This window comes from Methylobacterium sp. R2-1 (genome assembly GCF_014191355.1).
Taxonomy (GTDB): Bacteria; Pseudomonadota; Alphaproteobacteria; order Rhizobiales; family Beijerinckiaceae; genus Methylobacterium.
Window position 1 is genome coordinate 1 of sequence record NZ_JACHWM010000012.1, and the last position, 223,096, is coordinate 223,096.

Here is a 223,096-nt window from a genome sequence, read left to right on the forward strand (position 1 = left end):
TCCACCCACAAGCCCGAAGACCCCCGAGAACCCCGCTCCACCCACTGGTGAGCCGCGGCGCCCCGTCGGTGAAATTGGGTATAGGCAGCCGCGCCGGAGCCGTCAATCGAAAAATCGGAGATAGCCCGAAGAGGGGCGCCACAGGGAAACCTCGTGGAGTGGCATGGCCCTCCACGAGCGACGTGAACTCCTCAGCCACAGGCCGGCTTGTCGGCCGACGGCACATGACCGGTGACGTCGGCGTCGGCGCCTGTCGAAAGCTAGCTCGTGAGCCGGCGCAGTTCGCCGCGGGCGACCCCGACAAGCGTCCGGACGGCAAGGGCCGCGATCACCACAGTGGCGAAGGCGAGCAGCCCCAGGGCCAGAGCGTCGATCGCGACCATGTCTGCGTGCCCGGCGTAACGCAAAGCCGCAACGGAGATGGCGGCAAGGGGAAAGCTCACGGCCCACCACGAGACGCGAAACGGACAGCATCGCGGCAGATCGTGGAGGCGGCCGACGAGCACGACGAGAACGAACAGGCCGATGAGGAACAGTGCTTCCGCGAAGGCATCGATCCGGCCGAGTGTCGCGGTGTAGCTGGAGAATCCGACGGCGAAGGGAGCGACCAGGATCATCAGCGTCGGCCGCTGACCGGCGGGCAGCGGCTCCTCGAAGACGAGGCGGGCGAAGACCAGGGTGAAGAGCGGCACGGCAAAGAAGAGGCCGACACTCAGCGCGAACATCGTCAGCGTCTGCGTGTGAGGCAGGCCGAGCGTCGGGGCGGCGAGCGGGATGTCGAGGAGGCCGACCACCGGCACCATCCAAGCGGGCGTCGCGTGGGCGAGTTGCTGGCGGCTTCCCATCCATCGGCTGACGATGAGGACGGCGAACACCACCATGCCCGCCGCACCGGTCACCCAAGCCGCAGCGCCGAGCATCGGGCTGACACCGCTGAGCACGAAGGGCAGCAGCAGAAGGCTGATGAGGATGGTGCCGAACAGGTTGCCGGCGATCGGATGGCGGAACTCGGCCAGCACCGTCGACCAAGCCGTGACCGCCTTCGCACCATAGGCCAGCGTGAGGACGAGGAACGTGAGAAGCGCGCCCCAGCCGATCGCATCGGCGACGAGGGCAGGCAGGCCGTAGCGCGCACTTGCGAGACGCCACGCGACGCTCAGGCCCGTGAGCCCCATCACGGCGCCGAACAGGGCGACCGGGAGGTACTCGAAGCGCGGCGCGAGGCCAGCGCGAGCCGGCCTCGCCTCCTGCGATACCGCGACCGTCGTCATGATCCCGTCCCTCCCCCGTCCTGCGGCCTCAGACCCCGGACAGATGCGTCTTGGCGAGCGGCAGGCTGCGCACACGCTGACCGGTCAGGGCGGCGACCGCGTTGACGACCGCGGGCGGCACGCCGGGCAGGCCCGGCTCGCCGATGCCGCCCATCGGCGCTCCGCTCTCGACGATGGTGACGTGCACCCGCGGCATCCGCTCACGATCGAGGATCGGATAGGTATCGAAGTTCTTCGCCTGGCGCTGGCCGTTCTCGTAGACCACCTGCTCCAGCAGCGTGGAGGAGAGACCGAGCGCCGCCGCGCTCTCGACCTGGCGCTTGACTATGGCCGGGTTGACCACGCTGCCCGGATCGATGGCGATCCAGAGGTCGTGCACCCGCGCCTCGCCGTCCTTCAGCGACACCTCGGCGATGGTCGCGGTTTCCGAGCCGAAGGGCGAGGCCATCGAGACGCCGCAGGCTCGGCGGGTGCCATCCTCCGCCGCGAACGGACCGCGCCGCCAGCCGCCGGCGAGATCCGCGACCGCCCGGAGCAGCGTCCGGTGGCGCGGGCTGTCCTTCAGCAGCGCCACGCGCAGGTCGAACGGATCATGGCCCCCGGCCGCGGCGATCTCATCGAGAAAGCTCTCGTAGAAGTAGTCGTTCATCGAGTGGCCGACCGAGCGCCAGAAGGCGATCGTGACGGGATGGGCCACCTTCACGTAGTCGAGGCGCCGGTTCGGAATGGCGTAGGGCTTCTTGTCGAGGCCCTCGACCACAGAGGAATCGACCGGCGACTTGAACAGGGCGCCGAACCAGCGGCCGATCGGGCCCTCGCCGACCGCCGTGGTCTGAAGCGCCACCGGCATGCCGTCGGCCCCGAGTGCGGCCTTGAAGCGGGCGAAGCTCAAGGGGCGCACGGCGTCCATGCCGAACTCCTCCTCCCGCGACCACAGCACCCGCACGGGCCGGCCCGTCGCCCGCGCGAGCAGGATCGCCTGCGGGAACGGGTTAGCCGGGCCGTAGTAGAAGTGGCGCCCGAAGAAGCCGCCCAGCATCGGCGAGTGGATGCGCACCTGCTCCGGAGCCAGACCCGCGGTCTTCGCGGCGATGTCCTGGAACAGCTCCGGCATCTGGTTCGGCAGCCAGAGATCGAGGCTGCCATCCGGCGTGAATCGGGCGACCGCCGAGGGCGGTTCGAGCTGCGCATGGGCGAGATAGGGCGCGTCGTACTCCGCCTCGATCACCCGTGCCGCGCCCGCGAAGGCGGCGGCCGGATCCCCCTCCCGCTCGGCCGGAATGCCGGGCTCGTTCGCGCCTTTCAGCGCCGCCAGCATCGCCGACGAGGAGAAGGTTTTCGAGACCGTCGCGATCCCGTCCGGGACCGGCTCCGTCCAGGCGACCTGCAGCGCTTCCGCGCCCTTACGCGCGCGCCACCAGGAATCGGCGACCACCGCCACCGCACCGGGCAGGCGGTGAACCGAGTGGACGCCCGCCATCACCCGCACCTCCGCCTCGTTGGCGATGGCCTGCGGCTCGGCGCCGAGATGGGGCGCATGCTGCACCGCCGCGTGCAGCATGTCCTCAAGGCGGATGTCGATGGTGTAGGTCGTGCGTCCGGTCGCCTTGTCGCGCCTATCGAGCCGGGCCACCGGCCGGCCGATCCAGCGGAAGTCTTTGGGATCTTTCAGCGAAACATCGTCCCGCGGCTGGAGTGCGAGCGCGGCCTCAGCGAGTTCGCCGTAGCCGAGCGTCCGACCGGAGGCGGCGTGGATCACGCGCCCGTCCTCGGTCGTCAGGCTGTCCTGCTTCACGGCGAGCCGGGCGGCCGCCGCGCGCAGCAGCATCTCGCGGGCGGTGGCGCCGAGCCGGCGCATCGCCTCGAAGCTCGATCGGGTCGAGAAGCTGCCACCGGTCATGCGCAGACCGTTGACGACGGCGTAGTCCGGGCCGGGCGGCGCGCATTCGACCGCGAACCGGGCCGGATCGAGGTCGAGTTCCTCGCCGATGGTCTGGGCGAGCCCGGTATTGATGCCCTGGCCGCCTTCCACGAAGGGGCTGAGCAGGCGCACGGAGCTGTCCGGGCGGATCTCGAGGAAGGCGGCGACCCGCGTGCCCGGCTTCGGCGCGACCGCCGCCGGGCCCTCCGCTCGGGTCTGGGCCGCGGCCTCGATCGGCAGGCCGACGCCGAGCAGGAGCGCGCCCGTGGCGACACCCAGGAAGCCGCGGCGCGAGAGGTTTTGCACCGGCTCGGGGTCGTGCCGGGCACCGATGCCGACGCGACGGAGGGGCGTGAGATCGTTCATCCTCGCCTCCCTCAGGCCGCGGCCTGCCGCACGGCGACGGCGATGGCGTTGTAGGTGCCGCAGCGGCACAGGTTGGTCATCGCCGCGGCGATCTCGTCCTCCGAGGGTTTAGGGGTCTCCTTGAGCAGGCCGGTCGCGGCCATGACCTGGCCGGACTGGCAGTAGCCGCATTGCGGCACCTCGATCCCGACCCAGGCCGCGACGACGCGGGCGCCGACCGGGTCCGCCTCGATCGCCTCGATGGTGGTGACACCTTGCGCGCCGATGCTCTCCACCGGCACCTGACAGGAGCGGGTCGCCTGCCCGTCGAGCAGAACCGTGCAGGCCCCGCACTGGCCGATGCCGCAGCCGTACTTGGTGCCGGTGAGTCCGAGCGCGTCGCGCAGGACGAAGAGAAGCGGCGTATCCGGCTCGGCATCGACCTGATGTTGATGACCGTTGATCGTGAGACTCACCATCGACCGATGCCTCCGAGGCTTCGCCTGAGCGTATCCATGGTCATCGATGACCCGGAACGGGGCAACGCCATAAACACAGCATTTTCGGACAGACCGACGAAGTGGCGGTACTCCGCCTTGTCCACGGGGCGGCACGCGCTCGGCGCGACGAACGGCGGCCGAGATGGCGCACCGCCCTCTGTCAGGCCCAGCCCTCCAGCACGATCTTGCCCTTGGCGCGCCCGCTCTCGATCAGTGCGTGGGCACGACGGAGGTTGGCGGCCGAGATCACCCCGAAATGGTCGGCTACCGTCGTCTTCAGCGTGCCCGCATCGACGAGGCGCGACACCTCGTCGAGCAGGTGACCCTGGGCGTCCATGTCGGCGGTGGCGAACATCGAGCGGGTGAACATGAACTCCCAATGCGTCGAGACGCTCTTCTGCTTGAACGGGAGCACGTCGAGGGCGGCGGGATCATCGATCAGCGCGAACCGGCCCTGGGGCGCGATGAGGGCGCCGATCTCCGGCAGGTGCCGGTCGGTGTGCGTGGTCGAGAACACGAAGGCCGGGGCGCCGAGGCCGAGCGCCGCGACTTCCGCCGCGAGCGGCCGGGTGTGATCGACGACGTGATGCGCGCCGAGCGTCCGGCTCCACGCCGCCGTCTCGGGCCGCGAGGCGGTGGCGATTACCGTCAGGTCGGTGAGCTGACGGGCAAGCTGGACGGCGATCGAACCGACACCGCCGGCTCCGCCGACGATCAAGAGAGCGTGCGCCGCCCCCGGCACCGGCTGGCGGACATCGAGCCGGTCGAACAGGGCCTCCCAGGCGGTGATCGCGGTGAGCGGCATCGCCGCGGCCTCGGCGAAGGAGAGAGAGGCGGGCTTGTGGCCGACGATCCGCTCATCGACGCAATGCAGCTCGGCATCGGTGCCGGGCCGGCCGAGGGCGCCGGCATAGAAGACTGCATCCCCGACCTTGAACCGGGTCGCCTCCCCTCCGACCGCCTCGACGATGCCGGCGGCATCGTAGCCCAGAACCTGCGGCTGACCCTCGGGCGGGTTCGCGCGCCTGCGGACCTTGGTATCGACCGGGTTGACCGAGACCGCCCGCACCCGGACCAGAAGGTCGCGCGGCCCCGGCACGGGCTCCGGCAGCGTGAGATCGAGCAGCGCCTGCTCGTCCTCGATGGGCAGGGGTTTGTGGAAGCCGACGGCACGCATGGGGCAAATCCTTCTTGTCGAGACCCGCGTCAGATGCGGGCTTTCACGCGGTTTGAGCTGGTGACGCGGGCGGGCACTGCACTCACGGCGATGCCGAGAACGATGGCCAGCGTGCCGAGGATGAGGTCGGGTCCGGGCGTCTCGTGCAGCGTCACCGTCGCGATCACGAGGCCGGTGACGGGCACCGCGAGCATCAGCGTCGACATCTGGCTCGCCGGCACCCGCTGGCTCGCGGCGTTGACGGCGCAGAAGCCGAAGGCGGTGGCGAGCGGCCCGACGAAGATCAGGCAGGCCCAGAACGTCCCCGTCCCGTCCCCAGTGAGCGGCCCCTCGACCACGCGGGCGAGCGGCAGCAGCACGGCGGCGGCCAGGAGCATCTGCCAGGGCGCGAGCTGCGCAGCGGAGCCCCTCGAGCGCCCATAGCGCAGATGCAGGATGCAGGCGGCCCAGGCGGCGGAGGCTGCGAGCAGCATCGCGTGGGCGCCGAGCACGGCGCCGTCCCGCCAATCGACGGCGTGCGGGTTGAACAGGATCAGCACGCCGAGGGCCGCCAGCCCGATCCCGGTGCCTTGCCAGCGTCCGATCCGCTCGCCGAAGACCAGAGCCGCCACCGGCACGACCCAGATCGGCGTGGTGTAGCTCAGGATCGCCGAGCGTCCGGCCGCCAGATGCGTCATCGCCACGGCGCCGAGCGCCGTGAACAGCATCATCTGCAGAAGGCCGATGGAGGCGATGAAGGGCATGTCGGCACGCTGCGGCCATCGCACTTCACCGCGGGCAGCCTGCCACGCGAACAGGCAGGCCGCGCCCGTGGCGAAGCGCAGGGCCGAGAACCAGAGCGGCGAGATGTGGCCGAGCCCGAGCTTCATCACCGGCCAGTTCGCGCCCCAGAGCAGGATCGCACCGCCAAGCAGAAGCGCCGGTGCCGAGTCTACGGCGCCGCCGCGCCGAAGCACGGGCGAAGTCGGCAGGACATGGCAGGCCGGAGGCGTCGGGACGGCAGGTGAGGCAGACATGGCTGGCCTCTTCGAGGCGGGAGCGAGGAGGAGCTCGGAGCTCGTCCGGCCGGTCGTCGTGACCGGCAAGACGAAGAATGGACCGCAGCGATAAAGTTGGGAAACGCATAGTTCTGATCGATGCGATCAGATTTTCTGCTTGCTGGCGAATATGGGGGCCACGAAGATGCGGCGCCGGCATGAGGCGCGGCGCGGCGCGTCCGCCGCTCTCAGCAACGAAGCGAATGGGCCATGCGTCACCCGGACCTCGAACTCGACCTGCTCCGCGCCTTCGTGGCGGTGGCGGAGACCGGCAGCTTCACGGCCGCGGCGGATGTCGTGCACCGCTCGCAATCCGCGGTGAGTCAGAAGGTGCTGCGTCTGGAGGAGATCCTGGGACGGCGCGTCTTCGACCGGACCAGCCGCACCCTCGGCCTGACTCCGGACGGCGAGCGCCTGCTCGTCGCCGCCCGGCAGATGCTGGAGTTCAACGACAAGCTGATGCGCGAGTGGCGCGAGCCGCCGGCCAGCGGGACGCTGCGGCTCGGCGTGTCCGAGGACTTCATCCCCGGACAGCTCCCGAAACTGCTCGCGCGCTTCGGCCGGCTCTATCCCGGGGTGCATATCGATCTGATGACCGGGCTGAGTTGCACCCTTCTCGAAGCCTACGACGCCAATCGCCTCGACGCGGTGATCGCCAAGCGCAGCGGCACCCATCCGCGCGGCCGGGTGATCTGGCGCGAGCCGCTCGTCTGGCTGGCCTCCGCCGATTACGAACTGGATTTCACGAAGCCTGCCCGGCTGGTGATGCTCGCCCCGCCCTGCAGCTACCGCGAGATGATGATCGCGGCGCTCGACTCGGTGCGCCGGGAGTGGAACGCCGCCTGCACCGCCAGCAGCCTCACCGGGGTGCAGGCGGCGGTGGCCGGCGGCCTCGGCGTGACACTGCTCGGCCGCTCCTTCCTGCAGGAGGGCATGCAGATCCTGCGGGCTCCCGAAATCTGGCCGGCCCTGCCGATGACCGAAGTCATGGTCCTCGGCGAGGAGCGGGCCGCCGACCTCGTTCAGCCGCTCATCACCTTCCTCGGCGAAAGCCTCGCCGGACGCGACGGATTGGACTTCGCGGCGTAACAGTTTGGGGTTCCCAAAGGGCGAGCCGTTTGGCGGGGCGCCGGGGCAGAGCCCCGGCCCTCTTCCAGGGCTCTGCCCTGGATCCGCGAAAGGACTCGTCCTTTCGAAACCTGATTTTTAGGCGGCGCGGTAGCGCGCGGCCGGCACGGCGCTCGACAGGTGCGGCAACATCGTCCGGCGCGCTGCTTCCCAGGCGTCCCACTCGGCCGCATCCTGAAGCGAGGGAATGGTGGCGAACTCGCCCCGATCGAGACCGACGAGCGCCGCATCGACCAGATCCTCGGCCGACATCACCCAATCCTGCGGCAGGTTGCTCACGGGCAGGCCGGCCACGTCCCAAAACTCGGTTCCGGTCGCGCCGGGCAGCACCACCTGCACCGTGACGCCGGTGCCGTCGAGTTCCTTGCGCAGGGAATGGCTGAAGCCGAGGACGAAGGATTTCGAGCCGCCATAGACCCCGTTCAGCACCTCGGGTCCGATGGCGACGATCGAGGCGATGTTGATGATCGTGCCTCTCCCGCGGGCCGTGAAGGCGGGCACCGCGGCGTAGGTCAGGCGCATCGGCGCGGTGACGTTGATGGCGATCATCCGCTCCATCTCGTCCACGGACGCCGCGGCGAGGGGCGCGGCACTGCCGAAGCCGGCATTGTTGACGAGATGCGTGATGCGCGGGTCGCTCTTGAGGATCTCTTCGACCGCGGCGAGGCCCGCGCGGTCGGTCAGGTCGGCCTCGACCCTCCGCACTGCGACGCCGTGGCGGCGGGACAGGTCGTCGGCCACGGCATCGAGCCGCGCCTTGTTGCGCGCGACGAGGATCAGGTCGTGGGAGCGCGCGGCGAAGCGGTCGGCGTAGACGGCGCCGATGCCGGAGGAGGCACCGGTGATCAGCACGGTCCCAGAGGTCGAGGTCATGGTCGTTGTCCTGTCCTGAGGCCAGCCCCGGCGGCCGGAGCTGCGTGGCCGTTGTTGATGTCAGGACCCTATCCCTGGACGTGGATGTCCGAAATGACGTATAAACGTCAAATCAGGACATTGGAGCGTTCGATGCGGCAGGTCGGATTCATCCTGGAGGACGGATTCCAGGTGATGGGGTTGGCCGCCCTGTCGGCCTTCGAGTTCGCCAACGTGCATCTCGGCCGCGAGGCCTACCGGCTGATCGTGATGTCGGAGCGGGGCGGCACCGTCCGCTCCTCGCTCGGCATCGGGATCGAGACCGTGGCACTGGTGCCCCCCCCCGACACGCTGATGGTGGTCGGCGAGTTGCTGCCCCGCCCGCTCTCGCCGCGCCTGCGGGATTACATCGCCGCGGCCGGCCGAGCCTCGCGGCGCGTGGCCGGCCTCTGCACCGGCGCCTTCGCGCTGGCCGAGGCCGGGCTGCTCGACGGGCGGTTGGCGACGACGCACTGGGCCCATGCCCGCGACCTGGAGGAGCGCTTCCCCCTGATCCGCGTCGATGACGACCGCATCTTCGTCGCAGACGGCAATGTCTGGACGTCGGCCGGGATGAGTGCGGCGATCGACCTGACGCTGGCGTTGATCGAGGACGACCACGGCGCCGAGTTGTCGCGCGCCATCGCCCGCAAGCTCGTGGTCTATCACCGGCGCCCCGGCGGCCAGTCACAGTTCTCGGCGCTGCTCGAACTGGAGCCGCGCTCGGACCGGGTCCGCCGCGCCCTCGTCTATGCGAAGGAGCACCTGCGCAACCCGCTGACCGTGGAGGAACTGGCCGAGGCCGCGAGCGTCAGTCCGCGCCAGTTCAGCCGCCTCTTCCGCGAGGAGACCGGGCAATCCCCGGCCAAGGCGGTCGAGCGGCTGCGGCTGGAGGCGGCGAAGGCCATGCTCGAAGAGGGGCGCCACTCCCTGGACGTGGTGGCGCGCGACACGGGCTTCGCTGACCGCGACCGGATGCGCCGTGCCTTCCTGCGCGCCTTCGGCCATCCGCCGCAGAGCCTGCGCCGCAGCTTGCGACTGATCGAGGGGCCGGAAACTTCCGTGGCGTGATCCAGGGCGCGGTCTCGGTTGTCGGGTTCGCGATTCTTTTCCGGCCGGTCCGCGCGAAAATCGTTCTGTCGCTCCCATGCCCCTGGCGAGGGCGGAGGGAAGCCGCCCGTTCAGGGAGATGCGACATGAACAAGGTGATGATCCTCGCGCTCGTCGGCACCGGTCTCCTCGGCGCCGCGCCCTCCGCCTTCGCGCAGGAGAGCGCCCCCCAGCCCGCCAATCAGGAATTCCTCGGCGTCGATCTCGACAATGGTGGCATCTATTACAACGGACGCAATTCCGGCCGGTACTGCCTCTATCGCACGGTCGAGGTGTTCAACCGCTACACCGGCTATGTCGAGGCCCGCCGGGTGCGCCGCTGCGGCCGCGGCCTCTACCTGCCGTAGGGAGGCGCCGCGATGCTGGCCGCCCTCTCGCCGCTCCACCTCGCTGCCCTCGGCCTCATCCTGACGCTGTTTGCCGGGGGCTGAGCCTCGCCACCCTCTCTTGCCGGAGGCGCGTGACGGTCCTCGTCGGCCACGCAGCAGGGCAAACGAGGCGACATTGTTTCCCAGCCACCGAGCGACTACCCCTGGGCGGCGTCCGACCGCGGACGCGCCCCGCTCCAAGGATGACAGCCTCGGTCCGCGAACCGAGAGGAGGACGATCCGCATGCCGAGACAGGCCCCGGTCTTCGCCGCGCGCAGAGCCTTTCACAGACGCTTCCGTCGAGCTGCGCTCCTCTTGGCAACCTGCCTCACCCTCGCCGCACCGGCCCAGGCTGTGCCCGAGGCGGCCCCCTTCGCCGACAACGCCGACTCGGTCGCGGTGGTGATCGGCAACCGAAGCTACAAGCAGACGGTGCCGGTCGATTACGCCCATAACGACGCGGAGGCGATCCGCGCCTACCTGACAGAGCGTTTGGGCTACCGTGACAGCAACGTCTTCATCCTGAAGGACGCGACCCTCAACGAGTTCAACCAAGTCTTCGGCACCGAGCGCAATCCGCAGTCAGGCCGGCTTTGGCGTAGCGCGCGCGAGGGCCGCTCGAACGTGTTCGTGTACTATTCCGGCCATGGCGTGCCGGATCTGACCACGCGGCAACCCTTTCTGCTGCCCGAGGACGGCAACCCGAACCAGGGTGAGAGCGGCTATTCCCTCGAGACCCTCTACCGCAACCTCGACCTCGTGAAGCGCAAGATCGGGCCCGAGCGCCAGCTTGTGGTGATGGTCGATGCCTGCTTCACCGGCGAGACAGGGCGCAAGGGCGAGAGCCTGCTCGCGGTCTCGGCACCCGGCTTCGCCCCGGCGCGGCCCAAGGCGGAGGGCGGGATCGTGCGCCTCGTCGCCACCTCGGGCGCGATGCCCGCGAACTGGGACGAACCGAACAAGCTCGGGCTTCTGACGAGCCGCTTCCTGATGGGCGTTTCGGGCCTTGCCGACTCGAAGGATCAACAGGGCGACGGCGACGGGCTGATCCAGTGGCCGGAGCTGAAGGACTACCTGCGCCGCGAGGTCGAGGAAGCGGCGCGGCGCGCCTCGGGCCGCGAGCAGGTGCCGGAGATCGACGACGCGCCGATCGTGGTCAAGGCCTCTCTGCCCGTGGCGGCGGTGGCCGGCGGCGCCGCCGCGATCCGCGACGAGGCGGCATGGCGCCGGGCGGAAAGCCTCGGCACGCGCGAGGCTTTCGAGGCTTATGTCGGCACCTGCGGCGAGGCGTGCGCCTACCGCTCCCAGGCGATGGACCGCCTGCTCGCCGGCCGCAAGCGCGACGCGGCGGCAATCGACCAGGAGAACTGGGCGAAGTTCGGCGGAGAGCGGCAATACCAGGCCTATCTCGATTCCTGCGGCGAGACTTGCGCCTATCGCAGTCTCGCGGAGGGCTACCTCGGCGGCGCGAATCCGAGCACTGATCCGCGGGTGAAGCGCTGCGACGAACTCGCCGCCGGCACCGACGATCCCGACCGGCCGAACGGCGTGCCGGGGGTGAAACTCGGGCGGATCGAGGCGTCCGCAGCCATCGAGGCCTGCCGCGGCGCCTTCGCCGCCTATCCGCAACTGCGCCGCCTCGCCTACCAGCTCGGCCGCGCCTACGACCGGGCCGACCGCTATAAGGAGGCGTTTTCGGCTTACGACCGGGCCGCCAAGGCCGGCAGCGTCTCGGCGATGAACAACCTCGCCACGCTCTACGAGAACGGCCAGGGCGTGAGGCGCGCGCAAGCGGAAGCCTTCCGGCTCTACCGGCAGGCGGGCGAGGGCGGCAACGTTGTGGCGCTCGCCAACGCCGCGCGGATGCTGGAATATGGCAACGGCATCCCGAAGGACGAGGCCGGGGCGGTGGCGCTCTACAAGCGCGCGGTCGCGGGCGGCGACGTCGCCTCGATCTCGAAGCTGGTGCCGCACTACGCCACCGGCGCCTACGGCTTTCCGAAGGATCTGCGCCAGGGCTTCGACCTGTTCCGGCAGGCGGCCGACAAGGGCGATCCCGTTGCCATGGCGACGATGGCGACGCTGATCGACAACGGCTTCGGCCGCTACTTTCCGGGCGTGAGCTCCGCCGACATGGTGCTGCGGGCTCTGAAGCGGGGCGAACTCGGTGCGGCCTCGGTCTCGGCCACCGACACGGCGGCGCAGAAGCTGAAGCCGGAGACGATCCGCACCGTTCAGCGCGCGGTCAAGGAGGCGGATTACTACTCGGGTGCCCTCGACGGCCGCTTCAATCCGGTCTTCGTCCGCGCTCTCGATCAGTACGCCCGGGCGAACGAGGCGGAATGAGGCTTCTCCTCGCAGCCCTCCTGCTTCTCCCCGCGGCCGCCCGCGCCGATCCCGGCACCGCCGCGCTCAGCCCCTTCCTCGATGCGGTGGCGGCCTGCGCCGGGCGGGCCGACCTGACGCTGGCCGTGGTCGGCGTCGAGCCGGGCCAGACCGCGCTCTCACGCGAGCAGGCCGAAGAGGTGCGCCTCGCCGTCGAGAGCCGACTCCAGGCAACAAACCGCGTGCGGCTCGCCGCCGCCGCCGACGTCGTCCGGATCAAGGCCCTGCGCGAGGGCACCACCGGATTGTCGGGGGCGGAGGCCGAGGCTCAGATCCGCGCGGCCTTCTCGGGGGACGCCAGCGTGTTCCTGGTAGAACCGCGCCGGGCCGGCGAGACCGCGGCCCTGCGGCTCCAGGCGATCACCCGGAACGCCACGTGCAAGGCCACGAGCGAGCCCGTGATCCTGCCGATCCGCGTCGGGGCCGGCGTCGCCGACATCGACGCGGTGATGGAGGGCGCAGTGAAGGCCTTCGCGGGGGCCGCGCCGAATGCGGGCGCGGTCGAAGTCTGTCCCTTCGTGGCGGAGGGCGGCCACTCGACCTGCGCCGGCGCGCTCACCGACCGGCTCGTCATCGCGCTCGACGCCGAGGCGCGCTCGGCCAACCGCATCCTGAAGGGCGCACGCCTCGACGTGCGCCGCCGACCGCCCGGCACGGCCTGCGCCGGCGCGGTCACGGCGCGCGGACGCTTCCTCTCCGATCAGAACCGGCAATCCTGGATGGAGCTGGAGTTCCAGCGCGACGGCGCGGTGCTGGCCCCAACGGGGCGGCGGCGGATCGGGATCGAGGGTCTCGGCTGCGATCCGACGCCGCGGCCCTTCCTCGACCATCTGGCGGCCACTGCCCGCACCGATGCCGGGCGCCTCACGGTCGCAGCCAGCGCCACGCCCTTCGCCGCTGGACAGCGGGTGGAGATGCGCATCGAGGCGCGCGCCCGGCAAAACCTCTATTGCTGGGTCGTTGCACCCGACGAGACTGCCTTCGTCGCCCTGCCGGTGCGCGGCAACGCCGCCTCGGCAGCGCCGCTCAAGCCCGGTGAGGCAAAACGCTACCCGCGCGGCTACGGCCTCGACGAGATCGTGGCCGGCGAGCCGTTCGAGAACCTGTTCGCCTGCTTCGGCGTCGAGGGCGGTCTGCCGCCGGAACTCGCCGAGCGCTGGCTCGCGGCAGCGCCGGGCACGGACGGCGAGGCCAAGTTGCTGCAGCCCTCCGATGTGCTCGACCTCCTCGAGAAAATCCGGGCGACGCCCGGCGTGACCGAGGCAACGGCGCGGATCGTGGTGCGGTGAGGCGCTCTCGGGCCCAATGATGGGCCGGACGTTCATCGAGCGGCGGCATCGATGTCCCGGTCGCCGTGCAGTGACGGCAGGCCCGCGACGTCATCCCCGATCGGCCTCTGTCCGGTCCATGGAGCGGGTGTGCCGCGCGCCCGCTCGGCACCGGAGGGTGACGGATGGCCGGGCTCGGGATAACCATACGGCGAATCGAAGAGTCGCAAGGGGTTGCGCGGAGCCCCGGCACCGGGAGGCGTATGACCGGCGGATATGACGAGCGTTGCGCGGCTGATCTGGCCGCCGTCTGCGACGGCCGCGACCTCTCCCGCGAGGACCGCGCCTGGCTTACCCGGGTCGTTACCGGGGCCGTGCGCCCGAACCGCGACAAGCCGCTCTGGGACCTCGCCCACGCTCTCGCCACCCTGGCCCGGGCAACTGACGCCCGGAACGGGCGCGACCTCGTCACGCTAGCGCTTGATCCAGGCCTCGCGACCGCCAGAGCCGTGGAGGCGCGCTTCTCGGGAGGCGCCGCCGCCGATGCCCGCGGCCCGGTGCTCGGCGAGGCATGGCGCACGAGCTGGGCCGGCCTCGCACGACTGCTCGCGCTGGCCGAGTTCGTGCTGACGGCGGAGGATCTGGCGCAGTTCGCCGCCGTCACGGGCTGGCTCGACGACCTTGCCGCCGCGCCCGATGCCGAGGGCGCCGCCTTCCTGGCAAAGCGTCTCGCCCGCCATCTCTCCGCCTACCGCAACGTCCACTTGCCGCTGGCGCCGCTGGAGCGCCGCTTCCGCGCGATTCTCGGCTTCCTGGCCGGCCGCAAGGCCTTCACCGACGACGACATCCTGGCCTTCTGGCGCACCGAAATGGAGGTGGGCGAGCGGCCGGGCTTCCGGACGGTCGCCGAGCATTTCGTGACCTTCGAGGCGGGCGCGCACCTGGTGGGCGGCCTGGAGGGGCTGTCCGCCCCCGTCTCCCTCGACGCGCATGCGGGTTGGGAAGAGCGGCTCGACGCGGCGCTCGGCGATCTCGCCACCTCGGAGCCCGCGGAAACTCTGGCAGCCCTGCTGGCCGACTGGCCGGACGGCCCGAAGATTCTCACCGGGGCCGAGCGCGAGGATCTGACCGATTTCCTGCGCCTGGAGCCGTTCCACCGCACCCGCCCGCTGACGACTTTGCGGGCCGCGAGCTTCGGGCGGGTCCAGTCGGGCCTCGCCAATCGCCTGCGCCGAGGCGGCGGCGGCGGCGAGGTCGCCGAACGGGCGACCTGCGCCGAGGCCGAGAGCTACGCCGCGCTCCAGGAGCGGGCCGGTGCCCTTGCGGCTCATCTCGCGCGGATGCTGCGCATCGCGGCGGCCCTGCGCATCGCCGAGCGTGACGGGCTCACGCCGGAGGCACGCGCCGCGCTGGAGGCGGCAGAGGCGGACCTGCGCCGGGTGCGCCGGTCCGGCTTCGAGGACCGCCCCACCGTTGCAGCCGGCTTCGCGGCCGTCGAGGCGGCGCTTCTGCGCCTTGCGGAGGAGGCGGACCGGCTGAAACGCGCACTCGCGACGCTCGCCCGGCAGCGCCCGCTCGACGCGACCTTCTCGGCGGATCGGTCCGTGTTCGCGGCGGCTTTCACGGCGGCCTATGCCGGGGAGGCCGCGGCGTGAGCGACGATGCCCGACTGCTTGCCGAACTCCACGCTGCCCGTGCCCTGATGCGGACGCAACATGCCGCTCTCCGGCCGGGCCAACCCGCCCGGCCAAGCCACGCCGCCCTTTGGGCGCACGCCAACCGGGAGCCGGGCGGCCCGGTCGATCTCGCCGTGGTCCGGGCGATCCACTCCGATCCCGAAGCCGCCCGGCGCTACCGCACGCTGCTCGGCGCGCAGGCTTTGGCCCACGCTCCCCTCGCCGCCGCGGCCTCCGACGGGGCGCTGATGCGGCGCCGGGTCGGCCCCTTCGAATTGGAGATCCTGGAGGGCGCGCCCCCGCTCCTGATCCTGCGGGGGCCGGTGGAACGGATGCCGCGGCTGATCGAGGCGTGGCTCGGCGACGAGACGGTGCGGCTCGATCTCGGCACGCCGGTCGACGGCGCGATCCTGCTCGCTCTCGATCCGGCTGTGGCCGAGGCCGACCGGATCGGCCACATGCTGCGTGATCCGGCCTGCGCAGTGTTCCTGTTGTGAGAGGGCGGGTCGCGCCCCGGCGGATCGCGTTGGATAAGAGATTGGGCAAGGGATCGAGCATGAGCTTGGCATGACCGGGCCCGCTATCCTCGTCGTGATCCCGACGACAAGGGGCCCGCTCCGCCTGCGATCGCTGAGCCCACGCCCCGGCCTACCGGCGCCAGCCGCCTTCGCCGACGGCGACTACCGCCCGTTGCCCTGGTCGGCCGACTATGCCCGGCTCTGCGCACCGGGCGGGCCCGTCGCCGGGCTCGGCGGCGACGCGGGGGGGCCGCACGAACTGCGCCTCTCGGGCTCCTTCGATGCCGGCCGCTCCTGGGAGGTACCGGTCTGTCTTGCCCACGGCCTTGCCGCGCGCAGCCACCGCTTCACCGCGGAGCCGGCGCAGGCCGATCTGATCCTCTGGGCGACCGGCGCGGTCGATCGCGATCTTGCGGTGCTGCCTGGCGACTACGCCCTCCTCGACAAGATCGAGCGCTCCCGCGCCCTGCTCGCCGAGGCGCCGAATGTGCCGCTCGCGGTTCTGCTGCCGGCCGGGCCGGAGCGGGGTGCAGCCGAGGCGGCCTTCCGCGCCTTCGGACGGAAAGAGGCGCCCCACATCCTACCGGGCGGGACCGTAGAAGCGGCCCTGGAGGCGCTGACCCGGCCGAGAGACAGGGACCCGCCCGAGCCGCGGCGACGTCTAGGGCGCCTCGCCCTGCCGGCGGGCGCCGCCGCGGCGGCGGGCCTCGTCGCGGTCGTCACGTTCATCGCCCTCGGTGCCCGACACGCTCCGGTCACCAACTCGGCAACCGATCCGGCCACCGGTACCGCTTCGGCCGAACTCGCGCGCAGCGCCGAGACCATACCACCCTCCCCGTCCGCGCTCGAAAAACCCGCCGCGGGGGACAGACCGGCCACAATCCGCGTCGAGGAATTGCGGGCGCCGCCCGGCTCGTCCTGCCGCCGTGTTGCCTTCGGCGCCGACCTGCCGGAGCGGCGCCTCGTCACGCCGGAGAGCGGCGGCCGCCTCACCCCGACCCGGCTCGTGCCCGAACTCTGCGGGCTCGCCATCGCGGCGGCGCCGGGCCTGCAGCTCGAGATCGGGCCGGAGTTGCGCGCCGCCACCCTGCCCCCGGTCAGGCTCGCTGACGGGGCACAGGGTTTCTTCCTGCGCGAGGGCAGCCGGCAGAACCTCGTCTACGCGGTCCAAGCACGGCCGGAGGCGGGAGCGGCTCCGCCGAGCGAACGGCTCGTCCACGCCCTGACGCGCTGATGGGCATGCAGTCCGCATCTTATGATTTTTGACCCAGCCGTCCGGGCCAGGCATACGACCCTGACGGAGAGGAGGGAGACGATGACCCCGATTCGCCGGAGACGCCGGCCCACCTCGGCCGCCGCCTGCCTGCTGCTTGCCCTGTGCGCGGCTGATCCCGCGTTTGCACAGAGCGTCGGCTTCGACCCCGCCGATTACGGCCGGGCGCAGCTCCCCTTACGCCAGACGACCGGCGACGCGGCGGCCTATGTCGATCAGAACAAGGGCGCCTTCGAGCCGATCAGTGAACTCGACCCGAAGGACGGGCTCGCCGCGCTGGCCCGCCCGATCGGCCGCGTCGACATCGTTTTGCGGAACGCCCAGACCGGCCAGCAGGTCGGCGCCTCCTGCACCGGAGCGCTGCTGCCCGGCGACTACGTGCTGACCAACCACCATTGCCTGCCGCAATCGGGCGACCTCACCCCGGTCAAGGCGTCGATCCTGATGGATTACCTGACGCTGGACGGCAAAGGCTCGCGCCGCTTCGAGATCGACCCGAAGCCGGTCGAGCACGACGCCCGCCTCGACTACGCGCTGGCCCGCGTCGCCGGGAATCCGAGTGCCACCTACGGTGCCGTCCGGCTCTCGGGCGAGACTGTGTCCGGCAACCGCTCGATGCTCGTCATCCATCATCCCCTCGGGCGCCCGAAGGTGATGAGCCGCTTCCGCTGCTTCGCAATGAAGGATCAGGCGGAGGGGCCGGACCTGCGCCACCGCTGCGACACGCTCGGCGGCTCGTCCGGCTCGCTGATGTTCGACGCTTCCGTCGCCGGCATCGCCCTTCACAAGGAGGGCGGCCTCGACCCGAAGGACCCGTCGAGCTTCAACAAAGCCACGCGTCTCTCGGCCATCCTCGGACGCAGCCGCATCCTGTCCGGGATCGCCGCTGCCCAGGCCCGCCCGGTCGCCGCCGCAGCGCCGGCCGGAGATGTGCCGGACAAGGCCGGCGCGGCACCCTCCAGACCGGCGGCCGGCCCGCCCGCGGACAGGCCGCTCGACCCCGCGAGCATGAACGCGATCCTGCGCGGACGCTGAACGACTTTTTTCGTGAGCAAGCGGCGAAAGCCGTTCTGCGCGGTCCAGGGATGAGTGGGACGGGGCCGCGGCAAGGCCCGCGAGCAAGGCCATGAGACGGAGACGAAAGCCATGGGGGCATTCGGGGGAGTACGCGAGCGGACGGCGCGCAGCCGGGAAGGCACCGCCAGCGGGACCGCGGCGGCCCGGCATCCGCGCTTTGGCCTGATGCTGGTGGCAGGCATCGTCCTCGCCCTCGCGCCCGCCCGCGCCAACCCGCTCACCGAGGTGCCGGGCGCGCGGACGCCCGCCGCCGAAGCAGACGCACCCCCGGCCCGCGACGAGGCCACCGAGCGGGCGGAGGCCGGGGCCGTGAACCCCTCGGCCAACGCGATCATCCGTTCGCTCGCCCCCTTCGCCGACGGCAATCCGGGCCGCCCCGCCGCGCCGGTCGCGGTCTCCCCCGGCGACGGCGGCCCGAGCCTGCGGGTCGATCCCGCCCGTTCGGTCGATCTGACCGTGTTCTTCGCTTACGACAGCGCCCGGCTGACGCCGGAGGCGCGCATCCAGCTCGAACCGCTGGGGAAGGCTCTGCAGGCCCGCGAGTTGGCCAGCCACGGCTTCCTCATCGCGGGGCACACCGATGCCGCGGGCGGGCTCGGCTACAACCGGCGCCTGTCGCTCGCCCGCGCCCGCGCGGTGAAGGCCCATCTCGTCGAGACCTACGACATCGATCCGCGCCGCCTGCGCATCCACGGCTGGGGACCGGTCCGCCCCAAGGACCCGTCCCAGCCCTTCGCGCGAATCAACCGTCGGGTCGAGGTGAGCCTGATCGCACCCGCCCCGAGCGGAGCCCTCCGCTTCGTGCTGCCGGCCTCCGAACGGACTTGCACGGCCGACGCCCTCGGCGATCCCCGCCGCCACGCCCCGCTCGATCTCGACGATTTCGGCGCGACGCCGACACCGCTGCCCTGCGCCGAATGACGCCAGCGACATCACCGCCGGCACACGACCCAGCCCACAGGATGATTCCAATGCTGCGCACCCGCACCCGAACGCTCGCCGCACTCGCCCTGATCGGCGGCGCGCTCCTCGGCCTCGCCACACAAGCGCAGGCCCAGGGCCGGCCCAACATCGTCGTGATGGGCGAGGATGCCGACGAGGATTCCGTACCCCGCGGCAACCGCATCTTTCAGCGCGTCATCGCTGAACTCTCCGAGACGATGAACCTGCGCGGCTACAACGTCTACGACGAGACCGCGGTGGCGATGGGGATCACCCAGGCCAACCGGGTTCGCCGCCGCGACGCGGAGCTGATCGAGGTCGCCCGCGCAGTCCAGAACCCGCCGCTCGACGTGGTGGCGGTGTTTCAGGTCTACGCCTCGGCGTCGAAATCGGCCTATTCCGACATCGTGCGGCCGGAAGTGCGCATCCCGGGCCGGCTCCTCAACGTGCGCACCGGGCAATCGCTCGGCGCCTTCGAGGTGGCGGGATTGCAGCTCCCGCCCCTGCCCCAGGGCTGCGACCGGGAATGCCTGCTCGAACGGGTCGGCGCCGAGGCGAAGAGCATCGCCACCGACGTGGCGAGCGCGCTCACGGCCAAGCTCGACGGCGTGGTCGCTCCCCGCCGCGCCGCCGATGCCGGCGCAGCCCCGAACGCGCTTCCGAACGCCCTTCCCGGCGCCGAGCCTCCGCTCGCAGCGGTGGCCGGCGGTGAATCCTGCGGCGGCCTGCCCACGGCCTATGTCGTGCGGCTCAATGGCTTCTCGCCACAGGAGGTGCAGGCGGCGGAGGAGTACATGGCAGCCTTCCGCTGCTACGAGCACCACCGCCCTGTGCGCTCGGGCGGTGCCACCGCCGAGTACTGGTACGAGACGCGCTCCGATTCAGCGCGGCTCGGCCGTAACCTGCGCCTGATGCTCGAGCACATGAGCGCCCCGGGGCAGGTCCAGTTCTCCGGCAATACCTTCGTCGTCAGCCGCGTCGCCACCCGCTGATGCCATCCCGGACTTCCAAGGGAGCCCGCGACGCCCTTCCGCACGCAGCCTTCGGAGTGACACCATGAGCGATCGCAACTCGCTGGGCCGCCTGCTCGCCCGCATCGTTCCGGGCCGGTGGGCCCTGTGCGGCCTGCTCGCCGGGCTGATCGCCGCACTGACAGCCTCGTCGGCGCCGGTCTTCGCGGCCGAGCCCGTCTTCCCGCCCGCCGGCTCGCTCGGCCTCGCGCCGCCGCCCGGCATGAAGCCGGCCGCGAGTTTCGCGGGTTTCGAGCACCGCTCCGGCGCCTCGATCGTCCTTGTCGAGATGCCGCCGGAGGCCTGGGACCAGATCAATGGGAAATTCACTCCCGAGGCCCTGGCGCCGACCGGCTTCCGGGTGAAGGGCGGGGTTGAGCCGCTGAGCACGGCGGGTGGCGAGGGGTTCGTCCTTCGCGGGACGCAGGGCGCCAACGGTCTTACCTATACCAAGTGGGTCGCCGTGGTGCGCGGCGCCTCCGGCACCGGCCTCGTGACCGTCCAAGTGCCGGAGACGGCGGCCAAGCAGGTGCCGGCTCCCACGGTCGAGGCGGCCCTTCGGACGATCGCGTTCCGGCCCAAGGCGAGCCTCGCCGATCAGGTCGCTGCCCTGCCCTACACCGTGGGCGATTCCGCCGGCTTCCGCCCGATGGGGGTGTTCGCCGGCAACGGCCTGCTCCTGACCGAGGGGCCGAAGGATGTCGATCCCGAGCGCGAGCAACCGGTGGTCATCGTCACACCGTCGCTCGGACAGTCACCAGTGCCGTCGGGGGCGGAAATCGCCTTCGCCCGCCGAATCTTCACGGCACAGAAGGACTTGAAGGACGTCGCGGTCACCGACGAGGAGCGCAGCACCCGAGGCGACGCCGTGGTGGTCCGCCTGCGCGGCACCGGCATCGACACCAAAACCGGACGCACGCTCGGCTTGACCCAGACGATGGTGTTCGACGGCGGACGTTACGTGCGGGTGATCGGCTTCGCCGATGCCGGACGTGCCGACGCGCTGGCCCGGGCCGAGCGCGTCGCCGCCTCGGTCACCATGCGCTGAGCCGGCGTGACCCGGTCGTCCAGCCTCGCCGTCAGCGGCGTCTGGCGCTAGCCCGCCACGTCCCCCCGCGTCGAGGCAGGCATCCTGCGCGAGGACATCCCAAAGGTGCCAGCCAGCCGCCGCGAGAACGGCCAATGCCAGCGCCGCCACGATCCAACTCCCCGTTCACATCATCCAGACCGAAAGCGCCCCCGTGACCCACCGCCATCCTCTTCCTCGGCCGAGTCTCGGGTCACGCGCCCTGATCCTGCTGACTTTGCTCGCTGCCGCCACCGGGGCCGCACGGGCGCAGGATCGGCACCCCCCCTCGAAGAACGAGTGCCGACGCACGCCCTCGCTCTCCGACGGGCCGGCTCTCGGCTTCGGGCGGGTCGTCGCGGCGGGCCGCACCGCCTTCGTCAAGGACGGGCTCGCGCAGAATGGCTGTCCCGATGTAAGCGCCGAATGCCGTGATCGGGCCTATCTGGTGACCGGCGATCCCGTGATCTTGGGAGAACGCCGCGGCGGCTATCTCTGCGCCAGCTATCGCGGCGCGAAGGGCGATCTGGCCCGGACCGGCTGGCTTCCGGCCGAGTCAGTGGCAGCCGAACCGCCGGCCCCGATCACGCTCGACGACTGGCTCGGCACTTGGACCCAGGCGGAAGGCCGCATCCAGGTGAAGCGGGGAGAGAAGCCCGGCACGCTTTCGATCTCGGGCGACGCGACCTGGGGCATGGGCGATCCGGAGCGGGTGAAGCGCGGCGGTGTCCATCTCGGCGAGATCTCCGGCACGGCCACGCCGGCGGGCGACGGCGCCAGCTTCGCCATGGGTGAGAACGGCACCCTGCCAGTCGCAAAGGGCGGTGAATACGATTGCAAGGTCTGGCTGCGGCGGCTCGGCCCCTGGCTCGTCGTAGAGGACAACCTTGCCTGCGGCGGCATGAACGTCACCTTCCGCGGTGTCTACCGGCGCGAGTCATGATGCGAGCGCAGGGCATGACGGAGCATACACGCGAGGCGCTTCGCCGCCTTGTTTCATTGCCGGCATCGATCTCGGCGGCCTGCTCTACACGCTTCTGATGATGGGCTGGCTGGTCATCCTGCTCCTGACCTTCATGCTGCTGACGCTCGTGATCTGGCTCGGAATCGGCCTGCGGGCGCTCGCCAGCACGTGGCTGTCGTGACGCCCGATGCGCAGAACCGCCTCTTTCTCCTCGCCCACCTGCCCCCGCTCCGCCTGCGGGCCGAAGCGGATCCGGGAGTGACCATGTGCCTCGATCCCTCCGGCCTCCCCTCCCCGGCCTCCGTGTTGCCGCGGCAGCTGCCATCCCGGTCGGGCACGAGGACGGGCCTGATCGCTGCCCTTCTGCTGCTGGCGGTCCCCGCCCCCGCACAGGATCTCGGAAAGGGCTCTCGCGCAGAGGTTCCGCAGCGGCAGGCGCAGGAGCCCGATCCCGGTGAGCCGGACCGGCGCCTGCCCTTCGCTTCCACCCTCGACCTGCGCCGGGCGACGGTGGAGCGTCACCTGCGCGGCCTGCGCACGACCGACCCGATCGCGGCGGCCGAGGCCGGCCGGGAACTCGCGAAACACGATTACGACACGATCTTCCGCAGCTTTCTCGACGGCACCGGCCTCGATCCGGAGGATGCCGGCGACGTGCTGACCGCCTTCATCGTCCTGCAATGGATGGTCGCCAACGACGCGACGGCAGAGCCCAGTCCGGCCGCGCTTCAGGCGATCCGCCGCCGGTTCGTGATGCCGATGGCGGCCAGACCGCCGCTGTCGCAGCCCGCGAGCCGGGCCGCTTTCGCCGAGCAGGTCAAGCTGCGCTCCGTGCTGCACCACGCAAGCTGGAAGGCCGCGCGGCAGCTCGGCGTCATGCCCCGCTTCCTCGCCACCCTCTCGAACGAGTTCATCCCCGCCGCCAAGCTGCAGGCGCTGGCTTTGACCGAGGCCGGGCTGGTGCCGAAGGGACGGGCGAATGGGCAGGCCGGCGCCCAGCCACCATCCAGATCTTCGTCAACACCCTCGGCGGACGCGCGTCCGCCCGTCGCCGATGCCCCACCGGCGCGACCGGCCGCCCCCGACGCGGCCCCGGATGTCGTCGCCCCGCCGCGCCATTCCGCCAACTGGGACGCGGTCGAGGGCGTGTATTTCCGCTCCACCACCGGCTTCGGCGTCGGCGGCATGATGATCGTCGATTTCGAGCCGCTGATCGTCCTCAAGGACGGCACCTATTATGAGACCGACGACACGGCGCTGGAGGATGTCGATCTCGCCGCCGAGCGGACGGCCAAGCCGCGCCGCTTCGGCCGCTGGACCCGTAAGGGTGGAGGCTTCGTGCTGACGGGCGCGGACGGCAAGCCGGCCGATTACGCCCTGGGCGACGGCAGTTTCTTCCGGGCCTTCCCGGCCGCCGCCGGCGAGAATATGGCGCGCTCCTATCGGCGCCTCTCGGGCGGCGGGAACAGCGCCATGGGCGGCGACGTCACGGTCGCGATCGAGAACCGCTACGATTTCCGGAGCGATGGCCGATACGGGCGCGGCGGCTCGGTCGGCGCGGTCAATTCCGGAGCGAGCAGCGGCGTCGGCACGGCAATCGGCCGGCGCAGAGCGTCCGAGGGCGGTCAGTATCGCCTCGACCGCCACACCCTGACGCTGACCGGTGCGGATGGGCGCAGTCGGCGCCTGTTCTTCGCCTACGGCTCGCAGAAGGACCCGCCCGAGATCGACCGCGACATGATCTTCGTCGGAGACAGCGTCTTCAGCGCGGACGATTGAGCCGCGCTCGGCGGGGCCCAAGAGCCGCTTGCGCCGGAAGGCCCGATCGGAGAGGACGGCCGCTCCGACCTTCCCTGCCACGATCACCGAGGGTGCATCCCGTGAAGAGCGTGAACCTGCTGATCGCCGAGGAACTCGGTGTGCGCGAGGGGCAGGTGGCCGCGGCCGTGGACCTGCTCGACGGCGGTTACACCGTCCCGTTCATCGCCCGCTACCGCAAGGAGGCGACCGGCTCGCTCGACGACGCGCAGCTCCGCAGCCTGGAGGAGCGGCTCGGCTACCTGCGTGAGCTGCGCGACCGGCGCGCCAGCGTCACCGAGAGCATCCGCGCCCAGGGCAAGCTGACGCCGGAATTGGCCGCCGCCATCGCCGCCGCCGACACCAAGGCGCGGCTGGAGGACATCTACCTGCCCTTCCGCCCGAAGCGCCGCAACAAGGCGCAAACCGCCCGCGAGGCCGGCCTCGGACCGCTCGCCGAGACCCTTCTCGCGCGGCCGGAGACGGTTCCGGAACGGGCGGCGCAGGGTTTCGTGGACGCGGCCAAGGGGATCGAAACCGCCGAGGTGGCGCTGGAGGGGGCCAAGGCGATCCTGATCGAGCGGTTTGCCGAGGATGCCGACCTGATCGGCCGCCTGCGCGAGGACTTTTGGCGCGGCGGCGAGGCCGTGGCGAAGGTGCGCAAGGGCAAGGAGGCCGCGGGCCAGAAGTTCTCGGATTACTTCGACTGGCGCGAGCGCCTGGAGCGCATGCCCTCGCACCGGGTGCTGGCGCTGTTCCGCGGCGAGAAGGAGGAGGTGCTCGACCTCGCCTTCGCCGCCGAAGGGGAGGATTCCGCGCCCGGCGTGCCGGGGCCGTTCGAACTCGCTGTCTGCCGCCGGTTCGGCGTCGCCGCCCGGGGCCGGCCAGCGGATGCGTGGCTGCTCGATGTCGTCCGCACCGCATGGCGCACCAAGATCCGCACCGGCATCAAGGCCGATCTGCGCGCGCGGCTGTTCGAGCGGGCGGAGGAGGCGGCAGTGAAGGTGTTCGCCGGCAACCTCAAGGATCTCCTGCTCGCCGCCCCCGCGGGCGGTCGCGCGACGCTCGGGCTCGATCCCGGTTACCGCAACGGCGTGAAGGCGGCGGTGGTGGACCGCACCGGCAAGGTCGTCGCTGTCGAGACCACCTACCCGCATGAGCCGCAGCGACGCTGGAAGGAGGCGGTGGCCTCGCTTTCCCGGCTCTGCCGCCAGCACGGCGTCGAGCTGATCGCCATCGGCAACGGCACGGCCTCGCGCGAGACCGACCGGCTCGCCACCGAGATCCTGGCCGCCAACCCCGATCTGAAGATGGCCAAGGTCACGGTGTCGGAGGCCGGCGCGTCGGTCTATTCGGCCTCGGCCATCGCCACCCGCGAATTGCCGGACCTCGACGTGTCGCATCGCGGCGCCGTCTCCATCGCCCGGCGCCTGCAGGATCCGTTGGCGGAACTGGTGAAGATCGATCCGAAATCCATCGGCGTCGGCCAGTACCAGCACGATGTCACGGAGCAGAAGCTGTCGCGCTCGCTCGAAGCTGTGGTGGAAGACGCGGTGAACGCGGTCGGTGTCGATGTGAACACCGCCTCCGGCCCCTTGCTCGCTCAGGTCTCGGGCCTCGGCGCATCGGTCGCCGAAAAAATCGTCGCCCACCGTGACGCCAACGGCCCGTTCCGCACCCGCGCCGGGCTGAAGAAGGTGCCCGGCTTAGGGTCGAAGACCTTCGAGCTGGCGGCGGGCTTCCTGCGCATCCCCGATGGCGAGGACCCGCTCGACCGCTCCGGCGTGCATCCGGAAGCCTATCCCGTCGTGCGGCGCATCCTGGAGGCGACGAAGAGCGATATCCGGGTGCTGATCGGCAACGCCGCGGCGCTGCGCGCACTGTCGCCCACCGCCTTCGCCGACGAGCGCTTCGGCGTTCCGACCGTGCGCGACATCATCGCCGAACTGGAGAAGCCCGGCCGCGATCCGCGCCCGGCCTTCAAGACCGCGAGCTTCCAGGAGGGCGTCGAGACGATCGGTGACCTCAAGCCCGGCATGCAATTGGAAGGGGTCGTCACCAACGTCGCGGCGTTTGGCGCCTTCGTCGATGTCGGTGTGCATCAGGACGGGCTCGTCCACATCTCGGCGATGGCCCGCAAGCGGATCGCCTCGCCATCCGAGGTGGTGAAGACCGGCGACGTGGTGCGCGTGCTGGTCTTGTCGGTCGACGTGCCACGCAAGCGCATCGCGCTCTCGATGCGGCTCGATGATCCCATCGAAGGCATGTCGGCGTCGACGTCGCGTGGAAATTCTCCTCGCTCCGAGGTGCAGCCCCGGCGGTCGGCGCCCGCTGCCCCACCGCAGGAGGGAGCCCTCGCCGAGGCGCTCCGACGGGCCGGCGTTTCGTCGCCTAAGCGCTCCTGATCGACAAACAATGGATCTGCCCGCGCGTAGGCACAGCCATTTCGCGGCGGAAGGCCTCCGAGACCGGGGCTGGCCGTTGATCCGGCGGCCGCAGCGCGTCGGCATCCTGGGGGCGGGAATGCGCGTTTCTGGCGGCCGGCTTGGTCGGCTCTGTGAGCGCGGGAGCGGCCGGATCTCCGGTAAGACCCCAGTCCTTGATCCGACACAGCACGACATAATCCCCGATCGTGATCAGATCCGCGTCCACAAGCGCCAAGGCCTCTTCGCGCGAGGCGATAAGATTGGGATTCAAAGCCTACTCCATCACCGCTTCCAGACCTAAGGGAGATATATTTGCCAAAAAAATCAACCTAAAGTACGATTTTGTGATCGTGCCCGCGACTGGAACTCTCCGCCAAATCTAATGGCGTTCTATAAAATCTGTCATCCTAAGAGCGTAATTCTGTAATATTCACAATTCAATCGCGAATGCTTCCACACATCCTATAGAATTATCCGTCACCATCTTTGATAATCCGCAAATTTCTCCAGATAAAAAAGTGTACCTCGCTTGGCGTAGTCGCCGCTTCAGCCAACCTCTTGCGAGTCCGCTATTCCAACCCGCTCCGAAGTTCGCTTAAACCGCACTCGGCGTATCTGTCCGGCCGCAGCGACGACACTCCTCACAATGCGCCCGACCATCGATCGGGAGGGCCAGCGCCGTGCTCGCCGGGACGGAACCCGTCCATTGACGCGATGAAGCGGAGATGACGGGTCATGTCGTGAGAGCCGCCGGGTACTCCCGGCAGCCAAGCTAGCGTCCCACCGACCACGATGGGCCACCGTCCCCAGATTCGCCGTTTTTCCCGGCTTCCTGCCCGCCTCAGGGTGCAGCTGCCACCTGCTCGCTCCGCTTCGCTTGCCGAGTGAGGCGGCGGCCGCTCTGACAGCGCACCTGTTACAGCGGGCCGGCCCGCATCGTTGCCGGCGGAGCTTATCGAACCGTGATCCGCTTCGAGAACGTCACCAAGGTCTACTCCACCTACGGTCGGCGCCGTACCATCCTCGATCGGGTGAACTTCACCCTGAGACCGGGCATCAGCTACGGCATCATGGGGATCAACGGTGCCGGCAAATCGACGACCATGAAGCTTATCGCCGGCGTCGAGGAGCCGACCCGAGGCCGCATATCCCGGGGCCTTCGCGTCTCCTGGCCCCTGGGCTTCGCGGGCGGCTTCAACGCGAAGATGACGGGCCGGGACAACGTCATCTTCGTCGCCCGGATCTACGGAGAAGATCCGCGTCGCGTGCTCGAATTCGTCGAGGATTTCTCAGAACTCGGCAGCTACCTGAACATGCCGGTGAACACCTACTCCTCCGGCATGGGTTCGCGGCTCGCCTTCGGGATGAGTATGGCGATTCCGTTCGACACCTATCTCATCGACGAGACCCTATCGGTGGGCGATGCGCGCTTCCAGAAACGTTGCGCGGAAGTGTTCAACAAGCGGCGCGAGAGCGCGGACGTGATCCTGATCTCCCACAGTATGGAGATGATCCGCGAGTATTGCAGTCAGGCTCTCATCCTGATCAACGGGCAGGCGGTGGTCTACGACGACGTCGACGAGGCGATCACGGCCTATCGCCGCCTGAACAGCTGAGAACGGCCAACTCGCCGCCGGGACATCACCGGGCCAATCCCGAATGGCAGATCGGACACGCTTTCGCCGCGAGGGCGGGCCAGAGACACAAGCGTGCGATCCGCCGCGGCTCCCTGACGCCGCGCAGCAGACCGCGTGGGGCGTGCGAGCACCGACACCATGAGCACCGAGATCAGTAGCCCGAGCGGCGCACCGCTGACCACCGCCGATCGCTCGACCGCTGTCACGGAATCGCTCAAGCGGTTCGCTCGCATCGCGCGTCAGTCCGACCACAAGAAGGGCATCCGCGCCTACCAGACGCATATTCGGCGCGATCCCTGGATCCCCGCTCTCTTCCTGCTCCTGTTCCTGCTGCCGACACTCGTCACCGCCGGCTACTTCTATCTCATCGCCTCGGACCGCTACGTCACCGAAGCGCGCTTCGCCCTGCGGCCGGCGCTCGGCAGCGTCGACAAGGTGCAGAGCGACGAGACGGGCAACAACAGCTCCCTGTCCAAGCAGATGGTCGCCCAGGACACGCTGATCACGACGAGCTACATCGCCAGCCGGCAGATGGTCGAAACCATGGAGCGGCAGATGCCGCTGCGAGAAATGTTCTCGCGCGACGGCATCGACTTCCTCTCGCGCTTCAGCGCCGACGAGCCGATCGAGCTGTTCCTGCGCTACTGGCACAAGCGCGTGACGACCTCGGTCGATTCGAACGGCGGCATCGTCAGCCTCAAGGTCGCCGCCTTCGATCCGCAGGAATCCTACACGCTCGCCCGCGCCCTGATGGACGAGAGCGAGCGCATGGTGAACGAGCTCAGCCTCAGGGCGCGCAACGCCGCCCTGGCCGAGAGCACGCGCGAGCTCAAGAATGCCGAGGAGCGCCTCGTCGCCGTACAGCGCGCCATGCGCGACCTGCGCAACCGGGCCGGCATTCTGGATGCGCAATCGGCCAACAAGAACAACCTCTTGGTCATTGCGGAACTGCGCAAGAAGCGCATCGACCTGTCTGTCCAGCTCAACCAGAGTCTGCGCGACCTCTCGCCCGAGCGGCGGCAGATTCAGGACCTGAAGGCGCAGATCCAGGATCTCGACGACAACATCGAGAAGATCGAACGGCAGATGACCAGCACCGATCCGGAGCAGCGGCGGCTGCTGTCGGAGGCGATGACGGACTTCGAGGGGCTGGAGAACGAGCGCAAGAATGCGCTGCTCTATTACAACAAGGTACTGGCCGCGAGCGAGCAGGCGCGCATCGTCGCCAACCGCCAGATCGAGTTCTTCACGCCCGTGGTGAGCCCGGTGGTCCCCGTCTCGGCGATCGAGCCGCGCAAGCACCTCATCACCAGCATCGTCGCGCTGGTGGCGATGCTGGTGTTCGGCCTCAGCGTCCTGATCCGGAAGTATCTCTACAGCTGATCCTGCCGGTTCAGGCGATCTCGCTGGGCGGACGGCGGGTCGGGTGCGGGGCCGTGGGATCGGCCGGCGTTCCCGGCTCTGGTGCGAGCGCCGGCTCGGGCTCCGGCGCGGGCGTTGCGGTCGCGTGGGGCGCCCCCGCCGTACCGCCGGTCCAGCCCTGCGCTCGCCAGCCCTCGGCGCGCTCATCGAGGTCGATCGCCCCGCCGCGCTGCATCAGCGCAATGACGCGGTCGGCGATCTCGCCCTCGGCGCGCACGGTCACCAGAGTGCCGCCGCGGCGGATCCCCTCGGCATAGGTTTCGGCATCGGCCCCGCTCAGGCCCGCCCCGGTCAAGGCGCCGATCAGGCCGCCCGCGGCTGCCCCGACTCCGGCGCCCGACAGGGCCGCGATGAGCCATCCCGCGGCGATCACCGGACCGGCACCGGGAATCGCGAGGAGGCCGAGGCTCGCGAGCAGGCCCGCGCCGCCGCCGAGCACGGTACCGACCGTCGCACCGGCGCCCGCCCCTTCCGCTGCCGAGCTCTCATGCGCCGGACTCTCGTGCCGGCTGCCGGTGACACGCGTCGCCGCCCCCGGCTCACCGGCCGAGGGACCAAGTATCGAGCCTGCCGGCCGATCCGCGGCGTTCAGGGACACGATGCCGATATCGGCCTGCTTCACGCCCGCCGCCTCGATGCGGTCGACGACGCGGGCGGCGTCCTCCTGGCTGTCGAACAGTGCGGTGACGGCACGTGCTGCCATGATCGTTCCTCTCATCTTTCTTCGGCCTCGGCCTGATTCACTCGGCGCGGCTCACTCGGCGGCAACTTCGCCCCGGTAATCCATGCCGACGGCGAGCGTGCGGCCCGCATGCTCAGCCCGACCGCGCCAGATGCCCTGCCCGTCGAGATGCAGGTCGGCGACCTCGGGAAATCCCATCTCGGCAAGCCGGGCCCGCACCTGCGCGGCGGTGAAGCTGTTGGCACCAGGTTCGAGCTTCGCTCCCACCGCTCCATGTGCCCGCTCCGCCGGGGCTACGGCCGGTGCTGCGGGTTCCGGCGCCGCCCGGACCGATGCCGGCGCGAGCAGGACGAGGAAGAGATGGGGAAGGACGCGCATGACCAGGACTCGTGTGCTAGTCCGAAGCCGAGCGCCGGACCGACTGGCTGACCAAGCCCTTTCGCCGACCGAGGTTCCGCGCGAGCTTCGGCGTTAACGCCTCGCTAACCCTGCACCCGGCAAATCCTGCCGGGTGCAGTCCTGCGAGGAGGCTGCGCGATTCGTCTTCGGGGATTCGGCGCAATGAGCGAGACGGCGAGGGCCGTACCGGCGGACACAGGCGGGTTCGGCGGCCTGTCGTCCCTGCGCATGCCGAGCCGGTCGAGCCTCCAGGCACTGTCGAAGCGCTCGGATCTGTTCTTCGCCACCGCGGTGATGGGCATCCTCGTGGTGCTGATCTTCCCGCTGCCGGCCTTCCTGCTCGACCTTCTGCTCGCGGTCTCGATCATCATCTCGGTGCTGATCATGATGACGGGGCTGTTCATCGACAACCCGCTCGAATTCACGGTCTTCCCGACGCTTCTGCTGGTCGCGACACTGCTGCGGCTGGCGCTCAACCTCGCCTCGACCCGGCTGATCCTCGGCCACGGCCACGAGGGGACGGCGGCAGCCGGTCATGTCATCGAGGCCTTCGGGCACTTCGTGATGGGCGGCAACTTCGTGATCGGGATCATCGTCTTCGCGATCCTGATCATCGTGAACTTCGTCGTCATCACCAAGGGCTCGGGCCGCATTGCCGAAGTGGCGGCCCGCTTCACCCTCGACGCCATGCCCGGCAAGCAGATGGCGATCGACGCCGACCTCTCGGCCGGGCTGATCGACGAGAAGGCGGCCAAGGCGCGGCGCTCGGCGCTCGAAGAAGAATCCTCGTTCTTCGGCGCCATGGACGGCGCCTCGAAATTCGTGCGCGGCGACGCAGTCGCCGCGCTGCTCATCACCGGCATCAACGTGGTCGGCGGCATCATCATTGGCGTCGCCCAGCAGGGGCTCGGCTTCGCCGAGGCCGCCAAGACCTACACCCTGCTCACCATCGGCGACGGGCTGGCTTCTCAGGTGCCGGCCCTGATCGTCTCGACCGCGGCCGGCATCCTCGTCTCGAAGGCCGGCGTGAAGGGCTCGGCCGACAAGGCGCTCGGCAAGCAGATGGCGAACTACCCGAAGGCGCTCGGCATGTCGGCCGGCGTCATGGTGCTGATCGCGCTCCTGCCCGGCATGCCGATGCTGCCCTTCCTCGCGCTCGGCGGCGCCTCCGGCTACGCGGCGTGGCGCATCGCCAAGACGCAGCGCGAAAACCCGCCCGCGGCGGCGGAGGGCACGCCCGGCGCTGCCGCTCCTGGCACAGCACCCGCGGAAGAAACCGTCACCGACCTGCTCAAGCTCGACGACCTCAAGCTGGAGATGGGCTACGCGCTCCTCGCGCTCGTCAACGGCGAGGGCCAGGACCGGCTGACCGACCAGATCAAGGCCCTGCGCCGCCAGCTCGCGGCGGAACTGGGCATCGTGATGCCCTCGGTGCGCATCCTCGACAACGTCAGCCTGGAGGCCAACACCTACGTGGTGCGGGTCAAGGAGATTGAGGCCGGCACCGGACAGGTCTTCCCCGGCCAGTTCATGGCGATGGACCCGATGGGCGGTCAGGTGCAGCTCCCCGGCCAGCACCTGCTGGAGCCGACCTTCGGTCTGCCCGCGACCTGGGTCGATGCCGGCCTGCGGGATCAGGCGCAGCTCAAGGGCTATACCGTGGTCGATGCGGCCACGGTGATCTCGACGCACCTGACCGAGCTCATCAAGGCTCACGTCTCGGAGCTCCTGAACCACGTCGAGGTGCAGAAGCTTCTGCGCGAACTGCCCAAGGAGCACACGGAACTGCTCAAGGAGGTGGTGCCCTCGCAGATCGCCACCACCGGCATCCAGCGGGTGCTGCAATTGCTGCTCGCCGAGCGGGTCTCGGTGCGCGACCTCGGCTCCATCGTCGAGGGCATCGCCGAGGTCGCCGGCCACGTGAAGAACCCGCGCGACATCGTCGAGCATGTCCGCGCCCGTCTCGGCCGCCAGATCTGCGCGCAGTACCAGGGACCGGACGGCACGTTGCCGATCATCACCCTTTCGCCCGCCTGGGAACAGGCCTTCCTCGAATCGATCGTCGGCGAGCGGGAGGAGCGTTACCTCGCGATGCAGCCGTCGAAGCTGACCGAGTTCGTCAACACGGTGCGGGACCGCTTCGAGCAGGCGGCGCGCATGGGCGAGATGCCGGTCCTCGTCACCTCCGTCCAGGCCCGGCCGTTCGTCCGCTCGATCATCGAACGCTTCCGCCGCGAGACCCCGGTGATGAGCCAGGCGGAGATTCATTCCCGCGCACGCCTGCGGACGGTCGGCTCGGTGTGAGCGCGTGGCGAGCGTGTGAGATCGGGCCGAGCACCATCCCGAAAAGGCGGGATGCCGCAGAGTGAGGCGCGGAATGCTGCCTGACGACGGAGCGGGCAGCCCGGGGTCGAATTGGGCCCATACGGAAAAGAGCCGAGCCCGCCCTCAAGCAAGGACGGGCTCGGCTCTGGCTCTCGTGGAAGTCCTCTCGGGAAGCTGGACCTGCCACACCGCCTGGAGCGCAGCGAAGGCCCGCTTCAGGTCAACAGCCGGTCAGGCGTGCCCCTCGATAGCGCGCAGGACCGCGACCATCTGGTCGGCCTGCGAACGCGTTAGTCCGCTGCTGATGATCATGCCGTCCCGGCAGATCGAGCAGGTCCCGTCCTGAGCAACCCGTATCTTGATCGAAGCCATGATATCCATCCGGGGGTCAGAATGGCCCCCCAATCCGTCGAAGCTTAACCGTTCCTGAAAGGGCGGCAACCCTGCGCGTCCCATTCATCCACTGAGGCGGCGTGACGTAAGGATTGGCACCCCATCCGTCACTGCGACGAATGGCGCATGGAACTTACAGCCCCCTGGAACGCAAACGGCGGCCGCTCCCTAGGGGGCGGCCGCCGGCCTGCGGTCTTGAGGAGGATGGATCAGACCGCCTTCTTCTCCAGCCGCTTCTCGATCACGTGGCTGTCGAGGCCCGGCGCCACCAGTGGCGGCTCCGGTGCCGCCCCGGCATCCTTGCCCAGTGCGCTCGTGAGGCGAGAGCGCTCGAAGAGAAGCACCACGACGATGGCCACCGCGAACGGGATCAGCAGGTAGAACAGGCGGAAGATCAGCACGGCGGCGAGAACCGGTGCCTTCTCCGCATCGGTCTGGAGCTGCATGGCGGTGAAGAACACGAGCTCGAACACACCCAATCCGCCCGGCGCGTGCGAGGCCAGCGCGACGGAGAACGAGGCGAGGAAGATGCCGAGCACCGCTATGAAGCCGGGATTCAGGGCATCCGGCAGGGCGAAGTAGATGATACCGGCGGCACCGAGCAGTTCGAGCGGCGCCGCGATGAGCTGGCGCACCATGATACCGGGCCGGGGATACTCGATCTTGAAGTTGCGGATCGTCAGGGGACGGAAGCGCAGCACCGAGCCGACGACGTAGAGCGCCACGAAGGCGAGCAGGCCGAATCCGACGAGCCGGGAGGTCGCCGGGTTGGTGAGCGCCGCGGGCAGCAGGTTGTCGAGCCGCGCGAGCAGGCCCGGATCGTAGGCCAGCACGAAGCCGCCGAGGAGGATCGTACCCAGGCCGAAGGTGAAGGAGCAGAGGGCTACCAGCACGGCGACCTGCGCCGCTGAAAGACCCTTCGAGGTGTAGGCCCGGTAGCGGACCAGGGCGCCGGAGAAGACCGAGGCGCCGATATTGTGGGAGAGAGCGTAGGTCGTGAACGAGCAAACCGACACGAACAGCCACGAGATGTGGCGCACGCCCAGATGCAGCAACGCGATCCGGTCGTACCAAGCGAGCGCGGCGTAGGCGACGAGCGTGGAGACGGCGGCGAGCAGGAAGTGGTGGAGCGGGATGGCGGCGAAGGCCGCCTCGATGCTGGCCCAGGACAGGGTCTTCAACTCGCCCCAGAGCAGGTAGCAGGACACCGCCACCGCGGTGAGGCCGATCAGGCCCCAGACGATTTCACTGACTTTTTTCATGGATGCCGGCCGCCTCTCTCGGGAGCGGTCTCTCCTGCGCCACGACCGCGCGCATCGCAAGCGGAACCGGAGCGGCCGTCTCGATGCGGCCGGGTCTTGCCGACCGATCATGACGGTTTCATGCCGAAGAGAGGCGGCAGAGGCGGGTTCGATGGCGGATTCGACGAGGCTGGTGAGCGGCTCGACCTCCGAAGCCTAGTCCGACTGCCGGAAAATGCACTGCCGGTTGCATGCCCAGGAAATGCGCAACGCCTGCGCGGCTGCCGCACGCCGCCCTCGGCGCGGATTGGCTCCAAGCGAGGGCCTCGGCGTAGCCGGTCGGCTGAGGCAGAATCGTCAGCCTCATCCCAGACCGGGCCGTTGACCGCTCCAATGAGCGCGGGTCAGCGATCTACCGCGATGGCGTGACCTGCTCGATGTAGGCGGCGTTGGATCTTTTCAGATCCGGCGCAGTCACCCGTTCCCGGCCGCTGCCGGACCGGCCTCTGGTGGAACCGGGGATGGGTCCCGCAGCATCAATGAGCGCCTCATCGGTGATCAGGTTCGACCGAAGCGCGTTGGTACGGGGTCCCGGTCCCAAGCGCTGTCCCTCGTAGAGGTTGATGCAATCGCGCAAGGCGACCGGATCCCGAATGAACGTGCAGTCATTCACGTTCGGGACAGGCGCGTTCCCATTCTGCGTGACGAGGTTCTGGGCAACCACGACCCTGGAATTGGGCGTCGCGCCGAACACATCGACCCGATAACCCATGCCATCCGGGGTGATCACATCTCGGGTCGCTGCCGTCGATGCGACCTCACCCGAAGCGGACACGATCGCCTGGGACCCGCTTCCATCCAGAGCGATGATGTTCTGCGAAAACGCGGCCGTCGGCACAAAACCGGCGGCAAGTGCCGCGAGCAGGATCCTGGTTCCGGACTGCAGCATGTCGCACCTATGAAGAAGCGGAGCACGCAGGATCGCGGCTCGGTGCCGATTACATAGGTAAGAACTTGACCTCTCGTCCGGGGTTCCGTGTTGTCTGCGCGGCGTTGGGCCGGTCGCGGTCGTCCGACCGCTTTCGGTGAACGTGTTCCGCAAAAGACGGCGACACCGACCGACGTGCAGGCTCTCGGCAGATGGAGTCAGCGGGGAAGCAGCTGGGAACCGTGGCCTTGCCCGCGTCGCCGGCCTCATGGCCGCCGACGCCCCCACTGATCCCGCCCGCAATCGCGCCGATCAGGCCCGCGCGCGCAGACCGATCGCGTCCATCTCGGCCTGCTCGCGGGCGGCCTCGGCCGCGCGCTCGGCGGAGCGCTCGCGATCCTCCAAGATCTCGACCTTCTTCAGTTCCTCGAACGCCTCGCCCAGCTCAGCCTTGGCCTCGGCGAGCTGACCTTCCAGGGCGGCGGCCGACTGGCGCATGTTGTCCCGGCGGCCGGTCGCGGCGCGGGCATAGGTCGGGTAGGCGAAATGGGCCGGGTCGGAGATCCCGGCCCGGGCCTCCTCCTGCGCAACTTCGCGGTCGAGCTCGGCCGCCATGCGGTTGAAGTCGGCCATCATCATCTCGATCTGGGCGACCCGGCGGCGCTTCTCGTCCACCTGGAACCGACGCAGCCGGATCAGCGTGTCACGCGATTTCATGTCGGGCCATCCACTCCACGCTACGCTGGAAAGCGGCTTGATCGATGCCACGGCCCTCTCGGACCGTTAACCCGACGCGCTTTCGAAGCCGCCTCACCCGCCGCCGACAATGGCGGCCAACCAAGCGTAACCCTCGCCGATGGAGGTTGCTTCTTCCTTACCCTGCCCCAGAAAAGCCGTCAGATCCGGCATCAAAGCCACCGCCTCGTCCACCTCGGGCGACGAGCCGGCCCGGTAGGCTCCGAGCCGGATCAATTCCTCCATATCGGCATAGGTCGCCAGCACCTTTCGCGCCCGGCGGACCGTCGGGAGGTGGGCCGGGTCGCAGGCCCGCGGCATGGTGCGCGAGACCGAGCGCAGCACGTTGATCGCCGGGTAACGCCCCTGCTCGGCGATGCGCCGCTCCATCACGATATGTCCATCGAGGATGCCGCGCACCGCATCCGCCACCGGCTCGTTGTGGTCGTCGCCCTCCACCAGCACGGTGAACAGCCCGGAGATCGCCCCTTCCCCCGTGCCGGGCCCCGCCCGTTCGAGCAGGCGCGGCAGTTCGGAGAAGACGGTGGGCGTATAGCCCTTGGCGGTGGGCGGCTCGCCGCCGGCGAGCCCGATGTCGCGTTGGGCCATGGCGAATCGGGTGATCGAGTCGATCATGCACAGGACCTGCGCGCCCTGATCGCGAAAGTACTCGGCGATCGCCAGCGTCACGTAGGCGGCGTTGCGGCGCATCAGCACCGGCTCGTCGGAGGTCGCCACCACGACGACCGAGCGGGCGAGACCCGCCGCGCCGAGATCGTCTTGGAGAAACTCCTGCACCTCGCGGCCGCGCTCGCCCACGAGGCCGATCACTGCCACATCGGCGGCGGTGTAGCGGGCGAGCATCGAGAGCAGCACCGACTTGCCGACGCCGGAGCCGGCGAAGATGCCCATGCGCTGCCCACGGCACATGGTGAGAAAGGTGTTGATGCAGCGCACCCCGAGATCGAGCGGCGGCCCGACTCGCCTCCGTCCGTGCGCGGGGGGCGGGTCGGCCCGCAGGGGATAGATCGCAGGGCCCTGGGCCAGGGGTCCTAGCCCGTCAATGGGGCGCCCGAGGGCATCGACGGTGCGTCCGAGCCAGGCGGCGGACGGGCGAATCGCGCCCGCCGCCTCGTCGCGCACCACGGCGGGGCAGCCGCGGCGCACGCCTTCGAGGGAGCCGAACGGCATGGCGAGCGCGCGGTCGCCGGCAAACCCGATCACCTCACACGGAACGGTCGAGGGTCCGGTTGAAGTCGCGGCCCCGCCGCCTTCCTCCACCACCACGTCGATGCGGCCGCCGAGCCGCATGGCGGAGACCGGGCCCGCCACCTCGACCAGGAGACCGCGAATCGCCGTCACCCGGCCGAAGGTTTCCAGGGCCTCGACGGTCGAGAGCGCGGCGAGCGCCGCCGCCAGTCCCCCGGAGCCGCGCTCCTGCGTCATGCGCCCTCGACCCCGTTAACCGCCATCCGCCACCGAACCGGCCGATGTCTTAACATCGCGGGGTCGTCCGCCAAGGCTTCCCGTCGCCGCCCCGGCGCCGTCGCTGCCGGTCCGAAAGAATTGAATAGGCGACGAAAGCTCGCCGTCTCCTTTCGGCAACAGGACCGCCGACTCCAAGGAAATGAAGGGGTTAGCGGTCAGGGCCGATTTTCTGTCCCCCGAAAGCCCATGCGGATGGAGAACAGATCGCCAACCATGGTGAGAATCGGTGCCGGACTCGAAAGAGACAGCGCTTGCAAGCGGGATTCGGCTTTTGTTAACGGTTAAGGAATAGCGTTTCGAAAGTGGGAATGAGGGAGCGTCCGCCGGGGCCGTCGGCGGACGACCGGCGGCGGCTTGTCTCAAGCGCCCCGAAACGGCCTGTCCGGTGGGGATCACGATGCGCGTACTTCTGATCGAGGACGACAGCGCCACGGCGCAGAGCATCGAATTGATGCTCAAGTCCGAGAACTTCAACACCTACACGACCGACCTCGGCGAAGAGGGCGTCGATCTCGGCAAGCTCTACGACTACGACATTATCCTTCTGGATCTGAACCTGCCCGACATGTCGGGCTACGAGGTGCTGCGCTCGCTTCGCGTCGCCAAGGTGAAGACCCCGATCCTAATTCTGTCGGGCATGGCCGGGATCGAGGACAAGGTGAAGGGCCTCGGCTTCGGCGCCGACGATTACCTCACCAAGCCGTTCCACAAGGACGAACTGGTGGCGCGCATCCACGCCATCGTGCGCCGCTCGAAGGGTCATGCCCAGTCGGTCATCACCACCGGCGACCTGATCGTGAACCTCGACCAGAAGACCGTCGAGGTCTCCGGCTCGCGGGTGCACCTCACCGGCAAGGAGTACCAGATGCTGGAACTCCTCTCGCTGCGGAAGGGCACGACGCTCACCAAGGAGATGTTCCTCAACCATCTCTACGGTGGCATGGACGAGCCGGAATTGAAGATCATCGACGTGTTCATCTGCAAGCTGCGCAAGAAGCTGGCGAACGCGTCCGAGGGCAAGAACTACATCGAGACCGTGTGGGGCCGCGGCTACGTGCTGCGCGAGCCGGTTGAGGGCGAGGACCGCATGGCGGTCTGACAGCCGGCCTCATGCCACCCCGCCGACGAACCCCGCTCCGGCGGGGTTCTCTGTTTTCGCAGAGCGATCACTCCTGCGAGCGCGGCCAAGCGGATCGCTCAGCCTTCCTCGCGAAAATACGGCTCGACGGTGCCCTTGAGCTTTACCGTCATCGGGTTGCCGGCCCGGTCGAGCGTCTTGCCGGCTGAGAGGCGGACCCAGCCCTCGCTGACGCAGTATTCCTCGACATTGGTCTTCTCGACGCCCTTGAAGCGAATGCCGACGCCGCGGGCGAGAACCGCCTCGTCGTAGTAGGGGCTGTTCGGGTTCACCGAGAGGCGGTCGGGGAGCGTGTCGGACATGAGTCGTGACTTCCTGGCAATCGAGCGGGCCGGTTACGGCAATCGGAGCGGTCCCGCAACGGCGCGCTCGGCCCTGACCGCAGCGATCAGTTCGTCCACCCGGCCGCTCTGCAGCAGTGGAACCCACCGCATCACCGTCCCGTGCGGAAAGTCCCACCACGCCGCTTCGACCAGCGCCGCAACCGTCGCCTCGTCGAAGCGGCGGCGCACGAGCCGGGCCGGGTTGCCGGCGACCACGGCGTAGGGGGGAACATCGCGCGTGACGACGGCGTGGGCGGCCACCACCGCCCCGTGCCCCACGGTGATTCCCGACAGAATCATGCAGCCCGACCCGAGCCAGACATCGTGGCCGATGGTCACGTCGCCGCGCGAGGCGTGGTAATCCTCAGGCGCCTCTGCCCCCGGCCAGAGCCCGGTCATCGCCGCGAACGGATAGGTCGAAACCCAGTCGAGCCGATGGTCGCCGCCGAGCAGGATCTCGACGCGGTCCGCGATGGAACAATACCGGCCGATCGTCAGCCGCTGCCCGGATTCGGGGAAGCGCACCTTCGGCCTGCCGTAAGAGTATGCGCCGATTGTGAAATTCCAGCGCTTCGCCAGCTTTTCCAAGTGGAGCCGGGTCTCGTTGTGCGGGTTGCGCCCCCGCCTCAGCCGTTGCAACAGATGCCTCAACAGCGCCCCCCGGAAGAAGAGGGTGCGGGCGCGCAAAAACGAGCGGAAGAGGACGGCATCGCCATGGCCGACAATATGTCCGAGGATCTGAAGTCCGGGGCGCTCGTCTACCATCGACTGCCGAAACCCGGAAAGCTCGAGATCCAGGCCACCAAGCCCCTCGGAAACCAGCGCGACCTCGCCCTCGCCTATTCTCCCGGCGTCGCCGCCGCCTGCATGGCGATCCACGACGATCCGCAGGAGGCCGCCACCCTCACCATCCGCCAGAACCTCGTCGCGGTGCTCACGAACGGCACCGCCGTGCTCGGCCTCGGCGATATCGGCCCGCTCGCCTCGAAGCCGGTGATGGAGGGCAAGGCCGTCCTGTTCAAGAAGTTCGCCGGGATCGACGTGTTCGACGTCGAGGTCAACGAGAAGGATGTCGACAAGCTCGTCGACGTGGTCTGTTCCCTGGAGCCAACTTTCGGCGGCATCAATCTCGAGGATATCAAGGCACCCGAGTGCTTCGAGGTCGAGGAGCGCTGCCGGGAACGGATGAACATCCCGGTCTTCCACGACGACCAGCACGGCACGGCGATCATCGTCGCGGCCGCCGTCCTCAACGCCCTGGAACTGGCCGGCAAGCAACTCTCGGACGCCAAGATCGTCACCTCGGGCGCGGGCGCGGCGGCTTTGGCCTGCCTCAACCTGCTCGTCTCCCTCGGCGCCAAGGTCGAGAACATCACGGTCACCGACATCAAGGGCGTGGTCTACAAGGGCCGCGCCGAACTGATGGACCGCTGGAAGGACGTCTACGCGCAGGAGACAGAGGCCCGCACGCTGGCCGAGGTGATCCCCGGCGCCGACGTGTTCATCGGCCTCTCCGCGGGCGGGGTGCTCAAGCCCGAATATCTCGAGAAGATGGCCGAGAAGCCGCTGATCATGGCGCTGGCCAACCCCTATCCCGAGATCATGCCGGATCTCGCCCAGGAGCGGCGGCCCGACGCGATGATCTGCACCGGGCGCTCGGACTTCCCCAATCAGGTCAACAACGTTCTCTGCTTCCCCTACATCTTCCGCGGCGCCCTCGATGTCGGCGCGCACGCGATCAACGAGGAGATGAAGAAGGCCGCAGTGAAGGCGATCGCGGCGCTTGCCCGCGAGACGCCCTCCGACGTGGTGGCCCGCGCCTATGGTGGCGAGGCCCGGCCCTTCGGTCCCCACTCGCTGATCCCGAGCCCGTTCGATCCGCGCCTGATCCTGCGCATCGCGCCTGCGGTGGCCAAGGCGGCGATGGATTCGGGTGTGGCCGGCCGGCCCGTCGAGAACATCGAGGCCTACGCGGAATCGCTCGACCGGTTCGTTCACCGATCCGGCTTCATCATGAAGCCGATCTTCTCCAAGGCGAAGGATAACCCCAAGCGTGTCATCTACGCCGAGGGCGAGGATGAGCGGGTGTTGCGCGCGGCCCAGGTGGTGGTCGAGGACAAGGTGGCCCGGCCCATCCTGGTCGGGCGCCCGCGGGTGATCGAGACCCGCATCAAGCGCTTCGGCCTCGACCTGCGGCAGGGCGAGCATTTCGAGCTGATCGATCCCGAGGACGATCCGCGCTACCGCGCCTACGTCTCGACCTATCTTGAGGTCGCCGGGCGGCGCGGCATCACGCCGGATCTCGCCCGGACGCTGGTGCGCACGAACAGCACGGTGATCGCCGCACTCGCCGTGCGCCGCGGCGAGGCGGACGCCCTGATCTGCGGCCTGGAAGGACGCTTCGAGACCCGTCTGCGCGTCATCCGCGACATCATCGGCCTCTCGCCGGATCTGCTCGACTTCGCCGCGATGAGCCTGATCGTCACGAAGAAGGGCGCCTACTTCCTGGCCGACACCCATGTCCGGCAGAATCCGAGCGCGGAGGAAGTCGCCGACGTTGCGATCGCCTGCGCGGGCCATGTCGGCCGCTTCGGCCTCACGCCGAAAATCGCGCTGCTGAGCCACTCCGATTTCGGCCAATCGGACTCGGAATCAGCGAAGAAGATGCGCCGCGCCCTCGAGCTGATCCATGCCCGCGCACCGGGCCTTCAGGCCGACGGCGAGATGCAGGCGGATTCGGCTCTGTCCGAACTCGTGCGCGACCGGGTGCTGCCGGGGTCGAACTGGAAGGGCGCGGCCAACATCCTCGTCTTCCCGAACCTGGATGCGGCCAACATCGCCTTCCAGTTCGCCAAGGTGCTCGCCGACGCGCTTCCGGTCGGCCCCCTGCTGATCGGCCCGGCCAAGCCGGCACACATCCTCACGCCCTCGGTCACAGCGCGCGGCATCGTCAACGTCACCGCAGCGGCGGTGGTGGAGGCGCAGGCCGGGGCGGCGCAAGAGACGGCACCCGAGGCCGAGCCCGGCGCCGGACCGCTCTCGGAGTAGGCTGCCAGGTTTTGAAGTCCGTCCCTGCCCCGATCAAGGGTGGGTGGGCCTCAAGCTTGGCTGTCATTTTGCATTCAGATCCACGCGTTGAACACGCTTGGAGTCTGCAATGTGCCTTGGTGACGATCCGACCTGTGCCGCCTTCGCCGAGCATCGGCTGCGCTACCGGCGCGACATGGAGCCGGAGCGGCGTGCCTTCCTGAAGAGCAGCTTCGTCGCCACCGGAGGCGCTGCGGCGCTGGCGGCGGGCGGGCTCTCCCTGGTGAGCCCGGCCCTGGCGCAGAGCAGCGCGCGCCGGCTGAAGCAGACGGCCCACTACCACCTGCCGGCCAATGCCGAGACCATCCACTGGGGCTACTTCTCGAAGACTCTCAAACCCCAGGTCGAGATCGAGTCGGGCGACTTCGTCACCATCGAGACGCTGACCCACCACGCCAACGACGACGCCGAGCGGATGGTGACGGGCGATCCCGGCGCCGAGAGCGTGTTCCTCTGGACCAAGGAGAGAAAGGGCGTGCCGCGCCGCGGCGCCGGACCGGAGGATTCCAAGCTCGGCCCCGGCGGCGGGCTCGGGGTCCATATCTGCACCGGCCCGGTGGCGATCCGTGGCGCCGAGCCCGGCGACGTGCTGGAAGTGCGCATCCTCGATGTCGCCCCGCGCCCCTCCGCCAACCCGAAGTTCAAGGGCCGAACGTTCGGCAGCAACGCCGCGGCGTGGTGGGGCTATCACTACAACGACATGCTGGGGGGCAACAAACGCGAGGTCGTCACGATCTACGAGGTCGATGCCAGCGGCGAACGCGACTGGGCCAAGGCCGTCTACAGCTTCCCCTGGCCGGGCGTCACCGATCCGGACGGCCGTGAGCACCCGACGATCGACTATCCGGGCCTACCGGTCGATCACACCAAGACCAAGCGCAGCTTCGACGTGCTGAAGGGCATCCGCGTGCCGATCCGCCCTCATTTCGGCACGATGGGGCTGGCGCCGTCCGAGGCGGACATGGTGAACTCGATCCCGCCGAGCTACACTGGCGGCAACATCGACAATTGGCGCATCGGCAAGGGTGCCACGATGTATTACCCCGTCGCCGTGCCCGGCGCGCTGTTCTCGGTGGGGGATCCCCACGCGAGCCAGGGTGATTCGGAACTCTGCGGCACGGCGATCGAGTGCTCGCTCACCGGCACCTTCCAGTTCATCCTTCACAAGAAGGCCGAGCTCGCCGGCACCTCGCTGGAGGCCCTCGACTTCCCGATGATCGAGACGAGCGACGATTGGGTGCTCTCGGGCTTCAGCTACCCGAACTACCTGAAGGATCTCGGGCCGGACGCGCAGAACGCGATCTTCCAGAAGTCCTCCCTCGACCTCGCCATGCGCGACGCCTTCCGCAAGATGCGCCAGTTCTTGATGCAGGCGAAGGGACTGACCGAGGACGAGGCGATCTCGCTGATGTCGGTGGCCGTCGATTTCGGCATCACCCAGGTGGTGGACGGCAACTGGGGCGTCCACGCGATCGTCAAGAAGGCGATTTTTTTGGAGAGGTCGGCCTGAGGCCAAAGAGACCGCGCGGCACTGGCTCAGCGCCGCGCGGCCGTCATATCTCCCGGATCTTCTCCTCGATCCGCTTGGCCTCCGCCTCGTCCACCTGCACGGGCCGCCCGCTATCGTCGGGGATACCCTCGCCGGTCTGGGCGATGGTGGTGTCGCGGGGCCGGGAATTGGGGCCGGTGGAGTCGGGGCGTTCCTCGCGCCTCTGGCGGTCGTCGTCACTCATGATGGCAATCCTGCTCGAGTCCGTCGTCGGAGGAACGCCCGCGGCCGCCTCGGTTTCCCCGAATGACTGAGCAGGGATTCAGACCGCCGGCCACCCCTCCCCTTTCGCCAGCAGCCGTGCGGAAAAATGGCCGCCGGGGAACACGGCCGCCACGCCGGGCCACTTGAGGCGCAGGTCCCAGGCCCGCAGCTCGGCGTAGCGCAGGTGCAGCACCCGGCCGTTGTCCAAGCGGGAGACGAAGCAGCGCTCGAACGCGAGAAGTTGCGTCGGCATAGGCGGGTGCGGGCCGGAGCTCGTGTCGATTTCCAGAGCGAGCGCCGCCTGCGCACCCGCCTCGAAGGCGCGGAACGCGTCGAGCAGGGCGTCGTACTCGACGCCGTCGACGCAGAGCTGGAGGCAGAAGCGCGGCGCGAAATCCGCCGCGCGGTCGAGCGGGCTGTCACGCAGCAGCGTCAGGGCAAAGCGCCCGCCCTCGGCGTCGGGCAGGGTGAGGGTATGATCCTCCGCCACGCCGTCGAGCGCCCGCAGGCGGTCGGGCTCGATCGGCGAGGGTGCCGCCTCGCGCCCTTCCGCCCGGCCGTCGGTGCGGAAATGCAGGAGCGGGTTGATTCCGGCCGCAACCACGTCGGGGTAGCGGGCGAGATAGAGGCTGGTGCTGAAGCCGGGGCTCGGGTCGAGGCCCTGTGCCGCGCCAACCTGCTGGTAGTGGCGCAGGGGATCGAGTCGGGTCCGGCCGCTCTGTCGACGGTAGAAGGCCGTATCGAAATCCGCGCTCGGATTGCGGTCCCGGCGGGCGCCGAACCACGCGTAGTGCAGGAACGGGTCGAGGCCGCTGCGCGCCACGCCCGGATTGCGCTCGCGGTAATAGGCGGCATCGAACAGTTTCGGGACGCGGCCGATCGCGGCGCGGCGCAGGAGCCCGGTGGCGAAACCAACCAGGCGGGCGACGGGGGATGCACTCATGCGACGACCTGCACCTCGCACAGCGCCCGGATCTCAGCCGCGAAGGTCTCGGCGTCGCAATCCTCGGCGATGTTCCGGCTCCCCTCCTCCCGAATCGCATCCCACAGGGCGGCATCCTCGTGAAGCGCCACCAATGCCTCGGCGAAGGGCTTCGGATCGCGCCAGTCGCGCACGAGGAAGCCGGCGCCGTCCGCCCAGCCGACCTGATCGGCGAGGATCGGCGTGACGACGCAGGGCAGGCCGCGCGCCACCGCCTCGTGGACCTTGTGCGGGATGCCGGCGGCGAAGCGCGTCGGCGCCAGGAAGACGCGGGCCGCGTCGAGATAGGGCTCGGTCTGCGGCACCCGGCCGGTGACACGCACGCCCGGCTGCACCGCGTAGCGCTCGCGGATCTCGGGCGCGATCCCGCCGACGATCGTCAGCACCGCCTCCGGCAGCCGTGCGCGCACGAGGGGCCAGACATTCTCGAAGAACCAGTCCAGGGAATCGACGTTAGGCTGACCCTCGCGGGCGAGCGCGCCGACGAAGACGAAACCCGCGCGCCCGGCAAAATTCGGCGTCGGCGCCTCGGGCCGGGTCAGCGCGTGGCCGAGCACGGTGGCGTTGCAGGCGCTGTAGGGGGCGAGCACTCGCGCCTCGGCCGGCGAGACGCAGACCACCGCGTCGGCGAGCCCGAACAGGCGCGTCTCGCGCTCCGCCTGCCACGCCAGATCGGCGGCCACCGCGCTGCCCCCGGTCGCGGCCTCCGTCACGAAGTCGCGCAACGCGAACAGGGCCTCGGAGTCGAAGATCACCTTCGAGCGCACGAAGCCGCGCGGATCGAGCCCGGCGGCGTGGAGCGCCTGCGTGACGAACAGGATGTTGTGCGGGCGGCTGACCCAGAGCACGTCGTAATGGTCGCGCCGCTCGGCGATCAGGCGGGCGAAGCCGCCGTCGCCGCTGGCATAAGCGATCTCAATGCGCTCATCGAGATCGCGGTAGCGCCGCGCCTCCTCGGCATCCGCCTCATAGTTCGGGAAGAAGGTCACCGCGTAGCCGAGACCCGCCATGGCGTTGAGGATGGCATTGGCCCGCGGCAGTCCGGCGCCGAGATCCAGATGCGGCACCCGGTCATCGACGTAGAGCACCCGCAGGCGCCAGGGATCGTGGTCGAGGAGGCCGGTGCCGCGCGGCTGCGGACCCTGCGCGAACAGGCTCGAGCGGTGACGGTCGAGGAAGCGGGCGCGGTTTCGGTCGAGCAGCGCCTCCACGTCCTCGCGACGGGCGCTGGTGGCGTTCTCGTAATGGATCGCGGTGGCCCGCGGCTGCACGATCACCCGCCGCCCGGCCTGATGGCAGCGCAGGCAGAGATCGGTGTCCTCGTAATAGGCCGGCGCGAAGAGCGGATCGAAGCCGCCGAGGGTTTCGAACAGGGCCCGCTCGATCATCAGCACGGCGCCCGAGACGTAGCCGACATCGCGGGTCGCGGCGTGCTCGGGGGCGAAGGGGTCGGCGTTGCCGCGTCCGAACGGGTGGGTGAGTTGCGCGTCGTCGCGAAAGCCCGCGCCGGATTCCTGCAGCACGCCGCCGGGGAAGACGAGGCGGGCGCCGACGATGCCGGCGCCCTCGTGATCGCGGAAGGTCGCGACCATCGCCGCCAGCGCGCCGGGCAACAGATCGACATCGGGGTTGAGGAACAGGAGGAAGCGGCCCCGTGCCCGCGCCGCGCCGGCATTGCAGGCCGGCCCGAAGCCGGTGTTGGTCGCGTTCTCGATCAGCGTCACCCCGTCGAGATGCGGGTAGAGGGCGCGGGTCTCCGGCGCCGAGGCGTTGTCGACCAGCACGACCTCGAAGGTGACGCCCGCCAGCCCCTGACCAGCGCAGAGGCGGTAGAGGGTGAGCGCCAGGAGATGGCGGGCATCGCGGGCGACGATGACGATGGAGACATCCGGATCGGGCTGGGGCGCGAAAGCCAGGCGCACGCCGTTGCGCTGGATCGCGTCGAAGATGAGCGCGGCCTCGGCGAGCGCCGCGCGGCGGCCGGTGCCGGGATCGACGGTGTCGAGCAGGTGAACGGCGGGGGTCTCGCTCATAGGTTACGCTGCGCCCTCCGGCAGGATGATCCGGCCGATCCCGTCATCGGTGAGGAACAGGAGGCACCCGCTCGCCGGGGACATGGCCGCCGCGCGGAAGGACAGGCTCACGGGCAGCGGCGCAGGCAGGCGTCCGGTGAGGTTGGCATAGGTGTCGATCTCGCGCCGGTGGAGGGGCGTGACCCGCTCCAGGCGCAGTTCGGAAGCGCCCTCTCCCGCGATCAGGAAGGCGGCCGCCGGATGGGTGCCGTTGACGAGCACGCCGGGCAGAAGGGTTTCGATCTCGAGGCGATCCCCTGCGCTACCGACCATGCGGCCTTCCGTTTCCCAATCCGCCTGCATCCGGGCGAAAGCGCGGGCGAGCGCCACGCGGGTTGCAGGGGGCAACTTTCTGTCGCGCACCCATTCGGGCGACAGGGCGACATCGAGCGCGCCAAGATCGGGCGGATCACCGACGGCCGACGCCTCCGCACGGGCGAACCAGCGCTGACGCAGTGGCGCGTAGACCGCCGCCGTGCCCCGTCCGGGTCGCCGCTCGGTGGCGACCAGAACGCCGAGATCGGGATCGGCGGCGGTCCGGGAGTTTGCGGAGGTTTCGCAAGTCAGGGCGAGGCCGCCGCCCTGGATGACGATCGACACCGCATCCAGATTGGTTCCCCGTCTCCCCGCACGCACGGAGAGGGCTTCGGCACCCCTGTCGTCGCCGAAGTGAGGCGGCAGCCGAGGGTCAGGGGGGATAGACGGATGGGTCTCCACTTGAACCACCCCGTCGCCCGCGCTTCCCCTCGTCGCACCGACGACAAGGTCGTCGCGACCCTCTCCCCGCATGCGGGGAGAGGGGGACGTACGGTCACGTTCGTGCCTTTCCAGAAGGCCGATCAGCTCCGCCTCCGCCGCCTGTGCGGTCGTGGCGTAGCGCGTGAAGAGCGCCTCGCTCGCCCGGCTCAGCCGCGCCAGGGCCTCGGCATCGCGCGAGACCGCCAGCACCGCCTCCTTCACGGCCTCCGCGTCGCGGCAGCGGTGGGCCGGCACGACCGGCTCGAAGCCTTCGAGGCCGATTTCGGTGCCGATCACCGGACGGCCGAAGGAGAGCGCCTCTCCGACCTTCATCTTGAGCCCTGAACCCATCAGCATCGGCGCCACGACGAGGTCGGCCTGCGCGTAGAAATCCTCGAGCCGGTCGAGATAGCCGAGCAGCCGCACGCCGGGCCCTTCTACGCCGGGCAGGCTGCGGCAGATCTCGCCGGCGATGACGAGTTCCGGCCGATCCGGGGTCCAACCGTCGCGCCAAGTGCGGATGAAGCGGCCGATGGAGAACAGGTTCGGGTCGTTGCCGTGGCCGAGGAAGCCGATGCGCGCCACCCGCTCCGGCATGGCGAAGGGCTTTTGGGCCGGGAAATGCGGCGGCAACAGCAGGACGCGGCTGTCGGTCAGGCCCGCGAAATAGGCGGCTTCCGCCGCCTGGATCGCCAGCACGACGTCGGCACGGGCGAGCCCCGCCGCCTCGCCGGCCGCGTCGGTGTAGAAGAAGTTCGGCTCGGCGCGGAACGGACGGTACTGGTTCTGGCGGCCGGCGAAGCGGTCATGCGTGTCGATCAGCGTCAGGACGCCCGGCAGAACCCCCTCCAGGGCGCGCGACAGGAAGACGTAGTTCACCAGCACGGCGCCCGTCTCAGGATAGGCGGAGCAGTACCACGCCATGAAGTCGCCGACCTCGTCGGGGCACCATTCGTCGATCCCGAACGCGGTGGAGCGCGTCTTGAGCGGGATGACCGTGCGGGCCTCGATCAGGAAGACGTTCCGGAACGTCCGCTCCATCTCCAAGAGATCGGTCGGCGGGTGCTGACCGAAGCGGCGATAGATCTGATCCTCGTGGGCGTAATAGGCGAGATCGATGGCGAAGCCGCCGCGGGTCAGCGCCTCGCAGGTGGCGACCAGCCGGCGCCGGTTGCCGGCGCTCACGGGCGCTGCCGGCATCGGCGCGAGAACAAGAATCGCGGGCTTTTCCACGCTGTCGGGCGGCATCAGGAGGCCCATGTCGTCAGTGCTGTGAAGCCATGGGCGTAGAGCGCGAAAGAGCGCTCGGGCAGACCCTCGGGCGCCGCGCCCCAGACGGGTTCGAGCGTGAGGCGCTGGCGCGGGTGCTTCCCGAAGCGCAATCGTGCCCCGGCAACCTGCGCACAGCCCCAGCCCGCGCCAACTCGAAACAGCAGGCCATGCGGAACCGCGCTGCCACCGAGCGACCAGCCGCCGTCGTCATGCGCAAGATCCGGCGCATCCTCGGCGACCGGCAGCGCGATGACCGCCGCCTCGACGAGGCCGAACAGGCGTCCGAGCGGCCCGAGCCCCGCCCTGCCCGCCGAGAGCAACGCCCGCGCGAGCAAGGTCCGCTCGGCCGAGGGCAGAACATCGCTCGCAGCCGGCTCGGGCCGCACCACGAGGTCGCGGAAATGCGTGGCGAGGCTGACGCCCTCGCGCAGCGCGGCGCTTTCCGCTTCGAGCGCCAGCAGGCAGATGGGCCCGTCCGGCGCCCCCGCTTCAAGACCGGAAAAGACCCAGGTGACCAGCCGCACAGTCTCGGGCGCCGCGATATGCAGCGGGATCGGCAGTGAGGGTGGCAGCGGGAAGCGCAGCAGGCAGGCGCCTGGCGCGGCTTCAATAAGCTGGCCCGGCACCGACGCAGAGGCACCATTCGAGCTCTCGAAGAGTGCGGCCCCGTTCATGCCACCGGAAATCCCGCTGGGAGAAACCAGCGAACTCCGGCCCACTTCGTCATCACGCGTTTGCCAGCGCCGAGAGGATCCGCGCCCAGGAGCGCGTGCCCTTGTGGAAGCTCGTCAGCTCGTACTTCTCGTTGGGCGAATGGATGCGGTCGTCGTCGAGGCCGAAGCCGATCAGCAGCGTGTCGAGGCCGAGGATGCGCTTGAAGTCGCCGACGATCGGGATCGAGCCGCCGGCTCCGACCGCCACGGCCTCGCGGCCCCACTCGGCCGAAAGCGCGGCCTGGGCGGCGGCGAGTTGCGGCATGTCATAAGGCAGTGCCACCGCCCGGGAGCCCTTGTAGCAGATGACTTCGACCGAGCAGTCGGAGGGCACGCGCTCGCGCACGAAGGCTTCGAAGGTTTTGGAAAGCTGCTCCGGGTCCTGATCGTCCACGAGGCGGAACGAGACCTTGGCCGAGGCCTGGGAGGCGATGACGGTCTTCGTCCCCTCCCCGGTGTAGCCACCGATGATGCCGTTCACGTCGCAGGCCGGACGCGACTGGATCAGCTCGATCGGAAGGCGTCCGCGCTCGCCAGCGGGTTGCTTCAGGCCGATCGGCCTGAGAAACTTTTCGGGGGTCAGGCGGAGCGAGCGCCACTGCTCCAGCCGTTCGGGCGGGGGCTCGCGCACGCCGTCGTAGAAGCCCGGCAAGGTCACGCGGCCGCCGGCATCGTGCAGGTCGGCGATAATCCGCGAGAGCACGTGGATCGGGTTCGCCGCCGCCCCGCCGAAGAACCCGGAATGGAGGTCGCGGTCGGCGCAGGTCACCTTCACCTCGTAATAGGCGAGCCCGCGCAGCGAGGTCGTGATCTGCGGCGTCTCACGATCCCACATGCCGGTGTCGCAGACGAGCGCCACATCCGCCTTGAGCCGGTCACGGTTGGCCTCGACCCATTCGGGCAGCCCCTGCGAGCCGTTCTCCTCGGCACCCTCGATCAGGATGGTGACGCCGACGGGTAGGTCGCCGTTCATGGCGAGATGCGCCCGGCACGCCTCGACGAAGGTCATCACCTGACCCTTGTCGTCGGAGGCGCCGCGGGCGACGATTCTTCTGGAGTCTCCCGTTCCGTCGAGGCGCGGCTCGAAGGGCGGCGTCTGCCAGAGCTTCAGCGGATCGACCGGCTGCACGTCGTAATGGCCGTAGAACAGCACGTGCGGCGCCCCCGGCTTCGGGCGGTGCGCCAGCACGACGGGATGCAGCGAGGTCTCCTCGACGCTGGTCTCGAAACCGAGCGCGGTCAGGTTTCCTTCGAGCCACTGCGCCGCCTCGCGGCAATGTCCGGCATAGGCGGAATCCGTCGAGATCGAGGGGATGCGCAGCCACGCGAACAGCCGCTCCAGGCTGTTGTCCAGATCGCGGTCGATGTCGTTGAGGACGGGGTCGAGTGCGTCGGCCATGGCGGCTCCTCGAAGTCGGCGTGCGCGGGAAGCGTTAGCCGAGCTTCTCGCCCCGCGGAACCCCGCCCTGCCGGGTAGCGCGTCCCCGCGCATCGCCGGTCCGTGATGGCGCGGTGCCGCCCCTCCACAGGGCGAGCGGAACAGGGCCACCTTGGAATGGTTATCGACACGACCCGGTGCGGGCCCCCGAGCCCGCGCCCTTCCAAGACGCGCTCCCTGCCCGGCCCTCGCGACACCAACGGTGCCGCGTTTCGTCCGTGCCGGGCCCGCGCCTCATCACGGATGTAACCATGCTCATCGACAGCGGTTCGCCCGGCGCGGTCGGGACAATCGGCATCACGCTCACCATCAACGGCGAGCGGCGCGCGCTTCAGGTGGCGCCCTGGACCACGCTGCTCGACCTCCTGCGCGAGCGCCTCGACCTCACCGGCACCAAGAAGGGCTGCGACCACGGCCAGTGCGGCGCCTGCACCGTGCTGGTGAACGGCACGCGCATCAATTCCTGCCTCACGCTCGCGGTGATGAAGGACGGCGCCGAAATCACCACCGTCGAGGGGCTGGCCGGGCTCGTCCAGCGCGAGGGCAAGAACAGCCTTCACCCGATCCAGGAAGCCTTCGTTGAGCACGACGCATTCCAGTGCGGCTACTGCACGCCGGGCCAGCTCTGCTCCTCGGTCGGCCTGATCAACGAGGGTCACGCCAAGACCCGCGACGAGATCCGCGAGGCGATGAGCGGCAACATCTGCCGCTGCGGCGCCTACACCAACATCGTCGATGCCATCGAAGAGGTGATGCAGCAGGGAGGGGCTCAATGAACCGCTTCGATTATGTTCGTCCCAACACGGTGGCGGAGGCGATCCAGGCGCTGGGCAGCGATCCGGCGGCCCGCTTCATCGCCGGCGGCACCAACCTCATCGACCTGATGAAGTACGATGTCGAGCGGCCGGGCAAGCTCATCGACATCACCCGCCTACCGCTCGGCGAAATCGAGGAACGCGACGGGGGTCTGCGCATCGGCGCGCTCGTGACCAATGCGACGGTCGCCTACGATGCCCGCATCCGCGAGCGCTACCCGTTGCTCGCTGACGCGATCCTGGCCGGCGCCTCGGCGCAACTGCGCAACGCGGCCTCCACCGGCGGCAACCTGCTGCAGCGAACCCGCTGCTACTACTTCTACGATACAGCCACGCCCTGCAACAAGCGCGAGCCCGGCTCCGGTTGCTCGGCCATCGGCGGCGTCGATCGCATCCACGCCATCCTCGGCACCAGCGAGCACTGCATCGCCACCCACCCCTCCGACATGTGCGTGGCGCTCGCGGCGTTGGAAGCAACCGTGCAGGTGAGCGGGCCGCAGGGCGACCGCGCGATCCCGTTCAGCGACTTCCACCGCCTGCCCGGCGACAATCCGGCCAAGGACACCAACCTCGCGCCCGGCGAGATCATCGTCGCCATCGACCTTCCGGCCAACGGCTTTGCCGGCCACCACACCTACCTGAAGCTGCGCGACCGACTCTCCTACGCCTTCGCCCTGGTCTCGGTCGCCGCCGCACTCGAACTCGACGGGCCAACGATCCGCACCGCCCGCCTCGCGCTCGGCGGCGTCGCCCACAAGCCCTGGCGCAACAGAGAGGCCGAGGCGCTTCTCCAGGGCAAGCCCGCGACCCGTGAGAGCTTCAAGGCGGCCGCCGACCTCATCCTGCGCGAGGCCAAGCCGCAATCGACCAACGGCTTCAAGATCGAGCTGGCGCGCCGCGCCATCGTCCGCGGCCTGGAGCAGGCCGCCGCCGGCACGCCCCAGTCCCAGTCAGACAAGCGCATCCAGTAAGGAGCCGCCCATGACCGTCCAGTTCAGTCCGGCGGCCGGCCGCGACCGGTTCGTCGGCAGCGCCGTCAGCCGCGTCGACGGCCCGGCCAAGGTGACCGGCCTCGCCAAATATGCCGGTGAGTTCGCCGCCCCCGACCTCGCCTACGGCGTGGTCGTGTCGAGCGCTATTGCCAAGGGCAGCATCCGGAGCATCGACGCCTCCGCCGCGGAGGCGGTGCCCGGTGTCGTCAAGGTGATCACCCACGAGAACCGCCCGGCCACCTCCGACAAGCCGGAGGACTATCAGGACGCGGTGGCACCGCCCGGCGCGCCGTTCCAGGCGCTGGCAAGCAGCCGGATTGTCTTCTCCGGCCAGCCGGTGGCCCTCGTGGTTGCCGAGGATTTCGAGACGGCGCGCTACGCCGCCTCGCTGGTGCGGGTCGATTACGGGGTCGTGGCGCCGCGCACCGACCTCGAAGCGCAGGCGCCGGAGGCGTTCGACCCGCCGATGAAGCGGGCCGGCATCAAGCCGCCGCCGGAGCCGTGGGGCGACGCTTCGACGGGGTTCGACACGGCCGAGATCCGCGTCAAAGGCCAGTACCGGATGGCCGACGAGCACCACAACCCGATGGAGCCGCACGCCTCCACCGTGGTCGTGGAGAAGGACGGCACCTACACCGTCTACGACAAGATCCAAGGCGTTTCGAACACCCACGACTACATCGCCGGCGCCTTCGGCCTGAAGCCGGAACAGGTACGGGTGCTGAACCCCTATCTCGGCGGCGGCTTCGGCTCGGGCCTGCGCCCGCAATACCAGCTCTTCCTGGCGATGCTGGCGGCGAAGGATCTCGGCCGCTCGGTGCGGGTGACGCTGACCCGCGACCAGATGTGGTCCTTCACCTACCGCTCGGAGGCGCTCCAGACCGTCTCGCTGGGCGCCGACCGCTCGGGCAAACTCACCGCACTCAAGCACGACGCGGTGCAGGGCACCTCGGCCTACGAGGATTACCAGGAGGTCGTCGTCAACTGGTCGGGTGTGCTTTACGACTGTGACAACGTCGCGCTCACCTACAGCCTCGCCAAGCTCGACACCCCGACCCCCGGCGACATGCGCGCGCCCGGCGCCGTGACCGGCGTCTACGCCATCGAGACGGCGATGGACGAACTGGCCTACGCCACCGGCCAGGATCCGATTGCGCTCCGCTTGAAGAACTACACCGAGAGCGATCCGACCGAGGACAAGCCGTTCGGCTCCAAGGCGCTCAAGGACTGCTTCCGCCAGGGCGCCGAGCGCTTCGGCTGGAGCCGGCGCAACCCGCAGCCGCGCTCCATGCGCGAGGGCCGGGAACTCGTCGGCTGGGGCATGGCGACCGGCATCTGGGAATCGATGATGATGCAGTCGAGTGCGCATGCCGTGCTCACCGCGGACGGCCGGTTGGAGGTTGGCAACCAGACGGGCGATCTCGGCACCGGCACCTACACGATCCTGACGCAGATCGCCGCCGACACGCTGGGCCTGCCGCTCGATCACGTCACGACCAAGCTCGGCGACACGAAGCTCGCCAAGGCGCCCGTTGCGGGCGGCTCGTGGACGGCGGCCTCCTCCGGCACCGCCGTGATGAAGGCCTGCCGCGACATCGCCGAGCAGGCGTTCAAGCTGGCCCGCGGCCTGGAGAACTCACCGCTGGCCAACGCCGATTTCGAGCGGGTGGTGTTCTCGAACGGCCGCATCGAGGTGGCGGGCGATCCCTCAAAGAGCGTGGCGCTGGCCGACGTCCTGAAGGCGACCGGCACCGAGAAGCTGGAAGCGACCGGCGAGGCCGCTCCCGACAAGGACTTCGCCCAGCAATACGAGGCCTATACGCACTCGGCGATCTTCGCGGAGGTCAAGATCGACGAGGAACTCGGGCAGGTGCGCTGCACCCGCGTGGTCTCGGCGATCGCGGCGGGCAAGATCATCAACCTGAAGACCGCCCGCAGCCAGATCCTCGGCGGCATCGTCATGGGCATCGGCTCGGCGCTGCACGAGGAATCGATGCTCGACCACCGCATCGGCCGGTTCATGAATCACAATCTCGGCGAGTACCACGTGCCGGTTCATGCCGACATCCACGACCTCGATGTGATTTTCGTGGACGAGGAGGACAAGGCGAACCCGCTCGGCGTGAAGGGCCTGGGCGAGATCGGCATCGTCGGCGTGGCGGCGGCCATCGCAAACGCGGTGTACCACGCCACCGGCAAGCGCATCCGCCACCTGCCGATCACACCCGACAAGATTTTGGGCGACGACTGAGCCTCGCCACTGCCTCGAAACAGAGACCCCGCCGGCCCGATGCCGGCGGAGCGTTCTTTGGGAAAGCCGGCTCCGGCGGCTCGCACAAGACCTGTCGCCCTCGCGACGTCCGGATCACTTCGCTGACGCTCGCGATGACGGCCAGGCACGGCCCACTTCGTCCCGGAGGCGCCGCAGTTTCAGACGGAGTACGTCTTTCCGCTTGACGCCTCCGGCCTGTACGCGCCTTGCAAGAGCGCGCTCTCATCGTGCCTCCCCTCCCGAGACCTCGCCTTGAACACCCTTCTCGTCTTCCTCGGCGCCGGCCTGGGTGGTGTCATGCGCCACGGCGTGAATCTTTGGGCCGTGCGGCTCGGGTCGAGCTTTCCCTGGGGCACCCTCGGCATCAACATCGTCGGCTCGGTGCTGATGGGGATCGTCACCGGCTGGATGGCCGCGCGCGGCGGGCCGCTCCAGGCGCGGTTGTTCGTGGCCACCGGAATTCTCGGCGGCTTCACCACCTTCTCGACCTTTTCCCTCGAAGCCTTCACCCTGATGGAGCGCGGCGACGGGCTGGCGGCGCTCGCCTACGTGCTCGTCTCGGTGCTCGCCGGGATCGGCGGGCTGGCCCTGGCGCTGATCGTGATGCGCCACGCGCTGTAGGGAGGCTCTGGTGGGCGAACTGCTCCTGTCGTGGCGCTTCTGGGCCCTGCTCTCCGCAGGGTTTGCCGCCGCCACCGCGATCCTCGCCAAGGTCGGCATCGACGGCGTGGCGCCGGATGTGGCGACCTTCATCCGGACTCTCGTCGTGGTGGCGCTCGCCGGCGCCATCGTCTTCGCGGCGGGGCAAGCGCCGGATGTCACCCGCGTGTCCGGCCGAAGCCTCGTCTTCCTGATCCTGTCGGGACTTGCCACCGGCGCGTCCTGGCTCTGCTACTTCCGCGCACTCGCCCTCGGCGATGCCGGCCGCGTCGCGCCGCTCGATAAGCTGAGCGTCGTGCTGGTGGCCGTCTTCGGCGTCCTCTTCCTCGGCGAGCGCCTCGCGCCCCATCACTGGGTCGGCGTCGGGCTGATCGCGGCGGGTGCGGGGCTGCTGGCATGGCGGGCCTGATGCGCGCCGCGCTGACGGGCCTCGCCCTCGCCGCGTCCCAGCCGGCGGGAGCGGAGACCAATCCCTTCGTCGATGCCACCCGGCTCGTGCCGGGCCTCGTTCTCGACATGCGCTATGCCGGCTCCGACAACTTCATCGGGCGTCCCATCGCCGGCTACGAGGCCCCGCGCTGCCTGCTGACGCCGCAGGCGGCGAGAGCGCTGGCGGCGGTCCAGGCATCGCTCGCGCCGGAGCGGCTCGGCCTCAAGGTGTTCGACTGCTACCGCCCGCGCCGCGCGGTGGCCGATTTCGCCGCCTGGGCGCGCGACCCGGCCGACACGCGCATGAAGGCCGCCTACTATCCGCGGACCGACAAGGCGGATCTCTTTCGCCTCGGCTACATCGCCGAGCGTTCTTCGCACTCGCGCGGCTCGACCGTGGACCTGACGCTGGTGCGTCGCGACGACGGCACCGAACTCGACATGGGCACGCCCTTCGACCTGTTCGATGAGTCGTCGGCGACGGATTTTCCCGGTCTCACCCCGGCTCAGGCCCGCAACCGCTACCGCCTGCGCGAAACGATGATTCGCGCCGGCTTCGTCCCCTACGCGCAGGAATGGTGGCATTTCACCCTCAAGGGCGAACCCTTCCCCGATACAAGCTTCGACCAACCGGTCCGCTGATCGACATCACCAGCCCAGACCAAGTCGCGACGCGGCAGCACCTTTTTCGATCGAATTGAATTCTTCTAAATCGATATTGCATTCATTCAAAACAGAGATCGATTAAAGTATTTCCAATGTTTTGAAGATCGCTTGCGGGATATCCTCTGATGGAGCCATGATGAAGACATGGCTCACATTTTCATGTTTCCGAACGCTTCTCACGGCAGGCCGTGGCCGTCGCGGGCCGATAAGGTCTCCCCGGCGCGTGACAGCTTGGGCAGCCTCGTCGATCTGCTCGGCGCCCTCGATGCTCTGCTCGAATCGGTACGTCTCGCGTGGTGGGACGGTTCCGCTCTCACCTTGAGCCGAGGCGGCCTCGAATCTCTGGTCGGGCTGGAGCCCGGCGACGCGACGCCGCCACGCTTGGTGCCGGCCGAAGCCCGCGCGCGGGTGCGGGCGGAGGTGCGGGCATGAGTGCGGGTCTGGTCACGACCCCGCCCGACGCGGCGGAGCGGCACGCGCAAGGAACGTTGGAGCGGGCGCTCACCGTCGCCTTCTGGCAGGCGCTTCAGCGGGAGCCGATGCACGTCATGGCGGCACTGGAAGCAGCCGCCCGCACGGTCGGCACGCTCTACCGGCAGGTGGCCGCCGCCCACGGCCCCGACGGACATTGCACCTGCGGCTGGGAGCCCGACCCGGAAGCCGACCTCATCGTCCTGGAAGCGATGCTGGCCACCGCCCTCTCTCGCCCCGCCCAGCGGAACCTCGCCGACATGGTCCCGGCCGGGCGGGCCTGAACCGTCAGGCCGGGGTCAGCTGGTCCTATTTCGGGCTGGGGAAACGGCCGTCGGCAAGCCCGTCCCCGGTCGGCCTCAAGCCCGGCGCCTCGTTCCGGACATCAGATCCCGGTCGAGGCGCCGGGCTTCGTCTTTTCGGACGAGCCGGCAGCCATCGTCGGAACGATTCTCTACGACTGCGCCACCGCGTCGGAGGCCGTCGGTCCCAGCAGAGCCTCCTCCTCGTCATCGGACTCGCCGTCGATCTCGTGGTCGGCCTCCTCGTGGCCGGACACGCCCGCGGCTTCCGCGAGGTTGCGGGCGACGCGGCGCAGGAGCTTGCGCAGGCGGCGACGCTCCTTGTTGTCGAAGTCTTCGAGAAGTTCGGCCTCGACCTCGTCCCAGATCCGCTCGATCCCGGCGGCCTTGGCCATCCCGGTCTCGGTCAGGCGCACGCGCACGATGCGCCCGTCGCCGGCCTCGGCCCGGCGCTCGACGAAGCCGAGGGCGGCGAGCCGCGAGATCGTCTTGGAGGCGGTCGGCGGGCGCACCCGCAGGGTGGCGGCGAGATCGCCCATGGTCATGCTGCCGGCAGCCGCGAGCGCCTGCACCACCTGTTCCTGGCCGGCGAACAGGTCGAGTTCGGCCAGCCGATCGCCGACCCGGGCGCGATGCAGCCGCGCCGCCTGGACCAGCGCCCAGCCGACGCTCTTGGCCGCTGGGGGGCGCAGCCGCTTGACGGTCTTGCCCGCTTTGTCCTTCTGCGCGCCTCGGCCACCCGGCTGACCGCTGGCCTCGCCGTGTGCCGCCACGGCGACCGCTTCGTTTGCCGCCGACATGATCCGGTTTCCCTTCACGGACGCGCGGGCTCCTGAACGCTGCCCGGAAAGAGTGCCCTCCGGGCGGCCCGCTGGGCAAGCATCTGCCGACGGGCGATGAAACTTCGATGACAGAAACGTTTCGCTTTGCCGCGGCCGGGGGGCAAGACACAGCTCTTTCGAGAAATCACTTCACGGCGCGACCGATTTCATGGATTCCGGCGCCGCATGAGCTGTCACCATAACCGAGACGACGGGCCGATCCGATGAGGCGTCGCGAGGCGCTCGGCCTCTATCCGCTGCGCGACCTGCGCCGGCCCGCGGACGGTGGGGCCTGGACCGCGACCGGTCCCGATCCCGCCTTCGCCCTCGGCCCGGCGGCGGCGGTGGCATCCCTGTCGGGCACGCGCATCCGCATCCGCTGCCGCCCGGAGGCGATGCAGCCGGTGCTCGCCGTCGAGGCGGCAGGCGACGTCGAACCGCGCCGCTACCGACTCACCTTGCTGGCGGACGCCACCGATGACCTGATCCGCCTGCCACCGGGCACCCGCGCTCTGCGCCTGGAAGTCGCCGAGGCCGGCCCGCGCTTCCGCCTCGACGCCGTGCGGGTCGAGCCGGCGGGCCGGGTCGAGGCAGCCGTCCTGTCCGCACGAAAGATCATCGAACGGCTGCCGCCGCAGGAGCGCCGCCCGCTTCGCCTGCTGCGGCGCGCCTTCGGGCTGGTGCGCAGCGTGCCGCCCGGCGAGATCTGGCGCCGCCTCACCCGCGCCGCGCAGACCCGCCGCCCGCCCGCCACCTACGCCGCCTGGATTCAGGCGGTCGAAGCCGAGGCCCTGCCCTCGATCGAAGCCCTACGCGCGCAGCTCGCAGCCTTGCCGGAACGCCCGCTGATCTCCCTCCTCATGGCGGCGGGCAACGCCGATCCGGTCCACCTCGCGGAGGCGGTGGCGAGCCTGCGGGCGCAGATCTACCCGGATTGGGAACTGTGCCTCGCCGCCGCACCGTCGGCCGCGCTCCGGGCGCTGGCGGCCGAGGACGACCGTATCCGTCTTCTCCCATCCGCCGACGGCACCGCGGCCTCCCTCGATGCGGCGCTGGCGCAGGCGCGCGGCTCCTACCTCGCCACGATGGAGCCCGGCGCCCGGCTCGCGCCGCACGCGCTCCTCGCCCTCGTCCGGCGGCTCGCATGCGAGCCCGATCTCGACCTGCTCTACACGGACGAGGACCGGATCGGACCAGATGGCGAGCGCTGCGATCCGTACTTCAAGCCGGACTGGTCGCCCGAGACGCTCGAGAGCAGCTTCTACATCGGCGGCCTCGCCCTCACGCGCACCGCCCTGGTGCGGGCGCTCGGCGGCTTCTCGGGCGAGAGCGAGGGTGCGCACGACTACGACCTCGCGCTCCGCCTGACCGAGCGGAGCGACCGCATCGGGCACGTCCCGCAGGTGCTCTGCCATCGCCGCAGTGCCGAAACCGACCCCGAGGCGGCCGCACGCGCGCTCGCCGGACGCGCCCGGCGCACCGGCGGGCTCGATGTCGTCCGCGTGCTCGGCCCCGCGCATTTCGCCCTACGGCGGGTGCTCACGACGCGCCCGCTCGTCTCCATCGTGATCCCGACTGCCGGGCGCGACAGCGTCATCGGCGGGCGCAGCATCGACCTGCTCGCCGCCTGCCTTGCCAGCATCCGCGAGACCAGCACCTACGAAACCATCGAGATCGTGGCAGTCGATAACGGCGACCTGCGTCCGCAGACGCGCGCGGCGGTCGAGCGGTTCGGAGCGCGCACCGTCACCTGGGACAAGCCGGTCTTCAACGTGGCCGCCAAGATGAACCTCGGCGCTCACACGGCGCGCGGCGCGGTGCTGATCTTCCTCAACGACGACATCAGCGTCATCACGCCGGACTGGATCGAGGCGATGCTGGCGCTGCTGGCCATTCCCGGCGTCGGCGCGGTCGGACCCAAGCTCCTGTTCGAGGACGGCAGCCTGCAGCATGTCGGCGTGGTCTTCGGCGATGGCCTGCCGGACCATGTCCGCCGCGGTTTTCCGGGTGACGATACGGGCAATCACGGCTCCAGCCTGGCCAACCGCAACTATCTCGCCGTGACCGGCGCCTGCGTGATGGTGCGGCGCGCCGACTTCGAAGCTGTCGGGGGCTTCGACGAGAATTACGCCATCAACTACAACGACATCGACCTCTGCCTGCGGCTCGGCGAGCGGGCCTTGCGCACCGTCTACTGCGCCGAGGCCCGGCTCCATCACTACGAGAGCCGCAACCGCGTCCCGACCGTCGATCCCGCCGAACAGGCCCGTTTCCGCAAGCGCTGGGGGGCGCGGCTCGTCCGCGACCCGTATTACCCGGACCCGTTCGGCATCCGCCCGCCCGCTTTCGCGCTCGACGCCGAGCGGTTTCCGCTCGCCGCGCGACGCATGATAGAGGCGTGGCGATGATGGCGACGACGCACAGACTCGGAGATCAACCGTGAAGGCCGTGATCCTCGCGGGCGGGCTCGGCACGCGGCTCTCGGAGGAGACCGTGGTGCGCCCCAAGCCGATGCTGGAGATCGGCGGACGGCCGATCCTCTGGCACATCATGCAGATCTTCGCCGCCCACGGCGTCACCGAGTTCGTGATCTGCCTCGGCTACAAGGGCTACGTCATCAAGGAGTTTTTTCTCAATTACCGCTTGCACCTAAGCGACGTCACGCTCGACCTCGGCCGCGGCCATGTCGAGTTCCACCGCTCGGCGGCCGAGGAGTGGAAGGTCTCGCTGATCGAGACCGGCGACGCGACCATGACCGGCGGACGCCTCAAGCGGGTGCGCGACTATCTCGGCGAGGACGACTTCTTCATGACCTACGGCGACGGCGTCGCCGATATCGACCTCAAGGCGCTCGCCGCCTTCCACCGGGCGCACGGCCGGCTTGCCACCCTGACGGCGGTGGTGCCGCCGGGCCGCTTCGGCGCCCTCGATCTCCAAGGCGACGCCGTCCGCAGTTTCCGCGAAAAACCGGCGGGCGACGGGGCCACCATCAACGGCGGCTTCTTCGTGCTCTCGCCGAAGGTGCTCGACCGGATCGAGGGCGATGCCACCGTCTGGGAGAGTGAGCCGCTGGAGAGCCTCGCCCGCGAGGGGCAGCTCCATGCCTACCACCATACCGGTTTCTGGCAGGCGATGGACACGCTGCGCGACAAGAAGCACCTCGAAGAGCTCTGGGCCCGCGGCGACGCCCCCTGGAAGGTGTGGTGATGGGTGCGCTCAACCCCGATCCCGCCTTCTGGGCGGGCAGGCGCGTGCTGCTCACCGGCCATACCGGCTTCAAGGGCGCGTGGCTGAGCCTGTGGCTCGCCCGGCTCGGCGCCCATGTCACCGGCTTTGCCCTGGCACCGGAGACGCGGCCAAACCTGTTCGAGGCGACCGGCTTTCCGGCGGATCGCTCGCGGATCGGCGACATCCGCGATCTCCCCGCGCTCGCCGAGGCCGTGGCGGCCGCCGAGCCCGAGATCGTGATCCACATGGCCGCCCAAGCCCTGGTGCGGCCCTCCTACACCGATCCGGTCGGGACGTTCGCGGTCAACACCATGGGCACCGTTCACCTGCTGCAGGCGGTGCGATCGGCTCCGAGCGTGCGCGCCGTCGTCGTCGTGACAAGCGACAAGGCCTACGAGAACCGCGAATGGCCCTACGCCTATCGCGAGACCGAGGCGATGGGCGGCCACGATCCCTACAGCGCCTCGAAGGGCTGCGCCGAACTCGTCACGGGCGCCTACCGCGCCTCGTTCTTCGGCGCGGGCGGCCACCCGGCGCGGATCGCCAGCGCGCGGGCCGGCAACGTCATCGGCGGCGGCGACTGGTCGGCCGACCGGCTGATCCCCGACGTCGTGCGCGCGTTCGAGGCCGGAGAATCGGTCGAGATCCGCGCGCCCCACGCGATCCGACCCTGGCAGCACGTGCTGGAACCGCTCGCCGGCTACCTACGCCTCGCCGAATGCCTCGCGGGTACCGACGGCGCGGCCTACGCGGAGGGCTGGAATCTCGGGCCGGCGGACGAGGATTGCCGGGCGGTCTCGTACCTCGTCGAGCGGCTGGCCCAGGGCTGGGGCGTTGGCGCCGGCTGGCATCTCTCGCAAAAAACCCATCCGCACGAGGCGACCTATCTCAAGGTCGATGCCTCGAAGGCCCGCGCCCGCCTCGGCTGGGACCGGCGGCTGACCCTCGACACGGCGCTCGACTGGACCGCCGCATGGTACCGCGCGGCCGCCTCCGGCGCCGATCCCCGCGCTCTGGCCGAGGCCGAGATCGCGCGCTACGAGGCGCTGGGCCAGCCTGGAGCAAAAGCCGGAGTCGACGCGTGACCGCCCCGACCTGCCGCGCCTGCGGCGCCTCCCTCACCCGGACCTTCTGCGATCTCGGCCTGTCGCCGCTCGCCAATTCCTACGTCACGCCGGAGCGGCGCCACCGGGGCGAGACCTTCCACCCGCTCCACGCCTATGTCTGCGACGCCTGCTGGCTGGTACAACTCGAAGCCTTCGAGAGCCCCGAGGCGATCTTTTCGGATTATGCCTACTTCTCCGGCTTCTCAGCCGGCTGGCTTCGACACGCTGAAAGCTACGTCGCCGCGATGATCGCGCGCTTCGGCCTCGGGCCGGATAGCAAGGTCGTCGAGGTCGCGAGCAACGACGGCTACCTGCTGCAATACTTCGTTGCCCGCGGCGTGCCGGTGCTCGGCGTCGAGCCGGCGGCCAACGTCGCCCGCGTGGCGGTGGAGCGCGGCGTGCCGACGGAGGTCACCTTCTTCGGCCGCGACACCGCCCGGCGCCTCGCCGCCGCGGGATACAAGGCGGATCTGACAGCGGCCAACAACGTGCTCGCCCACGTGCCCGACATCCTCGACTTCACGGCGGGCTTCGCCGAGATCCTGAAGCCGGAGGGCGTGGCGACCTTCGAGTTCCCGCACCTGCTGCGGATGATCGAGAGCCGTCAGTTCGACACGATCTACCACGAACACTTCTCCTATCTCTCGCTCGGCGTGGTGATCGGCATCCTGCGCCGGCAGGGCTTGCGGGTGTTCGATGTCGAGGAATGGCCGACCCATGGCGGCTCGCTGCGCGTCTTCGCCTGCCACGAGGCTGCCGCGCACCGGCCGACTCCAGAGTTGGAGCGGGTGGTGCTCAGCGAATGGGGGGCGAACCTGTTCGACCCCTCCGGCTACGCCGGTTTCGGGCGGGCGGTGGCCGACATCAAATGCGCGGCGCTCCGCTTCCTGATCGAGGAGCGGGCGGCAGGCCGCGCCGTCTGCGCCTACGGCGCGGCGGCCAAGGGCAACACCTTCCTCAACTATTGCGGCATCGGCCCGGAGCTGATCCGCGCGGTCGCCGACCGCTCGCCGCACAAGCAGGGCACTTGGCTGCCCGGCAGCCGCATCCCCGTGGTCTCGCCCGACGAACTCCTGGCGATGCGCCCCGACACGGTGCTGATCCTGCCCTGGAACCTCAAGGACGAGATCGCCGGGGAGATGGCCGCGATCCGCGAATGGGGCGGACGCTTCGCCGTAGCGATCCCCGAACTGACGGTGTTCTGAGCCCCGATGATCTTCGAGGAACTCGAGCTGCCCGGCCTGTTCCGCGTCGCGCCCGAGCCGCACGCGGACGAGCGTGGCTTCTTCGCCCGCACCCAGTGCGAGAGCGCGTTCGCGGAGCGGGGACTGGTCGGGCGCTTCGCGCAGTCGAGCGTGTCGTTCAACCATCGCCGCGGCACCGTGCGCGGGATGCATTTTTCGAACTTGCCGCACGCCGAGACGAAGCTCGTGCGCTGCACGGGCGGCGCGATCCACGATGCGGTGATCGACCTGCGGCCCGACTCGCCGACCTATCTCCGCACCGTGTCCGTGACGCTCTCCGCCGCGAACCGTCACGCCCTCTACATTCCAGCCGGCCTCGCCCACGGCTTCCAGACGCTCTGCGACGACACCGAGATCCTTTACATGATCGACCGGCCCTTCGTGGCCACCGCCGCCGACGGCGTGCGCTGGGACGATCCCGCCTTCGCGCTCTCCTGGCCCGAGCCGGTGACCGTGATCTCGGACCGCGATCGCGCCTTTCCCGATTGGGCGGGGCGGTGAAGCGGGTCCTCGTCACCGGCGCGGCCGGCTTCGTCGGCCGCCCCGCCGTCGCCGCCCTGGTCGCCCGCGGTTTCGAGGTTCACGCGATCGGGCGAACGGCACCGGAAGGCGCACACGCCTTCCACGCCGCCGACCTGCTCGATCCAAGCCAGCGTCGGGCCGCGGTGCAGAAGGCCGGCGCGAGCCACCTCCTCCACCTCGCCTGGGTCACCACGCCCGGCCGCTACTGGCAGGCGCCGGAGAACCTCGACTGGACAGCGGCGAGCCTCGATCTCGTGCGGATGTTTCGCGAGGCGGGCGGCACACGCACGGTCGTGGCGGGAACCTGCGCGGAATACGACTGGACGGAAATCGTGAGCCTCGCCTCTTCCGGCACGCGGAAAGAGGGTCGAGACGGCCTCGTCGTCGGCGCGAAGAGCGGCAGCGAGGGTGAGGAGGCGCGTCGCTTCGGCGACGACGGGGCCGCCGAAGCCCTCTCCCCGCACGTCGGGAGGGGGGATGCGGCGGCAAACCTCCGCAACGGTCGCCTTTCGGAAGCCGCTCCCTGCAACCCCGCGACTCTCTACGGCGGTGCCAAGGACGGCCTGCGCCGCGTCCTGCACGCCTACGCCGCGTCCGCCGAGCTCTCCCTCGCCTGGGGACGGCTGTTCTACCTTTACGGACCCGACGAGACCCCGGGTCGGCTGGTCGGCGATGCGGCGCGCGCTCTGCTCGCGGGCCAGCGCCTCGCCACCAGCGAAGGCCGGCAGCGGCGCGATTTTCTTCACGTCACTGACGCGGGCGCAGCTTTCGCGGCCCTGCTCGATTCCGCCGTGGAAGGCCCCGTCAATATTGGCTCGGGCCACGCCGTACCGGTGCGCGAAATCCTGGCAGCGATGGGCGCGCTCACCGGCCGCCCGGACCTGATCGATTTCGGCGCACGCCCGCTCCCTCCCACGGAGCCGGCCTGCATCGAGGCCGACATCCGACGCTTGGCAGACGAAGTCGGTTTTTCCCCGCGCTACGGCCTCGAACAGGGTTTGGCGGAGACGGTGGCGGACTGGCGCGCCGGGCTCAGCACTGCGGCATCAGTCCCTTGAGACGGGCCAGGATATCCTCGCCGGCGCAGGGACGGGCGATGAACTGCGCGCCCTCCGGCATGCGCTCGGGATCGGGCGAGGCGCGGCCGGACACGATCAGGATCGGCAGATTCGGCCGGGCCTGAGCCACCGACGTTGCCAGCTCGAACCCATCGACGCGGCCCGAGAGCTGGACGTCGGTCACGAGGCCGCAGATGTCCGGCCGCGCCTGGAGGATGGAAAGTGCGCGCTCGGCGGAGGCGCATTGCACGGTGTCGTAGCCGCCCTCCTCCAGCACGTCGCCGAGGTCCATGATGGTCAGGGCCTCGTCCTCGACGATGAGGATGACGGGACGGTCGGCTTCCGGATTCGTCGTCTCGGTCTGGCTCGCCACCTTACGCTCTCCCCGATTTGCTCCCGCGACCCAAGTTGTTCGCAGACTTGTTGTTCGCAGACCCGTTGTTTGCAGACTTGGCCGTTTCCCAAGCAGGGAACCGCTGCGCTGCGATGATCCAACGAGTAACCCCGCTGCGGGTTGCAGGGTCCCGTCGGAGGGTGCCCTTCGGTTCTCCGCCGGGCAAGTCTGACGGGCAAGGCTGACCGGGCAAGGCTGACCGGGCAAGTCTGCAAGCGCCGCGCCGCGGGGCCTGTCGAGGCGAGCCGCCCTCAGGCGGTGGCCTCGGTCACCGCCGTCACCGCGGCGATCAGGCGATCGAGGTCGCCCGCTTCAATGGCGAGCGCGGGGGTGAGGTAGACGATGTCCCCGAAAGGGCGCACCCAGACGCCGCGCTCGACGAAGCGCCGCTTGAGGTCGGCGAGTTCGGGCGCGCGCGCGAACTGCACCGCGCCGATGGCGCCGAGCACCCGCACGTCCCGCACCCCGGAAAGCCGGCGCAGCGGCGCGAGACCTGCCTCCAGGCGCGAAGCGATGGTACGGGCCTGATCCAGGCGCGGCTCAAGCTCGAACAGGTCGAGGCTGGCATTGGCCGCTGCGCAGGCGAGCGGGTTCGCCATGAAGGTCGGGCCGTGCATCAACGCCGCCGAGGGATCGTCCGACCAGAAGGCGGAGAAGATCTCGGTGGTGGCGACGGTCGCGGCGAGCGCCATCGTGCCGCCGGTGAGCGCCTTCGACAGGCAGAGGATGTCGGGCACGACCTCGGCCTGCTCGCAGGCGAACATCGTCCCCGTGCGGCCGAACCCGGTAAAGATCTCGTCGGCGATGAGCGGCAGGCCGTGGCGGCGGGCGAGGCGCGCGACCGTGGCGAGCACCTCCGGCGGATGGGTCAGCATCCCGCCCGCACCCTGCACAAGCGGCTCGACGATCACGGCCGCGAGTTCGCGGCGATGGCGGGCGAGCGCCGCGTCCAGGGCGGCCTCGTCCTCGGCCGTTCGCGGCAGCGCGCAGAAGATCTGGGTTGGCAGGTAGGCACCGAAGCGCCGGTGCATCCCCTCCGAGGGGTCGCAGGCCGACATCGCACCCATCGTGTCGCCGTGATAGCCACCGCGGAAGGCCAGCACGCGGGTGCGGCCGGTCTCGCCGCGGTTGAGCCAGAGCTGCACTGCCATCTTCAGCGCGACCTCGACGGCGACCGAACCGGAATCGGTGAAGAAGACGTGGTTGAGATCGCCCGGCAGCAGCGCCGCGAGGCGCGCGCCCAGCCGCTCGGCCGGGGCATGAGTGAGCCCGCCGAACATCACGTGCGGCATGCGCATCAACTGATCGGCCACCGCCGCCGCGATGTAGGGGTGATTGTAGCCGTGAACGGCCGTCCACCAAGAGGCGAGGCCGTCGATCAGCTCGCGCCCGCCTTTCAGGGTGATGCGCGAACCCCGCGTCGCGATCGCCTCCAGCGGCGGCGCCGCGGTCTTCATCTGGGTATAGGGGCGCCAGAGGTGCTGATGATCGAGCGCAGTCATGCCCGGGGGATAGGAGGGTGGGAACGGCCGAGTCAAATCGCCGACGATCCCCTCCCCTGCGTGGGAGAGGATGGCTCCGAAGGGGTCGGGTGAGGGAAGCGCCGCCCCCCGAGAGGTCGGAGCCGGCTCTTCTCTCGCCCGCTCCGCAGGCACTCTCCCCACCCAAATCGGGCCTGCCCGATTTGGGCAGACGCTTGCGGATCTCGGACAAGACCGAGATCTGTCGGGAGAGGGTTATGTCACCCCTACTCCGCCGCCTGGCCGTAGGCCTCGGGTGGCGGGCAGGAGCAGACGAGGTTGCGGTCGCCGTAGGCGTTGTCGACGCGGTTCACCGGCGGCCAGTACTTGTCCATGCGGAACGACCCCGACGGGAAGCAGGCCGCCTCGCGGGAATAGGGCCGCTCCCAGGTTCCGATCAGGTCCTGCACCGTGTGGGGCGCGTTCTTGAGCGGGTTGTTCGCCTTGTCCATCCGCCCGTCCTCGATCGCCCGGATCTCCTCGCGGATCGCCAGCATGGCGTCGCAGAAGCGGTCGATCTCGGCCTTGGTCTCGGATTCGGTCGGCTCGATCATCAGCGTGCCCGCCACCGGCCAACTCATGGTCGGCGGGTGGAAGCCGCAATCGATCAGGCGCTTGGCGATGTCCTCGACAGTGACGCCCGCGCTCTTCTGGAAGGGCCGCACATCGACAATGCACTCGTGTGCGACGCGCCCGTTCCGGCCGGCATAGAGGATGGAATAGGCCCCATCGAGCCGCCGGGCGATGTAGTTGGCGTTGAGGATCGCCACCCGCGTCGCCTGGGTCAGGCCGCGCCCGCCCATCATCAGGCAGTAGCTCCACGAGATCGGCAGGATCGATGCCGAGCCGAAGGCGGCGGCCGAGACCGCGCCCTCCTCACCCGTCCGCGGATCGGAGGGAAGGAACGGGATCAGGTGCGCCTTGACGCCGATCGGCCCCATGCCCGGCCCGCCGCCGCCATGCGGGATGCAGAAGGTCTTGTGCAGGTTGAGGTGGCTGACATCGGCACCGATGTCGCCGGGCCGGGCCAGCCCGACCATGGCGTTGAGGTTGGCCCCGTCGAGATAGACCTGGCCGCCATGCCGATGGACGATGTCGCAGAGTTCGCGCACCCGCGCCTCGAACACGCCGTGCGTCGAGGGGTAGGTGATCATGCAGGCCGCGAGTTTTTCCGCGTGCAGCTCGGCCTTCTTCGCAAAATCCTCGACGTCGATGTTGCCGTGGGCATCGGCGCCGACCACGACGACGCTCATGCCGCACATCTGCGCCGAGGCCGGGTTGGTGCCGTGGGCCGAGGACGGGATCAGGCAGACCGTGCGATGCCCCTCCCCCCGCGACAGGTGATAGCGGCGGATGGCGAGCAGCCCCGCATACTCACCCTGCGCGCCCGAATTCGGCTGCATCGAGATCGCGTCGTAGCCGGTGATCGCGCAGAGTTTTTGAGACAGGTCGTCGATGAGTTCCTTGTAACCGAGGGCTTGGTCCTCCGGCACGAACGGGTGCAGCTCCGAGAATTCCGGCCAGGAGACCGGCAGCATCTCCGCGGTCGCGTTGAGCTTCATCGTGCAGGAGCCGAGCGGGATCATCGCCCGGTCGAGCGCGAGGTCGCGATCCGCGAGGCGGCGCATGTAGCGCGTCATCTCGCTCTCGGCCCGGTTCATGTGGAAGATCGGGTGGGTCAGGTACTCCGAGGTCCGCTCCAGCGCCGCCGGCAGGCGCGGCTCGGGATAGCCCTCGTCGTAGGCCAGATTGGTGCCGCCGAAGGCGCGCCACACCGCCTGGACGATGTCGGGCCGGGTGCGCTGATCGACGCTGATGCCGATGCGGTCCGCGCCGATTTTGCGCAGGTTCACCCCGTTCTCGACGGCGCTCTTCAGGATCACGCCCTGGAACGCGCCGACCCGCACGGTGATCGTGTCGAAGAAGTGCTTCGGCTCGACGGCGAAGCCGAGCGTCTCCAGCCCCTCGGCGAGGCGGACGGCGTCACGGTGGACGCGCCGGGCAATCGCCTTGAGGCCGGCCGGCCCGTGATAGACCGCGAACATCGAGGCGATGACCGCGAGCAGCACCTGGCTGGTGCAGATGTTCGAGGTCGCCTTCTCGCGGCGGATATGCTGCTCGCGGGTCTGGAGCGCGAGGCGATACGAGCGGTTGCCGCGGGCATCGACCGAGACGCCGACGATGCGGCCGGGCAGCGCCCGCTTGTGAGCGTCGCGGGTCGCCATGTAGGCGGCGTGCGGGCCGCCATAGCCCATCGGCACACCGTAGCGCTGCATCGAGCCGACGGCGATATCGGCCCCCATCTCGCCCGGGGCCTTCAGCAGCGTCAACGCCAGCGGGTCGGCGGCGACCACGGCAAGCGCACCGGCTTCATGCAGCCCGGCGATCACATCGGAGAAATCGTGAACCGCGCCGTTCACACCGGGATACTGGAACAACGCCCCGAAGACAGTGGACGGGTCCAAATCCGAAAAGGGATCGCCGACCACGATGTCCCAGCCGAGCGGCGCCGCGCGGGTCCTCAGCACGGCGATGGTCTGGGGCAGGCAGTCGCGATCGACGAAGAACGCGTTTCTGTCCGATTTCGCCACGCGCCTGGCCATGCCCATGGCCTCGGCCGCGGCAGTGCCCTCGTCGAGGAGCGAGGCATTGGCCACGTCGAGCGCGGTGAGGTCGCAGACCAGGGTCTGGAAGTTGAGCAGCGCCTCCAGACGGCCCTGGCTGATCTCGGGCTGGTAGGGCGAGTAGGCGGTGTACCAGGCCGGGTTCTCGAAGATGTTGCGCTGGATCGCCGGCGGCATCGTCGTGCCGTGGTAGCCCTGGCCGATCAGCGAGACGAGCAGCCGGTTCTTGTTGGCGGTGGCGCGCAGCTTCTCGAGCGAGCGCCGCTCGGTCAGCGAGGCGCCGAAATCGATGTATTCCGCCTGCCGGATGTCGGGCGGCAGTGTCTCGTCGATCAACGCATGCAGCGACTTCGCGCCGACCGTCTCCAGCATCTGGTCGATCTCGCTGAGCTTCGGGCCGATATGGCGGCGGGCGGCGAAATCGAAGGGATCGTGGCGATCGTATTTCATGGGATGCCTCTCGGGCGAAAGCTTCAGCTTTCCCTCTCCGCTCCGCGGGAGAGGGGGAAGGGCTGCGACGGCGGCTACTTCGCGAACTCCGCGTAGGCCGCCTCGTCCATCAGCGCGTCCATGGCGGACGGATCGTCGAGCTTGAGCCGGTAGAGCCAACCCGCGCCCTGCGGGTCGGCGCCGACCGAGGCCGGATCGCCGACCGCCGCCTCATTGACCTCGGTGACCTCGCCGGAGAGCGGCGCGTAGACATCGGAGGCCGCCTTGACGGACTCGACGACCGCGGCCGCCTCGCCCTTGGTGAGCCGGGCGCCGACCTTCGGCAGCTCGACGAAGACGAGGTCGCCGAGCTGTTCGGCGGCATGCGCCGTGATGCCGACCGTGGCGACATCGCCGTCGAGGCGCAGCCATTCGTGCTCGTCGGTGAAACGCAGCATGGTTCGAACTCCTGAGACGAGAGAAATCAGCCGCGCTTGAAGCCGGCCGGGACGAAGGGGAGCGGGGAGACGACGAGGGGAAGACGCTGGCCGCGCACGTCCGCGAAGACGCGGGTACCGGGGGCGGCGAGCGCCGTGGGCAGGAAGCCCATGGCGACGGGCGCGCCGAGGCTGGGACCGAAGCCGCCCGAGGTGACACGGCCGACCGCCCCACCCCCGTTCTCCGCGGCGAAGAGCGGGGCACCCGCCCGGACCGGCGCGCGGCCCTCGGGGCGCAGGCCGACGCGCCGCCGGACAGGACCGGCCTCCATCTCGGCGAGGATTTTTTCGGCGCCCGGAAATCCGCCCTCGCGGGCGCCGCCCCGGCGGCGGGCGGGCGAGATCGCCCAGGCCAGGCTCGCCTCAATTGGGCTGGTGGCAGCGTCGATGTCGGAGCCGTGCAGGGGGAGGCCGGCTTCGAGGCGCAGGGAATCGCGGGCGCCGAGGCCCACGGGCATAACCTCGGGCGCGGCGAGCAGCGCCTCGGCCACCGCCTCCGCGCGGGCGGCAGGCACGGCGATCTCGAACCCGTCCTCGCCGGTATAGCCGGAGCGGCTGACGAGGCAGGGCGCGCCGAGGATGTCGACCGCGCGCACGTCCATGAACCGCATCATCGCCGTCTCAGGGGCGAGCCGCGCGAGCACGTCCGCCGCCTTCGGTCCCTGGAGCGCGATCAGCGCATCCGGCACGAGCGTCACATCGAGGCTGTCGGGCAGATGCGCCCGGATCCGCGCGAGATCGGTCGCCTTGTTGGCGGCGTTGACGACGACGTGCAGCCGGTCGGGCAGGCGCGCGACCATCAGGTCATCGAGGATGCCGCCGGCCCCGTCCGTCAGGAAGCCGTAGCGCTGGCGTCCGACTCCGAGCCCGAGAATGTCGATCGGGACCAAGGCCTCGAGGGCGCGAGCCGCCTCCGCCCCATCGCCGGAGCGGGGGATCAGCGCGATCTGGCCCATATGCGACACGTCGAAGACACCGGCCGCCGCACGGGTGTGCAAGTGCTCCTTGAGCAGCCCGGCAGCGTATTGCAGCGGCATCGCATAGCCCGCGAACGGCACCATCTTGGCGCCGAGGCGCAGGTGGAGCGCGTGCAGCGGAGTCTGCGCCAGCGGATCAGAGGGGGTGGGGGCGGCAGGGCTCAAGGCCCCGGCGGCTTGCAGGCTCATCGGGCACTCCACGACAGACGGATCTTGCCCGCCGGCCGGCTGGCAAGTTGCCCCCATCTGTCGCGCTTACCTGAGAGCTTCCCTCACTCAGCGGTTGAGCGAGGTTTCTCCTTCGGTGGACGCCGGACGGCGCCTCTCTCCAGATTGTCCAACGGTACGGTGATTGTGCCTGAGAGTTTCCGGGGGTGGTTGCTCCGTCGGCGCCATGACCTCTCTTTCGAGCGGTCTGGGCTCTCCCGTATCGTCTGTATCGGACGGTTGAAGGCTCGCACTTTGCGGCACCACGCGCAAGCCAGGGCGTGTGACGATCAGCGCTGCATGTCGCGGAAGCTGCAGTACCCGCGAAAACTCTGGTAGCCCGCCGGGCAGCGGCGGACGCAGGCTCCGGCCGCGTATTTCAGCGGCGGGCGGCAGGTGTTGCGGAAGCGCTGCTCGCCGAACAGGTAGGATTGGGCCGGGCCGGCCGAAGCCGGTGCCGGAGCAGTGAAGGAACCGGCACCGGCGAGCAGCAGAAGGGCAGCGAGGAGGCGGCGCGGCATGATGGCAGTGTTCCGTAAAAGCTGGAGCAACGCGCCGTCCTGCATCGGGTTCGCAGCGGCCGCCGGCCACGGCTTGACATCTGCCGGGCACCGTCGCCTTCAGGCGCCATGTCGCCGAACCCCCTGACCAGCCTCGACGCCTTCGCCGCGGACAAGCTTGCCAGCCTTGAAGCCTCCGCTCTGCGCCGGCGGCTGGCCGTGACCGCCCGCGGTCCCGAAGCGGCGGCGGAGCGAAACGGCCGCGCCCTCGTCTCGTTCTCCTGCAACGACTATCTCGGCCTCGCCCACGATCCGCGGGTGATCGCGGCGGCCTCGGAGGCGCTGGCGCGCTACGGCGCGGGCGCGGGCGCCTCGCGGCTGGTGACCGGCAATTCGCCCCCGCTCGCGGCGCTGGAGGAGCGGCTTGCCCGGCACAAGGGCAAGGAGGCGGCCCTCGTCTTCGGCTCCGGCTATCTCGCCAATCTCGGCATCGCCCCGGCCCTCGTCGGCGCAGGCGACCTGATCCTGATCGACGAACTCGGCCATTCCTGCCTGTTCGCGGGCGCGAAGATGTCGGGCGCGCAGGTCGTGCGCTTCGCCCATAACGACCTGGCGGCGTTGCGCGGGCTTCTCGCCGAGCATCGCGGCGCGGCGCGGCGGGCGCTGATCCTGACCGAGCGGGTGTTCAGCATGGACGGCGACCGGGCGCCGCTCCCCGAGATCCTGGCGCTCGCGGACGACTACGATGCCTGGACGCTGGTGGACGACGCCCACGGCCTCGGCGTGGTCGAGCCCGGCCTGCGAGCCCCCCTCGAAATGGGGACGCTGTCGAAGACGCTGGGCTCCTACGGCGGGTATCTCTGTGCGTCGCGGCCCGTGATCGATCTGCTGACCAGCCGGGCGCGCAGTCTCGTCTATACCACCGGCCTACCGCCGGCTTCCGCCGCCGCGGCGCTCGCCGCCCTGGAGATCGTCGAGGCGGAGCCGGAGCGCGCCGCCCGGCCGCTGGCGCTCGCCCGCCGCTTCACCGCACGGCTCGGCCTGACCGAAGCGATGAGCCCGATCGTGCCCGTCCTCGTCGGCGAAGCGGAGGCAGCGCTCGCTCTCTCGGCGGCGTTGGAGGCCCGCGGTTTCCTCGTCGTCGCCATTCGCCCGCCGACGGTCGCATCCGGCACCGCGCGCCTGCGGGTCGCCTTCTCGGCGGCCCATGACGAGGGGCAGGTCGATGCCCTGGCCGAGGCCGTCGCCGAACTGGGTCCCGATTGCGTCCGCGCCGGCTGAGTGTCTCTCAGGCGATCGGATCGAGCCGCCTGATCGAGGTGACGGCGCCGAAGCTCTTGACGGCGATGCGCTCGACCGCTTCGCGCAAGGGTTCGATCGCTACCGCCATGTGGTGACCGTTGGCATGGATCAGCCGGTCGGCGTCGAGCATCAGCCCGACATGGCCCTTCCAGAACACGAGGTCGCCGCGGAGCAAGCCGTCGAGCCCCGGTGGCAGGGCGTCGCCGAGCGCTCGCTCCTGCTGGTCGGCATCGCGCGGGCAGGCGCGGCCGGCCGTCTCCAAGCAGAGCTGGACGAGGCCCGAGCAATCGAGGCCGAGGCTGGTGCGTCCGCCCCAGAGATAGGGCGTGCCGAGCAGCCGCTCGGCAGTCGCCGCGTAGTCGGCCTCGGCGGTTCCGAGCGGCACAGCATGACCCGCGAAGACGAAGCCGCCCCCCGCGAGCCGCCAGTACTCGCCCTCTTGCACCTCGGCCGCGAAGGCTGCGCCGAGGCTCAGATGGGCCACGTGCGGGCGCTTCAGGTCGGGCGCCGGATAGACGAAGGTGCGCAAGGCGGCGACCCGGTGGGTCGGCGCGGGATCGGCCGGCCCCAAAGCCGCCTCCGGCAGGTAACCGACATAGCCGTCGCGGGCGATCTGGACCCAGGCGAGGCCGTCACGACGCTCGAACACCGTCACCGCGTCGCCCATCACCGCCTCGGTCTCGAGCCCGGCCTCGAGACGCGGCGCGCGGCGTAAGGGGGCGGAGGGCACGACGACCCGCGCCGGCTCGCCCGCAACGTAGCGCTCCGCAGCGACGACGCTCTTCAGGCGGATGTCGGCGAGGTCGGGCCGGGCCGGGGTGAGGCGGGGATCAGGGGTGTCTGGCATCGCGGGGTTCGTGACTGGCGCAGGATCGGGGCAGGATTCGGGATGCAGCTTTACACTGCGTCTGATTTCCACGGATCATGATCAGCCGAAGAGACGATCACTCCATTTGCTGCGTCGCCGCGACACTATGACTATCTCGGGTCGGAGGCGCGGGACGGCCTCGTCAACGAATGTGCTGGCGAAGTTCCGGATCGGCGCGCATCCTGCATGCTCGACGAGCGGGGCGTCCGCCCGGCAGCCATGCGGCCGGCGGTCCGTCACGTCCGATTTGTGTGCAATGCACAAACCGGACGGGCCGTCCTATGATCGGTGCATGAAGACCGCGAGTCGTGCCGTGAAGAAAACGCCCAAGAGCTTCCAGGATCTGCCTCCGATCCGGGTGCGGCGCGAGCCGCCCACGGTGGCCGAGGCGGTTGCCGCCGCCCAGGATCTGGCCGACGACGTCGAGCAGCAGGTGGAGATCGCTTGCGGACTGATCGGCCTCGGCCCGGACGAGGTGCGCCCGCACGTGGTCGCCGCCGCCAAGGCCGCGGCAGCACGGCCCGCCCACCGTCCCCAGGAGCAGCGCATCCTGGCCCCGACGAGCCCCAACCGCGCACCGCCGCGCGCCGTCATCGTCGAGCGTCGCAGCCGCCCGACGGTGGTAGTCGAGCGCCGCAGCCGGCCCCTCGACCCGCGCCGCTGAGGCGTCACCAGGGCAGCGTCTCGCCCCGGTAATCGAGAAAGGCGAGATCGGTCCGTCCGGCCCTCGCCTCAATCACGTCCGCCAGCCCGACCGCGCTCGTTTCCACATCGAGGTCGGCGCCCGCGCCTCCCATGTCGGTAGCGACCCAACCCGGATGCAGCAGCAGCACGCCGAAGTCGCGGTCGGCGTGGCGCGCCGCGAAGCTTCGGACGTTGGTGTTCAGCGCCGCCTTGCTGGCCCGGTAGTTCTCCCAGCCGCCCTCGGTGTTGAGCCCGACGCTGCCAAGCACCGAGGACATGAAGGCAAGCGTGCCACCGGGCGCCAGCCTGTCGCGGAAGAGGTCCGCAAACAGGATCGGGCTCACCGCATTGGTGAGATAGACCTGCGCGTGGACCGCGCGCGACACCGCGTGGAGCGGCCGGTCCGCCTCCATCAGAACGCCGGCCACCACGAAGACGAGATCGAATTTTTCGTCCCTCAGCCGTTCGTGCAGGGCAGCGATCGAGGCGTCCTCGTCGATGTCCACCGTCTCGATCCGCACGCCCTGCGCCGCGAGCCGTTCGAGCCCGGGCGCGGCCCCGCGCCGGGTTGCGGTGACCTGCCAGCCGCGCCGCAGGAAGGTCTCGGCGAGGCCGAGCCCGAGACCGCGAGAAGCGCCGACGATGAGGGCGTGTCTTTGAGAATGGGTCATAATGGCTCGTTCGCGTTCGCATCGGCCGGTGCCGGGCGGCCCTATGCTCAGCCTCGGGGCTCGATCAATCCCCCGTCTGCACCGACCATGTCGCGTGGCGCACCTCGGGCTGCTTCTCCAGATCGGCCACCACGGCGTCGAGATCCTTGGAATGCGCCGTCCGTGCGGTGAGGGTGGCGATCACGTCCACGGTGGTCTCGCCGCGCTCCTCCACCTCCGTCGTGCCGACGGGATAGTCCGCCGCCTCCAGGCGCTCCACCAGCAGGTCGCGGGCGAGACCGGCGGATTCGGCCGGCACCGTCACCTGCACTTCGTAGATCGCCTCCGTCGCATTCTCGTCGATGGGGATGCGGTCGATGAGGTTGACGAGCGGGCGCAGCAGCGTGTTGCCGGCGAGGATGGCAAGGGTGACGAAGCAGGCCTCCAGCGGCAGGTCGGCTCCGGCGAAGGCGCCCACGGCCGCCGAGCACCAGAGGGTCGCGGCGGTGTTGAGGCCGCGCACATTCATCCCCTCCTTCATGATGACGCCCGCGCCGAGGAAGCCGATGCCGGAGACGACGTAGGCCACGACGCGGGTCGCCCCGTCACCGCCGGTCAGCCGCATGCCGAGATCGACGAAGGCGGCCGCGCCCAGCGCCACCAGCACGGCGGTGCGCAGCCCGGCGCTGCGCTGCCGGTACTGCCGCTCGACCCCGATCAGGGTGCCGAGGCCGAAGGCGACCGCGAGGCTGATCCCGGAATTCAGGGCTTCGGGCGTGGGGAAGGGAAAGGGGCCGGGCATCGAACCTTACAGGGATCTTTTCGGTGGCGCGCGGTTTTCCCGCTGTCGCACGAGCGTGACGGTTGCGTGACGAAACGTCACCGATCCGAGCGCAGTCGATCGAATGCGGTCAATTTGCCCGTGGCCAGGACCTTGGCACGGGATTGACGCGGCGACCGGGCAGCGGGCACACCGGCAGGATTGTGGGAGCCATAAGAATAACCCACGCTGAGGAGACGCGCATGCGGCAGGATCTTTCTCCTGCAACGATGGCCGAAGCTCGACCGGCGCTAGGGGCGCTGGCATGAGCGTCGAGGCACTCGCCCGGCCCGCGGCGACGGCACCCGTCCGCGACCGCATCCTCCAGCTTCGCGACGGACTGAGCCACGGGCTGATCGGCGCCGACAAGCTGGTTGAACGCCTGCTGATCGGGCTGCTGACCGGTGGCCACCTGCTGATCGAGGGCGCACCGGGGCTCGCCAAGACCCGCGCGGTCAAGCGCCTGTCGGACGGGCTCGACGGCTCCTTCGCTCGCGTGCAGTGCACGCCCGACCTGATGCCGGCCGATCTCACCGGCACCACCGTCTGGCGCCAGGATGCGGGCACCTTCGAGTTCCTGCCCGGTCCCCTGTTCCACTCGCTGATCCTCGTCGACGAGGTGAACCGTGCCCCGCCCAAGGTGCAGTCGGCGCTGCTGGAGGCGATGGCGGAGGGGCAGATCACCGTCTCAGGCCATACCCACCGCCTGCCCGACCCTTTCATGGTGGTGGCGACGCAGAACCCGATCGAGCACGCGGGCACCTTCCCACTGCCCGAAGCGCAGCTCGACCGCTTTCTGCTCCACGTCGTCGTCGAGATGCCGGACGAGGCCTCCGAGCGCCGCATCCTCGATCTCGTCGAGGGCGAGCTGAACCACCACGCCGAGGCGATGCCGGTGAAGCTCTCGGTCGCCGAGGTGATCGCCGCCCGCGAGGCCGCGCTCGCCACCTACGTCTCGCCGGCGCTCAAGGACTATCTCGTGCGTCTCGTGGCCGGCACCCGCGGCGACAGCGTGGCACCGGACCTGCGCGCGGCGATCGAGCACCCGGCCTCTCCGCGCGGGACACTCGCCCTGATGGTCGCCGGCAAAGCGAGGGCCTACCTGCACGGCCGTGACCACGTCGTGCCCGAGGACATCGCGGAGCTCGCCGCCGACGCCCTTTCGCACCGCATCGGCCTGACCTGGCGCGCGGCGGCCGAGGGGCGTACCACGCGGGGCATCATCGGCGGGCTGGTCGAGCGGACGCGGGCGCTGTAGCCGTCATGACCGCGACCGCGGCGCCTACGAGCGACCCGACCGACGCCCCCGGCATCCATCTCTCCGGCGCCGGGCTGATGAGCCTGCGCCACCTCGCGCGGCGCGGCGTCTCGCCCTCGACGCGGACGATCGCCGGGCTGCCCGGCGGCATCGTCACACGCAAACGCGGGCGCGGCTCGGAGCCGGACGATGTGCGGCCCTGGTCCGAGGGCGACGACCGCCGCTTCATCGACCGCAACGCCACCGCCCGCACCGGCGAACTGCACGTGCGCACGCACCACGACGAGCGCGACCGCGCCGTGGTGCTGCTTGCCGATTTCCGGCCCTCGATGCTGTTCGGGACGCGCCGGGCGCTGCGCTCGATCGCGGCGGCGGAGGCGCTGACGCTGCTCGGCTGGCGCATCGTCGGCGATGGCGGGCGCATCGGCCTGATCGCGGCAGGCGCGGGGGAGCCCTCGGTGGTCCGTCCGGCCGGCGGCGAGCGGGCGATGACCGCCGTCACCGGGGCGCTGGCCCATGCCCATGCCGCCGCGCTCGCAGGACCCGCGATGGACGACCCGCCGCTCACCGACACGCTGGCGCTTGCCCGCTCGCTGCTGCCCTCCGGCGGGCACCTCGTCTTCGCGAGCGCCCTCGACACGCCGGGACCGGATTTCGAGAGCCTGATCACCGCGTTGGCCGAGCGGCTCTCGATCCGCCTGCTGCTGGTCAGCGATGCCTTCGAGCGCGCCCGGCCGCCCGGCCTCTACCCCTACGCCCTGCCGGGCGGAGATCGCGGCACCGTCCATGCCCGCCGCGGGGCACCGGCCGTCGACGAGATCGACCCTCGCCTCGCCCGCCTCCATGCCTGCGGCGTCGAGGGCCTGCGCATCGATGTCGAGGCCGGGCCGGAGAGCTACGCCCCTCTGATGGAGCGGCTCGATGCGGTGTTGTGAGAGGCCCGCCTCCCATCCCTCGCGGGGCGGCGGGCAGGTGCGACATCCATGACTGCTCCCGCCCCCGACCTGTCGGCTCTGCGCGGCCTGCATCTCCCCACCGGAGGCAACAGTGCGGTGCAGCCCGAGATGGTGGCCGCCATCGTCCTCGGCTTCGCTCTCGCGCTGCTCGTCGGCCTGATCCGCCTGCTCCGCGCGCGGCGCGGCGCCTCTCTGCGCCGGGCCGCTCTGCGGGAGCTGGCGCTCGCCTCGCAGCTGGAGCCTGAAGCGCGGCGCGTCGCGCAGGCCCGACTCCTGCGCCGGGTGGTCCGCACGCTGAAGGGCGAAGAGGCGGCGCGCACCCGCGGCCCCGCCTGGGCCGCAACGCTCGATACCACCTTCGCCACCGACTTCTTCCGCAACGGCCCGGGTCGCGTCTTCGCCGACGATCTCTATCGGCGGCCAAAGAGCGTCGATCCCACGGCCGTCGATCCCGCCGCCATCGATGCCGGTCTCGGCCGCATGCTCTCACAGATCCGGGCCTGACACGAATGCCCGCCTGGTTCACGGCCCTGCTCTCCGCCTTCGACTTCGCGACGCCGCTCGCCCTGCTGCTTCTTCCCCTGCCGCTCGCCGCCCGGCTGATCCCGCCGGAGCGCGAGGGTGGCAGCGGCGCCCTGCGCGTTCCCCCCTCCCTGATCGGGGGAGCCGAGCGGGCGGAGAGCATCGCCGCCCGCGGACGGCGGCGCCTCTGGCTCATCGGAACGCTCTGGACGGCCCTTGTCGTCGCGCTCGCCGGTCCCCGCCTCGTGCTGCCCGCGACCGCGCTGCCGGCTTCTGCCCGAGAGATCGTGCTCGCCCTCGATCTCTCGGGCAGCATGGAGCGCAAGGACTTTTCTCTCGACGGTAAGACGGTAAGCCGGCTCGCTGCGGTGAAGCGCGTCGGCGCCGAGTTCATCCGCCGTCGGGCGGGCGACCGCATTGGCCTCGTCGAGTTCGCCGATCAGGCCTACGTCGCCGCAGCCCCCACCTTCGACACCGCGACCGTCGCCCGCACCCTGGAAGAAGCCACAATCGGCCTCCTGGGGCGCTCCACCGGCATTGGCGACGGGCTCGGCCTCGCCCTCAAGCGTCTCGCTCCGGCTCAGGTCGCGGCGGCCGAGGGCGGGGGGCCGCCCCCGTCCCGCGACAAGGTCGTGATTCTGCTCTCGGACGGTGCGAACAATGCCGGACAGACCGCGCCCAAGGACGTGGCTGCACTGGCGAAAGAGCTCGGCGTGCGCGTCTACACCATCGCGCTCGGGCCGATCGACATGGCCGACAACCCCAACAACGAGCAGGACGTGGTCGATGTCGAGACCCTGCGGGCCATGGCTGAGGCCAGCGGCGGCCGGGCGTTTCGCGTGAAGACGACCGACGACCTGGAGAGCGTGGCCAACGCCATCGACGAGCTGGAGGGCGGGCGCGCCAAGGCGCCGCCATTGCCGCTGCGGCGCGACCTCTGGCCGTGGCCGGCGGCGCTCGCCTTTCTCTGCGCCTGCGGGCTCCTGGCGACGCGGCGCCGGACATGATCGAATCGCTCGCCCTCCTGCGCCCGCTCTGGTTTCTGGCGCTGCCCGTGGTGGCCCTGCTCGCGCTCCGCGCGGCGTGGCGCTCAGCGCCGCTCGGCGACTGGGGCAAGGCGGTCGATCCTCACCTGATGGCGCTCTTCGCCCACCGCGGCGCCGTGCTCGGCGGGCGGCGGCAGGCCAATCTCGCCGCTGCGCTCACCGCAGGCATCCTGGCGTTGGCGCTCACGGGGCCGGCGGTGGAGCGCCCGGAGGCCGCGACCTTCCGCAACCTCGACGCCACGGTGATCGTGCTCGACCTCTCCCGCTCGGTCACCGAGGGCGGCCGCTTCAAGGAGGCGCGGCAGGCCGCGCAATCCGTGGCGGAGGCCGCGGGCACCCGCTCGCTGGCGCTGATCGTGTTTGCCGGCGACGCCTATACCGCCCTCTCACCGACCAACGACCGCGAGACCCTTGCCACCACCCTGTTCGCGCTCGACGCCGACACCGTGCCCGACCGCGGCAGCCACCCGGAGCGCGGATTGGCGCTGGCTCGCCGGACGCTCGCCGAGGCCAACGTCGTCGCCGCCGACGTGGTGCTGATCTCGGACGGCGACGGCCTCGGACAGGCTGCCGAGCGCGAGGCCGCCGCGATCCGGGACAAGGGCTGGCAGCTCCACGCCCTGTTCGTGCCGGCCGCCAAGACGCTGCCGGCCGGGGCACCGCGGCCCGACCGGATCGCCCTCGACCGGCTCGCGACGGCGGGCGGCGGTCGGGCTGCCGACATCGGCAGCCCCCAGGCGGTGCTCGACCGCGTCGGCGCCTCGACCGCCCAGCACCTCGCGGCTGGCGGCTATGGCGTGCTCGCCTTCGCCGATCTCGGCCGCTGGCTGCTGCTGCTGGCGCTGGTGCCCGCCCTCCTCCTGTTCCGACGGAGCGCGTGATGCTGGCGCCCACCCCTCCCCGCCTCGTCAACCGAGCGCCCCCCCAGGGGGTGCCGCTGCGCCGGGCTCTGCCCATCGCCTTCCCGCGTAACTGGCGGCGGCTCGCGCGCATCGCCGGCCTCGCGCTCGCGGGAATCGGTATCCTCGGCCTGCTCCTCGTGTCGGAACCGCGCACGACGCTGGGCCGCTTCCTGATGGCGGTCAGGCTCCCCGGTGCGGCTCTTCAGGTGTTCGATGTGCCCGCATGGCGCGCCGCTGCCCTCTACGAGGCCGGACGTTACGACGACGCCATCCCGCTATTCCGGGCTCAAGGACGGCGCGGCGCCTACAACCTCGGCAACGCGCTCGCCCGCTCCGGCGACCTGAAGGGTGCGCTCGACGCCTACGACGAGGCGCTGACCTACAATCCCCGCGACGCCGACGCGCAGGCCAACCGTTCGCTGATCGCGAGGGCGCTGGAGGAAGAGATCGACCGTGGCAAGGGCGGCGGCATCGCCAACGCCTCGGCCCAGTACGGCGCCCGCTACAACAACACCGCCAACCAGGACCAGAACGACGACATCCGCGCCACCTCCAGCGGCGAGGGTCTGGCCGGCAACAAGGAGGCGGGTTCCTCCGCCTCTCTCCCCGGCACCAGCCCAGTGGCACGGCGCGGCAAGGCGGAGCAGCAGGCGATCGATTCCGGCAAGGGTCAGGCCCGCGGCTCGGCGAGCGACGCGGCCGGCCGCGGGCGCCAGGGCGCCGGCTCGGCCATGGTCGCCGCCGCCCCGGAGCGCGAGGCGCGACGGGTGACGAAGAGCTTCGAAGCGCACGAGATCCATCCCGACCGGCTCTGGCTGCAGACCCTGCCGGACGAGCCCGGCCGTTACCTGAAGCTGCGCCTCAAGGCCGAGCAGGCCCGCCGCATCGAGGCCGGCACCGCCATCCCGGGAGGCAGCAACCCGTGGTGATCCACTTCGACGTTCTCCGGCCCGACGCGAAAACCCTTCCCCTCTCCCGCAGAACGGGGAGGGGAGCCTTGGCGGCCTTCCTCCTCATCCTGCTTGCCCTCGTCTCACCCGCCCGCGCCATCGAGCCCGGCGACCTGACCCTGACGGTGACGCCCGATCTCGCAGGCGGCGCGCAGCCCTATGCCCGCGAGATGGTGCTGCTGCGCCTGCGCGGCGTCTATCGCACGCAGATCCTGCTGGAGGAGGTGCGCCAGCCGGCGCTGGTCAACTTCTCCTGGACGCAGCTCGGCCGCGACCATTGGGGCCGAACGCGCCTGCCCGACGGGCAGATGGCGCTCGAATTCGAGCGCACCATCGCGGTCTTCCCGCAGCATACGGGGACCTTCACCATCGATCCGTTCATCCACCGCCTCACCATCAACGACAACGGTGAGCGCAAGCAGATCGATGTCCGCTCGGAGCCCGTTCCCTTCCCCGTGGCAGCCTGGACGGGGGCGAGCGGCGGCCCCGATACGGCTGAACCGTGGTGGTTGCCGGCGCGGGATGTGTCGATCGCCGATTCCTGGGATCCCGACCCGGAGACGCTGAACAAGGGCGACACCGCACGCCGGATCGTCACCCTGGAGGCGCAGGGCATGCTCGCCGAGGGTCTGCCGCCGCGCCCGGTCATGCGCACCCGCGGCATCATCACCTTCGCCGGCCCGGTGAAGCGCGAGACCATCATCACGCCCTCCGGTCCGGTGGCGCGGGCGACCTACCAGTGGGACATCAAGAAGGGCGTGTCCGAGGTGATCCCGCTCGACGCGATCAAGATCCCCTGGTTCGACACGCTCACGCGCACCCTGCGCGAGGCCGAGATCCCCGCCCGCCAGATCGGCGGCGGCCTCGCCGACCGGGAGGAGGATCTCAAGGCCGCCGCCCCTGCCTCTTGGCCCGCCCTCGCCGCTGCGGCGCTCGCCGCCTTCGGTCTCGGGCTCGCTCTGATCGGCTTCCGCACCGGCCCCGCACGCCTGCGCCTCGACCGGGGACAGGCCCGAGCCCTGCGCCTGGCCGCGGCCGCGGGCGACGCGGCGGCTGTCCGGGCGACGCTCGGCCGCGCCGCGCAGGCGCAGCCGGATCTCGCCGCGCTCTGGAAAGGAGAGCCGGATCTGGCGCGAGACTTCGCCGCCCTCGATCGACAGGTGTTCGGCCAAGCGTCGGTGGGCGAGAGCCCGGTCGATCTTCCCGACCTCGTCCGGCGGCTCGCGCGACCCCGGCGACCCGGCCCGTCCGCGGTGCTGGCGCCCGAACCCCGCCTCGCGCCCCTCGACGGCCCGGTCGCGCAAGCGTGACCGCGCGCCGGTGAACGGCCGCGACCAACCCTGGTTTGGTTCCAGACCGGCCTCTTGAGGGCCGGCGGATCCAATACGAGGCCGGACGTGAGCGCTGCGAGCCCGATCCCCTATCACCCGTCCGTCGAGCAGCCGCGCACCGACGAGGCCGAACTCCACGCGCAGATGCTCGCGACCTTCGCGAAGATCCAAGAGACCACGTTCAAGGATTACGGCCGGGCGGTGCGCGGCGTTCACGCCAAGGCGCACGGTCTGCTGGTTGGCCGGCTCGACGTGTTGGATAGCCTGCCCCCCGAACTGGCCCAGGGCCTGTTCGAGAAGCCCGGCTCCTACGAGGCCGTGCTGCGTTTCTCCACCAATCCCGGTGACATCCTCGACGACAGCGTCTCGACCCCGCGCGGCCTCGCGCTGAAGATCTTCGGCGTCGAGGGCGAGCGCCTCGGCGGTGCGGAGGGCACCACGCAGGATTTCGTGATGGCCAACGCACCCGCCTTCACGGCACCGGACGACGCGGCCTTCCTGACGAGCCTGAAACTCCTGGCCGCCACCACCGACACGCCGCAGGTGTTCAAGAAGGCGTTCTCGGCCATCCTGCGCGGCGTCGAAACGGTGCTCGAAGGTCTCGGCACCAAGAGCCCGACCCTGATCGCGTTGGGAGGCCATCCGGAGACGCACATCCTGGGCGAGACGTTCTACAGCCAAGTCCCTCTGCGCTGGGGTGCCTACGTCGCCAAGGTCGCGGTTGCCCCGGTCTCTCCTGCCCTGACGGCGCTGACCGGCGCGAGCCTCAACGTCAACGGGAAACCCAACGGCCTGCGCGAGGCGGTCACCGCCTTCTTCGCCGAGAACGAGGGCATGTGGGAGCTGCGGGCGCAGTTGCGCACCGACGAGGAGACGATGCCCGTCGAGGACGCCTCGAAGCCCTGGCCGGAGGACCGGAGCCCCTATGTCGCGGTGGCCCGCCTCACCGTGCCGCGTCAGGAGGCCTGGAGCGAGGAGAAGGTGCGCCGGATCGACGACGGGCTGGCCTTCAATCCCTGGCACGCGCTCGCCGCGCACCGTCCGCTCGGCGCGATCATGCGGGCCCGCCGGGCCGCCTATCCCGCCTCCGCCAAGTTCCGGGCCGAGCATAACGGCTGCCCGATCCATGAACCGGGTGCTCATTCCGCCGCGGGAGCGTAACGGAGCCGGCGAGCCCTACCTCGAAGAGGGTTCAGGAAAGCGGTCTGCACTCTCGCGGGGATGAGACCCGCGTGGGGCCGGGATGCGCCGGCCTCCCGCTTGCTCTAGGGCCTCGATCCGGACAGGGGCCGGAGACCGGGAGAGAGACGTGTCCGCGAGACAAGCCGGCGAGTCGGGAGGATCGGTCGCCCGCGATCCGCGGCGCCTCGCCGGGATCGCCCTGATGTGCGTCGCCCCGGTGTTCTTCGCGAGCCTCGACGCGACGGGGAAGGTGCTGGCAGGGTCCGGCGTCGATCCGCTCTTCACCACCTTCATGCGCTACGCCGTCAACGTCGGACTGGTGATGGCCTTCCTCAATCCGGTGACGCGGCCGGGCGTGGCGCGTTCCCGGCGCCTGCCGCTGCAGATCCTCCGCTCGCTGCTGCTGTTCGGCTCGACCGCCTGCAACTTCCTGGCGCTGCGTTCGCTCCAGCTCGCCGAGACGATCTCGATCCAGTTCGCCGCACCGCTCACCGTGGCGCTGCTCGCCGGGCCGCTGCTCGGCGAATGGTCGTCGCGGCTGCGGCTCGCGGCGGTGGCGGCCGGGTTCGTCGGTGTTCTCGTGATCGTGCGGCCGGAGGCGCTGGTGGCGAAGCCCGCGATCCTGTTCAGCCTCGGTGCGATGCTCTGTTACGCGGTCTACGTGATCGTGACGCGCAAGCTCGCGGCCTACGACTCGACCGCGACGACGGTGTTCTATACCGGCCTCGGCGGCCTTGCGGTGATGAGCCCGCTCCTGCCCTGGATCTGGACGGCACCGGCTTCCGGCACGGTCTGGGCTTTGCTGATCGCGGTCGGGCTGTTCGGGACGATCGGGCACTGGCTGCTGGTGCTGGCCCATGCGCGGGCGCCGGCGAGCCTGCTCGCGCCCTTCATCTACACGCAGATCCTGTGGTCGGTGCTGCTGGGCTACCTGCTGTTCGGCGACGTGCCGAGCCTCTGGACGATGCTCGGCGCCGGAATCATCGTCGCCTCGGGCCTGGCGCTGCTCGCCGAGGATGCCCTCATGCGCCGGCCTGCGCGGCGGAGCGAACCCGCTTCCCCGCGCAGTGGAGCTCCGACTCAGGACTAGCGGTAGCCGCGATGATGGCGGCGGTGGTGGTCATGGCGGTGCGAGCGCATCCGGGTGCGGTAGGCACGCCGGCCAGGATCGATGCCGAGCGCACCGTTGACGCCGCCCACCGCGCCGCCGACGGCGCCGCCCACGACTCCGCCGATCGGACCGGCGACGCGGTCGCCCTCGGCTGCTCCGCGGCGCATGCCGCCGGGAATACCCTGGGCCTGGGCCTCACCGGCGATGGGCAGGAGGCAGAGCATCAAACCTGCGGCGGCAATGGCGAGACGTCTCATGACGGAGATTCCTCATTTGTAATGAAGACTTAACCAGTGCTCCGCGCAAGCGGACCGCGACCGGATGCCAGCCAACGAAGCGTCGCCCTTTCCGGTTCCGGCGGGCCGGGGCGTCATCCCCAAGATCTGCCCCCAGGATCTGCCCCAGGATCGACTGCGAAAACCGCAAGCGTCATCCTCGATCCCGAAATCCGGCCTCGTTCAGGGATACAACAAGAAAGCCGGCTTCCTGGGGAAGCCGGCTTTCTCGATCCTGATTGGTTCTTGGCTATCGCAGCCGGTCAGGTCTGCTGCGTGCGCCGGGGCCGGACCTGCCAGCGCTCGAACGCCTCGGTCACCTCCTCGTCGCGGCCCGGCTCCTGCGGGTTGCGGATCGCGGCGCCGAGCGCCTTCGAGAGGCTCTCGATCACGTCGTCGATGCGCGCATCGGGTGCGAGCCGCTCTCCGGATTCGGCCGCGGGCTTCTGAACCTCGGAAGCCTCGGCCGGAGCCGGGGTCTCATCCGGCTTGGCGGCTTCGACCGGCTCGGATGGCGCAGGCTCCTCAGCGGACGCCACCGGCTCGGGCGCAGGCTCTTCCGCCCGAGGCTGCTCGGTCGGAGCTTCCTCGGCTTTGGGCGCCTCAGCGACGGGTTCCGCTGCGGCCGCCGGAAGAGGCTCTTCGGCAGCCTGAGGCTGCTCCTCCGGCTTGGCCTCGGGCGACGTGGCCGGCTCCGCCACGGCCGCGGCGAGGAGAGCCTCCGGAATCGGAGGATGCCGCGGCGGCTCGGGCGAGCGCGGCGGGACCGAGGTCTCCCGCGGCGGCGCAACCGGCTTCGACGGGGAGAAGGGCGGACGGTTTGAGCCGAAGCGCGGCTCGATCAGGTCGAGCACCGCATCCAGGGCGGCGTTGCTGAGCGGGATGTCACCTGGGCTCGGGACGCCGGTCAGCGCGATCGACTGACCGTCATAGGCCTTGTCCGTCGTCACCTCCGTACCGAACCAGACCGGCGGCGTGAAACTCTGGGCCGCGGCGGCGTCGGAGAAGACGAGGCTGACGATGTCGAGGCCGGACGGACGCACGTAGCGGTCGACCAGTGCCTCGACCGAGCCCCCGAGCGAAACCGCGGTGCGCTCGTAGACGGCCCGGCCCTGGCACACGTCGAGGAGCGCGTCGCCGTGGGCGCGCGGCACCTCGGTGCGCTCCTCGGACATCGCGCCCTCAGTACCGGTCATCAGCACGAGGAAGCAGTTGGTGCCCTGCAAGCGCACGAACGAGGTGCGCCCGGCCTGCGGCGCAAAGTAGCCCTCGGTGACGCGGGAGCCGCCCCGCTCCTTCCGCAGGAGGCGGACCAGAGAGGGCGCCACGAGAAACCGGCGAACGACACTCATTCACTTCCCTCCGCGGGTCGGCATGCACCGGTCCGGGACCAGCCCGGACACTCGGTCTTCGGGGCGCTGATCCGGAACAGGATCGGCGGCCGCCCACCGTATCGGACACGGGCGGTCCGCGAAGACCGGGGCGTTAACCTCTTCTTCACACGGACCTTCATGGCGAAGTGTTGGGCCCGAAACAACCACGCGGCAAGCCCGGAGGCGGAAAAGGCGTGGAATTCATGGGGCGAAGCCCATGGATGCCTATGAATTCAGCCCTCCGGCTCGAAGCCGAGGGCGACGCCGTTCATGCAGTAGCGCAAGCCCGTCGGAGCCGGCCCGTCCTCGAAGACATGGCCGAGATGCCCCTTGCAGCGGGCGCAATGCACCTCGGTGCGGGTCATCCAGTGGCTGCGGTCGACCTTTGTTTCCACCGCCCCCTCCATCGGCGCAAAGAAGCTCGGCCAGCCGCTGCCCGACTCGTACTTGGTACCGCTCTCGAACAGGGGAGCGCCGCATCCCGCGCAGAAGAAGGTGCCGGGGCGCTTCTCGACGTTGAGGCCGCTCGTTCCGGCGCGCTCGGTGCCGTGCTCGCGCAGCACACGGTACTGCTCCGGCGTCAGCGCGGCGCGCCACTCGTCGTCCGTGCGAAGCCCGGGATCTGTCCCGATGACATCGGATCCGGCCATAGTCGCGTTCCTCGGTTCGTTTCTCGTTTGGCAAAATAGTGCCGGGCACCGCTTGTCACGAGTGCGACCCGCGCGCGCAAGAACCGATGATACGATGTTCACGCTGCACTCGACATTCGATCCCTTCGGGATGGCGGATGTCGTCTTCGCTCAAACGCCGCGCGGGCTCGCCGATAGCGACCGGCTTGAACCAAGCCGGTCGCTATCAGGCCGCCGCGCCCACGGTGTCGGCCATGCGCGCGCCGCGCTGCCCCAGCGGCTTCTGCGGGCTCGTGGTCGAGTCGCGGGCGGTCTGGTGCTCGATCTCCGCGTTGATCTCGCCGCCGAGCAGCACGATCGTTGCCGAGATCCAGATCCAGGTCATGAAGCCGATCACGGCGCCCAGCGAACCGTAGGTCTCGTTGTAGTTGCCGAAATTGGCGACGTACCAGGAGAACAGGATCGAGGCGACGAGCCACAGCAGACCGGCCACCACGCTGCCCGCGCCGACCCAGCGCCACCGCGCCCGCTCGCGGCTCGGGCCGTAGCGGTAGAGCACGGCAAGCCCGCCGAGCAGCACGAGGAGCAGTACCGGCCAGCGCGCCATGGCGATGAGGCGGGCCCCGTCGCCGAGGCCGAGGAAGTTGAACACCACCGGCAGCACGACGATCGACATCAGCGCCAGGATGATGAAGAGCAGCGCCCCAGCGGTGAAGGTCAGCGACCGGACGTTGAGCCAGAAGAAGTTGCGCTTCTCCTCCTCCTCGTAGACCACGTTGAGCGCATCGAACATCGCCTTCATCGCGGCGTTGGCGCTCCACAGCGACAGCGTCAGGCTGGTGAAGAAGGTGAAGCCGAGGGCTCCGCTACCCTTGGCGGAGATGCGCTTGACCTGCTCGCCGATGATATCGATGGCGCTTTCCGGAAGCACGCCGTGCAGCGTGGCGAGGTGGACGTTGATCGTGTTCACGTCGGCCACCAGCCCGTAGCAGGTGACGAGCGCGGCGATCGCCGGAAACAGGGAGAGCAGGGTGTAGAAGGTCACGCCCGCCGCCACCGAGAGCACCCGGTCGTTGTTAAACTCCAAGTAGACTCGCGTAGCGATGTCCCACCAGCCTGGGGACGGGATCTCGCCGGGATGATCGGCGGCCCGCCCGCGATCGGCCTGCGTCGCTGCCACCCAGCGGGCGGAGCGGCCCTCATGGGAATGGGCGCCGCCATTGCGCTCCTTCGCCTCGGGCTGCTCCGGCGGCTCGTCGTCGAGCCCGCGCCGGGGCGCGGCGGCGAGGGCGACCAGCGCCGCGCCCATCATCAGGGTCCAGAGCACGGAGGCCGTGCCCTCCGCGGGAGAGCGGGGAGGAGTCGGGGGAGAGGGCGGCATCGTTCCGCGAGGTCGGGCGCAGGCGCCTAGTGTGAGACGCCGTTCAACCCCGGATCAGGCTTGGCCGTTCCCTCGAAACCCGAGGTATCCCCTGGAAAAATCCAGGTGGGAGAAGGCGATGACGCGCAAAGCCTTCCGCGGAAGGCTCTTGCGAGGCCGTCAGGCGCCCTCGCGCTCCGGCAGCGGCGCCTCGACGGTGAAGACGAGGCCGCGGGTGCGGTAGTCGATCTTGGCCTCGCCGCCGAACTCGGCGGCCAGTACCCGTTCGATCATGCGCGTGCCGAAGCCGATCCGAGACGGCTTCTCGACGGGCGGACCATCGAGTTCCTCCCAGCGCATCAGCAGGCGCTTCGGCGCCGTCCCCTCGACCTCCCATTTGAGGATCACCCGGCCGGAATCGTTCGAGAGGCCACCATACTTCACCGCGTTGGTGGCGAGTTCATGGAGCGCCATCACCATGGCCAGCGTCAGGCGGGAGGTGAGGTGCACCTCCGGGCCGCCGATCCGGATACGGTTGCGCGGAGTGACCCGGAACGGCTGCAGGGCACTCTCCACCGCCTCGGCCAGGGTCACGCCGGTGGTGGCCTCCGAAGTCAGGATGTCGTGGGCGGTGGCGAGCGAGTTCAGGCGCGCGTCGAGCGTCCGGCGGGCATCGTCGAGGGAGGCGGCGTTGCGCAGGGTCTGGTGGGCGATCGACTGGACCGTGGCGATGGAATTCTTCACCCGGTGCTTCATCTCGGCGGCGAGCAGGGCGCGCTGCTCGTCGGCCCGCTTGCGCTCGGTCACGTCGAGCGAGATGCCGGCCATGGAGAGCGGCGCCCCGTCGGCCCGGTAATAGGCCCGGCCGCGCAGCTGCACCCAGCGGACCTCGCCGCAGGGCGCCGAGACGCGGTGTTCCACGTCGTAATCGCTCCGGCGATCGATGGCGGCCTGCATCGCCGCCTGCATCCGCTCCCGATCCTCCGGCACCACCGCCTCGACGAAGTCGTCGTAGGTGAAGGGCTCGTCCAGCGGACGGCCGAAATTCAGTTTGCACAGGTCCGAGGCGACGAGACGGCCCTCGGTGAGGTCGAGGGTCCAGGCCCCGAGCCGGCCGGCCGCCAGCACGAATTCGAGGCGATGCTGGCTGCGGGTGAGGTCGTCGCTGCGGCGCTCGACCTCCTGTTCCAGGGCGTCGCGGTCGCGCTGGAGCCGGACCATCCGGTCGCGCTCCAGAGTCACATCGAACTGCGAGGCGAAGAAGTAGGTGAGCTGCCCCTCGTCGTCGAAGACCGGCGAGATCAGCAGGCGATTCCAGAACACCTCACCGTTCTTCTTATGGTTGAGCAGCTCGATCTCGATCGGTATCCGCCGCTCGATGGCGTCGCGGATGCGCGCCACATCGCGCGGATCCGTTTCCGGCCCCTGAAGGAAGCGGCAGTTGCGCCCGAGGATCTCGTCGCGGCCATAGCCGGTGAGCTTGATGAAGGCCTCGTTGACGAAGATGACCGGGTTGTCGGGCGCGTAGGGATCGGTGATGAGCATCGGCATCCGCGTCGCCTTGACGGCGGCGGCGAAGGGATCGGAGCTGTCGGAGACGCGGACCAGCTCGGCGTCGATCCGGTCCTGCTCGGCACTGCTGGTCACGGTCGAACGAAACTCCGCGGTTCAGACAAGGCACGCAAAGCGGGCGCGCGGCGGCGTTCGTGCCGCCGGGACAGTTCACCCCCGGAACCATACGGCCCGCTCTTATCACTCGCACTGCGAAGCATCGCATCCCAGGGATGAGAGCGCCAGCGCCCGGTGTGGTCGCCGCTCCGGTTCAGGAAAATTCCCGTCGGAGGCCGCTCCGCCTGGGGGTTGAACCGCCGGCCGCCGGGCCTCTCGGAGACGAGCCTTCAGCCGCGATAGAGATCGGCGTGGGCCTCGCGCAATAGATTTTTCTGCACCTTTCCCATGGCGTTGCGCGGCAATTCCGGGGCGAACAGAACTCGCTTGGGGCACTTGTACTTGGCCAGCCGCCCCTCAAGTGCTGCAAGGACCGCCGCCTCGTCGGGCGCGCCCTCGCCCGGCACCACCACCGCCGTCACGCCCTCGCCGAAATCGGGATGGACGAGACCGATCACCGCGGACTCGACGACGCCCGGAAGCGCGTCGATCTCGGTCTCGATCTCCTTCGGGTAGACGTTGTAGCCGCCGGTGATGATGAGGTCCTTGCCGCGGCCGACGATGTGGACGTAGCCGTCGCGATCGATCTTGCCGAGATCGCCGGTGATGAAGAACCCGTCCACCTTCAGCTCGGCGGCCGTCTTTTCCGGCATGCGCCAGTAGCCCTGGAACACGTTCGGGCCCTTCACCTCGATCATCCCGACCTCCTCGGGCCCGAGCGGCGCCCCGGTCTCGGGATCGACCACGCGCAGGGTCACCCCCGGCAACGGGAAGCCGACCGTGCCGGCCCGCCGCGCGCCCTCGTAGGGGTTCGAGGTATTCATGTTGGTCTCGGTCATGCCATAGCGCTCGAGGATGGCGTGGCCGGTGCGCTGCGCCCATTCCCGGTGCGTCTCGGCCAACAACGGCGCGGAGCCCGACACGAACAGACGCATGTGGGCCGCCACCTCCCGGGTGAGGCCGGGCTCCTTCAGGAGGCGGGTGTAGAAGGTCGGCACCCCCATCATGGCGGTGGCCCGCGGCATCAGCTCCAGGATCTTCTTCGCGTCGAGCCGAGGCAGGAACAGCATGGTGCCGCCGGTGGCCAGCACGATGTTGGTGGCCACGAACAGCCCGTGGGTGTGGAAGACGGGCAGGGCGTGGATCAGCACGTCCCGTTCGGTGAAGTGCCAGTACTGCGCGAGCGTGAGCGCGTTCGAGGCGAGGTTGTCGTGGCTCAGCATGGCGCCCTTGGAGCGCCCGGTCGTGCCCGAGGTGTAGAGGATCGCGGCGAGGTCGTCGGCCCCACGGGGCACGTCCGTGAAGTCGGCGTTCGCCGCATCGGCGGCCTCGGCCATGCTGCCACGCCCGGCGGCGTCGAGGGTGCGCAACTGCGGCACGCCGGCTTGCGCGGCCACCGCCGTGAGGTCGGCCTCACGGGCGGGGTCGCACACGAACAGGGCCGGCTCCGCGTCGCCGAGGAAGTAGGCGATCTCGGGCCCCGTATAGGCGGTGTTGAGCGGCAGGAAGATCGCGCCCGCCCGCACCGCGCCGAGATAGAGGAAGATCACCTCGGCGCTCTTCTCGACCTGGACGGCGACCCGATCTCCGGGCTTCACGCCGAGAGCCTGGAGCGCGCTGGCATAGGCGCCCGAGCGGGCCAGCAGGTCGGCATAGGTGTAGCGCGCGCCCTCCGAGGTCTCGATGAAGACCTTGGCGCCCGGATCGGCCGGACAATGGGTGCGCACGAGGCCGAACAGGTGGTTGACGGTCGGATCGGCCATCGCGGGGTTCCTCACCAAATGTCCTTCGACTGATCCTTACGAGGGATCCTTGCCCTCCGCATTGGCGCGGGCATGCGCTTCGTTCAAGCGGGACCGATCGACAAGACGCGTCGAGCGATCTCAGGCCGCTCCCACTGTCAGCCTCACTCCGTCGGGATGCGCCCGACCGAGCAGAGGGTGCGCAGTGCCCCCGCACTGTCGGTGTAGCAGCTCGCCGACCAGCCGTTCTGCTGGATGAAGGACTTGCGGCCCTCGCGCAGGGCCGTCTGGTAGGCGCGTGCCAGAATCGGCTGCACGGTTGCCGCCGGCTCGCCGACGACGAGTTCGGCGGCGATCGTCAATTCGCGAAAGTACTCCGCGGAGGGCGAGGGATCGCCCGACGAGGCCTGCACGATGGGCTGCGCCCGGCAGGTGAGATCGAGCCGGATCCCGCTCGCCGCCCGGACATCGATGCTCGGCCCGACCCGACGCCCGGCCTTCTTCGCCCCGGTCGCCTGGGCGATGCGGGCGGCGAGCACATCGCACTCGTCAGCCTGCGCGGCGACCAGTGCGGCGGGGGACAGGAGGAACAGGGCGGCGAGAAGCGGGCGAAGCATGGCGGCAGATCGATCTCGAGGTCGCACGGTCCGGGCCGCCGCGCCCCTGCGGGCGGTCGGCGGATCGGGCCATTGCCGGCCTTCTTAGGATATCGGTTCGCCGATGGCTTGCGCTTTTCTCCGCTTCTCTTCGGCCGCACCCGCGGACCGCGTCAAACCGCGGCCGTGCCGCGTGGCCGTCTGTGGACCATTTCAGGAATTGCCATTCGGCTGAGCCGGTTGGCCTGGGGACAGTGTCTGTGGACGATTGTGGAGGATCGAGCGGGCTTGACCCCCGCCGGCCGGCAACGGAAACCTGCCCACCGCCGCGCCGGAAGATGCGTGGGTCAAGATCGGAGGAGCGAGGATGCGGACAACGCAGAGCCTGGGAGAACGGAAGCCGGCATCTCGGCGAGAGCTTCCACAGGCATCCTGGGCGACCCTCTCGCCGCTCCTGATCGCGCTCGGCCTCTCTCTCGCCGGACCGGCCGCGGCGCAGCCTCAGGGCGAGTCCGCGGCGGCGCCGTCGCGTCCTGCCCGCGCCGGCGTGCAGGCAGCGCGCCCGCCGGTCCAGCCGATCCAAGTCTGGGACGCGCGCATCGAGGGCGGCGACCTGCACGTCACCGGAAGCGTGCGCAAGAGCGGCGTGACCGTTACCCTCGACGACGATATCTCCGTCCTCTCCGACCGGCGCGGGCGCTTCGAGTTCCGGCTGCCCTATCGGCCCGCGACCTGCGTCGCGGTGATCAAGGCCGGCGAGGACGAGCGCGAGGCCGTGGTCGCCAACTGCGCGCCGGAGGGACCGGCCGGTAAGCCGGGCGAGCCGGGTCCGGCCGGGCCGCAGGGCACTGCGGGACTCCAGGGACCACCCGGTCCCACGGGTGCCGAGGGGCCGAAGGGCGACCAGGGACCGAAGGGAGAGGCCGGCCCGAAGGGAGAAGCGGGCCCGGCCGGATCTCCGGGCGTCCCGGGACCGAAGGGTGAGCAGGGGCCCAGGGGTGAGCAGGGAGCCAAGGGAGAAGCGGGTGCGAAGGGTGAGCGCGGCCCCAAGGGTGATCCGGGCCCCAAAGGTGAGGCCGCCGCGACGGTGTCAGCCCCGTTCCGTGTCGTGCGGGCGCGCGCCTGCACCGACGCGGGCTGCACGCTGACCTGCGACACGGGCGAGGTGCTGGCGTCAGCCACCTGCCAGACGGGCGGTGCGGCGGCCTTAGACGGAGAGACGAGGGCGTCCTGCCCGGCCGCCAGCGGCGGTATTGTCGGGATCTGCGCCCGGCCCTGAGCCGGGCTCAGGTCTGTCCATCGAGCCAAGCGAGCATCCCCTTCGCCGCCGCCCGGCCGCTGGCGAAGGCGGCTTGCAGCAGGTAGCCGCCCGTCGGCGCCTCCCAGTCGAGCATCTCGCCGGCTAGGAAGAGGCCGGGCCGCGCCCGCAGCATGTAGCGGTCGTCGAGTTCGGCGAAGACGACGCCACCCGCTGTCGAGATCGCTCGCGCGATCGGAGCCGGCGTCAGCAGCCGCAGGGGGGCCGCCTTGATCGCCGCCGCCAGCGCGTCCGGCTCCGTCGGCAGGGTATTGGCGTGCGCCTCGCGCAGCAGGCCGATGGCAGCGGGGCTCAGCGAGGCCGCCTTGCGCAGGCGGGTGGAGAGACTCTCTCCGGGACGTCCCCGGCTCAGGCGCACGGCGAGCGCAGCCACATCGACATCCGGGCGCAGGTCGAGGGTGAGTTCGGCGGAGCCGTCGCGCTCCACCGCCTCGCGGATCGGCCGCGAGAGCGCGTAGATCACGCCACCCTCGATGCCATCCTCCGTGGCGATGGCCTCACCGCGGGCGCTCGCGGCACCGATGCGCGCGGCAAGACGCTTGAGCGGCTCGCCCGCGAAGCGCTGCGCGAAATGCGCCGTCCACGCGACGCGGAAACCGACATTGGCCGGCCTCAGGGATGCCACAGCGACACCGTTCTCCTCCAGCAGCGGAACCCAGGCTCCGTCCGAGCCGAGCCGCGGCCAACTTGCGCCGCCAAGCGCCAGCAGCGTCGCCCGCGGCCGGACGACCTTTGGCCCCTCCGGCGTCTCGAAGCTCAGCGCGTCCTCCTCCAGGCCGACGAGCCGGTGCCGGGTGCGGATCGTGACGCCCTGCGCGCCGAGGCGGGCGAGCCAGGCGCGCAGCAGCGGCGAAGCCTTGAAGCTCTCGGGGAACACCCGGCCGCTCGATCCGACGAAGGTCTTTTGCCCCAGCCCCTCGCACCACGAGCGCAGCGCGTCCGGCGGATAGTCCGCAACGGCCGCCTTCAGGCGCGGATCGACCGGGGCGTAGCGCTCCAGAAAGTCCGGCAGCGGCTCGGAATGGGTCAGGTTGAGCCCGCCGCGCCCAGCGATGAGCAGCTTGCGGCCGACCGACGGCATGCGCTCGTAGACCGTGACGGCCTTCCCCGACTCGGCGAGCAGTTCCGCCGCCGCGAGTCCCGCCGGCCCGCCGCCGACGATCGCGAGTCCGTTCTCTCGATCCGCATCCATGATCCGCGGCAGGGCCCGGAGCGACAGCCGCTGTCAAGCGGCACGAGCCCGAAAATCGGCCATTCGCTCTCCGAGTGACGACCTGGGATGAAAAACGCGCTGCCCTTGATTCGACGCGATCTGCCCTCTAACTGCCCCCCATCGGCTGCGGGCCCCTCTGGCGGAACGCGCACCGTGCCCCTCGCGATGCCCCCGGACCTCCGGTGAGGCCATTCGTCCGCCGGTTCGGCGGCCCGTTCGGGAAGGGTTCGGCAGACGCTTCCGCGATGTCGGAGCCGATGCTCTCCCAATGTGAAGCATCCGGTCCCGCGCAATGATGATGGAATTTCTCACCCACGAGTGGCTCGGCAAGCCCGTCTGGATGTGGCTCGGTTTCCACGCCCTGGTGGCCGGCCTGCTCGCCTTCGATCTCGGCCTGCTCCACCGCGACAAGAACCACGAGATCGGCGTGAAGGAGAGCCTGCTCCTCACTGCCTTCTACTTCACTCTCGGCCTCGCCTTCGGCGGCTGGATCTGGTGGATGCTCGGGTTCGACCCGGCCCAGGAATACGTGACCGGCCTCGTGATCGAGAAGTCGCTGTCGATGGACAACGTCTTCGTGATCGCCGTGATCCTCACCTCGCTCGGCGTGCCGCGGGCGGCCCAGCACCGGGTGCTGGTCTGGGGCATCCTCGCCGCGGTGCTGCTGCGCGGCCTGATGATCGGGCTGGGTTCGGCCCTGGTCCAGCAGGCGCACTGGGTGCTCTCGGTCTTCGCCGCCTTCCTGATCTATGTCGGCATCAAGATGCTCGTCTCAAAGGAGGAGGACGAGCGGGACGTTCAGAACAGCGCCTCCATGCGTCTCCTCAAGAAGTGGGTGCGCATCACCGAGAAGCCGGAGGGGCAGCACTTCATCGTTCGTAAGCCCGACCCGAAGACCGGCAAGACCGTGCGCTGGCTGACCCCGCTCGCCGTGGCGCTGGTGCTCGTCAACATCGCGGATGTGATCTTCGCCGTCGACAGCGTGCCGGCGATCTTCGCGATCACGACCGACCCGTTCATCGTCTATACCTCGAACATCTTTGCCATCCTGGGCTTGCGCGCGCTCTACTTCGCGCTTGCCGCGATGGTGGACCGCTTCGCCTACCTGAAGACGGCGCTCGCTCTCATCCTGCTGTTCATCGGCGCCAAGATCGTGGTGGCCGACACCCTCGAACTCGTCCACCTGCCGCCGTGGGTCTCGCTCGTCGTCACCCTGGTCCTTCTCACCCTCGGCGTCGTCTACAGCCTGTGGCGCACCCGTGGCGCGGCCGAGAGAGAGGCTGGCAAGCCCGGGGCACAAGTCGCGCATCGAACCTGAGACGACCCGAGCCATCGAGGCGTGCCTTCCCGATCCGGCACGCCTCGCCGGCGGCATCGCGGAGGGTTCGTTCACGATCTTGCGCGATGCTGGGGACAGGCCGGGGAACCGGCTGCGTTCCCTGCGTTTTCGGGCCCGACCATGCGGCGTTTTCTGACCGGCGGCATCAAGGCGATCCTGGCCATCGCCGTCCTCTCCACCGCCGCCCACTGGGCGATGCGTGTCCAGCGCGAGCCCGCGACTCCGGCCCTGCCGGTCGCGGCGCTGGCCGATCCCGTCACCACCGGCTCCATCACCGCGCGGAAGTCCGAGCGTCCGATGGCGGAAGCGGCGATCATACCGGCGAGCCTCGGGGGCGGCCTCGATCAGGATCATCTCGCCAAGTTGATGGCCGGCGCCGCCTCGGAGCGGCCGAAGCTGCAGAAGGCCGTCGCAAAACGCTGAGCATCGACTCGGCGCATGATCGGGCATGAAAAAGCCGCCGACCCCGAGGTCGGCGGCCTTGTCGTGCGAGCGAGCAGGATCAGGCGGCGAGCTGGCGCGGTTCGTGCCGGCCTTCCTTCACCTCCTCGACGATCTTGGCGCAGAAGGCATCGAGATCGCCGGGATTGCGGCTGGTGATGATGCCGCTGTCGGTCACGACCTCCTTGTCCTGCCAGTGTCCGCCCGCGTTGATCACGTCCGTCTTGATCGAAGCGAACGAGGTCAGAGTGCGTCCCTTGACCGCCCCGGCCTCGATCAGCAGCCAGGGGCCGTGGCAGATCGCGGCGACGACCTTGCCGGAGGTGACGAAGCTGCGCACCACTTCGAGCGCCTTCGGCTCGAGGCGCAGCTTGTCCGGGTTGATCTGCCCGCCCGGCAGAACCAGAGCGTCGTAATCGGCCGGGTTCACGCTCTCGAGGTCGAGATCGACCGGTACGTCCTTGCCCCAATCGGTCTTGTCCCAGCCGCGGATCGTCCCTTTGGACTGGCGTGATTGCGGGCTTGCCACGGTGACCTTGGCTCCGGCCTCCTTCAGCTTGGTTTGCGGCACCGTCAGCTCGCTCTCTTCGAAGCCGTCGGTGGCGATGATGAGGATCCTGGTCTCACGGATATCGGGCATTGCGTTTGATCCGTCTGTATCGGGAATTGTCGGGCCAACGGATCGCCCTGGGCGAGGTTCCGAGGGCGGTGGCAGCGCCGCACCCGAGCGGGCGGCGAGACGAACGAGGAACGGAACCGGACCGGGAGGCAGGTGTTGGACCGCCATCTCCGAAGCCAACAATGGAGGCGGTCCATGGCCAATCCTGGCATTCCGACCCCCGAGCCCACCCCCGGCGGACAGATCCCTAGTGATCTCCCGCCGCCGCCGCAGCCCGACGATCAGCCCGATATCGGCCCGACCGGCCCTCGCACGCCCTACCCGGTCGATGATCCGAGCATCGATGAGCCGCGCGGGCCCGGCTCCGAACCGGATTATCTGCCCGGCGGTCCGACGGATCCCGGCATCCGGCTCTGATCTCTTTCAGGGCCGCGCCTTTTTAAGGCGTGGCCCTCATATGTTACATTTGTGCTACGAACCCCTGAGCCTGCAGGATTTTCCCGCTCCTTGACAGTCTGCACGCTTGTGTTGAGGCAAAGCCACCTCAACAACCTTCCCCGCCGCACGGAGATGCGGTTGGGGGATACGACATCATGCTCAAACAAGCTCTGGCCACCGCGCTCGTCGCGGCGAGCGTCGCCGCGTGCGGAAGCGTCACGCGCGGCACGACTGAGTTGATCGCTTTCACGTCCGAGCCGCCCGGCGCGGCCATCGCCACCACGACGAACCGGTTCTGCCCGGCGACGCCCTGCTCGCTCGATGTACCGCGGTCCGAAGAGTTCGACGTGACCTTCACAAAACCCGGATTTCAGCCGCAGACCGTGCCGGTGCGTACCAAGGTGGTCGGCACGGGCGCCGCAGGTTTCGCCGGCAACGTCCTGGCCGGTGGCGTCATCGGGATGGGCGTCGATGCTTATACCGGCGCGGCCATGGATCACACGCCCAACCCGGTTGCCGTCATCCTGGTGCCGGATGCCCTACCGAGCGCGGAGCGCACGCGCCGCCGCCGGAGCAAGCCGCAGGTCTGATCGAAGGTTCGATCGGACCGACACGGCAGCCGCCCGCCGATCAGGCTCGTCCTCAATGTCCGCCGTGGGAGGTCCTCACATCCCGCGGAGCGGCCAGAATCTCGCTGAGGCTCGCGGCGACGTGGCGGGCCTCCTCGTCGGTCAGGCGGAGCTGGAACGGCGGCAGCGCACCGGCCTGGAGGGCCACCACAGCCTGACCCTGCTCGTCTGTCCCGACCTCGATGGCCGAGGAGGTCACGTCGAGCATGGCGACTTCCTCGTCACCGTTCTCGTCGGGCAAGTCGACCTCGCCGTCGTCGTCGATGGCGGTGAGGAGCTGGCCGACGGCGCGCACGAGGGCGCGGGCGGCGCGGGCATCCATGACCACCGCCGTGGATTGGTCGTCCTTCTGGAACGAGAGCTGGATGTTCGCGCCTTCGAGGGAAACCGAGATGCCCGCCATGAACCGCCTGACTTGAACTTGCCTTGAGGGCGGTCCCGTAACCGCCTGGATTGACGTTCATATATGCATCGGCCCTGCGCTTTGTCACAGGGTGGCGGAGGCGGTACTCCATGCCCCGATCCGAGGTCTGGTCAGCGGCCCTGTGCGAGGCTCCGCAGCGGCGGCCTCCCATTCTGCCTTGTTAAGGCCGCATCCCCAGCCTACATGTAGGCCTGACGGGCGCGGCGGAGCGAAAGGCTTCGATTCATCCGCATAATGCTCGTCATCCCGCAAAATCGGCGGACGCTGCCACGTGCTCGCTTCGAGCGAATGCTTGCGCTTGGCGTGTGAAGAACGAAGGAACTATTCGTGGATACTGGGACTGTTAAGTGGTTCAACGAGACCAAGGGCTACGGCTTCATCCAGCCGGATAACGGCGGCAAGGACGTTTTCGTCCACATCTCCGCTGTCGAGCGCGCGGGCCTGCGCAACCTCGTCGAGGGCCAGAAGGTTTCCTACGAGGTTCTGACCGACAAGCGCAGCGGCAAGGACGCGGCCGGCAACCTGCAGGCGGTCTGATCCGTCTCGGGGCCGGACTTACGCCGGCCCGACCGCGCTGACCGACAACGAAGCGGCACCCACCGATCGAAGGCTCCGGGAACCTGTTTCCCGGGCTGCCTCACGGCGGGCGCCGCCGATAAACAAAACAACCAGAAACGACGCCGGCCACGCCAATCGGTGGCGCGGGATCCGGTGAGAAAGAAGAAAACAATGACGTTCGAGTTTCGGCGCCACGACGGCGCCATTTCGCCCGTGACCAACGCGGCGACCTTCCGGGTGGGCAGCCTGGTCGATACGCAGGCGCGCACCGCGCAGGCCGACCTCAGCCACCTCATCGACCCTTCCTACGAGTATCACTCCCCGCGCGAGCTGCGCTGGCACCTCGCCGACCGCCTCGGGATCACCCCGGGCGCCGTGCGACTGAAGGAAGCGGCCTGATCGGCCGGGCCTCGCACCCTCCGGAGCGGGGCCATCCCGGCTGTTACGCACGACCAGCGGACAGCCTCCGAAAAATTCCTCAAATCAAACCCAACGCGACCAATTCGCGCCGCAGGCTCTCGGGCATCTCGGCGACCTCCCCGGCACTGGCGCGATCGAGGTCGGCCGGCGCGTCACGAGCTTCCAGGTAGCGCCAGCCCTGGAACGGGCGGCAGGGACGCGGCGAGACCGGCCTCACCACCGGATCAAGGACGAGGCGGCAGCGATCGATCCCGTCGCTTCCCGTCACAGGCTCGATAGCGCGGATTGCCTGACGACAGGTCAACGTCCCCTTCATCACCCAGTAGATCGAGCCGCCGCCGGCGATGGCCAGCGCCCGCTTCGGGAACATGCGGGTGACGTGCGCCGTCACCGGCTCCTGGCCGAGGCGCAGGGCCTCCGCCCGGTTGTGGGCAATTCGCGCCTCCAACTCCTCGATGGAGGCGGGACCGACGCACAGCTTCAGAAGATGCAGGGCCATGACGCGGGCCCGTATAAGCCATCGGCCCGGAAAGTGGCCGACCGATTTTGTATGGACCGATGCGGCATGAAGAACCGCAGCGGTGCGTTAAGCCGCGCCATCAGGCGAAGAGCGCGATCTTCTCCTCAATGCTCAGCGTATCAAGGTCGGGAAAGGCAGCGGCGAGTTCGTCCTCCGCCACCAGCTCCACGGCTGCCACCACCAGGGGCTCGGCCACAGGCATGACCGCATCGGGCTCGTCCCGAACGGTGAGTTCGGCCGCCGGCTCGGTCTCTTCGACGATCTCGGCGTCTTGGACCGTTTCGGTGTCTTCGAATTCCGGCACGACGTCGGATGCGCTCGCGGCTACGTCCGCCTCGATCTCCACCTCCGCCGAACCTGGGTCGAGGATCACCGGGTCGGCCTCCGGATCCGGTTCGGCCGCCACGGCAGCGGCGTCCACGGCATCGATGGTCAGTGTTTTCAAAGCCGCGAGGTCGGCCGTAATTTCGTCAGCGAGGAGCATGGCGGGAGAGGCCGCCTCGGCCGGAATCCGTGCAGCCGGCTCCTCTTCGCCTATCGGCTCGGCCCGTTGGGCGCTCTCCGGAAGGAAGGCGAGATCGTCGTCGAGAACCATGGTCGGCAGCGGCGGCCGGGCGGCCCTGGTCGGCGCGGGCACCGGTCCTTCCATATCGAGGAAGCGGTCGACATCGCTCTGATCGAGAGCGGCCGCCGCCGCCTGCGCATTCTGATCGAGAGACGGCACCGCGTCGTCGGGATTGCCCCAGATCCCGATCATCGAGGCGATGCGGTTCTCGAGGTAGCGCAGGGTATGCACCACGCGGCTCGTGCGCTGCGCAGTGAGGTCCTGGAACGAGCAGGCGGTGTAGATCTGCGTGGCGTGCCGATCGAGGGCGTCGCACAGCTCTGAATCGGCTCCGGTCTCGCGCAGGGTCCAGGCCGCTTCCTGGACTTCCTCGGCAGCGCTGAGGATGTCGGAGGTCGCCCGCTCCGTGGCGCGCACGATCGCGTCGAGGGCCTCCGAAGCCACGGTGAGGCGGCTCTCGCCCTGCTCGGGCGCGGAGAGGGCAGCCACTTCGGCGCGGGTGCGGGCGATGGCGTCGGCCATCTCCATCAGGTCGCCGCGGAAGCGCCCGACATCGTCTGGCCGGTCCGTCGTAACGACGTTCTCGATGCGTCGGATCGCGTCCAGCAGCACCTCGGTGTCGGCGTTGCGGTTGCGGCGGGCATATTCGGTCAGAAACCACCGGCCCCGTTCGGTTTCTCGGACGGCATCCTCGATGGCATCGTATTGCGACGCGTCCAGCGGCGTCAGGGAACGGGAACTCGACATTACACCCCGCAAAGACTCGGGCCCCACCGCGAGGAGTGCCGCGACGATTGACGGTCGGCGCGAGATTGACAGGCGCGCTTTAACGGCGGCTTACGCTTTTCCTCGCTTCGCCCCGCAGCGCGGCGTTTTCTGCCGATTAGAGGGGCGGCCTGCTTCGCCGCGATCCCGTGACACGCATAGTCCCGACCGGTGAGCCCGATCCCGCCCGGCTCGGCCTCCTCTACGCCGTGGTCTTCGTGGAGATCGGCATCGCCATGCCGTTCATGCCCGTCTGGCTCGGCGCCCTCGGGCTCGACGCTGGGGTGATCGGCCTTCTGCTCGCCCTGCCGATCGCGACGAAGGTCGTGGCGACACGGCCCTTGATGGGGCTGATCGATCACGGTGTGCGCCCGCGCACCCTGCTCGTCATCGGCAGCCTCACCCTGGCGCTGAGCTACGCCCTGATGCCGGCGGCGGCTGCCATCGCGGCGGCACTGCTCGGCCTGCTGATCGTCGTGAATGCCGTGGCGCAAGCCCCGCTCGTGCCGAGCATCGACTACCTGACGCTCGCCGCCGCCCGCCGCTCGAAGCGGATCGACTATGCCCGCATCCGGCTGTGCGGCTCGGTCGCCTTCTTCGCCGCCAATCTCGCGGGCGGCGCGCTGCTCGGGGTGCTGGGCGACCAGGTGGCGGTGCCGCTGCTGCTCACCGGGCTCGCGCTGGCCGCGACCATCGTCGCCGCCTCCGGCCCGGAGGCCGGACCGGCCGTCGAGCGCTCCCCCGAGAAGGGGGCCTCTCCGCCCCTGCCGCGGGTGCTCCGACTCTCCATCGCCGCGGCGGCGCTGATCCAGTCAAGCCACGCGGCGATCTACGCCTTTGGCAGCCTCGACTGGGCGCGCCACGGCGTCTCGGCTCCGTGGATCGGCACGCTCTGGGCGGTCGGCGTCGCGGCCGAGATCGCGCTGTTCGCCGTCGTCGGCCGCCTTCCCGCCCGCTGGCGCAGCCCGTTCCGCCTGCTCGGCCTCGGCGCGGGCGCCGCCCTGGTGCGGGCCCTCGGCCTCAGCCTCGCGGACGGCGACCTCGCCCTCCTCCTGCCGCTCCAGATGCTGCACGGCCTCAGCTTCGGCGCGACCCATCTCGGCGTGATGGCGGCCGTCTCCGGCTTCGCACCGGAGGGCGCGCGGGGCCGGGCACAGGGGACGGTGGGTGCCTCGACTGCCCTCGTCTCAGCGCTGGCGACGCTGGCCTGCGGCGCGGTCTACCGCTCGTTCGGCGGGCCTTCGACCTTCCTGATGATGGCGCCGCTGGCGCTCGCCGGCCTCGTCCTCGTGGCACTGGCGCAACGCATCCATGATCCCCGCCGATTTGGCGGCGGCTCCCCCCATAAGGTATAGGCAGCGCTTCCAACACGAACCCGAAATCGGGATTCCAAAGGGAACGTCCCTCTGGCGGGGATCGGGGCAGCGCCCCGGGAGGCGACTCCGGTCGGCCGCGACGTCGAACCCGACCGATCGGATTCGACGCATCTTGGTAAGGATTTCGTTTCAAGACTTTTGGAGCGGAAGCGGGAGCGACGCGTGCGGATCGCAGACGGCTCAGGCATCTTGGAGACCGCGGGCGCCGAGCTCGACGCCGGCAGCGGCCGCGTGATGCTGCACGGGCGCTGGACGGCTGACCAGGGTCCGGCGGTGGAGAGCGCCTCGGCGCGCATTGCGGCGCAGGGTCGATCCCAGCCGGTGCTGGTCGATCTGAGCGGGTTGGTGCGCCTCGACACCCTCGGCGCATGGGTCCTGGAGCGGACCCGTGCCGAGGTCGAGGCGGCGGGCGGGCGCCTCGCCTATGCCGGCGCGCGGCCGGAGCACCGCATCCTCCTCGGCGAGATGGGCCTGCGCGAGCCCGAGCCGGCGCCGCAGGATACCCGCAACCCGGCTCTGCGCTTCCTCGACGCCACCGGTCGGCGCGTCGCGCGCGGCGGCAACGAGATCCTGGCCGGCATCGCCTTCCTCGGCGAGGTGGTCGCCGCCGGCGGCCGCGTCGCGCGCCGGCCGCAGACCTTCCGCATGGCGGCGCTGGTCAACCAGCTCGAACAGGTCGCCCTGCGCGGCGTGCCGATCATCGTGCTGATCTCGTTCCTCGTCGGCGGCATCGTCGCGCAGCAGGGCATCTTCCAGCTCCAGCGCTTCGGTGCACAGAGCTTCGTCGTGAACCTGATCGGCCTGCTGATCCTGCGCGAACTCGGGGTGCTCCTCACCTCGATCATGGTGGCGGGCCGTTCCGGCTCGGCGTTTACCGCCGAGATCGGCTCGATGCGGATGCGCGAGGAGGTCGATGCCCTGCGGGTGATGGGGCTCGATCCGATCGAGATCCTGATCCTGCCGCGCATCCTCGCCCTGGTGATCGGCCTGCCGATCCTGGCCTTCCTCGGCTCGCTCGCCGCGCTCGCCGGCGGCGGTCTCACCGCCGCGCTCTATGGCGGCATGACCGTCGATGCCTTCCTGGCGCGGCTCCAGGCGGCGGTGTCGTTCCACCACTTCGCGGTCGGGCTCATCAAGGCGCCGTTCATGGCTCTGACGATCGGCATCATCGCGACGATCGAGGGATTTGCGGTTGAGGGCTCGGCGGAGTCACTTGGGCGCCACGTCACCGCCTCAGTCGTCAAGTCAATTTTCATGGTGATCGTGCTGGACGGCCTGTTCGCGGTCTTCTTCGCCGCGATCGATTTCTAGCATCATGCGGGCAGACGACATCCGGACCGACATCTTGGCCACCCCTCATCTTCCTGTCGCAGAGCAAGACGCTGCCCCGAGCGACGCGATTATTCGCGTGCGCGACCTCGTGGTCGGCTTCGGCCACCGCACCGTGATGAAGGGGCTCGACCTCGACATCCGTCGCGGCGAGATTTTGGGATTCGTCGGTCCGTCGGGACAGGGCAAGTCGGTGCTGACGCGGACCATCCTCGGCCTCGTGCCGAAACGCTCCGGCACCATCGAGATCTTCGGCGAGGACGTGGACGGCCTCACCGTCGCCCGGCGGCGCCAATTGGAGCAGCGCTGGGGCGTGCTGTTCCAGCAGGGCGCACTGTTTTCGGGGCTCACCGTCAAGCAGAACATCCAGATGCCGATGCGCGAGCATCTCAAGCTCTCCGAGCGGCTGCTCGACGAGTTCGCCCGCCTCAAGATCGAGATGGTCGGTCTCAAGCCGGACGCCGCCGACAAATACCCGTCCGAACTCTCCGGCGGCATGATCAAGCGCGCGGCGCTCGCCCGCTCGCTCGCGCTCGATCCGGAGATCCTGTTCCTCGACGAGCCGACCTCGGGCCTTGATCCGATCGGCGCGGGCGAGTTCGACGACCTTGTCTCGACCCTGAAGAAGACGCTGGGGCTCACCGTCTTCATGGTGACGCACGATCTCGACAGCCTCTACACCGCCTGCGACCGTATCGCGGCGCTGGGGGATGGCCGGATCATCGCGCAGGGCACCATCGAAGAGATGCTGGCGAGCGACCACCCCTGGCTGCGCTCCTACTTCCACGGCAAGCGCGCCCGCGCCATCGCGACGCCGAGCCAAGCCGCGCAGCCAGGCTACGCCCATGCGTAAAGCTGCGGCGATCGCCCACGGTGCGGTTGCGCACCGCTACGCCCCCTCGGATCGGGATTAGAGCTGAGCCGATGGAGACTCGCGCAAACTACGTGCTGATCGGCGCCTTCACCATCGGCGTCGTCCTGGCCGCCTTCGGGTTCGTGTTCTGGCTCCAAGGCGGCTCCCGCGGCCAGGCGACCCAGGCGCTCCGCATCGTCTTCTCCGGCTCGGTCGGTGGGCTCGCCAAGGGCTCGACCGTGTCGTTCAACGGCATCAAGGTCGGCGAGGCGCTCGACGTGCGTCTGCTGCCGCAGGACCCGCGCCGCGTCGTCGCCGTGGTGCAGGTCGACCTCTCGACCCCTCTGCGGGCCGACACCCGCGCACGGCTCGATTCCGCGATGCTGACCGGCGTCTCGCAGATCGCGCTCTCCGGCGGCAGCGCCGACGCGCCGGCCCTCACGCCGGGCTCGGGCGACAAGATGCCGACGATCTTCGCGGATTCGAGCGACATCCAAGACATGATGGCGGCGGCCAAGCAGATCGCGCAGCGCGCCGACGACGTGCTCCAGCGCCTCGACAAGGTGGTGGCGGGCAACGAGGGCGCGATCAACCGCACGCTCGCCAATGTCGAGTCCTTCTCGAAGACGCTGGCCGAGGCCGGCCCATCGATCGCCGGCCTCGTGAAGGCGGTGGACGGACAGCGCCTCAACCGGGTGATCGAGAACGCCGACACCTTCTCGACCGCGCTCGCCAATGCCAGTCCCGACATCGAGGCCGGACTTCACGACGCCCGCGCGCTCGCAGCCAAGCTCAGCGCCTCCGCCGACCGGATCGACGGTGTCCTGAAGGGGGCCGAGGGCTTCCTCGGCTCGGCCTCGGGCCAGCAGGGGGCAGGCACCTTCACCGAGATCCGCGAGGCGGCGATCTCCGTGCGCGAGGCGGGCAAGGCCTTCCGCGCGCTCTCGGAGAACCTCGACAAGCGCACCGCCAATATCTCGACGAGCTTCAACCGCCTGTCGGGCACCAGCCGGCGCGAGGTCGAGGCGCTGTCGACCGACGGACAGCGCACCCTCAACACCCTCAGCCGGGCGGCCCGGAGCCTGGAGCGCGACCCGTCGCAGGTCATCTTCGGCGGCAAGCCGTCGTTGCCGGAATACAACGGTGGCCGCTGAGCGGCCCCGTTTCCGGAGAATGTGTCGGCACGCACCGCGCAGCTTGAGCGTTGCCGTATGCTCCCGCGTGCTAGAGGGGAGGTCAGTCTCCCCGATAGCGAACGGACGGTGCCCGAGCGTATGACGCGTCTTCCTCTCTCGCCTGCTCTTCCCGGTCGCCTCCTGGCCGGCCGCTTCCTGCGGGCGGGCGCGCTTCTCGCGCCGCTCGCACTCCTCGGTGGCTGCGGCGGCGGCACGCCGCTCACCTTCGACCTCGCCGCTCTGCCGGGTCAGGCCCGCGCCGGGGGCGCGGCGCGCTCGATCGTCGTGTCCGAGCCCGTCGGCCTGCAGCCGATGGAGGCCGACCGCATCATCGTGCGCGAGCCCGGCGGCTCCCTCTCCTTCCTCGGCGGCGGCCAGTGGGCCGACCGCCTGCCTCGCCTGATCCAGACGCGAGTGATCCAGAGCCTGGAGAATACCGGCCGGCTGCGCTCGGTCTCGCGGCCCGGCGACAAGGTGCCGTCGGACTACCAGCTCGTCAGCGAGATCCGCGAGTTCGACATCAATTCCGGCACCGGCGAGGCGGTGGTGGACCTCTCGGCCAAGCTGATCGCCGAAGGCAGCGGCCGGGTCGTCAACGCCCGCGTCTTCACCGCCCGGGTCCCGGTGCCGAAGGTCGATCCCCAGAGCGCCGCCGCCGGCCTCGACGCGGCTCTGAGCCAAGTCCTCGGCGACCTCGTGCGTTGGGTGAATAGCGGCCGATAGAGCCCGCGGCTTTCCCGGTGAAGGGTCAGCCGCGCGGGTTCGGAGAGACTGCCCCGCTTACCCTGGCTCGCGATCAGGCGTCCAAGGCGGCCAGCGCAGGCCCGCGCAGGGAGAGCGGCACAGCGATCAGCTCGCCGTGGCGCGGCTCCGGACGGTTATAGACCGCCGGACAGCCCTGAAGGTCGCAGACCACCCCGCCTGCCTCGCGGACGATGAGGTCGGCGCCGGCCAGATCCCAGTCCCGCGCGTCCCTGGAGACGAGGCCGAGGTCGATCCGGCCCTCGGCCACCCGTGCGAGCCGCAGGGCCAGCGACGGCACCCGATCGATCACCGTGACCGAGGGGCGCGGTCCGAGCCGTGCCGCGCCGTCGAGCAGGCGATCCTGGAACGGCTTCGGGCCGGTGACGCGGGCGCCCTCCAGCCTGTCCTGCGACGTGACGCGGATGGGCGTCCCGTTGAGGGTCGCCCCCTCGCCCGCCACGGCCTCGTAGAATTGATCCGTCGCGGGCGCGAAGACGCCGCCGATCACCGGCTCGCCCCGCGACAACAGGGCCACCGCGATCGACCAGTCCGGATGCCCGGACAGGAAGGCGCGGGTGCCGTCGATCGGATCGACGATCCAGACGAGGTCGTGGCCGAGCCGTACGGGATCGTCGCTGGTCTCCTCCGAGAGCCAGGCCGCCCGCGGCTCGATCTGCGACAGGCGGACCTTGAGGAAAGCGTCCACGGCGACATCGGCCTCGGTGACCGGCGAGCCGCCGGCCTTCGACCAGACCCGCGCGCTCGTGTGCGCACCGGTTCGGAAGGAGGGCAGCGCGAGCGCGGCGGCCTCCCGCATCGCTTCGTGCAGCACGGGCCGCAGCGCCGCGAAAGAGGATGTCGTCTGGGTCATGGATCCGGTCGGAGCCGTTCGTGCGAGGCCGGCCTCATGCCGATTGAACGGCGCCGACGCCTCTTCGTTCTAGGGCATCGATCGGAAAAATGGCCATCGGTTTCGCAAAACGCAGCCATGCGCCGCAGGACGAAGGCCTCGGCAGCCGATCCCGGCGCCGCCACTGACACCTCCACTGCCATGTCCGAACGGTTACCGACATTTGCACCAATCCCGGCAAGGGTCCGTTGAGCATCCGGCAGACTTCGGCTCGATCCACGAACGCTTAACGCTCACTCTTAAGGCGCCTTGGGGGAGACGACCGGCACTGTGCTTGTCAGATCAGCGGATCCGACAGAGACCGCGGCGAGGGATAGGGCATCGAACCGATGATGACTTTCGAGAGCGCGAATCTGAACTGTCGGCCCGGTTGCGATGACGAGGCGAGCGCACACAGCATCGAGGCCCCGGTGACGCCGCTGCCGCTCCTGGGTGCGATCCAGGGCAGTGCAAAGCCTGCCGGCGTGGCTCTGGCCTTCGCCGACGCCGCGGCCGACGCCTGCGGCGAGGACCGTTTCGCCCTGCTCCTCATCGATGGCGAGGGCGAGGTGGCGATGCGGCTCGGGCCGTTTCCCGAGGAGGATGTCGTGGCCGTTTGGCGCGACATCTCGACCAAGGGCGGTCTCGCCCGGATGCTCCTGCGCGAGGACGGAGACATCGTCCCGGTCTCGAAGCAGCTCGGCCCGGTCGTGCTCGGCAAAGGCCGCCAGCGCCGCCGTCACGCCGCCCTCAGCGGACGGCGCCCGCGCTTCCTCGTGCGGCGCAAGACCGCCCGCCTCCCGGCCCGGCCCTGCATTCACCGGGGCGAGAGCGAGATCATCTCGCGCGGCTGAGACAAGTCTCAGCCGTTGTCGAGCGGCCTGTCCGGCGCGCGGTCGGCCGGAGAGCCATCGTAGCCCTCGAGCCAGCCCGTGCGCTCGGGCGAGTTTAGCGGATAGGGGCAGGCGTCGCGCGGACGTCCCCGGGCCCGGGCGCGGGCACCCTCGGCGATGGTATCGTCGGGCTGTCGGTGCGGATCTTTCTCACTCATGCGACCGGATATGGCGCAGGGGTCTGTCCCCGCTACGGCCGGATCAGCGCAAACCCTGCCACAGCGCATCGGCGGCGAGTCCCGCGAACAGGATGAGACCGGCGTCGCGGTTCGAACGGAACAGTGCCAGGGCGCGCACGCCGTCGCGCTCGGAGAGCCGCATCACTTGGCCGGCGAGGTGAGCGGCGAATAGCGCGAGCCCGAGCCAGCCCAACGGGCCGGCCCCTGGACCGATCAGCGCCGGCAAGAACAGCGAAACGGTGCCGACGTAGCAGACCCCGACCGCGAGCCGCAGCCGCGCTCCGAACAGCCGGGCCGAGGAGTGGATGCCGACGATCTCGTCATCCTCGATGTCCTGCACCGCGTAGATCGTATCGTAGCCGACGATCCAACAGATCGTGCCCGCGTAGAGCCAAAGGGCCGGCGGGTCGAGACGGCCGAACACGGCGACCCAACCCATCAGCGCGCCCCAGCCGAAGGCGAGGCCGAGCACCGCCTGGGGCATCGGCATCAGCCGCTTCATGAACGGGTAGATCGCCACCGGCGCCAGCGAGAGCATGCCGACCAAGATCGCGGCCGAATTGAATTGCAGCAGCACCGCCAGCCCGACCAGCGCCTGCGCCACGAGGAAGGCGGCGGCCTGTTTCGTTGTCACCTGTCCCGACGGCAGCGGGCGCGAGCGGGTGCGCTCGACCTGCGCGTCGAGCTTCCGGTCGGCGATGTCGTTGTAGGTCGATCCGGCACCGCGCATCGCCACTGCGCCGATCAGGAACAACACGAGGTGGCCGGAATGGGGACCGGGATTCCCGGCGGCGGTCGCGGCGAGCGCCGCCGACCACCAACACGGCAGCAGCAGCAGCCACCAGCCGATCGGCCGCTCGATCCTGGCGAGCCGCAGATAGGGCCGCGCCCCGGCCGGCGCGAGCCGATCGGCCCAATGGCCGGCGACCGCGTCGGCGACGCGGCCGGAGCCGGGCTCGGACGGAGAGGGCAACGGTGACGCGACGCTGAAGACTTACAGCGCACCCTGCGGCATGCGGAAGGCGCCCGACAGGCCGGGACCGCCGAGCAGGCCGCCACCGCCGCCGTTCTGCGCCTGGGTCTTGGCCTGGGCTTCCATCTTCGAGGCCTGGGCAGCGATGCCGCAGACCTTGGTGCGGATCGCCGCGACCTTGTTGTGGTCGGCCTTGAAGCCCTCCGAGAACGAATCGGGGATCGAGCACCACTCCTTATTGGCGGTGATCCACTTGATGCCGGTGGTCCCGTTGGCCTGGAGCTGGCCGAACAGCGAGCAGGCCTCCTGCGGCGTCATCTTCTTCTTGGAATTCGAGGCGGCGTTGGCCTTGGCCACGAGATTCTTGCGCTCGATCAGCGTCTTCTGGATCGAGCTGCAATCGGTGCCCGCCTGCTTGGGCACGGACTGGGCGGGGGCGGCCGGGGCCATGGGCGCGGGAATGCTCATCGGCGCGGCGGCCGAGGGCGCGGGCTCGGCCGGCGTCTCCATCGACGGCAATGGCATTCCTCCCATGCCCCCCATGCCCTGAGCCAGTGCCGGCCCGGCCAGCAGGACAAGGCCGACTAGAGCGGCGGCGGTCTTCGTCGGTGCAGTCATCCTGGCAGACATTCGGCCCGGTCCTTCTCCCCGCATGCCGCGACGGGTGTGCCCCCGATCCCGCAGCGCCCATCCGGCCCGAATCCCTGGCGGCTCGCGCCCTGGGCCCGGCAGAGGGGCTTGAAGTGTTTCGATGCGGAAGTCTTCTGCGCACGGGATTGTGGCGCCAATGGTGCGTTCCGCCGCCCGAAGGCCATGGGCGTGGGAAACGCTTTGAAACGTTCGGAGCGTGCCTTTTTTGCACCAGTGATCGTCGTGTACGCCGCCGATTGACAGGCTGGGGCCGTCACGCGACGAGACCGGCCTGGCTGCGAGAGACCATGGCTGCTTACGACTTCACCGCTCCACGCCTCTTCGTCGAAGCGGATCTGGCGGAGGGGCGAGTCCTGCCGCTGGAACGGGCGCAGGCGAATTACCTGCTCACCGTCCTGCGCCGCGCGGAGGGCGAGCCCGTCCTGCTGTTCAATGGGCGCGACGGGGAGTGGCGCGCCGAGATCGTGCCGCAGGGCCGCAAGAGCGCGGACCTGCGCATCGTGGCTCAGACCCGGCCGCAACCGGCCCCGTCCAACCTGCACTACCTGTTCGCCCCCCTGAAGACGGGCCGGCTCGACTACATGGCGCAGAAGGCGGTCGAGATGGGCGCGGGACGCCTCCAGCCGGTCTTCACCCGCTTCACCCAAGGGGAACGGATCAAGCTCGACCGTCTCCAGGCCAACACGATCGAGGCAGCCGAGCAGTGCGGCATTCTTTCCGTGCCCGAAATCGGCGAGCCGACTCGCCTGCCTGCCTGCCTCGACGCGCTGGAAGCCGAGCGCCTGCTCGTGTTCTGCGATGAGGACGCGCCCGTCACCGATCCGGTGGCGGCCCTGCGCGGCGCGGCCGATCCGGCCAGTCCGCCGCCGCTCGCGGTGCTGGTCGGTCCGGAGGGCGGATTCCACGAGGAGGAGCGCGCCCTGATCGCCGCCCGACCCAACACCGTCGCTCTGTCGCTCGGGCCGCGCATCCTGCGGGCGGACACCGCGGCAGTGGCGGTGCTGGCGCTGGTGCAGGCGGTGCTCGGCGACGCGCGGTGAACCGGCCCGATTCGAGGATGTCCTAAGAAATGACGTTACCCCGCATCCTCCTCCTGTCCCTCGGCGGGACGATCACCATGACCCGAAGCGGCGAGGGCGGGATCGTGCCGACGCTGACGGCCGCCGACCTCGCGGCCTCGGTGCCGGGGCTCGCCGCGGTGGCGGCGGTCGAGACGCTCTCGCCCCTGCGCCGACCGAGTGCCGGACTGACCCTCGACGACCTGATCGGCGTGGCGCGCACACTCAACGACCGACTCGCCGGCGGTCTCGACGGAGCGGTGGTGATCCAGGGCACCGACACGATCGAAGAGACGGCCTTCGTGCTCGACAGCTTGGTCGCCGGCGACAAGCCCGTCGTCGTCACCGGAGCGATGCGCGGGCCGGAAAGCGCCGGGGCCGATGGGCCCGGCAACCTGCTGGCCGCGGCGATCGTCGCGGGAAGTGCGGCGGCGCGGGGGCTCGGCGTGCTCGCCGTGCTCAACGACGAGATCCACGCCGCCCGACTGGTGCAGAAGGCCCATACCGCCCTGCCCTCGGCCTTCCGCTCACCGCTCGCCGGTCCGATCGGGCTCGTGATCGAGGGCGAGACCCGGATCTTCCTGCGCCCCGGCCGCGGCCCCGTTCTGACCGAGTCGTTGCGTGAGGAACCGGCCCCGGTGGCGCTCCTGAAGATGGGCATCGGCGACGACGGGCGCCTGCTCGCCGCCCTCCCCGGTCTCGGTTTCCGCGGTGTCGTGATCGAAGGAATGGGCGCGGGCCACGTGCCGGAGGCGCTGGCGGAGACCGTCTCCGCCCTGGTGGAGCGGATTCCAGTGGTGCTCGCCTCCCGTGCGGAGACGGGTCCTGTGTTCTCGCGCACATACGGATATCCCGGCGGCGAGATCGATCTGCTGGCCCGCGGCGCATTCTCGGCCGGCATCCTGTCGGGTGTGAAGGCGCGGCTGCTGCTCCAGATCCTCCTTCGGGCGGGCGTCGATCGGGCGGGCTACGGGTCGTTCTTCGCGGATCCGTGATCGCCGGTCCCAGGCCATGAACAGAAGCTTGTGTCATGTCTGCCATGCGGTCAGCGGGCGCGTTGTTCACCCTTGCGGCGTCCTCTAAGGACACGACATCCGGTGAGGCCGCTACCGGCCCCTCCGGTGGCGGATCCTCGGCGCGCCGCTGACCCCTTCGACCGACGTTACCTTCGAGGCAGCGCATGGCGCGCGACACGTCCGACACCACCCCGCTGACGACGCGGGACGAACTGATCGCGTGGTTTTCCGCGGGCGAGAAGCCGCGCGAGCGCTTCGCCATCGGCACCGAGCACGAGAAAATCCCGTTCTACACGGCCGACCACACCCCCGTGCCCTACGAGGGCGAGCGCGGCATCCGGGCGCTGCTGGAAAATCTCGGCCGTGAGACCGGTTGGGAGCCGATCCAGGACGCCGGCAACATCATTGGGCTCGCGGGCCAGGAGAACGGAGGCCTGGGCGGCGGCGCGATCTCGATCGAACCCGGCGGACAGTTCGAACTCTCCGGCGCGCCGCTTCCCGACATTCACGCAACGGCGGCCGAACTCGACGAGCACCTCGCCGCGACGAAGCGCGCGGCGGCGCCTCTCGGTATCGGATTCCTCGACCTCGGCATGAGTCCGAAATGGACCCGCGAGGCGACGCCGCAGATGCCGAAGAGCCGCTACCGCATCATGCGCAACTACATGCCCAAGGTGGGCAAGCTCGGTCTCGACATGATGCTGCGCACGGCGACCGTGCAGGTGAATGTCGATTTCGCCTCCGAGGCCGACATGGTGCGCAAGATGCGCGTCAGCCTCGCGCTCCAACCCATCGCCACGGCGCTCTTCGCCAATTCCCCCTTCACCGACGGACGGCCCAACGGATTCCTGTCGCGCCGCTCCGAGATCTGGCGCGACACCGACGCCGACCGTACCGGCATGCTCCCCTTCGCCTTCGACGAGGGTTTCGGCTACGAGGCTTACGTCGACTGGCTGCTCGACGTGCCGATGTACTTCGTCAAGCGCGGCGAGACCTACCACGACGTGGCCGGCGCCTCGTTCCGCGACCTGATGGCCGGGCGCCTCGCGCAATTGCCGGGCGAGCGGGCCACTGTGTCGGACTGGGCCAACCACGCCTCCACGGTCTTCCCGGAAGTGCGGCTCAAGCGCTTCCTCGAGATGCGCGGGGCCGATGTCGGTGGGCCTGCGATGATCGCCGCGCAATCGGCCTTCTGGGTCGGGCTCCTCTACGACGAGACCGCGCTCTCCGCCGCTTGGGACCTCGTGCGCGGCTGGTCCACGAGCGAGCGAGAATCGATCCGCGCCGCCGTGCCGCGGCTCGGGCTCCATACCAGCATCGGCGGGCGCTGCCTCGGCGCGGTCGCAGCGGAGGCACTGGCCATCGCCCGCACCGGCCTGCAGGCGCGGGCGCGCCGCGACGGGAGCGGGCGCGACGAGGCGGTCTATCTCCAGCCGCTGGAGTCGATCGTCGCCGCCGGCCGCAGCCACGCGGAGGAGCGGCTGGCCGATTACGAGGGCGCCTGGGAAAAGTCGGTGGATCCGGCCTTCACCACCTGCACGTTCTGAGTTCGACGGAGGCTCCCGGCCCCCTGGCCCGGGCTCCCGGCACAGGCCGCATCGCGCGCTTCTCGGGCTGACTATTCCGCTGCGGCGCTCATGGGCGGCGTCAGGCGGTAGAGGATGTAGGGACCGCCCGCGCGCCCCGTATCCAGCGGATCGAGACCCCACCCGCCCTGGCGCAGATCGTCCGCGAGAGAGGCCCAAAAGCGGTCGGGCGCGTCGTCGAGGATGATCGCATGGGTGGCCCCGCTGCGCCGGGCGATCGCATCGAGGGCGCGGAACCGCTCGGCTCCGCCGCTTGGTGCCGTCCAGCGCCGGTGGTCGGCATTGCTTTCGGGTGATTTCAGACCGACGAGGTCGGTGAGCGGCAGGTCTGTGACGGAGGCGATCACGCCGGCATCGTGGATCAGCAGGTGCGCCTGCGGCAGGTTCGCTTGCACCCATTGCGCGACGGCCCGGTACTGCGCCACGCGTTCCTGAGCGGCGGCGATATCGGTCGGGAATGCCAGGGCGACTGCGCCCTGAGCGAGGATGAGAAGACGCAACAGGCGTGAGCCCCGCGCGACGCCGAGGCGCATCGCGGCAAACAGGGCGATCGGCAGCAGCGCGAAGGTGTAGCGGTGCCCGTTATGCGCGAGCACCTCCCAGTTGGTCAGCGCGAAGCCGAGGATGAACAGGCCCACGAACCACCGCAGAGCCGATCCCGGCCCGTCACGGCCGAGGAAGAGTAAAGCCGCCGCCGCCGGCCCGATCCCGCCTACGGTCATCGCGGCGGCGGAGAGGACGCTCTCGGGCAGGCTGCCGGAGGGCCGGCCGAAGAACGCGTGCTTGGCCGCCATCGTCTGCGGCAGCAAGGCACCCGTTGCGGCAAGGCTCCAGAGCAGCCAGGGGCTGGCCGCCGCCAGTGCGACCGCCGCATCCATCGCAACGGCGCGCAGGACCTTCGCGCGATCGGGTCCGGCGGTGAGCCGCAACCAAGCCTGCCGCGCTATCAGGACCAGCGAGAGCAGGCCGAGTTCGGGCCGCAGGAACGGCAGGAGCCCGCAGACCAGCGCGAGCCGCCACGACGGACGATCGAGGGCGAACACCAGCGTCCAGGTCACGGCGGCCATGACGAGGCCGGTCTCCAGACCGTTGAGGAACTGGCCGGCGCCCGAGGCCATTCCCACGAGGGCCAGCGCGGCGCCCTCCCGCCAGGGCAGGCCGAGCCGTTGCGCCAGTGTCAGCAGCCCGGCAAGGAACAGCACCGGCCCGACACCGGCGACGAGGTAGGAGGCGGCCTCGCCCGGCAGCACGAGATGGGACGCCGTCACCAGGACGAGGTGGATCAGGCTGCTGGCTCCGACGAGCGCCGGGACGCCGTAATTCGGGTCATGCCCCTCGATCAGGACGCGCGCGTTGTGGAGCGTGATGTAGGCGTCGTCGAGGGGGAAGACCCAGCCGCCGCGCACCCACCAGAGCAGCGCCAAGCCGAGACAGGTGGCGGCACACAGCGCGACGCGTAGATCGGGCTCGACGCGTCGATCGAGTTCGGTCTGCGCGATCGACGCGGATGCGGTTGCGGGCGAGACGGTCATCGGGATCGTACCGTGATACGTCACGATCAGATCATGCCGGCCTTACCCACCGGTGAAGGATCGTGGCGACCGCTCGGCCGGCCTGCCGCAGGGCGGGTCCCGTCCAAGAGCCCACCCCGTGACGAATTTTCGCCAGGGGTAAGCTTTGCCGTTGGAACGCGTTCGACGCTTCGTTGTTCCTTTGCGTGTTCCTTAATGGCTAAGGAGTCCGCATCCATGTCCCGCATCACGACCCTGGCCCTGGCCGGCCTGACCGCGGCGAGCCTGACCGTGACGGCCGTTCCGCCCGCACAGGCCGCGCCCCTGCCCGCGATGAACGCCGCGCAGGTCGGCGGCGGCAACACCACCGTCGACACCGTCGGCTGGCGGCGCGGTTATTACGGCCCGCGCTACGGCTACGGCTACGGATATCGCCGCCGCAACATCGGCGGTGCGCTCTTCGCCGGCGCGGCGCTCGGCCTAATCGGCGGTGCGATCGCCGCCAGCGCGGCCCCGCGCTATTACGGCGGCTACTACGATTACGGCTATGCCCGCCCCGTCGGCTACTATGGCGGCTATGGCTACGGCTACCCGGCCTATGGCGGCTATTACGGCTACGGTCCCTACGGCTGGTAGCCGATGCGTCCATCCGTGAGACGATCGCCCCGCCGGCTGGGTTCAGCCGGCGGGGCTTTTTCGTGCTATGCGCCGCTTCCATGCCCGAGACTTCGCAGGACGGCGCGGTCGAACTCGACTTGAGCGGCCTCAAATGCCCCCTTCCGGCGCTGCGCACGCGCAAAGCCCTGCGCGCCCTCGCGCCCGGGGCACGCCTTGCCGTGACCGCGACCGATCCCCTGGCGGGGATCGACATCCCCAATGTCGTCCGCGAGGAAGGGGCCGCTCTGGAGGCACAGGAGCGAGACGGTCCGGTCGCGCGCTTCCTGATCCGTCGCGGTGCCGACCGGGCGCACGAGCAAGCCTGATCCCGAACAAGCCCTGCCTGGAGACGCCATGCCCCCCGAGATCCGCGGCACCCGCACCATCCACGATGGCTGGGCGAGCTTTCTCGTCGCCGAGGTGACGACCACCGAGGGGACCGAGATAACCCGCGAGATCGAGGATCACGGCGAGGCCGTCTGCGTGTTGCCCTACGACCCGGAGCGGCGGGTCGCGCTGCTGATCCGCCAGTTCCGCGCACCGCCGTTCTTCACCGCGGGCGTGACCGATCTGCTCGAAGTGCCCGCGGGCCTGCTCGACGAGGCCGACCCGGAGGAGGGCGTGCGGCGAGAGGCCTTCGAGGAGACCGGCCTGCGGCTGTCGCAGTTGGAACCCATCTCCACGGTATGGAGCCTACCGGGGATCTCCACTGAGCGGATGCACCTGTTCCTGGCCCCCTACGCGGAGAGCGACCGGGAGGGACCGGGCGGCGGCTTGGCCGAGGAGCACGAGGCGATCACCGTGGTGGAGATGCCGCTTGCCACTCTGGCGGCCATGAGCGAGGCCGGCGAGATCACCGATATGAAGACGCTGGTGCTTCTGCTCTCCTTACGCCTGCGCCGTCCCGAACTCTTCGCCTGATCACCGGCTTGCGGGCCGGCCGGCAGCGCCTATCATCCTCTCACGCGGAACGGATTCTCTCGCACCAACGGAGGCCGCCGCGCGGGAGATGCGCCCATGTCGTTCTTCATCGGAATCGCCGGTCCCTGGCTCGTGGTTTCGGCCCTCCTGCTGATGTGGCACCGGCGGGAGGAAGAGCGCCCAGCGCGGACCGTGACCGTCGAGCCGGGCGGGTATCCGCCGCGCGCGTGAGACTCGGCGGGGGCCTCGTCCGCCGGCTCCCGCTCCATCTCCGTCCTGCATGGCGCACGGGCCCCGCCGAACCAACGGCCACGCCATGGGTTGTCGAGGCTCTGCGCCCCCGTTGCAGCCCGTCGTCACCGGCTCGTCCGAACGACCGCGACGGCCCCGGCGCGTTCCGTTCGAACCCGACGCGCCGCCCTCTCCGTGGGAGCCGTCGAAGCTGGAGTGACGTATGGACATCGCCCTCGACAAGGTCTCCGAGATCATCCTGCGGCTGCGGGCGGTCGAGGTGAAGGAAGGCGCGACCGATCCGGATTCGGGCTCCAACCCGACCGACGACGGTTCGATCGACATACTGGTCGGCGGCACCGACGACGCCACCGAGCAGGAGATCCGCAGCATGATCGCCGGGCTCAACGAGGACGAGCGGGCCGATCTCGGAGCGCTGCTCTATATCGGCCGCGGCGACTACGAGGCGGCGGAATGGCACACGGCAGTCGGCTTCGCCAAGGAGCGCGAGGCGGCGGGTGACACGGTGATGCGCGAGTTGCTCGGCACGCCGGATGGGGCCTCGCTGCTCGAGGAAGGCCTCGACGCTCTCGGCATCCCCATGGAGACGCCCGAAGCATCGTAGCCGGCATCGCCGGCTCGAGACGGCCCGTACAGAGCAGTATCGGCCCGGGGCAGGTTTCCCGGCCGATACTGCGTCACAGGTGAAAGCGGTCAGGGTTCGCAGGCCAACGCCTTCGCACCGATGGCGACGAACTCCGCCGCGGTCCGCAACTCGTCGTCGATCCGCGGCGTGCGGGCCACTACGGTGGCTTCGCGCGCCAGACGGTCGTTACAGGAGCAGGTGGGCAGGCCCTGACCCACGGGGGGCGAGCAGGCGTCGTGGTGCATGCAGGCCCGGTCGAGGGCATCGACTGGGGGAAGGCCAGCGCCGCGGCTGCCCGGGCCGCAGTAATTGCCGTGGAAGACCAGCGCACCCTGCGGCAGACCATTGCCGAGATCGGGCGTGGTCGGTCCTTCGATGGCGGGCGTCTCGACGACCGGCGCGGCGACGGATTGGGCGGAGGCGGCCAGCGGCGCGAGCCCGAGCAGGACAGCCGAGAGCACGGCGACCAGGGGAAGGCGCCGGGTGGCGGGGTAGGCAAGAGTGGCCACGTTCAAAATCTCCGTTCGAAACGCTCCCCTCACAGTCTTCGCCAGCCGGGTTCATCACCCGCCCTCGGAAGGCTGAGCCGTTCAAACGATTGTTCCGTGGTTGTGGTTCACTCTTTCAAGCAAGAAACAAGCCAGGGACTTGATTTCAGAACTTATAGTTCAAGCCGCCGCGCACGATCCCGAAACCGGATTCCGAACGATCGGTCCCACGATAAGCAGGAACTCTCACGTCTTGGACGGTCGTTCCGGCCCCTCCTTGTCGAGATCGACGTAGAGCCCTTCGACCTCCACCGAAACACGCTCCGCCAGGGCGTATTCGATGCCCGCACAGGCGGCGTAGCCCAGCCGCATGGCACCGGCGCGCGTCCCCAGGAGGAGGAGACGCCCGGCGGCGCCCGCGGCATCGGCGGCGATAGGCACCATCCGCCGGTCGGCTCGATCGTCGTCAACGACCTGCGCATCACCCATCCGCCGGACGTGCGCGTGCGCATCGACGGTGCGCCGGCACGGAGCGGGCGCGGTTCCGATAGGCAAGGTCCCGGCAAAGGCGGCTTCGGCGGCGGGGGCGCCACTGACGCCCGCAAAGGGTGCGTCAGCGGCTGCGCAGGATCAGCCGGTCGCCGCGCACCTCGTAGGAGGGCAACCGGTCGAGGAAGCTTTGGCCGAGCAGGTTGGTGGTCAGCACACCGGGCCGGCTCACCATCGCGTTGACGTCGCGCTCGGTGATCGGCCCGACCGTGATCGAGTCGAGCCGAATCGGCGCGGTGAGCGCGGTGCCGTTGGCGGTGGAGACGCGCTGGGTGAAGGCGCTCTCCGGCGGCCGGATGCCGAGCCGCTCGGCGGTCGTGGCGGTGAGCACGACGCTGCTCGCCCCCGTGTCGAAGACGAAGCGTTCTTCGGCGCCGCCGTTCACCTCCGCCAGCACGGCGAAGTCGCCGTCGGAGCGGCGGGTGATCGTCACCTCGCCGCCGGGTCCGAGTACGGCGGTGCCGGGGCGCAGGGCTCCGACGACATTGGCGCCGACGCGCTGCGCGTCGTCGCGATAGGTGTAGCCGACGACGATCACAGCGCCGATGGCAAGCCAGATCAGGATCGAGCCCAGGGTCTTACCCGGCAGGGCGAGTGCCTGCCGCCAGCGGCCCGCGGTGAGAAGCAGCAGCAGCGCGGTCATCGAGACGAGGCCGGCGAGCTGATCCGAATCGAGCCCCATCACCGGGCCGCCATCATGGTTGGCGATCAGGACGGCGAGGCCGATCCCGAGGATGGCGAGGCCGAGCCACATCGTCACGCGCGCAGATCCCGCTCAGGGTAGGCCCGGCGCAACCGCTCGGGCAGCACCGCCATGACCGCCAGCCGCTGCGGCTCGGAGAGCGAGCCCCACAGCCCGATCTCATCGCGCGTGCGCCCGCAGCCCTCGCACAGGCCCGTCACGGCATCGAGCACGCACACCTTGGTGCAGGGTGAGGAGGCTTTTTTCGAAAGGGTCGCTGTCATCGCCCGTGCAGATGGGACGGAGCGGGTCCCTGAATCAAGGGTTTTGCCACGAGCCTCACCCCTCCCGCGGGTCGTCGGATGGACTGCGCTTCAACCACCGAATCGGGTGGACGAGGATGCGCTTTCCCACGTCACCCTCCCAATGGGTCCGCAATCCCTGCGCCTCAACAGCCGCCACGATCTCGGCGGCAATGCCGGCCATGGTCTCGTCCCGGTCGTCGAAGGCGCCGAAGGCGAGGTAAAGTCCCCCGTCGGCGACGACCGCCTCGACATCCTGCCCGTGGTAGAAGACGAACCCGCGCGACGGGCGCCCCCGCTCCCTGCGCTGATGATACACCTCGGCCGCGTCCGAGATCCCGTCCGAGCGGGTGTACCCGGCACCGTGCAGCGCGATGATCCCACTGGCATCAAGCGCGTCGAAGGCAATGGCAAGGCGCTCGAAATCCGTCTCCAGCGGCCACGTCGCCTCGTCGGCCCGCTTGCGTGCGAAGGCTCGGGCCACCTCCGCCTCGATCCACCGGCGATCGTCGGGCGCGATCTTGTCCGGGCTCAGGTACTCGTCCTGGATCGTCTCGAGCGTCGAAGCTTCGGTCTCGAAGCCGCCCCGCGCCAGGATCTCGATCCGCTCGGCGGTGTCGGCGCGGTCGATCGTTTCCGCGGGCGTGTCAGAAGGCGTCCGACTCTGCGCCGCCCGTCGGCCGGCGAGGAGCCCGCAGAGGACCTTCAGCATCGGGCGGTCCTAGGTCTCTGATGTTGCATCGTCTTTTTCCGAAAGCCGGCAACCACCTTTCGGGACGATGCTCTAGGCCGTCGCCGCCACCAGGGCCAGCAGCACCGCGATCTCGCCGATCTGCTGGCAAGCACCGACGACGTCGCCGGTCTGGCCGCCGATCTTCCGCTCGGCCAGCGCGCTCAGGCCGAAGGCCGCGAGCGGCGCCAGCACGAGGGCAAAGACGAGCCCCAACGGCGGCAGGCCGAGGACGGCGGCGATTCCGGCGAGGATCAGGCAGAACAGTCCCGCGATTCCCAGCGTCGCGCGGCTCGGCCGGCCGACGGCGGCACCCGCGCCACCCGGACGGGCGGGGTCGAGGATCGCGAGCGGGATCAGTGCCACCGTCCGCGATAGGGCGGCAGCGAAGAGCAGCGATACGGCGGCGAGCGAGCCGGACCGGTCGAGCAGGGTCGCGAGCATCGCCGCCCGCAGCGCCAGCCCGAGGAACAGCGCGGTGCCGCCGTAGGCGCCGATGCGGCTGTCACGCATGATCTCCAGGCTGCGCTCGCGGCTCTGCCCGCCGCCGAACCCATCGGCGACGTCGGCTAGGCCGTCCTCGTGCATAGCGCCCGTGATGAGCGCGAGGGCAACGAGCGCCAGGGCAGCGGCCACGAAGGGGCCGAGCCGGATCTCCCAGGCGAGCACCAGCACCAGGGCAGCAGGCCCTGCGATCAACAGCCCGGCCAGGGGCAGCATGCGCGGCACGGTACGGAAATCCGGCGCGGCATAAGGCGCCGGCTCGTCGGGCAGGGGCGGGATCGGCAGGCGAGTGAAGAAGCGGAGGCAGGCGGCGAGGTCGTAGACCCATTCCGCCCCGGGAAAGGGCGGTCCTAGATCGCGGCCGCTGCGCTCGATCATTCCGTCCCCCTCCGTCCGGCCGCCTGTACCGCGGACCCATCCGCTTCTATAGCGCCGGGAGCCTCCTGCCTGCTACGCGGCGCCGCCTTCTATCCGGTGGCAATCTCCGCGCCGATCGGGCGACCTCCTTTCGTGTTTCCCTGGATCCGCCGCGCACGAGCTCTTCCGATGCCCCCCAGCCCAACCTCCGACGCTTCCCCCTTCGCTGACATTCGTCGCCTCCTCACCGAGATGCCCGGCCCCGACGGGGATGCGGTCGCCGCGATCCGGGCGCGGGACGCACAGCTGACCAAGCCGCCGGGGGCGCTCGGGCGGCTCGAAGCGTTCGTGGAGTGGCTCGGCGCGTGGCAGGGCAAGGCCAAGCCGACCCTCGACCGGCCGATGGTCTGCGTATTCGCCGGCAGCCACGGCGTGGTGGAGCGCGGCGTCTCGGCCTTCCCCGCCGCGGTCAACCGGCAGATGCTCGAGAACTTCGCCGCCGGGGGCGCGGCGATCAACCAACTCTGCGCCGCCTACGGCCTCGGCTTCCGGGTGTTCGACCTCGCCGTCGACCTGCCGACCGGCGATATCTGCTCCGGGCCCGCGCTGGACGAGAAGGGCTGCGTGGCCACCATGGCGTTCGGCATGGAGGCGGTGGCGGCCGGCACCGACTGCCTCGCGGTCGGCGAGATGGGCATCGGCAACACCACGGTCGCGGCGGCGATCTACGCCGCCCTCTACGGCGGCCAGGCCGAGCACTGGGTCGGGCGCGGAACCGGGCTCGACGCGGCCGGCCTCGCCCGCAAGGCGCAAGCCGTGCGGCTGGCGCTCGACACCCACAAGGATCATCTCGGGGACCCGCTGGCGGTGCTCGCGCGGCTCGGCGGCCGGGAGATCGCGGCCATGGCCGGTGCCATCCTCGCCGCGCGGCTGCAGCGGGTGCCGGTGGTGCTCGACGGCTACGTGGCGACCGCCGCAGCGGCCGTGCTGCACGCCGCCGACGCGCACGCCCTCGACCATTGCATCGCCGGCCACCGCTCGGCGGAAGGCGCGCATGGCGAGGTGCTGGAACGGCTCGGCCTCAAGCCCGTCCTGTCGCTCGATATGCGCCTCGGCGAAGCGTCGGGCGCGGCCCTGGCACTCGGCCTCTTGAAGGGCGCGCTCGCCTGCCACCGCGACATGGCGACTTTCGAGCAGGCGGGGGTCTCGGGCAAGAGCGCGGAGTGAGACGCGCCGGCTAAGACGGCCTCACGAAATTCTCGGCCATGGACCGTTCTCCCTCCGGCGGCGACAGGGCAGCGGGAGTTCTGTGAGAGGCACTGAGACGCGCGGACGGGCTCGTCAGGCCGCCCGCGCGCGCCGGGCCAGGGTCGCTTCGGCCGCGGCCTTGTCGGCGCCGAGGTTCACGGCGGCCAGGGTGTCCATGCCGCGGCTCGCGGGGAAGGTGACGATCACCTCGGTGCCCTCGCGCGGCTTCGACTTGAGCTGGAAGCCGCCGCCGTGGAGATCGACTAGGCCCTTCACGATCGGCAGACCGAGGCCCGAGCCCTGCTCGGCGGTCTTGATCGCCAGCGAGCCGCGCCCGAACGAGGACATCACCGTGCCGAGCTCGTCCTCGGGGATGCCGGGTCCGGAATCCTTGACGCTGACATATTGCCCGCCCGACGAGGTCCAGCCCACCTTGATCGTGATCTCGCCTCCCGGCGGCGTGAATTTCACCGCGTTCGACAGGAGGTTGAGCACGATCTGGCGCAGGGCCCGCTCGTCCGCCCAGAGGCGCGGCAGGGAATCGTCGATCAGGCTCGCGAAGGTCTGACCCTTGCTGCGCGCGCGCAGGGTCATCATGTGGCGGCACTCCTCGACCGTGTGGGAGAGCTGAACCGCCTCCTCGCTCAGGTCGTAGCGTCCGGCCTCGATGCGCGAGAGGTCGAGGATCTCGTTGATGAGATTGAGCAGGTGCATCCCGCTGTCGTGGATGTCGGTGGCGTATTCCCGGTAGGCCGGGGCGGCGTGGGCTCCGAACACCTCGTTCTTCATCACCTCCGAGAAGCCGAGGATGGCGTTGAGCGGCGTGCGCAGCTCGTGGCTCATGGTCGCGAGGAAGCGGGACTTGGCGAGGTTCGCCTCCTCCGCCCGCCGCCGCGCCTCGTCGGAATTGGCCTTGGCCTGTTCGAGCTCAGCGAAGATCGCGTCCTTCTCCGCCCGCGATTGCAGGGTGCCGACGGCGGAGGCGTAGAGGCGGCGCGCCAGCCCGGCGAAGAAGATCTGGCTCGCCACCGTCATCGCGACGAGGAGCATCGTGTCCATGTCGCGGGAGAAGAGCAGCAGCGACAGCGCCGCCAGCATCAGCGGCAACAGGCCAGACAGGGCGGCGATCGGCACGGTCGCGGCGAGCATCGTCGTCACCGCCGCGACGATGACGAGGCCGAACAGCGCGAGGGTGCGGGCATCGGGAATGCCGACGAGCAGCAGCATCGCCCAGGCCAGGCTCTGGCCGAACTCGGCGGCGATGAAGAGGCGTCCCCAGCGCTTGAGGGGCAGGCTGTCCGGCGCCTGCCGCAGGAAGCGGCGGCTCAGGAGCAGCATCAGGGCGGTGGCGGCGAGCGCCCCGGCCGCCCAGAAAGCCGCGGTCACGGCCGACACCCAGATCGAGGAGGCCCCCGCTACCACCATCGCCAGCACGAGGAGCGGGATGCCCGCGCCCACCCTGTACTGGGCGTAGAGGCGCAGCAATTCGTAGTCGAAGGCGCGCTCCAGCCCGCTCGTGGAGGTCAGCCGTTCCCGGGCCGAGCGCATGTCGCGCGCGATGCCGCGGCGCTTGGCCACTTCCTGCGAGGAGGGCCCGCGCCCGCGCTGAACCATCTCCGCTGTGAGGTCGGCCATAACAGTCGAAATCGCCAATCGGGAGCGGAATGCGGGGACCGGTCGTGGTCTTGCTGCGCACGGGCCGAGGTGGAGAGCCGACAGCCTGCCCTCGAACCGTTAAGAAGCGGCTTCGACACTCCCGCGAATTGCTCCGATCCGGATCGGGAAAAGCTCATTTCGTATCCAGGTGCGCTGCCGCACATCAGGAAAGGCGGTCCGGGATCAGAATCGGAACGATTCCAAGTGACGTCTCGAAGTGATGCTCCCGAGCACCTCCCCTTGCGGAGCGCGGCTGAGAGCCTGGGCGCTTCGTGCGGCACGTCGATCACGGAGTGCGCCCATGCTGACCCTCAACCTGAACGGCGTGGTCCGGGAGGTCGATGCCGACCCCGACATGCCCCTGCTCTGGGTGATCCGCGACCGGCTCGACATGACCGGCACCAAGTACGGCTGCGGCATCGCCCAGTGCGGCGCCTGCACCGTGCACCTCGATGGCCAGCCGGTGCGCTCCTGCCAGACCCGCATCGGCGACGTGGGCGAGGCCAAGATCACGACGATCGAGGGCGTCCAGGGCAAGGTGGCCGACGCGGTGAAGGCGGCGTGGCGCGGCCTCGACGTGGTCCAGTGCGGCTACTGCCAGTCCGGCCAGATCATGTCGGCCATCGGCCTGCTCACCGACAACCCGAAGCCCAGCGACGCGGATATCGACGGCGCCATGGACGGCAATGTCTGCCGCTGCGGCACCTACCAGCGCATCCGCGCCGCCATCCACGAAGCCGCCCTCTCGCTCGCCTGAGCCGCCTCGCAGCCCATCTGAACAAGGAGCCCGGCATGCTCAAGCTCGATTCAATCGATGCGCCCGTCCCCTCGCGGCGCGCCTTCCTCACCGGCGCGGCGGCGGGTGCCGTGCTGCTCGCCTTCCGACTCGACCTGAAGGGCGCCCGCGCTGCGGCCGGCTCGGACGCGCTGTCCAAGGCCCCGGCCCAGCCCAACGCCTTCGTGCGGATCGCCGCCGACGACACCGTCACGGTGATGATCAAGCACCTCGATATGGGCCAGGGCAACACGACGGGTCTCGCCACCATCCTTGCCGACGAGCTCGACGCGGATTGGAGTCAGATGCGCGTCGCTTTCGCGCCGGCCGACGCCAAGCTCTACGCAAACCTGCTGATGGGTCCGGTCCAGGGCACCGGCGGGTCGACGGCAATCGCCAATTCCTGGTTCCAGCTCCGCAAGGCCGGTGCCGCAGCCCGCGCCATGCTGGTTGCGGCGGCCGCCGAGAGGTGGGGCGTGCCGGCGGCTGAGATCACCGTCGCCAAGGGCGTTATCGGCCACAAGTCCGGCAAGCAGGCCCGCTTCGGGGAATTCGCGGAGGCGGCCACCGCCAAGCCGGTGCCGCAGGAGCCGCGCCTTAAGACACCGGCCGAGTGGACGCTGATCGGCCGGCGCGTGCCGCGGATCGATTCGGCCGCGAAGACCGACGGCACCGCGATCTACTCCCTCGACATCCGCCGCCCCGGCCAGGTCACGGCACTCGTCGCCCACCCGCCGCGCTTCGGCGCCACGGTGAAGTCGGTGGATGCGGAGGCCGCCCAGGGTATGCCGGGCGTGGTCGGCGTCGTGACGATCCCGACCGGCGTCGCGGTGATCGCCCGTGACACTTGGAGCGCGATGAAGGCCCGCGAGGCTCTCAAGATCACCTGGGACGACTCCGCCGCCGAGACCCGGTCCTCGGACGCGATCCTGGCCGAGTACCGCCAGACGGCGAAGACCCCTGGCCTCGTCGCCTCGCAGGCGGGCGACGCCGACGCCGGAATCAAGGGTGCCGCCAAGGTGTTGGAGGCCGAGTTCTCGTTCCCCTACCTGGCCCATGCGGCGATGGAGCCGCTGAATGCCACGATCGAGCGGGCAGCGGACGGCAGCTACGATGTCTATGCCGGCTGCCAGATCCAGACCGTCGAGCAGGCTGTGCTCGCCGCGACGCTGGGGGTCACCACGGACAAGGTCCGGCTTCACACCCAATGGGCCGGCGGCTCGTTCGGCCGGCGTGCGACGCCGGGCGCCGATTACTTCGCCGAGGCCGCCGCAATCGTGAAGGCCTGGGACGGCAAGGCCCCGGTCCACCTCGTCTGGACCCGCGAGGACGACATGGCCGGCGGCTATTACCGACCGCAGGTCTACCACACGGTGAAGGCCGGCCTCGACGCCAAGGGCCAGATCACCGGTTGGCGTCACGCCATGGTCGGCAAGTCGATCATGATCGGCTCGCCCTTCGAGGCGATGCTGGTGAAGAACGGCATCGACTCCACCACCGTCGAGGGCGCGTCCGACACGCCCTACGCCCTGCCGGCCTACCGGTTCGAAGTGCACAATGCCCGCGAGGGCGTGCCGGTGCTGTGGTGGCGCTCGGTCGGCCACACCCACACCGCCCACGTGATGGAGGTGTTCATCGACGAGCTGGCGCATGCCGCGAACGCCGATCCGGTCGCCTACCGGCTCTCGCTGCTGACGCGGGCGCCTCGTCTGTCCGGCGTGCTGCGGCTCGCGGCCGAGAAGGCGGGCTGGAACCAAAAACCCTCCGAGAAGGGTCGCGGCCTCGGCGTGGCCGTCCATGAATCCTTCGGCTCCTACGTGGCGATGGTCGCCGACGTGACGGCGGGCGATTCCACTGCGAAGGTCAACCGCATCGTCGCCGCGGTTGATGTCGGCATCGCCGTGAACCCGGACGTTGTGCGCGCCCAGGTCGAGGGGGCGGTTGGCTTTGCCCTCTCGGCGGTGCTGCGTAACCGCATCACCCTCAAGGACGGCGTCGTGCAGGAGACGAACTTCGACAGCTACCAGCCGACGCGCATCTCCGAGATGCCGCGGGTCGAGGTCCACATCGTGCCCTCCGACGTCGCCCCTACCGGTATCGGCGAGCCCGGTGTGCCGGTGCTGGCGCCGGCCATCGCCAACGCGGTCTTCGCCGCGACGGGTCAGCGCCTGCGCTCGCTGCCGCTCGATCTCTCGGCCCTGCGCGGAGCGTGATCGACCGGTTCGCATCCTTGCGCGCCTCCCCTCCCCGCCGACCCTGGACCGGGATCGACGGGGAGACGGACCCGATACTGGACACATCTCGGCGAGGTGCGCCTCCACGGTGCCCGCCCGCTTTGCAAATTTGGCCGTCCGTCGCTTAGGCTGAGCCCATCGGGCCGCAACGGGGCGTAGGATGGGCGCGAGAACAGAGCCGCCTGCCCGGCCCTCGAAGCGGGAAACGACGGATCAGCAGATCCGCGAACGCGATTGGGCGGAAACACCGCTCGGACCGGCCGAGGCGTGGTCGGACGCGCTGCGCTCCGCCGTCGGGCTCGTGACCCGTCTGAGTGCGCCGGCGGCCCTCGCCTGGGGTCAGGCGCTGACGACGCTGTGCAACGATGCCTTCGCGGCGCTTCTCGGTGCCGTCCCGCCGGGGGTCGCGTTCACCACCCTCGCGAGTACCGGCTGCGACGCGGACTGCGGCGCGGACGGGCTCGCGCGCCTCCTCCGGCGCGTCCGGGCCGGGGAGGCGCTCACTGCCCCCGGGATCGCACTTGGCACGGTTCCCTTCGCACCCGTGGTCACGCTCTGTCTCAGCCCCGTACGCGGCCCCGACGGCGGGGTGGAGGGGGTGCTCGCTCTCGTCACCGGAACCGGGGAAACGGCAACGGCCGCCGTGTGCGAGGAGGCAGAGCGCCGCCGGGCCGAGGCGGCGCTTCGGGCCAGCAAGGAGAAGTACAGCACCCTATTCCAGACGATAGGACAGGGTTTTTGCGAACTCGAATTCATCCGTGACGGGCAGGGTCGTGCCATCGATTTCCGCTACATCGAGCTGAATCCCGCCTTCGAACGTCTGATCGGCCTGCCGGCGGCGCAGGCGCGCGGGTGGCCGGTGCGCGAGGTGGGGCCGGAACTCGATCCTTGGTGGGTGCAGACCTACGAGCGGATCGCCGCGGCGGGCATCCCGGCACGGCTGGAGCGCAGGGCCACGCCGATGGGGCGCTGGTTCGAGGTCTCCGTCTATCCGCAGGCGAATGATCGGCTGCTGATCCTCTACGACGACGTCACGGAGCGCAAAGCGGCCGAAACGGCCCTGCGGGAACGCGAGGAGCGGCAGGCCTTCCTCCTGGCCCTGAGCGACGCGGTACGCACGCTGACTGATCCGGAGGCAATCGAGGAGGCCTGCCGGTTGCTGGGCGAGCGGCTGGCGGTCGACCGAGCCTCCTACGTCGCCATCGACGACGCCGGAACCGCGCGGGTGGCCTGGGATCATCTGCGCGGCGACGTTCCCTCGCTGGCCGGAGAGCACCGGATCGCGGACTTCGCAGGGTCGCTCGACATCCTCCGCCGCGGCCGGTGCCACGTCGTGGCCGACACGCAGACTTCGGCCGCGGTTCCGGAGACCGCCCGTCCCGGACTAGCGGCTCTCCGGATCGCCGCCTGCCTGAGCGCACCGCTCATCGAGAACGGCAGCCTGGTGGGCGCCCTCTGCGTCACGCATGCGACGCCGCGGAACTGGACGCAGACCGACATCGGATTGCTGCGCGACGGGGCCGAGCGGATCGGGTCCGCGCTCCAGCGCGGCCGGGCGGAAGCGGACATCCGGCGCAAGAACGCGGTGCTCGAAGGAATCAACCGCATCTTCCGCGAGGCGCTGACCGCGCGCACGGAGGAGGAGCTCGGCCGCGTCTGCCTCGCGGTCGCGGAGGACGTGACGCAGAGCGCCTTCAGCTTCATGGGTGAGGTCAACTTTGAAACCGGCCGGTTCGACGAACTCTGCATCAGCGACCGCGGCTGGAAGCATTTCAGCATGGACGACCCCGCCTTTCCGAGCGGGAAGGCACCGATGGGCCTGGCGATCCACGGCCTGTACGGCCGGGTGCTGCGCGACGGGAAGGGTCTCATCGCCAACGAGCCGCAGACGCATCCCGACCGGATCGGCACGCCGAAGGGTCACCCGCCCCTCAAGGCCTTTCTCGGCGTGCCGCTGAAGCGCGAGAACCGGACCATCGGCATGATCGGCCTCGGCAACCGGGAGGGTGGCTTCCGCCGGGAGGATCTGGAGGCCGCCGAGGCGCTGGCTCCGGCCATCCTCCAGGCGCTGCTGAGCAAGCGGACGGCCGACACCCTGCGCGACAGCGAGGAGCGGTTCCGCAGCCTCACCGAACTCGTGCCGAGCTTTCTCTGGAACACGGATCCCGAAGGGAAGTCCACCGTCACGAACCAGCAATGGTGCGACTACACCGGCCAGACGCAGGAGACGGCGCAGGGGGGCGGTTGGCTGGCGACGCTCCATCCCGACGAAATGGAGGAGACTTGGCACGCCTTCACCCACGCTCTCGCCACCGGCCGCACCCTGGAGCTGCAGCAGCGCATCCGCCGCCACGACGGGTCCTACCGCTGGTTCCTGATCCGCCACGCCCCGGCCCGCGACGCGCAGGGCCGGATCGGGCGCTGGTTCGGTGCGGCCACCGACATCCACGACCAGCATCTTGCGGCCGAGAACCTTCGGGCAGAGGAGGCGCGCCAGGCCTTCCTTCTCGACCTCGCCGACCGGCTGCACGGCCTGACCGATCCGCAGGCAACCCTGCGCGCGGCGGTCGAGGCGCTGGGGCCTCATCTCGGCCTCAGCCGGGTCGGCTACGCGCGTGTCTACGGCGACGGCGAAATCCTCGAGCGGCAGGTGCGCTACACCGCGGTTGAGGAGCCGGCCCTGGGGCCGCTGCGCATCAGGGATTTCGACGAGAGCTTTCGCGATCGGCTTCACCGGGGCGAGACGATCATCGTGAACGATGCTGCCGACCTCCGGAACCCCGACTTCTACAAGAAGGTGGATATTGGCAGCCTCCTGGCGGTTCCGCTGGTGCGCGACGGCCAGTTGCGCGCCCTGTTCTTTCTCAACGACCGCAAGCCCCGGGTCTGGTCGCGCGCCGAGGTGGCGCTGGCCGAGGACGTGGCCGCCCGAACCTGGGATGCGGCCGAGCGGGCGCAGGCCGAGACGGAGTTGCGCGCCAGCGAGGCAAGGCAACGCGCCCTGGTCGAAGGCATTCCCCAGCTCGTCTGGCGGGCGGACCAGGACGGCGGCTGGAGCTGGGCGAGCCCGCAATGGCACGCCTATACCGGCCAGACCGAGGCCGAGAGCTGCGGCTCCGGCTGGCTCGATGCGCTCCACCCCGACGACCGCGCCCGGGCGCGGGAGGCCTGGAACGGGGCCGCCCTGGCGAGCGCACTCACCGTCGATTACCGCATCCGCCACGCCGCGGAGGATCGCTACCGCTGGTTCCAGACCCGGGCACTGCCCGTACGTGGGGAGAACGGTATCGTCGAATGGTTCGGCACCTCCACCGACATCGACGACCTGCGCCGGCTTCAGGAGCAGCAGGGTGTCATGGTGGCCGAACTGCAGCACCGCACCCGCAACCTCATCACGGTGGTGCGCTCGCTGGCCGAGCAGACCATGGCCGGAAGCGCCTCCATGGAGCTGTTCCGCAGCCGCTTCTACGACCGGCTCTCGGTGCTCTCGCGGGTGCAGGGCCTTCTCTCCCGCTCGGCTCTGGAACCGATCACCCTGCACACGCTCATCAGCACCGAACTCGACGCCCTGGGCGCTTGGGAGGCGGCCGAACGCATCTTTCTCGACGGCCCATCCGTGCGGTTGCGCAAGGCGACGGTGCAGACCTTTGCGCTCGCCCTGCACGAGCTCGCGACAAACGCCCGCAAGTACGGCGCCCTGGCAGCCGGTGGGGGACGCCTGAGCGTGACGTGGCGCACCTACACCGAGGGCGAACGGACGCGGCTGGCTCTGCGCTGGCAGGAGACCGGCCTCGAGCGCTCAGCCGAGGAGCAGGCTCCGCAGCGCCGCGGCTTCGGCCGCGAACTGATCGAGAAAGCGCTGCCCTACGCGCTGGACGCGCGCACCCACTACGAGCTGGATGAGACCACCCTGCACTGCTCCATCGACCTGCCGCTGACCGAGCGGTGCAAGCCGAGCCGGTAGGGATGCCGTCGCTTCGAAGAAAACGGCCCGGATCGACGATCCGGGCCGTCCGCATCGCCGGTGTGAACCGCACTTACCAGCGGTAGGTGAAGCCGCCCTTTACCGCGTGATCCTGGGCGCGGGCGCCCACTTGTCCCGTATAGGCGAGCCCCAGCGTGGTGCTGGCCGAGACCCTCAGGTCGAGCCCGGCGCTGGCGACCAAGGCGTCGCGGTCGATCGGGATGCCGGCGCTCACGAAGGAGGCACCGCCCTGGAAGGCGAGCAGCGCGGTCGGGATCACGTCGCCGAAGGCGCGGCGATAGCCGACGAGGCCGTGGGCCACGACCGGCGCTCCGAAGCCGAGATCGAGCAAGGTCTGAGCGCGCAGGCCCACGGTGGCCGTGCCGACATCGTTGTCCCGGCCGAGCCCGCGCAGGGCCGCGGCCCCGCCGGTCTCGAGGAAGCGGTCCTGTCCGATATGGACGTAGGCGCCGCCGACGAAGGGCTCGATATAGGCGAGCGGCGCGGCCCCATTCGGCGAAAGCACCGCCGCGGATGCGGTGAAGGGGGAAGCCAGCGCGAAGCGGTAGCCGAGTTCGCCGAAGCCCTGGATCGTCCGGCCGCCGTAGCGCGCCGTCTCGCTCTCGGAGAGGCCGGGCAGGGTCACGCTGCGGCGGGTGCGCAGGCTGTTGTCGGCGTAGACCGCGCCGAGGCGCAGGGCCACCGGCCCGAACTCGGTGCCGCCGTAGACGCCACCGAAGGCACTCTCGATCTCGCCCGACTGCAGGCGCCCGGTCGTGTCGAGAGTGGTGCGGCTGTAGCCGCCCGCGACACCGATCCGGAAACCGTTCTCGAGCCGCAGGTCGGCGCCGAGCGCGAAGCCGGCGGTCTGACGGGTCAGCCCGGCGGCGTTGCCGTCGCTGCGAGCGTCGCCGAAGCTGCCGAAACCCTGACCCCACAGGCCGAACACCCGCGGATCGAGGGTCGCCACCGCCATCGGCGCGGAGCGGCCGGGCAGGTCGGCGGTGTAGGTCGCCGGCACGGTGCCGGACACCTCCGGAGTGCCGCCGCGACGCAGGCGGTCGAGCAGCGTCTCGCGCACGAAGGAGGCGGTTTCAAACGCGGCCGATGTCGTGCTCGCATGGACGTCGCCGGCCAGCCCGACGAAGGCGCCTTGCGCCTGCGCGGCGGTCAGGCCGACGACACGGTCGTTGAGGGCCGACCCGGCCGCGGTATCGAGCCCGGCGGCGGCGGCGGCCTCGTTGCGGGTCCGGCCGAAAGCCGCGAACGGCGTGCCGTTGCGGGTGATCGTCAGGTCGACGGTGCGGCCGGTGTAATCGAGGCCGCTCGTCAGGAAGGCGTAGTTCGGCCCGCTCACGCCGTCGAACCGGCCGGTCACGGCGCTCGCGGTGAGGATGCTGTAGCGCCCGGACGGGTTGATCACGCCGGCAAGCGGCGTGAACGCCACGGTGCCGCCGCCGAGAACCGCCTGGCCCGTCACGGCGACGCGATCGGAGGTTCCGCCGGTCGCGGTCTCGACCCGCAGCGTCGAGCCGGAGGCGAAGCGAGCATCGCCCGCCACCGTCAGCGTCCCGAGCGCACCGCCCTGGCCGCCGCCGGGGCTGACGGTGCCGCCGTTCCGGACCACGAGCCCGCCGACGGTGCCGGCACCGCCGAGCAGGCCGCCCGCCGCCACGGTGGCGCGGCCGGCAATCGCGCCGTCGGCCACGAGCGTGCCGGTGTTGCCGACGGTCACGTCGGTCGCGATCCGGTCGCGGGGATCGAGTTGGAGCGTGCCGGTGACGTTCTGGAAGTAGGTCGAGGCCGCGTAGAGGTCGAGGCGGGTCCAGTAGCTCAGTGGCGTGCCGTAGAAGGCGGCCAGCGCCTCGCTTTCCGTGTTGACCACGATCTGATTGATCGTCGCCGTCTGCAGGCTCGCGGTGAGACCGCCGTTCGGGGCGATCTGCTGCGCCGCCGCGCTGCTGCCGCCGTAGAGCGGCGCGAGCAGGATCGAGGCGTCGGGGCCGTTGGCCGGCGCCGCCTCGCGCGGGGCCTGCGCGAAGGTCAGGGTCGGCAGGCCGTAGGTCATGCGCTGGCGGTAGATCGCCGCGTTGGCGTCAGTGGGGAGGTAGGGATTGCCGGTGGTGTTGGCGGTGCTCGTGGCACAGGTCGCAACGGTGGCGCCGCATTGGGCGGCGAGGTAGCCCTGAAGCTCGCTCTGGGCGCGGGTGAACAGGTTCGGCAGGTTGATCGCCGTGCCGGTGGTCGCGGCGTTGTTGATGTAGGCCGGGTTGGTGAGGCCCTGGGCGATGTCGTAGGCCGAGAAGGCCCGCGAGGCGATGATGTCGAGCGGGTAGTGGACGCCCAGCACGATGCGGTTGTTGGCGTAGTCGGAGGCCCGCAGCAGCATGTTCTGATATTGCTGCGGCACCAGCATCGCGAGCAGGTAGCCGTCCGTATAGGCGTACTGGGTGTGGCCGCTCGGGAAGGACGGATTGGTGGCGATGCCGTTCAGCGCGGTCGGGTCGAAGATGTTGTACTGGCTCGGCGCGACCTGAATCGGGCGCGAGGAGCCGTACACGTCCTGGCCGGCCCCGGTGTTGCGCACGCCGTAGGCGAGGTCGAGCACGCTGTCATAGCGGTTCGGGAGGGTTCCGGTGGTGCCGGCCGCGCCGGCGGGCGAGCCCGCGGGGATCGTGTAGGATGCGGTCGGCAGCGTGTAGCCCGCGGGTGCCACCGCGGTCGCCGGCACGTAATTGGCGGGCGTGGTGCTCGGATTGCTGGGCGCGCTGTTGGCGAAGTAGTTCTTCGCCACGCCGAGATTGGCGCTGAACACCGTATAGGCTTGGTTCAGCAGGTTGAAGCTGTTGGTGAGCGGGCCGCTCGTCGCGTTGCTCGCCCGGATTCCGGTCTGGTAGATCGCACCGAGTTGAGGGCCGAGACCGCCGACCGGCTGGGACGGGGCCAGGCCGCCCGCACTCTGTGGCGCCTGAGGCGGCAGACCGCCCGCGAGGTTGTCCGCCGGGCCGAGATTGACCCGGCTGCCGTTGATCAGGGTGATCGTGGTCGTGAAGGACGCGCTGCCCGGCAGCGCCTTGTCGCTGATCGCCCGCTGCTGATCGGCCAGCGACGCGGCTTGGTTCTGCGCCACCGCCTGGGACAGGTTGAGCTGGAGCGTCTGCTGGCCGACAGCCGTGTTGTTCAGGCTGAGGAAGGGCGCCAGCAGGTTGAGCACGTTGACGTTGGCGGGATTGGTATTAGCCGTCTGTGCGTGCACTGCTGTCGCGCCAAATGCGCCGATCAGCAGGGCCGCGAGCGAGACGCCGTCCGCGTAACGCATGGAAAGTCCTCCGGAAACCGAATCGGCTGAGCCGTGGGGAGGACCCTTGATCAAGCTGAGCCGTTGCGCCTGTTCATAATGGCGTCACATTGCTCTTTGTTATTCTCGTTGTGATCTTGCAACACCTGAATTATTGAGTCTGACGCAGGGATTAAGATTACATTTGCCAGCTTATCAATGCGATCTGGCCTTTGGAACCGACGACAATCCGACGAAAGGCGTCCGTCCTGCGCCTGAGTATCGTGCCCGGCCGCGCTGGATCGGGCTGCGTGTCCTCGGCGCCTCGTTCCGACGCGTGCGGGCCGGTCCGCTCTCCGGTCCGGCGGCGCTCCGCCTAATCCCCGCTCAGCGCCTGTTCGATCCCCCGCGCGACAGCGAGCGCCCGCCCGTCGTCGCCGAAGCGGGCGATCACCTGCACCCCAAGCGGCAGACCGTCGCCGGGCACCGGAACGTTGACGCAGGGCACACCCATCAGGGTCCAGAGCCGGTTGAAGCGCGCATCCCCCGTCGAGCCGAGCCCGTGCGGGGCCCGGCCGACGCTGGAGACCGTCAGGATCGCGTCGATATCCGAGAACAGATCCTTGAGGAGACGGCGCGCACGGTGCGCCTCGCGGCGGGCGGCGTCGTAATCGGCCGCGCTGAGATCCTGCGCCCGGTCGAGCTGGCCGCGCAAAACCGGCGGCAGAGCGTCGCGGTGTTCGGCGTATTCCCAGGCGAGTGCTTGGCGCGCCTCGAAATCCTGCACGGTCGGGTGCGCGGCCCAGGCTCGCGCGAAAGGCTCAGGCAGGACGAGATCGCGCACCGACGCTCCGGCCCGCACGGCGGCGCGGGCCGCGCGATCCAGCGCGGCGAGCGCGTCCGCGTCGGGACTGCCGGCGAAATCCTGGAGGCAGAGGGCGAGGCGCGGGCGTTCCGGCGCGGCCGTCTCGATCCCCGGCCGCTCCGCGATCAGGGCCAGCGCATGGGCGATGTCGGCAACCGAGGCGCCGAACAGGCCCAAAGTGTCGAGCGCCCAGGAGAAGGTTTTGACGCCCACCGTCGGCAGCAGCCGGAACGAGGGCTTGATCGCCGCGACCCCGCAGAAGGCCGCCGGACGGATCACCGAGCCGCCGGTCTGCGTGCCGAGCGCCAGCGGCAGCATCCCGGCGGCGACGGCCGCGGCCGATCCCGAGGAGGAGCCGCCCGGCGTGTGGCAGGGATCGCGCGGATTCACGGTGGCGGCGGGATCGAGTCCGGCAAACGCCGTGGTCGCGGTCTTGGCGAGCGGCACAGCGCCGAGCGCCCGCAGCCGCGACACGATCGCCGCATCCGCTCTCGGCCGCCAGCCGGAATAGATGCCCGAGCCGGACTCGGTCGCCATGTCGGCGGTGTCGATGATGTCCTTGATGCCGACGGCGATGCCGGCGAGCGGCCCACTCTCAGGTATCGCCGCTTCGGGCACGGTGCGCAGCACGGCGCCAATGGCGGGGTCGCGCGTGGCGATCCGTTCGCGCGCCGCGCGAACCGCGTCCGCGGCGGAGAGGGTGCCGTCCGCGATGCGGGCGCGGATGTCGAGAAGCGAGATCATGCGCATCCGAGTCACGGCCCGTATCGAATCTGTCAACAGCGCTCCACACGGGGGCAGATCCGATCCCGCATCGTTAGCGGCTCGTTTACGCGACGGTGCGCATCGTCCCCTCCATGTGGCGTAAAGCGTTAGCGTTCTCGGCCCTGGTGCTGTTCGGCGCGGGGCTCACGGGCTGTGCAATCAACCGGTTCGAGCGCCGGGAGGCATGGCGCGACCAGGCCGAACAGATGTGCATCGCCCGCAAGCTGGTGCAGCCGACGGCCTATGTCTCGCTTGCCAAGGAGATCGACGGCCCCGGCCCCTGCGGGATGCAGCAGCCCTTCCGGGTGACGAAGCTCGGCGGCGGCACGGTGGCGCTCAAGCAGCGCATGACACTCGCCTGCCCGGCGCTCGCCGAGGCCGAAGCGTGGCTCGCCGACACGATCCAGCCTGCCGCCAACCTCTATTTCGGCGTGCCGGTGGCCGAGATCAACGCGGGCTCCTATTCCTGCCGCGGCCGCAACAATCAGGCTGGCGCCAAGCTCTCCGAGCATTCCTTCGGCAACGCGCTCGACATCATGTCCTTCACGCTGGCCGACGGCCACGTCATCACCGTCAAGGGCGGCTGGCGCGGCACCGAGGCCGAGCAGGCCTTTTTGCGCGAAGTCTTCGTAGGAGCCTGCGCCCGGTTCTCGACGGTGCTGGCACCGGGATCCAACGTGTTCCACTACGACCACATCCACGTCGACCTGGCGATGCACGACCCGCGCGGTCTGAAGCGCATCTGCAAGCCGCTGCTCAAGTTCGAGTCGCAGCTCACCGCCGCCGACGGCTCGCCCCGTCCGCTGGCCTCCCCCCGTCCGCCCTCGCGCCAGACGATCCCGACCCAGGCGCCGATCGACGTGGAGGAGGACGACCCCTACGGCGTCGCGCCGACCTCGTCTCGCACCACCGGTACGCGGGTCGCCCGTGCCCCGGCCGCCCCGGCCCCCACGGCCTACGCCGCGGCGCCGGCTCCCAGCCGAGCGCGCGCCCCGGTCCCGGCGCATGACGCGGCCTACGAGCCCCTGTCGCTCGCCGCGCCCCACGCTTCGGATCACGCTTCGGACGAGCCGATCTACTAATCAGCGCACATCGTCCCGAAAGGTGGTTTCCGGCTTTCGGGACGATGACGAGACGATGACGAGTCATGAGGTGTGCCCGGCACACCCCAGGGCCGGCCAAAAGCGGCGCCCTTGCCCGGACCAAGCTTGACTTGGCACGAGCGCGGCGCATCGTCTTTCGCCCATCCGGTGCCCGCCGCGCCACGCTCCGCGAGAGCGGTGTTGCGCCACGGCACCCTCAACAGGCGGATCAGAGCGGCATGCGCCCGTACCTTCCCCTCGCCGTCCTGGCGCTCGGCCTTTTCACGGCTTCCTCCGTGCTGCCGGCGCTCGCCCGCTCCGGCCGCGAGGAGATCTCCCCGGCCGAGGAGCAGACCTTCCCCTACGACGCCGACATTCCCGGTTGCCAGGACACCGACGTTCTGGAGAAGGTCTCGACCCAGTTTGCCGAGAAGGAGGCGAAGTTCTGGAACTCGTCGCTGACGATCGTATCCTACGAGCGGATCGAGCGCACGGCGTGGCGGCCCTACGGCGTTGACTTCATTCCGCGCCGCTTCTGCTCGGCGCTCGCCACGACCTCGGATGGCGTGCGGCGCAAGGTCGATTACTCGGTGCGCGAGAGCCTCGGCATCATCGGCTCGACCTGGGGCGTCGATTTCTGCGTCCACGGCCTCGACCGCAACAACGCTTACGCCTACGCCACCGCCTGCCGGATGGCTCGTCCCTGATCGGGAGCGGGAAACGCGGGAGCGCGGCGGGTACAAGCTTGACTTGTAGGCTGCGCCCGGCATCGTCCTGAGGCGTCCCGACCCTGAGTCCCGTCCATGCCCCGCCTTCACCGCCTCGCCGCCCTGGCCCTCGGCCTCACCCTGGCCTCCGGTGCGCAGGCGCAGGATTTCGGCGGTTTTCGACGCGGCGGCGAGCCCGGTGCGTTCGACTTCTACGTGCTGTCACTCTCGTGGTCGCCGACCTACTGCGACGGCGACGGTGCGCGCCGCGACCGCAACGGACAATGCGCGCCGGGGCGCGGCCTCGGCTTCGTGGTGCACGGGCTGTGGCCGCAATACGAGCGCGGCTATCCCTCGAACTGCTCGGCGGTGGAGCGCCCGCTCACCCGCAATGCGGTCGAGGCCGCGGGCGAAATCATGCCGAGCGAGGGGCTCGCCCGCCACGAGTGGCGCACCCACGGCACTTGCTCGGGGCTTGATCCGCTCGCCTATTTCAAGGCGGTAAAGACGGCCCGCGAAGCGGTGACGATCCCCGAGGCCTTCGTGAAGCCGCAGGGCGACATGCGGGCCGCCCCCATCGAGATCGCCCGGCAGTTCGTGCTGGCCAATAAGGGCCTGCGTCCGGACATGATGTCGGTGACCTGCCGCCGCGGGCAGTTGCAGGAGGTGCGGATCTGCTTCTCGAAGGATCTGCGCGGCTTCACTCCCTGCCCCGAGGTCGCGCGCCAGAACTGCCGGGCGGGCGAGGTATCGGTCGAAGCGGCACAGTGAGCCTCCGTGGCGTCAGGCTCTGCGCCGGCCCGTCCAGCGTGACATCATCCGTTCAAAACGACCCCGCAGGCGGAGAAGCCGCAGCCGCGCGGCGTGGCGGCCCGTTCCCATCAGCCGGTCGAAGGCGAGCCCGAGGGTGAGGTCGGCCAGCTCGCAGGCCGAGGCGTTCAGGTACTGGTAGTGCTGCCCGCGGCCGGCGGCGAGGAGCAGGAACCACGGCCGGAGCGTGCCGCCGCCGTCGAGATCGAGGTTCAGCTCCAGGACTCGCAAGCGGCGCGAGCCGAAGACGATGTTGCTCAGGCCGGCACCGTGGGCCGCCACCACATGCGTCGCCCCGGCAAACAGCCGGATCTGACCGGCCATGTCGAGCTGTTCGAGGCGAACCTTTTCGAAGCCGTGCGCGGCGAGCAGGCGGTCGAGACTGCGGATCGCATAGGGATCGAGGAGGCGCGTGTCGCGCACGCGCTCGATGAAGATCCGCTGCGGGCCGCCACGGGCCGGCGCGGCGGAAGCAGCCTGAGCGAGGGTGTCGAAGTAAGCGAAGGTCTCGTCGTGCAGATGGAGGGCGGCGGCCTGCGAGTGGTTCGGCCAGATGAGATGGAGGTTGCGCGGGCGATAGAGGCCGTCCGCCACAGGACGGATGCGCCCTCCATCCGGGTCCAGGGCGAGAAGCTGGTCAAGCATTGCCGGCCGTCCATCTGCCGCCGGGGTCGGGCGGCGAGCGGGAAGGACGAGAGCCGCCTCCGGCAGGTGCCGGCGGGCGAAGGGGAGCTTCGGCATCGCCAGGGTCAGCAGGTGGTAGTGGTTGTCCCAGCCGCAATCGACGACGGTGACCCAATCCTCAGCGACGTCGATAGCCTCACGAAGCCGCGCCTCCGAAACGGTCGCGTCACCGCGGGCGAACATCGCGGTCTCGGCGACGGGACGCCCTTCGGCGGTGAGCGCGATCCCGTCGACGCCGGGGCCGAACCAGACATAGCCCCGGGGAATCGTGATGATGTCGAGCCGCGGCGGCAGGGTTGTGCCGCGATGCGGAACCTGCTTCAGGAGGGCGGTCGGGTCCTGGCCGTTGAAGGAGGGCTGGATGACCCGCTCCGGATCCGGCTCACGCCCACGGGCAATGGTCCTGCGGTCGGTCAGGTCCATGACGGAGATGGGGGCCGGCCGCACGGGACTCACCGGGTCCGCTCGGTCGCCCATCGCCTGAAACCTCGATACGCGGAAGCTGCCACCATGGTCCGATCACGTCGAAACACAGATCGGACACCGTCCCCGGCCGTCCGGTGAACTACCGCCACGCCTTCCACGCCGGCAACTTCGCCGACGTACTCAAGCACCTCGTGCTGACTCGCGTGCTAGCACACCTCGCTGCCAAGCCGAAGCCGTTCCGCGCCATCGACACCCATGCGGGCCTCGGCGTCTACGATCTCGAAGCGGATGAGGCCGGGCGCACGGGGGAATGGCATGACGGCTTCGGCCGGCTCGACACGCCGTTCGGGCCGGAGGTCGAAGCCCTGCTCGCGCCCTATCGGGCGGCGGTCGCGGCAGTGCGGGCACGCCACGGCGCGACCACCTATTCCGGCTCGCCCGCGATCATCCACGAGCATCTGCGAGCGGGCGATAAGGGGGTGTTCGTGGAACTGCATCCGGCCGACGCGCAGACACTGGCGCAGCGTTACGCCAGCGATTCCCGCACCAAGACCATGCATCTCGACGGCTGGACGGCGCTCAACGCCCTGATCCCGCCGCCCGAGCGCCGTGGCCTCGTGCTGATCGACCCGCCCTACGAGGAGCGCGGCGAGATCGACCGTCTGGGGGCCCACCTGCTGAAGGCGGTGAAGAAGTGGCCGACGGGGATCTATCTCGGCTGGTACCCGATCAAGGACGTCTCCGCGGTGGACCGCATGGCGGCCGCGCTCGATGCGGGGCTGGAGCGGCCAGCGCTTCGCCTCGACCTGATGATCGAGCGGCCCGACGATCCCACGCGGCTCACCGGCACAGGCCTCGTCGTCGTCAACCCGCCCTGGACGCTGGCGGCCGAAGCGGAGGTGTTCCTGCCGGCCCTGGCAGAGAGGCTGGCCCGCAGCGGCTACGGTGCGTTCCGCTGCGAACGGCTCGGGCCGGAGGGGTGAAAGAGCGACGGCCCCTTCAATGCAGGGTCCCCTCCCCCGACTCGGGCGGATCGTCCAAGTCGGCGATCGCCTCGGCGAAGGGGAATTCCAGGACCACGTCGCCATCCTCGTCGGTGACGACGAGGATAGCCGCGACGAGACGCGGGTCGCTGCCCTCGTCCTCCAGGCTCGCCCGGATCGTTGCCCGCGCCACGCGCCACGCCTGATCGGGATCGCGCAACTCCACGCCCTCCTCGTCGGTGAGCGTGTCGGCGGCGATGCGGGTGTGGAAGAAGTAGCGCGGCACGGGGAACGCTTCGCTTACTTGGACTGGGATTGACCTTGCTGCGGGTCCTGTCCGCCGGACTTGTCCTTCTTGTTGGCCTCATGGTGGCCAATGGCGCAGCCGGCGGCGGCACCGGCCTTGCCGTGGCCCGCCATGCTACCGGCCGCACCGCCGACGACGGCGCCCTTGAGGCAGCCCTTGGCCTCGACCGGACCGGCGAGGGCCGCAACGCCGACGGCGAGGACGGCAGCAGTCAGAATCGGATGCTTCATCGCGTAAGCCTCTCGTTGAAGCATCGCTCGGAATCGATGTTCCGGGTCGATGCGATCGGGTGAGACGCCAACTGACCGGGACCGCATCCGTTCCGCGACCGATCAGGCCGCCACCCGGCCCTCGAGCGGGAACACCTTGGCCGGGTTCATCAACCAGGCCGGATCGAACACGTTGCGCACCCGCATCTGCTGTTCGAGATCCTCCTGCGCGTACTGGAAGCGCATCAACTCGCGCTTCTCGATGCCGACGCCGTGCTCGCCGGTGAGGCAGCCGCCGACCTCGACGCAGAGCTTGAGGATCGCGTCCCCCGCGGCCTCCGCCTTCTGCAGTTCGCCCGGCTTGTTGATGTCGAACAGGATCAGCGGGTGCAGGTTGCCGTCGCCGGCATGGAACACGTTGGCGACGCGAAGGCCCTGCTCCGCGCAGATCGCCTCGATGCGCTCCAGCACGTGGCCGAGCTGACCAGTCGGGATCGTGCCGTCCATGCAGATGTAGTCGGAGATGCGCCCCGTAGCACCGAAGGCGGATTTGCGGCCCTTCCAGATCGCGGCGGATTCAGCTTCCGATTTCGAGACGCGGATGCTGGTCGGGTTGAACCCTGCGGCAATCGCCTCGATGCGCGCCAGCATATCCTCACATTCTTCGTCCGAGCCCTCGACCTCGATGATGAGCATCGCCGCGGCGTCGCGCGGATAGCCGGCCTTGGCGAAGTCGTCGGTGATGAGGATCGCCTCGCGGTCCATGTATTCGATGGCGACTGGAATGATGCCGGCGCCGATGATCGCCGCGGTGCAGGCGCCGGCATCCTCGACCGAAGAGAACCCGACCAGTGCCGGACGCGCGCCCTCGGCCGCGCGCAGGATGCGCACGGTCGCCTCAGTGACGATGCCGAGCTGGCCCTCCGAGCCGCAGATCAGACCGAGCAGGTCGTATCCGGCGGCATCGAGGTGCTCGCCGCCGAGCTCGACCACGGTGCCGTCGTTGGTCACGAGCGTGACGCCCATGAGGTTGTTGGTGGTCACGCCGTATTTCAGGCAATGCGCGCCGCCGGAATTCATGGCGATGTTGCCGGCGATGGTGCAGGCGAGTTGGCTCGACGGATCGGGCGCGTAGAAGAAGCCCTCATGCGCCACCGCCCCGGAGATCGCGAGATTGGTGATGCCGGCCTCGACCCGCGCGATGCGGTTGGCGAAATCGAGATCGAGGATGCGCGTCATCTTGCCCACCCCGAGGATGATCGCGTCCTCCTGGGCGATGGCCCCGCCGGCCAGCGATGTGCCGGCGCCACGCGGCACCACCCGCACGCCGTTGGCATGGCAGAAGGCCATCACCGCCGAGACTTCCCGCGTCGTGGAGGGCAGCACGACGGCCAGCGGCATCTTGCGATAGGCGGTGAGCCCGTCCGTCTCGAAGGCGCGGCGCTCGTCCTCCGTCGTCACAAGAGCCTCCGGTGCCACCAGCGCGGAAAGCCCCTCGATGATCGCCTCACGGCGGGCGACGACATCCGCATCCGGTGCGGGGAAGGCGATCGACATGGCCGGCATCTCCTCCAGAAATCGGTTCGACGTCTTCGCTCGGACGCGCTCTCACGGACCGAGACCAATCCCGTGGTGAGCGCTTCTGTCGTCCGGCCATCCACAGGCACGGCTCGCGGCCTTCAGCCCCGCTTCAGCCGCCACAGCCCAAACCCGTTCGGACGACGCCGGAAGCACATTCTAGCCGAAACACGTTCGAGACGCACAGTGGTTCCCGCCGACCCATGCAGCCACCGAAAGCAGCGTGAGCGTGTTCGTGAAGCGACCTCGGCTGGACGCCTGCCCGGCTTAGTCTATATCTGTTCTAAGGCTAAAAGCTCTGCCATAAGCAAGCCGGCTTCGGCCGTTCCAAGGAGGAAAAAAACGATGCGTCATCTCATCCTCGGCGCCGCCTTCGCGCTGCTGCTTCCTGTCGCCGCCCATGCCGAGGGCGATGCTGCCGCCGGCGAGAAGGCGTTCGCTCCCTGCAAGGCCTGCCACAACTTCGAGAAGAACGGCGTCGGCCCGACCCTGAAGGGCGTCGTCGGTGCGAAGGCCGGTGAGGGCGCGGATGGCTATGCCTTCTCCGATGCGCTGAAGAAGTCCGGCATCACCTGGGACGAGGCCAACCTCAAGGAGTGGCTCACCGACCCGAAGAAGAAGGTGCCCGGCACCAAGATGGTCTTCCCCGGCATCAAGGACCCGAAGAAGGTCGACGACATCATCGCCTACCTCAAGACCAAGTCCTAAGTCCGGATCGGCGTCTTCAAGTCGCCGTCTGAGAAACGGAAAGCCGCCCTTCGGGGCGGCTTTTTCGTTCCGGCCGATGATCGGGATAAGCCCGTCAGCCGGGCGCGTTCGCCGCGGCCAGTTCGGTGCTTCCGGCGCGGGCATGAAGCTCGTCACGCATCAGAGCGAGGCTGTCGAGCAGCGCCCGCCGCGCGTCGAGGGTCATCCCGGTCATGCCGCCCACCGTGTGGGGCAGGCAGTCCATCTTGCCCTTGAGGCCGCGCCCCTTGTCGGTGAGGAAGATGCTGACTTGGCGCTCGTCCGGCCGGTCGCGGGCGCGGCGGACATGCCCCGAAGCCTCCAGGCGCTTGAGGAGGGGCGTCAGGGTGCCGGAATCGAGGAAGAGGCGGCTGCCGATCTCCTTGACCGATAGGCCTTCCTCCTCCCACAGCACCAGAAGCACGAGATATTGTGGGTAGGTCAGTTCGTGGTGGGCCAGCAGGCTGCGGTAGGCGCGACCGAAGGCGTGCGCCGCCGCGTAGACGGCGAAGCAGAGTTGGTTGTCCAAGAATTGCGGGTCATCGCGGCCCGTTTGACTCATGACACTCATCCTCGGTGCGCGCACGGCGCACTGGCGTTTCGAACCCGCGGACGGGTCTGACACCGGCAGATATGGGGGCGGCGAGCCGCCTTCGCGAATCGTTGGACCGCCACGCGATCCACCGACACCTTCGGAAAAGACCCCTGCACGGAAGGCAGCAGCCTCTCTCGGCTCTGTAATCTTCCGCGACAGACATCCCGACCGACGGCAGCCGCGCGGCGGAATCCGTGCGACGGTCCTAAGGTCCAGACCGTAAAGAAAAATCGTCGTGGGTACAATCGAACCACGCGCATGGCTTCTGCCGTCATCCGCATGAAAGTCGCGCTGCCGAGCTGAACCGGCAGGAAACATCCGTTCGTGCCTCGAAAATGCGGAGATCGGGGTGCGTCTCGCGAGCGCCGCTTCGCAACCGGTTCAAGAACGAAGCCACGCGGTGCTCCGTGCCAGTGTCCTGTAGGGGCCGCCTACGGCTCAGAGAGCGCACGCGGGCGGTCACGCCGCGCGGAGCAGCTCAAGTGCGTGGTCCTGGGTGTCGGATCCAGGACGACGCACTCACCGCTTGTTTTGGCATCGTCTTTTTCCGAAAGCCGGTGGCCACCTTTTCGGGACGATGCTCTAGCTCTTGCCGTTCCCCGCATCGTCCCCGGTCGGCTCGGCTGGGCTGTCGATGGTGCACGAGACCGCCTGCACCGCCGCATCGGCCACGGCGCGCTCGCTCGGAAGGGCCGCGATGACCCGAACCACCGCGAATCCGCGCCGGGCGGGCGCGATGATGCGCACGTCGCGCGTCACCTCGCCGGCCACGTCGTTGGCCAACGCCTCGTCGTACTGGGCGCGGGTCATCACCACGAGGTCGAGGCCGCCGCGCACCGCCGCCTGATCGGTAACCGCGTAGAAGGCACCCCGGCGGCTGTGCATCGAGACCGAGAGCATCTGCGAGCCGGCCTGGGCTGAGACCCGCATCGGCCCGTCGTCGAGATCGTAGGAACATACGCCGACCGAGACCGCCGGGTCGGGATTGGGCAGCCACTCCCCGCCCGAAGCGGACGGACCGCCCGCCAGGCCGTGAATGCGCAAGGGGTGGTCGAGGGATTCGCTCGCCCGGGCGCGGGTGAAGGCGTCACCCTCCGAAAAGCGCGGAATCGCCAGCACAGTTGCGATGTGGACGATGCCGGCGATGACGAGACCGCAGGCGGTGGCGAGGAGGAAGGCGCTCCGGCTCATGAACCGCACCCCGTCCGTTCGATCGCCGGCAGGCTGTCGCGGTCGAGCGAGCCGACGCTCGCGGCGACCGGTGTGTCGTAGAGGCGAAGCGCCAAGCGCACCGGGCCGCTGGGCCGCGGCATCGGCAGCCAGTTGCCCGCCTGAACCTCGGGACTGAGCAGAATCGCGAAGCGGCCGTCGGTCTCGCGCAGGATCTCGGTAGAGGTGAAGCTCGTTCGCACGGGCTCCTGCCCGGCTGCAGACGCGCCGCGACCAGTCACAGTGATCGTCCAGGCGCGTGCCGGGGGCGTGACTCCCGCGAGGCGGTACGTACAGGCGGCGTCGAGGATGCGCCCGTCGTCGTCGCTGGCCGCCGTCAGCAGCATGCCCTCGCCGACCGCGAGAGGAATGTCGCCGCGGCGAGCATTGACGGCGCGGGCATAGGGGTCGGAGTCGAGCGAGCCCGCCCGCGGCCACGCCGTCCAACTCCCGATCGCGGTTCCGCCGAAGGGATAGCCGCCGCTGGTGGCATAGTCGGCACTGGCGAGGCCCAGAAGGCCGCCGAGGGTCAGCGCGTAGACGAACAGCCCGACCCGAGAACTGCGTAAGGCTGCGTTCCGCGCGAGGCGGCGCAGGCGTGAGGATTGATCCTCACGCAGATCCCGACGCGCATCCTCACGCCCAGGGGCTCCGGTCGCCGGGCCGATTCCACTCGACAGAGCCATGAAGCGGCCTCAGGGCGTCCCGAAGCCGCCGGAGGCGCGCGCGCCCTCGGCGACGTCGACCGGTGCGAGGCCGGGTGGCCGCATCCGGTCGGGGGCAACGGCGCCGGAGCGCGCCGGATCGGGCTTAGAGGCGGAGCGACTGGTCTCGACGTTGCGGAACAGGCCGTTCAGGCTCGACAGCACTTCGAAGGAGCGGCGCGAGAGCCGGCCGCTCGAACTGGCGGCCGCCGCCGCACCGTCGGCCTGGGCCTGGGCGGCCTGCGGCGCGCCCTTGCGGTCGTTCAGGCCGGGCATCGGCTTCAGCTCGATGCCCTGGTGGGCGGGTGCCATGATCTCGTGCCACGTCATCGCGGGGAGCGAACCGCCGGTCATCTTGTTGGTCGGGCTGTGGTCGTCGTTGCCGTACCAGACGGCGCCGACATAGTTGCCGGTGTAGCCCACGAACCACGCATCGCGGTAGCCATTGGTGGTGCCGGTCTTGCCCGCGACCTTCACGCCCTCGATCTGGGCCTTTCGCGCGGTGCCCTCCTCGACCACCTTGTTGAGCATGTAGTTCATATCCGCCGTCACCTGGGACGAGAGCACCTGCACCGGCTTCTCGTCGGCGTGGCGGTAGATCACCTCGCCGCTGGAATTTCGCACCTCGGTGGCGACGTAGGGCTTGGCGACCTTTCCGCCATTGGCGAAGACCGCGAAGCCCGCCGCCTGATCCATCACCGTCACCTCGGTGGCGCCGATCGGCAGGGAGGGCGTGTCGGTCAGCGGGGTCGTGACGCCCATCGCCTTGGCGAGCTGGATGATCTTGGCCCGCCCGGCCTTGGCCGCGTTCCACTCGTGGGTGATGCCCATCCCCTTGCCGATAGCGGTGGTGACCTTGATCGGGATGGTGTTGACCGACTTCGCCACCGCGAGCCACATCGGCTGGCGGCCGGAATAGGAGCGGCCGTAATTCTGCGGGCACCAGTTGCCGACGCAGACCGGCGAATCCACCACCGGCGTGTCGGGCTTGAACAGGCCGGACGCCAGGGCCGCGGCGTAGACGTAGGGCTTGAACGAGGAGCCCGGCTGGCGCAGCGCATCGGTGGCGCGGTTGAACTGGCTCTCGCCGTAATCGGCGCCGCCAACCATGGCACGCAGGGCGCCATCCGGATCGAGGATCACCACGCCCGCCTCGTCCACGTCGTACTGGTCGCCCAGCCGCCGCAGCATGTTCTCGACCGCTTGGTCGGCGGAGCGCTGGATCGAGAGGTCGAGCGGCGTCTTCACCGTGAGCACGCGGTCGTTGCGGAGCTTGCCCGCATCGGCCATCCGCTTCACCTCGTTGAAGGCCCAATCGAGGTAGTAGTCGGCGGTGATGTCCTTCGTGCGGGTCACCGGCGTCGCGGGGTTGCGCAACGCCGTCTGGATCTGGCCTTCCGTGACGAAGCCGGCCTCGACCATGTTGTGCAGCACGTCCACCGCCCGGCCGCGGGCCGCGGGCAGGTTGACGTTGGGCGAGTATTTGGTCGGCGCCTTGAACAGGCCGGCGAGCATCGCGGCTTCCGCCAGCGTGATGTCCTGCAGGCGCTTGCCGAAATAATAGTCCGCCGCCGCCACCGCGCCGAAGGTGCCGCCGCCCATATAGGCGCGGTCGAGATAGAGCTTGAGAATCTGGTTCTTGGTCAGGTGCGTTTCGAGCCAGAAGGACAGGAACGCCTCGTTGATCTTGCGCTCCAGCGAGCGCTCGTTCGACAGGAACAGGTTCTTGGCGAGCTGCTGCGTCAGGGTCGAGCCGCCCTGCATGCCACCCTTGCCGGACGAGTTCGAGACGAGAGCGCGCGCCGTGCCGATCGGATCGATGCCCCAATGCTCGTAGAAGCGCCGGTCCTCGGTCGAGAGCAGCGCCTTGATCATCAGTTCGGGGAAGTCGTCGAACTTCAGCGAGTCGTCGTGCTTGATGCCGCGGCGCCCGACCTCGGTGCCGTAGCGGTCGAGGAAGGTGACGGCGAGATCCTGAGCCTTCAGCCAGTTGTCGCTGGTGAGATTGAAGGCGGGCTGCGCCAGGAACAGCAGCAGCAGGGCGCCGGCCGTACCGATGGTGACACCCTCGCTGGTCAGGTCGAGGGCATAGCGCTTCCAGCCACGGACGGAGAAGACCTGCATCCGCGCCTGGAAGCGCTCGTAGGCCTCGGTCGTGGAATGGCCGCCCTCGTAGAGGCTCGCGTTCACCCAGGCATCGAAGGCCAGGGCCGCGCGGCTGATCCGCGTCGTCAGCGTCTTGAGGCTGGGCAGGCGCAAGGCGGATTCCGGTTTCTCTCGACGTTGGCCGGGTCGGCTTAGAGCGATGCTCCGGACAACGATACCCCGATACGTTCTGTATCAGGACACACGCCCACCCGCGAGCTTTCGCTTCCGTTAAGGAACGCGAAGAGCGGGCCGGCGCCCCTTCGGCGCTCCGTCAACCGTACATTAACGTTAAGACAATCCTGACAGCCGAATCCGGCCGTCGGATGGCGGATCCCCCGGCCATGCTTGCTCCCGGCGGCGCCATGCGGCAGGAGGAGCGCCTTGTCCCGAAACGATACGATCAAGGTAGGCGAGGCGCCAAAGATGGCCGAGCGCAGCGACGGGCCGTTCTGGCGCGTGAAGACCCTCGAGGCGATGAGCCCGGCGGAGTGGGAGAGCCTGTGCGACGGCTGCGGCCGCTGCTGCCTGCTCAAGCTCGAGGACGACGACACCGGCGAAATCCACCATACCGATGTCGGCTGCACGCTGCTCGACACCCATACCTGCCGCTGCCGTGATTATCGCAATCGCGCCAAGCGCGTGCCGGACTGCGTCCGCCTGACCCCGGAGGCGGTGCGCACGATCCCCTGGCTGCCGCCGACCTGCGCCTACCGTCTCGTGCGCGAGGGCCGCGACCTGCCGGTGTGGCATCCGCTGAAGACCGGCCGGCGGGCGAGTGTCCACGACGCGGGTATCTCAGTGCGCGGACGTGTCGCCGGCAACGAGGAGGAGTTTGCCGAGGATGAGCTGATCGAGCGCATCGTCGCGTGGCCGGACGAGGCGGCTTGAAACGCGAGGCTCAGGCCGCCCGCGGCAATGGCGGCGGGGGCCGAGATAGAGGCAGGGTCGCCACGGCGAGATTGAAATCGAGGGCCGTCTCGATCCCCTCCCGCCACAGCGAGAGCGGCGTCGCCTGGGCGAGCCGGATCGCCCCCTCGCTCTCGCCGTCGTCGAGGCGCATCTCCGCACCGAACGCCATGATCAGCCGTCGCATCGCGACGTTGTGGGACAGGCAGCTCAGGCGTAGCTCGGCGATGCCGCGGTTGCGGGCCGCCTCAGCCAGACGCTGCAGGAGCATCGAACCGAGCCCCGCCCGCCGAAAGCCCTGCTCGACCGTGAGCGCGACCTCCGCCCGCCGCAGGCCGGACGGCCCGTTGCCGAACGGGCGCAGTTCGCCGAGGGCCCGCAGGGTGCCGCCGACGAAGATTCCGACGACCACGCCCGACATGACCGTCGCCCGCTCCGCGTAGGATGCGGCCGCCCGGTCCCCGACCGCGGCCATGAAGCGGCTCGCACGCGTCTCGGGATCGAGGCGCAGGAAGAAGGCGCGCACCGCCGGTCCGTCGCTCGGCCAGAGACGGCGCAGGCTCGTCCCGCCGCGTCGCATGACAGGACGGCGCGAGAGATGATCGACGGGGAAGACCGGGACGCGGTGGGGAGAAGACATCGGGACGCGAAAAACTCGTGCGAAAGACTCGCGTGGCGAGCCGGATCGGCGGTCGGCCGCGCTGCCTCCCTCTCCTGGCGCGGTCAGGGAAGATCTGGGGCAAGAGCCTCCATACCGCAATGCAGCAAAGTGCTCGATCGCCGTCCGCGCCTGCATGGCTGGTCTGTCCGAACCCCAACGACCCGCACGAGGGTCGAGGCGGCTCGAAGCACGGTCGGGCACGTGCAGCTCCCGCCCGTGGAGCGCGGGGACGCCTCCCGGCCGGCATTTCCAGGCGATTCAGAGATTGCCCGATACCGGGCACGGCGCTCCCTGCCCAAGCAAACACCGAGATTTCGGGTATCGTGTTATCAGTTACTTAAATCCCTAGCGCTAGACTGCCTCCATGCGGCGGCTCCGGTATTACATCAGCAACGAAGAGGGATCGACAGCTGTCGAATTCGCCCTCGTCGGGACAGCTTTCATTCTGACACTTCTCTTCGTGTTGGGAGCGGCACTAGTCGCCTATATGAACCAAGCGCTCGACAACGCGACTGTGCGCGCGTCGCGCCAGATCCTGATCGGCGGCCTTCAGACGCAGTCCACGGCCGCGACACTGGCAAGTTTCAAGCAAAGCGTCTGCGGATACCTCCCCGCCGCCTTCTCCTGCAACGATGTCGTCGTCAACCTTTACGTCGTGCCGAAAGCGGGCCAGCCGAGCGGATACTACGCTTTCGTCAACAAGGACATGAACGGCTTGGCCGTGCCCAACCTCGCGACCGGGACAGGACAATTCAGTCTGGGTGGTCGAGGCGATTACCAGTATCTGCAAGTCATCTATCCGATCACCTTCCTGCCTCCGCAGATTTCATCCTGGCTGAGCGGCGGGGCAACCTTCAACGGCAAGCCTGCCTTCCTCGCGATCTCGTCCGCGGCTTTTCGCAACGAGCAGTACTGATGGCGGCCGCTCCTTCCCATATGCCCGCACCCGCGACGTCGGCCGGACCCGTTCCGGGGTGCCGCGGCGCCCGAGGCGCGATCGTGCTCAGGGCAGCCTTCACCGGTCTCGGCACGCGGGTCCGGCGCTTCCGCGCGGCCGACGACGCCATGGCCGCCATCGAGTTCGCGCTGATCCTGCCGACTCTGCTGCTGATCCTGTTCGCCGGGGCGCAGGTGGTCGCCTTCGTCAACGCGACGCGCAAGGTCGAGCTCGTCGCGCACTCGATCAGCCAGATGATCTCGCAGGCGGTTCCGCCGAAGAACACGACCGTCGCGCAGGTCAACGCCACCGACCTGCACTTCAGCTACGACGCGACGCTCGTCCTGTTTCCCTACGTGATGAAGGACGCCAAGCGCCGCGGCATGGAGTGGTGGCAAACCGTCTCGATCAACTACGCCGCTATCCAGTTCACGGCGAAGAACGACGCGTGCAAGAACAGCACCGACAACAGCGGCGACCTGAGCGCCTGCTACGAGGCAAAGGTGGTCTGGACCAGCACCGGCACCGCTCAGCCGGGCGGGGACAACTACCGGCCCTGCGGCACGGCGCAACTGCCGGCCGCCGACGACGCGTCCCCCAACCGGACGACCCTGCCGCGATCCTCGTTCGGCCCCGGATCGCTGGTGGCGATCGATGTGGTGTTCGACTTCGAGCCGACCTTCGGCTCGGGGTTCGTTCCCCCCATTCGGATCGCGCGATCGGCCTACGTGCAGCCGCGCTACGCCTCGCTAGTGGGATACGACACGACCAACAACGACGGGATCGCAACCAAATGCACCGGCTAATGACCCGCGCGGGCCGGCTTAAGGGCCGCGTGATGGACCTGGCCTCCGACCGCGGCGGCAGCATCAACGTCATGTTCGCCCTCGCGCTGCTCCCGACGATCGGCCTCGTCGGCCTCGGCGTCGATTACGGCATGGCAATCAGCAGCAAGACGCGGCTCGACAACGCGGCGGACGCCGCCGCGCTTGCGGGCGTGGTCACGGCCAAGGAGTACATCGCCGCCAACGCCAAGCAGAGCGACGTGACGACGGCCGGCCTCACCGCGGGGCGGAACCAAGGCACGAAAGCCTTCAACATCAATGCCGGCAAGGTCCCCTTCGCGACAGTCTCGCTGACCTCGCTGGACGTGACGCGGACCGGGCAGACGCTCACGGCGAAGGTGACTTACACGGCAACTGTTCAGAACACCTTCGGCAAGATCTTCGGGCTCTCGACCTCGATCGTGACCAACACGGTGACCGCCTCGGCCGATCTGGCCGGTTACCTCGACTTCTACCTCATGGTCGACGTGTCGGGCTCCATGGGCTTGCCGACGACCGATGCCGACGCGGCGCTGCTGGCCAGCAAGAGCGTCGAAGATCAGGGAAACTGCCAGTTCGCGTGCCACTTCCCCAACCGGAAAGGCTGGAACTTGGCAGCGGGAAAGATCCAGCTGCGGTCCGACGCGGTGAACAACGCCGTCTGCGCACTTCTGAACCGGGCCTCGACGCCGATCGTACCGAACCAGTATCGGATCGGCATCTATCCGTTCATCAACCGGCTCGCCACCCTCGCTCCCCTGAGCGATACCACCAGCTCTCTCGCCTCGCTGAGAACGGCGGCCCAGTGCGACAAGACCTGGCCGCTGGCCTTCACCAACCTGCTCGATACCGGATCGACGCAACTCTACACCAACAACGATCCGACCACAGGCACCGGCAGCGGCGGCACGCATTTCGAGAAGGCGCTGCCGCAGATGAAATCGACGATCCAACCCTATGGCAACGGCTCCAGCTCGTCGAACTCGAAGCCGTTCGTGTTCCTCATCACCGATGGCATGCAAAACAGCCAGTCCTACACGGCGTACCAGGATAAGAAGACGTTCTCAGGCAATCCTTCGAAGTTCGCGGGCTACCGCTACGCCGACTGGGACGGATCACAGCCCGCCCAGATCGATCCGGCCAAATGCACGGAGCTGAAGGACGCGGGCGCGACTATCTCGGTCCTCTACATCCCGTACAGACCTGTCAAAGACTACAGCAAGGACAGTTACATCATCTGGGAGAACAGTCGCGTCAACGGTTTCAGCCCGACGCTCGCCGAGCCACTACGCAAATGCGCCTCGTCGGGCCTCTTCTTCACGGCCAACACACAAGCCGACATCACCGCCTCGCTCGGAGCAATGTTCGACCAAGCGCTGAAGGTCGCCCGCATCACCGAGTGAAGCGGCGAAAGCCCGCATGTCGAAGCGGCACGGATGTTCGGGGGACAGGCCGCGCCGGCTTGATCGTGCGGCCGCGGCGCGGCAGACCGATGGCGCGCCATCCGTCTCGTCTCCTCCGCAAATGCGCTCGCCGGAGGAGCCGCCCCCTCACGCGAACGATCGGCCGAGATGCCCGAGAGTCACGCCCCTTCCCACGCCCCCTCCGACCATGCCCGCACCGGGCCTGTCTCTCCCGGCCGTGTCCGCGAGCGCTACGACGCCCTGGTGGCCTCGGGCGCGATCGAACGCGACCCGTCGCAGCTCCGCCTCGTCCAAGCCCTCGACCGACTGGTGCAGAACCTGGAGCGCCGCCGCCGGGCGAAGAAGGGCAGCGCGCTGGGTTGGCTGTTCGGGCGCAAGGACGACGACGCCGGGCCACCCACGGGGCTCTACATCTGGGGCTCGGTCGGTCGCGGCAAGACCATGCTGATGGACCTCTTCCACGAGGTTGCGCCGGGTCCGAAGCGCCGGGTTCACTTCCACGGTTTCCTCGCCGACGCGCACGAGCGCATTCACGCCCACCGGCAGGCGCTCAAGCGGGGCGAGGTGAAGGGCGACGACCCGATCCCACCGGTGGCCGACGCGCTCGCGGCGGAGGCGACACTGCTCTGCTTCGACGAGTTCACGGTGACCGACATCGCCGACGCGATGATTCTGGGCCGCCTGTTCGGAGCCTTGTTCAAGCGCGGCGTGACCGTGGTGGCGACCTCCAACGTCGAACCCGACCGGCTCTACGAGGGTGGTCTCAACCGGGCTCTGTTTCTGCCCTTCGTGGCGGAGCTGAAGGAACGGGTGGAGGTGCTGCGCCTCGACTCCCGCACCGATTTCCGGCTGGAGAAGCTCGGCGGCAGCTCGGTCTACCATGTTCCGGCCGACGCGGCGGCCGATGCCGCTCTGGATGCCGCCTTCAGGGCGCTCACGGGCCGCACGAAGGGCCGGCCGAGCACGGTCAAGGTGAAGGGGCGCGCGGTGCCGGTACCGGAGGAGGCCGGCGGCGTCGCCCGCTTTCATTTCGACGACCTGTGCCGGACGCCGCTCGGGGCCTCCGACTACATGGCGCTCGCCGATAGCTTCCACACCCTGATCGTTTCCAACATCCCGGTGATGGGCGAGGCGGAGCGCAACGAGGCCAAACGCTTCATCACCCTCATCGACACGCTCTACGACGCGCATGTGAAGTTCGTCGCCTCGGCCGAGGCCGAGCCGACCGGGCTCTACACCGCGGCGCAAGGCCGCGAAGCCTTCGAGTTCGAGCGCACCGCTTCCCGCCTCATCGAGATGCGCTCGGTGGAATACCTCGGAACGCCGCACGGTCGGGCGCCCTCACAATCGAGCACCGGCCTGGCCGAGACCTGATCTCCTACCCTGCCGGAGCGGCGCCGGGCTTCGTCCGGGGCAACGGCCGGCTGAGATAGGGTGAGCCGGGCACCAGGAAGCGCCAGGGCGCATCGACCCCGCGGCTGATGCCGATGCGGGTCGTGGCGGCAACCGTCACCGGTCCCTGCGGCGCCAGCCAAGCGAAGGGCGCCCGGTCGAGGCGCAGGCCATCGTGCGAGAGATCGATGCCGAGCGCCTGAGCGAGGCGGCCGGGCCCGGCGCAGAGAAGGCGTGGCGCGTCGAGCCCGCGGCGGGCGCGCATCGTCTCCAGCCCCGTGATCGGTTGGAGCGCGCGCAGCAGCACGGCACTGCCGGTCTCGCAGACGAGGTTGAGGCACCAGTGCAGGCCATATGAGCGATAGACGTAGGCGTGGCCCGGCGGTCCGAACATGCTGGCGTTTCGCCGCGTCGGCCCGGCGAAGCTGTGGGACGCCGGATCGGTCCGATCATAGGCCTCCGTCTCGACGATGATACCGCCGATGCCGTCCACGAGCAGGCCGTGACCGATCAGCGCGGCGGCGACGGTCGCGGCGGGACGATCGAAGAAGGCCGGGTTCATCGCACCTCGAGACCCCGCCTGGATCAGGACGCCCTCTGCAATTCGGCCCGGACGCGGGCGACGCCCGGCGGCTTGAGTTCCAGCGCCAGCCGCACGGCATCCTCCAGATAGGCTTGCGGGCTGATACCGGCGCTGGCCGCGGCCCGCGAAACCGCTTTGGCGAGGTCTGTGCTCAGCGCCACCTGCGTCGTCTCCGGCTGGGCCGGTTGCGCGGGCGCCTGGGAGGCCGCGGCATCGGCGGGCGGCAGAACCGTCGCGCCCGAGGTCTTACCGCCTAGGGCCTCCCGCCGGCCGAGAGCCGCGAGACGGTCGGCGCGCTCGTTGCCGGCCTCACCGGCATGGCCGCGCACCCAGGTCCAGCGCACGTCGCGGGCGGCGGCGAGGGCGTCAAGACGCTGCATCAGGTCGATGTTCTTCACCGGACCCGTGGCAGTGCGCCAGCCCCGTGCCTTCCACCCGCGCATCCATTCGGTGACGGATTTGACCACGTACTGGCTGTCGCAGCGCATCTCGATCGCGGCACCCTCCGGGAAATACGCCAGAGCGCTGATCGCAGCGGTCAGCTCCATGCGGTTGTTGGTGGTCGCGCGCTCGCCGCCGTGCAGCTCGACCGTGCCGGCAGGGTCCTGGATCACCACGCCCCAGCCGCCGGGACCAGGATTGGGATCGCAGCCGCCATCCGCGTAGACGATGGTTCGCATCAATCCCCTTCGCTCCGAACTGATCAGCCTGCCGAATTCGAGGGGACGCTAATACTTGGCCACGACCGGCTTGGCCACGACCGGCGCGGCCAGAACCGCCTGTGGCGGCGGTTCCACGAGGCCGCAGCGAGCGGCGGCGTCCGGCGGCAGCAGCGGGTCGAGAAGCGCCCGCCGCTCTTCGAGGAACGCGACCGCCTGCTCCGCAGGGGTCGCCTCGCGGCCGGGCATCTCGATCAGAAAGTGCTCGAGCGCGTAGCGGTAGCGAACGATGCGCAGGGATGTTTCCAGGCGCGTCCAGGCGACGAGGCAGCGGTTCTCCGCGACCCGCATCGCGGCCTGCCGCACGTCCCAGTCATCGAGGCTCTTCGAGAACGGCAGAGCGCGTAGTCGCACCGCGTCCGCCTCGAAGACCCGCCCGGCAACCACCGCGAAGGGCGGGATCAGCCGGCCATCGGCGACGGCATCGTCCGACAACTTGCGGTAGCGAGAATATGGGGAGCGGAACGACTCGGAGATCAAATCGCCGTGATAGGCGGGAATGTCGGCGCGCCGCCAGCGCGGGGGCAGGACGCGGGCACGGGTCAGGTTGGCGAGCGCGTCCTCGAAGGCGGCCCGGCTGTCGGCAGGCATCAGGAAACGCCAGGCGCGGTCGCGCAGAATCACCTCATCGTCGGTGAGCGGATAGACCGAGACTGGCGCACCGCGCTCGCGGGCCGCCAGCGTTCCCGTGGTCTCGATCAGCCGGTTCCAGGCGCTAGGCGCCGGGCGGCCGAAATCACCCTCCTGCGCGCAGGCGCTCAGCAGCGGCGCCAGCAGCAGGCCGAAGGGAAGGAGGCCGGGGGAACGCGAGCCGGTGCGCGTCACGAGCGGCGGCGGCGCGGAACCGGAAGGGCCTCGGCGTCCGGCATTCTCTCGTAGCGCACACCCGTGAACAGCAGGATCTGGCCGCGGGGCGCATCGTCCGCCTCACGACGGAAGCGGCGGTTCGTCGCCGGGATGAAGGGCACCACGGAGGCGGTCGCGCCGCGTTCCCGGTGGGCCAGCTTCCCGGACAGAACGGGTGAGGACGTCTTGAAAGGAGGCATGGGCCTGTCCCGTCGATGTGTGTGGCGGCCGGCTCCCGCCCGTCGCCTCCCGGAACGGGTCGGCGGAGTCGGGCGGGCGCTCCTCGTGAGCGGGACGGGCCCGCCCCGGCCGGGCGATCTCGGGCAAAGCTCAGCACGACGTGGTTAACGGAGTGTTTCAGCACACCCCGCATTCGGGTCTCACGGATGCCGGCGGGCGGACTTCGCCGGATTTGTGACGTTACCGGCACGGTCCTTGCGACGCCGGTTCTGCCCATGGCGGGCGTTTCCTCCCTTGACTTCGGCCCCGCGCGGATCCCGCTGCGGGGCCTTTTCTTTCCGAACCGCCCGTCCCTGCCGGAACCCAGGCCGCGCGTGTCGGTGCGCACGAAAGCGGCGGCATGCTGCGCTTGCTAACGAGGGGGGATGCCCGATATGCGGTGCCAACCCAATTTGGATCGAGCGAAGGACAAGGCAGGATGCGTCCGGACTTCTCACGATTTGACGGCCCGGTGCGCAGCGCGTCCGCGGCTCTGAGAGCGGCTCTGAGACTTGCGCCTCTCGCAGTGTTGGCCCTGATGGCGGCGAGCCCGGCTCAGGCTCAGCGCGAGGACCAGGGGTTGCAGCTCGGCTGCGCAAACGATTATTTCCGGCTCTGCGCGGGTGTCGACCCGAACAGCCAGGATGCCGATGCCTGCATGACCCGCAACCGTTCCCGCCTCTCGCCGGAGTGCAAGTCCGCGATCAGCGACTACGACCGGCGCACCGGCGGGGCCTCACAGTCCCGCGGCCAGCGCTAGGGCCCGTATCGTCGTCAGAGGATCATCGATCGGAACGAAGCGGGCTCGTCAGGAGCCCGCTTGTTCGCCCGCTGTTTCGGCGGAAAGCGCGCAGCAATCCGGGGACGAGCATGGCATTGACCGTCGCGGTCCAGATGGACCCGATCCAGTCGATCCGCATCGCGGGCGACACCACCTTCGCCCTGATGCTGGAGGCGCAGGCGCGGGGCCACAGCCTCTACACCTACACGCCTGATCGCCTCTCAATGCAGGGCCGGCTGGTGACGGCCTACGCCCAGCCAACCACGGTGCAGGATGTCGAGGGCGCACATGCGAGCCTCGGGAGCCCCGAGCGCATCGACCTCGCTGAGGTCGACGTGGTGCTGATGCGGCAGGATCCGCCCTTCGACATGGCCTACGTCACGGCCACCCACATGCTGGAAAAGGTCGCCTCGCGAACCCTGGTAGTCAACGATCCGCTCGAGGTCCGGAACGCGCCGGAAAAGCTGTTCGTCCTCGACTTCCCCGAACTGATGCCGCCGACCCTGATCTCCCGCGACCGCGCCGAGATCGAGGCGTTCCGCAAGGAGCACGGCACCGTCGCGATGAAACCGCTGCACGGGCATGGCGGCGCGGCGGTATTCCGGGTCACGGAGGAGGATCCGAACTTCGGTTCGATGTTCGACCTGTTCTCCGCCACCTTCCGCGAGCAGTGGGTGGTGCAGCGCTTCCTGGAAAAGATCACCGAGGGCGACAAGCGCATCATCCTGGTGGATGGCGAGCCGATGGGCGCCATCAACCGCGTACCGGCCAAGGGAGACATCCGCTCCAACATGGTCCGCGGCGGTGCGGCCGGTGCCTCCGAACTGAGCGAGCGGGAGCGCGAGATCTGCGCGACCATCGGACCCGAGTTGCGGCGACGCGGCCTGATCCTCGTCGGCATCGACGTGATCGACGGACATCTCACCGAGATCAACGTCACCTCCCCCACCGGCATCCGCACCATCAAGCGGCTCGGCGGCCCCGATCTCGCCGTGTCGGTCTGGGACGCGATCGAGGCGCGGCTCGCGGCCCGCGGCGAAGGCGCACCTTGATGGTCGCCCGAGGCCGCACCGTCTCCGACGCGCTGCGCCGTCTCGACGCTCCTCTATCGAAACACCGGCAGCCCGAAGCCGATCAAGGCGAGACCGAGGATCAGCAGGGCGCCGGCCAAGGATTCGGCGGCCGCTGAGCGCGCGCCGAAGCGGTGCGCCTGAGCCGCCAGCCCAACACCCGTGACAAGGCAGAATGCGCTCGCAACCATCAGCACGGCCGCTGCCGGAGAGGGCGGGCGGGCGCGCAGAAAAACATCGCATCGGGCTGCTTCTGCGAATGCAGGCGTCGGATCGACGGTTCGAACATTGATGCCGGCATTGGATCTGGTCCCGCCCCCTCCGCGCAAGCGGATAGCGGGACGACGTGAGGATTCGCGAACGCGCCGCAGGGCATACGCCACGACGTGACACGTGAGCGAAGGACTTCCCGGTGAGCTTTCGACAGCTGTTTCCTGTCTTCACCGTTCCGGGCTTGCGACCCTTAACGCGTTCTCAGAAAATTCGTTCGAGATTTACGGTTGAATCCATCAGTCATGCACAGTTCTTTGCAAAGCTTCATTTTTCATGGCCCACACGCCGCGCGGTAAGTCAGTCTCACGAACGAGACATTCAATATGCGCGACTTAGGAAAATTGCATTAACCTGAATTATCGATCTTTCCGAGGAACATATCATTATAGTTGCATGAGATGTCACCGCTAAAATCGCGGCTCATATGGCGATGTCAGCACAGATAAAATTCAGTCTGCACCCTTATTCTGTCCGTGGATTGGTGCCTTCAAGAAATAAAATCCCACATCTTGCGCACGCGTAGGACACCGGTCACGCCTCGCCGCGCGGGGTTGCATAGAGCTCCGCCCAATCGAGTTCCTCCTCCAGCACGAAGTAAGCGTCGTCGCCGATCCGGCCGTTCCGACGCAGCGTCTGGAGCCGGTCGCGGGCGGCGTGGATCGCGCGGCGGCGGGGCTCGTCGGTCGGCAGCCCTTCGGGGGCAAGTCCTTCCTCGTGCGCCTCGGCTGCGGCCAGGGCGGCGTGGAACTCCCGGCGCAGGGCATCCGCCGCCTCCGAGCGGTCGCCGCTCCAAGCCTCGACCGCAGCCCCGTAGGCGTCGGCTCGAGCCCGGCCCACCTCGCGCCCGACCGGATCGGAATCCTCCAGGCCGAGCCGCGCCAGGATCGGGCGCAGGCTCAAGCCCTGGACCACGAGCGTGCCGATCACCACGCAGAAGGCGGTGAGCACGATCAGATCCCGATAAGGGAATCCGCCGCCGCCGGAACCGCCCTCGGGCAGCGCCAGCGCCGTCGCGATGGTGACAAGGCCACGCATGCCGGACCACGAGACGGCAAAGCCCGCGCCGAGGCCGAGATCGCGGCCTTGGCGCGGTTCATCCGGATGCTCGGGACCGCTCCCGAAGCCGACGTGACGGATGGCGCTCGCCGGCAGCACCCAGGCAATGCGAACGAGGATCACGGTGACGACCACGGCACCGGCGACCGAGGCGTAGGCGACTTCCTGCTCGGGCGAAATCCGCGCCAGGATCGGCCCGATCTGCTCGCCGATCAGCACGAAGGCGAGAACGTTGAGCACGAAGATCGCCGTGTCCCAGACCGCGTTCGAAATCACCCGCAGGCGCGGCGAGGTCTGGCTTGGGGCGCGGCGGGCCACGGTGATCGCGAAGCTCACCACGGTCAGCACACCGGACAATTCCAACCCCTCGGCAGCGATCCAAAGCCCGAAGGCGGCCGAGAACTGCAGCACGATCACGCTCATCGGCTCCTCGACGCGGCGCAGGATCCGCAAGTAGACGAGCGCGGCGAGCGGTCCCGCCACGAGGCTGCCGACGACGCCGATCACGAAGGCCGGCGCCACCTCGGAGACGGAGAAGGAGCCGGTCATCGCCGCGGCCACGCCGAGCCGGTAGATCAGCAGAGAGGCGGCGTCGTTCAGGAGGCTCTCGCCCCGCAGGATCGTGGCGAGGCGGTGCGGCAGCGAGACGTGGCTGAGCACCGAGAGGGCGGCCACCGCATCGGGCGGGGCCACCACCGCGCCGAGAACGATGGCAGCGGCGAGCGGCATGTCCGGCACCAGCCACAGTGCCACCGCCGCGACCGCCGCCGTCGTCGCCGCCACCGCCCCGACGGCGAGCCCGGCTATGGGGCGGGCATTGCGCTTGAGATCGCGCAGCGAGGTGCTGTAGCCCGCATCCATCAGCACGGGCGCGAGGAACAGGGCGAGCGCCAGTTCGGGGTCGAGACTGAGACTCGGCACACCAGGGATGAAAGCGAGGCCGACGCCGCCCAGCGCCAGAAAGGCGGGATAGGGCGCGCGCAGACGCCGCGCCAAGCCAGCGAGCAGAACCGCGCCGACCAAGACGCCGACGATCCAGTAGAACACGAACATGAGGTAAAACGGGGTCCGACGCCCAACCGTGCCGATGACGGTGGCGACAAAACGCCGGGCAGTCGGGAATCTTTCCGAATTTTCCTGGCGGGCCGAGGTCAGGCCGGCTGCGCGGCGATCAGGTCACGCAGGGTGGTGATGGTGGAGGCATCGGCGACACCGTCTATGCGGGCCGGCCGGAAATGACGCTGGAAGGCGGTGACGACCGCGCGCATCGCCTCGTCGAACTGCCCGGTGACCGGCTGCTCGTAGCCGTAGAGGGCGAGCATCGCTTGCAGCGCCTCGACGGGCTGGCCGGTATCGCCCATGGCGAAGAAGCGTCCGTCCCGCATGGGCGCCGGCGGCACCCAGTGCCCGACGCCGGCCCGCGCCAGCCGCTCCCAAGGAAAGCCTTCGCCCGGATCCTCCTTGCGGGCAGGCGCCACATCGGAATGGGCGAGGACGCGGGGAGAGGGGATCGCGCGCCGGAAGACAATGTCTCGGGCGAGCCGGGTCACCGCCGCGATCTGCGCCTCCGGATAGGGCGGAAGCCCACCGGCATGACCGGGATGGGCGATCTCGATGCCGATGGAGCGGGAATTGATGTCGCGCGATCCGGCCCAAGTTGCCGCGCCCGCGTGCCAGGCCCGATCGGCCTCCGGCACCATCTGCACGATGCGCCCGTCCTCGAACACGAAGTAATGGGCCGAGACTTCGGCCGCCGGGTCGCACAGGCGCTCCAGCGCGCCCTGCGCCGTCGGCATGCCGGTATAGTGCAGGATCAGCGTGTCGAGATCGCCGCCGACGCGCGCGCCGCGATTGGGCGAGACCATGACGGCCTGCGCAAACGGGCTGTCGGCGGAGAAGCTCATGTCAGCCCCCGCTCGGCCGCGATCCGGTCCCAGGCGGCGTTGATGGCGGCGAGCCGGTGCGTCGCGATCGCCACCGCCTCCGGTGGCAGGCCGCGGGCCAGCGCCCGGTCGGGGTGATTCTCGGCCACGAGCCGCCGATATTGCGCCTTGAGAGAGGCAGAGTCGGCCGATCGATCGAGGCCGAGCACGAGGTAAGGGTCGTCGGCAAGCCGTACGTGACGGGCGGCGATGCGGCGGAAGGCGGCTTCGTCGAGGCCGAAGATGCCGGCGACGCTGCGCAGGTAGCGCTCCTCGCCCTCATGGATCGCCCCGTCGGCGGTGGCGATGTGGAACAGGCCGTCGAGCACGTCCTCGAGCAGGGCCGGCTCCTCGCCGAAAGCCGAGGCGAGTTGGCCGGCATAGGCCTCGAAGCCGTCGGTCGTCGCCTTGGCGAGGTCGAACAGGCGCTGGACGCCCGTGCGCGCCTCCGGCTCGACCTGAATGACCCGCTCGAACGCTTGGACCTCAGCGTCGGTCACCACGCCGTCGGATTTCGCCATCTTCGCCGCGAGCGCTACGAGCCCCGTCGTGAACACCACGTCCCGCGGCGTCGGCCCGAAAGGAGCACCCTCGCGATCGACGAGGAAGTGGCCGGCGACGCTCCCCACCAGCGCCCCGATCGGTCCGCCGACCAGCACGCCAATGCCGGCCCCGCCGATCTTGCCCCACAGGCCGGTGCTCATCGGGCGAGGCCCGCGGGGAGAAAGCGGAAGCTCAAGGTATCCAGGACGGACAAGGACGGTTCCGAGGTCATTCGGTGGGAGCGTTCGTCACGGCTTAACGCCGCAAACCGTACCGCAGCGCAAGGCCCGTGCTTTAACCGATCGCAAAAGGAAAGGGCCGGGGCTCCCGCCCCGGCCCTCCCGGCGCCAATCGCGTTGCGATCAGCGGCAGTAGACGTTGCCGTACTCGTCGCGGAAGGTGCCGTAGGGGCAGCGCGGCGCCGTGGCGGCACCAGCGATGGCCCCGCCCGCGCCACCGATCGCGGCACCGGCGAGCGCGCCGCCCGCACGGCCCGTGGCGAGGCCGCCGACCGCAGCGCCAAGACCCGCACCGAGGGCGGCACCGCCCAGAGCCCGATCCTGAGGCGTGTTGCAGGCACCGAGCGAGAGCGCGAGGCTACCCGCGAGGGCGGCGGCAATGAGTCTCTTCATGGTGGTCCGAACTCCCTTGTGCATCGGCGATCGGGCCTTTTGCCGGCGCGGGGCACCGTTTGGCCTTGGTTTGTCACCGGCTGCCATCGACGGCACATGAAACGGCCAAGATTGGGGCAGGTTGCATCGGCGCATGACTTTTCGCCCTGCGCCTGCCATCTGAGGGCACACCTGTTGCAAAATCGCCCGCGTCCGTCCTGTTGCCGACGGGCTCATGACCGAGGATCCCTATGCCCAAAGCCAGCCTGATTGTCCGCAAGGCCGCCGTCCGGCCCGATCTCGTCGTCGATACGGTGACCCTCGACCACGCCGCCCGGGGACGAGCGCACGCGCACCTGACAACGGCAGGCGGCCTATCGATCGATCTCGTCCTGGATCGCGCCGCGGGCCTCGAGGACGGCGACGCGTTGAAGCTCGAGGATGGGCGCCTCGTGAGCGTGCGCGCCGCCGAGGAAGCGCTGCTGGAAGTCCGTGCCGGCAACCCGGCCCGCCTGCTGCGCCTCGCCTGGCAACTCGGCGGCGAGCACGTTCCCGCCGAGGTCGGCGCGGAGGTTCTCTACGTGCCGGCCAGCGCCGCCGAACTGGTCCGCGGCGCGGGCTGCGCGGCCAGCCCGGTGAACCGCCCGTTCAAGCCGGAGAAGGCCGCCCACGACCACAGCCAGTGCGGCCATGACCACCATCACCACGGCCACGAAGCCCAAGTGCATGGTGCCGCGCATGAGCATGAGGCCCATGTGCATCATGATCACGACCATGGGCACAACCACGACCACGGTCATAGCCACGCCCATGGAAGCTGCGGTCACGACCATGATCACGAGCACGAGCATGGCCATGGGCAGGGCCATGAGCATCATCACAAGCACTGAGCGGCCAGGCTCCTGTGAGGGCCGAATTGGATGAATTGTGGGGCGGCGCAGGCGCGGTTCCCCCGCCCCCGGACGCGGAACACGCGGCCCTGCGGGATCGTTGCTCTGATGATCCCCTCGGAGGCTGGCCGTGCCGGCAATCAGTGTCTTCCAGAACGACGACGGCCTGTGGGCCGTCACGGCGCAGGGTCTCGTCGTCACCGGCCTGACCAAGGAATGTGCGGAGGCCTTCGCCGCGGCCTTCCAGCGTCTTCACGAGGGGCCGTCCCCGGGGGCGCCGTAGCCGGCCAGCCGCACTTCTCGGTCGGAGGTGAATCGCATCGGGATCATCGCGCGTAAGCGGTCCTCGGGCAACGGAAGTGCCCGCGACCGGGCGTGCGTCCCGGCGCTGTCACGACGCCTTTCCTCTTGGGGCCCTCCTCTTTCGAGCCCGGGCGAGGCATGATATCGGCACGTATCACGCACATCGTCCTGAACGATGGCGTCCGGCTTGTGGATTGTCGGCGAGTCGGAGCCGAGCTGCACGGCCTCCGGGAAGCTGGTCGCCAGCGCCTCATGCCGGAGCGTGTCCATTCCCGATCAGACCGTCTCGCGCATCGGTCCTCATGGACAGCCCGAGGTGAACCCGCTTCGAAACGGACAGGGCGCACGTGTCGACGCCGGCTGAAAAACTCAACGCTCTCAGCGGATGGCGCTTCAGCGTCGCGCCGATGATGGATTGGACCGACCGGCAGTGCCGCGCGTTCCACCGGACTCTCTCGCGCCGCGCCCGCCTCTATACCGAGATGGTGACGACCGGTGCCGTGCTGCACGGGGACCGGGAGCGGCTGCTCGGCTTCGATGCCGGAGAACATCCGGTCGCCGTTCAGCTCGGCGGCTCAGATCCGGGCGACCTGGCGGCGGCTGCGCGGATTGCCGCCGATTTCGGTTACGCCGAGATCAACCTCAATGTCGGCTGCCCATCCGACCGGGTGCAAGAGGGGCGCTTCGGCGCCTGCCTGATGCGCGAACCGGCCCTCGTCGGCGCGTGCGTGGCGGCCATGAAGGCGGCCGTGTCCGTGCCCGTCACCGTAAAGTGCCGCCTGGGCGTCGATGATCAGGATATCGAGGAAGCCCTCGACGCGGTGGCCGGCACCGTGATCGCAGCAGGCGTCGACGGGCTCATCGTGCACGCCCGCAAGGCTTGGCTGAAGGGCCTCTCACCGCGTGAGAACCGCGACGTTCCCCCCCTCGATTACGGCCGGGTCGCCCGGTTGAAGCAGGCGCATCCGGATCTGCCGATCGCGGTCAATGGCGGGATTGCCGGCATCGCCGCCGCCGAGGCCAGGCTCGCCGAGGTCGACGGAGTGATGATCGGTCGGGCGGCCTATACCGAGCCGGCGCTGCTGCTCGACGTCGATCCCGAGCTGTTCGGCGAGCCGGCGCCCGTGGCCGATGCCTTCGCCGCGGTCGAGGCGTTCGAGCCGATCATCGCGGAGGGACTCGCGCGTGGCCTGCGGCTGCATGCCTATACACGGCACATGCTCGGCTTGTTCAACGGGCGCCCCGGCGCGCGGGCTTATCGCCGGCATCTGGCCACCGCCGGCATGGGGGCGGAGGCGGGCCTCAACACCCTGCGCGAGGCGGCGGCCAAGGTCTCGCGGGAGCGCCCGCCGGCCTCGGCAGCGGCCTGAAGCGGAGCGCATCCGAAGAGAGAATCGGTGATCCGCCTCAGGCGGCGTGGCGCCTGCGACCGTTCCAGGTCTCGAGCAGGGCCGGAAGAGCGCTCGCTGGCACCGGTGGGCTGAACAGATAGCCCTGCACCTCGTCGCAGCCCTCCTCGCGCAGCCACGCGAGCTGCTCCGGCGTCTCGACACCTTCGGCAGTCGTCGTCATGCCGAGGCTCGAAGCGAGGCTGACCACCGCCCGCACGATGAAGCCCGAGCCCTGCTCCACCGTCAGGTCGCGGGTGAAGGATTGATCGACCTTCATCTTGTCGAAGGGGAAGCTGCGCAGGTAGCTGAGGCTCGAATAGCCGGTGCCGAAATCGTCCATGGCGATGCGGACCCCGAGATCCCGCAGCCCGTGCAGGATCGCGACCGTGGCGCCGCCATTCACGAGCAGGACGCTCTCGGTGATCTCCAGTTCGAGGCGGCGAGCGGGCAGGCCGCTCTCGGCCAGCGCTGCCTTCACCGTCCCGATCAGCGCGGTCGAGGTGAATTGCGCCGCCGAGACATTGACCGCGACCTTGAGCCCGTCGGGCCAGCCGGCGGCCTCGCGGCAGGCGCGCCGTAGGACCCATTCGCCCAGTGGCACGATGAGGCCGATCTCCTCGGCAAGCGGCACGAATTCGGCGGGCGAGACGCGCCCTCGCGTCGTGTGGGTCCAGCGCAGAAGCGCCTCGAAGCCGCAGATGCGCTCCTGAGCGAGGTCGTAGATCGGCTGGAAATGCAGATCGAACGCCTCCGCCTCGAAGGCGGCGCGCAGGTCGAGTTCGAGGGAGCGGCGGGCCTGAAGGCGGGCATCCATCTCCGCCTCGAAGAACCGGAATACACCGCGCCCGTCTCCCTTGGCGCGATAGAGGGCGACATCGGCGCACTGCATCAGCCGTTCGGGTTCCAAGCCGTCGCTGGGCGCGAGCGCGATGCCGATGCTGACGCCGATGGTGACGGAATGATGGGTGAGCGCGTAGGGCGCGCTGACCACGCCGAGGATACGCCGGGCCAAGGTGGCGGCATCCGCCGGCTCCTCGACCGCGGCCTGGATGATCGCGAACTCGTCGCCACCCAATCGAGCAACGGTATCAACCTCGCGCAGGCAGGCTCTGAGGCGATGGGCCACCGCCCGCAGCAACTCATCGCCGACCGCGTGGCCGAGGGTATCGTTGACCTGCTTGAAGTTGTCCAGGTCGAGGCAGAGTACGGCGAAGCCGGTGTCGCGCCGGGCCTGGGTGATCGCCCCCTCGATGCGCTCGCGCAGCAGTACGCGGTTGGGCAACTCCGTCACGGCATCGTGCCGGGCCATGTGGGCGATGCGGGCCTCGGCGTTCCAGCGCTCGGTTACCTCCTCGTAGATCGCCACGAAGCCGCCGCCGTCGATCGGCTGGATCTCGATCGCGACGATGCGTCCGTCGGCGAGGTGCTGGATTTGGGCCGGCACGGCGTCGGCCCCCATCAGCGCATCGATCTCGGCGATCTGCTCAGCCTCGCTCCAGTCCGACTGGTTTTCGGCCATGGCGTTCCTGCGCAGCACCTCCAGTGCCGGCATGCCCGGAGTCACGGCACCGGGCGGCAGGCGGTAGATCTCGTGATAGCGGCGGTTGACCACGAGCAGCCGGTGATCGCGATCGTAGAGCAGGAAGCCCAGAGACAGGGTGTCGAGCGCCGCATTCAGCCGAGCGATGCGGTCGCTCAGTTCCTCCTCACGGCGCTTCAAGGCCGTGAGGTCGGCCGGGATCGTCGGCCTGGACCGGGCCTCGGCCATCTGCATCGCCACGGTGAGGCGGCGGACGAGCTGGCGCAATGTGAGGACCACGAGGGCGAGCGCGGCGGCGCCGGCACCCGCGACGAGCACGGCCCGCGAGGCCGGTTCAGCGCAGAACGAGGCTGCGAACGCGGCGGCGGTGAGTCCGGTCACGGTCAGGCACAGCCGCAAGCCGGCGCGCAGGACGTCTCCGCGTATCGTCCCCTCGCCGCTCGGCGGAACCGCCTGCCGACCCGCGGCTCCGCAACATTCGGCCTGCGCCTGCATCGGTAGCCCGACCTTCTTCTCCGATCCCGGCGAGAATGCCCGGATCCGGTTAAGAGGGCCTCTCAGGATTCCAACCAAAGATCGTTTTCTCTGGCTCTGCCGATGATTTGGCGATCAGCCGACTGGTCCCTGAGCGATCTGGGCTGCGTCTGAAAGCCTTTCCTGAAACCTGCGTACGCTCGTTCGACACGCCGCCGCACCACATCCTCGATCGGTCGCAGGACCAGCCGAGCCCGAAGCAGCCGGGTCAGAACTTGCCGAGCAGCGGAAATTCCTGGCTCAGCGTCGACTCGGCGGGCAATGGCGCCTCGCGGCGGCGCGGCTTGCGATTGAGCACCTGTTTCAGCTTCGTCTTCAGGAGGTTGATATCGAACGGCTTGAGGATGAAGGCGTCGGCGCCCGCGACGTGGGCGTGGTTGATATCCTCGAAGTCGAACGAGGTCTCGGTGAGGATGAAGGGCGTATTCATCAGGCCGTCGTCGGCGCGGATCTCCCGCAGAAGCTGAAGCCCGTCCATCGGCTCCATGGCGAGATCGGAGATGACGAGAGCGTAACGGCGCTCCCGCATGCGCTTGAGGGCCTCGGAGCCGTCCGACACGCCTTCGACGTCCGGGAAGCCGAGACGGGACATCAACTCGATGACCAGCCGAAGGAGCTTGGGCTGGTCATCGACGATGAGGATGGGAAGCGTGTCGCTCATGGCGTCCGAGGTCATGTCTCAACAGGATCTCTGAAGGACGGGCCGAGACAGCCCGCCCGTTCAAACGAACAGATGATCGATGCCCTGCTTGGCCATCGATTCGGCTTGTAACGTGACGGCCAGCCCATGAATGGCGCTGGCCTTCGGCGTGCCCCGCTGCAGCATCGGCAGAAGGCCGGATTTGGCGAAGTGCGGCTCGTTGCCGGCCGTACGGCTCACCGTGGTGAACGAGCTGACGAACTCGCGCTTGGCGATCTCGCGCCACTCGACGATCTGCACGTCGCGGTGACGCGAATCCGCGGCGATCCGCTGGAAGGTGTCGTTGACCGACAGGCGCTCGCCCTCGACGACCTGGATCGCGAAATTCTGGTCGATGATCAGGAAGCTCGTGATCACGGCGAACTCGTTCTTCTTCTGAGCCTGACGCGTGATGTCGCCGATCTGCTTCGCGCGCAGGGCCGGCTCATTCGAGATGGTCAGGCGCGAGAAGTAGATCAGGTGGACGAGGCTCGTCCTCTTGTTCTTCATGGATCCCGTCCGACGCGAAAACTCAGCGTCCACCCTAAGGGGCGTCGCGATAACGGGCCGTAAACACGGTTGCACTCGGCAGAATCTGCCGTGGAGTGGGCCGGATCGTCCAATTCTGCCGAGGTCGCGGGAGGCCACCTCAATAATTTCAATGGCTTAGTTCTGGCACGGCGATTGCGGCCTCGCATCCACCGCCTCGTGCGGCCTTGTGGAGCGAGCGAACGCCATGGACGTCTTTTCCGCGCTTCAGACCGCGGTCTCAGGCCTGAAGGCGCAATCCTTCTCGCTGAGCAACATCTCCGGCAACATCGCGAACTCGCAGACGACCGGCTACAAGCGCATCGATACAAGCTTCGTCGACATGCTCGTCGACGGCGACGCCCGGAGCCAAACCGCAGGCTCGGTCGGGGCATTCTCGGAACTCACGAACTCGATCCAGGGCAACAAGGTCTCGACCGGCGTCTCCACCAACATGGCGCTCGACGGTCAGGGCTTCTTCGTCGTGCGGAAGAAGACCACCGATGCGGGCGGCAGCGAGAGCTTCTCCACCGCCAACCTCTATACCCGCCGCGGCGATTTCGCCCCGGACAAGGACGGCTATCTCGTCAACGGCGCGGGCTCCTACCTCGTCGGCGCGAGCCTCGATCCGGTCACCGGTCAGACCAACGGCACCGGGCCGATCAAGATCTCCAATGCGATCATCCCGGCCAAGCCGACGACGACGATCACCTATTCGGCCAACCTGCCGAAGTCGCCCGCCACCACCAACGCCGCCTCGACGAAAGGCCTGCTCTCCGCCTTCAGCGACGGCACCGACGCGCGGGTGACACCGACCAACGGCGCGACCGGCGGCACCGTGTCCCAGACCAACGCGCAGAGCTTCATCGACAACAGCATCGCCGGCCCGGCGCTGACCGCCTACACCGCCTCCGGCTCCCCCTTGAGCGTCCAGAGCCGGTGGGCGAAGGTGGCCGCCGCCGACACGGCGACCGGCACGAGCGACACCTGGAACCTGTTCATTGCCGACAAGACCAGCGTCAACGGCAATCAGACGAGCTGGACCAATATCGGCCAGGCCTTCACCTTCAGCGCCAGCGGGCAGATGACCGCTCCCACCGGCAGCACAGTTCCGATCAACAACCTGACGGTCGACGACGTCAATGTCGGCCAAGTCACCCTCGATCTCAGCGGCGGCCTGACCCAGTACGCTGCCGCCTCCGGTACGGTGACGACCAACGACCTCAAGCAGAACGGCTACGCCTCGGGCTCGCTGAACTCCGTCGAGGTGGGCGAGAACGGCATCATCAGCGGCAAGTACTCGAACGGCTCGGTTCTCGGGCTGGCCCGGCTCGAGGTGGTGCAGTTCGTCAACCCCGACGGGTTGAAGCCGGATTCGCTGGGCAACTACCAGCAGACCGTCGCCTCGGGCGAGGCGATCGCCGGGCTCAAGGACTCGACCGTGGTCGGGGCGAACCTCGAGCAGTCGAATACTGACATTGCCGCGGAATTCTCGAAGATGATCGTTACCCAACAGGCCTACTCTGCCAACACCCGGGTGATGTCGACGGCGCAGACGATGATCTCCGACCTTTTGAACGTCATCCGCTGAAGAGCCCCTGAAGGAGGAGAGACGCCTTGGCCCTCGACGCGTTCAGCACGGCCACCGCCGGCCTGCGGGTCACGCAGGCCCAGATCGGGGTCGTCTCGCAGAACATCGCCAATGTCGGCACGGCGGGCTACGTCCGGCGCACGCTGTCGCCAGTCACCTCAGGCACGGGGAATGCCGGTGTAGCGACCGGCACGGTCGCCCGAGCAATCGATGCGGCGGCGCTCAAGCAGCTCCGCTCCGAGACGTCGGGCGCGGCCTATACCTCGCTGATGTCCAAGGCGCGTACCCAGCTCGACACGCTCTACGGACGGCCGGGCGACAGCTCGGCGCTCGACGGCGTATTCAACAACTTCACGCTCTCGCTTCAAACGCTCGCAGCCAACCCGACCTCGACGGCCGCGCGGGCCACGGTGCTCAGTGCGGCCAACGACATCGCCACGCGCATCGGCAGCGCCGCCAACGGCGTTCAGGCCCTGCGCTCGGGGCTGGAGACGCAGCTCGGCATCGACACCGACAAGGCGAACGGCCTGCTCGCACAACTGGCCAAGCTCAACTCCCGCATCATCGCGACCTCGACCGGCGACCCGAGCCGCCCCGACCTGGAGGACCAGCGCGACCAGGCACTCACCAGCCTGTCGGGTCTCATGGACATCAACGCCGTCACCCAGGGTGACGGCAGCGTGAGCGTACTGACCAGCTCCGGCGTCACCCTGCTCGATCGCACCAATCCGGCTTCGCTCAGCTTCGATGCCCGCGGCACTCTTTCGGCCAATGCCCTCTACGACACCGACCCGTCGCAGAGCGGGGTGGGCACCATCGTCGCGACCACACCCGGAGGCGGCAAGATCGACCTGCTCGCCTCCGGGGCGATCCGTTCCGGCTCGATCGCCGCCGCGATCGAGCTGCGCGACACGGTGCTGCCGCAGGCTCAGCGCCAACTCGACGACCTCGCGGCGGGCCTGTCGCGGGCGATGTCCGACCGTGTCGCCACCGGTACGGTTCCCACCGACGGCACCCAAGGCGGCTTCGACATCGACCTCACCGGCCTCTCGGCCGGCAACGCCATCACCCTGACGGTCCAGGACGGAAGCGGGACGCAGCGCAACCTGATCCTGATGCCGTCGTACCAGACGCCGCCGCCCACCGTTCCCGCCGGGAGCACCGACGACGCGAACGCGACGATCATCCCGTTTACGATCCCGCCGCCCGGTGCAAGCCGCGACCCCGCCTCGGTTCGCAACGCGATCGCTGCCGCTCTGGGTGGGGGCTACACGGTGTCGAGCGCGCCGGGCGGCGCGGCGGGAGCGATGCGGATCCTGTCGACCGGCGGTGCGTCGCTGGTCGGGGCGAGCGCCAGCGTGACGCAGGTCACCTCGGCGAGCGACATCAAGGGCTCGGCCACGCAGCTTCCGCTCTTCGTCGATGGCGCGACCGCCGCGCTCTACACCGGCACCTTCGATGGCGGCTCGCAGCTCACCGGCTTCGCCCAGCGCATCGCCGTGAACCCGACCGTGGTCGGCAGTGCCGGCAGCCTCGTCGGAATCACAGGGACGGGCACCGGAAGCAGCAACGGCGACGGAACCCGGCCCCAGGCCCTCTACACCGCGCTGACGAGCACGCAGCGCCTGTTCTCCTCGTCCAGCGGCATCAGCGGCATCGACGCGCCGACCCGCTCGAGCGTCGCCGACTTCGTCCAGGGCGTCATCTCGGTGCAGGGTGCAGCAGCCGCGGCGGCTCAGGATCTCGATGAGGGGCAGAGCATCGCCCTCTCGACGGCGCAGGGTCGCTTCGCCTCCGCCTCGGGCGTCAACATCGACGAGGAAATGTCGAACCTGATCGCGCTCCAGCAGGCCTACGCCGCCAATGCCCGCGTGCTGACGGCCGCTCGCGACATGATCGACACCCTGCTCAGGATTTAGCTTCGGAGCCGCCGATGACCATTTCCGCCTTCGCCGCCGGCACCTACCGCTTCGACCGCCAGTCGGCGAGCCTCGTCGGCATGAAGAACCAGCTCGACGGGCTGGCCCGGCAGCTCTCGACGGGGCGCACCGCCGAAACCTATGGCGGCCTCGGCGTGGCGCGCACGACGAGCCTCAGCGCCCACGCGGCGATCAGCGCCCAGGACGGCTATCTCACGGCGATCACCTCGGCCGAGACCCGGGTGAAGCTCACGAGCGCCAGCCTGACGCAGCTCAAGTCGCTCTCCGACAGCACCCGATCCAACCTCAGCGGAAACGTCGCCTCGCGCAACGAGAAGCTGCCGGCCACGACCGTGCAGCTCGCCGCCAACAACCTCTCGGCGGCTGTCGATGCATTGAATCAGCAGGCCGGCGGGGTCTACGTCTTCTCTGGGCGAGCCACCGATACGGTGCCGGTCGTCTCGCAGCAGGCGATCATGAACGGCATCCCGGCGGAGGGCCTGGATGGGCTCAAAGCGCTGATCGCCGAGCAGAAGAAGGCCGATCTCGGTCCCTCGGGGAACGGACGCCTGATCCAGGGCCTCGGCACCCGGACGGTCAGTCTGTCGGAAGATACCAACCCGGAGGCGCGGGCGAATTTCGGCTTCACCCTCATGGCCGCGTCGAGTTCGAACAGCGCCTCGCTCGGCGTCGACTTCATCGCGGGGACGAAGCCCGATGTTTCCCTGAGCTTCGCGCAGCAGCCCGCCGACGGCGCGCAGGTGCGCGTCGTCCTGCAGTTCGCCGACGGCAGCCAGAAGACCCTCGACCTGACGGCTCGCACGGGGGAGGCCGGAAACGCGGCGGGCGCCTTCTCCATCGGCAACACCGCGGCGGAGACCGCCGCAAACCTGAAGCGGGCGCTCGGCGGAGCCGACATCGCGAGCGTGCAGAGCGCCAACCCTCCCGGCGTGACGGCTACCTTCGCCAACGGGCGAGCCGCCTCGACATCTTTCTCGATCGGGAACGGCGTCGCATCCGGTGACACCATCACGCTGAAGCTCGGCCTGCATGACGGCACGACCAAGACCATCACCCTGACCGCCTCCGAGACGGCCGATTCCACCTCCACGACGACCTTCGCCATCGGCGCGACGCCGGACGACACCACCGCAAACCTGTCGCGGACGCTCCAGAACGCTCTGACAGCGGCCGCCAACACCGACCTTTCTGCGAGTTCGACGGCCCGCGCCGCGCTCAACTTCTTCGAGGGCTCACCGGTGGCAGGGCTGAGCCCGCGGCGCGTCGCAGCGGACGGCAACGGCTTCGCCGAGACCGCAAGCGCCAAGACCGTGATCTGGTACAAGGGCGACACCGCCGCCGACCCACGGGCGACGGCGACCGTGCAGGCCGGTACCAGCCGGACGGTGGAGATCGGCGCTCAGGCCAACGAGGAAGCGATCCGCAGGACGCTGGCTGGCATCGCCGCGATGGCGGCCGAAAGCTTCACCAGCACGACCGGAACCGTCGATACGGCGCGTTTCGAGGCGGTGTCCAGCCGGGCGGCCAACCTGCTCACCCCGAGTGAGGATGAGCAGAGCCTGGAGCAGCTCGGCACCGATTTCGGCTTGGCGGCCAGCAGCATGGCCAATGCGAAGTCGGTAGCGAATACGACCAAGGCGACCCTGGAGGCGTCCCTCGACGGGGTCGACACGGTCTCGACGGAGGAGGTCGCGGCCAAGCTGCTGAGCCTGCAGACGCAACTGCAAGCGAGCTACAAGGTCACCTCGATCCTCTCCGAGATGAGCCTCGTCAACTATCTGCGCTAGGCTTTCGGCGTTGCGTCGACTTTTTACGAAAGCCGGCGGTCATCGTTCGGGACGCCGCGTTCACTGCCGCCTGGAATGAAAGCGGCCCGAGGTTTCCCTCGGGCCGCTTTCATTTTGCTCGTCTTACTCGGCTGCGTCCGGCGTATCGCTCTTCTCCGGAGCGGCCTCGCCCTCGGCGCCCTTGTAGCGGGTCCGGCGACGCCGGGGCTTGGGTGCAGGTGCCTCGTCGCCCGAGGGCAGCTCAGCGGCCGGTGCCGCTTCGCGAGGCTCCGGCGCGGAGCGCGGAGCCGGGGCCTCGGTCGAGGCCGGCAAAGGAGCGGGATTGCGGGTTGCCGTCATCAGGAAAGCGGGCAGTGCCGACGGATCCGCAGCCTCGGCCGCCGCGGCGCGGCTGGCCTCGCTTGCACGACCGCGTCCGCGACGCGGCGGCGGACTCTCGGAACGCACCGGCCCCTCGGACCGCGGGGCGGCCTCGGCGCGCGTGTCCTGACGCGGCTCGATCGGGCGCGGGTCTTGGCGCGGTTCCTGGCGTGGCTCCTGACGCGGCGCTTCGGAGGTCTCGGGGCGAGCGGTCTCGAAACGCGCGGCGTCGCGGCGGTTCTCCCTCGGGTTTTCACGGCCTTCCTGAGGCTGCTGCCCGAAGTCCTGTCGATAATCCTGGCGCCGGTCCTGCCGATAATCCTGGCGGTGACCGTCCTGACGAGGATAGTCCTGGCGATCCTGACGCTCGGGCCGGTCTTGACGCTCAGGCCGGTCTTGACGGTCCTGGCGGAAGTCCTGCCGCGGCTCGCCGCGGTTGTAGTCCTGCCGGTTGCCCTCGAAACGCTGACCGCGTTCACCGCGGTCATTACGATCGTTGCGGTCGCGGGCCTGGAAGCGCTGGTTCCGGTCGTTGCGGTCGTTGCGCTGGTTCCGGCCGTCGAAGTCGTGGCGCTCGAACGGCTGCGGCTGCTGGGCCGGGTCGCCGTACTCGTCGGTGCCGTAGCCGAAGCCCGGGCGACCGCCCTCGCTGGTCTGACCCTGGACGGCCTCGTCCTCACCCTCCTCGTCCTCGTCGAAGCCGTTGCGGGCATAGCCCTGGCTGACTTGCGGACGGCCCGGCTCCTGGGCGCCGGTGATGATGCGAAAATAGTGCTCGCCGTGCTGGAAGTAGTTCTCCGCCGCGATTGGATCACCGCTCGCCAAGGCATCGCGGGCGAGCTGCGCGTACTTGTCGGCGATATGCTGAGCGGTGCCGCGGATTTTGACGTCGGGACCGTTCGACTCGTAGGAGCGCGTCAGCGGATTCGGACCTTTGGGCCGATTGCGACCCCGCATCCGTCGATTCTGGTTTGGTCTCATCGGCCTCGATTGACCCTCGTTACCTGTCGCTCAGCGTGACTGACAGCGCCGGAGCCTTGCTCGCGGACGAAGCGGGTCGGGCGCAGGGCGCCCAAGCGCGCACATTCCGCGATGTTTGCCGCTCGTCCGGTGGCTGCGCTCTGTTCCGGCGCGCCGCGAGACATCCCTCGACTGTCAGGTTCGATCCCACCGAGCCTGGCCGCGACTGCCGGAGCGCGTCCGCTCGATGGTGGGAAGACCGTCCGAAGCCGGAGGACACGGTCAAAACCGATCCTGCCGATACCGACTTAAAGAGTGCCTCACAAAAATCCCGGAATTCGGGAGCTCCCTTTAGCCAGAACGGCGCAGCGGGAGTTTTGTGAGAGACGCTCAACGGGCCGTTGGCGGTCTGCATATCTAAGCTAGTGACTGACGCCCTCGACAACAAGCATTTTTTCGGGGCAACGGTGGCTTATGCCGGATTTCTGTGGGCTCAGTGGCAATTTAAGCCGAACCGTGCCCCGGAATCCGCCCTTCGATTCCTCACCTGCCCGCCAAGGATGGCCGAAGCGTGACGACCCGATCGTTGCCGGCGAGATCCCGGCCGACGCTCATGTCCTCGAATCCCATCGCCCGCCCGAGACGGGTCAGCGCCTGTCCCTGATCGTAGCCGATCTCCATGACGAGGGCGCCGCGGGTGGAGAGCAGACCGGGCCGCCGCGCGATGTCGGAGAGAATCGCGCGATAGGCGTCGAGCCCGTCGACGCCGCCATCGAGGGCGGCGGGCGGATCGTGCAGGCGCACTTCCGGCTCGAGCGTCGCGATGACGGGGGCGGCGATGTAGGGCGGGTTCGAGACGATCAGGTCGAACGGCCCCGTCATCGCATCGAGCCAGGAGCCGCACAGGAAGGCGGCCCGGTCCCCGACGCCGTTCGCCTCCGCATTCCGGCGGGCGACAGCCAGGGCACCCTGCGCGCGGTCGAGGCCGATACCCAAAGCACCGGGCCGCTCGTGCAGCAGCGCCACGAGGATGCAGCCGGAGCCGGTGCCGAGATCGATCAGCCGCAGCGGCCGATCCCGCTCGGGAAACAGGCGCAAAGCCGCCTCCACCACGCTCTCGGTGTCGGGCCGCGGCACCAGCGTCTCCGGCCCGAGGGCGAAGGGCAGCCCCCAGAACTCCCAAGCGCCGATGATCCGCGCCACCGGTTCGCCTGCCAGCCGGCGCGCCGCAGCCTGTCCGAGCGCCGCCGCACCGGCCTCGCCGATCGGCTCGCGCCCGCGCAGGGACAGGTCGAGGGGGGTGAGCGCGAGGGCGTGCAGGGCGAGGAAGCGGGCATCCGTGCGCGCATTCGGCAGCCCGGCCTCTTCGAAGACCTGTCCGAGGCGCCGCAGGGCGGTCTCGCGGGGGAGCGTCGGGGCGAGATCGATGGTCATGCGAACCGATGCGAGACGAAACCGTCGCCCGTCCATCCTCGCAGGGTCGAGCGGATCCGTGCGCCGGACCTTGCCGTCACGCCATCCCCTCGGCCGCGAGCAGCTCCGCCTGATGCTCGGTCACCAGCGCATCGATCACCTCGTCGAGGGCCGGCCCAGCCATGACGTCCTCCAGCTTGTAGAGGGTCAGGTTGATGCGGTGGTCGGTAACGCGGCCTTGCGGGAAGTTGTAGGTGCGGATGCGCTCGGAGCGGTCGCCGGAGCCGACCTGCGCCTTGCGGTCGGCCGCCCGCGCTGAATCCTTGGCCGTGCGCTCGGCGTCGAACAGCTTCGCCCGCAGGAGCGCCATCGCCCGGGCGCGGTTCTTGTGCTGCGAGCGCTCCTCCTGGACGAACACGACCACGCCCGTCGGAATGTGGGTGATACGGATCGCCGATTCCGTCTTGTTGACGTGCTGGCCGCCCGCTCCTTGAGCCCGCATGGTGTCGATCTTCAGATCGGCCTCGTTGACGACGACATCGACCTCCTCCGCCTCCGGCAGCACGGCCACAGTGGCGGCGGAGGTGTGGATGCGCCCCTGAGTCTCGGTGTCGGGCACGCGCTGGACGCGGTGGGCCCCGCTCTCGAACTTCAGCCGCGAGAACACCGAGCGGCCCTTCACCTCGGCCACGACCTCGCGAAAGCCGCCGACCGTGCCCTCGCTCTCGGAGATCACCTCGACGCGCCAGCCCTTCGACTCGGCGTATTTCGCGTACATGCGGAACAGGTCACCCGCGAACAGGGCCGCCTCGTCGCCGCCGGTGCCGGCGCGGATTTCGAGGATCGCGCTCTTCTCGTCGGCCGCGTCCTTGGGCAGCAGCATCAGTTGCAGCGCGCGGTGAGCCTGTTCGAGTGCCGCCTCGGCTTCCGGCTTCTCCTCGGCCGCGAGCGCGCGCATCTCGGGATCGCCGCCGGGCTCGTCGATCAGCGCCCGAATGCCGGCCAGGTTGGCCTCCGCGGCCCGGTAGCCGTGGATCGCGGCCACGACGCCGTCGAGCTCGGACAATTCGCGGGAAAGCTGCACGATCGTTTCGGCCTCGGCCGAGCCGTCGGCGAGCTGCGCCGTGACGATCTCGTGCCGAGCCAGAATGGCGTCGAGGCGATCGGAAGGAATGGGGGTCATCGCCTGCTAGGATACTCGTGGATGGTGCGCGTCAAATCGGAAGAGGACGGGGCGGATCGCACGACCGCTTCGGTTGGCTTGCCCGAACAGCGAGTTCAGGGCGGTTCGACCGGCACCCGTTACCCGTGCGACGACCGGGAGGGAAGATGCGCCGGAGCCGGCGGCGCATCAGGGTCGTTCATGGATCGCTCACGCCGTGGCAGACCATGGCGAGGCTGCAAGGACTCTATCCGCCGGCACGTTCACCCAGGTCTCGCCATCCGGCGCAGGGTGCGCGGCAAGCCAATCGCCGACGATCCGGTATCCGAGCGTGTAGCCGAACCAGCGCGGGTGCCGCCCGCCCGCTCCGAAGAACCAGCCGGCGTGGTCGTGATCGAGCGCTCGCAGGTCCGTTGCACTCGGAAGATGGGCCCGCAACACCGCATCGTCCAGGGCGCACTCCCAAGGCTCGGGAGGCGCGTTGAAGAGCGTCCCGGCGAACTGCCCGGCCAATCCCTCGCTGACCAGCGCCTCGCCCAGCGTGCGGCCGTATCCGGGTCCGGCGAAGCGACGGCAGTGATGCACCTCGTGGGCGATCGTTCGCCGGATGTCGCCGTTGTCGAGGCTCGCCGCAAAATTCGGATTGAGCGGGTCGAGCGTCAGCGAGCACAGGCCGGGGCGGTAGGCACGGCCGGTCGTTCCCGTCTCCGGGATGACAGCCCCCGTCAGGCGCTCCACGAGGATGTCCAGGCAGAACGGCGGCAAGAGGCCCGCCACGGCCTGCCGGGCGGCTTCGATCTCCGCAGCGATCCGATCGCGCCAGGGCGCGAGGTCCCCCTCCGCTTCCAGCCAGTGCAGACGCCAGTCCAACGGGTTCTCCGACGCTAAACCGGCACGCCGTTGGCCTTCGCATAAGCCGCGAGCGCAGGGCGGATGGAGGCGCCATCGGTCACGCGGGTCAGCTCGGACTCGATCAGTTGCGCGACCTCGCCGGCATGGGCGGAGAGGACCATCGCCTTGACCGGGCCGATCGCGGCCGGAGACATCGAGAATTCGCGAAACCCGAGGCCGATCAGCGCCAGCGCCTCGAGTGGGCGCCCGCCGATCTCGCCGCAGACGGTGGCGGGGCAGCCCTGTGCGGCGGCGCGCTCGGCGATCAGGCGGAAGGCGCGCATCGCCGCCCCGCACAGGGGATCGAAGCGGTTGGCCACGCGCCGGTTCTCGCGATCGACCGCGAACAGGAACTGCATCAGGTCGTTGGAGCCGACCGATAAAAAGTCCGCCTCGCGGGCGATCTCGTCGATCTGGAACAGGAGCGAGGGCACCTCGACCATCGCGCCAAGGTGGCAGTCGCTGGGCAGAAGGTAGCCGTGGCGGCGCAGATGCGCCTTCTCGCGCTCGACGATGTCGCGGGCCCGGGTGAACTCCTCGACGGTGGCCACCATCGGGAACATGATCTTGATCGGGCGCCCGGCCGCCGCCTTGAGCAGGGCCCGCAACTGCACCCGCAGCAGGGCCGGCCGGTCGAGGCCGATGCGGATCGCCCGCCAGCCCAGCGCCGGATTCTCCTCCTCGAGGGCCGGCATGTAGGGGAGGATCTTGTCACCGCCGATGTCGAGGGTGCGGATCGTGACCGGCAGATCGCCGGTCGCCGAATAGACCGCCTCGTAGAGCGTCTGCTGCTCGGCCGCCGAGGGCATCCGCTCGGCGATCATGAATTGCAGTTCGGTGCGGAACAGGCCGACGCCTTCCGCCCCGGTTTCGTGCAGATGGGTCAGGTCGACCAGCAGGCCGGCATTGAGGTGCAAGCCGATCTTGACGCCGTCGCGGGTGACGGCGGGCACGTCGCGCAGCGCCCGGTACTGCTCCTGCCGTCGGGCGCGCAGGCGCACCATCTCGGCGTAGGACGCCTCGACCTCGGGTGTGGGCCGGATCTGCACCTCGCCGGACAGGCCGTCGACGATGATCGCGTCACCCGAATCGCACAGGCCCGTGGCGTTCGCGATCTCGCCGACCGCCGGAATGCCCAGCGCGCGGGCGACGATGGCGATGTGGCTCGTCGGACCGCCCTCCTCCAGCACCACGCCGCGCAGGCGGGCCCGATCGTAGTCGAGGAGTGCGGCCGGTCCCATGGAGCGGGCAACCAGGATCGCGTTCTCCGGCAGGCCGTCGCCGTTTCGCCCCTCTTGGCCGACGAGGCGACGCAGCAGGCGGTTGGCGAGGTCGTCGAGATCGTGCAGGCGATCGCGCAGGTAAGGATCGCTCTGGCGCAGCATCCGCGCCCGGTTGTCCGACTGCACCCGCTCGACCGCGGCCTCGGCGGTCAGGCCGGACTGGACCGCCTCGCGCATCCGCCGCAGCCAGCCCTTGTCGTGGGCGAACATGCGGACCGTCTCGAGGATCTCGCGGGACTCGCCCGAGCCGATCCCGTCGCCGCGCTCGACCAGTTCATCGATCGCCGAGCGCACGTCCTCGATCGCCGCCTCAAGCCGCTCGACCTCGCGCTCGACGTTCTCGGCGATCAGCGTCTTCACGACGATGCGCGGCTCGTGCAGCACGACGTGGCCGAGCCCGATCCCGTCGGCAAGCGCCACGCCGCGCTGGCTGACCGGGCGCCGCGCCGCGGTGCCGGCGCCGGGGGACAGCGCCTGGAGTTCTCCCGAGGCGATCAGCTCCGCCAGCACCATGGCGGTGGTCTGGAGCGCCTCGATCTCCTCCTCGGAATAGACGCGATAGGTCTTGTTCTGGACCACCAGCACGCCGAGCGTATTCCCGGCCCGCAGCAGCGGCACGCCGAGGAAGGCGTGGTAGATCTCTTCGCCCGTTTCCGGGCGATACGAGAACGAGGGGTGCGACTGTGCGTCCGAGAGCGCCAGCGGCTCGGCGGTCTTGGCGATCAGGCCGACGAGGCCCTCGTCGGCGCGCATGCGGGTGATGTGGACCGCGTCGCGGTTCAGACCCTCGGTTGCAAACAGTTCGAGAGTGTTGTCATCGCGCACCACGTAAACCGAGCACACTTCGGCGATCACGTTCGCCGCAATGAGGACGACGATCCGGTCGAGGCGCTGCTGAGGGCTGACCGGCTCCGCCATGGCTTCGCGGAGCCGGCGCAGCAGCAGGCGCGGGCCTCCGGGCGCAGCGGGCATCGTGTCGTCAATCCGGGTCGGCCGGCGCAACCCTGGCTGGTGAGCCTGAGGGCGGCGCCGACGGGAACGGTCAGGCCTGGTCGAGGCCGTATAGCGAGTGGAGCGTGCGAACGGCAAGCTCCGTGTAGGCGGCGTCGATCAGGACCGAGAACTTGATTTCGGAGGTCGTGATCGCGCGAATGTTGATACCCTTCTGCGCCAGCGCCCGGAAGGCTTTGGCTGCAACGCCCGCATGCGAACGCATCCCGACGCCGATCGCCGAGACCTTCACGACGTCGGTGGCGCCCTCGATCTGGCCGAACTGGATCGTATCGCGCTGCGCGTCGAGGATGGCGCGGGAGCGCTCGTAATCGGCCGCCGGTACGGTGAAGGTCATGTCGGTGGTCGATTGATCGCCCGACACCGTCTGAATGATCATATCGACGTTGATGTTGGCATCCGCCAGCGGGCCGAAGATCGCCGCGGCGATCCCGGGGCTGTCCTTCACGGCGCGCAGGGTGATCTGCGCCTCGTCCTTCGAGAAGGCGATGCCGGTGATGATCTGCTGTTCCACGATTTGGTCCTCGTCGCAGATGAGGGTGCCCGGCCGCGCGGCATCGGGGGGATCGAAGGAGGAGCGCACCGTGGTCGGCACCCGGTGCACCATGGCGAGCTCGACGGAGCGCACCTGCAGCACCTTGGCGCCCAGAGACGCCATCTCCAGCATCTCCTCGAAGGTCACGCGCTCCATGCGCTGGGCCTTGGGCACCACGCGCGGATCGGTGGTGTAGACCCCGTCCACGTCGGTGTAGATGTCGCAGCGCTCTGCGCCGATGGCGGCGGCGATCGCCACGGCCGAAGTGTCCGAGCCACCCCGCCCGAGCGTCGCGATCCGGCCGGTCTCGGCGTTCACGCCCTGGAAGCCCGAGATCACGGCGACCTCGCCGCGCTTGAAGCTCTCGTCGAGGTTCTTCGGGTCGATGCCCTCGATCCGGGCCGAGCCGTGCGCGTCGGAGGTGTGGATCGGGATCTGCCAGCCCTGCCAGGAGCGGGCCTTGATGCCGTCCTTGTTGAGCGCGATGGCGAGAAGCCCGGAGGTGACCTGCTCGCCCGAGGCCACGACGGTGTCGTACTCCGCCGCGCCGTAGAGCGGGTCGGCATCCTTGACCCAGCCGACCAGTTCGTTGGTCTTGCCCGACATCGCCGAGACCACGACCGCGACCTCGTAACCGGCTGCGACCTCGCGGGCGACGTGGCGCGCCACGTTGCGGATGCGGTCGACGGTGGCGACGGAGGTGCCGCCGAATTTCATCACCAAACGGGGCATGTCGCGTCCGGTCTGCTCATCTCTCCCCACGGTGCCGGCCGCGAGGCCGGCGCGCCTCGCCAGCTCAGGAAAACAACACGGCGCGGCTGTACCGGGGATGCGCCCGGCGGGTACAAGGGCCCCCCGGCCGTGTCAATCGGACGGACCGTAGGTTCAAACGATGCGAAAGTGAGCCGGATGACGGGTGCCTCGATCGACCGGGACGAAGTGGCGCGCTTCGACGCCCTGGCCGCGCGCTGGTGGGACGAGCGGGGGCCAATGGCGGTGCTGCATAAGTTCAATCCAGTCCGAGTCGGCTACATCCGCGACGAAGCGTGCCGCATCTTCGACCGTGATCCGGCCGCGCCCTTCCCGCTCGAAGGGCTCAGCGTCATCGACATCGGCTGCGGCGGCGGCGTGCTGTCGGAGCCGCTGGCTCGGCTCGGGGCGACGGTCACGGGTCTCGACCCGGCGACCGGCAACGTCGCGGCCGCGCGCGCCCATGCTGAGGCCGAGGGGCTCACCATCGACTACCGCGACGAGACCATCGAGGCGGTGGCCGCGAGGGCCGAGCGCTTCGACATCGTGCTCGCCATGGAGGTGGTCGAGCACGTCTCCGACCGCGTGGGCTTCTTGCGCGCGGCCTGCGAGACGGTGAAGCCGGGCGGCCTGCTGTTCGCCGCCACCATCAACCGGACGATGCGCTCCTTCGCACTCGCCATCGTCGGCGCAGAGTACGTGCTACGCTGGCTGCCGCGGGGCACCCACGATTGGGAGAAGTTCGTGACGCCGCGGGAGCTTTCCGCCGACATCACGGCGGGGGGCCTCACCGTCACCGACACGACCGGCGTGGTCTACAATCCGCTGAACGATTCCTGGCGCGCAAGCCGCGACACGGGGGTCAACTACATGGTGGCGGCGCACCGCCCCGCCTGAACGAAGCGGACGGGCGTTCGTTGAGGGATCTTCCGGGCAGAACGGAGAATCTCGGACACCATGCTCGAAAAGCTGCCGCACGCCGTTGGCGAAGCCCTGTCCGGCCTCAGGGCCGGCGCGGAGAAGGCCGCGTTCCACACGATCGCGGCGGAGGCCCCCGCGACGCTCCGGGTGACGAGCGAGGCTTTCGCCGACACCACGTCGATCCCGGCCCGCTACACCGCGGACGGTGAAGGGCTCTCACCGCCGCTCGGCATTGCCGGCGTGCCGGACGAGGCCGCTTCCCTCGTGCTGCTCGTGGAGGACCCGGATGCGCCCTCCCCCCGCCCCTTCGTCCACCTGATCGCCTGGAATCTGCGACCGGAGGACCGAAGCTTTCCGGAAGGAGCGTTCGCGAGTCAGGCCGGCGAGGGCGCCCGGCACGATCTCGGCCGCAACTCGTTCCAGAAGAATGGGTGGCTGCCGCCGGACCCGCCGACCGGCCACGGACCGCACCATTACCTGTTCCAGGTTTTTGCCCTCGCCCGCCCTGCGGATCTGCCCGCCTCGCCGGGCCGCGGCGCCCTGCTCGACGCGCTTCAAGGCAACGTGATCGCCAAGGGCCTGCTGACCGGGACCTACGAGCGGGCGTGAACGTCTTGCGCTCACCGCGCGCGAGCGGGCATGAGCGTCGTCGAACGCGGCACCCAGCCTGCGCCCCGCCCGACGGGGGCGATGCGGGACGACCGGCGAGACGAGGGAGACGGCGCTGACATGAAGGCCCTGGTGTGCAGCCGGCTCGGCGGACCGGAGGATCTGAGTCTTGAGGATCTGCCCGATCCGGTGCCGGGGCCGGGCGAAGCGCTGGTGCGGGTGCGGGTCGCCGCGCTGAATTTTTTCGATACGCTGATCATCGCCGGCCGCTATCAGGTGAAGCCGGAACTGCCGTTCTCGCCGGGCGGCGAGGCTTGCGGCGTGATCGAGGCCCTGGGTCCCGGCGCGGAAAACTTTTCCGTCGGCGACCGGGTCATGGTCCATCTCAGCCACGGCACCGCCCGCGAGCGGATCGCGGTTCCGCTCAAGCGCCTCGCGCGGGTGCCGGAGGCGGTCTCCGACGAGGTCGCCGCCGGGCTCTCGATCACCTACGGCACCACGCTCCACGCGCTCCGGGATCGTGCCGATATCAGGCCGGGCGAAACCCTCGTCGTGCTCGGCGCCTCGGGGGGCGTCGGGCTCGCCGCGGTCGAGCTCGGCAAGCTGCTGGGCGCTCGCGTCATCGCCTGCGCCTCCTCGCCGGAAAAACTCGAAACGGCCCGCGCCCACGGCGCCGACGACCTCGTCGACTACAAGGCGAACAACCTGCGCGAGGAATTGCGGCGCCTCACCGGCGAGCGCGGCGTCGACGTGGTCTACGACGCGGTCGGCGGCGACTTGGCCGAGCCGGCCATGCGCTCGCTCGGCTGGAAGGGCCGCTTCCTCGTGATCGGCTTCGCCGCGGGCGAGATCCCGAAATTTCCCCTCAACGTCATCATGCTCAAGGGCATCGACGTGCAGGGCGTCCACTGGGGCGCCTTCGTCGAGCGCGAGCCGGAGGCGCACGGAGCGAACCAAGCCCGGCTGCTCGCCTGGGCGGCGGAGGGCAAGCTGACCGTGAAGGTGCACGGCGCCTATCCGCTCGCGGACTACGCGGATGCGCTCGGGGTCCTCGTCCGCCGCGAGGCGGTCGGCAAGGTTCTGCTCGACCTGAGAGACTAGAGCATCATCCTGGATATCGTATCCAGGATGATGCTCTAGACTCCTGTTTTGCATCGTCTTTTTCCGAAAGCCGGCGGCCACCTTTCGGGACGATGCTCTAGCGTCACGCCCGAATCGACTGTTGTCCAGAAGTCGGAGTCCGCCTTTCGGGACGGTACTTTAGGCCCGTACCGTCGTCCGGGATGGGGCCTATCGGTCGAGTCGCGCCAGCGCCGCGGCGATCCGCGCCGCGCCCGGGCCGCCGCCCGCGGCCACGGCGTGGCGGCGATCGAGGGCGATGGCGCCACGGTGGCTCGCATGAGTGATGGCAATGGCGAGTGCGTCGGCCGCGTCGGCGAGCTTGAACTCCGCCTTCGGCAGCAGGAACTTCACCATCGCCTGGATCTGGACCTTCTCCGCGTGGCCGTTCCCGGCCACCGTCTTCTTCACGAGGTTGGCGGCATATTCCGCCACCGGCAATCCGGCGAGCGCCGGCACCAGCAAAGCCACGGCGCGAGCATGGCCGAGCTTGAGCGTGGCCTGCGCGTCCTTGTTGACGAAGGTCTCCTCGACCGAGACCTCGTCCGGCGCGTGGGTCGTTATGACGCGGCTGAGACCCTCGTGCAGCTCGCGCAGGCGCAAAGCCAGCGGCAGGTCACCGTCAGAGGTGACGACGCCGCAGGCGAGATAGGACAGCTTGGTGCCCCGCGCGGTGATCAGCCCCCAGCCGGTGCGGCGCAGGCCGGGATCGATGCCGAGGATACGGACGTCCGTGGTCATGGCCTCGGCCTCCTTCAAAGCATCGATCCGGTACGGCACGTATCGTGAACGAAGCCTTGCCGCAAACCCGCTTCGCGCTTCGCCGCTTACTGAAGCTTGAACTCGCCCTCCAACCGAAGGGCCACCTCGTCGCCGAGCAGCGGCAGGAAGGCATTCACGCCGAACTCGGAACGCTTGATCACCGTCCAACCGTCGAAGCCCACGGAGTAGATTTTGTCGACCGGGTTGACGCCCGCTTGATTGAAGGTGGCATCGAACGAAACCGGCTTCGACACGCCGCGCAGGGTGAGCGTGCCGTTCACCCGTGCGGTGGTCGGGCCCGTCGGTTCGACCGACTCGCTTACGAAGGTGGCCTCGGGAAACTTCTCCACGTCGAGGAAGTCCGGCTGCTTGAGATGGGCGTTGAGCCGATCGTTCAGCCCGTTGGCGCTGCCGGTGCCGATCTTGACGGAAAGGGTGCTCTTGCCCGGCACGGCGGGATCGAGGACGAGGTCGCCCGAGACCTCCGTGAACTGGCCGTAATAGGTCGAGAAGCCGAGATGGCTGATCGACCACGTGATCTTGCCATGCGCGGAATCGAGGCGGTAACGCCCGGCCTTCACCTGTTTCGGATCCTTGGTCAGGGCAGGGGCAACTCCCTGGGCAGCCTCCTGAGCATGGGGCCTGCCGGGCTCTGCGAGGGCGAAACCCGCCAGCAGGAGGGCGGCGAGGGCGAGCGTGCGCTTCATGCGGTCACCTTGTCGGTTGTGCCGCCAAGACGGATATGGCCTTAGGCCGAACGCGGCAACGGACCCTTCGAGGATCGACGGTTTCATATGATCGGCAAGCTCAAGGGGATCGTCGATTCCTACGGAGAGGACTTCGTGATCCTCGACGTGAACGGCGTCGGCTACGTCGTCCACTGCTCCGCCCGCACCCTGCAGCGCCTGCCCACACCCGGCGAGGCTACGGATCTGGCCATTGAGACGCATGTGCGCGAGGACATGATTCGTCTCTACGGCTTCCGCTCCGATGCCGAGCGGGAGTGGTTCCGTCTGCTCCAGACGGTGCAGGGCGTGGGCACCCGCGTGGCGCTCGGCGTTTTGTCGGTGCTGGAGCCGCCACAGCTCGCCACCGCCATCGCCACCGGCGACAAAGGCTCGATTGCCCGCGCCCCCGGCGTCGGCCCCCGGCTGGCCGCCCGCCTCGTCGCGGAGCTGAAGGACAAGGCGCCCGCCTTCGCCCCCATCGATCCGGCGCTCATCGCCTTGACCGGCGCCATTGAGGACAGAACCGCGCCGCAGCCGGTTGCGGACGCGATCTCGGCGCTGGTCAATCTCGGTTATCCCCAGGTTCAAGCCTCGGCCGCCATCGCCGCAGCCCTGAAGGGCTTGGGCGCGGAGGCCGAAACCGTGGAGGCCAAGACCCTGATCCGGCTCGGGCTGCGGGAACTCGCCCGGTAGCGCATCGTCCCGAAAGGGGCCGCCGGCTTTCGGATCAAGACGAAGCGAAGCCGTCTCAGCCGCCCTCGTCGAAGGGCGGCGGCTGCAGGCGCTGCCAAGCGGAAGCGATCCGTTCCGGCTTCACCCCGAGTGCCTCAGCGCAGGCGAGCAGCGACGGTTCGTCGCTCATCACATGGTCGAGAACGGCGCCGAGGAAGCCGGGATCGTGCAGGCTCTCGCGCAGCGTTCCGGGCTCCAGGCCGCTCGCGGCGACGAACCGGAACAACCGGTCCTCGTCGGCGGCGAGCCATCCCAGTACATCGATCGCGAGACGTTCGCTCGCGCCATCACTATGATCAAGTTTGCGTTTCATCAACGAGTGGCAGTTTAAGAGAGTACGAGGGCCGGGCCACGGGGTGGAACGCCATCGCGACCGCGCCGGAGCAGGTCATGAAGAAAACCGTTCTTATCGTTGAAGACAACGAGCTGAACATGAAGCTCTTCAACGATCTGCTGGAGGCGCATGGCTACGCGACCCTCAAGACAGCCAACGGCATCGAGGCGATCGAACTGGCCCGGGCGCATCATCCGGACCTGATTCTCATGGACATCCAGCTTCCCGAAGTTTCGGGCCTGGAGGTGACCAAGTGGCTCAAGGACGACGACGACCTTCGTGACATCCCCGTGATCGCCATCACTGCCTTTGCAATGAAGGGCGACGAGGAACGCATTCGTGAAGGCGGATGCGAGGCCTATTTGTCCAAGCCCATCTCAGTTGCCAAGTTTTTGGCAACGGTCCGCAGGTACATTGGTGATGACGGTGCTCCCTGAGATCTCCTCGGACTGAATGCCGTCGCGGTCGAGAAGGCCGCGCATCGGAGGAACGATGTCCGCTCGCGTCCTGATCGTGGATGATCTCTACCCCAACGTCCGGCTGCTCGAGACGAAGCTGTCTCTCGAGTATTTCGACGTGGTCGTGGCGATGAACGGGCTCGACGCCCTGGCGATCTGCGAGAAGGGCGCCTGCGACGTCGTGCTTCTCGACGTGATGATGCCGGGCATGGACGGCTTCGAGGTGTGCCGCCGGCTCAAGTCCAACCCTGCCACCGCCCACCTGCCGGTGGTGATCGTCACCGCCCTCGACCAGCCCGCCGACCGGCTGCGGGGCCTGGATGCCGGGGCCGACGATTTCCTGACCAAACCAATCGACGACATCGCGCTGATGACGCGGGTGCGCAGCCTCGTGCGGCTGAAGGCGGTGACGGACGAGCTGCGCTCCCGTGCGCTCGCGACGCGCGAGATCGGCGGTCCCGATCCCCTGGTTCTCGCCGCCGCCGATACCGGCGAGGATGCGCGCATCCTCCTCGTGGAGGACCGGCCGAGCGCCATCGACCGCATCGGCACGGCCCTGTCCCAGCACCATCAGGTCACTGTAGAGACCGATCCTCACCGCGCCCTGGTGCAGGCACCCGACGGCGGCTTCGATCTCGCCCTGGTGAGCCTCGACCTCGAAGGGTTCGATGGCCTGCGCCTGTGCAGCCAACTCCGCTCGCTGGAGCGGACCCGCAACATGGCGCTGATCATGATCGGCGAGATGCACGAGAAGGCCCGCATCACCCGCGGCCTCGACTTCGGTGTCAACGATTACCTGTTGCGCCCGGTCGACCGCAACGAACTGATCGCACGGGTGCGCACGCAGGTGCGGCGGCGGCGCTTCTCGGAGACCCTGCGCGGTGCGCTCCAGGCCTCGATGGAACTCGCGATCACCGACGACCTGACGGGTCTGCACAACCGGCGCTACCTCGACCGGCATCTCGGTCCGGTTTTCGGTGAGGCGACGCTGCAGCAGACGGGCCTCGCCTGCCTGCTCCTCGACATCGATCGCTTCAAGCTGATCAACGACACCTATGGCCACGAGGCCGGCGACGAGGTGCTGCGCGCCTTCGCCGAGCGCGTCCGCCAATACGTGCGGCCGATGGATATCCTTGCCCGCTACGGCGGCGAGGAGATCGTGATGGTGGTGCCCGGCGCCGAGCTGCCCGACGCCCGCGCCATCGCCGAGCGCATCCGCGAGCGGATCGAGGCGACGCCCTTCGCCATCGACGGCGGGACGCGCGATATCGGCGTGACCGTCTCGGTCGGTGTGTCGGTGCGGCGCGCGACCGATACCGGCCCGGCCGACCTTCTCAAGCGCGCCGACACGGCCCTCTACCGTGCCAAATCCTTCGGCCGGAACAGGGTCGAGGCGGCGGCGGCCTAGCGCATCGTCCAGAAAATCGGCTTCCAAGACAAAGTGCTAGGTGATTGCTTTTGCATCTTCTTTTTCCCGAAAGGCACGGCCCATCTTTCGGAATGACGCTCTCGTCGCGTCAGGCGCCTTCGGGCTCGGGAACCGGTACCTCCGCCGTCGCCGCGACCGGTGGGAACAGGCCGAGCAGCCGCGCGACCTCGTCGCCTTCCGCCCCGCCGAGAAGGTCCGCTAGGGTATAGCGGTCCAGCACCGCCAGGAACGCCGCCAGGGCCTCGCCCAGAGCCCGCCGCAGGCGGCAGGGCGCGGTGATCGCGCAGGAGCTTGCGGAGAAGCACTCGACCAGCGCGAGATCGTCCTCGGTCGCCCGGACCACGGCGCCGACCACGATCTCGACGGGTGGCTTGCCGAGCCGCAAGCCGCCGCCTCGCCCCCGGATTGTCTGGATCAGTCCAAGCCGGCCGAGCTGATGCACCACCTTCGTGAGGTGGCTCTCCGAGATCCCATAGGCCCGCGCGATCTCCGCGATCGAGCTCTGCCGCGGCTCGCGCAGGCCGACATAGATCAGGGTACGCAGGGCGTAGTCCGTGTAGCGGGTCAGGCGCATGGCGGTTCCGAACGCCTTTTAAGGTACATTTCTCTTGCATCTTTTCAAGCTTTGCAGCAAAAGGTGCATGTTCAATGGAGCTTTGGATTCGCCCATGACCAAGCCTTCGCCCGCACCGCTCTCGCCCCAAACCATCGCCGTCGTCAAAGCCACCGTTCCGGCGCTCGAGACGCACGGGCTCGCCATTACGCGGCGCATGTACGAGCGCCTATTCCAGAACGCCGAAATCCGCGACCTCTTCAATCAGTCGCATCACGGCGAGACCGGCTCGCAGCCCAAGGCGCTTGCCCTCGCCGTTCTGGCCTATGCCCGCAACATCGACAACCTGGGCGTATTGACGGGCGCCGTGGAGCGCATCGCCCAGAAGCACGTCGCGCTCAACATCCTGCCCGAACATTACCCCTACGTTGCCGACGCCCTGCTGGCCGCGATCCGCGACGTTCTTGGCGAAGCGGCGACGCCCGAGATCATCGCGGCCTGGGGCGAGGCGTACTGGTTCCTGGCGGAACTGCTGATCGGCCGGGAAGCGACGATCTACCGCGATCTGGCGGCCAAGGCCGGCGGCTGGAACGGCTGGCGCGATTTCGTGGTGGAGAGCGTGACCCCGGAAAGCGAGACGATCCGCTCCTTCGTGCTGGTCCCCGCCGACGGCGGTCCGGTGATGCGGCACGAGCCGGGGCAGTATCTCGGCTTCCTGCTCGATCTGCCGGGCCGCGGCGTGCTGAAGCGGAACTACTCGATCTCCTGCGCGCCCAACGAGCGCGCTTACCGCATCACCGTGAAGCGCGAGGCAACGGCGGACCATCCGGCCGGCCTGGTCTCGAACTGGCTGCACGCCGAGGCTCAGGCTGGAACCGTGCTGAAGGTCGCCGCACCTGCGGGCGACTTCTTCCTCGATCGGCAGAGCGCCGAGCCGGTGGTTCTCGTCAGCGGCGGCGTCGGCCTGACCCCGATGATCAGCATGCTGGAGAGCATCATGCAGGAGGCGCCGGAGCGCCCGGCATGGTTCGTCCACGGCGCCCTGAACGGGCGAGTCCATGCCATGCGCGAGCATGTGCGCAGTCTCGTCGCGAGCCGGGAGACCCTGTCGGCGCGCACCTTCTACGCGGAGCCGGAGGCCCGGGATCAGCTCGGCGAGCACTACGACGAGGCGGGGCTGATCACGACGGACTGGCTCGTGGCGAATACACCCTCGGAGCGGGCCACCTACTATCTGTGCGGGCCCAAGCCCTTCCTGGCCGCCCTTTCGAACGGTCTCGCCCGCGCCGGCGTGCCGGCGGAGCGGATCCGGTTCGAGTTCTTCGGCCCGGCCGACGAGCTTCTGGACGAGGCACCCAGGCAGGCGGCCTGAGGCACGGGCGAAGCCGATCCGGAAACCGGTTCAGCCGGCGCCCGGATCGGTCTCGTCGCCCTGCGGCGGCACGCCCGGCTTGCCGTCGGTCTTCTCGCTCGGGTCCTTGACCGCGTCGGGAGCGCTATTGGCGGGCTTGTGCCCCTCCCGGCGCTCCCGATCCTGCTCGCGGTCGTCCCCGTTCTGCCTGTCCATCGTCAAGCTCCCTCAGGAATCCGGAACCCAATCGGGGCCATTCAGGACCGCTTCGCCCGATCGGGCTCGCCCGCGATGGGCTCCCCCTCGCGTGGACCGGCCGAGGCCTTGCGGTCGGAATGACCGCCGGACGAGCCGCCGAGCGCGGGTGGGGTGTGCCCTTCCGCATCGCTTCCCTGGCTGCCCCCGCCCCACTCGCCGCGCCGCTCGGCATCCGAGCGCCCTCCGGTCCCCTGGCCGGTGATCGCCGCCTGCTCCGGCGTCTGATGGCCGCCGCCCGCCGGATGAGGGCCGCGCGAGCCGACCGCCTCGTCGGGTTTGCGGGTGCCGGTATTGCTCAGATCTTCGTCGGGCCGGTTCTCATTCCCCATCACGGCCCCCTTGAGACTCGCCATGGCGCGGCGCTTCCTCCTGGCCGACGGCAGCGGTGGCGCGCTCGATCGCCTCCTGCGCCGTCGCATCGGGCTCAGAGCGTGACGTTGGATCGGAGATCCGGCGCAGATTTTCTTCGGGTGTCTCGGCCTTTGTCTGGTCGACCGCGTCCTGGGCGACACCGGGACGATCCGCTCCGGAGGCGACGCGCGCCGTCTCGGCCGTGCTGCCGGGATTACCGTTCAGGTCCGCCTGGGTCCGCGAAGGCACGCCCACGTCGGGGGGCGAGTCAGTGCCGAAATCCTGGCCGTTGCGGTCCGCATAGGCGTCGAACGCCTTCAGCGACGGCCGGGCGGGAGACGTCTCCGTCATCATCATCCTCCAGATCTGACCGGGACAACAATCCGGGACCGGAGGAGTTGCGGTGCGGACCCGCCGCCGGGTCCGCACCGCCTTTCGATCGTTAGCCGATGCCCTCGAACAGCACCGAGGAGATGTAGCGCTCAGCGAACGAGCAGGCGACGGTGACGATGCGCTTGCCCTGGAACTCGGGACGGCCCGCCAGCTCCAGCGCCGCGGCGACGTTGCCGCCGGTCGAGATGCCGCCTGGGATGCCCTCGAACTTGGCCAGATCCCGGGCGGTGTCGATCGCCTGCTGGTTCGTGACCTTGAGCACGCCGTCGAGGATGTCGGTGTGCAGGTTGTCGGGGATGAAGCCCGCGCCGATGCCCTGGATCTTGTGCGGGCCCGGCTGGCCGCCGGAGATCACGGGACTGTCCACCGGCTCCACCGCGAACACCTTGAGGCCGGGCAGGCGCGGCTTGAGCACCTCGCCGACGCCGGTCACCGTGCCGCCGGTGCCAACCCCCGCCACGAAGGCGTCGAGCTGACCCTGCGTGTCGTTCCAGATTTCCTCGGCGGTGGTCTTTCGGTGAATCTCAGGGTTGGCCGGGTTCGAGAATTGCTGCGGCATCACCGCGCCGTCGATCTCGCGCAGCAGTTCCTCGGCACGGGCGATGGCGCCCTTCATGCCCTGCGGGCCAGGGGTCAGTTCGAGCTGCGCGCCGAGGAAGGCGAGCATCTTGCGCCGCTCCAGCGACATCGTCTCCGGCATGACCAGGATCAGGCGGTAGCCGCGGGCGGCGGCGACGAAGGCCAGCGCGATGCCGGTGTTGCCCGAGGTCGGCTCGACCAGCGTGCCGCCGGGCTTGAGCTGGCCGGAGGCTTCAAGGGCGTCGATCATATTGACGCCGATACGGTCCTTCACGCTCGAGATCGGGTTGAAGAATTCGAGCTTGAGCAGGATCTCGGCATCGACGCCCCGCTCCTTGGTGAGCCGGTTCAGGCGCACGAGCGGCGTGTTGCCGATGGTCTCGGTGATCGAGCCGTAGACGCGGCCATGTCCGGGCTTCCGAACGCCTGGGGTCGAGGTATCTGTCATCGTCTGTCCGCTCCCTGAGCGCTCCCGTGCCGAAACGTCACCAGCCCGGCGTCGGAGCGCACCAAAACGAGAGGTTTCAGCATCGGTCCAAAAGAGGATGACCGCCACTTGGCCCAGTACTTGGCCCACCACTTGGCAAAGCCGATGCGAAACCAGAAACTTAGCGCTCCCGCCGAAGCGGTGGCCGCTGCGGCGACGCGTAGCCGATTTCGCAAGCTCCGTCGAGCTTCCCGCCCGGCGGATACCAGCCTTTACACGCACAGCGCACGGCTGAGCTTATTGGGAGAATTTTATTTTCTTTTTCCAGACGCAAACGACAGTATTGTCATCTTCGATGCGTCGGCTGGACAGTCTCGTTGCAGGCCGGGGCCACGGCTCAGGCTGTGAGCAGGCGGGTCGCGAGAATCAGGATGGCGATCCCCGAACTGGTCGCGAGAACCGCCAGGGTCGCGGCACCCTCATGGTGGGCACGGACGAAATCGTAGCGTGTCGTGGCAGCCGCCGGCCGCACCTTCGGGACGACGCGCTGGTGAACCCGGCCGATCCGCATTCCGTCTCTCCGCGTGGCCGGCCACGTGGGGCGCGACCGGGAGCACGAAGAAACGGCCCGCGGGCCTGACGGAGAATGAATCCGGATCGCCGTCCGCGAATCGTCGTCAACGGCGTCTTAACGGGATGTCGCGCCGGCTCGTCCGAGAAGCCGGCGCGGTGTTCGAGAGCGCGGTCCTTACAGCGCGCGGTCGAAGCGCAATTCGCCGTTCGGGCTGCGGATCACGAGCTGCGAACCGTCGAGATCCCACTTGCCTGCCGTGCGCAGGGCGATGAGGAAGGCCTGCTCGGAGGCCACCAGCCCCTTGTCGCAGGTCTTCTTGGTGAGCGCCAAGGGACCGACGGCGAGGTGCTGCTCGCGCAGCGGGAAGGCGGTGGCGGTGAACGTGTTGCAGCCACCGTAGCCGCGGGCGCGGTACTGCGTATCGATGATGAAGCTCGGACGATCGGCGCCCGTGAACGGCTTGCCGTTCATGCTGACCGCGGTCCACATCGAGCCGAGGGGAAACATCTTCTCCTGCGGCTTCGTGCCGGGGACGTATTGCGGCTTCTTCTCCGGCTGCTTGCCGGCGCCGAAGCCGGACGGATTTCCCCCCATGCCCATCTGTGCCGCAGCCGGCACGGTCGCGAACGCGCCCGCGGCAACCGCGCAGGCCAACGTGGCGGTCAGCATCCTGTTCATCGTTCAGCCCCCTTTCTGCTCGGCTGCTTCACCCCGGAGCCCCACTCGACCGGACTTGTCGCCGCATGGCGAGCGGACACGGCTCTCGACTCTTTTCCCGCAACGGCACGTGCTCCGAACCTTGGGGCCGCGCATCTGATCCTGGGCGATAGGGGACATCGACACAGATTCAAGCACAATTATGGTCAAGACCTGATCGAAATCCGGTTCGGGTGTGATCCCGTCCATTTCTACGCCGGTCGACCTTGTGCGACAGGAACCTCCCGCGGGGGAACCGCCGAATCCGATTCATGCGCCGTTTCTCACAAGCTTTGCCGAAACGAACCGGCCCTTCCCGCGGTTAAACGTTCCCGAGCCACGCGGCCCGGGGCGCTGATGGCAGGATGAGGAGAGCGGTTTGACCGGATCGGACGAAGGAGCGTCGAGCGGCGCCTCGCCCAACACGATGACGGCGCCCCAGTGCCGCGGCGCCCGAGGCCTGCTCGGCTGGTCGGAGGCGGAGTTGGCCCGCCGCTCGGGACTGGACGAGGGTTTCGTGAAAGGCTTCGAGGCCGGCACGAGTGACCCGGCTTCCGGCCAGGTCGAGGCCCTGCGCAGCGCCTTGATGCTGGGCGGCGTCGTCTTCACCAACGGTGCAACGCCGGGCGTGCGCCTTTCGGAACAGCAGCGGGGCGGTAACGAGGGGACGCGGGTCGATGAGCTGACCACCGAGAACGACCGCTGAAGAACCGCCTTACGCCGTCGCCAGGGCCTTGAGGTCGAAGTCCGGGTCGGCGGCCTGTTCCGGCGTCAGCGGTTTGGCCGAGGCCAGAAGGCGGCGAGCGGCCATGTGGTCGGCAGGCCGGTCAACCGATTCGACGGCGCTGAGAGCGCGATCGCGGAAGCGGAACACCGAGAAGCCGGTGCCGACCCGGCGCAGGACGCTCGCATCACCCGGCGCGGCGAGCCCGGCGATCTGGAGCTTGCGCGGTCCCTGGTCGCTCCAGAACCACGGCACCGCGTCGTAGGCCGCGGGCCGCCCGATGAGCCGCGCGGCGAGGCAGCGGCCCTGATCGACCGCGTTCTGGACCGATTCGATCCGCACCCGGTCGCCTCCGGGCATCCCGGCCGCGAAGCGGCTCGGGAATCGGACACAGTCGCCGAGGGCCGAGACGGCCGGATCGTGTGTCGCCAGGAAGGCATCGACCTCGATGCCGTCGCGCACGGCGAGCCCCGCTTCCGCCGCGAGTTCTTGGTTCGGCACCACGCCGATACCGATGAGCACGAGGTCGGCAGGCAGGCTCTGCCCATCGGCGGTGCGGACGGCGGCGACTCGCCCGGCCCCGCCCTCGATGGCAGTGACGCCCGTTCCGAACAGGAACGTGACGCCGGCCTCCTCGTGGAAGGCGCGGAAGGCTTCCGAGGTCTCCGGCGAGACGGCCCGTGCCATCACGCGCTCGGCCGCCTCGATCACCGTGACGGAGAGGCCGCGGGCGGCGCAGACGGCTGCGAATTCGAGGCCGATGAAGCCCGCGCCCACCACGACGATCCGGCGGATGCCCTCGATCGCCGCGCGAAGCGCATCGGCATCGTCGAGGGAGCGGAGCTGGTGCACACCCCCGAGATCGGCTCCCGGCACGGGCAGCGCCCGGTTGCGGGTGCCCGTCGCGAGAATGAGATGATCGTAGGCGAGGCGCCCGCCGTCCGAGAGCCGGACACTGCGCCCGGCGCGGTCGATCGCCACCACCCGTGTCCCAGGGCGATGGTCGATGCGGTGCTCGGCGAAATAGCTTTCCTGCCGCAGCAGCAGGCCGCGGGCATCGGCTTTGCCGGCGAGATAGGCCTTGGACAGCGGCGGGCGCTGGTAGGGAAGCGCGGCCTCCTCGCCGACCAGGGTCAGGCTTCCAGGAAATCCCGCCTCCCGCAACGAGGCGGCGGCCTGGAAGCCGGCCTGTCCCGCGCCGGCGATGACGATGGTCTCCATCGGCCCGCTCATTCGCCCGCCTCGGCCGGGCTGCGGGCGGCCTTGAGCACCGGGCTTCCCGCCGGCTCCTCCGCGAAGAAGCCGCCGGGGATGGTCGGCAGGAAGCGGCGACCCTCCTGGGCGAGATAGTCCCAGAACGCGTCGGAGGCCGGGCCGAGCACCTTGTCGGCGCGGCGTACGACGTACCAGTCCCGCCGGATCGGCAGGCCCTCCACGTCGAGGAGGACGAGGCGCCCGCTCGCCACCTCCGCCGCCACCGAGTGGCCGGAAAGGAGCGCGATGCCGAGCCCCGCCATCACCGCCTGTTTCAGCGTCTCGTTCGAGCCCGAATCGATTCCGAGCTTGGCCCGGCGGATCATCACGCCGCTCATGAATTCCTCGAACACCGAGCGAGTGCCCGAGCCTTCCTCGCGGACGAGGAAGGATTCCTCCGCCAGATCCGCCCGAGTGAGCCCGCGCCGCCCGGCCATCGGGTGGTCCGCCGCAGCGATCAGCACCAGGGGATGAGGCCCGAAGGTCTCCGCCTCGATGGCGAAGTCCCGCGGCGGACGGCCCATGATGGCGAAATCGATGTCGTAGTTGCGCAGGGCCTCGATCGTGTCCTGCCGGTTGCCGACAGTGAGCGAGATCTCGACCTTCGGGTGGCTCTCCATGAAGCCCGCGATGACGAGCGGTGCGAAGTACTTCGCCGTCGAGACCACGCCGAGGCCGACCCGGCCGCCGCCCCCGCCCTTCAGGGTGCGCAGGCGGTCGGTGCAGGTCTCCAGCACGGTGTTGATGCTGTTGATCGCCCACAGCATCTCGCGACCGGCATCGGTCGGCTTGAGCCCGGTCGGCGTGCGGTCGAACAGGAGGAGGCCCGCCTCCTCCTCGAGTTGGCGGATGCGAGCGTAGAGCGCGGCGGAGGTGACGTTCAGCTCCTGCGCGGCCCGCGTCATGGTGCCGAGCCGCGCTACCGCGGCGACCGCCTGAAGCTGCTTGAGCGAAAGATTGCGCATGCCTCGTTTTTAGTTTTTTTGCGGGGCACCACAAGTTTTTTTAGAAAACCTTCGACAGCACTCCCCTGCCGTCTGGCGCTGCCGGGTTGCCGCAGGGTATCATAGTCCGAGACGGGCCTGCACGCCTCAGGGCGCGCATGGCCGGCAAGAACGCTGCGCAGGACCTCAGGTGTCCCGCGGCCTCGACGGGAGCGAGCCTTAGAACGATGACGAAGCCGTACGGGTCATCCCTCGACGACCATCTCGACGCGGAGGTTGCGCGCGACGCCTCGCTGGCCGACACCGCCGCCACGATCCGGGCGCTCGCCGCCGCCGCGATCGACGTGAGCGAGACCGTAGGCCGAGGGTCCCTGGCCGGCGATCTCGCCGCTCAAGGCGAGCATAACAGCGACGGCGACGTTCAGAAGGCGCTCGACGTGATCGCCCACAAGCGCTTCATGCAGGCGCTGGAAGAGGCCCCCGTGGCGCAGGTCGCCTCGGAGGAGGCCGAGGACGTGGTGGAGCTGAAGGCCGACGCGCCGCTCGCGGTGGCGATCGATCCGCTCGACGGCTCGTCCAATATCGGCGTCGGCATGGTGGTCGGCACCATCTTCGGCATCCGCCCGGCGGCGCGGGCGGAGGACCCCAATGCCTCGTTCCTGACGCCCGGCACGACGCAGACGGCCGCCGGTTTCGTCGTCTACGGCCCGGCCACCACCTTCGTGGTCACGCTCGGCAACGGTACCCGCATCTTCACCCTCGACCGGTCGGAGAAGGTCTTCCGGCTCACCCACGACGCGATGAAGATCGTGCCCAGCGCCAACGAGTACGCCATCAACGCCTCGAACGTGCGGCACTGGGACGGGCCGGTGAAGTCCTTCATCGAGGATTGCCTGCGCGGCGCGGAAGGCCCGCGCGACCGCGACTTCAACATGCGCTGGACCGCCGCCCTTGTGGCGGACGCGCAGCGCGTCCTGATCCGCGGCGGTGTGTTCCTGTATCCGGGCGACAACCGGAAGGGTTATGCACAGGGCCGTCTGCGCCTCCTCTACGAGACCGCCCCGATCGCCTTCCTGATCGAGCAGGCGGGCGGCGCCGCCACCGACGGGCAGAACCGCATTCTGGAGCGGGTCGCGAGCAAGATCCACGAGCGCTCGCCGTTGGTGTTCGGCTCCACCGAGGAGGTCGAGTGCGTGGCCAAGTACTATGACGGGCGCCAGCCCAGCGCCGGCCGCTCACCCCTGTTCGGCCAGCGCGGCCTGATGCGCAGCTAGAGCTTCGGCGCACTCACATCAGCAAGTCCATGTCGGCGCGTCATCCCATCATCTCGGTCACCGGCTCATCAGGGGCCGGGACCACCTCTGTCCGCAACACCTTCGAGCAGATCTTCCGCCGGGAGGATGTCAGCGCCGTCTACATCGAGGGGGACGGCTTCCACGCCTACGACCGCGACACCATGCGCTCGATGATGGCGCGCGAGCCGACGCTGAGCCACTTCGCGCCGCGGGCCAACCTCCTGCCCGAGCTCGAGGAGGTGTTTCGCAGCTACAGCGAATCCGGCACCGGCCGCACCCGGCACTACGCCCACGACGACGCGGACGCGATCCGCTACGGCGTGCCGATAGGCTCGTTCACGCCCTGGGAGCCGTTCCAGCCAAGCTCTGACCTCCTGTTCTACGAGGGGCTGCACGGCTGCGTGGTCGACAACAACGTCGATCTTGCCCGCTATCCCGATCTCAAGATCGGGGTGGTGCCGGTGATCAATCTCGAATGGATCCAGAAGCTGCACCGGGATCGCTCGACCCGGGGCTATTCGACGGAGGCCGTCACCGACGTGATCCTGCGACGGATGCCGGACTACGTGCAGACGATCTGCCCGCAATTCTCCTGGACGGACATCAACTTCCAGCGGGTGCCGACGGTGGACACCTCGAATCCCTTCATCGCCCGCTGGATTCCGACCGCCGACGAGTCGATGGTGGTGATCCGCTTCAAGGATCCGAAGGGGATCGACTTCTCCTATCTCGTCTCGATGATCCACGACAGCTTCATGAGCCGGGCCAACTCCATCGTCATCCCAGGCGGCAAGCTCGACCTGGCGATGCAGCTCATCCTGACGCCGATCATCATGCAGTTGGTGGAGCGGCGGCGGCGGCTCGCGTGAGCCGCCCCGTCTTTGCGAGGCGGAGCCGAAGCAATCCAGTGCGCTGCATTTTCCGGAGATGTCGCGCCGTTGGATCGCTTCGCTGACGCTCGCGATGACGGGGAGGCTCACACCCCTCAGGCGTCCTCTGCATCCGACATCTCGACGGAGGCGACCACCCTCTCCCCATCGAGAAACCCCGCCACGGCTCGCGAAAACTCCGGCGTCCGCAGGTAGCCATAGGATTTGTGATGGTTCACGCCGCCGCGCGGGCGCCGGTAGGCGTTGATCACCGGGCAGTCGGTTACGGCGACGCCCGCCAGGTTTGGGGCGTAGGCCTCGGCCAGCGTCGTGCCGACGGTCGCCACATCCTCCCGGTCGCCGAGATTGCTCCAACGGGCCACGGCGTAGGGCACGCGCAGGTCACCGTGCTCCGCGGCGAGGCGATGCTTGATCTCGGCGAGCCCCAGGGGGGCACCCATGGTGACGAAGTGGTCGATCTGCGGGCAGAGCCCGTCGCGTTCGAGCTGCCGCAGCACGTCGTAGGCGATCAGCGAACCCATGGAGTGGGCTGCGATCAGCAGCGGCCGGCCGGCATGGCGCTCCAGCGCCTCCCGCAGCCGGTCGCGCGCGGCCTCGCGGAACGTGCGGTCCTCGTAATAGCCCCACAGATCGTCGAGCCGATGCTCGATGATGAGATCGTCGAGGACGAGGTGCCCGGTCTTCTCCTGCGCCCATTCGACGATGCGGTAGAGACGGTCGGTCAGGGTCGGGGCGCACGCGCCGTCGGCGCTCGGGAAAGGTCCCCTCCCCCGCACGGGGTAGTAGGGCTCCCGGTTGTGATCCTCGGAGAGCGGGGTGTCGTAGCGCAGGTCGGCCCAGTAGACGAAATCGAAGGGCAGAGCCCCAGGGTCCTCGCCGAGGTTGCGCCGCAGCCCCTCGCGGATCGCCGCGGCCCACCACGCCTGCTTCTCCTCCTTCGGCGGCTTGTTGGCGAGGCCATGAATGCCGAGGATGAGTGGGCGGTCCTGCATCGGTCGAGAGAGGGAGCCTGGCGATCGGTCGTTCGCCGGCTCGGCACCGGCATCGCCGGGCATATAGCGCGCGGAGTTGATCGATCCGCGCGACAAATCGGTAGGACGCTTCCTCTGCGGGAAATCTCCTCGCCGTCAGCGGAGAGGAACTACCGTCAGGGAAGGGCGCGGGCGGTCGTCTACGCGCCCATCTTCTCGACCAGCGCGTCGGACAGCGCGAAGTTGACGTAGACGTTCTGCACGTCGTCCTGGTCCTCGATCACCTCGACAAGGCGGATCAGCTTCTCGCCGGTCTCGTCATCGACGTCGATGGTGTTCTGCGCCTTCCAGATCAGGCCGGTGCGACGCGGCTCGCCGAAGCGGGCCTCCAGCGCCTTCGACACGTCACCGTAGGCGTCCTGGGCGCAGATGACCTCGTGTCCGTCGGAATCGGAGCGCACGTCGTCGGCGCCGGCCTCGATGGCAGCCTCCAGCATCGTGTCGGCATCGGCAACGTCCGGCGCGAAGGCGATGACGCCGACCCGGTCGAACATGAAGGCGACGGCGCCGGTCTCGGCGAGGCTGCCGCCGGACTTGGTGAAGGCCGAGCGCACGTCGGAGGCGGTGCGGTTGCGGTTGTCGGTCTGTGCCTCGACGATCAGCGCGGCGCCGCCGGGGCCATAGCCCTCGTAGCGGATCTCCTCGTAGTTCTCGCCGTCATTGCCCGCTGCCTTCTTGATGGCGCGCTCGATATTGTCCTTGGGCATGTTCTCGGCCCGGGCCGCGAGGATCGCGGCGCGCAGGCGCGGGTTCATCGAGGGGTCGGGCGTGCCGAGCTTGGCCGCCACCGTGATTTCGCGGGCGAGCTTGCTGAAGACCTTCGAGCGGACCGCATCGACGCGGCCCTTGCGGTGCATGATGTTCTTGAACTGGGAATGCCCGGCCATGGCGGGATCGTCTTCTCGTTCGTGCGGGCGGAGGGCTCCTTCGATGAGGAAGGATCCTCGACGTCGCGCGGGATGTGTCGGGAGCTCCGCTTATAGGCCGCAGCTACCCCCCGAGGCAACGCGAGGCGGCTACGGCTCGGCCTTGATTGCCTTTGCGGCCCGAGCGGTGGCCGGGATTGCGGCGGGAATGATAAAGATCGTGGGCGAGGACACGATCCCGTCTCGCGATTTACGATGGGACGATTCCAATGCCGACGACCGAAACGGGTACGGCCGGCGTGCGGCGCAAGCCCTGGCGGTTCGGCCTCGCCGCGCTCCTCGGCGCCTTGGCTGGCGCGACACTGTTCGCGAGACCTGCCAAGGGTGGCGCGAGGGACGATTTCAGGGCTGATCCTGCTCCAAGAGAGCCCGGTAGCGCGCCGCCGAGCGGCTGACGACGGCGTTCGCAACCTCCGCGATATGCAGTCCGAAGGCGCCGTAGAGGCGTGCAAACGCTCTCGCCTCGAGCCGCGCCGCGATGCGGGCCACCGTGCCGCCGGAGAGCGGCAGCCAATTCGGATAGCTCCAGAGGAAGGACACGCTCTTCCGGTCCGCACCCGGCTGCACGATGTCGCTCGCGAGCAGCGCGCCGCGCCCCTCTGCCCCGTCCTGCCAGTGCAGCACGGAGCCGCCGGGAAAGTGGCCGCCGAGGCGCATCAGGGTCAGGCCGGGCGCGAGAGCGAGCTCGTCCTCCTCCCAGAACACCACGCGGTCGTCTGGCCGCATCACCCATTCGCGGTCGCGGGCGTGAAGGTAGACCGGCGCGTCGAAGGCGGCCGCCCAGTCCGGCATCGTGGTGTAATAGTGAGGATGCGAGATGGCGATGCCGGCAAGGCCGCCGAGCGCCCGCACCAGCGCGACCGTGGCCGGGTCGAGGAGCGCGAGGCAGTCCCAGAGAAAATTGCCCTGGGGCGTTTGCAGCAGGAAGGCGCGCTGGCCGATGCCGAAATGGGGCTGGGTCTCGATCTCGAACAATCTCGGCTCGACCTGCCGCCACGCATTGGCGTGAGCGGCGGCGAGCGCGTCGGGCGTCGTCCAGCGCTGGCCGGAGGCGGGCACGTATTGCCGCTCCTCGTCGCAGATCGGGCAGCACTCGGGCGGACTCGGCGCGGCGTGGAAGCTGGTTCCGCAGGTGACGCAGATGTGGATCGTCACGGGCTCATCCCCCGCTTCCATCGGCGAAGTGCTCAACCGCCGCGGTAGCCCTGGCCGCCCGCCGAACCAGGCCCCTCGCGCGAGGGTGTCTCCTCGTCACGCTCAGTACCGATATCGCCCGGCTCGGTCGGTGCTGGGGATCGGTGCCCTGGGACCGGTGAGGAGACCGGCCGCTGCTCGTAAGTCCGGGCACTCGGAGTCTCGACGGGGTCGTCAGGTCGGGTCGCGTCGGTCGGGCTCAAAGGATGCCTCCGGGGTCTTTCCCGGTGAAAAGCCGCATGGTGAACCCGGTTCCCTCGCGCGGGAGAGGCGTGAGGTTTATTGTCGACGGACGCAGAGAACCGACTTGGCGCAAAGGCGGTTCAAGGGGCAGAACGCGGGTTCCTCCCTCTGCCGGACAGGCCCCACGACGATGCAGCGCTCGCTCTCCCATCTCCCTCACGTCCTGTGTCTCGGCGCCGCCGTCCTCGGGCTTGCCGTCACCGCAGCCTCGGCACAGGAGCGGCCCTACACGCCGTCGCTCACCTGCGGCGCGGTGCAGGCCCTGGTGGCGCGGCAGCGCCGCGTCGTTCTCGCCACGAGCCCGACCGCCTACGAGGCGGTGCATTTCGAGAGCGGTGATTGCCAGAACGAGGTGACCGCCCGCCCCGCCTTCGAGCCGACCCTCGACGATCCGTACTGCTTCGCCGGCTATCGCTGCGTCCAGCGCAACAACGGCGAGAACTCGACGCGCTGAAGGCCAGGGACGACGCGCTGTCAGCCTCGTCCCAGCAGCCGCTTGGCCTCGGCCCTGGCGCGATGCTCGAACCGGGCGAGGCGCAGGCGCCGCTCCAGGGAGATCAGGTCGGCGCCCGGCGGCAGGGCGATGATCTCGGCAATGGTCTCGCGCTCGAGGTAGAGGCTCTCCAGCGCCGAGCCCGGCATCGTCGCCGAGTCGAGGCGCCCGGCGAAGCCTTCCGCGTGGAGAGCGCGCACGATAGCGTCCTCCAGCACGAGGCCGGGGGCCTGGGCGCGCAAGCCCTCGTCGTAAGCGGTCTTGAGCAGATGAGCGGTCCCGCCGGAGACCAGGGCGAGGCTGGCCGCAACCGTGCGTCCGTCGAGGCGCAGCAGGTCGGCTCGAACGGTCACCGCGCCGACTTCCCCGCCACCTTGGGGCCGGAACAGGGCGCGGGCGAACGCCTCCGTCCGCGGGCGGCTCCGCAAAGCCGTGCCGGCCTCGCCCTTCCAGCCGGCGGCCTCAACAGCCAGGAAATCCTCCAGCGCCCGCTCCAGCTCCGGCCCGTCCGTCGCGCTCTCGACGGTGAGCCTCCCGGCCTCCTCCAGCCGCCGCCGGCGGCGGCGCAGGTCCTTGAGACGGCTCTTGTGCGGGTGTTCGGCGAGGAAGGTCTCGTAATCGGCCCGCCGGTCGAGAACCGGGCGCTCGAACTGCGCGACGGTGCCGACCTGCCAGCCGGCCCGCTCCATGGCGGCGAGGAGCCGGGCGCCGAGGCGCGCCTCGGTGGCGAGCAGCGGCCAGCGCCAGGGACGTCCGCCGGAGGCGAGCGCGAGACCCTCGACCAGGGCATCGAGCCGCTCCTCCAGGCCGGGACCGTCCGCAACGAGGGGGCCGCTCGCCGTCACGTAGGGCGAGTGGAAGGGCTGCGCGATCGCCGCGCCGAGGCCGGTGATATCGGGGCGAAGGGCGAAGGGCAGAAGGGCCGCGAGGTCTCGCCCCTCCCGGACGACCACCGCCGAGAGACGGGGATGGCAGAGACCGTGGGTGCGGTGCGCCGCGACGGCCGCGCGCGTGTAGAACGGGTGCGGCGCGACGGCTCGGACGGCCAGTGCGTCCCAGGCCGCGGCGTCCGCAGCGAGCGCGGCGACGGGCTCGACGGCCGCCCGCAACGATCCGCAGCCGGAGAGGGAAAGGGCGCGCGTCACCGGGCGGCACTCCGCTGAGAGAACCCGACGACTGGCGTCGAGAGGCCGTGGAGGGCCTGGACTCCGCGCGCTAGAACGTAGCCGCGCAGTGTCTGGGTTACCGCCACCGCGACCGCCGCCCCGGCGACTCCGAGCCACGGTATCAGGACGAGGCAGAGCCCTGCGGCGAGGATCAGCATCGCCAGGGTGATCCCGGCGCAGAGCCGCTCACCGCCGAGCATGGTCAGCACGTCCTCGGCCGGGCCGAACAGGCTCGCCGCAACGCTGCCGGCGACGAGGATCGCCAGCACCGGCAAGCTGCCGCGATACCCCTCGCCGAACAGCCCGAGCAGCAGCGGCGACACCGCGAGGATGGCGAGCCCGACCGCCGCCGTGGCCAGGAAGGTCCAGCGCGCCTGCAGGCGCACGAGGCGGGCGAGCCCCGCCTCGTCGCCGCGCGCGCGGGAAGCGGCGAGGCGCTGGGCGATCGTGGCCGAGGCGGCGTAATGCACGAAGGCCACGAACTGCTGGATGCGGGTCGCGGCGAAGTAGAGGCCGACGGCTTCCGGCGGCGCGAGGAAGCCGAGGATCACGACATCGACGAAGCCGAAAGCGCTCGCGGCGAGGTCACCCGCCGCAATCGGCAGGCACGCGGTCAGCCAGAGCCGCCAGCGGTAGAGATGCGGGCCCCGCGGCAGGTGCCGGCGCAGGCGCGCCAGCAGCAGACCGGCCTGGACGGTAGCGGCGAGGCCGGTCGCGGCGAGCGTGCAGGCAATGGCGACCCAGGCCTCGGCCGGGGCACCGGCGAGCACGGCACCGATCATCGCGACCATGATCAGGCCTTGGCGCAGCAGGTAGGGCGGCGCGATGGCGAGCAGCGGCCAGCCCTGGCTGCGGGCCACGCCCTCCAGGTAGTCCTGAAATGCGAAGAGCGGCACGACCAGCGCCGCGACGAGGATGGGCGTGCCGTAGGGGCCGGCGAGCAGGCTCCCCTGCAGGAGGGCCACGGCGAGGCCGCCGAGCGACAGGGCGAGCCCCCCACCAAGGCTCGCCAGCGCCCCGCCGAGCAGGAAGCCGCGCACGCTGTCGAGCCGGTCCATGGCCTGGTCGGCGGGCAGGAAGCGGCAGGCGCCCTGGGACAGACCGAAGGTGGCCGTGTGGCCGAGGATGGCGATCCAGACCCAGACGGTGGCGAAGATCCCGTATTCCGCGCCGCCCATCATCCGGGCCATCAGGACCTGCGCCCCGTAGGCGAACCCGGCCGCGCCGATGCGGACCGCGAACACGCCGAGCGCCGAAACCGCCGCGGTGGCCCGCACCGCCCGAAGCCGGACGAGAAGAGTGTCGAGCGAGGATGACGGGAGGCCGCCCGCAATCACCTTGTCCGCTGCCATGGGGCGCCATCCGAAAGGGCGCCGGGCGCTGGTATGGCCGGCACGCTCGGGGGCCAGCCTAGAAAGAGCGGGATTTCGAGCGGGTTAAGAGGACCTGATAAATCGCCCGTGCCGGGCTTACGGCTGCTTCGGTGCTGGGGTCGGGCCGGTGCTCGAGGTTCCGGTCTGGGCGGGATCGGTCTTCGCGGTTCCGGATGTGGCGTGGTCCGTCTTCACCGCATCGGTTTTGCCCGCATCCGCCTTCCCCGCATCCTTGGCCGCCTCCGGCTGGAGCAGCGATAGGGTGATCGCCCGGGTGGCGTGCTCGGCCATGCAGCGCAGGCCCAGATCGTTGAGTCGGAAATGGCGGCCCAGCATGTGCGCTTCGGTGGTGCGCTGGGTCGAGAGGAAGCGCATCGCCGCGTAGCGGTGGACCAGCGGTACCGCCTCGCGGCGCGCCACCTCCTGCACGGTGCGCACCATCTGCGTGTAGTAGGCGTCGTCGGCGAGGCTTTCGGTGAAGACGGGATCGATCAGCACGATGTCGATGCCGTGAGACTTCACCCACTGCACCGATTCATCGAGCGCCTCGCCGAAGGCTTCGATGCCGACACGGGCGAGCGCGTCGTTGGTGCCGACCTGCCAGACCACGAGGTCCGGCTCCATCTCGGCGACCATGGAACGGAGCCGCTCGCCCGCTCCGCTCGCCACCTCGCCGGGGAGTCCCCGGGCCTCGACCTCGACCTGAACGTCGGGGAGCGCCTGCTCCAGGGCGTTTTCCAGCTTCACCGGATAGCTCGCAGAGGCGCCGAGCCCCGCCGAGGAGGAGCCGATCGAGAGGACGCGGATCGGCCGCTTTTCCTTGAGCGCGGCCTTCACCGCCTTGAGCCGCGCCAGCGTGTAGAGCTTCGAGCCGGGCACCCGGCATTCGGGCGACAGGCTCTGGTCGAGCGCCTCCGCCGCCGGCGATGGCAGGGGTGTCGACGCGGCCGGCATCGGCGCGGCGCCCAATGTCTCACTGAGCGCGGGCGAGGCGAGGCTCAGGCCGAGCGGGAGGAGGACGGCGAGTCGGCGGACGAGGCGGCGTCGGGTGCCTTTCGCGTCGGCCGCGGTCTGCGGGAACGCCATTCGACGAACCATGCGGTGAAACCCAGTGCGATTAGGCCGGAGCCTACGACCGAAATGTCAATGAAGATACCGCCGCCGGTTTGGAAGCGCACGAACTGTCCGGCGAGGCTCAACAGCGATCCCATCGAGAACACGGCGAGCGAGTTGCGCCCCAAACCCGACAGAAAGCGGGCAAGTCGCCCGACATGCGGGGCGATGAGAGCGTAGACGCCTTGGAAAGCCAGCACCATGCCGCAGAAATGGATCAGCCGGGCGGGCGAGAGGTAGGTCTTGTCGAAGGTGAAGACGAGGCGCGGCTCGGGCGCCAGCATCGGATCGGGCCGCAGTTCGAGCACCGCCAGCACGACCCCGACCGCGACGACGACGATGCCGAGCGGCATCAGGCGCTGCCAGAGGCGCCGCAGCCGCTCCGATTCCCGTGTCGCCTCGTTGGACAGGAAGCCCAGCACCAGCAGAAGTTGCCAGCAGAGCGGGTCGAAGAACCAGTCGCCCTCGCCCGGCCAGGACGGAAAGTTCCACTCGAAGACGAGGCTCGCCCCGTAGAGCGACAGCGAGAGCGCCAGCAGCAGGACCCGGCTCACCCGGCCGATCAGCACGACGGCCGGGGCAATGGCGATGAGCACCACGTAGAGTGGCAGGATGTTGAAGAAACCGAGCTGGTGGGTGAGCAGCACGACGCCGACCATGGTCTGGATCGGGTCGGCGAAGAAGCCGCCGGCATTGTGCCATTCGAGGATGAGCGGATTGTCGAGATAGAGCGCGCATCCCGCGATCATCGCCAGTGCCAGCGCCATGATCGTGATCTGCGCGCGGTACACCTCGACCGTGCGCGACAGAAGCCGCAGCACCGTGGTGAGGCGCGGCTCCGGCGCGCCGTCGCGCCCGCGAGTGGCAAGCCCGATCGACCAGCCGGCGAGGAACACGAACAGCTCGGCGGCATCCGAAATGCCGTACTGCGAGAAGGTGTAGCGCTCGAAGACGTTGCCGGGGATGTGATTGATGAAAATCGTCACCAACGCGAAGCCGCGCCAGAAATCGATCGCGTTCGGCTCGCGCATCAGGCTCCACGGTCCGGCGGTGTGACGTCGACGCGGCAGGGTCCCGGCCTCCCGCGTGGAACCGCGAAGGTCCGGCGCGGCGCCGTTCCGGGACCCGCGACCCGGAGCGGAAGGCGGCCGTCCTGATAGACCGCGCCGGGGTGAATTGGGAAGCGGGGCTGCGGTGACGAGGGTGCGATCAGGGCACGAGCCTTCAGGCCGCCCCTCGCAGATGCCCTGCATGCCAATCGCGCAGCGCCTCGAGCGTGACGACGCCGTCCGGCCAGACATGCCCCTGGAGGTGGCTGTGCGGCGCGTCCGGCTCGCCGAGGTCGGAGACGGCGGAGAAGGCGCCGTCAAGTCGGTGGCTCTGCGTGTACCGGCTTCGGGTGGCGAGCACCGGCAGGCCGGCGGCCAGCGCCGAGCGGATGCCGGCCGCCGAATCCTCGAAGGCGATCGCCTCGGAGGGATCGATGCCGAGGCGGTGGACGGCAAGCGCGAAGATGTCGGGGGCGGGCTTCTTCTGCGCCGCCTCGTCGCCTGCGGCGATCACGTCGAAGGGGTGCGTGTCGTCCGGGAAGTTGAGCTTGAGCAGCAGGTCGATGTTCGGTCGGCTGGTGGTGGTGGCCACCGCCAGCCGAACATCCTCCGCCCGGGCTTGTTCGACCAGACGTCGCACGCCGGGACGCAAGGACAGGCCGCCGCTCTGCGCCAGTTCGCCATAGAAGCGCGTCTTGAGATCGTGGATCTCCGGCATCCGGCGTTTCAGCCCTTCCGCCTCCTCCGGATGGAAGCGCTCGATGTAGTGGACGAGCCGCTCCTTGCCGCCCATCACCTTCAGGAGTTCGGCATAGAGTTCCGGCGACCAATGCCAGGGCAAATCGAGCGCGTGAAAAGCCCGATTGAAGCCCTGGCGATGGAGGTCTTCGGTCTCTGCGAGCGTCCCGTCGACGTCGAAGATCAGTGCCCTCAGCATCGCACGCCATCCCGCCCGGCGGCGGCATCGGCTGCGGAGCGGATCGCCGCGATGTTCTTCTCGTACTGGCTCGGTCCACCCTTGAAGGCGGCAGAGCCGGCGACGAGGATATTGGCGCCGGCCTGCGCAGCGGGTCCGGCCGTGTCCGGGGTGATGCCGCCATCGACCGAAATGTCGATCGGCCGGCCCGCCGTCATCGCCTTGACGCGCGAGATGGTTTCGAGCGCCGAGTGGATGAAGCTCTGGCCTCCGAAGCCGGGATTGACCGTCATCACCAGCACGAGATCGACCAAGTCGAGCAGCGGCTCGATGGCGGAGGCCGGCGTGCCGGGGTTGAGCGCCACGCCGGCGCGCTTGCCCAAGCCCCGGATCGTCTGGAGCGAGCGGTGGATGTGCGGGCCCGCTTCGACATGAACCGTGATCGCATCCGCCCCGGCCTCCGCGAAGGCGGCGAGGTACGGGTCGGCCGGGGCGATCATCAGGTGGACGTCGAAGATCTTGTCGGTCCAGGGCCGCAGCGCCTTCACCACCGCCGGACCGAAGCTGATGTTGGGCACGAAATGCCCGTCCATCACGTCGAGGTGGATCCAGTCGGCGCCGGCTTGGGCGATCGCCCGCGTCTCCTCGCCGAGCCTGGAGAAGTCGGCGGCGAGGATCGAGGGTGCGAGTAGGGTCATGGAACGGCTCGGAGCAAACGACGCGCCGCCCCGCGGAAAAAGCGGGCGGCCCTGGGGAGGGAGAGGCTTCCTGCAACCGATCTAGTGCATCGGCCGGCAAGATGCTCGCCGGCTTCCCGCAAAAAAGTCGACGCGGATAGGACGGAACGCACCTACCGTCACCGCGAGCGTCGGCGAAGCGATCCAGCGGCGCGGCGTTACCGGAATGGGCGGCGCGCTGGATCGCCTCGGCGCCGCGTCACACTGACAGGCCGTGTCACGAGGGAGGAAACGAAAAGGTCCTCCCCTGCTCCGGCCGGTTCCAGGCGGAGGGCTGGTCGTCGGCGCCGGTCCCCAGCGGACACTGCACGATGACGCTGTCGCTCCAGCGCCCGTACTTGTAGCCGATGGCCGGAAGGTAGCCGACGCGGGCGAATCCGCAGGCCTCGTGCAGGCGCAACGAGGCCTCGTTGCTCGCGTCGATATAGCCGATCATCTGCCGGTAGCCGCCCGCAGCGCAGGCCTCGATCAGCGCCGGCAGAAGACGGCGCCCGATGCCGGCATGCAGGTGGTCGGGATGCACGTAGATCGAGTGCTTGAGGGCGTACCGGTAGGCAGGGCGCTTGCGGAACGGAACGGCGTAGGCGTAGCCGGCGATCTGCCCGCCCCGCTCGGCGACGAGGTGGGGCAGGCGCTTGCTGCGCATGTTTTTCCGCCGTCGGCGCAACTCGTCGGGCAGCAGGCGCTCCTCCTCGAAGTCGCCGGTATCGCCGACGCCCTTGCGGATGTGACGCTCGTAGATCGCGATCATCGCCGCCACGTCGGCATCCGACGAGGGCCTGATCACGACATCCGCGCAGGGCGCGGCGTTCGGGGGGACGGTCGCCGCGCCCGAAACCATCAGGCGCCCTCGCGCACGACGTAGGTGTGGAAGCGGATGCGCCCGTCCGGGTCGGTCTCGCGGTAGACGCCCTGGATCTCCGCCTCGAAACCGGGGAACAGGTTGGCGGCCGCCTCGAACATCTTGAAATAGTCGAGCATGGGTTTGGCCCGCTCGTCGAGGCGCTCGCCCGGCAGCACCGTGCCGATGCCGGGGGGATAGACCAGCATCAGGGTAGTGGCGATGCGCCCCTCGGCTTCAGCGATCGGCACGTAATCGACCCGGTTCCGCGTCAGCATCTGCGCGGCGGCCTTGGGTGGCATGACCATCTTGGGCAGGTGCTCGGGCATGAACTGCTTGCGCTGGAGCGCCGAGGTGCCCGACTCGCGGTGGAAGCCGTGGTAGTCGGCGCAGAGGTCGCGCAGGCCGACACCGCGGTAGCGCTTCGGTCGCCGGGCGACGAATTCCGGCATGGCCTCTTCGAGGGGCACGTTGTCGTCGTGCAGGCGCTTGAACGCGACGAGGCCGGAGATCAGCGTACCCGCCTTCGACGACTCGACGCCCGGCGTCAGCAGGAAGAGCAGCGAGTTGAGGTCGTTCTTCTCCGGCACGATCCGGTTCTCGCGCAGGTATTGCGCGACGATCGGCGCCGGCACGCCGTGCTCGGTATAGGCGCCGGTCTTCCGGTCGAAGCCGGGCGTGAGCACGGTGAGCTTGTTGGGATCGGTGATGGCGAAGCCCGGCGCGACATGGGTGAAGCCGTGCCACGAGGCGCCCGGCGTCAGCTCCCAGTAGCGAGCATCTGACGCCAGGGCGTCGGTCGGGATCGACTCCCACGAGGTTTCGGAGCCGTCGGGGCCGGTGACCACGTCGGGCACGAAGGGGTCGAAGAACCAGCGCCGCTTCGGATCGGCCTCGCGCTCCTCGAACTCCTTGCGGATGGCGCGGGCTTTTTTCCGCCACTCGATGCCGAGCCGGATCGTGTCGTCCCACAGCACGACGCCGGAACGGCCCTTCATCATCTGCGCGCCGACATCGAGCGAGGCGAAGATCGGGTAGAACGGCGAGGTCGAGGCGTGGACGAGGAAGCTTTCGTTCAGGCGCTTGTGCTCGACCCGCCGGGTCTGGCCGCGGATATGCCCGTCGCGGGTGTGGATCTGCGAGGCCTGCGAGAAGCTGGCGAGCTGCTTGTGGGTCGATTGCGTGGCGATGATGCCCGGCGAGGTCTCGTCGAGTCCGGTCAGGCCCATGGCGAAGCGGCGCTGGTAGAGCGGGTGGAACTTCATGAAGCCCGCCCAGGCCTCGTCGAACAGGATGTAGTCGCACAGGTGGCCGATCCGCTCGACGATCGCCTGCGCGTCGTAGATCGTGCCGTCATAGGTGCATTGCTCGATCACCGCGCAGCGGAACGGGCGCTCCCGGCGCCACGCCTCCTTGTCCTTCACGAGCGGGTTGTCGCGGATCTTCTCGCGGATGCGCCCCTCGTCCAGCGCCTCGTGGTAGATCGGCCCGATCAGGCCGTAGGCGTTGCGGTCCGTCTCGAGGAAGATCGGGATGCCGCCGGCGAGCAGCAGCGCGCCGTGATGGGCGGCCTTGTGGTTGTTGCGGTCGAACAGGACGAGATCGTCCTCGGCCACCAGCGAACCCAGCACCACCTTGTTCGAGGCCGAGGTGCCGTTGAGGACGAAGTAGGTCTTCTCCGCCCCGAAGATTTTTGCGGCTTCCTTCTGGGCCTTCAGCGCCGGACCTTCGTGGGTGAGGAGATCGCCCAGGTCGAGGACGGAATTGTCCAGATCATCGCGAAAGATCGCCTCGCCGAGATGCTCGACGAAGATGCGGCCGATCGGCGAGCGGTTGTAGAAGATGCCGCCGTTGTGCCCGGGGCAGGTCCAGAGCTGGTTGCCCTCCTCGGCATAATCGACCAATGCGCCGAAGAACGGCGTCTTCAGCGTATCGGCGTACTGCGTCACGCGGGAGACGAGGTTGCGGGCAATGAATTCGGGCGTTTCTTCCGCGAGGAAGATGTAGCCGTCGATAAAGTCGAGCAACTCGACCGGGATGTCCTCCAGCCGCTTGCGGCGGACCATGATCACGATCGGCATCTCCAGGCCGCGCTTGCGCATCATGTCGATGAGCGCAGCCGCCTTGCCCTCGAGTCCGCGCTTGCCCCAATCGACCACAAGGCAGCCGACGGCGGAGTCGGTCTGCACCGCGATCGAGGCATCCTCGACGCGCCGGGCCCGCACCACCTCGAAGCCGCGCTTCTCCACCGCCGCGACGATCTGATCGACGCGCGCGCCCTCCAGATCATCCGGATCGAAGGCGGGGGTGCACATCAGCACGGTGAAACGGCGGTGAAAATCCATGGAGTGCGGCTCTTCTCACGAACGGAAACCCAGCCTTTCCGGCCCATCCGCGACGATTCGATGACACGATGGCGATTGGCGCCGTCACCGCAGCGTGAGAGGGAAACTCAGCTCCGTAAAACCTTCCAGCGTGAGCAGCCCCGCCGGGGGCGGCGGGAAGGGGGCGGCCGCCTGAGCGGCGCGGGCCGCGCGCTCGCCGAGCGCGACCGGGCCGTCCTCGATCTCGACGCCGTCAAGCCCGCCCTTCGCATCGATTCGGACCCGGATCGTCACTTGGCCGCCGCGCCGCGGCGCCCGGGCGCGATCCGCCATGCCGATCCGACTGACGACCCCAGCCACCCAGGCTTTCGCCCGCGCATCGACCCGCGGCGCAGCCAGGGCGTTTCCGGGCGAAGCGGCCAGCATCAGTGCCAGGAGGAGGACCGACCGGAGGAGAAACGCAACCAAGACGAGGAACTCCGCAACGAAAAAGGGCGCCCTGCGGCGCCCTCGGAACGCGTGATCGCCAGCCGATCACATCCTGTTCTTCTTGGACTTCATCTTCTTCGATTTCATCTGGCCGCCGCCGCCGGACATCTTGTTCATGCCGCCCTCGGGCTGCACGCCGGCCGCGTTCGAACCGGTCATCTGCGTGGTATTTGCGCTCTGAGCCACGGCCGCCGTGGTCAGGGTTGCGGCGCCGACGAGAAGCGCCGCCGCGAGGCCGATCACCTGTTTCATGAGCGTCTCCCGGATTTTGTCGTCTTGTACTTGACCGCGACATCAACCCACGGCTGCGGCCGCGGTTCCTGTTCTCGGCGCCTCCTTCGTCGATGCGATGCAGCAACCGCGGCAGGGGCAGCAAGAACTCAGGTACGGATCGACGCGCCCCGGCGCAGATGCTCGTCGAGGCGCGGCATGATCTCGACGAAGTTGCAGGGGCGGTGGCGATAGTCGAGCTGTTGGGCGAGGATGCCGTCCCAAGCATCCTTGCAGGCGCCGGGCGAGCCCGGCAGCACGAAGATATAGGTCGCCCCCGCGACTCCGGCGGTGGCCCGCGACTGCAGCGTCGAGGTGCCGATCTTGTCGTAGGAGATCCGGTGGAACACCGCCGAGAAGCCGTCCATGCGCTTCTCGAACAGCGGCTCGATCGCCTCCGGCGTCACGTCCCGTCCGGTGAAGCCGGTGCCGCCGGTGGTCAGGATCACGTCGATGGCCGGATCGCGGATCCAGCCTTCGACCTTTTCCCGAATGGCGGCGACCTCGTCCGGCACGATGTCCCGGCTCGCGAGCCGGTGCCCGGCCTCGGTGAGCCGCGCGGCCAGGGTGTCGCCGGAGCGGTCGTCGGCGAGCACGCGGGTATCGGACACCGTGAGCACGGCGATCGAGAGGGGGATGAAGGCGCGGGGCGTCGGCTCGCTCGTCATGCTGCCGATGTTGTCCCGTAGACGCGGCGGGTCAACCGCCGCCTGACGTCGCGGAGGAGCCATGCACATCACGGCAGGGCGGCGCGTTGAGGCGCTGGGCCACCCCGTGCTACGCGCGGAGCGATTTCGCGAAATCGCGACACGTCCGAGGCGCTGAAAACGATGATCCCCCGCTACTCCCGTCCCGAGATGACCGCGATCTGGTCGCCGGAGAGCCGGTTCCGGATCTGGTTCGAGATCGAGGCCCATGCCACCACGGCTCTGGCCCAGATCGGCGTCGTGCCGAAGGAGGCCGCCGACAAGGTGTGGGAGAAGGGCCGCGACGCGACCTTCGACGTCGCCCGCATCGACGCGATCGAGGCGGTGACGAAGCACGACGTCATCGCCTTCCTCACACATCTGGCCGAGATCGTCGGGCCGGAGGCGCGCTTCGTCCACCAGGGCATGACCTCGTCCGACGTGCTCGACACCTGCCTCAACGTGCAGCTCACCCGCGCCGCTGACATCCTGATCAAGGATCTCGACGCCCTGCTCGCCGCCCTGAAGCGGCGCGCCTTCGAGCACAAGCACACGCCGACCATCGGCCGCTCGCACGGCATCCACGCCGAGCCCGTCACCTTCGGCCTCAAGCTCGCCCAGGCCTATGCCGAGTTCGCCAGAGCGAAGGACCGGCTCATCGCCGCACGAAAAGAGGTCGCGACCTGCGCGATCTCGGGGGCGGTCGGCACCTTCGCCAATATCGACCCGCGGGTGGAGGAATACGTCGCCGAACAGATGGGGCTGGCCCCGGAGCCGGTCTCGACCCAGGTGATCCCGCGCGACCGCCACGCCATGTTCTTCGCCGTGCTCGGCGTGATCGCCAGCTCCATGGAGCGGCTCGCGACGGAAGTGCGCCACCTGCAGCGCACCGAAGTGCTGGAGGCCGAAGAATTCTTCTCGGAGGGGCAGAAGGGCTCCTCGGCCATGCCGCACAAGCGCAATCCGGTGCTCACCGAGAACATCACCGGGCTCGCCCGCATGGTGCGCGGCTACGTGACCCCGGCACTGGAGAACGTCGCGCTCTGGCACGAGCGGGACATCTCGCATTCCTCGGTCGAGCGGATGATCGGCCCGGACGCGACGGTGACCCTCGACTTCGCGCTCGCCCGGCTCACCGGGGTGATCGACAAGCTCTTGGTCTACCCGGCCACCATGCAGAAGAACCTCGACCGGCTCGGCGGCCTCGTCCACTCGCAGCGGGTGCTCCTGGCGCTGACGCAGGGCGGCGTCTCGCGTGAGGATTCCTACCGGCTGGTTCAGCGCAACGCGATGCCGGTCTGGCGCGGCGAGGGCGACTTCCTCACCCTGCTCAAGGCCGACCCGGAGGTGACGGCGGTGCTCAAGCCCGAGCAGATCGAGGAGTGCTTCGATCTCGGTTACCACCTCAAGCACGTCGACACGATTTTTTCGCGGGTGTTCGGGGACGCGTGATCCGTTCTGCACGGAACCTGCTTCGCGCTTCACCTGACGACGGACGATCGAGACTGCCCGAAGAGACTGCCATGAGCCGCATTGCCTACCTCAACGTTGAGTTCCTGCCCCTCGACGAGGCCCGCGTGCCGGTGATGGACCGCGGCTTCCTGTTCGCGGACGGGATCTACGAGGTGGCCGCCGTGCTGCACGGACGCCTCGTGGACAATGCAGCCCATCTCGCCCGGCTCGACCGCTCGCTCTCCGAGATCGGCATCCACAATCCGCACACGGCGCCGGAATGGGAGCGGCTGCAGAGCGAACTCGTCGCGCGAAACGAGGTCCGCGAGGGCCTCGTCTACATCCAAGTGACGCGGGGCGTGGCCGAGCGCGACTTCTCGTTTCCGAAGGGGGACGTGGCCCCGACCGTGGTGATGTTCACGCAGGAGAAATCCATCGTGAACAACCCGATGGCCGAGGCCGGCGCCCGGGTGATCACCGTGCCGGACCTGCGGTGGAAGCGGCGGGACATCAAGTCGGTGGCGCTTCTGGCCCAGGTTCTCGCGAAGCAACAGGCGGCGGAGGCCGGTGTGGCCGAGGCCTTCATGGTCGAGGACGGGGTGGTGACGGAGGGCTCCTCCTCCACCGTCTTCATCCTCACCAAGGGCGGCACGCTGGTGACGCGCCCGCTCTCCCACGCGGTTCTACCGGGCATCACACGCAAGGCGGTGCTGGCGCTAGCGGAGGAGACCGGCCTCGCCTTCGAGGAGCGGCTCATCAACGCGCGGGAGCTGCCCGAGGCGGCGGAAGCCTTCTACACCTCGGCCTCGGCCTTCGTGATGCCGGTGGTGGAGATCGACGGCAAGCCGCTCGGCGACGGACGGCCCGGCCCGGTGGCACGGCGCCTGCGCCAATTGTACTTCGCCTTCGCTGAAAGGTCAGAGGCTTAGCGTGACAGGAACGCGAAGGCGCGCGCATCCGTTGGTCCCCAAAGGATCACCCGAGGACGCGATGACTTTCAGGAAAACCACGCTAAGCGCCGCCGCTCTGCTCGTCGGCCTGATGAGCACGGCGGCCTTCGCCCAGGATCCGTCCGTTCCACAGCGCGGACAGGACAGCGACCCGAAGCTGCCCGCCCCCCAGGACCAGGTGCCGGAGAAAGTCCGGCCGGAGAGCGACACAACCGGCAGCACGCTCAGTGACAAGCTTGAGAAGTCGGGCGGCGTGATCAAGCCGCCGGCCGGCGTCGATCCCGAGATCAAGACGATCGCGCCGGAGCCGACCCCGAACTCCACCCCCGTGATCAAGCCGCCGGGCAATGCCAAGTAGCTCAGGACGGAGCCCAGATCGGCCGGAATGATGCGGGAAGACGCATCAGCCATGCGGAGCGGTCCCCAGACCTAAGGGCCCGCTTCGCTTGACCTGCCTGTCGAGATCGCCGAAGACGCCCCCGTATGCTCGATCCCCCGGCTCGACGGCCGGGGTTTTCGCGCGTGGCGCAACCGCTTGGCGCCCGCGCCATCGATTGCGAGACAGGTCAGACGCGCATGGCGAACGTCGTCGTCGTAGGCGCCCAATGGGGCGACGAGGGCAAGGGCAAGATCGTCGACTGGCTCTCGGAGCAGGCCGACATCGTCGTCCGCTTTCAAGGCGGCCACAATGCCGGCCACACGCTCGTGGTCGGCGAGGCCGTGTACAAGCTCTCGCTGCTGCCTTCCGGCGTGGTCCGACCGAACACGCTGGGCGTGATCGGCAACGGCGTGGTGCTCGACCCCTACGCGCTCGCCTCCGAGATCGATCGGCTCGCCGGCCAGGGCGTGACGGTAACGCGCGAGAACCTTCGCGTGGCCGACAATGCCACCCTCATCCTGTCGCTCCACCGCGAGCTCGACGCACTGCGCGAGGACGGGGCGCCCGGTACCAAGATCGGCACGACCAAGCGCGGCATCGGTCCGGCCTACGAGGACAAGGTCGGCCGCCGGGCGATCCGGCTGATGGACCTCGCCGACCCGGAGAACCTGCCGCCGAAGATCGAGCGGCTGCTCGCCCATCACAACGCCCTGCGCCGCGGCTTCGGCCTCGAGGAAATCTCCGAGCAGACGATCCTCGATGAGCTGACGGGGATTGCCGAGCGGGTGCTGCCTTACCAGGACACGGTGTGGCGCCTGCTCGACGAGGCGCGCCGGGGCGGCAAGCGCATCCTGTTCGAGGGCGCGCAGGGTGCGCTGCTGGACGTCGATCACGGCACCTACCCGTTCGTGACCTCCTCCAACACGGTAGCCGGACAGGCGGCGACCGGCTCGGGGCTCGGCCCGCGAGCGATCGGCTACGTGCTTGGCATCGCCAAGGCCTACACCACCCGCGTCGGCGAGGGCCCGTTCCCGACCGAGCTGCACGATGAGATCGGCCAGCGCATCGGCGAGCGCGGCCGCGAATTCGGCACCGTGACAGGGCGCAAGCGCCGCTGCGGCTGGTTCGATGCCTGCCTCGTGCGCCAGACCGTGCAGACCTCGGGGATCGACGGTATCGCGCTGACCAAGCTCGACGTGCTCGACGGCTTCGACGAGATCCGGGTCTGCACCGCCTACGACATCGACGGGCAGCGCTTCGATCATCTTCCCGCCAGCCAAGCGGCGCAGCAGCGCGCCGTGCCGGTCTACGAGACGATCCCCGGCTGGAGCGGCACCACGGCGGGCGCCCGCTCCTGGGCCGATCTGCCGGCCCAGGCGATCAAGTACGTGCGCCGGATCGAAGAACTGATCGGCGCGCCGGTGGCGCTGCTCTCCACCTCGCCGGAGCGCGACGACACCATCCTCATGCACAACCCCTTCGAGGATTAAGTCCCGGGACGGCGGGTAGAGACAGGCAGATCCGGGCACGATGGCCGACTATTATCCGTTGCTGGCACGCGCGCTCGACGCCCTGCCCGATCGATCCCCGGCCTTGCGCCGCGCCGTCTACGATCGCGCGCGCAGCGCCCTGATCGCACAGCTCCGCTCGCTCGATCCGCCAGTGCCGGAGGCCGATATCGACCTCGAGCGTCAGGCGCTCGATACGGCGATCGGACGCCTGGAGGCCGAGTACGAGACGCCCCCCGCCGCGGCCGGGATGCCGGCGAAGGCGCCCGAGCCTGCGCCGCCGAAGCCGTCCCCTCCCCCAGCATCCGAACCGCTCCGGCCGGAGCCGCTCTCGCCCGGCCCTCTGCCGCCGACGCTGCCGGAACCCGAGCCACCGCAGAACCCGGACGAACCGCTGGTCCTGCCGCCCGCCTCGGTGCCGGCCGGGATCGGATCGGATCTCGGTCCCACGGAGTCCAAGCCGGCGGGCGAGACGGTGCCGTTCATGCCGCCGCCCCGCCGGTCGCGGACCGACGAGGTCCCGAAGCCCGCACCGGAGTCGGCCGACGGCTTCATCCCGCTCACGCCGTCCCCCGCCGAGACCGCGAGTGGGGCCAAGACCGAGGCGGATGTTGACATCGCGTCGCCCGAAGCCGCCACTGAAACGAACGGCGCGAGCGAGGCGAGCAACGGCCGCCAGCGGCCGCGCATCGATGTGGTGGCGCCACCCGCGGGCCGTTCGCGCCTGCTGCGCAACCTGTTCGTCGGGGGCGTGCTCGCGACGGTGATCGCACTGATCGCGGTGGCCGCCTTCTTCCTGCGCGACAAGCCGTCCGACCTTCAGCAGAGCGCGACCGAGCAGGAGGTACCGGCCGAACAGCCGGACGCGAAGTTCTCGGATCGGGTCGGGGCGGAGCGCAGCGAGGCCGAGGCACGGTCGAAGCCGGCCGCTCCCGGCGCTGCACCGGCACAGCCGGAGGTCACCGTCTCGCAGCGGGCGATCCTCTACGAAGAGAACCAGAGCGATCCGCGCGCCCAGCCGATCTCCACCAATGGCCACACGGTCTGGCGGGTGGAGGCCGTGAACGGCGCTCAGGGCGAGCCGCTGCAGACGGTGCTCCGGGCCAATGTGGAGTTTCCGGATGCGGGGCTGACGCTGGCAATGACCATGCGCAAGAATCTCGACGCGACGCTTCCCGCCTCGCACACGATCGAGCTCGCCTTCACCAACAACGCCGATGCCGGCGCCAAGCGCGCGGTGCAGAATATCGGCCTGCTCCAGCTCAAGGACGAGGAAGCCGCCCGCGGCTCACCCGTCTCGGGGCTTCCGGTGCGTGTTCGTGAAAACCTGTTCCTGATCGGGCTGTCCTCGCTGAAGAGCGATGTGGACCGCAACACCGAACTGATGCTGCACAAGAACTGGTTCGATCTGGCGCTGACCTACACGAGCGGACAGAGGGCGGTCATCAGCTTCGAGAAGGGCGCGGCCGGCACCCAGGCCCTGCAGAACGCCTTCGCGCAGTGGCGGGAGTGATACGTTGTCCGGTTGAGGTGTTCGGTTCCGCACTTTGCCTTCATCGCGAGGCGGAGCCGAAGCGATCCAGGGCGCGACCTTTCCGGATCGTGCGGAGCCCTGGACTGCCACGGCTTCGCCTCGCAAGGACGGAGAGGACATCGAAGCCACCAACCGGATTTGGTATGACGCGCCGCAGGAAGCAGTGACGGTCGCCCACACGCCGCGACGGCGTCGCGACTGACGAAAAAACCCGGCCCATTGGGCCGGGTTTTTTACGTTCTCGGGTTGGACGGGAGACGCCCTCGCGGTCTTACGAGACCCGCGCCTCGGTCCGGGGCAGTTCGCGGGTCGCGAGGTTGCGCTTGACCGCCTCCTGCACCTTCTCGAA

Annotated in this window: 217 protein-coding genes and 1 riboswitch (1 of these 218 cut by a window edge); of the genes, 105 read left to right on the plus strand and 112 right to left on the minus strand. The window is 69.3% G+C overall.

Translation table 11 applies throughout. The features are described 5' to 3' along the window. Positions 1–260: 260 nt before the first annotated feature. From FHU13_RS16890 to FHU13_RS16910, 5 genes are all read right to left on the minus strand, one after another. Complete coding sequence (locus tag FHU13_RS16890; protein ID WP_183437023.1) at positions 261–1,271, minus strand: SLAC1 anion channel family protein; 1,011 nt, start codon at positions 1,269–1,271, stop codon at positions 261–263. Between the two features lie 28 nt (positions 1,272–1,299). After that, entirely contained in the window at positions 1,300–3,558 is a 2,259-nt protein-coding gene (locus FHU13_RS16895) for a xanthine dehydrogenase family protein molybdopterin-binding subunit (RefSeq protein ID WP_183437024.1), read from the minus strand. 11 nt (positions 3,559–3,569) lie between these two features. Beyond that, positions 3,570–4,016 carry a (2Fe-2S)-binding protein gene (locus FHU13_RS16900; protein ID WP_183437025.1) on the minus strand — a complete coding sequence of 149 codons (447 nt, stop codon included), beginning with the start codon at positions 4,014–4,016 and terminating at the stop codon, positions 3,570–3,572. Between the two features lie 181 nt (positions 4,017–4,197). Next, entirely contained in the window at positions 4,198–5,214 is a 1,017-nt protein-coding gene (locus FHU13_RS16905; protein ID WP_183437026.1) for a zinc-binding alcohol dehydrogenase family protein, read from the minus strand. Positions 5,215–5,243: 29 nt separating this feature from the next. Further along, entirely contained in the window at positions 5,244–6,230 is a 987-nt protein-coding gene (locus tag FHU13_RS16910) for a DMT family transporter (RefSeq protein ID WP_183437027.1), read from the minus strand. Positions 6,231–6,461: 231 nt separating this feature from the next. On the opposite strand from FHU13_RS16910, the gene FHU13_RS16915 reads away from it, so the two are divergent. Continuing rightward, on the plus strand, positions 6,462–7,340 hold the full coding sequence (locus tag FHU13_RS16915) for a LysR substrate-binding domain-containing protein (protein ID WP_183437028.1): 879 nt from the start codon (positions 6,462–6,464) through the stop codon (positions 7,338–7,340). Between the two features lie 117 nt (positions 7,341–7,457). On the opposite strand, the gene FHU13_RS16920 is transcribed toward FHU13_RS16915, so the two are convergent. Then, entirely contained in the window at positions 7,458–8,252 is a 795-nt protein-coding gene (locus tag FHU13_RS16920) for an SDR family NAD(P)-dependent oxidoreductase (RefSeq protein ID WP_183437029.1), read from the minus strand. Between the two features lie 132 nt (positions 8,253–8,384). Between FHU13_RS16920 and FHU13_RS16925 the strand changes: the two genes are divergently transcribed. The 14 genes from FHU13_RS16925 (at position 8,385) to FHU13_RS16990 (ending at position 26,130) form a co-directional block, all read left to right on the plus strand. After that, positions 8,385–9,341: a GlxA family transcriptional regulator gene (locus FHU13_RS16925; RefSeq protein ID WP_183437030.1), complete on the plus strand. Its 957-nt coding sequence runs from the start codon at positions 8,385–8,387 to the stop codon at positions 9,339–9,341. 125 nt (positions 9,342–9,466) lie between these two features. Beyond that, positions 9,467–9,727, plus strand: coding sequence for a hypothetical protein (locus FHU13_RS16930; RefSeq protein WP_183437031.1), 261 nt, complete (start codon positions 9,467–9,469; stop codon positions 9,725–9,727). 265 nt (positions 9,728–9,992) lie between these two features. Continuing rightward, positions 9,993–12,095 (plus strand): caspase family protein, encoded by a 2,103-nt coding sequence (locus FHU13_RS16935; protein WP_183437032.1) that lies wholly within the window; start codon positions 9,993–9,995, stop codon positions 12,093–12,095. Continuing rightward, the gene (locus tag FHU13_RS16940; RefSeq protein ID WP_183437033.1) at positions 12,092–13,423 is read left to right on the plus strand and encodes a hypothetical protein; all 1,332 of its coding nucleotides are present in this window, start codon (positions 12,092–12,094) and stop codon (positions 13,421–13,423) included. Before FHU13_RS16935 ends, FHU13_RS16940 begins: the two co-directional genes overlap by 4 nt. Positions 13,424–13,665: 242 nt before the next feature. Further along, a complete protein-coding gene (locus FHU13_RS16945; protein ID WP_183437034.1) occupies positions 13,666–15,057 on the plus strand; it encodes a hypothetical protein in 1,392 nt (463 codons plus the stop codon). After that, positions 15,054–15,575 carry a hypothetical protein gene (locus tag FHU13_RS16950; RefSeq protein ID WP_183437035.1) on the plus strand — a complete coding sequence of 174 codons (522 nt, stop codon included), beginning with the start codon at positions 15,054–15,056 and terminating at the stop codon, positions 15,573–15,575. Before FHU13_RS16945 ends, FHU13_RS16950 begins: the two co-directional genes overlap by 4 nt. Positions 15,576–15,645: 70 nt before the next feature. Then, the gene (locus FHU13_RS16955; RefSeq protein ID WP_183437036.1) at positions 15,646–16,830 is read left to right on the plus strand and encodes a hypothetical protein; all 1,185 of its coding nucleotides are present in this window, start codon (positions 15,646–15,648) and stop codon (positions 16,828–16,830) included. An 81-nt stretch (positions 16,831–16,911) separates the two neighbouring features. After that, positions 16,912–17,904 (plus strand): trypsin-like serine peptidase, encoded by a 993-nt coding sequence (locus FHU13_RS16960; RefSeq protein WP_183437037.1) that lies wholly within the window; start codon positions 16,912–16,914, stop codon positions 17,902–17,904. A 111-nt stretch (positions 17,905–18,015) separates the two neighbouring features. After that, positions 18,016–18,867, plus strand: a complete 852-nt coding sequence (locus FHU13_RS16965) for an OmpA family protein (protein ID WP_183437038.1) — start codon at positions 18,016–18,018, stop codon at positions 18,865–18,867. A gap of 50 nt (positions 18,868–18,917) precedes the next feature. Then, positions 18,918–19,880, plus strand: a complete 963-nt coding sequence (locus FHU13_RS16970) for a hypothetical protein (RefSeq protein ID WP_246714718.1) — start codon at positions 18,918–18,920, stop codon at positions 19,878–19,880. Positions 19,881–19,944: 64 nt separating this feature from the next. After that, complete coding sequence (locus FHU13_RS16975; RefSeq protein ID WP_183437040.1) at positions 19,945–20,946, plus strand: hypothetical protein; 1,002 nt, start codon at positions 19,945–19,947, stop codon at positions 20,944–20,946. A gap of 193 nt (positions 20,947–21,139) precedes the next feature. Beyond that, positions 21,140–21,907: a hypothetical protein gene (locus FHU13_RS16980; RefSeq protein ID WP_312889602.1), complete on the plus strand. Its 768-nt coding sequence runs from the start codon at positions 21,140–21,142 to the stop codon at positions 21,905–21,907. Positions 21,908–22,105: 198 nt separating this feature from the next. Beyond that, positions 22,106–23,707 (plus strand): hypothetical protein, encoded by a 1,602-nt coding sequence (locus tag FHU13_RS16985; RefSeq protein ID WP_312889603.1) that lies wholly within the window; start codon positions 22,106–22,108, stop codon positions 23,705–23,707. 101 nt (positions 23,708–23,808) lie between these two features. Beyond that, positions 23,809–26,130: a Tex family protein gene (locus tag FHU13_RS16990; protein WP_183437041.1), complete on the plus strand. Its 2,322-nt coding sequence runs from the start codon at positions 23,809–23,811 to the stop codon at positions 26,128–26,130. Here the strand turns inward: FHU13_RS16990 and FHU13_RS27400 are convergent. Continuing rightward, a complete protein-coding gene (locus FHU13_RS27400) occupies positions 26,117–26,422 on the minus strand; it encodes a hypothetical protein (RefSeq protein WP_246714719.1) in 306 nt (101 codons plus the stop codon). The genes FHU13_RS16990 and FHU13_RS27400 overlap by 14 nt on opposite strands. A 691-nt stretch (positions 26,423–27,113) precedes the next feature. On the opposite strand from FHU13_RS27400, the gene FHU13_RS16995 reads away from it, so the two are divergent. Next, positions 27,114–27,767 carry an ABC transporter ATP-binding protein gene (locus FHU13_RS16995; RefSeq protein ID WP_183437042.1) on the plus strand — a complete coding sequence of 218 codons (654 nt, stop codon included), beginning with the start codon at positions 27,114–27,116 and terminating at the stop codon, positions 27,765–27,767. A 159-nt stretch (positions 27,768–27,926) separates the two neighbouring features. Beyond that, complete coding sequence (locus tag FHU13_RS17000; RefSeq protein ID WP_183437044.1) at positions 27,927–29,171, plus strand: capsule biosynthesis protein; 1,245 nt, start codon at positions 27,927–27,929, stop codon at positions 29,169–29,171. Positions 29,172–29,181: 10 nt separating this feature from the next. On the opposite strand, the gene FHU13_RS17005 is transcribed toward FHU13_RS17000, so the two are convergent. Both FHU13_RS17005 and FHU13_RS17010 read right to left on the minus strand, forming a co-directional pair. Beyond that, positions 29,182–29,913 (minus strand): hypothetical protein, encoded by a 732-nt coding sequence (locus FHU13_RS17005; protein ID WP_183437045.1) that lies wholly within the window; start codon positions 29,911–29,913, stop codon positions 29,182–29,184. A gap of 51 nt (positions 29,914–29,964) precedes the next feature. Beyond that, positions 29,965–30,270 (minus strand): hypothetical protein, encoded by a 306-nt coding sequence (locus tag FHU13_RS17010; protein ID WP_183437047.1) that lies wholly within the window; start codon positions 30,268–30,270, stop codon positions 29,965–29,967. A gap of 183 nt (positions 30,271–30,453) precedes the next feature. Here FHU13_RS17010 and flhA point away from each other — a divergent pair, with 183 nt between their 5' ends. Beyond that, a complete protein-coding gene (flhA, locus tag FHU13_RS17015) occupies positions 30,454–32,595 on the plus strand; it encodes a flagellar biosynthesis protein FlhA (RefSeq protein ID WP_183437048.1) in 2,142 nt (713 codons plus the stop codon). A gap of 252 nt (positions 32,596–32,847) precedes the next feature. Here the strand turns inward: flhA and FHU13_RS17020 are convergent, their stop codons facing one another. The 5 genes from FHU13_RS17020 to fliI all read right to left on the minus strand — a co-directional run bounded on the left by FHU13_RS17020 (position 32,848) and on the right by fliI (position 37,359). Next, positions 32,848–32,988 (minus strand): hypothetical protein, encoded by a 141-nt coding sequence (locus tag FHU13_RS17020; RefSeq protein ID WP_183437049.1) that lies wholly within the window; start codon positions 32,986–32,988, stop codon positions 32,848–32,850. 230 nt (positions 32,989–33,218) lie between these two features. Beyond that, positions 33,219–34,271, minus strand: coding sequence for a lysylphosphatidylglycerol synthase domain-containing protein (locus tag FHU13_RS17025; protein ID WP_183437051.1), 1,053 nt, complete (start codon positions 34,269–34,271; stop codon positions 33,219–33,221). Between the two features lie 391 nt (positions 34,272–34,662). Continuing rightward, on the minus strand, positions 34,663–35,199 hold the full coding sequence (locus tag FHU13_RS17030) for a hypothetical protein (protein ID WP_183437053.1): 537 nt from the start codon (positions 35,197–35,199) through the stop codon (positions 34,663–34,665). Between the two features lie 291 nt (positions 35,200–35,490). Beyond that, positions 35,491–35,895, minus strand: a complete 405-nt coding sequence (gene fliJ, locus FHU13_RS17035; protein ID WP_012452679.1) for a flagellar export protein FliJ — start codon at positions 35,893–35,895, stop codon at positions 35,491–35,493. A gap of 93 nt (positions 35,896–35,988) precedes the next feature. After that, on the minus strand, positions 35,989–37,359 hold the full coding sequence (gene fliI, locus FHU13_RS17040) for a flagellar protein export ATPase FliI (RefSeq protein ID WP_183437055.1): 1,371 nt from the start codon (positions 37,357–37,359) through the stop codon (positions 35,989–35,991). A 439-nt stretch (positions 37,360–37,798) separates the two neighbouring features. Between fliI and ctrA the strand changes: the two genes are divergently transcribed. After that, the gene (gene ctrA / locus FHU13_RS17045; protein WP_012452681.1) at positions 37,799–38,500 is read left to right on the plus strand and encodes a response regulator transcription factor CtrA; all 702 of its coding nucleotides are present in this window, start codon (positions 37,799–37,801) and stop codon (positions 38,498–38,500) included. 98 nt (positions 38,501–38,598) lie between these two features. Here the strand turns inward: ctrA and FHU13_RS17050 are convergent, their stop codons facing one another. Continuing rightward, complete coding sequence (locus tag FHU13_RS17050; protein ID WP_183437056.1) at positions 38,599–38,841, minus strand: DUF3297 family protein; 243 nt, start codon at positions 38,839–38,841, stop codon at positions 38,599–38,601. A 33-nt stretch (positions 38,842–38,874) separates the two neighbouring features. Continuing rightward, on the minus strand, positions 38,875–39,501 hold the full coding sequence (locus tag FHU13_RS17055; RefSeq protein ID WP_183437225.1) for a CatB-related O-acetyltransferase: 627 nt from the start codon (positions 39,499–39,501) through the stop codon (positions 38,875–38,877). Positions 39,502–39,576: 75 nt separating this feature from the next. On the opposite strand from FHU13_RS17055, the gene FHU13_RS17060 reads away from it, so the two are divergent. Together FHU13_RS17060 and FHU13_RS17065 are read left to right on the plus strand one after the other, a co-directional pair. Next, positions 39,577–41,910 carry an NADP-dependent malic enzyme gene (locus FHU13_RS17060; RefSeq protein ID WP_246714720.1) on the plus strand — a complete coding sequence of 778 codons (2,334 nt, stop codon included), beginning with the start codon at positions 39,577–39,579 and terminating at the stop codon, positions 41,908–41,910. A gap of 109 nt (positions 41,911–42,019) precedes the next feature. Beyond that, entirely contained in the window at positions 42,020–43,459 is a 1,440-nt protein-coding gene (locus tag FHU13_RS17065) for an acetamidase/formamidase family protein (RefSeq protein ID WP_183437058.1), read from the plus strand. Positions 43,460–43,502: 43 nt separating this feature from the next. Here the strand turns inward: FHU13_RS17065 and FHU13_RS17070 are convergent, their stop codons facing one another. The 6 genes from FHU13_RS17070 to FHU13_RS17095 form a co-directional block, all read right to left on the minus strand. Further along, a complete protein-coding gene (locus tag FHU13_RS17070; RefSeq protein ID WP_183437060.1) occupies positions 43,503–43,682 on the minus strand; it encodes a hypothetical protein in 180 nt (59 codons plus the stop codon). Between the two features lie 78 nt (positions 43,683–43,760). After that, the gene (locus FHU13_RS17075) at positions 43,761–44,645 is read right to left on the minus strand and encodes a hypothetical protein (RefSeq protein ID WP_183437061.1); all 885 of its coding nucleotides are present in this window, start codon (positions 44,643–44,645) and stop codon (positions 43,761–43,763) included. Next, positions 44,642–46,717 (minus strand): glycosyltransferase, encoded by a 2,076-nt coding sequence (locus FHU13_RS17080; RefSeq protein WP_183437062.1) that lies wholly within the window; start codon positions 46,715–46,717, stop codon positions 44,642–44,644. The genes FHU13_RS17075 and FHU13_RS17080 overlap by 4 nt, the downstream gene beginning before the upstream one ends. A gap of 3 nt (positions 46,718–46,720) precedes the next feature. Then, entirely contained in the window at positions 46,721–48,742 is a 2,022-nt protein-coding gene (locus FHU13_RS17085) for a glycosyltransferase (protein WP_183437063.1), read from the minus strand. After that, positions 48,742–49,440, minus strand: coding sequence for a hypothetical protein (locus FHU13_RS17090; protein ID WP_183437064.1), 699 nt, complete (start codon positions 49,438–49,440; stop codon positions 48,742–48,744). Before FHU13_RS17090 ends, FHU13_RS17085 begins: the two co-directional genes overlap by 1 nt. A 52-nt stretch (positions 49,441–49,492) precedes the next feature. Next, positions 49,493–50,878 (minus strand): M20/M25/M40 family metallo-hydrolase, encoded by a 1,386-nt coding sequence (locus FHU13_RS17095; RefSeq protein ID WP_183437065.1) that lies wholly within the window; start codon positions 50,876–50,878, stop codon positions 49,493–49,495. Between the two features lie 290 nt (positions 50,879–51,168). Between FHU13_RS17095 and FHU13_RS17100 the strand changes: the two genes are divergently transcribed. From FHU13_RS17100 to FHU13_RS17135, 8 genes are all read left to right on the plus strand, one after another. Continuing rightward, a complete protein-coding gene (locus FHU13_RS17100; protein WP_183437066.1) occupies positions 51,169–51,693 on the plus strand; it encodes a (2Fe-2S)-binding protein in 525 nt (174 codons plus the stop codon). Continuing rightward, positions 51,690–52,703: an FAD binding domain-containing protein gene (locus FHU13_RS17105; protein WP_183437067.1), complete on the plus strand. Its 1,014-nt coding sequence runs from the start codon at positions 51,690–51,692 to the stop codon at positions 52,701–52,703. Before FHU13_RS17100 ends, FHU13_RS17105 begins: the two co-directional genes overlap by 4 nt. A gap of 10 nt (positions 52,704–52,713) precedes the next feature. Continuing rightward, entirely contained in the window at positions 52,714–54,975 is a 2,262-nt protein-coding gene (locus FHU13_RS17110; RefSeq protein ID WP_183437068.1) for a xanthine dehydrogenase family protein molybdopterin-binding subunit, read from the plus strand. A 273-nt stretch (positions 54,976–55,248) separates the two neighbouring features. Next, positions 55,249–55,617 carry a fluoride efflux transporter CrcB gene (gene crcB, locus FHU13_RS17115; RefSeq protein ID WP_183437069.1) on the plus strand — a complete coding sequence of 123 codons (369 nt, stop codon included), beginning with the start codon at positions 55,249–55,251 and terminating at the stop codon, positions 55,615–55,617. 10 nt (positions 55,618–55,627) lie between these two features. Next, on the plus strand, positions 55,628–56,065 hold the full coding sequence (locus FHU13_RS17120; RefSeq protein ID WP_183437070.1) for an EamA family transporter: 438 nt from the start codon (positions 55,628–55,630) through the stop codon (positions 56,063–56,065). Continuing rightward, positions 56,065–56,727: a M15 family metallopeptidase gene (locus tag FHU13_RS17125; protein WP_183437227.1), complete on the plus strand. Its 663-nt coding sequence runs from the start codon at positions 56,065–56,067 to the stop codon at positions 56,725–56,727. The genes FHU13_RS17120 and FHU13_RS17125 overlap by 1 nt, the downstream gene beginning before the upstream one ends. Positions 56,728–56,895: 168 nt before the next feature. Further along, the gene (locus tag FHU13_RS17130) at positions 56,896–57,183 is read left to right on the plus strand and encodes a hypothetical protein (protein WP_183437071.1); all 288 of its coding nucleotides are present in this window, start codon (positions 56,896–56,898) and stop codon (positions 57,181–57,183) included. Further along, the gene (locus FHU13_RS17135; RefSeq protein WP_183437072.1) at positions 57,180–57,506 is read left to right on the plus strand and encodes a hypothetical protein; all 327 of its coding nucleotides are present in this window, start codon (positions 57,180–57,182) and stop codon (positions 57,504–57,506) included. Before FHU13_RS17130 ends, FHU13_RS17135 begins: the two co-directional genes overlap by 4 nt. 170 nt (positions 57,507–57,676) lie before the next feature. Here FHU13_RS17135 and FHU13_RS17140 read toward each other — a convergent pair whose 3' ends face one another. Further along, a complete protein-coding gene (locus FHU13_RS17140; protein WP_183437073.1) occupies positions 57,677–58,324 on the minus strand; it encodes a MarR family winged helix-turn-helix transcriptional regulator in 648 nt (215 codons plus the stop codon). Positions 58,325–58,569: 245 nt separating this feature from the next. On the opposite strand from FHU13_RS17140, the gene FHU13_RS17145 reads away from it, so the two are divergent. The 6 genes from FHU13_RS17145 to FHU13_RS17170 are packed head-to-tail and all read left to right on the plus strand — an operon-like array spanning position 58,570 to position 65,503. Continuing rightward, complete coding sequence (locus FHU13_RS17145; protein WP_183437074.1) at positions 58,570–60,753, plus strand: glycosyltransferase; 2,184 nt, start codon at positions 58,570–58,572, stop codon at positions 60,751–60,753. Between the two features lie 31 nt (positions 60,754–60,784). Continuing rightward, positions 60,785–61,552, plus strand: coding sequence for a glucose-1-phosphate cytidylyltransferase (rfbF, locus tag FHU13_RS17150; RefSeq protein WP_183437075.1), 768 nt, complete (start codon positions 60,785–60,787; stop codon positions 61,550–61,552). Next, positions 61,552–62,658 carry a CDP-glucose 4,6-dehydratase gene (rfbG, locus tag FHU13_RS17155; protein ID WP_183437076.1) on the plus strand — a complete coding sequence of 369 codons (1,107 nt, stop codon included), beginning with the start codon at positions 61,552–61,554 and terminating at the stop codon, positions 62,656–62,658. The genes rfbF and rfbG overlap by 1 nt, the downstream gene beginning before the upstream one ends. Next, positions 62,655–63,884, plus strand: a complete 1,230-nt coding sequence (locus tag FHU13_RS17160) for a class I SAM-dependent methyltransferase (RefSeq protein ID WP_183437077.1) — start codon at positions 62,655–62,657, stop codon at positions 63,882–63,884. The genes rfbG and FHU13_RS17160 overlap by 4 nt, the downstream gene beginning before the upstream one ends. 6 nt (positions 63,885–63,890) lie before the next feature. Further along, the gene (locus FHU13_RS17165; protein WP_183437078.1) at positions 63,891–64,424 is read left to right on the plus strand and encodes a dTDP-4-dehydrorhamnose 3,5-epimerase family protein; all 534 of its coding nucleotides are present in this window, start codon (positions 63,891–63,893) and stop codon (positions 64,422–64,424) included. Next, positions 64,421–65,503 (plus strand): NAD-dependent epimerase/dehydratase family protein, encoded by a 1,083-nt coding sequence (locus FHU13_RS17170; protein WP_183437079.1) that lies wholly within the window; start codon positions 64,421–64,423, stop codon positions 65,501–65,503. The genes FHU13_RS17165 and FHU13_RS17170 overlap by 4 nt, the downstream gene beginning before the upstream one ends. Here the strand turns inward: FHU13_RS17170 and FHU13_RS17175 are convergent. The 6 genes from FHU13_RS17175 to FHU13_RS17200 form a co-directional block, all read right to left on the minus strand. Continuing rightward, positions 65,478–65,876 (minus strand): response regulator, encoded by a 399-nt coding sequence (locus FHU13_RS17175; protein ID WP_183437080.1) that lies wholly within the window; start codon positions 65,874–65,876, stop codon positions 65,478–65,480. The genes FHU13_RS17170 and FHU13_RS17175 overlap by 26 nt on opposite strands. Positions 65,877–66,148: 272 nt before the next feature. Continuing rightward, entirely contained in the window at positions 66,149–67,399 is a 1,251-nt protein-coding gene (locus FHU13_RS17180) for an adenosylmethionine--8-amino-7-oxononanoate transaminase (RefSeq protein ID WP_183437081.1), read from the minus strand. 245 nt (positions 67,400–67,644) lie between these two features. Continuing rightward, entirely contained in the window at positions 67,645–70,491 is a 2,847-nt protein-coding gene (gene gcvP / locus FHU13_RS17185) for an aminomethyl-transferring glycine dehydrogenase (RefSeq protein WP_183437082.1), read from the minus strand. 74 nt (positions 70,492–70,565) lie between these two features. Next, positions 70,566–70,928, minus strand: coding sequence for a glycine cleavage system protein GcvH (gene gcvH / locus FHU13_RS17190; protein WP_183437083.1), 363 nt, complete (start codon positions 70,926–70,928; stop codon positions 70,566–70,568). Positions 70,929–70,954: 26 nt separating this feature from the next. Beyond that, complete coding sequence (gcvT, locus tag FHU13_RS17195) at positions 70,955–72,133, minus strand: glycine cleavage system aminomethyltransferase GcvT (RefSeq protein ID WP_183437084.1); 1,179 nt, start codon at positions 72,131–72,133, stop codon at positions 70,955–70,957. Between the two features lie 147 nt (positions 72,134–72,280). Continuing rightward, positions 72,281–72,382, minus strand: a riboswitch (glycine riboswitch). A gap of 59 nt (positions 72,383–72,441) precedes the next feature. After that, positions 72,442–72,672, minus strand: a complete 231-nt coding sequence (locus FHU13_RS17200) for a hypothetical protein (RefSeq protein ID WP_183437085.1) — start codon at positions 72,670–72,672, stop codon at positions 72,442–72,444. 108 nt (positions 72,673–72,780) lie between these two features. Here FHU13_RS17200 and FHU13_RS17205 point away from each other — a divergent pair, with 108 nt between their 5' ends. Beyond that, complete coding sequence (locus FHU13_RS17205) at positions 72,781–73,932, plus strand: aminotransferase class I/II-fold pyridoxal phosphate-dependent enzyme (protein WP_183437086.1); 1,152 nt, start codon at positions 72,781–72,783, stop codon at positions 73,930–73,932. Positions 73,933–73,939: 7 nt separating this feature from the next. Here the strand turns inward: FHU13_RS17205 and FHU13_RS17210 are convergent, their stop codons facing one another. Continuing rightward, a complete protein-coding gene (locus tag FHU13_RS17210; protein ID WP_183437087.1) occupies positions 73,940–74,800 on the minus strand; it encodes a C40 family peptidase in 861 nt (286 codons plus the stop codon). A gap of 313 nt (positions 74,801–75,113) precedes the next feature. Here FHU13_RS17210 and FHU13_RS17215 point away from each other — a divergent pair, with 313 nt between their 5' ends. Further along, a complete protein-coding gene (locus FHU13_RS17215; RefSeq protein WP_183437088.1) occupies positions 75,114–75,485 on the plus strand; it encodes a hypothetical protein in 372 nt (123 codons plus the stop codon). A 4-nt stretch (positions 75,486–75,489) separates the two neighbouring features. Here FHU13_RS17215 and FHU13_RS17220 read toward each other — a convergent pair whose 3' ends face one another. Beyond that, positions 75,490–76,176, minus strand: coding sequence for an SDR family oxidoreductase (locus FHU13_RS17220; protein WP_183437089.1), 687 nt, complete (start codon positions 76,174–76,176; stop codon positions 75,490–75,492). Positions 76,177–76,240: 64 nt separating this feature from the next. Beyond that, on the minus strand, positions 76,241–76,957 hold the full coding sequence (locus FHU13_RS17225) for an MgtC/SapB family protein (protein WP_183437090.1): 717 nt from the start codon (positions 76,955–76,957) through the stop codon (positions 76,241–76,243). Between the two features lie 283 nt (positions 76,958–77,240). Between FHU13_RS17225 and FHU13_RS17230 the strand changes: the two genes are divergently transcribed. The 9 genes from FHU13_RS17230 to FHU13_RS17270 all read left to right on the plus strand — a co-directional run bounded on the left by FHU13_RS17230 (position 77,241) and on the right by FHU13_RS17270 (position 86,212). After that, on the plus strand, positions 77,241–78,233 hold the full coding sequence (locus FHU13_RS17230; protein ID WP_183437091.1) for a MoxR family ATPase: 993 nt from the start codon (positions 77,241–77,243) through the stop codon (positions 78,231–78,233). Positions 78,234–78,238: 5 nt separating this feature from the next. Beyond that, complete coding sequence (locus tag FHU13_RS17235) at positions 78,239–79,168, plus strand: DUF58 domain-containing protein (protein ID WP_183437092.1); 930 nt, start codon at positions 78,239–78,241, stop codon at positions 79,166–79,168. 48 nt (positions 79,169–79,216) lie between these two features. Continuing rightward, positions 79,217–79,693, plus strand: a complete 477-nt coding sequence (locus FHU13_RS17240) for a DUF4381 domain-containing protein (protein ID WP_183437093.1) — start codon at positions 79,217–79,219, stop codon at positions 79,691–79,693. Positions 79,694–79,698: 5 nt separating this feature from the next. Then, positions 79,699–80,718 (plus strand): VWA domain-containing protein, encoded by a 1,020-nt coding sequence (locus FHU13_RS17245; RefSeq protein WP_183437094.1) that lies wholly within the window; start codon positions 79,699–79,701, stop codon positions 80,716–80,718. Beyond that, positions 80,715–81,638, plus strand: coding sequence for a VWA domain-containing protein (locus FHU13_RS17250; protein ID WP_183437095.1), 924 nt, complete (start codon positions 80,715–80,717; stop codon positions 81,636–81,638). The genes FHU13_RS17245 and FHU13_RS17250 overlap by 4 nt, the downstream gene beginning before the upstream one ends. Then, positions 81,638–82,588: a tetratricopeptide repeat protein gene (locus FHU13_RS17255; protein WP_183437096.1), complete on the plus strand. Its 951-nt coding sequence runs from the start codon at positions 81,638–81,640 to the stop codon at positions 82,586–82,588. Before FHU13_RS17250 ends, FHU13_RS17255 begins: the two co-directional genes overlap by 1 nt. Then, the gene (locus tag FHU13_RS17260; protein ID WP_409518511.1) at positions 82,582–83,919 is read left to right on the plus strand and encodes a hypothetical protein; all 1,338 of its coding nucleotides are present in this window, start codon (positions 82,582–82,584) and stop codon (positions 83,917–83,919) included. Before FHU13_RS17255 ends, FHU13_RS17260 begins: the two co-directional genes overlap by 7 nt. An 87-nt stretch (positions 83,920–84,006) precedes the next feature. Beyond that, complete coding sequence (locus FHU13_RS17265; protein WP_183437098.1) at positions 84,007–85,101, plus strand: catalase family protein; 1,095 nt, start codon at positions 84,007–84,009, stop codon at positions 85,099–85,101. An 82-nt stretch (positions 85,102–85,183) separates the two neighbouring features. Next, positions 85,184–86,212 carry a DMT family transporter gene (locus FHU13_RS17270; RefSeq protein ID WP_183437099.1) on the plus strand — a complete coding sequence of 343 codons (1,029 nt, stop codon included), beginning with the start codon at positions 85,184–85,186 and terminating at the stop codon, positions 86,210–86,212. Here FHU13_RS17270 and FHU13_RS17275 read toward each other — a convergent pair. The 7 genes from FHU13_RS17275 to FHU13_RS17305 all read right to left on the minus strand — a co-directional run bounded on the left by FHU13_RS17275 (position 86,209) and on the right by FHU13_RS17305 (position 93,897). After that, complete coding sequence (locus tag FHU13_RS17275; RefSeq protein WP_183437100.1) at positions 86,209–86,490, minus strand: hypothetical protein; 282 nt, start codon at positions 86,488–86,490, stop codon at positions 86,209–86,211. The two genes, FHU13_RS17270 and FHU13_RS17275, sit on opposite strands and share 4 nt — an antisense overlap. Positions 86,491–86,771: 281 nt before the next feature. Next, entirely contained in the window at positions 86,772–87,860 is a 1,089-nt protein-coding gene (locus FHU13_RS17280) for a hypothetical protein (protein WP_183437101.1), read from the minus strand. 254 nt (positions 87,861–88,114) lie between these two features. Further along, on the minus strand, positions 88,115–88,531 hold the full coding sequence (gene msrB / locus FHU13_RS17285; RefSeq protein WP_183437102.1) for a peptide-methionine (R)-S-oxide reductase MsrB: 417 nt from the start codon (positions 88,529–88,531) through the stop codon (positions 88,115–88,117). A 205-nt stretch (positions 88,532–88,736) separates the two neighbouring features. After that, the gene (locus FHU13_RS17290; protein WP_183437103.1) at positions 88,737–89,891 is read right to left on the minus strand and encodes a YihY/virulence factor BrkB family protein; all 1,155 of its coding nucleotides are present in this window, start codon (positions 89,889–89,891) and stop codon (positions 88,737–88,739) included. A gap of 159 nt (positions 89,892–90,050) precedes the next feature. Beyond that, complete coding sequence (locus FHU13_RS17295) at positions 90,051–91,517, minus strand: HWE histidine kinase domain-containing protein (RefSeq protein ID WP_183437104.1); 1,467 nt, start codon at positions 91,515–91,517, stop codon at positions 90,051–90,053. Between the two features lie 251 nt (positions 91,518–91,768). Then, entirely contained in the window at positions 91,769–93,301 is a 1,533-nt protein-coding gene (locus FHU13_RS17300) for a malonate--CoA ligase (protein WP_183437105.1), read from the minus strand. A 143-nt stretch (positions 93,302–93,444) separates the two neighbouring features. Next, positions 93,445–93,897: a hypothetical protein gene (locus FHU13_RS17305; RefSeq protein WP_183437106.1), complete on the minus strand. Its 453-nt coding sequence runs from the start codon at positions 93,895–93,897 to the stop codon at positions 93,445–93,447. A gap of 346 nt (positions 93,898–94,243) precedes the next feature. On the opposite strand from FHU13_RS17305, the gene FHU13_RS17310 reads away from it, so the two are divergent. Beyond that, entirely contained in the window at positions 94,244–95,155 is a 912-nt protein-coding gene (locus FHU13_RS17310) for a collagen-like protein (protein WP_183437107.1), read from the plus strand. A gap of 7 nt (positions 95,156–95,162) precedes the next feature. Here the strand turns inward: FHU13_RS17310 and FHU13_RS17315 are convergent, their stop codons facing one another. Further along, a complete protein-coding gene (locus FHU13_RS17315) occupies positions 95,163–96,386 on the minus strand; it encodes a TIGR03862 family flavoprotein (protein ID WP_183437108.1) in 1,224 nt (407 codons plus the stop codon). A 313-nt stretch (positions 96,387–96,699) separates the two neighbouring features. Here FHU13_RS17315 and FHU13_RS17320 point away from each other — a divergent pair, with 313 nt between their 5' ends. Both FHU13_RS17320 and FHU13_RS17325 read left to right on the plus strand, forming a co-directional pair. After that, positions 96,700–97,725, plus strand: a complete 1,026-nt coding sequence (locus tag FHU13_RS17320) for a TerC family protein (RefSeq protein WP_183437109.1) — start codon at positions 96,700–96,702, stop codon at positions 97,723–97,725. A gap of 141 nt (positions 97,726–97,866) precedes the next feature. Continuing rightward, positions 97,867–98,169: a hypothetical protein gene (locus tag FHU13_RS17325; RefSeq protein ID WP_183437110.1), complete on the plus strand. Its 303-nt coding sequence runs from the start codon at positions 97,867–97,869 to the stop codon at positions 98,167–98,169. A 79-nt stretch (positions 98,170–98,248) separates the two neighbouring features. Here FHU13_RS17325 and FHU13_RS17330 read toward each other — a convergent pair whose 3' ends face one another. Beyond that, on the minus strand, positions 98,249–98,827 hold the full coding sequence (locus FHU13_RS17330; RefSeq protein ID WP_183437111.1) for a type 1 glutamine amidotransferase domain-containing protein: 579 nt from the start codon (positions 98,825–98,827) through the stop codon (positions 98,249–98,251). A 174-nt stretch (positions 98,828–99,001) separates the two neighbouring features. On the opposite strand from FHU13_RS17330, the gene FHU13_RS17335 reads away from it, so the two are divergent. Further along, the gene (locus tag FHU13_RS17335) at positions 99,002–99,223 is read left to right on the plus strand and encodes a hypothetical protein (RefSeq protein WP_183437112.1); all 222 of its coding nucleotides are present in this window, start codon (positions 99,002–99,004) and stop codon (positions 99,221–99,223) included. A gap of 176 nt (positions 99,224–99,399) precedes the next feature. Continuing rightward, positions 99,400–99,834 carry a translation initiation factor 2 gene (locus tag FHU13_RS17340; RefSeq protein WP_183437113.1) on the plus strand — a complete coding sequence of 145 codons (435 nt, stop codon included), beginning with the start codon at positions 99,400–99,402 and terminating at the stop codon, positions 99,832–99,834. Between the two features lie 52 nt (positions 99,835–99,886). Here the strand turns inward: FHU13_RS17340 and FHU13_RS17345 are convergent, their stop codons facing one another. Then, positions 99,887–100,276, minus strand: coding sequence for a hypothetical protein (locus FHU13_RS17345; protein WP_108938852.1), 390 nt, complete (start codon positions 100,274–100,276; stop codon positions 99,887–99,889). Positions 100,277–100,624: 348 nt separating this feature from the next. Here FHU13_RS17345 and FHU13_RS17350 point away from each other — a divergent pair, with 348 nt between their 5' ends. Then, on the plus strand, positions 100,625–100,834 hold the full coding sequence (locus FHU13_RS17350) for a cold-shock protein (protein WP_009866236.1): 210 nt from the start codon (positions 100,625–100,627) through the stop codon (positions 100,832–100,834). A 192-nt stretch (positions 100,835–101,026) separates the two neighbouring features. Next, on the plus strand, positions 101,027–101,254 hold the full coding sequence (locus FHU13_RS17355; RefSeq protein WP_183437114.1) for an AsnC family transcriptional regulator: 228 nt from the start codon (positions 101,027–101,029) through the stop codon (positions 101,252–101,254). Positions 101,255–101,333: 79 nt separating this feature from the next. Here FHU13_RS17355 and FHU13_RS17360 read toward each other — a convergent pair whose 3' ends face one another. Together FHU13_RS17360 and FHU13_RS17365 are read right to left on the minus strand one after the other, a co-directional pair. Then, positions 101,334–101,774 carry a DUF1489 family protein gene (locus tag FHU13_RS17360; protein WP_183437115.1) on the minus strand — a complete coding sequence of 147 codons (441 nt, stop codon included), beginning with the start codon at positions 101,772–101,774 and terminating at the stop codon, positions 101,334–101,336. A gap of 100 nt (positions 101,775–101,874) precedes the next feature. Then, entirely contained in the window at positions 101,875–103,107 is a 1,233-nt protein-coding gene (locus FHU13_RS17365; RefSeq protein ID WP_183437116.1) for a hypothetical protein, read from the minus strand. A 167-nt stretch (positions 103,108–103,274) separates the two neighbouring features. Between FHU13_RS17365 and FHU13_RS17370 the strand changes: the two genes are divergently transcribed. The 5 genes from FHU13_RS17370 to FHU13_RS17390 all read left to right on the plus strand — a co-directional run bounded on the left by FHU13_RS17370 (position 103,275) and on the right by FHU13_RS17390 (position 108,581). Then, positions 103,275–104,480 carry an MFS transporter gene (locus tag FHU13_RS17370; RefSeq protein WP_183437117.1) on the plus strand — a complete coding sequence of 402 codons (1,206 nt, stop codon included), beginning with the start codon at positions 103,275–103,277 and terminating at the stop codon, positions 104,478–104,480. A gap of 183 nt (positions 104,481–104,663) precedes the next feature. Then, complete coding sequence (locus FHU13_RS17375; RefSeq protein ID WP_183437118.1) at positions 104,664–105,812, plus strand: MlaE family lipid ABC transporter permease subunit; 1,149 nt, start codon at positions 104,664–104,666, stop codon at positions 105,810–105,812. 34 nt (positions 105,813–105,846) lie between these two features. After that, positions 105,847–106,683 (plus strand): ABC transporter ATP-binding protein, encoded by an 837-nt coding sequence (locus FHU13_RS17380; protein WP_183437228.1) that lies wholly within the window; start codon positions 105,847–105,849, stop codon positions 106,681–106,683. Positions 106,684–106,754: 71 nt separating this feature from the next. Further along, positions 106,755–107,837, plus strand: coding sequence for an MlaD family protein (locus FHU13_RS17385; protein ID WP_183437119.1), 1,083 nt, complete (start codon positions 106,755–106,757; stop codon positions 107,835–107,837). Between the two features lie 120 nt (positions 107,838–107,957). Next, positions 107,958–108,581, plus strand: a complete 624-nt coding sequence (locus tag FHU13_RS17390) for an ABC-type transport auxiliary lipoprotein family protein (protein WP_183437120.1) — start codon at positions 107,958–107,960, stop codon at positions 108,579–108,581. Between the two features lie 73 nt (positions 108,582–108,654). On the opposite strand, the gene FHU13_RS17395 is transcribed toward FHU13_RS17390, so the two are convergent. Beyond that, positions 108,655–109,473, minus strand: coding sequence for an inositol monophosphatase family protein (locus FHU13_RS17395; protein WP_183437121.1), 819 nt, complete (start codon positions 109,471–109,473; stop codon positions 108,655–108,657). A 368-nt stretch (positions 109,474–109,841) separates the two neighbouring features. On the opposite strand from FHU13_RS17395, the gene FHU13_RS17400 reads away from it, so the two are divergent. After that, the gene (locus FHU13_RS17400) at positions 109,842–110,345 is read left to right on the plus strand and encodes a DUF6101 family protein (RefSeq protein WP_183437122.1); all 504 of its coding nucleotides are present in this window, start codon (positions 109,842–109,844) and stop codon (positions 110,343–110,345) included. A gap of 8 nt (positions 110,346–110,353) precedes the next feature. Here FHU13_RS17400 and FHU13_RS17405 read toward each other — a convergent pair whose 3' ends face one another. Genes FHU13_RS17405 through FHU13_RS17415 form a run of 3 tightly spaced genes read right to left on the minus strand, consistent with a single transcriptional unit; the run spans position 110,354 to position 111,986 of the window. Beyond that, positions 110,354–110,542: an Rmf/CrpP family protein gene (locus tag FHU13_RS17405; RefSeq protein ID WP_183437123.1), complete on the minus strand. Its 189-nt coding sequence runs from the start codon at positions 110,540–110,542 to the stop codon at positions 110,354–110,356. Positions 110,543–110,585: 43 nt separating this feature from the next. Beyond that, positions 110,586–111,536 (minus strand): 4-hydroxybenzoate octaprenyltransferase, encoded by a 951-nt coding sequence (ubiA, locus tag FHU13_RS17410; RefSeq protein ID WP_183437124.1) that lies wholly within the window; start codon positions 111,534–111,536, stop codon positions 110,586–110,588. 21 nt (positions 111,537–111,557) lie between these two features. Next, positions 111,558–111,986 carry a hypothetical protein gene (locus FHU13_RS17415; protein WP_246714728.1) on the minus strand — a complete coding sequence of 143 codons (429 nt, stop codon included), beginning with the start codon at positions 111,984–111,986 and terminating at the stop codon, positions 111,558–111,560. Between the two features lie 488 nt (positions 111,987–112,474). Between FHU13_RS17415 and FHU13_RS17420 the strand changes: the two genes are divergently transcribed. The 3 genes from FHU13_RS17420 to FHU13_RS17430 all read left to right on the plus strand — a co-directional run bounded on the left by FHU13_RS17420 (position 112,475) and on the right by FHU13_RS17430 (position 115,808). Continuing rightward, the gene (locus FHU13_RS17420; protein WP_183437126.1) at positions 112,475–113,227 is read left to right on the plus strand and encodes a 16S rRNA (uracil(1498)-N(3))-methyltransferase; all 753 of its coding nucleotides are present in this window, start codon (positions 112,475–112,477) and stop codon (positions 113,225–113,227) included. A gap of 29 nt (positions 113,228–113,256) precedes the next feature. After that, entirely contained in the window at positions 113,257–114,240 is a 984-nt protein-coding gene (locus FHU13_RS17425) for an asparaginase (protein WP_183437127.1), read from the plus strand. 185 nt (positions 114,241–114,425) lie between these two features. Then, a complete protein-coding gene (locus tag FHU13_RS17430; protein ID WP_183437128.1) occupies positions 114,426–115,808 on the plus strand; it encodes a glutamate--cysteine ligase in 1,383 nt (460 codons plus the stop codon). A gap of 71 nt (positions 115,809–115,879) precedes the next feature. Here FHU13_RS17430 and FHU13_RS17435 read toward each other — a convergent pair whose 3' ends face one another. Continuing rightward, positions 115,880–117,403 carry a hypothetical protein gene (locus tag FHU13_RS17435; RefSeq protein WP_183437129.1) on the minus strand — a complete coding sequence of 508 codons (1,524 nt, stop codon included), beginning with the start codon at positions 117,401–117,403 and terminating at the stop codon, positions 115,880–115,882. Positions 117,404–117,595: 192 nt separating this feature from the next. Between FHU13_RS17435 and FHU13_RS17440 the strand changes: the two genes are divergently transcribed. The 5 genes from FHU13_RS17440 (at position 117,596) to FHU13_RS17455 (ending at position 119,792) form a co-directional block, all read left to right on the plus strand. After that, on the plus strand, positions 117,596–117,994 hold the full coding sequence (locus FHU13_RS17440) for a hypothetical protein (RefSeq protein ID WP_183437130.1): 399 nt from the start codon (positions 117,596–117,598) through the stop codon (positions 117,992–117,994). Between the two features lie 80 nt (positions 117,995–118,074). After that, the gene (locus tag FHU13_RS17445; protein WP_183437131.1) at positions 118,075–118,341 is read left to right on the plus strand and encodes a sulfurtransferase TusA family protein; all 267 of its coding nucleotides are present in this window, start codon (positions 118,075–118,077) and stop codon (positions 118,339–118,341) included. Between the two features lie 28 nt (positions 118,342–118,369). Beyond that, positions 118,370–118,936, plus strand: a complete 567-nt coding sequence (locus FHU13_RS17450) for an NUDIX domain-containing protein (protein WP_183437132.1) — start codon at positions 118,370–118,372, stop codon at positions 118,934–118,936. 96 nt (positions 118,937–119,032) lie between these two features. Further along, on the plus strand, positions 119,033–119,167 hold the full coding sequence (locus FHU13_RS28250) for a hypothetical protein (RefSeq protein WP_281411621.1): 135 nt from the start codon (positions 119,033–119,035) through the stop codon (positions 119,165–119,167). Between the two features lie 223 nt (positions 119,168–119,390). Beyond that, positions 119,391–119,792 carry a DUF3775 domain-containing protein gene (locus tag FHU13_RS17455; protein WP_183437133.1) on the plus strand — a complete coding sequence of 134 codons (402 nt, stop codon included), beginning with the start codon at positions 119,391–119,393 and terminating at the stop codon, positions 119,790–119,792. Between the two features lie 89 nt (positions 119,793–119,881). On the opposite strand, the gene FHU13_RS17460 is transcribed toward FHU13_RS17455, so the two are convergent. From FHU13_RS17460 to cobS, 6 genes are all read right to left on the minus strand, one after another. Continuing rightward, positions 119,882–120,322, minus strand: a complete 441-nt coding sequence (locus FHU13_RS17460) for a hypothetical protein (protein ID WP_183437134.1) — start codon at positions 120,320–120,322, stop codon at positions 119,882–119,884. A gap of 225 nt (positions 120,323–120,547) precedes the next feature. Continuing rightward, positions 120,548–120,790 carry an outer membrane protein gene (locus tag FHU13_RS27850; RefSeq protein WP_246714721.1) on the minus strand — a complete coding sequence of 81 codons (243 nt, stop codon included), beginning with the start codon at positions 120,788–120,790 and terminating at the stop codon, positions 120,548–120,550. 124 nt (positions 120,791–120,914) lie between these two features. Next, a complete protein-coding gene (locus tag FHU13_RS17470) occupies positions 120,915–121,604 on the minus strand; it encodes a TIGR02281 family clan AA aspartic protease (protein ID WP_183437229.1) in 690 nt (229 codons plus the stop codon). 2 nt (positions 121,605–121,606) lie between these two features. Beyond that, entirely contained in the window at positions 121,607–121,816 is a 210-nt protein-coding gene (locus tag FHU13_RS17475) for a DUF1289 domain-containing protein (RefSeq protein WP_183437135.1), read from the minus strand. Between the two features lie 55 nt (positions 121,817–121,871). Beyond that, complete coding sequence (locus FHU13_RS17480; protein WP_183437136.1) at positions 121,872–122,546, minus strand: DUF6891 domain-containing protein; 675 nt, start codon at positions 122,544–122,546, stop codon at positions 121,872–121,874. A 72-nt stretch (positions 122,547–122,618) separates the two neighbouring features. Beyond that, positions 122,619–123,446, minus strand: coding sequence for an adenosylcobinamide-GDP ribazoletransferase (gene cobS, locus FHU13_RS17485; RefSeq protein ID WP_183437137.1), 828 nt, complete (start codon positions 123,444–123,446; stop codon positions 122,619–122,621). 168 nt (positions 123,447–123,614) lie between these two features. Between cobS and cobT the strand changes: the two genes are divergently transcribed. Beyond that, positions 123,615–124,652, plus strand: a complete 1,038-nt coding sequence (cobT, locus tag FHU13_RS17490) for a nicotinate-nucleotide--dimethylbenzimidazole phosphoribosyltransferase (protein ID WP_183437138.1) — start codon at positions 123,615–123,617, stop codon at positions 124,650–124,652. 114 nt (positions 124,653–124,766) lie between these two features. On the opposite strand, the gene FHU13_RS17495 is transcribed toward cobT, so the two are convergent. After that, positions 124,767–126,308, minus strand: coding sequence for a sensor histidine kinase (locus FHU13_RS17495; protein ID WP_183437139.1), 1,542 nt, complete (start codon positions 126,306–126,308; stop codon positions 124,767–124,769). A 322-nt stretch (positions 126,309–126,630) separates the two neighbouring features. Here FHU13_RS17495 and FHU13_RS17500 point away from each other — a divergent pair, with 322 nt between their 5' ends. From FHU13_RS17500 to FHU13_RS17510, 3 genes are all read left to right on the plus strand, one after another. Then, on the plus strand, positions 126,631–127,086 hold the full coding sequence (locus FHU13_RS17500; RefSeq protein ID WP_183437140.1) for a (2Fe-2S)-binding protein: 456 nt from the start codon (positions 126,631–126,633) through the stop codon (positions 127,084–127,086). 35 nt (positions 127,087–127,121) lie between these two features. Next, positions 127,122–129,317 carry a xanthine dehydrogenase family protein molybdopterin-binding subunit gene (locus FHU13_RS17505; protein WP_183437141.1) on the plus strand — a complete coding sequence of 732 codons (2,196 nt, stop codon included), beginning with the start codon at positions 127,122–127,124 and terminating at the stop codon, positions 129,315–129,317. 181 nt (positions 129,318–129,498) lie between these two features. Further along, positions 129,499–133,302 carry a GAF domain-containing protein gene (locus FHU13_RS17510; RefSeq protein WP_183437142.1) on the plus strand — a complete coding sequence of 1,268 codons (3,804 nt, stop codon included), beginning with the start codon at positions 129,499–129,501 and terminating at the stop codon, positions 133,300–133,302. Between the two features lie 73 nt (positions 133,303–133,375). Here the strand turns inward: FHU13_RS17510 and FHU13_RS17515 are convergent, their stop codons facing one another. Beyond that, positions 133,376–136,621, minus strand: a complete 3,246-nt coding sequence (locus FHU13_RS17515; RefSeq protein ID WP_183437143.1) for an autotransporter domain-containing protein — start codon at positions 136,619–136,621, stop codon at positions 133,376–133,378. 334 nt (positions 136,622–136,955) lie between these two features. Further along, positions 136,956–138,188 carry an amidase gene (locus FHU13_RS17520; protein ID WP_183437144.1) on the minus strand — a complete coding sequence of 411 codons (1,233 nt, stop codon included), beginning with the start codon at positions 138,186–138,188 and terminating at the stop codon, positions 136,956–136,958. 113 nt (positions 138,189–138,301) lie between these two features. On the opposite strand from FHU13_RS17520, the gene FHU13_RS17525 reads away from it, so the two are divergent. The 3 genes from FHU13_RS17525 to FHU13_RS17535 all read left to right on the plus strand — a co-directional run bounded on the left by FHU13_RS17525 (position 138,302) and on the right by FHU13_RS17535 (position 140,769). Next, a complete protein-coding gene (locus FHU13_RS17525; RefSeq protein ID WP_183437145.1) occupies positions 138,302–139,291 on the plus strand; it encodes an extensin family protein in 990 nt (329 codons plus the stop codon). Between the two features lie 239 nt (positions 139,292–139,530). Beyond that, a complete protein-coding gene (locus FHU13_RS17530) occupies positions 139,531–139,998 on the plus strand; it encodes a hypothetical protein (RefSeq protein WP_183437146.1) in 468 nt (155 codons plus the stop codon). A gap of 96 nt (positions 139,999–140,094) precedes the next feature. After that, positions 140,095–140,769 (plus strand): ribonuclease T2 family protein, encoded by a 675-nt coding sequence (locus tag FHU13_RS17535; RefSeq protein ID WP_183437147.1) that lies wholly within the window; start codon positions 140,095–140,097, stop codon positions 140,767–140,769. A gap of 12 nt (positions 140,770–140,781) precedes the next feature. On the opposite strand, the gene FHU13_RS28410 is transcribed toward FHU13_RS17535, so the two are convergent. Then, positions 140,782–141,939 (minus strand): DUF563 domain-containing protein, encoded by a 1,158-nt coding sequence (locus FHU13_RS28410; RefSeq protein ID WP_183437148.1) that lies wholly within the window; start codon positions 141,937–141,939, stop codon positions 140,782–140,784. A 113-nt stretch (positions 141,940–142,052) separates the two neighbouring features. On the opposite strand from FHU13_RS28410, the gene FHU13_RS17545 reads away from it, so the two are divergent. Then, positions 142,053–142,901, plus strand: coding sequence for a 23S rRNA (adenine(2030)-N(6))-methyltransferase RlmJ (locus FHU13_RS17545; RefSeq protein WP_183437149.1), 849 nt, complete (start codon positions 142,053–142,055; stop codon positions 142,899–142,901). 16 nt (positions 142,902–142,917) lie between these two features. Here FHU13_RS17545 and FHU13_RS17550 read toward each other — a convergent pair whose 3' ends face one another. The 3 genes from FHU13_RS17550 to FHU13_RS17560 all read right to left on the minus strand — a co-directional run bounded on the left by FHU13_RS17550 (position 142,918) and on the right by FHU13_RS17560 (position 144,974). Next, positions 142,918–143,187, minus strand: a complete 270-nt coding sequence (locus FHU13_RS17550) for a DUF6894 family protein (RefSeq protein WP_183437150.1) — start codon at positions 143,185–143,187, stop codon at positions 142,918–142,920. Positions 143,188–143,201: 14 nt separating this feature from the next. Further along, complete coding sequence (locus FHU13_RS17555; protein WP_183437151.1) at positions 143,202–143,438, minus strand: hypothetical protein; 237 nt, start codon at positions 143,436–143,438, stop codon at positions 143,202–143,204. A gap of 102 nt (positions 143,439–143,540) precedes the next feature. Beyond that, positions 143,541–144,974 carry an FAD-linked oxidase C-terminal domain-containing protein gene (locus FHU13_RS17560; RefSeq protein ID WP_183437152.1) on the minus strand — a complete coding sequence of 478 codons (1,434 nt, stop codon included), beginning with the start codon at positions 144,972–144,974 and terminating at the stop codon, positions 143,541–143,543. 366 nt (positions 144,975–145,340) lie between these two features. Between FHU13_RS17560 and FHU13_RS17565 the strand changes: the two genes are divergently transcribed. Further along, positions 145,341–145,703 carry a c-type cytochrome gene (locus FHU13_RS17565; RefSeq protein WP_183437153.1) on the plus strand — a complete coding sequence of 121 codons (363 nt, stop codon included), beginning with the start codon at positions 145,341–145,343 and terminating at the stop codon, positions 145,701–145,703. 94 nt (positions 145,704–145,797) lie between these two features. Here the strand turns inward: FHU13_RS17565 and FHU13_RS17570 are convergent, their stop codons facing one another. From FHU13_RS17570 to FHU13_RS17585, 4 genes are all read right to left on the minus strand, one after another. Beyond that, complete coding sequence (locus FHU13_RS17570; RefSeq protein ID WP_183437154.1) at positions 145,798–146,283, minus strand: MarR family winged helix-turn-helix transcriptional regulator; 486 nt, start codon at positions 146,281–146,283, stop codon at positions 145,798–145,800. 615 nt (positions 146,284–146,898) lie between these two features. Continuing rightward, the gene (locus FHU13_RS17575; protein ID WP_183437155.1) at positions 146,899–147,507 is read right to left on the minus strand and encodes a hypothetical protein; all 609 of its coding nucleotides are present in this window, start codon (positions 147,505–147,507) and stop codon (positions 146,899–146,901) included. Further along, positions 147,504–148,211: a DUF1214 domain-containing protein gene (locus FHU13_RS17580; protein WP_183437156.1), complete on the minus strand. Its 708-nt coding sequence runs from the start codon at positions 148,209–148,211 to the stop codon at positions 147,504–147,506. The genes FHU13_RS17575 and FHU13_RS17580 overlap by 4 nt, the downstream gene beginning before the upstream one ends. Before the next feature lie 9 nt (positions 148,212–148,220). After that, positions 148,221–150,488 (minus strand): transglycosylase domain-containing protein, encoded by a 2,268-nt coding sequence (locus FHU13_RS17585; protein ID WP_183437157.1) that lies wholly within the window; start codon positions 150,486–150,488, stop codon positions 148,221–148,223. A gap of 312 nt (positions 150,489–150,800) precedes the next feature. Here FHU13_RS17585 and FHU13_RS17590 point away from each other — a divergent pair, with 312 nt between their 5' ends. Beyond that, positions 150,801–151,265 carry a YcgN family cysteine cluster protein gene (locus tag FHU13_RS17590; RefSeq protein ID WP_183437230.1) on the plus strand — a complete coding sequence of 155 codons (465 nt, stop codon included), beginning with the start codon at positions 150,801–150,803 and terminating at the stop codon, positions 151,263–151,265. Between the two features lie 10 nt (positions 151,266–151,275). On the opposite strand, the gene FHU13_RS17595 is transcribed toward FHU13_RS17590, so the two are convergent. Next, positions 151,276–151,923 (minus strand): N-acetyltransferase family protein, encoded by a 648-nt coding sequence (locus FHU13_RS17595; RefSeq protein WP_409518513.1) that lies wholly within the window; start codon positions 151,921–151,923, stop codon positions 151,276–151,278. Positions 151,924–152,308: 385 nt separating this feature from the next. Here FHU13_RS17595 and FHU13_RS17600 point away from each other — a divergent pair, with 385 nt between their 5' ends. From FHU13_RS17600 to zapE, 4 genes are all read left to right on the plus strand, one after another. Then, on the plus strand, positions 152,309–152,860 hold the full coding sequence (locus FHU13_RS17600; RefSeq protein ID WP_183437158.1) for a TadE/TadG family type IV pilus assembly protein: 552 nt from the start codon (positions 152,309–152,311) through the stop codon (positions 152,858–152,860). 83 nt (positions 152,861–152,943) lie between these two features. Next, positions 152,944–153,687, plus strand: a complete 744-nt coding sequence (locus FHU13_RS17605) for a pilus assembly protein (protein ID WP_312889606.1) — start codon at positions 152,944–152,946, stop codon at positions 153,685–153,687. Continuing rightward, positions 153,675–155,108 carry a TadE/TadG family type IV pilus assembly protein gene (locus FHU13_RS17610; protein ID WP_183437159.1) on the plus strand — a complete coding sequence of 478 codons (1,434 nt, stop codon included), beginning with the start codon at positions 153,675–153,677 and terminating at the stop codon, positions 155,106–155,108. The genes FHU13_RS17605 and FHU13_RS17610 overlap by 13 nt, the downstream gene beginning before the upstream one ends. Positions 155,109–155,276: 168 nt before the next feature. Further along, positions 155,277–156,503, plus strand: a complete 1,227-nt coding sequence (gene zapE, locus FHU13_RS17615; RefSeq protein WP_183437160.1) for a cell division protein ZapE — start codon at positions 155,277–155,279, stop codon at positions 156,501–156,503. A gap of 4 nt (positions 156,504–156,507) precedes the next feature. Here the strand turns inward: zapE and FHU13_RS17620 are convergent, their stop codons facing one another. Genes FHU13_RS17620 through FHU13_RS17635 form a run of 4 tightly spaced genes read right to left on the minus strand, consistent with a single transcriptional unit; the run spans position 156,508 to position 158,869 of the window. Continuing rightward, positions 156,508–157,083: a DNA-3-methyladenine glycosylase gene (locus FHU13_RS17620; RefSeq protein WP_183437161.1), complete on the minus strand. Its 576-nt coding sequence runs from the start codon at positions 157,081–157,083 to the stop codon at positions 156,508–156,510. Positions 157,084–157,106: 23 nt separating this feature from the next. Beyond that, complete coding sequence (gene rnhA / locus FHU13_RS17625; RefSeq protein WP_183437162.1) at positions 157,107–157,784, minus strand: ribonuclease HI; 678 nt, start codon at positions 157,782–157,784, stop codon at positions 157,107–157,109. A gap of 48 nt (positions 157,785–157,832) precedes the next feature. Next, complete coding sequence (locus tag FHU13_RS17630) at positions 157,833–158,648, minus strand: hypothetical protein (protein ID WP_183437163.1); 816 nt, start codon at positions 158,646–158,648, stop codon at positions 157,833–157,835. Further along, complete coding sequence (locus FHU13_RS17635) at positions 158,645–158,869, minus strand: hypothetical protein (protein ID WP_183437239.1); 225 nt, start codon at positions 158,867–158,869, stop codon at positions 158,645–158,647. The genes FHU13_RS17630 and FHU13_RS17635 overlap by 4 nt, the downstream gene beginning before the upstream one ends. Positions 158,870–159,327: 458 nt before the next feature. On the opposite strand from FHU13_RS17635, the gene FHU13_RS17640 reads away from it, so the two are divergent. Beyond that, positions 159,328–159,648, plus strand: a complete 321-nt coding sequence (locus FHU13_RS17640; protein WP_183437164.1) for a hypothetical protein — start codon at positions 159,328–159,330, stop codon at positions 159,646–159,648. Between the two features lie 110 nt (positions 159,649–159,758). Further along, positions 159,759–160,721: a glutathione synthase gene (gene gshB / locus FHU13_RS17645; protein ID WP_183437165.1), complete on the plus strand. Its 963-nt coding sequence runs from the start codon at positions 159,759–159,761 to the stop codon at positions 160,719–160,721. 53 nt (positions 160,722–160,774) lie between these two features. On the opposite strand, the gene FHU13_RS17650 is transcribed toward gshB, so the two are convergent. The 5 genes from FHU13_RS17650 to FHU13_RS17670 all read right to left on the minus strand — a co-directional run bounded on the left by FHU13_RS17650 (position 160,775) and on the right by FHU13_RS17670 (position 165,165). Beyond that, positions 160,775–160,930 (minus strand): hypothetical protein, encoded by a 156-nt coding sequence (locus FHU13_RS17650; RefSeq protein ID WP_183437166.1) that lies wholly within the window; start codon positions 160,928–160,930, stop codon positions 160,775–160,777. A gap of 613 nt (positions 160,931–161,543) precedes the next feature. Next, positions 161,544–163,121 carry a sodium:proton antiporter gene (locus FHU13_RS17655; RefSeq protein ID WP_183437167.1) on the minus strand — a complete coding sequence of 526 codons (1,578 nt, stop codon included), beginning with the start codon at positions 163,119–163,121 and terminating at the stop codon, positions 161,544–161,546. Between the two features lie 98 nt (positions 163,122–163,219). Then, entirely contained in the window at positions 163,220–163,972 is a 753-nt protein-coding gene (locus FHU13_RS17660) for an N-acetylmuramoyl-L-alanine amidase (RefSeq protein WP_183437168.1), read from the minus strand. Then, complete coding sequence (locus FHU13_RS17665; RefSeq protein ID WP_183437169.1) at positions 163,969–164,694, minus strand: TerB family tellurite resistance protein; 726 nt, start codon at positions 164,692–164,694, stop codon at positions 163,969–163,971. The genes FHU13_RS17660 and FHU13_RS17665 overlap by 4 nt, the downstream gene beginning before the upstream one ends. A 201-nt stretch (positions 164,695–164,895) precedes the next feature. Then, positions 164,896–165,165, minus strand: coding sequence for a hypothetical protein (locus FHU13_RS17670; RefSeq protein ID WP_012252649.1), 270 nt, complete (start codon positions 165,163–165,165; stop codon positions 164,896–164,898). A gap of 230 nt (positions 165,166–165,395) precedes the next feature. Here FHU13_RS17670 and FHU13_RS17675 point away from each other — a divergent pair, with 230 nt between their 5' ends. The 3 genes from FHU13_RS17675 to dusA all read left to right on the plus strand — a co-directional run bounded on the left by FHU13_RS17675 (position 165,396) and on the right by dusA (position 167,707). Beyond that, positions 165,396–166,034, plus strand: coding sequence for an urease accessory protein UreE (locus FHU13_RS17675; RefSeq protein ID WP_183437170.1), 639 nt, complete (start codon positions 165,396–165,398; stop codon positions 166,032–166,034). Positions 166,035–166,164: 130 nt separating this feature from the next. Continuing rightward, a complete protein-coding gene (locus tag FHU13_RS17680) occupies positions 166,165–166,317 on the plus strand; it encodes a hypothetical protein (RefSeq protein ID WP_183437171.1) in 153 nt (50 codons plus the stop codon). Positions 166,318–166,684: 367 nt separating this feature from the next. Further along, the gene (gene dusA, locus FHU13_RS17685; RefSeq protein ID WP_183437172.1) at positions 166,685–167,707 is read left to right on the plus strand and encodes a tRNA dihydrouridine(20/20a) synthase DusA; all 1,023 of its coding nucleotides are present in this window, start codon (positions 166,685–166,687) and stop codon (positions 167,705–167,707) included. A gap of 37 nt (positions 167,708–167,744) precedes the next feature. On the opposite strand, the gene FHU13_RS17690 is transcribed toward dusA, so the two are convergent. From FHU13_RS17690 to FHU13_RS17700, 3 genes are all read right to left on the minus strand, one after another. Further along, the gene (locus tag FHU13_RS17690) at positions 167,745–169,763 is read right to left on the minus strand and encodes a bifunctional diguanylate cyclase/phosphodiesterase (RefSeq protein ID WP_183437173.1); all 2,019 of its coding nucleotides are present in this window, start codon (positions 169,761–169,763) and stop codon (positions 167,745–167,747) included. 247 nt (positions 169,764–170,010) lie between these two features. Then, positions 170,011–170,463 carry a response regulator gene (locus FHU13_RS17695; RefSeq protein WP_183437233.1) on the minus strand — a complete coding sequence of 151 codons (453 nt, stop codon included), beginning with the start codon at positions 170,461–170,463 and terminating at the stop codon, positions 170,011–170,013. A gap of 60 nt (positions 170,464–170,523) precedes the next feature. Continuing rightward, entirely contained in the window at positions 170,524–170,991 is a 468-nt protein-coding gene (locus FHU13_RS17700) for a BLUF domain-containing protein (RefSeq protein WP_183437174.1), read from the minus strand. A gap of 226 nt (positions 170,992–171,217) precedes the next feature. Here FHU13_RS17700 and FHU13_RS17705 point away from each other — a divergent pair, with 226 nt between their 5' ends. The 3 genes from FHU13_RS17705 to FHU13_RS17715 are packed head-to-tail and all read left to right on the plus strand — an operon-like array spanning position 171,218 to position 176,327. Then, positions 171,218–172,600 carry a flagellar hook protein FlgE gene (locus tag FHU13_RS17705; protein WP_183437175.1) on the plus strand — a complete coding sequence of 461 codons (1,383 nt, stop codon included), beginning with the start codon at positions 171,218–171,220 and terminating at the stop codon, positions 172,598–172,600. A gap of 26 nt (positions 172,601–172,626) precedes the next feature. Next, positions 172,627–174,519 (plus strand): flagellar hook-associated protein FlgK, encoded by a 1,893-nt coding sequence (flgK, locus tag FHU13_RS17710; RefSeq protein ID WP_183437176.1) that lies wholly within the window; start codon positions 172,627–172,629, stop codon positions 174,517–174,519. A 14-nt stretch (positions 174,520–174,533) separates the two neighbouring features. Further along, positions 174,534–176,327, plus strand: coding sequence for a flagellin (locus FHU13_RS17715; protein ID WP_183437177.1), 1,794 nt, complete (start codon positions 174,534–174,536; stop codon positions 176,325–176,327). 123 nt (positions 176,328–176,450) lie between these two features. On the opposite strand, the gene FHU13_RS17720 is transcribed toward FHU13_RS17715, so the two are convergent. The 6 genes from FHU13_RS17720 to FHU13_RS17745 all read right to left on the minus strand — a co-directional run bounded on the left by FHU13_RS17720 (position 176,451) and on the right by FHU13_RS17745 (position 184,674). Next, positions 176,451–177,644 carry a DUF4167 domain-containing protein gene (locus FHU13_RS17720; protein ID WP_183437178.1) on the minus strand — a complete coding sequence of 398 codons (1,194 nt, stop codon included), beginning with the start codon at positions 177,642–177,644 and terminating at the stop codon, positions 176,451–176,453. A 546-nt stretch (positions 177,645–178,190) separates the two neighbouring features. Beyond that, entirely contained in the window at positions 178,191–179,081 is an 891-nt protein-coding gene (gene prmC / locus FHU13_RS17725) for a peptide chain release factor N(5)-glutamine methyltransferase (protein WP_183437179.1), read from the minus strand. A gap of 76 nt (positions 179,082–179,157) precedes the next feature. Beyond that, positions 179,158–180,243: a peptide chain release factor 1 gene (prfA, locus tag FHU13_RS17730; RefSeq protein WP_183437180.1), complete on the minus strand. Its 1,086-nt coding sequence runs from the start codon at positions 180,241–180,243 to the stop codon at positions 179,158–179,160. 189 nt (positions 180,244–180,432) lie between these two features. Next, positions 180,433–181,092, minus strand: a complete 660-nt coding sequence (locus FHU13_RS17735; protein ID WP_183437181.1) for a DUF2268 domain-containing protein — start codon at positions 181,090–181,092, stop codon at positions 180,433–180,435. A gap of 14 nt (positions 181,093–181,106) precedes the next feature. Continuing rightward, positions 181,107–183,368: a phosphoenolpyruvate--protein phosphotransferase gene (ptsP, locus tag FHU13_RS17740; protein ID WP_183437182.1), complete on the minus strand. Its 2,262-nt coding sequence runs from the start codon at positions 183,366–183,368 to the stop codon at positions 181,107–181,109. 70 nt (positions 183,369–183,438) lie between these two features. Beyond that, entirely contained in the window at positions 183,439–184,674 is a 1,236-nt protein-coding gene (locus tag FHU13_RS17745; RefSeq protein ID WP_056200728.1) for an aspartate kinase, read from the minus strand. 168 nt (positions 184,675–184,842) lie between these two features. Here FHU13_RS17745 and ubiG point away from each other — a divergent pair, with 168 nt between their 5' ends. The 3 genes from ubiG to FHU13_RS17760 all read left to right on the plus strand — a co-directional run bounded on the left by ubiG (position 184,843) and on the right by FHU13_RS17760 (position 187,323). Then, complete coding sequence (gene ubiG / locus FHU13_RS17750; protein ID WP_183437183.1) at positions 184,843–185,589, plus strand: bifunctional 2-polyprenyl-6-hydroxyphenol methylase/3-demethylubiquinol 3-O-methyltransferase UbiG; 747 nt, start codon at positions 184,843–184,845, stop codon at positions 185,587–185,589. Positions 185,590–185,649: 60 nt separating this feature from the next. Further along, positions 185,650–186,222 (plus strand): YbhB/YbcL family Raf kinase inhibitor-like protein, encoded by a 573-nt coding sequence (locus tag FHU13_RS17755; protein WP_183437184.1) that lies wholly within the window; start codon positions 185,650–185,652, stop codon positions 186,220–186,222. A gap of 120 nt (positions 186,223–186,342) precedes the next feature. Next, positions 186,343–187,323 (plus strand): NADPH:quinone oxidoreductase family protein, encoded by a 981-nt coding sequence (locus tag FHU13_RS17760; protein ID WP_183437234.1) that lies wholly within the window; start codon positions 186,343–186,345, stop codon positions 187,321–187,323. A 189-nt stretch (positions 187,324–187,512) separates the two neighbouring features. Here the strand turns inward: FHU13_RS17760 and ruvC are convergent, their stop codons facing one another. Both ruvC and FHU13_RS17770 read right to left on the minus strand, forming a co-directional pair. After that, positions 187,513–188,082: a crossover junction endodeoxyribonuclease RuvC gene (ruvC, locus tag FHU13_RS17765; RefSeq protein WP_183437185.1), complete on the minus strand. Its 570-nt coding sequence runs from the start codon at positions 188,080–188,082 to the stop codon at positions 187,513–187,515. Between the two features lie 86 nt (positions 188,083–188,168). Next, a complete protein-coding gene (locus FHU13_RS17770) occupies positions 188,169–188,810 on the minus strand; it encodes a YceI family protein (RefSeq protein ID WP_183437186.1) in 642 nt (213 codons plus the stop codon). A gap of 87 nt (positions 188,811–188,897) precedes the next feature. Here FHU13_RS17770 and ruvA point away from each other — a divergent pair, with 87 nt between their 5' ends. After that, positions 188,898–189,524, plus strand: a complete 627-nt coding sequence (ruvA, locus tag FHU13_RS17775) for a Holliday junction branch migration protein RuvA (protein WP_183437187.1) — start codon at positions 188,898–188,900, stop codon at positions 189,522–189,524. A gap of 55 nt (positions 189,525–189,579) precedes the next feature. On the opposite strand, the gene FHU13_RS17780 is transcribed toward ruvA, so the two are convergent. Beyond that, positions 189,580–189,876, minus strand: a complete 297-nt coding sequence (locus FHU13_RS17780) for a DUF3572 domain-containing protein (RefSeq protein ID WP_096484088.1) — start codon at positions 189,874–189,876, stop codon at positions 189,580–189,582. 77 nt (positions 189,877–189,953) lie between these two features. On the opposite strand from FHU13_RS17780, the gene FHU13_RS17785 reads away from it, so the two are divergent. Continuing rightward, entirely contained in the window at positions 189,954–190,334 is a 381-nt protein-coding gene (locus FHU13_RS17785; protein WP_183437188.1) for a response regulator, read from the plus strand. 55 nt (positions 190,335–190,389) lie between these two features. Beyond that, positions 190,390–191,763, plus strand: a complete 1,374-nt coding sequence (locus tag FHU13_RS17790; RefSeq protein ID WP_183437189.1) for a PleD family two-component system response regulator — start codon at positions 190,390–190,392, stop codon at positions 191,761–191,763. A 109-nt stretch (positions 191,764–191,872) separates the two neighbouring features. On the opposite strand, the gene FHU13_RS17795 is transcribed toward FHU13_RS17790, so the two are convergent. Beyond that, the gene (locus FHU13_RS17795) at positions 191,873–192,358 is read right to left on the minus strand and encodes an Rrf2 family transcriptional regulator (protein WP_183437190.1); all 486 of its coding nucleotides are present in this window, start codon (positions 192,356–192,358) and stop codon (positions 191,873–191,875) included. 94 nt (positions 192,359–192,452) lie between these two features. On the opposite strand from FHU13_RS17795, the gene hmpA reads away from it, so the two are divergent. Further along, on the plus strand, positions 192,453–193,709 hold the full coding sequence (gene hmpA / locus FHU13_RS17800; RefSeq protein WP_183437191.1) for an NO-inducible flavohemoprotein: 1,257 nt from the start codon (positions 192,453–192,455) through the stop codon (positions 193,707–193,709). Positions 193,710–193,739: 30 nt separating this feature from the next. On the opposite strand, the gene FHU13_RS17805 is transcribed toward hmpA, so the two are convergent. The 6 genes from FHU13_RS17805 to FHU13_RS17830 all read right to left on the minus strand — a co-directional run bounded on the left by FHU13_RS17805 (position 193,740) and on the right by FHU13_RS17830 (position 196,948). After that, positions 193,740–193,904, minus strand: coding sequence for a hypothetical protein (locus FHU13_RS17805; RefSeq protein ID WP_183437192.1), 165 nt, complete (start codon positions 193,902–193,904; stop codon positions 193,740–193,742). A 41-nt stretch (positions 193,905–193,945) separates the two neighbouring features. Further along, entirely contained in the window at positions 193,946–194,275 is a 330-nt protein-coding gene (locus FHU13_RS17810; RefSeq protein WP_183437235.1) for a hypothetical protein, read from the minus strand. Further along, complete coding sequence (locus FHU13_RS17815; protein WP_183437193.1) at positions 194,265–194,648, minus strand: hypothetical protein; 384 nt, start codon at positions 194,646–194,648, stop codon at positions 194,265–194,267. Before FHU13_RS17815 ends, FHU13_RS17810 begins: the two co-directional genes overlap by 11 nt. Before the next feature lie 91 nt (positions 194,649–194,739). Continuing rightward, positions 194,740–195,717 carry a cysteine synthase A gene (cysK, locus tag FHU13_RS17820; protein WP_183437194.1) on the minus strand — a complete coding sequence of 326 codons (978 nt, stop codon included), beginning with the start codon at positions 195,715–195,717 and terminating at the stop codon, positions 194,740–194,742. 376 nt (positions 195,718–196,093) lie between these two features. After that, a complete protein-coding gene (locus FHU13_RS17825) occupies positions 196,094–196,267 on the minus strand; it encodes a hypothetical protein (protein ID WP_183437195.1) in 174 nt (57 codons plus the stop codon). Positions 196,268–196,444: 177 nt separating this feature from the next. Continuing rightward, the gene (locus tag FHU13_RS17830; RefSeq protein WP_183437196.1) at positions 196,445–196,948 is read right to left on the minus strand and encodes an META domain-containing protein; all 504 of its coding nucleotides are present in this window, start codon (positions 196,946–196,948) and stop codon (positions 196,445–196,447) included. Between the two features lie 445 nt (positions 196,949–197,393). Here FHU13_RS17830 and FHU13_RS17835 point away from each other — a divergent pair, with 445 nt between their 5' ends. Beyond that, positions 197,394–197,672, plus strand: a complete 279-nt coding sequence (locus FHU13_RS17835; RefSeq protein ID WP_183437236.1) for a multiprotein-bridging factor 1 family protein — start codon at positions 197,394–197,396, stop codon at positions 197,670–197,672. Positions 197,673–197,681: 9 nt separating this feature from the next. Here the strand turns inward: FHU13_RS17835 and FHU13_RS17840 are convergent, their stop codons facing one another. Next, entirely contained in the window at positions 197,682–198,923 is a 1,242-nt protein-coding gene (locus tag FHU13_RS17840; RefSeq protein ID WP_183437197.1) for an NAD(P)/FAD-dependent oxidoreductase, read from the minus strand. Continuing rightward, the gene (locus tag FHU13_RS17845) at positions 198,920–199,909 is read right to left on the minus strand and encodes a LysR family transcriptional regulator (RefSeq protein WP_183437198.1); all 990 of its coding nucleotides are present in this window, start codon (positions 199,907–199,909) and stop codon (positions 198,920–198,922) included. Before FHU13_RS17845 ends, FHU13_RS17840 begins: the two co-directional genes overlap by 4 nt. 206 nt (positions 199,910–200,115) lie before the next feature. Between FHU13_RS17845 and FHU13_RS17850 the strand changes: the two genes are divergently transcribed. Further along, complete coding sequence (locus FHU13_RS17850; RefSeq protein WP_183437199.1) at positions 200,116–201,162, plus strand: class 1 fructose-bisphosphatase; 1,047 nt, start codon at positions 200,116–200,118, stop codon at positions 201,160–201,162. A gap of 29 nt (positions 201,163–201,191) precedes the next feature. Continuing rightward, entirely contained in the window at positions 201,192–202,052 is an 861-nt protein-coding gene (locus FHU13_RS17855) for a phosphoribulokinase (protein WP_183437200.1), read from the plus strand. Between the two features lie 116 nt (positions 202,053–202,168). Here the strand turns inward: FHU13_RS17855 and FHU13_RS17860 are convergent, their stop codons facing one another. The 3 genes from FHU13_RS17860 to FHU13_RS17870 form a co-directional block, all read right to left on the minus strand. Beyond that, a complete protein-coding gene (locus tag FHU13_RS17860) occupies positions 202,169–203,065 on the minus strand; it encodes a lipase/acyltransferase domain-containing protein (protein ID WP_183437201.1) in 897 nt (298 codons plus the stop codon). Between the two features lie 179 nt (positions 203,066–203,244). After that, positions 203,245–203,991 carry a YebC/PmpR family DNA-binding transcriptional regulator gene (locus FHU13_RS17865; protein ID WP_183437202.1) on the minus strand — a complete coding sequence of 249 codons (747 nt, stop codon included), beginning with the start codon at positions 203,989–203,991 and terminating at the stop codon, positions 203,245–203,247. Between the two features lie 381 nt (positions 203,992–204,372). Beyond that, complete coding sequence (locus FHU13_RS17870; protein WP_183437203.1) at positions 204,373–205,185, minus strand: MBL fold metallo-hydrolase; 813 nt, start codon at positions 205,183–205,185, stop codon at positions 204,373–204,375. A 412-nt stretch (positions 205,186–205,597) separates the two neighbouring features. Here FHU13_RS17870 and FHU13_RS17875 point away from each other — a divergent pair, with 412 nt between their 5' ends. After that, positions 205,598–205,921, plus strand: a complete 324-nt coding sequence (locus FHU13_RS17875) for a hypothetical protein (RefSeq protein WP_183437204.1) — start codon at positions 205,598–205,600, stop codon at positions 205,919–205,921. A 20-nt stretch (positions 205,922–205,941) separates the two neighbouring features. Here FHU13_RS17875 and FHU13_RS17880 read toward each other — a convergent pair whose 3' ends face one another. The 11 genes from FHU13_RS17880 to moaB form a co-directional block, all read right to left on the minus strand. Further along, positions 205,942–207,105 (minus strand): GNAT family N-acetyltransferase, encoded by a 1,164-nt coding sequence (locus FHU13_RS17880; RefSeq protein WP_183437205.1) that lies wholly within the window; start codon positions 207,103–207,105, stop codon positions 205,942–205,944. Continuing rightward, on the minus strand, positions 207,102–208,478 hold the full coding sequence (locus FHU13_RS17885) for a lipopolysaccharide biosynthesis protein (protein ID WP_183437206.1): 1,377 nt from the start codon (positions 208,476–208,478) through the stop codon (positions 207,102–207,104). The genes FHU13_RS17880 and FHU13_RS17885 overlap by 4 nt, the downstream gene beginning before the upstream one ends. Positions 208,479–208,595: 117 nt before the next feature. After that, positions 208,596–209,585: an SGNH/GDSL hydrolase family protein gene (locus FHU13_RS17890; protein ID WP_183437207.1), complete on the minus strand. Its 990-nt coding sequence runs from the start codon at positions 209,583–209,585 to the stop codon at positions 208,596–208,598. Next, positions 209,498–210,643 carry an OpgC family protein gene (locus tag FHU13_RS17895; protein WP_183437208.1) on the minus strand — a complete coding sequence of 382 codons (1,146 nt, stop codon included), beginning with the start codon at positions 210,641–210,643 and terminating at the stop codon, positions 209,498–209,500. The genes FHU13_RS17890 and FHU13_RS17895 overlap by 88 nt, the downstream gene beginning before the upstream one ends. Before the next feature lie 193 nt (positions 210,644–210,836). Continuing rightward, positions 210,837–211,598 (minus strand): HAD-IA family hydrolase, encoded by a 762-nt coding sequence (locus FHU13_RS17900; protein ID WP_183437209.1) that lies wholly within the window; start codon positions 211,596–211,598, stop codon positions 210,837–210,839. Continuing rightward, entirely contained in the window at positions 211,592–212,275 is a 684-nt protein-coding gene (gene rpe, locus FHU13_RS17905; RefSeq protein WP_183437210.1) for a ribulose-phosphate 3-epimerase, read from the minus strand. Before rpe ends, FHU13_RS17900 begins: the two co-directional genes overlap by 7 nt. A gap of 256 nt (positions 212,276–212,531) precedes the next feature. After that, positions 212,532–213,155 (minus strand): GNAT family N-acetyltransferase, encoded by a 624-nt coding sequence (locus FHU13_RS17910; RefSeq protein WP_183437211.1) that lies wholly within the window; start codon positions 213,153–213,155, stop codon positions 212,532–212,534. Continuing rightward, positions 213,155–215,500, minus strand: a complete 2,346-nt coding sequence (locus FHU13_RS17915) for an Orn/Lys/Arg decarboxylase N-terminal domain-containing protein (RefSeq protein ID WP_183437212.1) — start codon at positions 215,498–215,500, stop codon at positions 213,155–213,157. Before FHU13_RS17915 ends, FHU13_RS17910 begins: the two co-directional genes overlap by 1 nt. 84 nt (positions 215,501–215,584) lie before the next feature. Next, positions 215,585–215,947: a TonB family protein gene (locus FHU13_RS17920; protein WP_183437213.1), complete on the minus strand. Its 363-nt coding sequence runs from the start codon at positions 215,945–215,947 to the stop codon at positions 215,585–215,587. Between the two features lie 66 nt (positions 215,948–216,013). After that, positions 216,014–216,211 carry a hypothetical protein gene (locus FHU13_RS17925; protein ID WP_183437214.1) on the minus strand — a complete coding sequence of 66 codons (198 nt, stop codon included), beginning with the start codon at positions 216,209–216,211 and terminating at the stop codon, positions 216,014–216,016. Between the two features lie 137 nt (positions 216,212–216,348). Further along, positions 216,349–216,906, minus strand: a complete 558-nt coding sequence (gene moaB / locus FHU13_RS17930; RefSeq protein ID WP_183437215.1) for a molybdenum cofactor biosynthesis protein B — start codon at positions 216,904–216,906, stop codon at positions 216,349–216,351. Between the two features lie 162 nt (positions 216,907–217,068). Between moaB and purB the strand changes: the two genes are divergently transcribed. The 5 genes from purB to FHU13_RS17955 all read left to right on the plus strand — a co-directional run bounded on the left by purB (position 217,069) and on the right by FHU13_RS17955 (position 222,726). Continuing rightward, positions 217,069–218,376, plus strand: a complete 1,308-nt coding sequence (gene purB / locus FHU13_RS17935) for an adenylosuccinate lyase (RefSeq protein WP_183437216.1) — start codon at positions 217,069–217,071, stop codon at positions 218,374–218,376. Between the two features lie 71 nt (positions 218,377–218,447). Next, the gene (locus FHU13_RS17940; protein WP_183437217.1) at positions 218,448–219,305 is read left to right on the plus strand and encodes a D-amino-acid transaminase; all 858 of its coding nucleotides are present in this window, start codon (positions 218,448–218,450) and stop codon (positions 219,303–219,305) included. A 61-nt stretch (positions 219,306–219,366) separates the two neighbouring features. After that, a complete protein-coding gene (locus FHU13_RS17945) occupies positions 219,367–219,684 on the plus strand; it encodes a hypothetical protein (protein ID WP_183437218.1) in 318 nt (105 codons plus the stop codon). Between the two features lie 218 nt (positions 219,685–219,902). Next, on the plus strand, positions 219,903–221,195 hold the full coding sequence (locus FHU13_RS17950) for an adenylosuccinate synthase (protein WP_183437237.1): 1,293 nt from the start codon (positions 219,903–219,905) through the stop codon (positions 221,193–221,195). A gap of 40 nt (positions 221,196–221,235) precedes the next feature. Next, positions 221,236–222,726, plus strand: coding sequence for a histidine kinase (locus FHU13_RS17955; protein ID WP_183437219.1), 1,491 nt, complete (start codon positions 221,236–221,238; stop codon positions 222,724–222,726). Positions 222,727–223,018: 292 nt separating this feature from the next. Here FHU13_RS17955 and rpoH read toward each other — a convergent pair whose 3' ends face one another. After that, positions 223,019–223,096: the final stretch of an RNA polymerase sigma factor RpoH gene (gene rpoH / locus FHU13_RS17960; RefSeq protein ID WP_183437220.1), read on the minus strand. Its footprint extends 816 nt past the window's final position; the window shows 78 of its 894 coding nt (coding positions 817–894); its start codon lies off the right edge, out of view — the gene reads right to left on this strand; it ends in the stop codon at positions 223,019–223,021.

Excerpts from the sequence above, each read along its gene's own strand:
- flhA (WP_183437048.1), top strand. The coding sequence starts at position 30,454 with ATGAGCGAGACGGCGAGGGCCGTACCGGCGGACACAGGCGGGTTCGGC.
- FHU13_RS17300 (WP_183437105.1), bottom strand. The coding sequence starts at position 93,301 with ATGGCCGATCCGACCGTCAACCACCTGTTCGGCCTCGTGCGCACCCAT.
- FHU13_RS17060 (WP_246714720.1), top strand. The coding sequence starts at position 39,577 with ATGGCCGACAATATGTCCGAGGATCTGAAGTCCGGGGCGCTCGTCTAC.
- FHU13_RS17635 (WP_183437239.1), bottom strand. The coding sequence starts at position 158,869 with ATGCCTCCTTTCAAGACGTCCTCACCCGTTCTGTCCGGGAAGCTGGCC.
- FHU13_RS17705 (WP_183437175.1), top strand. The coding sequence starts at position 171,218 with ATGGACGTCTTTTCCGCGCTTCAGACCGCGGTCTCAGGCCTGAAGGCG.
- FHU13_RS17390 (WP_183437120.1), top strand. The coding sequence starts at position 107,958 with ATGACGCGTCTTCCTCTCTCGCCTGCTCTTCCCGGTCGCCTCCTGGCC.
- FHU13_RS16960 (WP_183437037.1), top strand. The coding sequence starts at position 16,912 with ATGACCCCGATTCGCCGGAGACGCCGGCCCACCTCGGCCGCCGCCTGC.
- FHU13_RS17530 (WP_183437146.1), top strand. The coding sequence starts at position 139,531 with ATGCGCCCGTACCTTCCCCTCGCCGTCCTGGCGCTCGGCCTTTTCACG.
- FHU13_RS16930 (WP_183437031.1), top strand. The coding sequence starts at position 9,467 with ATGAACAAGGTGATGATCCTCGCGCTCGTCGGCACCGGTCTCCTCGGC.
- FHU13_RS17135 (WP_183437072.1), top strand. The coding sequence starts at position 57,180 with ATGAGTGCGGGTCTGGTCACGACCCCGCCCGACGCGGCGGAGCGGCAC.
- FHU13_RS17865 (WP_183437202.1), bottom strand. The coding sequence starts at position 203,991 with ATGGCCGGGCATTCCCAGTTCAAGAACATCATGCACCGCAAGGGCCGC.
- FHU13_RS17320 (WP_183437109.1), top strand. The coding sequence starts at position 96,700 with ATGATGATGGAATTTCTCACCCACGAGTGGCTCGGCAAGCCCGTCTGG.
- FHU13_RS17085 (WP_183437063.1), bottom strand. The coding sequence starts at position 48,742 with ATGCCGCCCGACAGCGTGGAAAAGCCCGCGATTCTTGTTCTCGCGCCG.
- FHU13_RS17125 (WP_183437227.1), top strand. The coding sequence starts at position 56,065 with ATGCGCGCCGCGCTGACGGGCCTCGCCCTCGCCGCGTCCCAGCCGGCG.
- prmC (WP_183437179.1), bottom strand. The coding sequence starts at position 179,081 with ATGACCATCGATCTCGCCCCGACGCTCCCCCGCGAGACCGCCCTGCGG.
- zapE (WP_183437160.1), top strand. The coding sequence starts at position 155,277 with ATGCCCGAGAGTCACGCCCCTTCCCACGCCCCCTCCGACCATGCCCGC.
- FHU13_RS17830 (WP_183437196.1), bottom strand. The coding sequence starts at position 196,948 with ATGAACAGGATGCTGACCGCCACGTTGGCCTGCGCGGTTGCCGCGGGC.
- FHU13_RS17425 (WP_183437127.1), top strand. The coding sequence starts at position 113,257 with ATGACGTTACCCCGCATCCTCCTCCTGTCCCTCGGCGGGACGATCACC.
- FHU13_RS17450 (WP_183437132.1), top strand. The coding sequence starts at position 118,370 with ATGCCCCCCGAGATCCGCGGCACCCGCACCATCCACGATGGCTGGGCG.
- FHU13_RS17310 (WP_183437107.1), top strand. The coding sequence starts at position 94,244 with ATGCGGACAACGCAGAGCCTGGGAGAACGGAAGCCGGCATCTCGGCGA.
- FHU13_RS17575 (WP_183437155.1), bottom strand. The coding sequence starts at position 147,507 with ATGAGCCGGAGCGCCTTCCTCCTCGCCACCGCCTGCGGTCTCGTCATC.
- FHU13_RS17415 (WP_246714728.1), bottom strand. The coding sequence starts at position 111,986 with ATGGCCCCGGCCGCCCCCGCCCAGTCCGTGCCCAAGCAGGCGGGCACC.
- FHU13_RS17480 (WP_183437136.1), bottom strand. The coding sequence starts at position 122,546 with ATGCTGAAGGTCCTCTGCGGGCTCCTCGCCGGCCGACGGGCGGCGCAG.
- ctrA (WP_012452681.1), top strand. The coding sequence starts at position 37,799 with ATGCGCGTACTTCTGATCGAGGACGACAGCGCCACGGCGCAGAGCATC.
- FHU13_RS16925 (WP_183437030.1), top strand. The coding sequence starts at position 8,385 with ATGCGGCAGGTCGGATTCATCCTGGAGGACGGATTCCAGGTGATGGGG.
- FHU13_RS28250 (WP_281411621.1), top strand. The coding sequence starts at position 119,033 with ATGTCGTTCTTCATCGGAATCGCCGGTCCCTGGCTCGTGGTTTCGGCC.
- FHU13_RS17215 (WP_183437088.1), top strand. The coding sequence starts at position 75,114 with ATGAAGACCGCGAGTCGTGCCGTGAAGAAAACGCCCAAGAGCTTCCAG.
- FHU13_RS17940 (WP_183437217.1), top strand. The coding sequence starts at position 218,448 with ATGAGCCGCATTGCCTACCTCAACGTTGAGTTCCTGCCCCTCGACGAG.
- FHU13_RS17640 (WP_183437164.1), top strand. The coding sequence starts at position 159,328 with ATGCGTCCGGACTTCTCACGATTTGACGGCCCGGTGCGCAGCGCGTCC.
- FHU13_RS17890 (WP_183437207.1), bottom strand. The coding sequence starts at position 209,585 with ATGGCGTTCCCGCAGACCGCGGCCGACGCGAAAGGCACCCGACGCCGC.
- FHU13_RS17200 (WP_183437085.1), bottom strand. The coding sequence starts at position 72,672 with ATGCCGCGCCGCCTCCTCGCTGCCCTTCTGCTGCTCGCCGGTGCCGGT.
- FHU13_RS17515 (WP_183437143.1), bottom strand. The coding sequence starts at position 136,621 with ATGCGTTACGCGGACGGCGTCTCGCTCGCGGCCCTGCTGATCGGCGCA.
- FHU13_RS17255 (WP_183437096.1), top strand. The coding sequence starts at position 81,638 with ATGCTGGCGCCCACCCCTCCCCGCCTCGTCAACCGAGCGCCCCCCCAG.
- FHU13_RS16905 (WP_183437026.1), bottom strand. The coding sequence starts at position 5,214 with ATGCGTGCCGTCGGCTTCCACAAACCCCTGCCCATCGAGGACGAGCAG.
- FHU13_RS17610 (WP_183437159.1), top strand. The coding sequence starts at position 153,675 with ATGCACCGGCTAATGACCCGCGCGGGCCGGCTTAAGGGCCGCGTGATG.
- rpe (WP_183437210.1), bottom strand. The coding sequence starts at position 212,275 with ATGACCCTACTCGCACCCTCGATCCTCGCCGCCGACTTCTCCAGGCTC.
- FHU13_RS17395 (WP_183437121.1), bottom strand. The coding sequence starts at position 109,473 with ATGACCCAGACGACATCCTCTTTCGCGGCGCTGCGGCCCGTGCTGCAC.
- FHU13_RS17915 (WP_183437212.1), bottom strand. The coding sequence starts at position 215,500 with ATGGATTTTCACCGCCGTTTCACCGTGCTGATGTGCACCCCCGCCTTC.
- prfA (WP_183437180.1), bottom strand. The coding sequence starts at position 180,243 with ATGACCCCCATTCCTTCCGATCGCCTCGACGCCATTCTGGCTCGGCAC.
- FHU13_RS17595 (WP_409518513.1), bottom strand. The coding sequence starts at position 151,923 with ATGTCTTCTCCCCACCGCGTCCCGGTCTTCCCCGTCGATCATCTCTCG.
- ruvA (WP_183437187.1), top strand. The coding sequence starts at position 188,898 with ATGATCGGCAAGCTCAAGGGGATCGTCGATTCCTACGGAGAGGACTTC.
- FHU13_RS17805 (WP_183437192.1), bottom strand. The coding sequence starts at position 193,904 with ATGGACAGGCAGAACGGGGACGACCGCGAGCAGGATCGGGAGCGCCGG.
- FHU13_RS17700 (WP_183437174.1), bottom strand. The coding sequence starts at position 170,991 with ATGAAGAACAAGAGGACGAGCCTCGTCCACCTGATCTACTTCTCGCGC.
- FHU13_RS17305 (WP_183437106.1), bottom strand. The coding sequence starts at position 93,897 with ATGCTTCGCCCGCTTCTCGCCGCCCTGTTCCTCCTGTCCCCCGCCGCA.
- FHU13_RS17520 (WP_183437144.1), bottom strand. The coding sequence starts at position 138,188 with ATGATCTCGCTTCTCGACATCCGCGCCCGCATCGCGGACGGCACCCTC.
- FHU13_RS17000 (WP_183437044.1), top strand. The coding sequence starts at position 27,927 with ATGAGCACCGAGATCAGTAGCCCGAGCGGCGCACCGCTGACCACCGCC.
- FHU13_RS17065 (WP_183437058.1), top strand. The coding sequence starts at position 42,020 with ATGTGCCTTGGTGACGATCCGACCTGTGCCGCCTTCGCCGAGCATCGG.
- FHU13_RS17365 (WP_183437116.1), bottom strand. The coding sequence starts at position 103,107 with ATGTCGAGTTCCCGTTCCCTGACGCCGCTGGACGCGTCGCAATACGAT.
- FHU13_RS16890 (WP_183437023.1), bottom strand. The coding sequence starts at position 1,271 with ATGACGACGGTCGCGGTATCGCAGGAGGCGAGGCCGGCTCGCGCTGGC.
- FHU13_RS17025 (WP_183437051.1), bottom strand. The coding sequence starts at position 34,271 with ATGAAAAAAGTCAGTGAAATCGTCTGGGGCCTGATCGGCCTCACCGCG.
- FHU13_RS17220 (WP_183437089.1), bottom strand. The coding sequence starts at position 76,176 with ATGACCCATTCTCAAAGACACGCCCTCATCGTCGGCGCTTCTCGCGGT.
- FHU13_RS17860 (WP_183437201.1), bottom strand. The coding sequence starts at position 203,065 with ATGCAGGACCGCCCACTCATCCTCGGCATTCATGGCCTCGCCAACAAG.
- FHU13_RS17590 (WP_183437230.1), top strand. The coding sequence starts at position 150,801 with ATGGCCGAGCGCAGCGACGGGCCGTTCTGGCGCGTGAAGACCCTCGAG.
- FHU13_RS17525 (WP_183437145.1), top strand. The coding sequence starts at position 138,302 with ATGTGGCGTAAAGCGTTAGCGTTCTCGGCCCTGGTGCTGTTCGGCGCG.
- FHU13_RS17720 (WP_183437178.1), bottom strand. The coding sequence starts at position 177,644 with ATGCGGGGTCGCAATCGGCCCAAAGGTCCGAATCCGCTGACGCGCTCC.
- FHU13_RS17010 (WP_183437047.1), bottom strand. The coding sequence starts at position 30,270 with ATGCGCGTCCTTCCCCATCTCTTCCTCGTCCTGCTCGCGCCGGCATCG.
- FHU13_RS17510 (WP_183437142.1), top strand. The coding sequence starts at position 129,499 with ATGGGCGCGAGAACAGAGCCGCCTGCCCGGCCCTCGAAGCGGGAAACG.
- FHU13_RS17815 (WP_183437193.1), bottom strand. The coding sequence starts at position 194,648 with ATGACGGAGACGTCTCCCGCCCGGCCGTCGCTGAAGGCGTTCGACGCC.
- FHU13_RS16910 (WP_183437027.1), bottom strand. The coding sequence starts at position 6,230 with ATGTCTGCCTCACCTGCCGTCCCGACGCCTCCGGCCTGCCATGTCCTG.
- FHU13_RS16955 (WP_183437036.1), top strand. The coding sequence starts at position 15,646 with ATGACCGGGCCCGCTATCCTCGTCGTGATCCCGACGACAAGGGGCCCG.
- FHU13_RS17475 (WP_183437135.1), bottom strand. The coding sequence starts at position 121,816 with ATGACAGCGACCCTTTCGAAAAAAGCCTCCTCACCCTGCACCAAGGTG.
- FHU13_RS17140 (WP_183437073.1), bottom strand. The coding sequence starts at position 58,324 with ATGTCGGCGGCAAACGAAGCGGTCGCCGTGGCGGCACACGGCGAGGCC.
- FHU13_RS17405 (WP_183437123.1), bottom strand. The coding sequence starts at position 110,542 with ATGAGTGAGAAAGATCCGCACCGACAGCCCGACGATACCATCGCCGAG.
- FHU13_RS17910 (WP_183437211.1), bottom strand. The coding sequence starts at position 213,155 with ATGGTTTCGGGCGCGGCGACCGTCCCCCCGAACGCCGCGCCCTGCGCG.
- moaB (WP_183437215.1), bottom strand. The coding sequence starts at position 216,906 with ATGACGAGCGAGCCGACGCCCCGCGCCTTCATCCCCCTCTCGATCGCC.
- FHU13_RS17810 (WP_183437235.1), bottom strand. The coding sequence starts at position 194,275 with ATGGGGAATGAGAACCGGCCCGACGAAGATCTGAGCAATACCGGCACC.
- FHU13_RS17660 (WP_183437168.1), bottom strand. The coding sequence starts at position 163,972 with ATGAGCTTCTCCGCCGACAGCCCGTTTGCGCAGGCCGTCATGGTCTCG.
- FHU13_RS17100 (WP_183437066.1), top strand. The coding sequence starts at position 51,169 with ATGCTCATCGACAGCGGTTCGCCCGGCGCGGTCGGGACAATCGGCATC.
- FHU13_RS17690 (WP_183437173.1), bottom strand. The coding sequence starts at position 169,763 with ATGCAGGCGCAGGCCGAATGTTGCGGAGCCGCGGGTCGGCAGGCGGTT.
- FHU13_RS17580 (WP_183437156.1), bottom strand. The coding sequence starts at position 148,211 with ATGGCTCTGTCGAGTGGAATCGGCCCGGCGACCGGAGCCCCTGGGCGT.
- purB (WP_183437216.1), top strand. The coding sequence starts at position 217,069 with ATGATCCCCCGCTACTCCCGTCCCGAGATGACCGCGATCTGGTCGCCG.
- FHU13_RS17620 (WP_183437161.1), bottom strand. The coding sequence starts at position 157,083 with ATGAACCCGGCCTTCTTCGATCGTCCCGCCGCGACCGTCGCCGCCGCG.
- FHU13_RS17650 (WP_183437166.1), bottom strand. The coding sequence starts at position 160,930 with ATGGTTGCGAGCGCATTCTGCCTTGTCACGGGTGTTGGGCTGGCGGCT.
- FHU13_RS17825 (WP_183437195.1), bottom strand. The coding sequence starts at position 196,267 with ATGCGGATCGGCCGGGTTCACCAGCGCGTCGTCCCGAAGGTGCGGCCG.
- FHU13_RS17535 (WP_183437147.1), top strand. The coding sequence starts at position 140,095 with ATGCCCCGCCTTCACCGCCTCGCCGCCCTGGCCCTCGGCCTCACCCTG.
- ptsP (WP_183437182.1), bottom strand. The coding sequence starts at position 183,368 with ATGCCCGCTGCGCCCGGAGGCCCGCGCCTGCTGCTGCGCCGGCTCCGC.
- FHU13_RS17760 (WP_183437234.1), top strand. The coding sequence starts at position 186,343 with ATGAAGGCCCTGGTGTGCAGCCGGCTCGGCGGACCGGAGGATCTGAGT.
- FHU13_RS17225 (WP_183437090.1), bottom strand. The coding sequence starts at position 76,957 with ATGCCCGGCCCCTTTCCCTTCCCCACGCCCGAAGCCCTGAATTCCGGG.
- FHU13_RS17165 (WP_183437078.1), top strand. The coding sequence starts at position 63,891 with ATGATCTTCGAGGAACTCGAGCTGCCCGGCCTGTTCCGCGTCGCGCCC.
- FHU13_RS17075 (WP_183437061.1), bottom strand. The coding sequence starts at position 44,645 with ATGAGTGCATCCCCCGTCGCCCGCCTGGTTGGTTTCGCCACCGGGCTC.
- FHU13_RS17840 (WP_183437197.1), bottom strand. The coding sequence starts at position 198,923 with ATGAGCGGGCCGATGGAGACCATCGTCATCGCCGGCGCGGGACAGGCC.
- FHU13_RS17030 (WP_183437053.1), bottom strand. The coding sequence starts at position 35,199 with ATGCTGCAGTCCGGAACCAGGATCCTGCTCGCGGCACTTGCCGCCGGT.
- FHU13_RS16915 (WP_183437028.1), top strand. The coding sequence starts at position 6,462 with ATGCGTCACCCGGACCTCGAACTCGACCTGCTCCGCGCCTTCGTGGCG.
- hmpA (WP_183437191.1), top strand. The coding sequence starts at position 192,453 with ATGACCAAGCCTTCGCCCGCACCGCTCTCGCCCCAAACCATCGCCGTC.
- FHU13_RS17145 (WP_183437074.1), top strand. The coding sequence starts at position 58,570 with ATGAGGCGTCGCGAGGCGCTCGGCCTCTATCCGCTGCGCGACCTGCGC.
- FHU13_RS17330 (WP_183437111.1), bottom strand. The coding sequence starts at position 98,827 with ATGCCCGATATCCGTGAGACCAGGATCCTCATCATCGCCACCGACGGC.
- msrB (WP_183437102.1), bottom strand. The coding sequence starts at position 88,531 with ATGGCCGGATCCGATGTCATCGGGACAGATCCCGGGCTTCGCACGGAC.
- FHU13_RS17355 (WP_183437114.1), top strand. The coding sequence starts at position 101,027 with ATGACGTTCGAGTTTCGGCGCCACGACGGCGCCATTTCGCCCGTGACC.
- FHU13_RS17885 (WP_183437206.1), bottom strand. The coding sequence starts at position 208,478 with ATGGCAGCGGACAAGGTGATTGCGGGCGGCCTCCCGTCATCCTCGCTC.
- FHU13_RS16895 (WP_183437024.1), bottom strand. The coding sequence starts at position 3,558 with ATGAACGATCTCACGCCCCTCCGTCGCGTCGGCATCGGTGCCCGGCAC.
- FHU13_RS17785 (WP_183437188.1), top strand. The coding sequence starts at position 189,954 with ATGAAGAAAACCGTTCTTATCGTTGAAGACAACGAGCTGAACATGAAG.
- FHU13_RS17420 (WP_183437126.1), top strand. The coding sequence starts at position 112,475 with ATGGCTGCTTACGACTTCACCGCTCCACGCCTCTTCGTCGAAGCGGAT.
- FHU13_RS17900 (WP_183437209.1), bottom strand. The coding sequence starts at position 211,598 with ATGCTGAGGGCACTGATCTTCGACGTCGACGGGACGCTCGCAGAGACC.
- FHU13_RS17240 (WP_183437093.1), top strand. The coding sequence starts at position 79,217 with ATGACTGCTCCCGCCCCCGACCTGTCGGCTCTGCGCGGCCTGCATCTC.
- FHU13_RS17665 (WP_183437169.1), bottom strand. The coding sequence starts at position 164,694 with ATGAGCACCGGCCTGTGGGGCAAGATCGGCGGGGCCGGCATTGGCGTG.
- FHU13_RS17105 (WP_183437067.1), top strand. The coding sequence starts at position 51,690 with ATGAACCGCTTCGATTATGTTCGTCCCAACACGGTGGCGGAGGCGATC.
- FHU13_RS17210 (WP_183437087.1), bottom strand. The coding sequence starts at position 74,800 with ATGCCAGACACCCCTGATCCCCGCCTCACCCCGGCCCGGCCCGACCTC.
- FHU13_RS17555 (WP_183437151.1), bottom strand. The coding sequence starts at position 143,438 with ATGAAGCATCCGATTCTGACTGCTGCCGTCCTCGCCGTCGGCGTTGCG.
- FHU13_RS17080 (WP_183437062.1), bottom strand. The coding sequence starts at position 46,717 with ATGAGCGAGACCCCCGCCGTTCACCTGCTCGACACCGTCGATCCCGGC.
- FHU13_RS17050 (WP_183437056.1), bottom strand. The coding sequence starts at position 38,841 with ATGTCCGACACGCTCCCCGACCGCCTCTCGGTGAACCCGAACAGCCCC.
- FHU13_RS17655 (WP_183437167.1), bottom strand. The coding sequence starts at position 163,121 with ATGTTCGTGTTCTACTGGATCGTCGGCGTCTTGGTCGGCGCGGTTCTG.
- FHU13_RS17400 (WP_183437122.1), top strand. The coding sequence starts at position 109,842 with ATGATGACTTTCGAGAGCGCGAATCTGAACTGTCGGCCCGGTTGCGAT.
- FHU13_RS17020 (WP_183437049.1), bottom strand. The coding sequence starts at position 32,988 with ATGGCTTCGATCAAGATACGGGTTGCTCAGGACGGGACCTGCTCGATC.
- FHU13_RS17430 (WP_183437128.1), top strand. The coding sequence starts at position 114,426 with ATGGCGCGCGACACGTCCGACACCACCCCGCTGACGACGCGGGACGAA.
- FHU13_RS17695 (WP_183437233.1), bottom strand. The coding sequence starts at position 170,463 with ATGAGCGACACGCTTCCCATCCTCATCGTCGATGACCAGCCCAAGCTC.
- gshB (WP_183437165.1), top strand. The coding sequence starts at position 159,759 with ATGGCATTGACCGTCGCGGTCCAGATGGACCCGATCCAGTCGATCCGC.
- FHU13_RS17600 (WP_183437158.1), top strand. The coding sequence starts at position 152,309 with ATGCGGCGGCTCCGGTATTACATCAGCAACGAAGAGGGATCGACAGCT.
- FHU13_RS17560 (WP_183437152.1), bottom strand. The coding sequence starts at position 144,974 with ATGTCGATCGCCTTCCCCGCACCGGATGCGGATGTCGTCGCCCGCCGT.
- FHU13_RS17495 (WP_183437139.1), bottom strand. The coding sequence starts at position 126,308 with ATGGCCGACCTCACAGCGGAGATGGTTCAGCGCGGGCGCGGGCCCTCC.
- FHU13_RS17955 (WP_183437219.1), top strand. The coding sequence starts at position 221,236 with ATGGCCGACTATTATCCGTTGCTGGCACGCGCGCTCGACGCCCTGCCC.
- gcvH (WP_183437083.1), bottom strand. The coding sequence starts at position 70,928 with ATGCTGCGTTTCACCGACGAGCACGAATGGCTGCGCCTCGACGGCGAT.
- FHU13_RS17790 (WP_183437189.1), top strand. The coding sequence starts at position 190,390 with ATGTCCGCTCGCGTCCTGATCGTGGATGATCTCTACCCCAACGTCCGG.
- cysK (WP_183437194.1), bottom strand. The coding sequence starts at position 195,717 with ATGACAGATACCTCGACCCCAGGCGTTCGGAAGCCCGGACATGGCCGC.
- FHU13_RS27850 (WP_246714721.1), bottom strand. The coding sequence starts at position 120,790 with ATGGGTGATGCGCAGGTCGTTGACGACGATCGAGCCGACCGGCGGATG.
- cobT (WP_183437138.1), top strand. The coding sequence starts at position 123,615 with ATGCCCCCCAGCCCAACCTCCGACGCTTCCCCCTTCGCTGACATTCGT.
- FHU13_RS17780 (WP_096484088.1), bottom strand. The coding sequence starts at position 189,876 with ATGAAACGCAAACTTGATCATAGTGATGGCGCGAGCGAACGTCTCGCG.
- FHU13_RS17795 (WP_183437190.1), bottom strand. The coding sequence starts at position 192,358 with ATGCGCCTGACCCGCTACACGGACTACGCCCTGCGTACCCTGATCTAT.
- FHU13_RS17745 (WP_056200728.1), bottom strand. The coding sequence starts at position 184,674 with ATGCCCCGTTTGGTGATGAAATTCGGCGGCACCTCCGTCGCCACCGTC.
- FHU13_RS16975 (WP_183437040.1), top strand. The coding sequence starts at position 19,945 with ATGAGCGATCGCAACTCGCTGGGCCGCCTGCTCGCCCGCATCGTTCCG.
- FHU13_RS17715 (WP_183437177.1), top strand. The coding sequence starts at position 174,534 with ATGACCATTTCCGCCTTCGCCGCCGGCACCTACCGCTTCGACCGCCAG.
- FHU13_RS16940 (WP_183437033.1), top strand. The coding sequence starts at position 12,092 with ATGAGGCTTCTCCTCGCAGCCCTCCTGCTTCTCCCCGCGGCCGCCCGC.
- FHU13_RS17855 (WP_183437200.1), top strand. The coding sequence starts at position 201,192 with ATGTCGGCGCGTCATCCCATCATCTCGGTCACCGGCTCATCAGGGGCC.
- FHU13_RS17290 (WP_183437103.1), bottom strand. The coding sequence starts at position 89,891 with ATGCCGCCCTCTCCCCCGACTCCTCCCCGCTCTCCCGCGGAGGGCACG.
- FHU13_RS17500 (WP_183437140.1), top strand. The coding sequence starts at position 126,631 with ATGCTGACCCTCAACCTGAACGGCGTGGTCCGGGAGGTCGATGCCGAC.
- FHU13_RS17675 (WP_183437170.1), top strand. The coding sequence starts at position 165,396 with ATGCCCAAAGCCAGCCTGATTGTCCGCAAGGCCGCCGTCCGGCCCGAT.
- FHU13_RS17335 (WP_183437112.1), top strand. The coding sequence starts at position 99,002 with ATGGCCAATCCTGGCATTCCGACCCCCGAGCCCACCCCCGGCGGACAG.
- FHU13_RS17205 (WP_183437086.1), top strand. The coding sequence starts at position 72,781 with ATGTCGCCGAACCCCCTGACCAGCCTCGACGCCTTCGCCGCGGACAAG.
- FHU13_RS16920 (WP_183437029.1), bottom strand. The coding sequence starts at position 8,252 with ATGACCTCGACCTCTGGGACCGTGCTGATCACCGGTGCCTCCTCCGGC.
- FHU13_RS17250 (WP_183437095.1), top strand. The coding sequence starts at position 80,715 with ATGATCGAATCGCTCGCCCTCCTGCGCCCGCTCTGGTTTCTGGCGCTG.
- FHU13_RS17445 (WP_183437131.1), top strand. The coding sequence starts at position 118,075 with ATGCCCGAGACTTCGCAGGACGGCGCGGTCGAACTCGACTTGAGCGGC.
- FHU13_RS16965 (WP_183437038.1), top strand. The coding sequence starts at position 18,016 with ATGGGGGCATTCGGGGGAGTACGCGAGCGGACGGCGCGCAGCCGGGAA.
- FHU13_RS17005 (WP_183437045.1), bottom strand. The coding sequence starts at position 29,913 with ATGGCAGCACGTGCCGTCACCGCACTGTTCGACAGCCAGGAGGACGCC.
- FHU13_RS17850 (WP_183437199.1), top strand. The coding sequence starts at position 200,116 with ATGACGAAGCCGTACGGGTCATCCCTCGACGACCATCTCGACGCGGAG.
- FHU13_RS17895 (WP_183437208.1), bottom strand. The coding sequence starts at position 210,643 with ATGCGCGAGCCGAACGCGATCGATTTCTGGCGCGGCTTCGCGTTGGTG.
- FHU13_RS17455 (WP_183437133.1), top strand. The coding sequence starts at position 119,391 with ATGGACATCGCCCTCGACAAGGTCTCCGAGATCATCCTGCGGCTGCGG.
- rnhA (WP_183437162.1), bottom strand. The coding sequence starts at position 157,784 with ATGCGAACCATCGTCTACGCGGATGGCGGCTGCGATCCCAATCCTGGT.
- FHU13_RS17845 (WP_183437198.1), bottom strand. The coding sequence starts at position 199,909 with ATGCGCAATCTTTCGCTCAAGCAGCTTCAGGCGGTCGCCGCGGTAGCG.
- FHU13_RS17875 (WP_183437204.1), top strand. The coding sequence starts at position 205,598 with ATGCAGCGCTCGCTCTCCCATCTCCCTCACGTCCTGTGTCTCGGCGCC.
- FHU13_RS16945 (WP_183437034.1), top strand. The coding sequence starts at position 13,666 with ATGACCGGCGGATATGACGAGCGTTGCGCGGCTGATCTGGCCGCCGTC.
- gcvP (WP_183437082.1), bottom strand. The coding sequence starts at position 70,491 with ATGAAATACGATCGCCACGATCCCTTCGATTTCGCCGCCCGCCGCCAT.
- FHU13_RS17945 (WP_183437218.1), top strand. The coding sequence starts at position 219,367 with ATGACTTTCAGGAAAACCACGCTAAGCGCCGCCGCTCTGCTCGTCGGC.
- FHU13_RS17095 (WP_183437065.1), bottom strand. The coding sequence starts at position 50,878 with ATGGCCGACGCACTCGACCCCGTCCTCAACGACATCGACCGCGATCTG.
- fliI (WP_183437055.1), bottom strand. The coding sequence starts at position 37,359 with ATGACGCAGGAGCGCGGCTCCGGGGGACTGGCGGCGGCGCTCGCCGCG.
- gcvT (WP_183437084.1), bottom strand. The coding sequence starts at position 72,133 with ATGAGCCTGCAAGCCGCCGGGGCCTTGAGCCCTGCCGCCCCCACCCCC.
- FHU13_RS17835 (WP_183437236.1), top strand. The coding sequence starts at position 197,394 with ATGACGGCGCCCCAGTGCCGCGGCGCCCGAGGCCTGCTCGGCTGGTCG.
- FHU13_RS17950 (WP_183437237.1), top strand. The coding sequence starts at position 219,903 with ATGGCGAACGTCGTCGTCGTAGGCGCCCAATGGGGCGACGAGGGCAAG.
- FHU13_RS17565 (WP_183437153.1), top strand. The coding sequence starts at position 145,341 with ATGCGTCATCTCATCCTCGGCGCCGCCTTCGCGCTGCTGCTTCCTGTC.
- FHU13_RS17245 (WP_183437094.1), top strand. The coding sequence starts at position 79,699 with ATGCCCGCCTGGTTCACGGCCCTGCTCTCCGCCTTCGACTTCGCGACG.
- FHU13_RS17470 (WP_183437229.1), bottom strand. The coding sequence starts at position 121,604 with ATGTGGCTCGGCCTCGCCATCCTCGGGATCGGCCTCGCCGTCCTGATC.
- FHU13_RS17315 (WP_183437108.1), bottom strand. The coding sequence starts at position 96,386 with ATGGATGCGGATCGAGAGAACGGACTCGCGATCGTCGGCGGCGGGCCG.
- cobS (WP_183437137.1), bottom strand. The coding sequence starts at position 123,446 with ATGATCGAGCGCAGCGGCCGCGATCTAGGACCGCCCTTTCCCGGGGCG.
- FHU13_RS17130 (WP_183437071.1), top strand. The coding sequence starts at position 56,896 with ATGGCTCACATTTTCATGTTTCCGAACGCTTCTCACGGCAGGCCGTGG.
- FHU13_RS17385 (WP_183437119.1), top strand. The coding sequence starts at position 106,755 with ATGGAGACTCGCGCAAACTACGTGCTGATCGGCGCCTTCACCATCGGC.
- FHU13_RS17110 (WP_183437068.1), top strand. The coding sequence starts at position 52,714 with ATGACCGTCCAGTTCAGTCCGGCGGCCGGCCGCGACCGGTTCGTCGGC.
- FHU13_RS17180 (WP_183437081.1), bottom strand. The coding sequence starts at position 67,399 with ATGACTGCGCTCGATCATCAGCACCTCTGGCGCCCCTATACCCAGATG.
- ruvC (WP_183437185.1), bottom strand. The coding sequence starts at position 188,082 with ATGACCACGGACGTCCGTATCCTCGGCATCGATCCCGGCCTGCGCCGC.
- FHU13_RS17755 (WP_183437184.1), top strand. The coding sequence starts at position 185,650 with ATGCTCGAAAAGCTGCCGCACGCCGTTGGCGAAGCCCTGTCCGGCCTC.
- FHU13_RS17770 (WP_183437186.1), bottom strand. The coding sequence starts at position 188,810 with ATGAAGCGCACGCTCGCCCTCGCCGCCCTCCTGCTGGCGGGTTTCGCC.
- FHU13_RS17070 (WP_183437060.1), bottom strand. The coding sequence starts at position 43,682 with ATGAGTGACGACGACCGCCAGAGGCGCGAGGAACGCCCCGACTCCACC.
- FHU13_RS16935 (WP_183437032.1), top strand. The coding sequence starts at position 9,993 with ATGCCGAGACAGGCCCCGGTCTTCGCCGCGCGCAGAGCCTTTCACAGA.
- FHU13_RS17280 (WP_183437101.1), bottom strand. The coding sequence starts at position 87,860 with ATGAGTGTCGTTCGCCGGTTTCTCGTGGCGCCCTCTCTGGTCCGCCTC.
- FHU13_RS17360 (WP_183437115.1), bottom strand. The coding sequence starts at position 101,774 with ATGGCCCTGCATCTTCTGAAGCTGTGCGTCGGTCCCGCCTCCATCGAG.
- FHU13_RS16900 (WP_183437025.1), bottom strand. The coding sequence starts at position 4,016 with ATGGTGAGTCTCACGATCAACGGTCATCAACATCAGGTCGATGCCGAG.
- FHU13_RS17270 (WP_183437099.1), top strand. The coding sequence starts at position 85,184 with ATGCGCCGGCCTCCCGCTTGCTCTAGGGCCTCGATCCGGACAGGGGCC.
- rfbG (WP_183437076.1), top strand. The coding sequence starts at position 61,552 with ATGGGTGCGCTCAACCCCGATCCCGCCTTCTGGGCGGGCAGGCGCGTG.
- FHU13_RS17345 (WP_108938852.1), bottom strand. The coding sequence starts at position 100,276 with ATGGCGGGCATCTCGGTTTCCCTCGAAGGCGCGAACATCCAGCTCTCG.
- FHU13_RS17570 (WP_183437154.1), bottom strand. The coding sequence starts at position 146,283 with ATGAGTCAAACGGGCCGCGATGACCCGCAATTCTTGGACAACCAACTC.
- FHU13_RS17090 (WP_183437064.1), bottom strand. The coding sequence starts at position 49,440 with ATGAACGGGGCCGCACTCTTCGAGAGCTCGAATGGTGCCTCTGCGTCG.
- FHU13_RS17505 (WP_183437141.1), top strand. The coding sequence starts at position 127,122 with ATGCTCAAGCTCGATTCAATCGATGCGCCCGTCCCCTCGCGGCGCGCC.
- FHU13_RS16970 (WP_246714718.1), top strand. The coding sequence starts at position 18,918 with ATGCTGCGCACCCGCACCCGAACGCTCGCCGCACTCGCCCTGATCGGC.
- FHU13_RS17325 (WP_183437110.1), top strand. The coding sequence starts at position 97,867 with ATGCGGCGTTTTCTGACCGGCGGCATCAAGGCGATCCTGGCCATCGCC.
- fliJ (WP_012452679.1), bottom strand. The coding sequence starts at position 35,895 with ATGAAATCGCGTGACACGCTGATCCGGCTGCGTCGGTTCCAGGTGGAC.
- FHU13_RS17235 (WP_183437092.1), top strand. The coding sequence starts at position 78,239 with ATGACCGCGACCGCGGCGCCTACGAGCGACCCGACCGACGCCCCCGGC.
- FHU13_RS17340 (WP_183437113.1), top strand. The coding sequence starts at position 99,400 with ATGCTCAAACAAGCTCTGGCCACCGCGCTCGTCGCGGCGAGCGTCGCC.
- FHU13_RS17670 (WP_012252649.1), bottom strand. The coding sequence starts at position 165,165 with ATGAAGAGACTCATTGCCGCCGCCCTCGCGGGTAGCCTCGCGCTCTCG.
- FHU13_RS17275 (WP_183437100.1), bottom strand. The coding sequence starts at position 86,490 with ATGAGACGTCTCGCCATTGCCGCCGCAGGTTTGATGCTCTGCCTCCTG.
- FHU13_RS17440 (WP_183437130.1), top strand. The coding sequence starts at position 117,596 with ATGTCCCGCATCACGACCCTGGCCCTGGCCGGCCTGACCGCGGCGAGC.
- FHU13_RS17230 (WP_183437091.1), top strand. The coding sequence starts at position 77,241 with ATGAGCGTCGAGGCACTCGCCCGGCCCGCGGCGACGGCACCCGTCCGC.